227 protein-coding genes, 4 tRNA genes and 1 riboswitch (1 of these 232 only partly in view) are annotated in these 222,266 nt (G+C 65.6%); of the genes, 117 read left to right on the top strand and 114 right to left on the bottom strand.

Annotation, left to right across the window (positions count from 1 at the left end):
* A protein-coding gene (locus tag CYD53_RS06840) for an alpha-D-ribose 1-methylphosphonate 5-triphosphate diphosphatase (RefSeq protein WP_281261246.1) crosses the window boundary here: on the bottom strand, positions 1-306 show its beginning. It extends 969 nt beyond the left edge of the window; 306 of the gene's 1,275 nt are visible here — the first part of the coding sequence; the start codon lies at positions 304-306; the stop codon falls past the left edge of the window.
* A 105-nt stretch (positions 307-411) separates the two neighbouring features.
* Here CYD53_RS06840 and CYD53_RS06835 point away from each other — a divergent pair, with 105 nt between their 5' ends.
* Positions 412-705, top strand: a complete 294-nt coding sequence (locus tag CYD53_RS06835) for an Rdx family protein (RefSeq protein ID WP_103717357.1) — start codon at positions 412-414, stop codon at positions 703-705.
* Positions 706-719: 14 nt separating this feature from the next.
* Here the strand turns inward: CYD53_RS06835 and CYD53_RS06830 are convergent, their stop codons facing one another.
* The 5 genes from CYD53_RS06830 to CYD53_RS06810 all read right to left on the bottom strand — a co-directional run bounded on the left by CYD53_RS06830 (position 720) and on the right by CYD53_RS06810 (position 4,955).
* Complete coding sequence (locus CYD53_RS06830) at positions 720-1,706, bottom strand: TRAP transporter substrate-binding protein (RefSeq protein WP_103717356.1); 987 nt, start codon at positions 1,704-1,706, stop codon at positions 720-722.
* On the bottom strand, positions 1,706-3,574 hold the full coding sequence (locus CYD53_RS06825; protein ID WP_103717355.1) for a TRAP transporter large permease: 1,869 nt from the start codon (positions 3,572-3,574) through the stop codon (positions 1,706-1,708). The genes CYD53_RS06830 and CYD53_RS06825 overlap by 1 nt, the downstream gene beginning before the upstream one ends.
* Positions 3,575-3,987: 413 nt before the next feature.
* Positions 3,988-4,061: transfer RNA gene (locus CYD53_RS06820), tRNA-Gly, on the bottom strand.
* A 133-nt stretch (positions 4,062-4,194) separates the two neighbouring features.
* Positions 4,195-4,279: transfer RNA gene (locus tag CYD53_RS06815), tRNA-Tyr, on the bottom strand.
* Positions 4,280-4,385: 106 nt separating this feature from the next.
* A complete protein-coding gene (locus CYD53_RS06810; protein ID WP_103717354.1) occupies positions 4,386-4,955 on the bottom strand; it encodes an AAA family ATPase in 570 nt (189 codons plus the stop codon).
* A 118-nt stretch (positions 4,956-5,073) separates the two neighbouring features.
* On the opposite strand from CYD53_RS06810, the gene rlmB reads away from it, so the two are divergent.
* From rlmB to CYD53_RS06780, 6 genes are all read left to right on the top strand, one after another.
* The gene (gene rlmB, locus CYD53_RS06805; protein ID WP_103717556.1) at positions 5,074-5,883 is read left to right on the top strand and encodes a 23S rRNA (guanosine(2251)-2'-O)-methyltransferase RlmB; all 810 of its coding nucleotides are present in this window, start codon (positions 5,074-5,076) and stop codon (positions 5,881-5,883) included.
* Positions 5,884-6,194: 311 nt separating this feature from the next.
* Positions 6,195-7,847 carry an MFS transporter gene (locus tag CYD53_RS06800; RefSeq protein WP_181011742.1) on the top strand — a complete coding sequence of 551 codons (1,653 nt, stop codon included), beginning with the start codon at positions 6,195-6,197 and terminating at the stop codon, positions 7,845-7,847.
* Between the two features lie 122 nt (positions 7,848-7,969).
* Positions 7,970-8,044: transfer RNA gene (locus CYD53_RS06795), tRNA-Thr, on the top strand.
* Between the two features lie 141 nt (positions 8,045-8,185).
* On the top strand, positions 8,186-8,614 hold the full coding sequence (locus CYD53_RS06790; RefSeq protein ID WP_103717353.1) for a hypothetical protein: 429 nt from the start codon (positions 8,186-8,188) through the stop codon (positions 8,612-8,614).
* A gap of 272 nt (positions 8,615-8,886) precedes the next feature.
* The gene (locus CYD53_RS06785; protein WP_245928122.1) at positions 8,887-9,756 is read left to right on the top strand and encodes an MBL fold metallo-hydrolase; all 870 of its coding nucleotides are present in this window, start codon (positions 8,887-8,889) and stop codon (positions 9,754-9,756) included.
* 136 nt (positions 9,757-9,892) lie between these two features.
* Entirely contained in the window at positions 9,893-10,666 is a 774-nt protein-coding gene (locus tag CYD53_RS06780) for an NAD kinase (protein WP_103717352.1), read from the top strand.
* 58 nt (positions 10,667-10,724) lie between these two features.
* Here the strand turns inward: CYD53_RS06780 and CYD53_RS06775 are convergent, their stop codons facing one another.
* The gene (locus CYD53_RS06775; RefSeq protein ID WP_103717351.1) at positions 10,725-12,275 is read right to left on the bottom strand and encodes an MFS transporter; all 1,551 of its coding nucleotides are present in this window, start codon (positions 12,273-12,275) and stop codon (positions 10,725-10,727) included.
* 169 nt (positions 12,276-12,444) lie between these two features.
* Here CYD53_RS06775 and CYD53_RS06770 point away from each other — a divergent pair, with 169 nt between their 5' ends.
* Positions 12,445-13,371 carry a LysR family transcriptional regulator gene (locus CYD53_RS06770; protein WP_103717350.1) on the top strand — a complete coding sequence of 309 codons (927 nt, stop codon included), beginning with the start codon at positions 12,445-12,447 and terminating at the stop codon, positions 13,369-13,371.
* Between the two features lie 141 nt (positions 13,372-13,512).
* On the opposite strand, the gene CYD53_RS06765 is transcribed toward CYD53_RS06770, so the two are convergent.
* Complete coding sequence (locus CYD53_RS06765) at positions 13,513-14,727, bottom strand: DUF2336 domain-containing protein (RefSeq protein WP_103717349.1); 1,215 nt, start codon at positions 14,725-14,727, stop codon at positions 13,513-13,515.
* Positions 14,724-15,833 (bottom strand): transglycosylase SLT domain-containing protein, encoded by a 1,110-nt coding sequence (locus CYD53_RS06760; protein WP_103717348.1) that lies wholly within the window; start codon positions 15,831-15,833, stop codon positions 14,724-14,726. Before CYD53_RS06760 ends, CYD53_RS06765 begins: the two co-directional genes overlap by 4 nt.
* A gap of 151 nt (positions 15,834-15,984) precedes the next feature.
* On the opposite strand from CYD53_RS06760, the gene CYD53_RS06755 reads away from it, so the two are divergent.
* The 4 genes from CYD53_RS06755 (at position 15,985) to CYD53_RS06740 (ending at position 18,118) form a co-directional block, all read left to right on the top strand.
* The gene (locus CYD53_RS06755) at positions 15,985-16,482 is read left to right on the top strand and encodes a MaoC family dehydratase (protein WP_103717347.1); all 498 of its coding nucleotides are present in this window, start codon (positions 15,985-15,987) and stop codon (positions 16,480-16,482) included.
* 4 nt (positions 16,483-16,486) lie between these two features.
* Positions 16,487-17,365, top strand: coding sequence for an HpcH/HpaI aldolase/citrate lyase family protein (locus tag CYD53_RS06750; protein WP_103717346.1), 879 nt, complete (start codon positions 16,487-16,489; stop codon positions 17,363-17,365).
* 103 nt (positions 17,366-17,468) lie between these two features.
* Positions 17,469-17,720, top strand: coding sequence for an AbrB/MazE/SpoVT family DNA-binding domain-containing protein (locus CYD53_RS06745; RefSeq protein WP_103717345.1), 252 nt, complete (start codon positions 17,469-17,471; stop codon positions 17,718-17,720).
* Positions 17,717-18,118, top strand: a complete 402-nt coding sequence (locus CYD53_RS06740; protein ID WP_103717344.1) for a type II toxin-antitoxin system VapC family toxin — start codon at positions 17,717-17,719, stop codon at positions 18,116-18,118. Before CYD53_RS06745 ends, CYD53_RS06740 begins: the two co-directional genes overlap by 4 nt.
* 58 nt (positions 18,119-18,176) lie before the next feature.
* Here CYD53_RS06740 and CYD53_RS06735 read toward each other — a convergent pair whose 3' ends face one another.
* From CYD53_RS06735 to CYD53_RS06725, 3 genes are all read right to left on the bottom strand, one after another.
* A complete protein-coding gene (locus CYD53_RS06735) occupies positions 18,177-18,359 on the bottom strand; it encodes a hypothetical protein (RefSeq protein WP_103717343.1) in 183 nt (60 codons plus the stop codon).
* Positions 18,360-18,435: 76 nt separating this feature from the next.
* On the bottom strand, positions 18,436-19,041 hold the full coding sequence (locus CYD53_RS06730; protein ID WP_103717342.1) for a flavin reductase family protein: 606 nt from the start codon (positions 19,039-19,041) through the stop codon (positions 18,436-18,438).
* Positions 19,042-19,047: 6 nt separating this feature from the next.
* Entirely contained in the window at positions 19,048-19,617 is a 570-nt protein-coding gene (locus tag CYD53_RS06725) for a nitroreductase family protein (protein ID WP_103717341.1), read from the bottom strand.
* Positions 19,618-19,752: 135 nt separating this feature from the next.
* Between CYD53_RS06725 and CYD53_RS06720 the strand changes: the two genes are divergently transcribed.
* Complete coding sequence (locus CYD53_RS06720; protein ID WP_425428270.1) at positions 19,753-20,655, top strand: hypothetical protein; 903 nt, start codon at positions 19,753-19,755, stop codon at positions 20,653-20,655.
* A 104-nt stretch (positions 20,656-20,759) separates the two neighbouring features.
* Here CYD53_RS06720 and CYD53_RS06715 read toward each other — a convergent pair whose 3' ends face one another.
* From CYD53_RS06715 to yidD, 6 genes are all read right to left on the bottom strand, one after another.
* On the bottom strand, positions 20,760-21,521 hold the full coding sequence (locus CYD53_RS06715; protein ID WP_181011740.1) for an SGNH/GDSL hydrolase family protein: 762 nt from the start codon (positions 21,519-21,521) through the stop codon (positions 20,760-20,762).
* 11 nt (positions 21,522-21,532) lie between these two features.
* The gene (locus CYD53_RS06710; protein ID WP_181011739.1) at positions 21,533-22,735 is read right to left on the bottom strand and encodes an OpgC family protein; all 1,203 of its coding nucleotides are present in this window, start codon (positions 22,733-22,735) and stop codon (positions 21,533-21,535) included.
* Positions 22,736-22,942: 207 nt separating this feature from the next.
* Positions 22,943-23,563 (bottom strand): GDYXXLXY domain-containing protein, encoded by a 621-nt coding sequence (locus tag CYD53_RS06705; RefSeq protein ID WP_103717338.1) that lies wholly within the window; start codon positions 23,561-23,563, stop codon positions 22,943-22,945.
* Entirely contained in the window at positions 23,563-24,846 is a 1,284-nt protein-coding gene (locus CYD53_RS06700; protein ID WP_103717337.1) for a DUF2157 domain-containing protein, read from the bottom strand. Before CYD53_RS06700 ends, CYD53_RS06705 begins: the two co-directional genes overlap by 1 nt.
* Positions 24,847-24,946: 100 nt before the next feature.
* Positions 24,947-26,947, bottom strand: a complete 2,001-nt coding sequence (thrS, locus tag CYD53_RS06695) for a threonine--tRNA ligase (RefSeq protein ID WP_103717336.1) — start codon at positions 26,945-26,947, stop codon at positions 24,947-24,949.
* A gap of 51 nt (positions 26,948-26,998) precedes the next feature.
* Positions 26,999-27,373: a membrane protein insertion efficiency factor YidD gene (gene yidD, locus CYD53_RS06690; protein WP_103717335.1), complete on the bottom strand. Its 375-nt coding sequence runs from the start codon at positions 27,371-27,373 to the stop codon at positions 26,999-27,001.
* Between the two features lie 119 nt (positions 27,374-27,492).
* On the opposite strand from yidD, the gene CYD53_RS06685 reads away from it, so the two are divergent.
* Entirely contained in the window at positions 27,493-28,224 is a 732-nt protein-coding gene (locus CYD53_RS06685) for a phosphatase PAP2 family protein (RefSeq protein ID WP_103717334.1), read from the top strand.
* Positions 28,225-28,282: 58 nt separating this feature from the next.
* Here the strand turns inward: CYD53_RS06685 and CYD53_RS06680 are convergent, their stop codons facing one another.
* A complete protein-coding gene (locus CYD53_RS06680; RefSeq protein ID WP_103717333.1) occupies positions 28,283-28,729 on the bottom strand; it encodes an iron-sulfur cluster assembly scaffold protein in 447 nt (148 codons plus the stop codon).
* A gap of 181 nt (positions 28,730-28,910) precedes the next feature.
* Here CYD53_RS06680 and folE point away from each other — a divergent pair, with 181 nt between their 5' ends.
* The 3 genes from folE to CYD53_RS06665 all read left to right on the top strand — a co-directional run bounded on the left by folE (position 28,911) and on the right by CYD53_RS06665 (position 31,303).
* Positions 28,911-29,552 carry a GTP cyclohydrolase I FolE gene (gene folE / locus CYD53_RS06675; protein ID WP_103717332.1) on the top strand — a complete coding sequence of 214 codons (642 nt, stop codon included), beginning with the start codon at positions 28,911-28,913 and terminating at the stop codon, positions 29,550-29,552.
* Positions 29,553-29,639: 87 nt separating this feature from the next.
* On the top strand, positions 29,640-30,065 hold the full coding sequence (hisI, locus tag CYD53_RS06670; protein WP_103717331.1) for a phosphoribosyl-AMP cyclohydrolase: 426 nt from the start codon (positions 29,640-29,642) through the stop codon (positions 30,063-30,065).
* A 269-nt stretch (positions 30,066-30,334) separates the two neighbouring features.
* A complete protein-coding gene (locus tag CYD53_RS06665) occupies positions 30,335-31,303 on the top strand; it encodes a patatin-like phospholipase family protein (protein WP_245928121.1) in 969 nt (322 codons plus the stop codon).
* A 23-nt stretch (positions 31,304-31,326) separates the two neighbouring features.
* On the opposite strand, the gene CYD53_RS06660 is transcribed toward CYD53_RS06665, so the two are convergent.
* Together CYD53_RS06660 and CYD53_RS06655 are read right to left on the bottom strand one after the other, a co-directional pair.
* Positions 31,327-31,758 (bottom strand): CBS domain-containing protein, encoded by a 432-nt coding sequence (locus CYD53_RS06660; RefSeq protein ID WP_103717329.1) that lies wholly within the window; start codon positions 31,756-31,758, stop codon positions 31,327-31,329.
* Positions 31,759-32,001: 243 nt separating this feature from the next.
* Positions 32,002-32,823 (bottom strand): rhomboid family intramembrane serine protease, encoded by an 822-nt coding sequence (locus tag CYD53_RS06655; protein WP_103717328.1) that lies wholly within the window; start codon positions 32,821-32,823, stop codon positions 32,002-32,004.
* Between the two features lie 396 nt (positions 32,824-33,219).
* On the opposite strand from CYD53_RS06655, the gene CYD53_RS06650 reads away from it, so the two are divergent.
* The 4 genes from CYD53_RS06650 (at position 33,220) to CYD53_RS06635 (ending at position 36,140) form a co-directional block, all read left to right on the top strand.
* Positions 33,220-33,792: a PAS domain-containing protein gene (locus tag CYD53_RS06650; RefSeq protein WP_103717327.1), complete on the top strand. Its 573-nt coding sequence runs from the start codon at positions 33,220-33,222 to the stop codon at positions 33,790-33,792.
* A 61-nt stretch (positions 33,793-33,853) separates the two neighbouring features.
* Positions 33,854-34,468, top strand: a complete 615-nt coding sequence (locus tag CYD53_RS06645) for a PilZ domain-containing protein (RefSeq protein ID WP_103717326.1) — start codon at positions 33,854-33,856, stop codon at positions 34,466-34,468.
* Between the two features lie 96 nt (positions 34,469-34,564).
* Positions 34,565-35,221: an HAD hydrolase-like protein gene (locus CYD53_RS06640; protein WP_245928119.1), complete on the top strand. Its 657-nt coding sequence runs from the start codon at positions 34,565-34,567 to the stop codon at positions 35,219-35,221.
* 286 nt (positions 35,222-35,507) lie between these two features.
* Positions 35,508-36,140, top strand: a complete 633-nt coding sequence (locus tag CYD53_RS06635) for a transglutaminase-like cysteine peptidase (RefSeq protein WP_245928118.1) — start codon at positions 35,508-35,510, stop codon at positions 36,138-36,140.
* 272 nt (positions 36,141-36,412) lie between these two features.
* On the opposite strand, the gene CYD53_RS06630 is transcribed toward CYD53_RS06635, so the two are convergent.
* Together CYD53_RS06630 and CYD53_RS06625 are read right to left on the bottom strand one after the other, a co-directional pair.
* On the bottom strand, positions 36,413-36,943 hold the full coding sequence (locus CYD53_RS06630) for a gamma carbonic anhydrase family protein (protein WP_103717323.1): 531 nt from the start codon (positions 36,941-36,943) through the stop codon (positions 36,413-36,415).
* 57 nt (positions 36,944-37,000) lie between these two features.
* A complete protein-coding gene (locus tag CYD53_RS06625) occupies positions 37,001-37,330 on the bottom strand; it encodes a DUF6949 family protein (RefSeq protein ID WP_103717322.1) in 330 nt (109 codons plus the stop codon).
* Positions 37,331-37,683: 353 nt separating this feature from the next.
* Between CYD53_RS06625 and CYD53_RS06620 the strand changes: the two genes are divergently transcribed.
* A complete protein-coding gene (locus CYD53_RS06620) occupies positions 37,684-38,343 on the top strand; it encodes a hypothetical protein (RefSeq protein ID WP_146055835.1) in 660 nt (219 codons plus the stop codon).
* Positions 38,344-38,484: 141 nt separating this feature from the next.
* On the opposite strand, the gene CYD53_RS06615 is transcribed toward CYD53_RS06620, so the two are convergent.
* Positions 38,485-38,697, bottom strand: coding sequence for a DUF3126 family protein (locus CYD53_RS06615; RefSeq protein WP_069692221.1), 213 nt, complete (start codon positions 38,695-38,697; stop codon positions 38,485-38,487).
* 213 nt (positions 38,698-38,910) lie between these two features.
* On the opposite strand from CYD53_RS06615, the gene CYD53_RS06610 reads away from it, so the two are divergent.
* Positions 38,911-40,284: a serine hydrolase domain-containing protein gene (locus CYD53_RS06610; RefSeq protein WP_103717320.1), complete on the top strand. Its 1,374-nt coding sequence runs from the start codon at positions 38,911-38,913 to the stop codon at positions 40,282-40,284.
* Between the two features lie 37 nt (positions 40,285-40,321).
* Here the strand turns inward: CYD53_RS06610 and thiG are convergent, their stop codons facing one another.
* From thiG to CYD53_RS06590, 4 genes are all read right to left on the bottom strand, one after another.
* Positions 40,322-41,098: a thiazole synthase gene (thiG, locus tag CYD53_RS06605; RefSeq protein WP_103717319.1), complete on the bottom strand. Its 777-nt coding sequence runs from the start codon at positions 41,096-41,098 to the stop codon at positions 40,322-40,324.
* A gap of 1 nt (position 41,099) precedes the next feature.
* Positions 41,100-41,312, bottom strand: coding sequence for a sulfur carrier protein ThiS (thiS, locus tag CYD53_RS06600; protein ID WP_103717318.1), 213 nt, complete (start codon positions 41,310-41,312; stop codon positions 41,100-41,102).
* Positions 41,309-42,493, bottom strand: coding sequence for a glycine oxidase ThiO (gene thiO / locus CYD53_RS06595; protein ID WP_103717317.1), 1,185 nt, complete (start codon positions 42,491-42,493; stop codon positions 41,309-41,311). Before thiO ends, thiS begins: the two co-directional genes overlap by 4 nt.
* 60 nt (positions 42,494-42,553) lie before the next feature.
* Positions 42,554-42,685: riboswitch (TPP riboswitch) on the bottom strand.
* Between the two features lie 279 nt (positions 42,686-42,964).
* Complete coding sequence (locus CYD53_RS06590) at positions 42,965-43,702, bottom strand: SDR family oxidoreductase (protein ID WP_103717316.1); 738 nt, start codon at positions 43,700-43,702, stop codon at positions 42,965-42,967.
* A gap of 89 nt (positions 43,703-43,791) precedes the next feature.
* Between CYD53_RS06590 and CYD53_RS06585 the strand changes: the two genes are divergently transcribed.
* On the top strand, positions 43,792-44,724 hold the full coding sequence (locus CYD53_RS06585) for an AraC family transcriptional regulator (RefSeq protein ID WP_103717315.1): 933 nt from the start codon (positions 43,792-43,794) through the stop codon (positions 44,722-44,724).
* Between the two features lie 57 nt (positions 44,725-44,781).
* Here the strand turns inward: CYD53_RS06585 and CYD53_RS06580 are convergent, their stop codons facing one another.
* Positions 44,782-46,104, bottom strand: a complete 1,323-nt coding sequence (locus tag CYD53_RS06580) for a serine hydroxymethyltransferase (RefSeq protein ID WP_103717552.1) — start codon at positions 46,102-46,104, stop codon at positions 44,782-44,784.
* Between the two features lie 124 nt (positions 46,105-46,228).
* Here CYD53_RS06580 and CYD53_RS06575 point away from each other — a divergent pair, with 124 nt between their 5' ends.
* The gene (locus tag CYD53_RS06575) at positions 46,229-47,164 is read left to right on the top strand and encodes a LysR family transcriptional regulator (protein WP_103717314.1); all 936 of its coding nucleotides are present in this window, start codon (positions 46,229-46,231) and stop codon (positions 47,162-47,164) included.
* Here the strand turns inward: CYD53_RS06575 and cysE are convergent.
* Entirely contained in the window at positions 47,128-47,976 is an 849-nt protein-coding gene (gene cysE / locus CYD53_RS06570) for a serine O-acetyltransferase (RefSeq protein ID WP_103717313.1), read from the bottom strand. The genes CYD53_RS06575 and cysE overlap by 37 nt on opposite strands.
* 179 nt (positions 47,977-48,155) lie before the next feature.
* On the bottom strand, positions 48,156-48,923 hold the full coding sequence (locus CYD53_RS06565) for an alpha/beta fold hydrolase (protein WP_103717312.1): 768 nt from the start codon (positions 48,921-48,923) through the stop codon (positions 48,156-48,158).
* A gap of 97 nt (positions 48,924-49,020) precedes the next feature.
* Between CYD53_RS06565 and CYD53_RS06560 the strand changes: the two genes are divergently transcribed.
* The 5 genes from CYD53_RS06560 to CYD53_RS06540 all read left to right on the top strand — a co-directional run bounded on the left by CYD53_RS06560 (position 49,021) and on the right by CYD53_RS06540 (position 52,235).
* Positions 49,021-50,004: an acetyltransferase domain-containing protein gene (locus CYD53_RS06560; RefSeq protein ID WP_181011738.1), complete on the top strand. Its 984-nt coding sequence runs from the start codon at positions 49,021-49,023 to the stop codon at positions 50,002-50,004.
* Positions 50,005-50,139: 135 nt separating this feature from the next.
* The gene (locus tag CYD53_RS06555) at positions 50,140-50,391 is read left to right on the top strand and encodes a zinc-finger domain-containing protein (protein ID WP_103717310.1); all 252 of its coding nucleotides are present in this window, start codon (positions 50,140-50,142) and stop codon (positions 50,389-50,391) included.
* A complete protein-coding gene (locus CYD53_RS06550; protein ID WP_103717309.1) occupies positions 50,388-50,588 on the top strand; it encodes a hypothetical protein in 201 nt (66 codons plus the stop codon). The genes CYD53_RS06555 and CYD53_RS06550 overlap by 4 nt, the downstream gene beginning before the upstream one ends.
* A gap of 42 nt (positions 50,589-50,630) precedes the next feature.
* Positions 50,631-51,815 carry an FAD-dependent monooxygenase gene (locus CYD53_RS06545; protein ID WP_103717308.1) on the top strand — a complete coding sequence of 395 codons (1,185 nt, stop codon included), beginning with the start codon at positions 50,631-50,633 and terminating at the stop codon, positions 51,813-51,815.
* Positions 51,816-51,917: 102 nt separating this feature from the next.
* Complete coding sequence (locus tag CYD53_RS06540) at positions 51,918-52,235, top strand: hypothetical protein (RefSeq protein ID WP_146055834.1); 318 nt, start codon at positions 51,918-51,920, stop codon at positions 52,233-52,235.
* Between the two features lie 15 nt (positions 52,236-52,250).
* Here the strand turns inward: CYD53_RS06540 and chrA are convergent, their stop codons facing one another.
* The 3 genes from chrA to CYD53_RS06525 all read right to left on the bottom strand — a co-directional run bounded on the left by chrA (position 52,251) and on the right by CYD53_RS06525 (position 55,858).
* Positions 52,251-53,645 carry a chromate efflux transporter gene (gene chrA / locus CYD53_RS06535; RefSeq protein ID WP_103717306.1) on the bottom strand — a complete coding sequence of 465 codons (1,395 nt, stop codon included), beginning with the start codon at positions 53,643-53,645 and terminating at the stop codon, positions 52,251-52,253.
* Positions 53,646-53,654: 9 nt separating this feature from the next.
* Entirely contained in the window at positions 53,655-54,473 is an 819-nt protein-coding gene (locus tag CYD53_RS06530) for a chromate resistance protein ChrB domain-containing protein (protein ID WP_103717305.1), read from the bottom strand.
* A 122-nt stretch (positions 54,474-54,595) separates the two neighbouring features.
* Complete coding sequence (locus CYD53_RS06525) at positions 54,596-55,858, bottom strand: CNNM domain-containing protein (protein ID WP_181011737.1); 1,263 nt, start codon at positions 55,856-55,858, stop codon at positions 54,596-54,598.
* A gap of 159 nt (positions 55,859-56,017) precedes the next feature.
* Here CYD53_RS06525 and CYD53_RS06520 point away from each other — a divergent pair, with 159 nt between their 5' ends.
* Positions 56,018-56,665 carry a DUF938 domain-containing protein gene (locus tag CYD53_RS06520; protein ID WP_103717551.1) on the top strand — a complete coding sequence of 216 codons (648 nt, stop codon included), beginning with the start codon at positions 56,018-56,020 and terminating at the stop codon, positions 56,663-56,665.
* Between the two features lie 237 nt (positions 56,666-56,902).
* On the opposite strand, the gene CYD53_RS06515 is transcribed toward CYD53_RS06520, so the two are convergent.
* From CYD53_RS06515 to CYD53_RS06475, 8 genes are all read right to left on the bottom strand, one after another.
* Positions 56,903-57,328 (bottom strand): helix-turn-helix domain-containing protein, encoded by a 426-nt coding sequence (locus tag CYD53_RS06515; protein ID WP_103717303.1) that lies wholly within the window; start codon positions 57,326-57,328, stop codon positions 56,903-56,905.
* Between the two features lie 143 nt (positions 57,329-57,471).
* A complete protein-coding gene (locus CYD53_RS06510; RefSeq protein WP_146055833.1) occupies positions 57,472-58,428 on the bottom strand; it encodes a 3'-5' exonuclease in 957 nt (318 codons plus the stop codon).
* Positions 58,421-59,329, bottom strand: coding sequence for a carbon-nitrogen hydrolase family protein (locus tag CYD53_RS06505; RefSeq protein ID WP_103717301.1), 909 nt, complete (start codon positions 59,327-59,329; stop codon positions 58,421-58,423). Before CYD53_RS06505 ends, CYD53_RS06510 begins: the two co-directional genes overlap by 8 nt.
* Entirely contained in the window at positions 59,326-62,505 is a 3,180-nt protein-coding gene (locus CYD53_RS29875) for an RNA-directed DNA polymerase (protein ID WP_146055832.1), read from the bottom strand. The genes CYD53_RS06505 and CYD53_RS29875 overlap by 4 nt, the downstream gene beginning before the upstream one ends.
* Complete coding sequence (locus CYD53_RS06490; protein ID WP_103717298.1) at positions 62,502-63,527, bottom strand: CHC2 zinc finger domain-containing protein; 1,026 nt, start codon at positions 63,525-63,527, stop codon at positions 62,502-62,504. The genes CYD53_RS29875 and CYD53_RS06490 overlap by 4 nt, the downstream gene beginning before the upstream one ends.
* 711 nt (positions 63,528-64,238) lie before the next feature.
* A tRNA-Leu gene (locus CYD53_RS06485) sits at positions 64,239-64,326 on the bottom strand.
* 91 nt (positions 64,327-64,417) lie between these two features.
* Positions 64,418-65,095, bottom strand: a complete 678-nt coding sequence (locus tag CYD53_RS06480; RefSeq protein WP_181011736.1) for a DUF1190 domain-containing protein — start codon at positions 65,093-65,095, stop codon at positions 64,418-64,420.
* Between the two features lie 28 nt (positions 65,096-65,123).
* The gene (locus CYD53_RS06475) at positions 65,124-66,704 is read right to left on the bottom strand and encodes an AMP-binding protein (protein ID WP_103717296.1); all 1,581 of its coding nucleotides are present in this window, start codon (positions 66,702-66,704) and stop codon (positions 65,124-65,126) included.
* A gap of 651 nt (positions 66,705-67,355) precedes the next feature.
* On the opposite strand from CYD53_RS06475, the gene CYD53_RS06470 reads away from it, so the two are divergent.
* The 3 genes from CYD53_RS06470 to CYD53_RS06460 all read left to right on the top strand — a co-directional run bounded on the left by CYD53_RS06470 (position 67,356) and on the right by CYD53_RS06460 (position 68,719).
* Complete coding sequence (locus tag CYD53_RS06470) at positions 67,356-67,721, top strand: hypothetical protein (RefSeq protein ID WP_103717295.1); 366 nt, start codon at positions 67,356-67,358, stop codon at positions 67,719-67,721.
* 105 nt (positions 67,722-67,826) lie between these two features.
* Positions 67,827-68,132 (top strand): hypothetical protein, encoded by a 306-nt coding sequence (locus CYD53_RS06465; protein ID WP_103717294.1) that lies wholly within the window; start codon positions 67,827-67,829, stop codon positions 68,130-68,132.
* A gap of 296 nt (positions 68,133-68,428) precedes the next feature.
* The gene (locus CYD53_RS06460) at positions 68,429-68,719 is read left to right on the top strand and encodes a hypothetical protein (protein WP_146055830.1); all 291 of its coding nucleotides are present in this window, start codon (positions 68,429-68,431) and stop codon (positions 68,717-68,719) included.
* Positions 68,720-68,818: 99 nt separating this feature from the next.
* Here the strand turns inward: CYD53_RS06460 and CYD53_RS06455 are convergent, their stop codons facing one another.
* The 7 genes from CYD53_RS06455 to CYD53_RS06425 form a co-directional block, all read right to left on the bottom strand.
* Complete coding sequence (locus CYD53_RS06455) at positions 68,819-71,644, bottom strand: phosphoenolpyruvate carboxylase (RefSeq protein ID WP_103717292.1); 2,826 nt, start codon at positions 71,642-71,644, stop codon at positions 68,819-68,821.
* A 114-nt stretch (positions 71,645-71,758) separates the two neighbouring features.
* A complete protein-coding gene (locus CYD53_RS06450) occupies positions 71,759-73,621 on the bottom strand; it encodes a putative bifunctional diguanylate cyclase/phosphodiesterase (protein WP_146055829.1) in 1,863 nt (620 codons plus the stop codon).
* Between the two features lie 89 nt (positions 73,622-73,710).
* Positions 73,711-75,261: a DHA2 family efflux MFS transporter permease subunit gene (locus tag CYD53_RS06445; RefSeq protein ID WP_103717290.1), complete on the bottom strand. Its 1,551-nt coding sequence runs from the start codon at positions 75,259-75,261 to the stop codon at positions 73,711-73,713.
* Positions 75,254-76,474, bottom strand: coding sequence for an HlyD family secretion protein (locus tag CYD53_RS06440; protein ID WP_103717550.1), 1,221 nt, complete (start codon positions 76,472-76,474; stop codon positions 75,254-75,256). The genes CYD53_RS06445 and CYD53_RS06440 overlap by 8 nt, the downstream gene beginning before the upstream one ends.
* 7 nt (positions 76,475-76,481) lie before the next feature.
* Positions 76,482-76,982 carry a MarR family winged helix-turn-helix transcriptional regulator gene (locus CYD53_RS06435; protein ID WP_245928117.1) on the bottom strand — a complete coding sequence of 167 codons (501 nt, stop codon included), beginning with the start codon at positions 76,980-76,982 and terminating at the stop codon, positions 76,482-76,484.
* Positions 76,983-77,364: 382 nt separating this feature from the next.
* Positions 77,365-78,492 (bottom strand): D-alanine--D-alanine ligase family protein, encoded by a 1,128-nt coding sequence (locus CYD53_RS06430; protein WP_103717289.1) that lies wholly within the window; start codon positions 78,490-78,492, stop codon positions 77,365-77,367.
* Between the two features lie 163 nt (positions 78,493-78,655).
* Positions 78,656-79,360, bottom strand: a complete 705-nt coding sequence (locus tag CYD53_RS06425; protein WP_103717288.1) for a glutathione S-transferase N-terminal domain-containing protein — start codon at positions 79,358-79,360, stop codon at positions 78,656-78,658.
* 271 nt (positions 79,361-79,631) lie between these two features.
* On the opposite strand from CYD53_RS06425, the gene CYD53_RS06420 reads away from it, so the two are divergent.
* Positions 79,632-80,579, top strand: a complete 948-nt coding sequence (locus CYD53_RS06420) for a DMT family transporter (protein ID WP_181011735.1) — start codon at positions 79,632-79,634, stop codon at positions 80,577-80,579.
* Between the two features lie 4 nt (positions 80,580-80,583).
* Here the strand turns inward: CYD53_RS06420 and gpt are convergent, their stop codons facing one another.
* The 3 genes from gpt to CYD53_RS06405 form a co-directional block, all read right to left on the bottom strand.
* Positions 80,584-81,093, bottom strand: coding sequence for a xanthine phosphoribosyltransferase (gene gpt, locus CYD53_RS06415; protein WP_092174102.1), 510 nt, complete (start codon positions 81,091-81,093; stop codon positions 80,584-80,586).
* Positions 81,094-81,623: 530 nt separating this feature from the next.
* Positions 81,624-82,379, bottom strand: coding sequence for a competence/damage-inducible protein A (locus tag CYD53_RS06410; protein ID WP_103717286.1), 756 nt, complete (start codon positions 82,377-82,379; stop codon positions 81,624-81,626).
* Between the two features lie 122 nt (positions 82,380-82,501).
* A complete protein-coding gene (locus CYD53_RS06405) occupies positions 82,502-83,353 on the bottom strand; it encodes an FkbM family methyltransferase (protein WP_103717548.1) in 852 nt (283 codons plus the stop codon).
* A 133-nt stretch (positions 83,354-83,486) separates the two neighbouring features.
* Between CYD53_RS06405 and CYD53_RS06400 the strand changes: the two genes are divergently transcribed.
* Positions 83,487-84,497, top strand: a complete 1,011-nt coding sequence (locus CYD53_RS06400; RefSeq protein WP_181011734.1) for a TRAP transporter substrate-binding protein — start codon at positions 83,487-83,489, stop codon at positions 84,495-84,497.
* 6 nt (positions 84,498-84,503) lie between these two features.
* Here CYD53_RS06400 and CYD53_RS06395 read toward each other — a convergent pair whose 3' ends face one another.
* Positions 84,504-84,980, bottom strand: coding sequence for a CinA family protein (locus CYD53_RS06395; protein ID WP_103717284.1), 477 nt, complete (start codon positions 84,978-84,980; stop codon positions 84,504-84,506).
* 157 nt (positions 84,981-85,137) lie between these two features.
* On the opposite strand from CYD53_RS06395, the gene map reads away from it, so the two are divergent.
* Together map and radC are read left to right on the top strand one after the other, a co-directional pair.
* The gene (map, locus tag CYD53_RS06390; protein WP_103717283.1) at positions 85,138-85,962 is read left to right on the top strand and encodes a type I methionyl aminopeptidase; all 825 of its coding nucleotides are present in this window, start codon (positions 85,138-85,140) and stop codon (positions 85,960-85,962) included.
* Positions 85,959-86,693 carry a RadC family protein gene (gene radC / locus CYD53_RS06385; RefSeq protein WP_103717282.1) on the top strand — a complete coding sequence of 245 codons (735 nt, stop codon included), beginning with the start codon at positions 85,959-85,961 and terminating at the stop codon, positions 86,691-86,693. Before map ends, radC begins: the two co-directional genes overlap by 4 nt.
* Positions 86,694-86,826: 133 nt before the next feature.
* Here the strand turns inward: radC and CYD53_RS06380 are convergent, their stop codons facing one another.
* Genes CYD53_RS06380 through CYD53_RS06350 form a run of 7 tightly spaced genes read right to left on the bottom strand, consistent with a single transcriptional unit; the run spans position 86,827 to position 93,850 of the window.
* Positions 86,827-87,606: an SDR family NAD(P)-dependent oxidoreductase gene (locus CYD53_RS06380; protein WP_103717281.1), complete on the bottom strand. Its 780-nt coding sequence runs from the start codon at positions 87,604-87,606 to the stop codon at positions 86,827-86,829.
* Between the two features lie 14 nt (positions 87,607-87,620).
* Entirely contained in the window at positions 87,621-88,430 is an 810-nt protein-coding gene (locus CYD53_RS06375; RefSeq protein WP_103717280.1) for an SDR family NAD(P)-dependent oxidoreductase, read from the bottom strand.
* Positions 88,427-90,145, bottom strand: coding sequence for an FAD-dependent oxidoreductase (locus tag CYD53_RS06370; protein WP_103717279.1), 1,719 nt, complete (start codon positions 90,143-90,145; stop codon positions 88,427-88,429). The genes CYD53_RS06375 and CYD53_RS06370 overlap by 4 nt, the downstream gene beginning before the upstream one ends.
* A 12-nt stretch (positions 90,146-90,157) precedes the next feature.
* A complete protein-coding gene (locus CYD53_RS06365) occupies positions 90,158-91,003 on the bottom strand; it encodes a sugar phosphate isomerase/epimerase family protein (RefSeq protein WP_103717278.1) in 846 nt (281 codons plus the stop codon).
* Between the two features lies 1 nt (position 91,004).
* Positions 91,005-91,904, bottom strand: a complete 900-nt coding sequence (locus CYD53_RS06360) for an NAD-dependent epimerase/dehydratase family protein (protein ID WP_103717277.1) — start codon at positions 91,902-91,904, stop codon at positions 91,005-91,007.
* Positions 91,905-91,926: 22 nt separating this feature from the next.
* A complete protein-coding gene (locus tag CYD53_RS06355; RefSeq protein WP_103717276.1) occupies positions 91,927-92,799 on the bottom strand; it encodes an IclR family transcriptional regulator in 873 nt (290 codons plus the stop codon).
* 4 nt (positions 92,800-92,803) lie between these two features.
* A complete protein-coding gene (locus tag CYD53_RS06350; RefSeq protein WP_103717275.1) occupies positions 92,804-93,850 on the bottom strand; it encodes a Gfo/Idh/MocA family protein in 1,047 nt (348 codons plus the stop codon).
* A gap of 186 nt (positions 93,851-94,036) precedes the next feature.
* On the opposite strand from CYD53_RS06350, the gene CYD53_RS06345 reads away from it, so the two are divergent.
* From CYD53_RS06345 to CYD53_RS06280, 15 genes are all read left to right on the top strand, one after another.
* A complete protein-coding gene (locus CYD53_RS06345; protein ID WP_245928116.1) occupies positions 94,037-95,302 on the top strand; it encodes an ABC transporter substrate-binding protein in 1,266 nt (421 codons plus the stop codon).
* Positions 95,303-95,506: 204 nt separating this feature from the next.
* On the top strand, positions 95,507-96,376 hold the full coding sequence (locus tag CYD53_RS06340; protein ID WP_103717273.1) for a branched-chain amino acid ABC transporter permease: 870 nt from the start codon (positions 95,507-95,509) through the stop codon (positions 96,374-96,376).
* A complete protein-coding gene (locus CYD53_RS06335) occupies positions 96,373-98,910 on the top strand; it encodes a branched-chain amino acid ABC transporter ATP-binding protein/permease (protein WP_342751656.1) in 2,538 nt (845 codons plus the stop codon). Before CYD53_RS06340 ends, CYD53_RS06335 begins: the two co-directional genes overlap by 4 nt.
* A gap of 20 nt (positions 98,911-98,930) precedes the next feature.
* Positions 98,931-99,737 carry a shikimate dehydrogenase family protein gene (locus CYD53_RS06330; protein WP_103717547.1) on the top strand — a complete coding sequence of 269 codons (807 nt, stop codon included), beginning with the start codon at positions 98,931-98,933 and terminating at the stop codon, positions 99,735-99,737.
* An 11-nt stretch (positions 99,738-99,748) separates the two neighbouring features.
* Complete coding sequence (locus CYD53_RS06325; protein WP_103717271.1) at positions 99,749-101,500, top strand: FAD-dependent oxidoreductase; 1,752 nt, start codon at positions 99,749-99,751, stop codon at positions 101,498-101,500.
* Entirely contained in the window at positions 101,500-103,218 is a 1,719-nt protein-coding gene (locus CYD53_RS06320) for an FAD-dependent oxidoreductase (protein WP_103717270.1), read from the top strand. Before CYD53_RS06325 ends, CYD53_RS06320 begins: the two co-directional genes overlap by 1 nt.
* Positions 103,219-103,239: 21 nt before the next feature.
* Positions 103,240-103,854, top strand: a complete 615-nt coding sequence (locus CYD53_RS06315; RefSeq protein ID WP_103717269.1) for an NIPSNAP family protein — start codon at positions 103,240-103,242, stop codon at positions 103,852-103,854.
* A gap of 31 nt (positions 103,855-103,885) precedes the next feature.
* Entirely contained in the window at positions 103,886-104,740 is an 855-nt protein-coding gene (locus CYD53_RS06310) for a sugar phosphate isomerase/epimerase family protein (protein ID WP_245928114.1), read from the top strand.
* Positions 104,737-105,444, top strand: coding sequence for an SDR family oxidoreductase (locus CYD53_RS06305; protein ID WP_103717267.1), 708 nt, complete (start codon positions 104,737-104,739; stop codon positions 105,442-105,444). The genes CYD53_RS06310 and CYD53_RS06305 overlap by 4 nt, the downstream gene beginning before the upstream one ends.
* 51 nt (positions 105,445-105,495) lie before the next feature.
* Positions 105,496-105,636, top strand: a complete 141-nt coding sequence (locus CYD53_RS30170) for a hypothetical protein (protein ID WP_181011733.1) — start codon at positions 105,496-105,498, stop codon at positions 105,634-105,636.
* Positions 105,637-105,932: 296 nt separating this feature from the next.
* Positions 105,933-107,348, top strand: a complete 1,416-nt coding sequence (locus CYD53_RS06300) for a circularly permuted type 2 ATP-grasp protein (RefSeq protein WP_245928113.1) — start codon at positions 105,933-105,935, stop codon at positions 107,346-107,348.
* A gap of 73 nt (positions 107,349-107,421) precedes the next feature.
* The gene (locus tag CYD53_RS06295) at positions 107,422-108,363 is read left to right on the top strand and encodes an alpha-E domain-containing protein (RefSeq protein WP_092174090.1); all 942 of its coding nucleotides are present in this window, start codon (positions 107,422-107,424) and stop codon (positions 108,361-108,363) included.
* A gap of 84 nt (positions 108,364-108,447) precedes the next feature.
* Entirely contained in the window at positions 108,448-109,275 is an 828-nt protein-coding gene (locus tag CYD53_RS06290; RefSeq protein ID WP_103717265.1) for a transglutaminase family protein, read from the top strand.
* Between the two features lie 49 nt (positions 109,276-109,324).
* On the top strand, positions 109,325-110,074 hold the full coding sequence (locus CYD53_RS06285) for a proteasome-type protease (RefSeq protein ID WP_103717264.1): 750 nt from the start codon (positions 109,325-109,327) through the stop codon (positions 110,072-110,074).
* Between the two features lie 86 nt (positions 110,075-110,160).
* Complete coding sequence (locus tag CYD53_RS06280; protein ID WP_103717263.1) at positions 110,161-112,377, top strand: putative bifunctional diguanylate cyclase/phosphodiesterase; 2,217 nt, start codon at positions 110,161-110,163, stop codon at positions 112,375-112,377.
* 4 nt (positions 112,378-112,381) lie between these two features.
* On the opposite strand, the gene CYD53_RS06275 is transcribed toward CYD53_RS06280, so the two are convergent.
* The 14 genes from CYD53_RS06275 to CYD53_RS06210 all read right to left on the bottom strand — a co-directional run bounded on the left by CYD53_RS06275 (position 112,382) and on the right by CYD53_RS06210 (position 124,560).
* A complete protein-coding gene (locus CYD53_RS06275; RefSeq protein ID WP_281261245.1) occupies positions 112,382-112,978 on the bottom strand; it encodes an exopolysaccharide biosynthesis protein in 597 nt (198 codons plus the stop codon).
* Between the two features lie 202 nt (positions 112,979-113,180).
* Positions 113,181-113,450: an usg protein gene (locus CYD53_RS06270; protein ID WP_069692269.1), complete on the bottom strand. Its 270-nt coding sequence runs from the start codon at positions 113,448-113,450 to the stop codon at positions 113,181-113,183.
* Positions 113,451-113,720: 270 nt separating this feature from the next.
* Positions 113,721-114,110, bottom strand: a complete 390-nt coding sequence (locus tag CYD53_RS06265; RefSeq protein ID WP_103717262.1) for a type II toxin-antitoxin system VapC family toxin — start codon at positions 114,108-114,110, stop codon at positions 113,721-113,723.
* Positions 114,107-114,364, bottom strand: a complete 258-nt coding sequence (locus CYD53_RS06260; RefSeq protein WP_103717261.1) for a type II toxin-antitoxin system Phd/YefM family antitoxin — start codon at positions 114,362-114,364, stop codon at positions 114,107-114,109. Before CYD53_RS06260 ends, CYD53_RS06265 begins: the two co-directional genes overlap by 4 nt.
* Before the next feature lie 69 nt (positions 114,365-114,433).
* Positions 114,434-116,032, bottom strand: coding sequence for an NTP transferase domain-containing protein (locus CYD53_RS06255; RefSeq protein WP_103717260.1), 1,599 nt, complete (start codon positions 116,030-116,032; stop codon positions 114,434-114,436).
* Between the two features lie 12 nt (positions 116,033-116,044).
* Positions 116,045-116,737, bottom strand: coding sequence for an XdhC family protein (locus CYD53_RS06250; RefSeq protein WP_103717259.1), 693 nt, complete (start codon positions 116,735-116,737; stop codon positions 116,045-116,047).
* A gap of 4 nt (positions 116,738-116,741) precedes the next feature.
* The gene (locus CYD53_RS06245; protein ID WP_103717258.1) at positions 116,742-117,371 is read right to left on the bottom strand and encodes a LysE family translocator; all 630 of its coding nucleotides are present in this window, start codon (positions 117,369-117,371) and stop codon (positions 116,742-116,744) included.
* Entirely contained in the window at positions 117,371-117,709 is a 339-nt protein-coding gene (locus CYD53_RS06240) for an XdhC family protein (RefSeq protein WP_103717257.1), read from the bottom strand. Before CYD53_RS06240 ends, CYD53_RS06245 begins: the two co-directional genes overlap by 1 nt.
* 153 nt (positions 117,710-117,862) lie before the next feature.
* A complete protein-coding gene (locus CYD53_RS06235; RefSeq protein ID WP_103717256.1) occupies positions 117,863-119,065 on the bottom strand; it encodes a vWA domain-containing protein in 1,203 nt (400 codons plus the stop codon).
* A gap of 124 nt (positions 119,066-119,189) precedes the next feature.
* Complete coding sequence (locus tag CYD53_RS06230; protein WP_103717255.1) at positions 119,190-119,567, bottom strand: nuclear transport factor 2 family protein; 378 nt, start codon at positions 119,565-119,567, stop codon at positions 119,190-119,192.
* A gap of 125 nt (positions 119,568-119,692) precedes the next feature.
* Positions 119,693-120,607: an AAA family ATPase gene (locus CYD53_RS06225; RefSeq protein ID WP_103717254.1), complete on the bottom strand. Its 915-nt coding sequence runs from the start codon at positions 120,605-120,607 to the stop codon at positions 119,693-119,695.
* 121 nt (positions 120,608-120,728) lie between these two features.
* Positions 120,729-121,532, bottom strand: coding sequence for an FAD binding domain-containing protein (locus CYD53_RS06220; protein WP_103717253.1), 804 nt, complete (start codon positions 121,530-121,532; stop codon positions 120,729-120,731).
* 79 nt (positions 121,533-121,611) lie between these two features.
* Positions 121,612-123,975, bottom strand: coding sequence for a xanthine dehydrogenase family protein molybdopterin-binding subunit (locus CYD53_RS06215; protein WP_103717252.1), 2,364 nt, complete (start codon positions 123,973-123,975; stop codon positions 121,612-121,614).
* An 84-nt stretch (positions 123,976-124,059) separates the two neighbouring features.
* Positions 124,060-124,560, bottom strand: coding sequence for a (2Fe-2S)-binding protein (locus CYD53_RS06210; RefSeq protein ID WP_103717251.1), 501 nt, complete (start codon positions 124,558-124,560; stop codon positions 124,060-124,062).
* A gap of 338 nt (positions 124,561-124,898) precedes the next feature.
* Here CYD53_RS06210 and CYD53_RS30850 point away from each other — a divergent pair, with 338 nt between their 5' ends.
* A complete protein-coding gene (locus CYD53_RS30850) occupies positions 124,899-126,242 on the top strand; it encodes a methyl-accepting chemotaxis protein (protein ID WP_146055828.1) in 1,344 nt (447 codons plus the stop codon).
* A gap of 43 nt (positions 126,243-126,285) precedes the next feature.
* On the opposite strand, the gene CYD53_RS06200 is transcribed toward CYD53_RS30850, so the two are convergent.
* Positions 126,286-126,738 (bottom strand): CoxG family protein, encoded by a 453-nt coding sequence (locus tag CYD53_RS06200; RefSeq protein WP_103717250.1) that lies wholly within the window; start codon positions 126,736-126,738, stop codon positions 126,286-126,288.
* 176 nt (positions 126,739-126,914) lie between these two features.
* Here CYD53_RS06200 and pcaB point away from each other — a divergent pair, with 176 nt between their 5' ends.
* Genes pcaB through pcaC form a run of 5 tightly spaced genes read left to right on the top strand, consistent with a single transcriptional unit; the run spans position 126,915 to position 131,160 of the window.
* Positions 126,915-128,288 (top strand): 3-carboxy-cis,cis-muconate cycloisomerase, encoded by a 1,374-nt coding sequence (pcaB, locus tag CYD53_RS06195; protein ID WP_103717249.1) that lies wholly within the window; start codon positions 126,915-126,917, stop codon positions 128,286-128,288.
* Complete coding sequence (locus CYD53_RS06190; RefSeq protein WP_103717248.1) at positions 128,281-129,540, top strand: aconitase X; 1,260 nt, start codon at positions 128,281-128,283, stop codon at positions 129,538-129,540. The genes pcaB and CYD53_RS06190 overlap by 8 nt, the downstream gene beginning before the upstream one ends.
* Positions 129,531-129,941: an aconitase X swivel domain-containing protein gene (locus CYD53_RS06185; RefSeq protein ID WP_103717247.1), complete on the top strand. Its 411-nt coding sequence runs from the start codon at positions 129,531-129,533 to the stop codon at positions 129,939-129,941. The genes CYD53_RS06190 and CYD53_RS06185 overlap by 10 nt, the downstream gene beginning before the upstream one ends.
* A 32-nt stretch (positions 129,942-129,973) precedes the next feature.
* Complete coding sequence (pcaD, locus tag CYD53_RS06180; RefSeq protein ID WP_103717246.1) at positions 129,974-130,753, top strand: 3-oxoadipate enol-lactonase; 780 nt, start codon at positions 129,974-129,976, stop codon at positions 130,751-130,753.
* Between the two features lie 11 nt (positions 130,754-130,764).
* Positions 130,765-131,160 (top strand): 4-carboxymuconolactone decarboxylase, encoded by a 396-nt coding sequence (gene pcaC, locus CYD53_RS06175; protein ID WP_092173673.1) that lies wholly within the window; start codon positions 130,765-130,767, stop codon positions 131,158-131,160.
* Between the two features lie 22 nt (positions 131,161-131,182).
* Here the strand turns inward: pcaC and CYD53_RS06170 are convergent, their stop codons facing one another.
* Together CYD53_RS06170 and CYD53_RS06165 are read right to left on the bottom strand one after the other, a co-directional pair.
* On the bottom strand, positions 131,183-131,701 hold the full coding sequence (locus tag CYD53_RS06170) for a flavin reductase family protein (RefSeq protein ID WP_103717245.1): 519 nt from the start codon (positions 131,699-131,701) through the stop codon (positions 131,183-131,185).
* 314 nt (positions 131,702-132,015) lie between these two features.
* A complete protein-coding gene (locus tag CYD53_RS06165) occupies positions 132,016-132,720 on the bottom strand; it encodes a GntR family transcriptional regulator (protein WP_103717244.1) in 705 nt (234 codons plus the stop codon).
* 135 nt (positions 132,721-132,855) lie between these two features.
* On the opposite strand from CYD53_RS06165, the gene CYD53_RS06160 reads away from it, so the two are divergent.
* From CYD53_RS06160 to CYD53_RS06110, 11 genes are all read left to right on the top strand, one after another.
* Positions 132,856-133,758 carry a dihydrodipicolinate synthase family protein gene (locus tag CYD53_RS06160; protein ID WP_103717243.1) on the top strand — a complete coding sequence of 301 codons (903 nt, stop codon included), beginning with the start codon at positions 132,856-132,858 and terminating at the stop codon, positions 133,756-133,758.
* A gap of 32 nt (positions 133,759-133,790) precedes the next feature.
* Positions 133,791-134,117: a cupin domain-containing protein gene (locus tag CYD53_RS06155; RefSeq protein ID WP_103717242.1), complete on the top strand. Its 327-nt coding sequence runs from the start codon at positions 133,791-133,793 to the stop codon at positions 134,115-134,117.
* A gap of 10 nt (positions 134,118-134,127) precedes the next feature.
* Positions 134,128-135,360, top strand: a complete 1,233-nt coding sequence (locus CYD53_RS06150) for an NAD(P)/FAD-dependent oxidoreductase (RefSeq protein ID WP_103717241.1) — start codon at positions 134,128-134,130, stop codon at positions 135,358-135,360.
* A 127-nt stretch (positions 135,361-135,487) separates the two neighbouring features.
* On the top strand, positions 135,488-135,895 hold the full coding sequence (locus CYD53_RS06145) for a DUF3574 domain-containing protein (protein ID WP_103717240.1): 408 nt from the start codon (positions 135,488-135,490) through the stop codon (positions 135,893-135,895).
* 9 nt (positions 135,896-135,904) lie between these two features.
* Positions 135,905-136,915 carry a 4-hydroxyproline epimerase gene (locus CYD53_RS06140; protein WP_103717544.1) on the top strand — a complete coding sequence of 337 codons (1,011 nt, stop codon included), beginning with the start codon at positions 135,905-135,907 and terminating at the stop codon, positions 136,913-136,915.
* Between the two features lie 473 nt (positions 136,916-137,388).
* Positions 137,389-138,306: a branched-chain amino acid ABC transporter permease gene (locus CYD53_RS06135; protein ID WP_069692293.1), complete on the top strand. Its 918-nt coding sequence runs from the start codon at positions 137,389-137,391 to the stop codon at positions 138,304-138,306.
* Positions 138,307-138,311: 5 nt separating this feature from the next.
* Positions 138,312-139,694, top strand: coding sequence for a high-affinity branched-chain amino acid ABC transporter permease LivM (livM, locus tag CYD53_RS06130; RefSeq protein WP_103717239.1), 1,383 nt, complete (start codon positions 138,312-138,314; stop codon positions 139,692-139,694).
* A gap of 23 nt (positions 139,695-139,717) precedes the next feature.
* Positions 139,718-140,548: an ABC transporter ATP-binding protein gene (locus tag CYD53_RS06125; protein WP_103717238.1), complete on the top strand. Its 831-nt coding sequence runs from the start codon at positions 139,718-139,720 to the stop codon at positions 140,546-140,548.
* Positions 140,548-141,279: an ABC transporter ATP-binding protein gene (locus tag CYD53_RS06120; protein WP_103717237.1), complete on the top strand. Its 732-nt coding sequence runs from the start codon at positions 140,548-140,550 to the stop codon at positions 141,277-141,279. The genes CYD53_RS06125 and CYD53_RS06120 overlap by 1 nt, the downstream gene beginning before the upstream one ends.
* A 1-nt stretch (position 141,280) precedes the next feature.
* Positions 141,281-141,655, top strand: a complete 375-nt coding sequence (locus tag CYD53_RS06115) for a DUF6867 family protein (RefSeq protein ID WP_103717236.1) — start codon at positions 141,281-141,283, stop codon at positions 141,653-141,655.
* Between the two features lie 129 nt (positions 141,656-141,784).
* Positions 141,785-142,900: a branched-chain amino acid ABC transporter substrate-binding protein gene (locus CYD53_RS06110; protein ID WP_103717235.1), complete on the top strand. Its 1,116-nt coding sequence runs from the start codon at positions 141,785-141,787 to the stop codon at positions 142,898-142,900.
* Between the two features lie 216 nt (positions 142,901-143,116).
* On the opposite strand, the gene CYD53_RS06105 is transcribed toward CYD53_RS06110, so the two are convergent.
* From CYD53_RS06105 to CYD53_RS06070, 8 genes are all read right to left on the bottom strand, one after another.
* Complete coding sequence (locus tag CYD53_RS06105) at positions 143,117-143,671, bottom strand: RBBP9/YdeN family alpha/beta hydrolase (protein ID WP_103717234.1); 555 nt, start codon at positions 143,669-143,671, stop codon at positions 143,117-143,119.
* Positions 143,672-143,674: 3 nt separating this feature from the next.
* Entirely contained in the window at positions 143,675-144,079 is a 405-nt protein-coding gene (locus tag CYD53_RS06100; RefSeq protein WP_103717233.1) for a type II toxin-antitoxin system VapC family toxin, read from the bottom strand.
* On the bottom strand, positions 144,079-144,357 hold the full coding sequence (locus CYD53_RS06095; protein ID WP_103717232.1) for a type II toxin-antitoxin system Phd/YefM family antitoxin: 279 nt from the start codon (positions 144,355-144,357) through the stop codon (positions 144,079-144,081). Before CYD53_RS06095 ends, CYD53_RS06100 begins: the two co-directional genes overlap by 1 nt.
* On the bottom strand, positions 144,354-144,959 hold the full coding sequence (locus CYD53_RS29865) for a hypothetical protein (protein ID WP_146055827.1): 606 nt from the start codon (positions 144,957-144,959) through the stop codon (positions 144,354-144,356). Before CYD53_RS29865 ends, CYD53_RS06095 begins: the two co-directional genes overlap by 4 nt.
* The gene (gene purB / locus CYD53_RS06085; protein WP_103717230.1) at positions 144,960-146,267 is read right to left on the bottom strand and encodes an adenylosuccinate lyase; all 1,308 of its coding nucleotides are present in this window, start codon (positions 146,265-146,267) and stop codon (positions 144,960-144,962) included. It abuts the gene before it with no gap.
* A 145-nt stretch (positions 146,268-146,412) separates the two neighbouring features.
* Positions 146,413-147,096, bottom strand: a complete 684-nt coding sequence (gene rpe, locus CYD53_RS06080) for a ribulose-phosphate 3-epimerase (RefSeq protein ID WP_103717229.1) — start codon at positions 147,094-147,096, stop codon at positions 146,413-146,415.
* Positions 147,097-147,149: 53 nt separating this feature from the next.
* Complete coding sequence (locus tag CYD53_RS06075) at positions 147,150-147,827, bottom strand: glutathione S-transferase family protein (protein WP_245928111.1); 678 nt, start codon at positions 147,825-147,827, stop codon at positions 147,150-147,152.
* An 82-nt stretch (positions 147,828-147,909) separates the two neighbouring features.
* Positions 147,910-148,875 carry a hypothetical protein gene (locus CYD53_RS06070; protein WP_103717228.1) on the bottom strand — a complete coding sequence of 322 codons (966 nt, stop codon included), beginning with the start codon at positions 148,873-148,875 and terminating at the stop codon, positions 147,910-147,912.
* A 258-nt stretch (positions 148,876-149,133) separates the two neighbouring features.
* Here CYD53_RS06070 and CYD53_RS06065 point away from each other — a divergent pair, with 258 nt between their 5' ends.
* The 4 genes from CYD53_RS06065 to CYD53_RS06050 all read left to right on the top strand — a co-directional run bounded on the left by CYD53_RS06065 (position 149,134) and on the right by CYD53_RS06050 (position 153,335).
* Entirely contained in the window at positions 149,134-150,381 is a 1,248-nt protein-coding gene (locus tag CYD53_RS06065; protein WP_103717227.1) for an NAD(P)/FAD-dependent oxidoreductase, read from the top strand.
* A gap of 178 nt (positions 150,382-150,559) precedes the next feature.
* Positions 150,560-151,699, top strand: coding sequence for a dipeptidase (locus CYD53_RS06060; RefSeq protein WP_103717226.1), 1,140 nt, complete (start codon positions 150,560-150,562; stop codon positions 151,697-151,699).
* A 34-nt stretch (positions 151,700-151,733) separates the two neighbouring features.
* Positions 151,734-152,303: a methyl-accepting chemotaxis protein gene (locus CYD53_RS06055; protein WP_210202295.1), complete on the top strand. Its 570-nt coding sequence runs from the start codon at positions 151,734-151,736 to the stop codon at positions 152,301-152,303.
* Between the two features lie 222 nt (positions 152,304-152,525).
* Positions 152,526-153,335: an RNA methyltransferase gene (locus tag CYD53_RS06050; RefSeq protein WP_103717224.1), complete on the top strand. Its 810-nt coding sequence runs from the start codon at positions 152,526-152,528 to the stop codon at positions 153,333-153,335.
* A 72-nt stretch (positions 153,336-153,407) separates the two neighbouring features.
* Here the strand turns inward: CYD53_RS06050 and CYD53_RS06045 are convergent, their stop codons facing one another.
* Positions 153,408-155,738: a TonB-dependent hemoglobin/transferrin/lactoferrin family receptor gene (locus CYD53_RS06045; protein ID WP_103717223.1), complete on the bottom strand. Its 2,331-nt coding sequence runs from the start codon at positions 155,736-155,738 to the stop codon at positions 153,408-153,410.
* 316 nt (positions 155,739-156,054) lie between these two features.
* On the opposite strand from CYD53_RS06045, the gene CYD53_RS06040 reads away from it, so the two are divergent.
* Positions 156,055-157,371, top strand: a complete 1,317-nt coding sequence (locus CYD53_RS06040) for a flavin monoamine oxidase family protein (RefSeq protein ID WP_245928110.1) — start codon at positions 156,055-156,057, stop codon at positions 157,369-157,371.
* 28 nt (positions 157,372-157,399) lie between these two features.
* On the opposite strand, the gene CYD53_RS06035 is transcribed toward CYD53_RS06040, so the two are convergent.
* Positions 157,400-158,326, bottom strand: a complete 927-nt coding sequence (locus tag CYD53_RS06035) for a bifunctional helix-turn-helix transcriptional regulator/GNAT family N-acetyltransferase (protein WP_103717222.1) — start codon at positions 158,324-158,326, stop codon at positions 157,400-157,402.
* A gap of 66 nt (positions 158,327-158,392) precedes the next feature.
* The gene (locus CYD53_RS06030) at positions 158,393-158,716 is read right to left on the bottom strand and encodes a hypothetical protein (protein WP_103717221.1); all 324 of its coding nucleotides are present in this window, start codon (positions 158,714-158,716) and stop codon (positions 158,393-158,395) included.
* A gap of 234 nt (positions 158,717-158,950) precedes the next feature.
* Here CYD53_RS06030 and murI point away from each other — a divergent pair, with 234 nt between their 5' ends.
* The 3 genes from murI to rpsD all read left to right on the top strand — a co-directional run bounded on the left by murI (position 158,951) and on the right by rpsD (position 160,959).
* Entirely contained in the window at positions 158,951-159,817 is an 867-nt protein-coding gene (murI, locus tag CYD53_RS06025; RefSeq protein WP_103717220.1) for a glutamate racemase, read from the top strand.
* An 88-nt stretch (positions 159,818-159,905) separates the two neighbouring features.
* Entirely contained in the window at positions 159,906-160,139 is a 234-nt protein-coding gene (locus CYD53_RS06020) for a hypothetical protein (RefSeq protein ID WP_103717219.1), read from the top strand.
* A gap of 202 nt (positions 160,140-160,341) precedes the next feature.
* Positions 160,342-160,959 (top strand): 30S ribosomal protein S4, encoded by a 618-nt coding sequence (rpsD, locus tag CYD53_RS06015; protein ID WP_092173605.1) that lies wholly within the window; start codon positions 160,342-160,344, stop codon positions 160,957-160,959.
* A gap of 122 nt (positions 160,960-161,081) precedes the next feature.
* Here the strand turns inward: rpsD and CYD53_RS30165 are convergent, their stop codons facing one another.
* Together CYD53_RS30165 and CYD53_RS30160 are read right to left on the bottom strand one after the other, a co-directional pair.
* On the bottom strand, positions 161,082-161,243 hold the full coding sequence (locus CYD53_RS30165; RefSeq protein ID WP_181011731.1) for a hypothetical protein: 162 nt from the start codon (positions 161,241-161,243) through the stop codon (positions 161,082-161,084).
* Complete coding sequence (locus CYD53_RS30160; RefSeq protein ID WP_181011730.1) at positions 161,240-161,392, bottom strand: hypothetical protein; 153 nt, start codon at positions 161,390-161,392, stop codon at positions 161,240-161,242. The genes CYD53_RS30165 and CYD53_RS30160 overlap by 4 nt, the downstream gene beginning before the upstream one ends.
* 191 nt (positions 161,393-161,583) lie before the next feature.
* On the opposite strand from CYD53_RS30160, the gene CYD53_RS06010 reads away from it, so the two are divergent.
* On the top strand, positions 161,584-161,823 hold the full coding sequence (locus CYD53_RS06010; protein WP_245928109.1) for a hypothetical protein: 240 nt from the start codon (positions 161,584-161,586) through the stop codon (positions 161,821-161,823).
* A 34-nt stretch (positions 161,824-161,857) separates the two neighbouring features.
* Here CYD53_RS06010 and CYD53_RS06005 read toward each other — a convergent pair whose 3' ends face one another.
* Both CYD53_RS06005 and CYD53_RS06000 read right to left on the bottom strand, forming a co-directional pair.
* Positions 161,858-162,574, bottom strand: a complete 717-nt coding sequence (locus CYD53_RS06005) for an MgtC/SapB family protein (RefSeq protein ID WP_103717217.1) — start codon at positions 162,572-162,574, stop codon at positions 161,858-161,860.
* Positions 162,575-162,686: 112 nt separating this feature from the next.
* The gene (locus CYD53_RS06000) at positions 162,687-163,313 is read right to left on the bottom strand and encodes a Spy/CpxP family protein refolding chaperone (RefSeq protein ID WP_103717216.1); all 627 of its coding nucleotides are present in this window, start codon (positions 163,311-163,313) and stop codon (positions 162,687-162,689) included.
* Positions 163,314-163,575: 262 nt separating this feature from the next.
* Here CYD53_RS06000 and CYD53_RS05995 point away from each other — a divergent pair, with 262 nt between their 5' ends.
* The 6 genes from CYD53_RS05995 to CYD53_RS05970 all read left to right on the top strand — a co-directional run bounded on the left by CYD53_RS05995 (position 163,576) and on the right by CYD53_RS05970 (position 169,467).
* Positions 163,576-164,580: a P1 family peptidase gene (locus CYD53_RS05995; RefSeq protein ID WP_103717215.1), complete on the top strand. Its 1,005-nt coding sequence runs from the start codon at positions 163,576-163,578 to the stop codon at positions 164,578-164,580.
* A 36-nt stretch (positions 164,581-164,616) separates the two neighbouring features.
* Positions 164,617-164,982, top strand: coding sequence for a VOC family protein (locus tag CYD53_RS05990; protein ID WP_103717214.1), 366 nt, complete (start codon positions 164,617-164,619; stop codon positions 164,980-164,982).
* Between the two features lie 181 nt (positions 164,983-165,163).
* Complete coding sequence (locus CYD53_RS05985; RefSeq protein WP_103717213.1) at positions 165,164-165,478, top strand: hypothetical protein; 315 nt, start codon at positions 165,164-165,166, stop codon at positions 165,476-165,478.
* Positions 165,475-166,935: a methyl-accepting chemotaxis protein gene (locus CYD53_RS05980; RefSeq protein ID WP_103717212.1), complete on the top strand. Its 1,461-nt coding sequence runs from the start codon at positions 165,475-165,477 to the stop codon at positions 166,933-166,935. The genes CYD53_RS05985 and CYD53_RS05980 overlap by 4 nt, the downstream gene beginning before the upstream one ends.
* A gap of 105 nt (positions 166,936-167,040) precedes the next feature.
* Complete coding sequence (locus CYD53_RS05975; protein WP_103717541.1) at positions 167,041-167,829, top strand: ATP12 family chaperone protein; 789 nt, start codon at positions 167,041-167,043, stop codon at positions 167,827-167,829.
* A gap of 108 nt (positions 167,830-167,937) precedes the next feature.
* Positions 167,938-169,467 (top strand): acyl-CoA carboxylase subunit beta, encoded by a 1,530-nt coding sequence (locus CYD53_RS05970; protein WP_103717211.1) that lies wholly within the window; start codon positions 167,938-167,940, stop codon positions 169,465-169,467.
* A 14-nt stretch (positions 169,468-169,481) separates the two neighbouring features.
* Here CYD53_RS05970 and CYD53_RS05965 read toward each other — a convergent pair whose 3' ends face one another.
* From CYD53_RS05965 to CYD53_RS05915, 11 genes are all read right to left on the bottom strand, one after another.
* Positions 169,482-170,120 (bottom strand): hypothetical protein, encoded by a 639-nt coding sequence (locus tag CYD53_RS05965; RefSeq protein ID WP_245928108.1) that lies wholly within the window; start codon positions 170,118-170,120, stop codon positions 169,482-169,484.
* Positions 170,120-170,737, bottom strand: coding sequence for a hypothetical protein (locus tag CYD53_RS05960; RefSeq protein WP_103717209.1), 618 nt, complete (start codon positions 170,735-170,737; stop codon positions 170,120-170,122). Before CYD53_RS05960 ends, CYD53_RS05965 begins: the two co-directional genes overlap by 1 nt.
* On the bottom strand, positions 170,734-171,690 hold the full coding sequence (locus tag CYD53_RS05955; RefSeq protein ID WP_103717208.1) for an ABC transporter substrate-binding protein: 957 nt from the start codon (positions 171,688-171,690) through the stop codon (positions 170,734-170,736). Before CYD53_RS05955 ends, CYD53_RS05960 begins: the two co-directional genes overlap by 4 nt.
* On the bottom strand, positions 171,687-172,439 hold the full coding sequence (locus CYD53_RS05950) for an ABC transporter ATP-binding protein (RefSeq protein WP_210202294.1): 753 nt from the start codon (positions 172,437-172,439) through the stop codon (positions 171,687-171,689). The genes CYD53_RS05955 and CYD53_RS05950 overlap by 4 nt, the downstream gene beginning before the upstream one ends.
* A complete protein-coding gene (locus CYD53_RS05945) occupies positions 172,432-173,121 on the bottom strand; it encodes an ABC transporter permease (protein ID WP_245928107.1) in 690 nt (229 codons plus the stop codon). The genes CYD53_RS05950 and CYD53_RS05945 overlap by 8 nt, the downstream gene beginning before the upstream one ends.
* A 377-nt stretch (positions 173,122-173,498) precedes the next feature.
* On the bottom strand, positions 173,499-174,764 hold the full coding sequence (fabF, locus tag CYD53_RS05940; RefSeq protein WP_103717205.1) for a beta-ketoacyl-ACP synthase II: 1,266 nt from the start codon (positions 174,762-174,764) through the stop codon (positions 173,499-173,501).
* Between the two features lie 9 nt (positions 174,765-174,773).
* Positions 174,774-175,289: a winged helix-turn-helix transcriptional regulator gene (locus CYD53_RS05935; protein WP_103717204.1), complete on the bottom strand. Its 516-nt coding sequence runs from the start codon at positions 175,287-175,289 to the stop codon at positions 174,774-174,776.
* 71 nt (positions 175,290-175,360) lie between these two features.
* On the bottom strand, positions 175,361-176,503 hold the full coding sequence (locus CYD53_RS05930) for an ABC transporter permease (RefSeq protein WP_103717203.1): 1,143 nt from the start codon (positions 176,501-176,503) through the stop codon (positions 175,361-175,363).
* Complete coding sequence (locus CYD53_RS05925) at positions 176,500-177,393, bottom strand: ABC transporter ATP-binding protein (protein WP_103717539.1); 894 nt, start codon at positions 177,391-177,393, stop codon at positions 176,500-176,502. The genes CYD53_RS05930 and CYD53_RS05925 overlap by 4 nt, the downstream gene beginning before the upstream one ends.
* A 29-nt stretch (positions 177,394-177,422) precedes the next feature.
* Positions 177,423-178,382 (bottom strand): HlyD family secretion protein, encoded by a 960-nt coding sequence (locus CYD53_RS05920; RefSeq protein WP_425428267.1) that lies wholly within the window; start codon positions 178,380-178,382, stop codon positions 177,423-177,425.
* Positions 178,379-179,041 (bottom strand): CerR family C-terminal domain-containing protein, encoded by a 663-nt coding sequence (locus tag CYD53_RS05915; protein ID WP_103717202.1) that lies wholly within the window; start codon positions 179,039-179,041, stop codon positions 178,379-178,381. The genes CYD53_RS05920 and CYD53_RS05915 overlap by 4 nt, the downstream gene beginning before the upstream one ends.
* Before the next feature lie 155 nt (positions 179,042-179,196).
* Between CYD53_RS05915 and CYD53_RS05910 the strand changes: the two genes are divergently transcribed.
* From CYD53_RS05910 to dksA, 3 genes are all read left to right on the top strand, one after another.
* Positions 179,197-180,570: an MBOAT family O-acyltransferase gene (locus tag CYD53_RS05910; protein WP_103717201.1), complete on the top strand. Its 1,374-nt coding sequence runs from the start codon at positions 179,197-179,199 to the stop codon at positions 180,568-180,570.
* Positions 180,571-180,583: 13 nt separating this feature from the next.
* Positions 180,584-181,570, top strand: a complete 987-nt coding sequence (locus tag CYD53_RS05905) for a hypothetical protein (RefSeq protein ID WP_103717200.1) — start codon at positions 180,584-180,586, stop codon at positions 181,568-181,570.
* Positions 181,571-181,772: 202 nt separating this feature from the next.
* Entirely contained in the window at positions 181,773-182,195 is a 423-nt protein-coding gene (gene dksA / locus CYD53_RS05900; protein ID WP_069692337.1) for an RNA polymerase-binding protein DksA, read from the top strand.
* A 309-nt stretch (positions 182,196-182,504) separates the two neighbouring features.
* Here the strand turns inward: dksA and flgH are convergent, their stop codons facing one another.
* From flgH to flgF, 4 genes are read right to left on the bottom strand one after another with little or no spacing between them, the layout of a single operon-like run.
* The gene (gene flgH, locus CYD53_RS05895; RefSeq protein WP_103717199.1) at positions 182,505-183,245 is read right to left on the bottom strand and encodes a flagellar basal body L-ring protein FlgH; all 741 of its coding nucleotides are present in this window, start codon (positions 183,243-183,245) and stop codon (positions 182,505-182,507) included.
* Positions 183,246-183,268: 23 nt separating this feature from the next.
* Positions 183,269-184,330, bottom strand: a complete 1,062-nt coding sequence (gene flgA / locus CYD53_RS05890) for a flagellar basal body P-ring formation chaperone FlgA (protein WP_103717198.1) — start codon at positions 184,328-184,330, stop codon at positions 183,269-183,271.
* 17 nt (positions 184,331-184,347) lie between these two features.
* Positions 184,348-185,139, bottom strand: coding sequence for a flagellar basal-body rod protein FlgG (flgG, locus tag CYD53_RS05885; protein ID WP_103717197.1), 792 nt, complete (start codon positions 185,137-185,139; stop codon positions 184,348-184,350).
* Positions 185,140-185,159: 20 nt separating this feature from the next.
* Complete coding sequence (gene flgF / locus CYD53_RS05880) at positions 185,160-185,903, bottom strand: flagellar basal-body rod protein FlgF (protein ID WP_103717196.1); 744 nt, start codon at positions 185,901-185,903, stop codon at positions 185,160-185,162.
* A 292-nt stretch (positions 185,904-186,195) separates the two neighbouring features.
* On the opposite strand from flgF, the gene fliL reads away from it, so the two are divergent.
* From fliL to CYD53_RS05860, 4 genes are read left to right on the top strand one after another with little or no spacing between them, the layout of a single operon-like run.
* Complete coding sequence (gene fliL, locus CYD53_RS05875; protein WP_103717195.1) at positions 186,196-186,702, top strand: flagellar basal body-associated protein FliL; 507 nt, start codon at positions 186,196-186,198, stop codon at positions 186,700-186,702.
* A gap of 42 nt (positions 186,703-186,744) precedes the next feature.
* Positions 186,745-187,878, top strand: coding sequence for a flagellar motor switch protein FliM (fliM, locus tag CYD53_RS05870; protein ID WP_103717194.1), 1,134 nt, complete (start codon positions 186,745-186,747; stop codon positions 187,876-187,878).
* Positions 187,879-187,897: 19 nt separating this feature from the next.
* Positions 187,898-188,350 (top strand): DUF6468 domain-containing protein, encoded by a 453-nt coding sequence (locus CYD53_RS05865; protein ID WP_103717193.1) that lies wholly within the window; start codon positions 187,898-187,900, stop codon positions 188,348-188,350.
* Positions 188,347-189,186 (top strand): MotE family protein, encoded by an 840-nt coding sequence (locus CYD53_RS05860; protein ID WP_245928106.1) that lies wholly within the window; start codon positions 188,347-188,349, stop codon positions 189,184-189,186. The genes CYD53_RS05865 and CYD53_RS05860 overlap by 4 nt, the downstream gene beginning before the upstream one ends.
* A gap of 86 nt (positions 189,187-189,272) precedes the next feature.
* Here the strand turns inward: CYD53_RS05860 and CYD53_RS30485 are convergent, their stop codons facing one another.
* Positions 189,273-189,512, bottom strand: coding sequence for a hypothetical protein (locus CYD53_RS30485; RefSeq protein WP_103717192.1), 240 nt, complete (start codon positions 189,510-189,512; stop codon positions 189,273-189,275).
* Positions 189,513-189,728: 216 nt separating this feature from the next.
* Between CYD53_RS30485 and CYD53_RS29860 the strand changes: the two genes are divergently transcribed.
* Together CYD53_RS29860 and CYD53_RS05850 are read left to right on the top strand one after the other, a co-directional pair.
* Positions 189,729-189,950 (top strand): hypothetical protein, encoded by a 222-nt coding sequence (locus CYD53_RS29860; protein ID WP_146055826.1) that lies wholly within the window; start codon positions 189,729-189,731, stop codon positions 189,948-189,950.
* A gap of 476 nt (positions 189,951-190,426) precedes the next feature.
* Positions 190,427-193,843, top strand: a complete 3,417-nt coding sequence (locus CYD53_RS05850; RefSeq protein ID WP_103717191.1) for a hypothetical protein — start codon at positions 190,427-190,429, stop codon at positions 193,841-193,843.
* A gap of 3 nt (positions 193,844-193,846) precedes the next feature.
* Here the strand turns inward: CYD53_RS05850 and fliP are convergent, their stop codons facing one another.
* Together fliP and CYD53_RS30155 are read right to left on the bottom strand one after the other, a co-directional pair.
* Positions 193,847-194,596: a flagellar type III secretion system pore protein FliP gene (fliP, locus tag CYD53_RS05845; RefSeq protein ID WP_425428266.1), complete on the bottom strand. Its 750-nt coding sequence runs from the start codon at positions 194,594-194,596 to the stop codon at positions 193,847-193,849.
* Between the two features lie 199 nt (positions 194,597-194,795).
* Positions 194,796-196,151, bottom strand: coding sequence for a hypothetical protein (locus tag CYD53_RS30155; RefSeq protein ID WP_181011728.1), 1,356 nt, complete (start codon positions 196,149-196,151; stop codon positions 194,796-194,798).
* Between the two features lie 10 nt (positions 196,152-196,161).
* Here CYD53_RS30155 and CYD53_RS30150 point away from each other — a divergent pair, with 10 nt between their 5' ends.
* The 9 genes from CYD53_RS30150 (at position 196,162) to CYD53_RS05785 (ending at position 202,813) form a co-directional block, all read left to right on the top strand.
* Positions 196,162-196,338: a hypothetical protein gene (locus CYD53_RS30150; RefSeq protein ID WP_181011727.1), complete on the top strand. Its 177-nt coding sequence runs from the start codon at positions 196,162-196,164 to the stop codon at positions 196,336-196,338.
* 72 nt (positions 196,339-196,410) lie between these two features.
* A complete protein-coding gene (flgB, locus tag CYD53_RS05820; protein WP_103717185.1) occupies positions 196,411-196,812 on the top strand; it encodes a flagellar basal body rod protein FlgB in 402 nt (133 codons plus the stop codon).
* Positions 196,813-196,840: 28 nt separating this feature from the next.
* Positions 196,841-197,251: a flagellar basal body rod protein FlgC gene (gene flgC, locus CYD53_RS05815; RefSeq protein WP_069692351.1), complete on the top strand. Its 411-nt coding sequence runs from the start codon at positions 196,841-196,843 to the stop codon at positions 197,249-197,251.
* Between the two features lie 29 nt (positions 197,252-197,280).
* A complete protein-coding gene (fliE, locus tag CYD53_RS05810) occupies positions 197,281-197,604 on the top strand; it encodes a flagellar hook-basal body complex protein FliE (RefSeq protein WP_103717184.1) in 324 nt (107 codons plus the stop codon).
* 28 nt (positions 197,605-197,632) lie between these two features.
* Complete coding sequence (fliQ, locus tag CYD53_RS05805) at positions 197,633-197,899, top strand: flagellar biosynthesis protein FliQ (RefSeq protein WP_103717183.1); 267 nt, start codon at positions 197,633-197,635, stop codon at positions 197,897-197,899.
* Between the two features lie 83 nt (positions 197,900-197,982).
* On the top strand, positions 197,983-198,741 hold the full coding sequence (fliR, locus tag CYD53_RS05800) for a flagellar biosynthetic protein FliR (RefSeq protein ID WP_103717182.1): 759 nt from the start codon (positions 197,983-197,985) through the stop codon (positions 198,739-198,741).
* A 6-nt stretch (positions 198,742-198,747) separates the two neighbouring features.
* Positions 198,748-199,815 (top strand): flagellar biosynthesis protein FlhB, encoded by a 1,068-nt coding sequence (flhB, locus tag CYD53_RS05795; RefSeq protein WP_103717181.1) that lies wholly within the window; start codon positions 198,748-198,750, stop codon positions 199,813-199,815.
* Between the two features lie 110 nt (positions 199,816-199,925).
* Positions 199,926-202,433: a cell cycle histidine kinase CckA gene (gene cckA / locus CYD53_RS05790; protein WP_103717180.1), complete on the top strand. Its 2,508-nt coding sequence runs from the start codon at positions 199,926-199,928 to the stop codon at positions 202,431-202,433.
* A gap of 95 nt (positions 202,434-202,528) precedes the next feature.
* On the top strand, positions 202,529-202,813 hold the full coding sequence (locus CYD53_RS05785) for a hypothetical protein (protein WP_146055823.1): 285 nt from the start codon (positions 202,529-202,531) through the stop codon (positions 202,811-202,813).
* Between the two features lie 169 nt (positions 202,814-202,982).
* On the opposite strand, the gene CYD53_RS05780 is transcribed toward CYD53_RS05785, so the two are convergent.
* Complete coding sequence (locus CYD53_RS05780) at positions 202,983-204,272, bottom strand: acyltransferase family protein (protein ID WP_103717178.1); 1,290 nt, start codon at positions 204,270-204,272, stop codon at positions 202,983-202,985.
* A gap of 490 nt (positions 204,273-204,762) precedes the next feature.
* Between CYD53_RS05780 and recA the strand changes: the two genes are divergently transcribed.
* The 4 genes from recA to CYD53_RS05760 all read left to right on the top strand — a co-directional run bounded on the left by recA (position 204,763) and on the right by CYD53_RS05760 (position 210,668).
* Positions 204,763-205,848, top strand: coding sequence for a recombinase RecA (recA, locus tag CYD53_RS05775; protein WP_092173501.1), 1,086 nt, complete (start codon positions 204,763-204,765; stop codon positions 205,846-205,848).
* A 386-nt stretch (positions 205,849-206,234) separates the two neighbouring features.
* Entirely contained in the window at positions 206,235-208,877 is a 2,643-nt protein-coding gene (gene alaS, locus CYD53_RS05770) for an alanine--tRNA ligase (protein WP_103717177.1), read from the top strand.
* A gap of 7 nt (positions 208,878-208,884) precedes the next feature.
* Positions 208,885-210,048: a cyclic nucleotide-gated ion channel gene (locus CYD53_RS05765; RefSeq protein ID WP_103717176.1), complete on the top strand. Its 1,164-nt coding sequence runs from the start codon at positions 208,885-208,887 to the stop codon at positions 210,046-210,048.
* On the top strand, positions 210,045-210,668 hold the full coding sequence (locus tag CYD53_RS05760) for a hypothetical protein (RefSeq protein WP_103717175.1): 624 nt from the start codon (positions 210,045-210,047) through the stop codon (positions 210,666-210,668). Before CYD53_RS05765 ends, CYD53_RS05760 begins: the two co-directional genes overlap by 4 nt.
* Before the next feature lie 95 nt (positions 210,669-210,763).
* Here the strand turns inward: CYD53_RS05760 and CYD53_RS05755 are convergent, their stop codons facing one another.
* Positions 210,764-211,225 carry a GFA family protein gene (locus CYD53_RS05755; protein ID WP_103717174.1) on the bottom strand — a complete coding sequence of 154 codons (462 nt, stop codon included), beginning with the start codon at positions 211,223-211,225 and terminating at the stop codon, positions 210,764-210,766.
* Positions 211,226-211,403: 178 nt separating this feature from the next.
* Positions 211,404-212,618, bottom strand: a complete 1,215-nt coding sequence (locus CYD53_RS05750; protein ID WP_103717173.1) for an NADP-dependent isocitrate dehydrogenase — start codon at positions 212,616-212,618, stop codon at positions 211,404-211,406.
* Between the two features lie 213 nt (positions 212,619-212,831).
* Here CYD53_RS05750 and CYD53_RS05745 point away from each other — a divergent pair, with 213 nt between their 5' ends.
* From CYD53_RS05745 to CYD53_RS05730, 4 genes are all read left to right on the top strand, one after another.
* Positions 212,832-213,665 (top strand): hypothetical protein, encoded by an 834-nt coding sequence (locus CYD53_RS05745; RefSeq protein ID WP_103717172.1) that lies wholly within the window; start codon positions 212,832-212,834, stop codon positions 213,663-213,665.
* 65 nt (positions 213,666-213,730) lie between these two features.
* On the top strand, positions 213,731-214,465 hold the full coding sequence (locus CYD53_RS05740) for an SDR family NAD(P)-dependent oxidoreductase (RefSeq protein WP_103717171.1): 735 nt from the start codon (positions 213,731-213,733) through the stop codon (positions 214,463-214,465).
* 111 nt (positions 214,466-214,576) lie between these two features.
* Positions 214,577-215,122: a 2,4'-dihydroxyacetophenone dioxygenase family protein gene (locus CYD53_RS05735; RefSeq protein ID WP_103717170.1), complete on the top strand. Its 546-nt coding sequence runs from the start codon at positions 214,577-214,579 to the stop codon at positions 215,120-215,122.
* Positions 215,123-215,360: 238 nt separating this feature from the next.
* Positions 215,361-216,158 carry a class I SAM-dependent methyltransferase gene (locus CYD53_RS05730; protein WP_103717169.1) on the top strand — a complete coding sequence of 266 codons (798 nt, stop codon included), beginning with the start codon at positions 215,361-215,363 and terminating at the stop codon, positions 216,156-216,158.
* Positions 216,159-216,351: 193 nt separating this feature from the next.
* Here the strand turns inward: CYD53_RS05730 and CYD53_RS05725 are convergent, their stop codons facing one another.
* On the bottom strand, positions 216,352-216,759 hold the full coding sequence (locus tag CYD53_RS05725; protein WP_245928105.1) for a flagellar assembly protein FliX: 408 nt from the start codon (positions 216,757-216,759) through the stop codon (positions 216,352-216,354).
* A gap of 228 nt (positions 216,760-216,987) precedes the next feature.
* Between CYD53_RS05725 and CYD53_RS05720 the strand changes: the two genes are divergently transcribed.
* The 6 genes from CYD53_RS05720 to CYD53_RS30145 form a co-directional block, all read left to right on the top strand.
* Positions 216,988-218,121, top strand: coding sequence for a flagellar basal body P-ring protein FlgI (locus CYD53_RS05720; protein WP_103717168.1), 1,134 nt, complete (start codon positions 216,988-216,990; stop codon positions 218,119-218,121).
* Positions 218,121-218,489, top strand: coding sequence for a rod-binding protein (locus tag CYD53_RS05715; RefSeq protein WP_103717167.1), 369 nt, complete (start codon positions 218,121-218,123; stop codon positions 218,487-218,489). Before CYD53_RS05720 ends, CYD53_RS05715 begins: the two co-directional genes overlap by 1 nt.
* Positions 218,476-218,964, top strand: a complete 489-nt coding sequence (locus tag CYD53_RS05710) for a hypothetical protein (RefSeq protein WP_103717166.1) — start codon at positions 218,476-218,478, stop codon at positions 218,962-218,964. The genes CYD53_RS05715 and CYD53_RS05710 overlap by 14 nt, the downstream gene beginning before the upstream one ends.
* Positions 218,965-219,122: 158 nt before the next feature.
* Complete coding sequence (locus CYD53_RS05705) at positions 219,123-219,551, top strand: hypothetical protein (RefSeq protein ID WP_103717165.1); 429 nt, start codon at positions 219,123-219,125, stop codon at positions 219,549-219,551.
* Between the two features lie 257 nt (positions 219,552-219,808).
* Positions 219,809-221,188 carry a flagellin N-terminal helical domain-containing protein gene (locus tag CYD53_RS05700; protein ID WP_103717164.1) on the top strand — a complete coding sequence of 460 codons (1,380 nt, stop codon included), beginning with the start codon at positions 219,809-219,811 and terminating at the stop codon, positions 221,186-221,188.
* A 210-nt stretch (positions 221,189-221,398) separates the two neighbouring features.
* On the top strand, positions 221,399-222,266 hold an 868-nt coding region (locus CYD53_RS30145; protein WP_465247918.1), incomplete at its 3' end, for a flagellin N-terminal helical domain-containing protein.

Raw genomic sequence — 222,266 nt, 5'->3', positions numbered from 1 at the left:
ATCGCCATGGCAATCGACGATACCCGGCAGCACGAGCAGGCCGGACGCGTCGAGTCGTAAAGCACCGGCAGGAGCAGGTGCGCCCGGCTCCGCGATCCTGCCGCCCACGACGACGATATCGGCCTCGACCAGCTCCTCCAGCAGCGCCCTGCCACCCGCGATCTCGATCGACATCTCATTCCTCTCAGCCAGCGCGGCGAATCGGCGCGAACGCCCGCGAATGCAAACACCCGCGGATGAAAGTGACGCATGACGACGCGATGACGGCGGGCCCCGGTTGGCAACGCCGCAACGGGGCCGCGCCATCACGGCTTGCCCCGCCCCTCATATGCCGGCAAGAGGCTTGTGCGAGAACCGCGCGCGCCGGTCGGCAAAACGGTTCACCGCCTGACCGCTACGGAGCGAAAGCCAATGAGTGACGTGAAACCGCCGCGCATCGCCATCACCTACTGCACCCAGTGCAACTGGCTGCTGCGCTCGGCCTGGATGGCGCAGGAGCTGCTTCACACCTTCGGCCCCGATCTCGGCGAAGTCGCCTTGCGGCCGGGCTCAGGCGGGAGCTTCCAGATCCATTACGACGACGTGCTGATCTGGGACCGCGTCGCCGATGACGGCTTTCCCGACGTCAAGGCGCTGAAGCAGCGCGTCCGCGACCGGCTCGACCCCAGCCGTGACCTCGGCCATCTCGACCGGGCCGCGCATTAGCAGCCAATCTGGACTCACGCGCTCTTCGCCACCGCCTCGATCTTGTCGATGCCGCCGAGCTTGGACGCGAACGACGTCCAGACCTTGCGGGCGCCCTCCTCCCAGGCCGGCCGGTCCTGCGGCTGCACGACCTTGCCGCCTTCCGCTGCCGCCTTCGCCATCGAGGCCTCCTCGTCGGCGACGATCAGGTCGTCGAAATAGCCGACGCCCTCGGCGGCGGCGGCCGACAGCGCCGCCTTGTCTTCGGCTGAAAGTCCCTTCCAGAACGCCGCCGAAACATAGATCACGCCGGAGGCCCAGATATGGCCGGTCTCGATCAGATAGGGCACGACCTCGTGCAGCTTGAAGCCGACATAGGCCGATTTGGTCAGGTCCATGCAATCGACCACGCCGGTCTTCAGCGCGTTATAAGTCTCGGGGATCGGGATCGGCGTCGGATAGGCGCCGAGCCCCGACCAGAGCTCCGTGTGCAGCGGGCTCTGGATCACGCGGATGCGCTTGCCTTTGATGCCTGCGGGCGTGGTGATCGGCTCCTTGGCAAGGAGATGGCGCGCGCCGTAATTGATGAAGCCGAGCACGACGAAGCCCTGCCCCTCGAACTTGCCCTTGAGCTCGTCCCCGAGCGGCCCTGCCAGCACGCGCTTGAGATGACCCCGGTCGCGGAACAGGAAGGGCAGGTCGAGGATCTGGCTGTCGGGAACCCAGCCCGACAAGGCCGAGATCGTCGAGAGCGAGGCCTGGACCGATCCGAGCCGGACACCCTCGGCGACCTCCTTCTCGCCGCCCAGCGCCGCATTGCCGACGATGCGCAGGTCGAAGCGGCCGGGCGCGGTCCGGTTCAGGATCTCGGCGATCTTGCGCCAGACTCTGGTCTCGGGCTTGTCCTCGCCGAAGAGCGAGGCGACCGTCACGGGCCGGCCGGCCGCATGGGCCGCACGGGTGGAGAGCAGCGCGGGCGCGGCCAACAGGCTGGCCGTGATCTCGCGGCGAGTCGGCGACATCAGAACAACTCCTTGAAGGGTGGTGGAAACGAGGGCCAGGCCGCCGCCCCCAGGCACAGTACGGCTAGCGCCACCAGAAGCGTCGCCAGCAGCGGCAGGACGGCCCGGAAGACGGCGCCCGCCGGCACGCGGGTGATTCCGCTGACGACATAGACCAGGATGCCCAGTGGCGGGGTCAGCCCATGGATCATCAGGTTGACCACGAGGATGACGCCGAACTGGATCGGATCGAGCCCGGCCGAGATCGCAACGGGCAGGAGCAGCGGTGCCAGCAGCAGGATCGCCGCGCCGATATCGAGGAAGAGCCCGGCTACCAGCAGGACGAGATTTGCAAGCAGCATCACCGCATAGGGTCCACCGCCAAGCGCGGTCACCAGCCCCGCCATCTGGTCGGACACCCGGTCGACCGCGAGCAGGAAGGCGAAGGGCGCCGACGCCCCGATCAGCATGCCGACAGCTGCCGCTTCCGTCGCCGATTTGCGCAAAGCGCCGAAGACCGTGCCGATATTCAGGCTGCGCAGAGCCAGGCAGGCGATAAGCGCATAGGCCACCGCCAGCGCCGAAGCCTCGGTGACGGTGACGACGCCGAAGCGGATGCCGACCACGACGACGACGCCGAGCCCGATCGCCGGAAGCGCGCCGATGAAGCTCTTCGCCCGCTCCTGCCCGCTGGCCTTGGGCGCAGCATCGACCACTTCGCGCACGCTGAGATGGATGCCGATCGCCAACGCCAGCGCCAGAACCCCGCCGGCAATGAAGCCGCCGACCAGGAGCGAGCCGACCGACAGATTGGTCGCCGTCGCCAGGATCAGGAAGGCGATAGAGGGCGGGATGATGTTGTCGAGCATCGAGACGCCGGCCACAATCGCCGCCGCATGGGCCGGCGGATAGCCGCGCGCGATCAGGGCCGGCGCCATCACCTTGGCGCCGAAGGCGGCGTTGGCCACAGAGGAGCCCGACGCGCCCGAAAACAGCACGCTCGACATCAATGTCGTCTGTGCCAGCCCCGCCCGCCAATGCCCGACCAGCGAGGCGGCAAAGCGCACCAGCCGCTCGGCCAATCCGCCCGCCGTCAGCAACTCGCCGGCAAGCAGGAAGAACGGGATCGCCAGCAGCAGGAATTTCGAGACGCCCGAGACCGTGTTCTGGACGATGGCCGGCTCGGGCAAGAGCCCGCCGAAGGCGCCGCTGAGCGAGACGCCGGCCAGCAGCACATAGGGCAGCGGCGCACCCAGGATCAGCCCAAGCCCGGCGAGCGAGGCCGCAACCAGGCTCGGCGTTTCCACGAAAATTCCCGTAGCGCTCTGCGCCGCCAGGTAAAAGCCGATGCCGAGAACCAGCGAGGCCAGGGCCGCCGGCCAGGAGCTGTCCAGCGCGGCCCGCCACAGCACGACGACAACGGTCAGCCCGCCACCGACCGCGAAGGCGGCAAAACGCAGCCATTCCGGCAGGCCGAGGACAGTCGAGCTGCCGCCGACGAGCGCCACGACGCTGGCGCCGCCGCAGGCGAGCACGAGCGAGCCATGAACCGCGACCGCGTCGGCGAAGACCGAAGCCAGGCGCTGCGCTCCGGCAGGCAGCAGGCGCACGATCACGTCGAGCCGCATCGCCAGCGCACTGGTCGCGGCCAAGGGCGCGCCAACGGCGACCAGCGCCACGTTCAGCCAGATCGCCAATTCGTCGGACCAGACATATCCACCGCCAAATACATAGCGGCGCAGCACCGCGGCCATCACCACGGCGAAGAGCACCGCGAGGATGATGGCTCCTAGCCATTCCAGTCCCGCGACGAGGCCGAACAGCCCGCGCTCGGCGCGGCGACGCAGCGACGGCTTCGGTACCAGCGATGATGTCGCAAGGCTCGTCATGGCGCTAACGCAGTGGCTGGAATGCGCGTGGACGCAAGAGGCGGCTGCACATTCCTAGAAAACCAAGCGCGGCTGCAGCGCGAAACCCTGGCCCGCGCAGCTCCGCATCGATCGTGCGGCAGAGATGTTCACCAGCATTGCCGCACCGCGCGCCTTCGAGATCTTGCGAAGGCCGCCCCATGTCAAAACTGCAGGCACATTAGGGAGAAAGGCGGGCGGGTCCAGAGGCGCGGCTCAAAAACGATAAATCTCTGGAGAATCGACTGCTTCGAGAAAGCGCACTCGAAATCGGAGCGGGAATGACAGTGAATTTTCTTGCCGCCTTGCTGCGGCCCGGACATGCGGGGCGTTCTCGCGCGAGCGATTCAGGGGCGGCCCAATCCGGGCTCGAGCGTACGATGCTTTGGGGAGACTGGAGCGGGTACCGGGAATCGAACCCGGGTATTCAGCTTGGAAGGCTGCTGCTCTACCATTGAGCTACACCCGCATCGCCGGACCGGAATCGACGATGAATGAAGCGATGTCAAGATGCCGTGGCATGGTATCGGAAGCTGGCCGGCATCCGACGGCCCAGGGCACGCCGGAACCGCTTCGTCTTGCCGCTGCCGGGCAGGAAAGGATGGTGGGGGAAGCAGGACTCGAACCTGCGAAGGCATAGCCAGCGGATTTACAGTCCGCCCCCTTTGCCGCTCGGGACATTCCCCCGCCCGCGCCTGTTGCGGTTGAACCGCAGGCGACCGCCTGTGTCACTTGCGTGACGGGCGACAGGCGCGGCCGGACTTATGGTGACCGGGCTTCGGCGTGTCAACCCTCAGTCTCCAACCGAATGGAGCATTGCACCGATCCGTGCGGCAACAATGTCCGCGCGCGCCTCGATGCTTCCCAGGGGCAGCGCCGTCAGCGCATAGCCATGCTCGCGATAAACCGCGAGCATGGCGTCATGGGTGCGCCGCGCCTCATCGAAATCCTGCCGCCGCTCGGCGTCGTTCGCGAAGATGTCGCGCCAGGGCGGCGCGATGTAGACCTCGGTGGCATAGCGGAACCGCTCCAGCGCCCGGATAAGATGCGCCGGCACCGGCAGGCCGCACAGTCGCAGATATCCCGCGATGTCGGGGATTCCGCGATCGAAGACGACGCTGCCGCCGCGAGCGACCGCCGCCTGATAAGTCTGAAGGTCGAAGGCGAGCATCAATTCGGCGAAGAGCTCGCGATTCGCCCAGGGCAGGCCGGCGCCATCGATCGCGACCTGATCGCGGATGATCGCGCGCCCGGCCTCGGGCGAGGTCGCGATACCCCGCGCTGCCAGCGCCGCAAGCAGCGTCGTCTTGCCGGACCCCGGCCCGCCGGTGACGATGATCAGGCGCTCACTTGCATCTCCCATCGATCCTGTCTCCATTCTTGCGTTGAGTTTCGTCTGGATCGTGCCGTCGTGGCTCCTCGGCACTGGTCAAGCGGCGCGTGTCATGGCACGGCACAGCTCCGCCCCCTGGAGACCGATGATGCCTGCGCCGTTCCGCCCCAAGCCGGGAAGACCCGCTGGCCACCATGCCGGCGGCCGCCGGCCGCACCACTCCGACGGGCCGCCGCCGCATCGCCCCGGCGATATCGACGAGGCCGTGCTCTATGGCGTCCATCCCGTCATCGAGGCCTTGCGCAACCCCAAGCGCCGTCATCGCCGCCTGCTCGCCACCGAGAACGCGCTGAAGCGGCTGACCGAGGAGATCGGCGATTTGCCGCTGCAGGCCGAGCTCGTACGCCCCTCCGAGATCGACCGGCTGCTGACGCCCGATTCGGTGCATCAGGGGCTTTATCTCGTCTGCGATCCCCTGCCCTCGCCCGATCTCGACAGCCTGCCCGACGATGCGGTCGTCCTGGCGCTCGACCAGATCACCGACCCGCACAATGTCGGTGCGATCCTGCGCTCGGCCGCCGCCTTCGCGGCGGCAGCGGTGATCGTCACCATCCGCCATTCCCCGGCCGCGACCGGTGTGCTGGCGAAATCGGCCTCGGGCGCGCTCGAACATGTGCCGCTGATCGCCGTGCGCAATCTCGGCGATGCGCTCGACGAACTCGGCAAGCGCGGCTTCCTGCGCATCGGCTTTGATTCGGACGGCGAGGTCGCCTTCGACGATGTCGAACTGCGTCGTCCGCTGGTCATGGTGATGGGCGCGGAGGGCAAGGGCCTGCGCCAGCGCAGCCGCGACCTCTGCGATCATGTGGCGCGGCTCGAGGTGCCGGGTACGATCACCAGCCTCAACGTCTCGAACGCGACCGCGATCGCGCTCTACGCCGCCAGCCGGCGGCGTTGAGGCGGCCCCGGCTCGACCGGCACGCGGCGAGCCAGGAATCGTCGACCCCAGCGCGCTCGCTCCGGCATGGGCATGACGGTGCCGATGGCCGGCCGGAGCTCTCAGCCAAACGTCGTAAGCCTAAAGATGCAAGACCATCTGCCTGATTGCACTGCGTAATTCGTGCGCGCATTGCTTCGGTCAGACCGGAAATGGGGGGGCCTTTGGCCTCAGTCCGGCGACATGGGGCTACGCTTCGCAAGAAAACGAGCCGCGTGCAATCGGGCAGTCCGGATTTTCCGACTGTCGGGCAACGAGCAGGGGAGAAAGCCATGAGCATGGCAGCACAGACATCGGGGGCCGCGACGCCGCGCCCGATGTCCAAGGAAGAACGCAAGGTCATCATCGCCTCGTCGGCCGGCACGGTCTTCGAATGGTATGATTTCTATCTGGCCGGCTCGCTCGCCGCCAACATCGCGCAGACTTTCGTTCCGGGCACCAACGACACGGCGAAGTTCATCTTCGTCCTCTTCGGCTTCGCTGCCGGTTTCGCGGTGCGTCCCTTCGGCGCGCTGTTCTTCGGCCGCCTCGGCGACCTGATCGGCCGCAAATACACCTTCCTCGTCACCATGACCGTCATGGGCCTGGCGACCTTCGTCGTCGGCCTGCTGCCGAGCTTCGAATCGATTGGCTATCTCGCGCCAACCGCCTTCATCATCTGCCGCCTGCTCCAGGGCCTGGCGCTCGGCGGCGAATATGGTGGTGCAGCGACCTATGTCGCCGAGCACGCCCCGCAAGGCCGGCGAGGCTTCTACACCTCGTGGATCCAGACGACAGCGACCGTCGGGCTGATGCTGTCGCTGATCGTCATCCTGGTCCTGCGGCTCAGCATGACGCCTGAGGCCTTCGCGGCCTGGGGTTGGCGCGTTCCGTTCCTGGTTTCGATCCTGCTGCTGGGCGTCTCGATCTGGATCCGCCTCCAGCTCGCCGAATCGCCGGCCTTCGTGAAGATGAAGGAAGAGGGCACCGGCTCGAAGGCTCCGCTCAGCGAGGCTTTCGGCACCTGGTCCAACGCCAAGATCGGCCTGATCGCGCTCTTTGGCGGCACCGCCGGCCAGGCCGTCGTCTGGTACACGGGACAGTTCTACGCCCTGTTCTTCATGACCCAGACGCTGAAGATCGACGGCACGACGGCCAACCTCCTGATCGCACTCTCGCTGCTGGTGGGCACGCCGTTCTTCATCTTCTTCGGCTGGCTTTCCGACAAGATCGGCCGCAAGCCGATCCTGCTGGCGGGCTGCCTGATCGCCGCGATCAGCTACTTCCCGCTGTTCACGATGCTGGCCAAGACCGCAAATCCGAAGCTGATCAGCGCGACCGAGACGGTGAAGGTCGTGCTCACCGCCGATCCCGCCAAGTGCGGCTCGCTGTTCGACCCGGTCGGCGTGCGTACCTTCACCGAGCCTTGCGACACCCTGCGCCGGACGCTCGCGACCAACTCGATCCACTACGACCTCGTCAACGGTCCCGCCGGCTCGGCTTTGGCGGCGACGATCAACGGCGCGCCGACGGCAGCCGCTGACCTGGTCACGGCGGCACAGGCTGCGGGTTATCCCAAGGCCGGCGATCCGACCATCCTGAAGACGCCATCGATCGGCGAGATGTTCAGCAGCGCCCGCGCGTTGCAGGCCGCCGGTATCCTGTTCATCCTCGTCATCTTCGTGACGATGGTCTACGGGCCGATCGCAGCCCTGCTGGTCGAACTCTTCCCGACCCGCATCCGCTACACCGGCATGTCGCTGCCCTACCATATCGGCAATGGCTGGTTCGGCGGCTTCCTGCCTCCGACGGCCTTCGCCATCGTGGCGGCAAGCGGCAACATCTTCTCGGGCCTCTGGTATCCGATCATCATCGCGATGATGACCTTCGTCGTTGGCCTCCTGCTGCTGCCGGAGACCAAGGATCGCGACATCTACAAGTCCTAAAGCCGCCTGCAACGGCCCTGACGCGAAGCCCCGCCCTTGTGGCGGGGCTTTTCTTTTGGCGTGGACGACCCGATCTTGCTCTCGTCGCGATCGACTGGTAACCGCATGCCTTGTGATCGGACGCCGGTTTAGCTCAGCGGTAGAGCAGCGGTTTTGTAAACCGAAGGTCGGGGGTTCAATCCCCTCAACCGGCACCAGTCACGATCGGGGCCTCGATGCAGGCGGCCTGCATTTTGCTGGCGACGACACGGGAAGACGACGCAGGAAGCCGATGCCGGGAGCCGAAGCAAGGCTGCTGCCGGCGGCACGCATCGTAAGGAACCGCCTGGACGAGGATGATGGATACTCGACCGGAACATCTGCTGGCGCTGGCCGAACGCTGCGAGGAGGCGAGCAAGCCCGATCGTATGCTCGATGCCGAGATCTACGAGGCGCTGGGCTACACCGTCCGGCGCAAGCCCACCAATCTGGTCAGCCGGCGCGCGCCTGCGGGCGGCATCTACCAGCAGGGCTCGCTGTGGAAGACGCTGGGCACCGTCTCCGGCGACATCGAGGTCGCCGTCGGGCTGTTGCGTCAGAAGGCCCCGGAATGGGGCTGGAGCCTGCAATGCATGACCGGCGAGAACACCGCAGCCTTCCAGGCGCTGGTCGCCGAATGCACCGGCAACGGCGTGATGGGGTCGCTGGCGCTATGCGCGGCGATGCTGCGGGCCTTCGCGCGGCAGGACGATCACGCGCCCCGGCAACGTCCCTCCTCGAAGCCTTGAGCGCCAGAGCTGGTTCAATTCAACAAGCCGCGCCTTTGGGCAGGGTAACCCCGTTCACGGAAACTTGACCCCGCGCGACCACGCGGCTGTTGAACCTGCCACACTGGTCTTTAGGCTCCGGCGACGCTGAACCAAGCCAAGGGGGAAGACTGTCCATGATGAAACTCGAGCCATCGCGCCGCGCTGTCCTCGCCAGCGCAGGCGCGCTTGCCGTTGCCACGACTTTCGACCTGCCCGCCGGGCCCCGTCCGGCCCAAGCGCAAGGAGCCCCCGTGAACCAGGCCCCCGGATTCTATCGTTACAAGATCGGCGACGTCACCCTGACCGCCATCAATGACGGCTTCGGCAAGCGGCCGCTTGAAGGCTTCGTCAGGAACGCCGAACTCGCCGACGTCAAGAAGGCGATGGAGCAGGCTTTCCTGCCGGCAGACGCGCTGAACATCACCTTCACCACGCTCGCCATCGAGAGCGCCGGCAAGCTGACCTTGATCGACACCGGCAACGGTGATTCCGGCGCGCCGACTTCGGGTACCTGGATGGCCAATTTCAAGGCTGCCGGCTTCGATCCCAAGAACGTCTCGACCGTGGTCTTCAGCCATTTCCACGGCGACCATATCAACGGCTTCCGCCTGAAGGATGGCAGCACCGTCTTCCCGAACGCCGAGGTGATGGTGCCGGCCGCCGAATGGGCCTTCTGGATGGACGACGCCAAGATGAGCGCCGCGCCGGACGCCATGAAGGGCGCCTTCGCCGGCGTCCGCCGCGTCTTTTCACCCATCGCCAAGGATGTGAAGCGGTTCGAGAGCGGCAAGGAGATCCTGCCGGGCCTGACCGCGATCGCCGCGCCCGGCCACACGCCGGGACACACCACCTTCGCGCTGAGCTCCGGCTCGGGCAAGCTGATGATCATGTCCGACACCACCAACCATCCGGCGCTGTTCGTGCGCAATCCGGACTGGTCGGCCGTGTTCGACATGGACGGGCCGCAAGCCGCGGCGACGCGCCGCAAGCTGCTCGACATGGTCTCGGCCGACAAGATGCAGGTCGCGTTCTACCACGCCCCCTTCCCCGCCACGGGCTACATCGCCAAGGCCGGCAACGGCTTCGAGATGGTGCCGGTGCAGTGGAGCGCGGCGATCTGACGGGCGCATTTCGCGCAAATCATCCGAAAGGCCGGGATCAAGTCCCGGCCTTTTTTATCGGCGCGGTCTCGCGGGGCCCGCTCCGGCCATGCTAAGCACGGCTCGGCTCCCATGCGGAGCACCGTCAGGACATGCGATGACCGCGCGTTTCACCGCCATTTCCTTCATCGCCAGCGAGACGCCGGAGGCGCAGGCCGCGCTCGCCAAGCTGGCCGAGCGCTACGGCAACGCCGATCCGGCGACGGCCGATGTTGTCGTCGCACTCGGCGGCGACGGGCTGATGCTGCAGGTACTCCACCGCTTCCTCGGCACCGGCAAGCCGATCTACGGCATGAATCGCGGCTCGGTCGGCTTCCTGATGAACGAGTTCCGCGAGCGCGGCCTGACGCGCCGGCTCGAAGCCGCGCAACGCAGCGTCGTCCATCCTCTCTCCATGCATGCGGTCGACGACAGCGGCGCCAAGGTGCATGCCAAGGCGATCAACGAGGTCTCGCTGCTGCGCCGGTCCTACCAGGCGGCAAAGCTGCGCCTCTCGGTCGACGGCCAGGTCCGCCTGACCGAACTCATGGCGGACGGCGTGCTGCTGGCGACGCCGGCGGGCTCGACCGCCTATAATCTCTCGGCCAACGGCCCGATCCTGCCACTCGACGCGCCGCTGCTCGCCTTGACGCCGATCTCGGCCTTTCGGCCCAGGCGCTGGCGCGGCGCGCTGTTGCCCGACCACGCCAAGGTCACGATCGAGGTGCTCGAGGCGGAGAAGCGGCCGGTCAGCGCCGTCGCCGACCATACCCAGATCGAGAACGTTGTCCTGGTCGAGATCGAGATCGACCGCAGCGTCGACCTCGTCATGCTGCACGACCCCGGCCACAGCCTGGACGAGCGGATCCTGCGCGAGCAGTTCGGCTACTGAAGGCGCGCTCGCAGGCCGCGTTCGAAGGCGACGCAACTGCCGACGATGAGGCACGGGCTCAGGCTTGCGAGGCGCAGAGACGCTCCTCGGTCTTTTCCGCCGGCTCGGAGGCTTGCTCCATCCCACGCCCGAGAAAGACGAAGACGACGATAGCGGTGACGACGGTGACGGCGCAGAGCATCAGGAGGAGCGTGGTAAAGGCGGCGCCATAGCCCTGAAGCAACATTGCTTGACCAATCTGCGGCGTGGCGGCCGTTGCGCCCGCCAGATCGCCGGTAACAAGACGTTGCGCGGCCGCGCCAGCATTCGCAGCCGCACCGCCCGCCGCCAGATGCCCCGCCGTCAGGGCCGAGAGCACGGCGCTGACCACAGCCAGCGCCACGCCTTCGCCAGCGACGCGAGTGGTGCTGAAGATGCCGGTCGCCATGCCTGCGCGCTCCTTGGGCACGACGCTGACGGCAAGCCCGTCCATCAGCCCCCAGGGCAGGCTGATACCGGTGCCGATCAGCACCATGGGCAGGACAACGCCCATGCTCTCGCCACCGGTCGATATCCGGCTCAGCCAGAACAGGCCGAGAGCCGCAATCAGAAGCCCGACGCCGCAGATCGTCGCCGGCGAGAACCAGCGCGTCAGCAGGCCGGCTGCAATCGGAAGCACAAGCAGCGGCGCCGACAAGGCGATCATCAGGCGGCCGGCGGCGATCTCGCTCAGGCCCTCGATGCCGATGAAGCGCACCGGCAGCAGGATCAACAGCACCACGAAGGCATAGGCAGGTGCTGCCGCCAGCAACTGCACGCCGACGAAGCGCGGATAGCGGAACAGGGTCAGGTCCAGCATCGGCCGGGCGACGCGCCGCTCGATCACGCCAAAGGCGATGAACAGCGCAACGGCGCCGGCCAGCAGGCCCATCACGGTCGGCTCGGTCCAGCCGCGCTCGGGCGCCAGCAGCACCCCATAGGTGAAGAGCGCGAGCCCCAGGGTGAAGCTGATAGCGCCCGACCAATCGAGCCCGCCCGCCTCCGGATCGCGCGATTCCCGGAGAGCGCGCATGCCGAGCGCGAAGGCCAGTACCGCCAGCGCGACCACGAGCCCAAAGATGCTGCGCCAGCCGAAGGCATCGATCATCAGGCCCGACGCGATCGGCCCGAAGGCGAGGCCGACGCCGAAACTGGTGCCGACGATGCTGAAGGCGCGAATGCGTGCCGGCCCGTCGAACTCCTGGGCAAGTGCCGCCATGCCGCTCGAAAAGGCGGCTGCCGCCGCCACGCCCTGAGCTGCGCGCCCCAGATCGAACCAGAGGATATCGGGCGCGACGGCGAGCGCCATCGAGAGCACGACGAATGCGCCCACACCAACGAGGAAGACACGCTTGCGGCCATAGGCATCGGCGAGCGCGCCTGCCGCCATCAGGCTTGATCCGAAGGTCAGCATGAAGGCGTTGGTGACCCAGTTGAGCGCGATCGGGCTGCCGCCGAGGGCCCGACCGATGACAGGCAGCGCCACGGCCGGCCCGGTGAAGGTCAGCGGCATCGCCGCGGCGGCAAGGCACACGGAGAGAAGCACGAGCGCTTGTTGGGCCATATTCGGCCGCGTGGTGGTTTGCGTCATGGATATGATTGTCCTGTTCGGCATCCGGCGGGATGGCCGGCTCGCAGCGGCCGAGGCTCGCCTTCGCTTCGAAACAGGATAATCTTGAGGTAATGGCAGCCAATAGGCTATCTGATCCGATATAAGCGGAATAAAACGCTCGAATTATCGCACTCCGAGAGGACCAGGCATGGATTCATTGACGGGTCTGATGGCCTTCGTGCGCACCGCAGATCTTGGCAGCTTCGTCGCGGCGGGCCGCGTGCTCGGACTGTCGGCTTCGGCTGTCGGCAAGGCCGTGACCAAGCTCGAGCAGCAACTCGCAATCCGGCTTTTCCAGCGCTCGACGCGCAGCCTGCGGCTGACCGAGGAGGGGCGCGCCTTCCACGAGCGCTGCCGGCGCATTCTCGACGATCTCGACGACGCCCGCGCGATGCTCGCCCGCACGATGGAGGTGCCGCGCGGTCGGCTGCGCGTCAGTACGCCGATCGTCAGCTATCATCTGCTGCTGCCGGTGCTGCCTGAGTTCATAACGCGCTATCCCGAGATCGAGATCGATCTCGATTTCAATGATCGCCTCGTCGATCTGATCGACGAGGGCGTCGATGTTGCGATCCGCAGCGGCGTCCTGCCGGATTCGCGCCTGATGGCGCGCAGCTTACGCCCCTTCCAGATGCTGCTCTGCGCCGCGCCGGCTTATCTGGAACGCCACGGCATACCGGAATGCCCGCGCGATCTCGACCGGCATCTCGGCATCCGATTCCGCTATCCCAACAGCGGCAAGGTCCAGCCCTGGCCGCTCACCCTGCCTGCCGGAGAGCCGGAACTGCGCACGCGCACGGTCATGACCTGCAACAATATGGAGGCCCTTCGCGGCGCCACCATCGCTGGCCTCGGCATCGGCTGCATGCCGGATTTTCTGGCGCGCGAGCCGCTGGCGGACGGCGCGTTACGGACCCTGCTCGACGACCGGATCGACGGTCCCGGCCAGTTCAGCCTGATCTGGCCTTCGAACCGCAACCTTTCGCCAAAGGTCAGGGTCTTCGTCGATTTCGTCGGCGACAGGCTATTCGCGGCGCGGTGCGAGACCCCGGCAGACGCCTATCGCGCTTTGTAAAGCGTCTTCGAGTGAAGTGGGCGTCGGTTCGCGTTAAGAAAGCGCGTTAAAACGAGAGCGAGATATCGTCGGCTGGCGCGGGGTCACAGCACACCCAGAGGGTCTCACAAGCTCGCCCGAGAGCCCGCACGAACCGAGCCCTCAGGCCGCGTTGCGCAGATCGCCGATTTCGAGTTCGACCAGCAGCGCCGGATCCGCCTCGACGAACAGCGCCAGCGCCGCATCATCGGCAAGCGAGTCGGCCATGGCGCGGGCTTCCTCGCGCGCCGCTTCGGAATCCATCCGCCGCAGCAGCCCCATCAGCGCGTCGTTGTCAGGGCCGTCCAGCGTCTCGCAGGCAATCAGCACCTCGCGCAGGATCAGCCGGTCGATGCCGCGCCCATTGCCGCCCGCATCGAAGCCGCGCAGGTTCAGTGCGGTGATCGCGGCGGTGAAAGCAGGCTGCAGCGCGGGTGGCAAGCCGGCCTTGCGATAGAGCGCCTTGAGGCCAGTGCCGCGCCGGTCGCGCAGCAAGGCCGCCACACGCAGCTGCGGCAACTCCGAGAGCATGACGAAAGCAGCCTCGGCCAGCGCCGGCTCGCCGCTCAGGAGCGAGCGCAGCATCAGGCCGGGCGTCAACCTGCCATCGGCGCGCAGTACCTCGACGATCGCCGGCGCATCGCTGGCTTCGCCGCCCGCCGCGAGCGCAACCGCAACGCGCTCCGTCGCCTCGCGGGTGAGCCGCACGCTGCGCTCAGGCGTCAGCCAGCCGCAACCGGTCACGAAGCTCATCAAGGTGTCGGACAGCATAGTCGCGATCACCTGCCTGAGGCCCCCCGGCAAATCGCCGCGGGCAAGCAGCGCCTCGCGCAACGGCCCGCAGGCGCCAGCGCGCTCGACCATGCGTTCCAGCGAGAAGTCGGGAATGTCGGCCGTCGGATTTCCGGCAAGCGTCACCAGCGCCTCGTCTCCGCCGACCTCGGCGAGAGCCGCAGCGACGGAAGCCGTGAGATAGGGCCTGAGCGCGATGGCGCGCTGGGCCAGGTCGTCGCCGACCGCCGCCGCATCGACCAGATCGGCCTCCGTCAGCACCGGCGAATGGGCGAGCACCAGGGCCGCGACATCGCTCTGTTCAGCGATCAGGCTCAGCACCAGCGTGCGCGGCGCCAGCGGCGAAGCAGCCATCTCTTCGGCGATGGCGCGCCGCACCAGCGGGGAAGGATCGTCGACCAGCGCAATCAATGCCGTCTCCGCCTCGCGCCGGTCCTCATCGGCCATGCCCGAGCGCAGATAGGCGCCAGCCAATGCCGCCGCGCCGGAAGCCCGCGCCTCGGCGTTGGCCGTGCGGGCCCAGAGCAGGAAGCGACGGACGATCACGAGCGCGCTCGCGGAAGCATGAAGGAGGACAGGTCGAGCGGCGCGCGCCTTTGCCTGGAAACGGGCTTGGCCTGGGCGGCCGCGGGCTGCGTCAGCTCGACCGGCCGCGACGGCGGCAGGGGCGCATTGACGGCCCGCATCGGCGCGGACGACGCATTGGTCGTAGCCTGCACCGCAGCCGCCGGAGCAGACGAGGTATCGCTCTGCGTCTGCGTCTGGCGCGGAAAATAGCGATCGGCCGGATCGAGCGAAGCCAGGCGTGTCGTGGCGTCCATCCTGGGCGTGGTCCAGAGATTGGCGACGGCTTTCGAGACGGGCTCGCGGGACCCCTCGGTCGAGAACAGCCCGATCAGTCCCTTGGCGCGCCCGGGCGCAAGCGCAGCCGCGATCGGCGCGGGCTGGTCGACGCCCTGCCCCGCGGCCCCGGCTGCCGTCCCAGAGGCAGCAGCGGCAGCGGCCGTCGAGGCCGCCAGCTGCGTACTGGCATGGCTCGCCGAGAGCACGCCATAAACCTCCTGCACCGAGCGTGCCCGCCCGGTCTTGTCATAGAACAGGCCGCGATTGGCCGCCGCGGCATCGGGAAAATCCTTGGCGGCGGTGCGTGTCGGGTCGCTCGCGGCGGCCTTGATCAGGTCGGACGCCCCGCGTGCGCCGAGCACATGGGCAATGTAGAGCTCCCCGGCCTGCGGCTGCCGGCCGAGCACTGAAGCGAGCTGGTCGCGGTTCTTCTGCGTCAACGCGCCCGCCATCACGGCGGCGACCTGTGGGTCATTGCGGAGCTGCAGGATCTTTTCGCGCGCTGCGGGGTCCGCCACCGTCAGGCGGCCGTCGCTGCCTTCGCTGATCGCGCTGGCATAGCCCGAGAGCCCCTGTTTTGGCCCTTCCTGCTTGACCATGGACAACCAGGTCTGCTCGATGAACTGGAACAACCCGGTCGCGCTCGAGGTCTTGGCCTTGGCGTCGGGCTCCAGCGACGATTCGCGCTGGGCCGTCTTGAGGAGGTAGTCGAAACCCGCGCCCGTCTTCTGCGCGCCCTCTCGAATGGCGTTGACGACCGGGTTGGCGGCTGGAGCTTCGCTGGTCTGCGGCGTGGTGAACAGGAACATTGAGTGTCTCGGGCGCGAGCCTGCCGCCAAGGCGCTCCGCGATATCGCCGAGCGCCTGTGGAGACTGGACCGATTATGGTAAGCGAACCGTTAAAGTGAGGAATCGCCAAGCCGGCTCACCGGTGCGATTCGAGCTCGTGGAGAAGCGTCGATGACCGAGGTCAAACGTCACAAGCGCGGCGGGATCTATTTCGAGGACTTCCATGTCGGCGCTGTCATCGAGCACGGCCTGACCCGCACTGTGACGCAGATGGACAACATGCTGTTCTCCAACATGACGTTGAACCCGCAACCCCTTCATATCGATGCGCATTTCTGCGCGACCGAGACAGAATGGGGCAAGCCGCTGATGAACTCCCTCTTCACGCTCGGGCTGATGATCGGCATCTCGGTCAACGACACCACGGTCGGCACCACGATCGGCAATCTCGGCATGACCGACGTGACCTTCCCCGCCCCGCTCTTCGAGGGCGACACCATCAACTGCACCACCGAGATCGTGGCCAAGCGCGAGTCGCGCTCGCGGCCCGATGCCGGCATCGTCGAGTTCCAGCACAAGGCCTACAAGCAGGACGGCACGCTGGTCGCGCAATGCCGCCGCCAGGCCTTCATGCGCCGGCGGCCCGCGCCCGCCACGATCACGGTCTGAGCCGATGCGTTCGCTCCTGTTCGTGCCTGGCGACAGCCCGAAGAAGCAGCAGAAGGGCCTGGAGAGCGGCGCCGACGCGCTGATCCTCGACCTCGAGGATTCCGTCGCGCTCGATGCCAAGCCGCAGGCGCGGGAGATCGCGCTGGCCTTCCTGAAGGCCGCCCACGCCTTGCCCAGGCGCCCACGCCTGATCGTGCGGGTTAACGCGCTGTCGACCGGGCTGACCCAGGCCGATCTCGACGCTGTGATGCAAGGAGCGCCCGACGCGATCATGCTGCCCAAATCCGAGGGCGGTATCGATGTCGGCCATCTCGCCGCCCGCATCGCGGTGCGCGAGGCAGAGAACGACCTGCCCGACGGCGCGACCAAGATCATCCCGATCGCCACCGAGACCGGGAAAGGCATCTTCGGCCTGGGCAGCTATGCCGGCGCGAGCCACCGCCTCGACGGCTTGACCTGGGGGGCGGAGGATCTTTCGGCCGATCTCGGCGCCGAAGCCAATCGCCTGAGCGACGGCTCCTATGCCGACCCCTATCGCCTGGCCCGTTCGCTCACCTTGTTCGCCGCCGCCGCCGCGCAGGTCGACGCGATCGACACCGTCTTCACCAATTTCCGCGACGATGCCGGCTTCCGCGCCGAGTGCATCGCGGCGCGGCGCGACGGTTTCACCGGCAAGATGGCGATCCACCCGGCGCAGGTCGCCGCCGCCAACGAGGTCTTCTCGCCCGCCCCCGCCGAACTCGCCAAGGCGGAGGCGATCATTGCGCTGTTTGCCGCCAATCCCGGCCTCGGCGTGATCGGGCTCGACGGCGAAATGCTCGATCGCCCCCATCTCGTCAGAGCCCAGCGATTGAAGGCGCGCGCTGACAGGCTCACCGCCTGACGCTGGAATGTCGCGGCCAGGAAGGCGGCGCCACGCGCAACGCGCGGCCTTGCCGGTAAGGCATTTCGGCCTTACATTGGGGCTATCAATGCGAGAGTACCCCATGGCCACGCTCACCGTCACCGCCAAAGGCCAGGTTACCTTGCGCAAGGACCTGCTTCAGCATCTCGGCGTGCATCCCGGCGACAAGCTCACCGTGGACAAGCTGCCCGATGGGCGGGTCGCAGTGAAAGCCGCCAGGCCCGCCGGCGCAATCTCGGATGTCTTCGATCTTTTGAAGCGTGAGAATGGTCCTTCGCTGTCGATCGAGGAGATGCATGAGATCGCCGTGCAGGGCTGGGCCAGCAAGAGATGAAGATCACAGCCGATACCAATGTTCTCGTCCGGGCGCTGACAGGCGACCATGCGCTGCAAAGCAAGATCGCCCAGAGGGAGTTGGCGCAGGCGGAATTGGTGGCACTGGCCTTGCCGGCCTTGTGCGAACTGGTTTGGGTACTGTCGCAAGGCTACAAGATCCCGGCTTCCGATATTACGGAAGCAATCAGGCGCCTGCTGGATAGCGCGAATGTCATTGTGAACCGCCCGGCAACGGAAGCCGGCTTGAGCCAGTTGATGGCCGGCGGAGACTTTGCCGATGGCGTTATCGCCTATGAGGGGCGTTGGCTCGGCGCCGACAGTTTCGTCTCCTTCGACAAGAAGGCCGTGAAGCGGATGCAGGCGCAAGGAGAAGCCGCCCGCCTGCTCTCAAACTGATCGAATAAATCGCCGCAGGCGATTCCAATGACTCGCCAAATTCCGGGATCGCTTGCGCTCACTGCGTCTCGATGCGCCGGCAGGCCCGCATCGTCAAGGACAGGCAGTCCTGCGCCTTGCGCGCCCGGTCGAGCTCGAAGATCAGCCAGACCCCGGCGCCGAGCACGAGCAGGATGACGATGATCCCGAGCAGGTTCACCGTGGTTTTCCAGTCGTCGTCGGGCTCGCTCGGCTGCGGCAAGGCCCCTCCTTGGAGGTTCTAAAATTCGAGAGCCCGGCTCACGCAAAAAACTGTACCCCTTTCTTCCCACAAAGCTCTAGCCGCCAGACGGGCGGATGATCGAGAACAGATGGTCGACCTCAGCGTAATCGGCATAGCCGCAGCGCGCGATCGGGTTGGCGGCGGCAGTGTCGAAGCGGCCACCGTGAACATAGGCGTCGTCCATGAAGATGCCGACGACCTGCCCCAGCACCATCCAGCGCGGGACCAGCTTGCCATCGAGGTCGACGAGCTGCTGCACCGAAAGCAGCTTGCATTCCAGCGCCGCCGGGCTGCGAGCCACGCGCGGCGGTTTGACGAATTTGGAAGCGGCCATCTCCAGCCCGGCATGGCCGTATTCGCTCTGGCCCGCCGGCAGCGGCGCCGAGGTCAGGTTCATCTGCTGCGCCAAAGCCTTGGTGACGAGCGAGCAGGTGAATTCGCCGGTCTCCTCGATGAAGGAGACGGCGTCCTTTTTGTCTTCGGAGCCGAACATCACGATGTGCGGTCGCGACGAGACCGCGTTGAAGAAGCTGTAGGGCGAGAGATTGACCTCGCCCTTGGCGTTCAGCGCCGTGATCCAGCCGATCGGCCGCGGAGTGACGATCGCCTTAAACGGATCATGCGGCAGCCCATGATCCTGCAACGCGGTCGAATAGATCATGACGCGTCATGCTCCAAAGTGGCTGACGATGTCGGCAAGGACCGGCCGCTCGCGATCAGCGGGCGCTGCGGTCGGCGTGCCGATATGGATGAAGCCGGCGATGCGCTCGCCGGTGTCGAGCCCGAGCGCTGTCAGCACGGTGCGATCGAACGAGAACCAGTTGGTCAGCCAGGATGCAGCGAACCCCATCGCATGGGCGGCGACCAGCATGTTCATGCAGACAGCGCCGGCCGAGAGCTCCTGCTCCCATTCCGGGATCTTCACATGCGGCCTGGCTGTGGAGACGACGGCGACGATCACCGGCGCCTGCAGCAGGCGGTTGCGCTCGAAGGCAACCTTCTCGGCATCGGCCTCCGGATGCTTCGCCTTGAAGGCCTGAGCCACGATCTCGGCCGCCTTGTCGCGCCCCCCGCCGGAAAAGACGATGAAGCGCCACGGAGCGAGTTTGCCATGGTCGGGCACGCGCGCACCGATGGTCAGGATATCGCGAAGCTGGCTCTCGTCGGGCCCGGGCGCGGTCAGGAATTGCGGCGGCACCGAGCGGCGCAGCTTGAGCAGGGCGAGCGTATCGGTCATGAAGCATCCGGGCGCGAGTTGAGGCTGCCGGAACGGAGAGCCGGCAGCGCGAGGTCTCCTGAACTAGTGGTTCGCCATGATGAGGACAAGCAAACCTGCTCAGACGCTCATGCAGGGGTGCCGAGGGCCATGAGCATGTTTCAATTCGAGGGGTTCCAGACAGGCGCGCGGCTGGCCGGGCACATGCTCGCTCTGATGCTGGCCTTGTCCGCGAATCCCGTCTTTGCGCAATCGCCGCAGATCGCTCCGTTCGCGCCGGGCGATACCGGTGTCGGCGTCGCCACGGCCCCTGCTTCGCTGACGCTCGGCGCGCAATTCTCCGGCGACCGCAAGCCGATCCGCTCCGGCCTGGTCTGGCGCGTCCTGAGCGAGACCGCCGATGGGTCGCCGCCGCGCATCGTCGCGCGCTCGAATGAGGCCCAGCCCGTTTTCATGCTCGACCCCGGCACTTATCTGCTGCACGCCGCCTATGGCTTCGCCAGCGGCACCAAGCGCATCACGCTCGGACCCCAGGGCCTGCGCGACCAGATCTCGATCAGTGCCGGCGGATTGTCGCTGGCGGGCTCGATCGGTGACAATCCGATTGCCGCGAACCAGCTCAACTTCTCGGTCTTCGTCCCGCTCCAGGGCAACTCGGAAGGGCGTCTCGTCGTCTCCAACGCCAAGGCCGGCGAGCTCATCCGCTTGCCGGAGGGCACCTACCACGTCGTTTCGACCTATGGCGATTCGAACGCGATCCAGCGTGCCGACGTCAAGGTCGAGTCGGGCAAGGTCACGGACGCCACCTTGCACCACCGCGCCGCACGGGTGACGCTGAAGCTGGTCGCATCGCCCGGCGGCGAGGCTTTTGCCGGCACCGCCTTCAGCGTGCTGACGCCCGGCGGCGACGTCATCCGCGAGGCGATCGGCGCCTTTCCGCAAGTCGTCCTGGCGGAAGGCGACTATGTGCTGATCGCCCGGCAGGAAGGCCAGGTCCATTCGCGCGACTTCAAGGTGGAGACGGGTCTCGACCGCGATATCGAAGTGCTGTCGCGCTAGAGCATTTTCGAGCGAAGTGGGCACCGGTTCGCGTGAAGAAAATGCTGTAAAACAAAGGCGTAGAGCATTTCCGCGATTCGGAGAAACGCGGAAATGCTCTAGGATCAGTTGGTCGAGCGGGACTTGACTGGAAAGTCCGACTTCTCCCCGGTCAATCCGCTGACGAGACCGTCGGCCATGCGGATCGCCAGGCAGCGATAGCTGGAATCGACCATGTGCAGGCCGTCCATGCCGACCAGTTCCTCCGAGGAGAACTGCTTCGACCTCGCCCAATTCCGCATCATGGCATAGCGTGGGAAGATCGAGACAGCATGTTCCTGCGCGGTCTTGGCCAGGACGGCGCGGTAGTCTTCATATTTCGGATAGCGATCCTCGCGCGGCAGCCATTGCAGGTCCATCACGACCATGTCGATGCCGGCCTCGTGGACTTTCCGGATGCCCTTGCGCAGGATCTTGGCGAGCTTCTCCTCGCCGACATCGCGAACCACGTCGTTGGCCACCGTTTGCCAGATGACGATCGAGGGCTTCTCCTCGATCACGTCGGCATCCATGCGCAACAGCATGTCGTAGGCCGACTGGCCGCCCACGCCCTTGTTGATGACCTTGACCTCGGCATTGGGAAGCCGCCGCTTCAGCTCTGCTTCCAGCACGGCCGGATAGCTCTTGTCGGTGGCGCTGGCGCCGGAGCCCGCCGTCGCTGAAGAGCCGAGCGCAACGATCGTCACCGAGCCGGTCTCCTGCAGCACCTTCCTGGCTGCAGGCAGCTCTGGCAGGAACGATTGCTGCGCCGCGCCGGAGCGGCAGCGTAAATCGGTGATCGCGCCTGCCGGCTTCGGCCCCGCGAGCACCTGACCGGCGAACAGCACTGCTGTCAGCGTTACGGCCCCGACGCGCCGAGCGTAAGGGATGGTTTGGCGGGCGCATTGCGAGACGATGTCGAATGATGCCAAGAGAGGAAAACCCCTAACCCGATCAATATCGTAACGCCGATGGCGCAAACGAGCAACTGAACGCCCAAAGCGAAGGCCGTTTCCGCCAGGATGACCTGGCCGATGATCGCGAGCACGATGCCGGCGCAGAAGACCTCGAGAGAATGCCGGCCGATCCCTGCAAGAAGGCGCGCCCCGGATGAGTTCAGGGTAGCGGAGCCGGCCGGCACGAAGCGGACCACAAGCCACGCCAGCGCCGCGACATGGAGCACGCGCTCCCAGCCGAGATTGGTCTTGTCCATCCCCAACTGCACCGTGTCGATCCAGTCGTTCATCGCGGCGATGCCGAACGGGTTGCCCGAAGCGGTTTTGACGATCACGGCGAAGGCGAGATAGCCCGCCGCCGCGATATCGAGCGGCCTCAGACGTGGAGCGACAACGCCGAGCTGCCGGCTCCGGCCGATCACCACGCCCATGGTGAAGAGGAACTGCCAGGCGAAGGGATTGAAGAACCAGCCGGCCGAACCCGTATTGGGCAGGTTCAGCTCGAGGAAGACTGCGCCCTGCCAGAGGGCCGCCGAGAGGATGAGCGTCAGGGCCGGGCTGAGGCGGACGCCAAGATGGATCAGCGGAAACAATGCCAGCAGCGCGACATAGAGCGGCAGGATATCGAGATAGTTCGGTTGGTATTGCAGCGTCAGCGCGTGAAGCAAGGCCATCGGCGTGTCGCTGAAGAAGGGCTGGATGTTGATCATCTCGATATAAAGCGGGTTTTGCGTGCGTGTGACTGCCGCAGCGACGACGCCGCAGACAATCAGGAAAACCGCGATATGGGCGATGTAGAGCGCCCGCAGACGCAAGGCGATCCTGCGGATGCCGAATGCCAACCCATGCCGGTCGATCAACGACCCATAGGCCAGGGCCGCCGAGATGCCCGCCAGCAGAACGAAGGCGTCGGCCGCGTCCGAGAAGCCGAAGTTATGCGGCGTGTAACCCGCGAGAACATTGCCGGGCATGTGGTTGATGAAGATGACCAACAGCGCCAGGCCGCGGATGATGTCGATGCGCGCATCGCGGCCAGGTTGCGGCCCCGCCGCCGTGGCATGCCGCCCAAAAGCCAGAAAGCGCCCGAAAGCCAACGCTTGCGACACGGGATGCTCCTCCAGGCAATCCACGGCAGGGGTTGGCTCCCCCGCCGCGACATGAACGTTGTCTGCTCATGCCGTTCATCTGGTGTTCATATTAAGGCAAAGCCATCACCAGTCAGCAGATATGCGATCACATCCGCGTGTCAGCGGTGTGGCCGGTTTCGAATTGGGATTTACGAGGTTCGCCGCGGGCCGGGCGCGGCGGCCGGCTCAATAAGGCGGCTCGGCGTGGACGATCTTGCCGTCGATCAGCAGGCGCTTGATCGCAGCTTCGCCGGAGGACGACACCGCTGCGACGACCTCGATGCGCCGGCGCTCCGTGAGCTCGATCGCGCGGCCGGAGCCTTGTGGCACGAAATAGCTTTCGAGCCCATAGGCGACGCGCAAGCCGCGCCGCTCCTGCGAGCAGTCCAGAGCGCCGCTCTCATTGGTGCCGCAGGCGTTGATACCGACGACGCGCCCCGTGATCACTGGCTCCGTTGCCGTGCCCGCCGGGCGGTTCCTGGAGAGGGTGACGGCGCGCGCAAAACCGTCCGGCCCCGGTGCGAGCCTGACATGGACGGTCTCGCCGCGCCGGAAGTCGCTCTCGCCGCCTAGCTTTGCCGGGTCGAGCGTGCTGATCTCGTAGCCGAGCACGACATAGTCGCCCCGGAACAGGTCGCGCGGATCGACCGGCACCGTCCGCAACCGAACCTCGGTTCCCGAGCGCAGGATGCCGGCCCTGCTCTCGATGAGCGCGAGCAGCACGCCGCACAAGGCGAGAATGGCCAGCAGCGCGCGCCAGAGCAGCGGCACACGGGCAACGAGGCGATCGGCGCTTGCGATACGCATTAGCGCGCCTCCACTGGGGGGCTCAGCCGCGCGAACAGCTTGCGTGCACCGCCCGCCAGGGCGAGGAGCAGACCACCCGCCACCAGGAAGAACACGGATTGGTCGAGCAGGGTACCGATGGTCTGGCCAAGCAGGATCAGGATGGCGAGGCCGAACAGGGCCGAGCCTGCCAGCATGATCCGCCGGACCCCACCCGAGACGCCGGCGACCACGAAGCCGATCGCGGCGACGAGGATCAGGCCCGCGACGACGGCCTTGCCCGGCAGCCCGACGACGCGCCCGCTCCAGAACACCAGCGGCACGATCAGCGCGGTCAGCAGCGCGATGGCCAGCGGCAGGGCAAAGCGCCTTTCGCGCGCCAGCGCCAGAAGCGCCGCGAGCGCTGGAACCGCAAGGCCATAGGCGAGATAGTTCAGCCAGACCGCGCTGCCGGCGCGCGATTCCGAGGCGTCTAGAATGCGGAACAATTCGACGCTAAGCACGGCCATCAAGGCGAGCAGCCCCCAGGGCAGGCAGCAGGTCAGCAGCGCCGGCCCGCCGCGATCGAGCGCGAGTGCGCCGAGCACGACATAGACGGCCGCGAGCCCGAGCGCATAGGCAAGCAGGCCGTAATCGAAGCGGCCATAGAGCCAGTCACCCGGCAGCAACGCGAGCCACAGCGCCAGTGCCAGCACGGCGGCATGGTGGACGAAGCGGTTGGTACGGCCAAGCGCAAGCCAGAGCGCCGGCAGATACAGCAGGAAGAAGGGCAAGTGCAGCGCTCCGCGGCTCTCCTCCCAGCGCCCGCTGCTCCATGCCGCCATCGCGACGAAGGCGATAACGAGCGCGCCGTTGGAGCGCAGCAGCAGCGCGACGAGCAGCGCTCCAATCGCGACCAGGGACGCGCCGGCGGGCCAATCGGCCGGGAGATGGTACATCTGGCCGATGAGCGCGATGCCGGCGCCGAAGATCAGCGTGCCGCAGGTCGAGGCGGCATCGGCGCCCAGCGTCGAACCGCGAGCCTGCAGCCTTGCCGCGATGCCGAGTGCTGCCGCGAGGCTGACCAGGATCATGCCGAGCTTCAGCAGCCGCGGCATCTCCTCCCAGTTCGCCGCGACGAAAGCCACGACGCTGGAAGCGATCAGGAGCCCGCCGAACATGCCAAGCAGCGCCGGCAGCTTGAAGCCGCCCTCGCGGGCGAGTGATTGGCGGATGGAGGCCGCGCTCTCGGCCGGGAGAAGTCCCTCCCCGACCCAGCGGATCAGGTCGGCATCGAGTCGTTTGCGGTAGGAGCCAGTCAACATGGCCGGCAATCTGGCATGCGGCTTTCGCCTTGGCGAGAGCCGACCAACCGTCCTCCCGCCTCTCGGCCCTCGTTCTGAGGGACGAGAGGCGGCGGCCTGATCAGGCGGCCGCCCTCTGAGCCTTGAGCCGCTTCAGGTCGGGCGGCATCGCCTCGTCGCTCAGCGCCTCCAGCATCGCATCGAGCGTCATCACGTTTTGCGCCTGGCTGCCGAGTCGGCGGATCGTCACTGTCCTTTCCTCCGCCTCGCGCTTGCCGACGGCCAGGATCACCGGGACCTTGGCCAGCGAATGCTCGCGCACCTTGTAGCTGATCTTCTCGTTGCGAAGATCGGCGCGCGCCCTGAGACCCGCATTCATGCAGGCGATCGTGACCTGCTCGGCATAGGCGTCGGCCTCCGAGGTGATCGGGCAGACCAGGATCTGCTCGGGCGCAAGCCAGAGCGGGAAATGCCCGGCATGATGCTCGATCAGGATGCCGGCGAAGCGCTCCAGCGAGCCGCAAATGGCGCGGTGGACCATGCTCGGCGTCTTCTTCTCGCCATCCGAGCCGATATAGAAGGCCCCGAAGCGCTCTGGCAGGTTGAAGTCGACCTGCGTGGTGCCGCATTGCCAGTCGCGGCCAATGGCGTCGCGCAGGACATATTCGAATTTCGGCCCGTAGAAAGCACCCTCGCCCGGGTTGATCTCGGTCTTGATCCGGTTGCCGGACTGCGCCGCGATCTCCACCAGCACGCGGTTCATCACGTCCTCGGCATGGTCCCACATCGCATCCGTCCCGACGCGCTTGTCCGGCCGCGTCGAGAGCTTGATGACGAGATCGTCGGTGAAGCCGAAATCGGCATAGACCGAGAGGATCAGCTCGTTGATCTTCAAGCACTCCGCTGCGAGATGATCTTCCGCGCAGAAGATATGTGCGTCGTCCTGGGTGAAGCCGCGCACGCGCATCAGCCCATGCAAGGCACCCGACGGCTCATAGCGATGCACCGCCCCGAATTCGGCAAGCCGGATCGGCAGGTCGCGATAGCTCTTCAGCCCATGCTTGAAGATCTGGACATGGCCCGGGCAGTTCATCGGCTTCAGCGCGAAGACCTTCTGGTCGCGCGTCGGGTCGTTGGGATTCTCGAACGCGCTCGCCGATTTCACCGCGAACATGTTGTCCTGGTACCAGCCCCAGTGACCAGACGTCTCCCAGAGCGACTTGTCGAGGATCTGCGGCGCGTTGACCTCTTCATAATCGGCAGCGAGCCGCCGGCGCATATAGGTCAGGATTTCCTGGAACAGCCGCCAGCCCTTGGAGTGCCAGAACACCACGCCCGGCCCCTCCTCCTGGAAGTGGAACAGGTTCATCTCGCGGCCAAGCTTGCGGTGGTCGCGCTTCTCCGCCTCCTCGATCTGCTTGAGATGGGCGTCGAGCTCCTCCTGCTTGGCGAAGGCGGTGCCGTAGATGCGCGTCAGCATGGCGTTGTTGCTGTCGCCGCGCCAATAGGCGCCGGCCACCTTCATCAGCTTGAAGGCATTGCCGACCTTGCCGACAGAGGTCATGTGCGGGCCGCGGCAGAGGTCGATCCAGTCGCCTTGCGCATACATCTTCAACGTCTGGTCAGCCGGAATCGCGTCGACCAGCTCGACCTTGTAGGCCTCCCCCTTCTCCTTGAAGAAGGCCTTGGCCTTGTCGCGGCTCCACTCTTCCTTGGTGAAAGGGGCGTCGCGCGCGATGATCTCGCGCATCTTCTTCTCGATCGGCTCGAAATCCTCCGGCGTGAAGGGCTCGTTGCGGGCGAAATCATAGAAGAAGCCGCCCTCGATCACCGGGCCGATCGTAACCTGCGTGCCGGGATAGAGTGCCTGCACGGCTTCCGCCAGGACGTGGGCGCAGTCATGGCGGATGAGCTCGAGCGCACGCGGATCCTCGCGGGTCAGGAACTCGATCTTCGAGTCCGTCTCGATCGGGTCGCCGAGGTCGACGACCACGCCATCGAGCGCCATCGCGACAGTGCGCTTCAGCAGGGAGGGGGAAATGCCGCCGGCAATCGCCTTTCCGGTGATGCCGGAGGGGAACTCGCGCTTGGCGCCATCGGGAAATGTCAGGGAAATCGTCATCGATCGCTTTCCTGCTCACTCGGGGATACGAGCCCCGTAAGTCAAGGCCGGCTACGGATGCGGGGTGCCGCTTCCGTCGCCCGCAGCCGGTTGCGCGTCGGAATCGAAGGCCGCTGTCACACCTTCGGAAGGGGGCGCGTTCACGCCGCGCCAGCGGCCATAAGACCACGGCCTATACCACGTCGCGTCCGGCGGCAATTCCTCGCAGACGAGATCGATGCCGCTCGTGCCGTAGGGATTGCAGCGGCAGATCCGGGCAAAGCCGACCCAGCCGCCGCGCCACAGCCCGTGGCGCTGGATCGCCTCGTCGGTATAGGCCGAGCAGCTTGGCCAGTGTCGGCAATGCCGCCCGACCAGCAGCGACAGGCTGAGCTGGTAACCCCGGATCAGCCCATGCGCGGCGCGGCGCGGCAGGCGCGCGACCATCCGGGCAACGGACGACCCGCCGGCTGAAAGCCTTTGTTCAGCAGGCTCGTGCGAATTTGGCTCCGTCGGCTGTTTCCGGTAGTCCGTCACTTGGTCCGCTTTTCTCAAAACGACGACACATGAATCACGCTCAGCGCTTTCGTTACGCCATCGCCGGCCTCGGCCTGTCCCTGGGGCTCGGCTTCGCCATGCCCGCCACCGCCCAGCAGCGTGCCTATCTGATCTGGCTCGATCCGGGAAAGATCGACGTCGCCAAGATCATCGGCCTGCCGCCGGCGCAGAATTCGCCCGAGAACAAGGCCGAGTTCGACCGCGTGCTGCAAATCTCCTCGACTCGGACGCCCGAGCGCGAGAAGGCCGCGATCGCCGATCAGTACCAGACCCTCAACCGCTTCCTCGACGGCATCGACCAGAGCTATGTCGACGCCACGCATCGCGAGATGCGGCTCCTGTTCAAGGAGGCGCAGGTCGAGGCCAGCATCGTGCTGCTCAGCGTCCGTCGCCTGACCAACCGGCAAAGGCCCTTCACCGTCTGGAACAAGGTCAGGATCAAGCCCTGCCCCGGCGGCCGCCCCGAAGGCACATCCTTCCCTTCCGGCCATGCCGCCACCGCGGCGCTCTATGCCGAATTGCTGTCGGAGGCCGTGCCCGAGCTCGCCGCGAAATTCGAGGAGCGGGTCAAGAGCTATGACGAGAGCCGCCTCGTCTGCGGCTTCCATTATCCCTCCGATCTTACCGCCGGCGACAAGGCCGGGCGCGCCATTGCCAAGGCGCTCCTGGCCGAGCGTGCCTTCCGCACCCGCTTCGACGAAACGCGCCCCGAGATCAGGAAGGCGTTCGGCCTGAGCTAGCGCCTTCAGGCTAAGTCGGCACCGGTTCGCTTGAAGACAATGCGTCGGACGTGAAAGCCTATTCGGCCGCCTGCTGCCGCCGCGCCTCGATCTGGCCGATCGCGTCCACCACCGCGTCGAAGGTCAGCATGGTCGAGGCGTGGCGCGCCTTGTAGTCACGCACCGGCACGAGCACGGACAGATCACTCCATTTTCCGGTCGGCGGCTCGGCATTCTCCTTCAGGATGGCCCGCGCCTGCTCGCGAACGCGGCGCAGTTCGTCGGCGGTCGAGCCCACGACATGACGCGCCATGATCGAGGACGAGGCCTGCCCGAGCGCGCAGGCCTTCACCTCATGCCCGAAGGCCGTGACGACATCGCCCTCCATGCTGACATCGACTGTCACCGTCGAGCCGCATAGCTTGGAATGCGCCTTGGCGGTGGCATCGGGAGCCGGCAGTCTTTCCAGCAACGGAATATTGCCTGCAAGTTCGAGGATCCGCTTGTTATAGACGTCGCTCAGCATATCTCGGTCTCCACCGGGGTCTGGAGTGACCGGTGCGCCCACCCAATATAGGGTGGATCGTCGGCGGGCGGGAGAGCGTGCAAGCGCATCCCGTCACAGGAGTGAAACTTGTCGCAGCCCCGTGCACCGGTCTTCGGCCGGCCCAGCCACGGGACATCTCATCGTAAACGGGAGGCACCACATGAACCCTGTGGTTAAGTCCTTGTCCGTCGAGCGGGTGCTCAGCCCCTCTGCAGACAAGTTTCTGATCAAGAAGCCGACGCAGGAGCAGGCCGAGGAAGCGGTGCGCACGCTGATCCTCTGGGCGGGTGACGATCCCTCGCGCGAGGGCCTGGCGGACACGCCACGCCGCGTCACCAAGGCCTATAGGGAATTCTACAAGGGCTATCACGAAGACGCGCACGAGGTTCTCGATCGCGTTTTCGAGGAGGTCGAGGGCTACAAGGACATGGTCCTGGTGCGCGACATCCCGTTCTATTCGCATTGCGAGCACCACATGGTGCCCTTCGTCGGCAAGGCGCATATCGGCTACTACCCGTCAAAGGGCGTGGTCGGGTTGTCCAAGCTCGCCCGCATCGTCGACGTCTATGCACGCCGCCTGCAGACGCAGGAGACGATGACAGCGCAGATCGCCCAGGTCATCGACAAGGTGCTGAAGCCCCGTGGCGTCGCTGTGCTGATCGAGGCCGAGCATATGTGCATGTCGATGCGCGGCGTACAGAAGCAGGGCTCCTCGACCATGACGACGCAATATACCGGCGTCTTCAAGGATCCCGCCGAGCAGGTCCGCTTCTTCACCATGGTCAAATCGCCCGGTCTATAGCCGGGCGGAAGGCCGATTGGCAGCGTTTGCCTGCATCCCTACAAGGGCGCGTCACGTCGACGCGCCCTTTGCCCTTCCGGAGCCCCCATGAGCCTCTTCCCGGTCGCCACGGACAAGCAAGCCCTCGAGGAGGGCGATGCGCTCAGCCCCCGCTTCGACGCAAACGGCCTCGTCACCTGCGTCACGACCGACGCAGCGACGGGCGAATTGCTGATGGTCGCGCATATGAACGCCGAGGCCTTGCAGCGCAGCATCGAGACCGGCGAGGCCTGGTACTGGTCGCGCTCGCGCAAGGAACTCTGGCATAAAGGCGCGACTTCGGGGCAGATTCAGACGATCGTCGAAATGCGGGTCGATTGCGACCAGGACGCGATCTGGCTCAAGGTCAACGTCGCCGGCGATGGCGGCTGCTGCCATACCGGGCGCCATTCCTGCTTCTACAGGCGTCAGCCGCTGGGCCGCGACGCACAGCGGGACACAGGCTTCCGACCGCTGGAGCCGGATGATGTCTGATGGGGTCACCAAGTGATCCTATTAGACGTCCGGACCCGTCTCTCATCTAAGAGTGAAAGCAGGAGTCGGATGAGCCGCGGCGTTGGTGATCCTTTCACCAAGCCTTCATGTTTTCGACAAAAGCCGCAGATATCCGCAAGGGTCAGCCGGCCCTATTCATGATTCCCTCATCCGAGCCTGCGACTCTGTTCCTCCCGCGGAGGATCGGGTCCATGTTGTGGGATGACATCGCCAAGCATGCCTTTGGGTTAGGCGGAGGTGGAGCCACGATGAACGACATGACCATCGCGGCGCCGACACGACGCGGCAGGCCCCGGATCGGGCTTGCGCTCGGTGGCGGAGCGGCGCGCGGCTGGGCCCATATCGGCGTGATTCAGGCGCTGACGGAAGCCGGCTATCGCCCCGACGTGATCGCGGGGACCTCGATCGGCGCCGTCGTCGGCGGCTGCTTCGCCGCCGGCAAGTTCGAGGAGCTGTCGGACTTCGCGATCAGCCTGACCAAGCGCCGTGTCGTCGGGCTGATGGATTTCCATATCGGCGGGGCCGGGCTCATCGCCGGCGGGCGGCTCAAGCGGCTCCTGGAGCGCGACCTCACCGACACCCGCATCGAGGCGCTGCCGGTGCGTTTCGTCGCGATCGCGACCGAACTCGGCTCCGGCCACGAGATCTGGCTGACGCATGGCCCGCTGGTCGAGGCGCTGCGCGCCTCCTATGCCCTGCCCGGCGTCTTCGACCCGGTGAAGCTCGGCGGGCGCTGGCTGATGGACGGCGCGCTGGTCAACCCGGTGCCGGTTACGGCCGCGCGCGCGATGGGCGCCGACGTCGTCATCTGCGTCAATCTCAACAGCGATCTCACCGGGCGCGGCACCACCATCCAGAGCCACGCGGCCGAACCTGATCTCGAGCCCGAACTCGATACGCCGCCGACGTCGCGCTGGCTCGGCGGCATCACCGGCGCGGCCAAGCGCGTGCGCGGCATGGTCGGCCGCCCCAGCAGCGACCGGCCCGGGCTCGCCGGCGTCATGATCGACGCCTTCAACATCACGCAGGACCGAATCTCGCGCTCGCGTCTCGCCGGCGATCCGCCCGATGTGATGATCGGCCCAAAGCTCGGCCGCATCGGGCTGTTCGATTTCCACCGCGCCGATGAGGCCTTCGAACTCGGCCGCCAGGCCACCCAGCGCGTCCTGGACGAGATCGAGGTCATGGTCGCAAGCCGCACGGCCAGCGTCGACTGAGCTGGCAGCCCGCAGCCCAGCCTTCAGGCCATCGCGATATAGTCGCGCATCGCTCGGCTCTCCGCCTCGATCTCGGCGACGCGGTGCTTCACGACGTCGCCGATCGAGACGATGCCGGCGATCTTGCCGTTCTCGACGATCGGGACATGCCGGAACCGGCCCGACGTCATCATCTCCATCAATTCGTCCATGCTGGTCTGCGGCCGACAGGTCACGACCTTGGCGGTCATCGCCCGCGAGACCGGCATCTCCAGCGCCGCCGCGCCGTTGGCGCCGAGCGCACGGATGATGTCGCGCTCCGACAGGATGCCGACGAGTGCGCCGTCCGCGCCCGTCACCACCACCGCGCCGATGCGCTTTTCGCTGAGGGTACGCACGGCTTCGGCCAATGTGCGGTGCGGCAGCACCGAGATCACATCATGACCCTTGTCACCGAGAAGTTGAGCGACGTTCATAGAAACGATCCTCCTTTTTCAGGTGGCGCCGTTGACCGGCACGCGTTCAGCGGGACTGGAGCCCGGCCGCTGACGGATCGACTCGCCAAGGAGGCAGTTCCAAGTCCTTCGCAATGACGTAAGTGTGAGCGAAGACCGGGGCGCAAGCAAGGCTCCTCTGACCATCGAGCAGGAGGCGAGAAAGTGGGAACCGGTTTGTTCGCGTTGATCCGGATCTCGCTCTTAAGCCCAAGCCCTGCAGCGTCAGCTCTTGACCGCGCCCTTGTCCAGAAGCGGAAATAGCAGCAGGCCGACGAGGAAGCCGCCGATATGGGCCTCCCAGGCGATGCTGGTCTCCACGCCGAAGATCGGCACGAGCCCGGAACCGAACAGGATGTTGGTGACGAACCAGATCCCGATGAATAGGAGCGCCCGCGAATTGCGCCAGATCTGGCCGATACGCTCGGCGGGAATGGCCTTGACGACCGCGTCATCCCCGAGCGCGCCAAAGCGCAGGCCAGGGGCGAAGACGAAGCGCGCGGCCGCCGCGGTAGCGCCGGCGACGCCGGCCGAGGCGCCCACCAGCGGCAGCACGTCGAGATCGCGCGACCACCAGTGCAGGAGCGCGCCGCCGATGGTCGACAGGCCCATCAGATTGAGGAAGCGCCCCGTACCGAGTCGGCGCGCGACCGGGCTGCCGAAAGCCGCGAGCCAGACGACGTTCGAGATCAGATGCACCCAGGAGCCATGCAGCAGGCCATAGCTGAGCAGCGTCCAGAGCCTGGGGCCGCCATCGGCCAGGAGCAGCCGGGCGAGGCCGAGTCGGTCGGCGAGATCTTGCCCCTGCTGCGACTGCGCCAGCGCGCTCAGAACCTCCTCCAGCCGGTCGGGCGCGAACCAGATGGTCAATCGCGCCGGCACGAAGGCGAACCAGGACATCACCAAGTAGTCGTTATAGTCGGACAGCAGGCCGCGCCCGGCCTGGATCAGCGCCAGCAGCGCCACCAGCCAGACAATGACTGCGGGAAGGTTCAGGATCGGCTCGCGCCCGGAAGGGGCGCCAGGACCGGTGGATATGTCCGACATGCAGGCCAACCCTTGCCGATGGCGCGGGCCGACGCAAGCCTGCGCACGTAGACGCGAACGCCCGGAGACATAAAAAAGGGAGAGCCTCGCGGCTCTCCCTCTTCCAGGCTGCGACCGGCGCGGGCCGTTAAGACTTGCACCGGGGTCACTTCCCCTCCGCCCCCGCGGAACTGCTAAAATTTATGATACATTCTAACGAGTTATCCACAATCCTAACCATTCATTAACCTTAACCGCCCCCTGCGCAGCACGCCCCGCCCCCGGCATGGCAAGACGGCATGCCGACTGCGTCCTCGATTCCCGTGAGGACCCGATTGTCCTTCCTTCTGACGCTTGTGGCCCATCGCGGCACGCAAGCCGTGCCGGAGGGGGACGACAGGCAGCATTGGACGCGCAATGAAAAATACGAGCACCCGACTGGTCCACGAATATTGGGACGCGTTGCGCGGCGACCGCGCCGCCCCCGAACGTGGCGAGATCGAACCCGGCGCGCTGCGACATGCGCTGGCCGATACCTTCGTGCTGGAGAATGAGCCGATCGGCCCGGTTTTCCGGCTGGCGGGGACGCGGCTCTGCGCCCTCATCGGCAACGAACTGCGCGGTCGCGCCTTCACCGCACTGTGGCCCGATGTCGAATCGCAAGGCGAGATGCGCCGCCTCGTCCAGACCGTGATGGACGAGACGGCTGGCGCCGTCGCCGGTCTCTCGGGTGAGACGAAGACCGGCGCGCCGGTCTATCTCGAACTCTTGCTGCTGCCCCTGCGCTATCGCGGCCGGACCCATGCGCGTGTGCTCGGCGCGCTGTCGCCCGCGGTCACGCCGGCCTGGCTCGGCCTCGACACATTGGCTGCGATGCGCATGATCTCGCTGCGCATGCTCTGGCCGCCCGTTCCATCCCAGCGCGCCTCGGAGGCGCCGATGCGCGCTGGGCCGCCAAAATTGATGGTCCTGCCCGGCGGCAGACTCTGAAAGCCTAACCAAGCGTTAACCCGAACGCGACTAGGGTCAGCCGGAATCAGGCTGGTCATTGATGTTGAGCGCATTGCAAACGCCCCGTACGGTCTCCCGTGCTGCCGAGCGCAGGCGGCACTATCGTATGAAGGTCGTTCTGCTGGGGCGCTACATGCTGCCCAACCGCATGGAATACCCCTGCCAGTCGGTCGACATCTCGCCCGGAGGCCTGCATCTCGCCGCGCCCGCCAAGGCTGCGCCGGGTGATCGCGTCATCGTCTATCTGGAGCATCTCGGCCGCATCGAGGGCGTCGCCGTACGCACCACGATGGAAGGCTTCGCGATGACCATCACCGCGACCAGCCGCAAACGCGAGAAATTCACCGCCCAGCTCACCTGGCTCGCCAACCGCGACGAATTGGGCCTGCCAGAAGATCGCCGCCACGAGCGCATCGTGCCGCGCAATCCGCGCTCTATCCTGACGATGGAGGACGGTATCGAGCATGTCGTGCGCATCATCGACATCTCGCTGTCGGGCACGGCTTTCTCGACCGATCTCGATTTGCCCATGAACATGCCGGTAAAGATCGGCTCGACACCCGCCAAGATCGTGCGCCGCTTCGATGGCGGCTTTGCCGCCGAATTCCGCTTCCCGCTCTCGGCGGACCTGCTCGACGAGAATCTCGAGCTCTAGGGCCGTACCGCGGCGGCAAACTGCATAGCCGGCTCTTGCGCGACGCGCAGACTACGACCAAAGCAGTGACCCGTATCACTGGGATGCCGCGACGCCTTGGTCACTGCCTATCGACTCGTCATTTTCGACTTCGACGGAACCCTCGCCGACACCTACCCCTGGTTCGTGGGGGTGATGAACGGCGTCGCCGACCGCTACCGCTTTCGGCGCGTCGCGGAGCATGAGGTCGACATGCTGCGAGGCCAGAGTGCGCGGCAGGTCATTGCCCATCTCGGCGTGGCGAGCTGGAAGCTGCCCTTCATCGCCCGCCATATCCGTAGCCTCGCCGCCCGCGACAGCGAGCAGATCCCGCTCTTCGACGGCATTCACGCCATGCTGCTCAGGCTGAAGCAGGAGGGTTATATCCTCGCCATTGCGAGTTCCAACTCCGAGCGCAATATCCGGCGCACATTGGGCCCCGAGACCGCGGCCTTGATCACGCATTATGCCTGCGGGGCGGGATTATTCGGCAAGGCGACGAAATTCAGGCGGCTGGCCAAGGAGGCGCACATCCCGCATCGGCAATGCATCTGCATCGGCGATGAGATCAGGGATGCCGAGGCTGCCCGCGAGGCCGGCATGGCCTTCGGCGCCGTTGCCTGGGGCTTCACCAACCCCGACGCGCTGCGGGCGCAGCGGCCCGCCTCCCTGTTCAGGCATCTCGACGAGATCGTCGCGGGTCTCTGCATCGCTCCGGGCGCGGAAGCGCGCTGATCGGCGACATCAGTTCCGGCCCGGCAGGCGCACCCCACGATGGAGTGGCGCGCTATCGATACGACTCGCTAAAGTTAATCAAACCTGGATGCACTGGCCGGCATCTCATGGTTAACGCCCACTTAAGTCAGCGCTCACATTTCTTACCTTCCCATTTTGGGTCGATTTATACTGACTTTCACACCAGGGCCGGAATGACGAAATACATAAATTTGCTTGTATTCATTTCAATCGAAATCCATCCGCACTGAGCATGGTCATCCCCGGGACAAGGAAAGGGGACATCATGCTTTCAATTCACCGCAACTTTATCGGATCCGCGCTGGTCGCTCTGATCATTGGCGCCGGAGCGACACAGGTTAATGCCCAGTCACCCGCTGGCGTTCCGGTCGCAAGCCTGCCGATTTCCGCCTCGGGCGAGGCGCGTGCGCCCTATGCCTGGAGCGACTTCTGCAAGCGCATGCCGTCGGAATGCCGGGTCAACACCAGTGAGCCCGAGCGCGTCGAGATGAGCGCGAAGCTGTGGAAGACCGTCGTTGCGGTCAATGGCAAGATCAATCGCGAGATCGAGCCGGTGACCGATCAGGAGCATTGGGGTGTCGTCGACCACTGGGACCTTCCCGATGACGGCAAGGGCGACTGCGAGGACTATGCGCTGCTGAAGCGCAAGCGCCTGGCCGAGGCCGGCATTCCGCGCCGCGCCATGCTGATGACGGTCGTGATCGACGAGGAGAACGCCGGCCATGCCGTGCTGATGATCCGCACCGATCGCGGCGACTTCATCCTCGACAACAAGCGCAACGCGATCCTGCCCTGGAATCAGACGGGCTATGTCTATGTGAAGCGCGAATCCCAGTACCAGACGGGCTGGACCTCGCTCGGCGGCGCCCAGACGCCGACCGTCGCCTCGGTGCGCTGACACCCGTTCATCACGCGGGCGCCCTGCTGCGGGCGCTGCAACACCCTCTTGGAGACTCGCTTGCGGCCTTGCACCGCAGATGGTCTCTCACCTGACGGCGAGGCTCGGTCACGTCCCCACCCGTCCCCCAAGACTGGGTTTCGCCATAGGGCCGGTTCCTCTTCCCCGGGGAACCGGCCCGATCCTTTTCGGGCTCAGAGCAGGGCGCGAAAAACTGGGAACCGGCTTTTCGCCTTGATCCTGCTCTTACTCCTGGATGAGAGACAGCCGGCTCAGCCGAGCCGCTGCAACCCGGATGCAAACTGCTTCCAGCGCGCGACATAGCCCCGCGCCGAGGCGGTGATGCCGGCAGCAGCCGCCGCGTCGAGCGTGCGCACGGCCCGCGCCGGCGAGCCGACAATCAGCGAATTGTCGGGAAACTCCTTGCCTTCCGTCACCAGCGCATTGGCGCCGACGAGGCAGTTGGCCCCGATCCTGGCGCCGTTAAGCACCGTCGCCCCCATGCCCACCAGGCTGTTCTCGCCGATGATGCACCCATGCAGGATGGCGCGATGGCCAATCGTGCAGCCGGCGCCGACGCGCAGCGGAAAGCCCATATCGGTGTGCAGCACGCAGCCTTCCTGGATATTGCTGCCCGCGCCGATCTCGATCCATTCATTGTCGCCGCGCAGGACCGCGCCGAACCAGATGCCGACCTCGGCGCCGATCCTGACCCGGCCGATCAAATGCGCCTCGGGTGCGAGCCACCAGTCGCCTTCGGGCGGGGTCTCCGGGGCGGTTCCGTCAAGCGAATAGAGCGGCATGGGCCAATATCCTTCCAGGATCTGCCACGCAGAATTGCAGGCCGGGCCGGCCTTCCGTCAAGCTCCGCCGAGAATATGCAACAGGTCGAGCACCACGCGTCCCGAAGCCATGCTCCAAAGCGAGGCGATCATGCTCGCCAGCATGACGAAGATGAAGGGCCGCCCCTCGATGCGTCGGCCGCGCACGGTGTTGCGCAGGATCAGGAAGGGCGCGCTGAAGACGACGACGGGAACGCTCGCGACCGCCACCAGCCCACCGGCCTGCAGCAAGCGGAAATCGGCGCGCTGCGTCGTGAACAACTCGAAGGCGCTGGCAAGCAAGCCGGCAAAGGCGAAGCCGATGAACAGCGCCTGCAGCGCATCATAGGCAGCGGGCTCGATCGACAAGGGCGGGCACTCCGAACCGGACCCTTACACCTTGGCGCATGGTTTACGAACTGTGAAGAAAACTCATAAGGAATGGTTAACCGACCGGAACCGCTCTCCCCGTGCCCAGGAACGCGCCGCCGCCCGCGCGATCATGGTTTACGCTCCCTTAAGCGGGCTCTGCTTCACTGGACCTCGTCGATCCATCCGTCTCCCGTCAGGGAGAGCACGATGTCGTCCGGAACCCTGTCCCAGCTTTCCGGCGTCAGGCTCAGAGGCCCCCGCACGTGACCGCGTCCCTGTCCCAAGATTCCTTGTCCCAGGATTCCTTGTCCCAAGAGCATTCCGCCCAGTTGGCCGCGGATCTCGCGGCCATGGTCCGCTCGCGCCTGAGGCGGCCTCCGCCGCCGCTGCCGCGCGCCGATTCCGCGCTGGTGAAGGCCGCCTTCGCGATCATGCTGCTTGCTGCAGCCGCGACCGGCCTTGGCCTCTATGCCACTCATAAGGGCAGCGAGACGGAGACGACGCTCCAGCCCGCCCGCATCGGCAACAGCGTGCTGATAGTGCCGCAGGACCTGACCGGTGCCGAGGCCGACGATTCGAGCCGCCTCGTCGGCATGGTGCGCCTCAGGCTGGGCTGGCCCGATCTCGGCCCGGCCCAGAACCGCAACCGCCTGCTGGTGACGCTGAGCCCGCCCGACAAGGTCAACGAGCCGGCGACGCAACTTGCCGTCTACGCCCGCTTCCTGACGCCGACGGTCTGGTCCAATCCCGGCGGTCTCGTGGTGCGCGGCTTCCGCAAAGGCTCGCCCTATGAAGGCGACGAACTCTATGTCTCCGTGCCCGACGGGCGCGGCTTCGCGGCGCGCTGCCCGCTCGACACCACGGCAGGCGCCGCGCTCGACGAACTCTGCCGGGTGACGTTTCGCCACCGCGGCATCGACGTCAACATCCGCTTCCCGCGCGGGATCATCGCCGATTGGGAGCTGATGATCGGCGGCGTCCGCCGTACCATCGACAGCATGCTGCGCTGAACCGACGCTCAAGCGCCGTCCGACATTTCGCCAGGGCGAGTCGGCTGGCGTAGCCGGCGAGAACCGGAGCGCAGCGGACTATTGTCCGTGAGCACCGGAAGCGCAGGCGGCCGCGTCAGACGGCCGCCCTCGCGGAATGTCTCAATCCTCGAGATCGACGTCGAGGATCGCCATGGTGAAGTTGAACGAGCGGTCGCCGTCCTCGTCATCGACATGGATGATGCCGATGAACTCGTCGGCCAGATAAACCTCGGCCGAATCGTTCTTCTTCATGCGCGCCCGCACGCTGATCGCATGGTTGGCGAAGGTGCGGCGCAGGTAGCCTTCGAGCTTGGCGAGTTCTGTCTTGTCCACGGTATCGGTCCTTATCGGTTGCCGGGACGGATGCCATGGCGGGGCCGGAAGGGCAAGCCGGAAGGCTGTCGAGCCGCGGATCGACGGTTCCCGTGCTCGTCATCGCAAGCGCCGCCCTCCCATTCCCGCATGGCCACCGTCGCCCGGCGCGCCTGCACGCGCCGGCGCGATCTGCAATAGTGCGCCCTCCCTTCGCTCGTGATGGATCTCCCTATGACGCCGTGGCTGCCTGCCGCACTCGCCTATGTCTCCAGCTGGCTCGAGTTCCAGCTCCGCCATCACGACCAGCCGGGATGCTCCGTCGCGATCGCGAGCGGGCGGGAGATCGTTCTGGAAGCCGCCTTCGGCAAGGCCGACATCGCCACCGGCGAGGCGCTGACGCCGCGCCACGGCTTCCGCATCGCCTCGCATTCGAAGAGCTTCACCTCGGCCGGCATCCTGCGCCTGGTCGAGGCCGGCCGCCTTCGTCTCGACGACAAGGCGGGCAGCTTCGTGCCCGGCCTCCATCCCGAGGTCGCGGCCGTCACGCTGGCGCAGCTCCTCTCCAACAGCGCCGGCCTGACGCGCGACGGCCCCGACAACGGCCAGTTTTTCGACCGCAAGCCCTATTGCGACAAGGCGGAACTGCTCTCCGACCTGGCATTGCCGCCCGTCCTGCCTGCCTCGCAGCGCCTCAAATACTCCAATCACGGCTTCGGCCTGCTCGGCCTGGTGATCGAGGCGGTGACGGGCGAGCCCTATGCCGACTGGATCGCCAGGGAGGTCGTGGCGGCAGTCGGGCTTGCCGAAACCATGCCCGATATCGGTCTCTGGACCGGCCCGATGGCCAGGGGCCACAGTCCGAAATGGCCGCTCGGGCATCGCGTCGTCGTGCCCGGCGACAGCCCTTGCCAGGCGATGATGTCGGCAGCCGGCTTCGTCGCCACGGCCGCCGATGTCGCGCGCTATTTCGCGCAGCTCTCGCCGAAGGCCGAGCGCAGCATCCTCTCGCCCCTCAATCGCCGCGAGATGAGCCGCCGGCTCTGGACCGACGAGGAAAGCAGCCTCGGTCGCCATTACGGACTCGGCATCATCTCCGGCGGCGAAGGCGACTGGGCCTGGTTCGGTCATTCCGGCGGCTTCCAGGGCTTCATCACCCGCACCGTCGTCCTGCCGGAGCAGGATCTGACGATCTCGGTCTTGACCAACGCCATCGACGGCCTCGCCCATCCCTGGCTCGACGGCATCGTCCAGATCCTCAAGCGCTTCCAGGAGCTGGGCGCGCCCTCGGCCGCGACCAAGGATTGGGCCGGCCGCTGGTGGACGATCTGGAACCCGGGCGACCTCGTGCCCTTCGCCGACAAGGTGCTGGTTGCCAACCCGACCCTGTTCAGCCCGTTCCTCGATGCCGGAGAGATCGCGATCGAAGCGCAGGATCGCGGCCGCATCGTCAAGGCCTCCTCCTTCAACAGCCCCGGCGAAACGGCGCGGCTGGTGCGCGACGACACAGGCCGCATCGAGTCGGTCTGGCTCGGCGGCGCGCATGTCGTCTCGGAGGCGGCTCTGAAGGCGGAGATGCTGGCGCGCTATCAGAGCGGTAACGTCTAAGGCTTGGCGCTCGGGCTCGGGCCAGCCTCCAGCGCGGTCACGAACCGACGAGCCCGAGCTGGGGGCTCGACGCTTCGGCGCGGCCGCGGCGCTGAATGCGACCGGCCGCGCGCGCATCCCAGCCGGCTTCGACCGCATGGCGCATGGCGCGCGCCATGCGGACCGGGTCGTTCGCCTTGGCGATCGCGGTGTTGAGCAGCACGGCGCTCGCGCCGCATTCCATCGCAATAGCGGCGTCCGACGCCGTGCCCAGCCCGGCATCGACGATCACCGGAACGGCCGAGCGCGCGCAGATCAGTTCGAGATTGGCTGGGTTGGCGACGCCCATGCCGGAGCCGATCAGCGAGCCCATCGGCATCACGGCGGCGGCTCCGAGATCGGCGAGGCGCGCGCAGACGACCGGATCGTCATTGCAATAGGGCAGCACGACGAAGCCCAGCTCGACCAGCTGGCGCGTCGCCTCCAGCAGCTCCCCGACATCGGGATAGAGCGTCTCGCGGTCGCCGATGACCTCGAGCTTGATCCAGTTGGTTGCAAGCGCCTCGCGGGCGAGTTCCGCCGTCAGGACGGCGTCACGCGCCGTCTCGCAGCCGGCGGTGTTGGGGAGGAAGCGATAGCCGGACAAGAGCTGCGCCGTATCGGAGCCATGGCCCGCCAGCGAGATCCGGCGCAGCGACAGGGTCACGATCTCCGCGCCGCTTGCGGCGACCGCGTCCACCATGATGCGCTGATTGGGATAGCCGGCCGTCCCGATCAGCAGTCGGGAGTCGAGCTGCTGTCCTGCCAGGGTGAAGGGCTGTTCCGCGACACTCATCTCAACCTCCTTGAAAGGCGCGAATGATTTCGACGCGGTCACCGGACGCCAGACGTGTGACCTGCCATTGCGACTGCTTCACCACCATTCCGTTCAGCGCGATGGCGAAGCCCTGCGGGCCCGGCAGATCGAGCTCGGCCGTGCGCTCCCGCCATAGCGCCAGCAGATCCTCGGCGGCGCTGTCGTGATCGCGTCCATTGACGATGAGCTTCATGCCACGGCCTCCTGTGCTGAGAAACGCTCCGGTCCAAATGATGCCGCCGGCCCTGTGATGCGCCCGCCGGTGATGAGTTGCGTGATCGCTGTCGCGGTGACGGGGGCCAGCAGATAGCCGTTGCGATGATGTCCCGTGGCGAGGAGCAGGCCTGGAATCCGGGTCTCGCCGAGGATCGGCGCGTCGTCGGCACTGGTCGGGCGGAAGCCCGACCAGATCGCGGCGATCGGCAGGTCCTCGATGCCGGGCAGGATGCGCCGCGCACCTTCGAGCAGCGCGTAGACGCCGCCCGCGGTCACGGCATCGTCGAAGCCGCACTCCTCCATGGTCGCGCCGACGATCAGCGTGCCGTCGCTCTTTGGCGCGAGATGGACCTGGTCGGTCCAGACCATGCAGGAGAGGAGCGGCCGATGCGGCGGGCATGTCAGTGCCAGCGACTGCCCCTTGAGCGGCCGCAATGGCAGGGAAAGCCCCGCTATCTCGGTCCAGGCCCCGCCGGCAGCGACGACGATCCCAGCCTTCACCGCCCCTCGCGGCAGCGTGACGCCCACGGCGCGCCCTGCTTGCAACCAAGGCGTCGCAAGCGAGCCTTCGAGCAGGATACCGCCGCGCCCGATGAAGGCTTGCCGCAGGGCCGCGATCACCCTGACCGGGTCGACCTGATGATCGCCGGGACAATGGATGCCGGCCACGACGGAGGGCCGCAGGCCGGGCTCAAAGCCTCGGCAGGAGGCACCGTCGAGCCACAGCGTCGCGAGCCCGGCCCGCCGCTGCATCTCCTGGCGGAAACGCAATCGCGCCACCTCGTCGCGCGCCGTGGCGACAAGGAGAATGCCATCCCTGCGGTAGTCGATGTCGAGCCCGCCATCGGCCGATAATTCGGCGGCAAAGCCGGGCCAGAGGCGCTGACTCTCCAATGCGAGCGCGACATGATCTTCGCCGCCGGGCTCGAATTCGGCAGCCGCCGCCAGCATACCGGTCGCAGCGAGGCTCGCGCCCTGGCCGAGCGTGCCGCGCTCGAAGAGTGCGACCCGCAGGCCCGCGCGCAGCAGGCGCCAGCCGGTCATCAGGCCGATCACGCCGCCGCCGATGATGGCGACATCCGTCGAGGCCGGCGGCGCCGGAGCGTCGGGCGGTGCGGCCTGCTGGCGGCGCAAACTGGTGTCGGGCGGGCCTCTCATCGCAAACTCCTCGCCGCGACGGGGGGGCGAGGATATCTGCGGCCTTACGGGCCGCCGGCTTCATGCCCGGAAATCCATCCCTCCGCCGGTATGAACCGGATCAGGTTCGAAGGATTTCCGCGCGCTTATCCGGGTTGCCCCGGTCTGCCAGCGGTGTCTCAGCCCCTTGCCGGGGATCTCCCTGGAATAGCGACGACTGTGAAAGCTCGACAGCCGACGGTCAAGTGCTTCGGGGCCCCGCCCCCTCACCGCATCAAGTGCAACGCGTGGAAGCCCCACGCAATACCGTCCATCCCTGGCCGGCTTCTGCCGGCAGAGCGCCGTTTGGGCCCTTCCTCGACGCCGGCGAGATCGCGATCGAAGCTCCCGATCGCTGGCGCATCGCCAAGGCGAAGCCGCGAAAGCAAGCTGCTTCCGGAGCAGCATTCCGCTCTTCCTCAACAAGAGGTCCGCCGGTCATGCGAGACCGAGCTAATCCTGCGCGGTCGGACGGATAACGATATCACCCACGTCGACATTGGCCGGCTGCTCGATGGCGAAAGCGATGCCGCGCGCAATCGCCTCTGGCGGGATCGCGATCCTGTCTCTCTTTGCAATCACGGCTGCTTTGCTGCCCGGATCCTTTATGGTTTCGGCAAAATCCGTGTGAACGAAGCCCGGCGAAACGCCGGTTACACGCAGCTTGTCTCCGGCCTCCTGGCGCAGAGCCTCCGAGATGGTGCGCACAGCGTTCTTCGTTCCGGCGTAGACACCTTGCTGCGGCACTATCCTGAGCCCGGCCGTCGAGAGAACGGTGACGAAATGCCCGAAGCCCTGCTTGCGGAAAACAGGCAGCGCTGCGGCAACGCCATACAGGAAGCCCTTGAGATTGACGTCGATCATCTCCTCCCACTCATCGACGCATAGATCGTCGAAGAACGAGATTGGCCCCACGCCGGCATTGCTCACGAGAACGTCGAGCTTGCCGTGTCGATCACAAGCAAGAGCGACGAGATTGGCCAGATCATCGCGCCGCCTGACGTCCGTGACTGCATAGATGGCCTCCCCGCCCGCTGCCGTGATGCGCGTGGCAAGCGCTTCAAGCCGATCCGACCGGCGCGCGCCGAGGACCAGTTTCGCGCCGCGCCCGGCAAGCAGGAGCGCGGTTGCTTCCCCGATGCCGCTACTTGCGCCCGTTATGGCAACGACCTTGCCCGTATTGTCCGCCATGATTGTCTCCCTTTCCGGGATTCATTGCAGCCGTACAGCGGATGATCTATGCGTCATACGCCATGAAATCGTCGCCATCCTCCAGTTCTGTGGTGGATCCGTTATCCGAGGCCCTCTCCTTGCTCGATATGCGGAGCGCTCGCTGCACCCGCCTCGAGGCGGGCGGCGCGTGGGCGTTACGGTTTCCCGCGAAGCCTGCCCTGAAATTCGTCGCGGTTCTGCGCGGGCAATGCTGGATCACGCTCCAGGACGAACAGCCATACCGACTCGAAGCAGGCGACACCTTTCTGCTGACGAACGCACCGCCCTATGTGATCGCCAATGACCCCCGAAAGCTGCCAGAGGATGGGATTGCGCTGTTCGACTGGGCGCATTCCGACGTCGCTCACTACGGCGGCGCCGAGACCGTGCTGCTCGGCGGAGCCTTTGTTTTTCACGCCGGCAACGCACAACTCCTGCTCGATGCCCTGCCTCCGCTGATTCACATCCCGGCCCAGGATCCGGCAGCGGCCGTGCTCCGCGGCACGCTCGAGATTCTCGACGGGGAAATCCGGTCCACGAGGATCGGCTCATCCCTGATAACGCATCGCCTGGCCGATATCCTGCTCGTCCAAGCCCTTCGCGGCTATGTGGCGCTTCACGGCAATGACGGCACCGGGTGGATCGGCGCGCTCGCCGACCGAAAAATCGGAGCGGCGCTCAGTTTGATGCATGGCGATATCGGTCACCGATGGACCGTCGGCGAGCTCGCTTCGGCCGTCGGCATGTCGCGATCCGGCTTTGCGCTCCGCTTCAAGGATTTAGTCGGCGCCCCACCGCTCGACTACCTGCTGCGCTGGCGCATGCAGGTCGCCCGCGAAGCGCTGCGGCGAAACGAAGGTTCGGTGGCGAGCCTGGCAGCGCAGCTCGGTTACGCATCAGAAAGCGCATTCGGCAACGCATTCAAGCGCGTCCTTGGACGAGCGCCGAAACGATACTGGTCCAGCAGCGTCCCGGCAGCGGTCACAGCTGCGGGGACCTGATGAGAGCGACGATGGGTTGAGAGTCGGCGCCTTGCACGAGCCCATCGCGCCACCCCCTCACCGCATGAAGTGCAGCGTCCTGAACCGTGCCCGGAATGCCGTGACATCCTTCGCCACCGCTTCCGCCGGCCGCGAGCCGTTCAGCCCCTCGGCGATGTAACCGGCCAATTCGGGCATGTCGGCGGGCGTCATGCCGAAGCGCACGATCTCGGGCGTGCCGAGCCTGAGCCCGTTCACGTCACCCGCGATCTCGGGCAGGGGCAGGCCGATGCCGCAGCTCAGGATGTTAACGGCGCGCAGCGTCTTGGCCGCCGCCTGGCCGCCGCCATAGCTGTGAGCCTCGATGGCGAATTGATGCGAGGTCGTCAGGCCGCGATCGCGCGCGAAGACCGGCACCTGCCGCTCGACCAGCGCCTCGCCCAGCGCCTTGGCCGTCTCAGCCATCATCTGCGCGTAGGCACGGCCATGCGCCTTCCAGTCGAGCAGCGTGATCGCCAGCGAGGCCGATTTCGCCGCGTCGAAATTCGCGGTCAGGCCGGGATAGGCAATCGCGTCCAGCCGCTTGGCGATATCGGCATCGTTGGTGACGATCAGACCCGATGGCGGTCCGCCCAGGCTTTTATAGGTGCTCATCGTCATCAGATGAGCCCCCTCCTCCAGCGGCTGTTGCCAGCCATGGCCGGCGATCATGCCCGACATATGCGCGGCGTCGAACAGCACGATCGCGCCGATTTCATCGGCGATCGCGCGGATCTCGCGGATCGGATGGGCGAAGAGGTTGAGGCTGCCGCCGATCGAGATCAGCTTGGGCTTCAATCGCAAGGCATCCTCGCGCAGGCGCGCAAGGTCGACCGTGTAGTTCACCGGATCGACCGGGGCGGGATGGGTAACGATGCCGTAAAGCCCTGCGGCGCCGGCGCCATGATGCGTGACATGGCCGCCGATCGCGCCCGGCGGCGCGATGATGCAATCGCCGGGCTTGGCCGCGGCCATGAAGGCATAGAGATTGGCGATGGCGCCCGAGGGCACGCGGATCTCGGCATATTTCGCGCCGAAGACCTCGGCGGCGAGTTCGGCGGCGATGATCTCGATCTTCTCGATCGCCTCCAGCCCCATCTCGTATTTGTCGCCGGGATAGCCGAGTGAGGGCCGGGCGCCGAGCCCCGCCGCAAGCGCGGCCTCGGCCTTGGGGTTCATCACATTGGTCGCGGGGTTGAGGTTGATGCAGTCGCGCTCATGGATGTTGCGGTTCTCGACCGTCAGCGCCGCGATCCGCGCTTCGACCGCGTCGAGCGACTGGCCGGCCGTCTCGGAGGCGATGCCGAGCACGTAATCCTCGCTCGCCTGCGGAACCCAGTCGCGCCTGCCCAGAGCCGTCATCGATCGATCCTCCTCGCGATAATTCCGCATGATGCGAAGGATATGACCGGTTTGCGCTGGGCTGCGCAAACGAGTAATCCTCGCTCCCAGGCAGAGAAAATCTCAGCCTAGGAAATGGCCTCTCATGCCCGTCAAACCACCGCGCCCGCGCCTGCCCTCCCTCAACGCCTTGCGGGCATTCGAGGCGGCAGCGCGCTGCGAAAGCTTCGTCAAGGCGGCCGAGGAGCTCGGCGTCACGGCCGGCGCGGTGACACAGCAGATCCGGCAGTTGGAGGCCTGGCTCGGCTTCCCGCTGTTCCGCCGCCTCGCCCAGCGGGTCGAACTCACGGAGGGCGCGCGCAACGCCCTGCCCAAGCTGACGCGCGGCTTCGACACGCTGGGACAGGCTGTGCAGGAGTTGCGCGCCGGGCATGAGGGCCGCGCACTGACCATCGCCGCCCTGCCCTGCATCGCCCAGCTCTGGCTCTCGCCGCGCCTGGCCGCACTGCAGGCTGCGTTTCCCGGGCTGCAGATCTCGGTCTCGGCGATGGAACAGCCGCCGGATCCACGCCGCGAGCCGCATGATCTGGCGCTGTTTTATCTCGGCCCGGAGGCGCTGCCCGTCGATGCGTTGACGCTGGGCCCGGACATGATCCTGCCGGTCTGCGCGCCGGCTCTTGCGCGCACGCTCACAAGCGTCGGAGATCTGGCCCGCGCGACCTTGCTGCATGACGCTGTCTGGCGGGAGGATTGGCGGCGCTGGCTCGCCTTCGCCGGGGGCATCGGGACGATCGACCCGACACGCGGCCCCTCCTTCTCGCTCTACAGCCTGGCGCTCGACGCCGCGCTCTCGGGCTCCGGCGTGCTGATGGGCCGGATGAGCCTGATCGCGCCGCATCTGCGCGACGGCAGGCTCATCGCCCCCTTCGGCGACGCGATGCCGACCGGCGACGCACTGACGCTCGTCCTGAACTCGCAGGCAAGCGCGCATGGCAGCCGGCGTGAGATCGCGCGCGGCCTGCTCGAAACCCAGGCGCAGTCAACTCAGATCGCGCTGCCGCAATCCCCGGCCAGGATCTGATCCATCGAGCGCGACGGCTCGGCACAGCCGGCCTCGCCGACGACCTTGGCCGGCACGCCGGCGACCGTCTTGTTGCGCGGCACGGCCTGCAGCACGACCGAGCCCGCCGCGACGCGGGCGCATTGGCCGATCTCGATATTGCCGAGGATCTTGGCGCCGGCGCCGATCAGCACGCCCTTGCGGATCTTGGGATGGCGGTCGCCCCCCTGCTTGCCGGTTCCGCCCAGTGTCACGTCCTGCAGCATCGAGACATCGTCCTCGATCACCGTGGTCTCGCCGACGACGAGGCCGGTGGCGTGGTCGAGGAAGATGCCCTTGCCGATCTTCGCAGCCGGGTTGATGTCGGTCTGGAACACTTCCGACGAGCGGCTCTGCAGATAAAGCGCGAAATCGCGCCGCCCCTGCCGGTGCAGCCAGTGAGCGAGGCGATGCGCCTGCAAGGCATGGAAGCCCTTGAAGAACAGCACCGGCTCCAGCACCCGGTAGCAGGCCGGGTCGCGGTCCATCACCGCGAGCGCATCGGCCCGGATGCCCAGGCTGATCTCCGGATCGGCGGCGAGCGCCTCCTCGAAAGCCTGAGCGATCAGATCGGCGGGGACCGCCACATGCCCGAGGCGCGTCGCCACGCGGTGACTGACCGCCGCCTCGAAGCCCGGCTGGTTCAGCACGGAGGCCATGATCAAACCGGCGAGCGACGGCTCGGCTGCGACCGCCTCTTCGGCCTCGCGCCGCAGCCTGGCCCAGACGGGATCGACACGGTCGAGCCCGGTAGCGGGATCGCGTGCTTCTATGACGGAGCGCCCAGACGGCATGATCATTCTCCGATGGAGACGTAAGACGAATTCAAACTCTAGCACATTGCGGCGGTGGACCGCCAAACGCGAAAGCGCGGAAGGGTCAGATCGGCCCCGCGCCCGCTTGAATCAAGACCGCAGCCGCGCGGCGCAAAATCCTGACGGGATTCACATTTTCCCCCGCCCGCTCGGCCTGCTCAGATACGTCCCAGGAAATCCAGCACCGCCTGTTTGTGGCTCTTGTCGCCAACGGCGAGATTGTGGTCGCGCCCTTCGATGTCGAACGCTTCGGCATTCGGGATCAGCGCCGCAAGCTCCGGCCCGGAGCCAGCGACATCGTCCCTCGTGCCGACGCTGACGAGGGTCGGCACCGCGATCTGCCCGACCTGCGCGGCCGTCAAAGTCTGGCGCGAGCCCCTGATACAGGCGGCCAGCGCCCCGAGATCGCTCTTGGTCGCCTCGGCGAAAGCGCGGAACATCCGCTGCATCGGGTCGGTCAGCATATCGAGCGAGGGCGCCTCCATGGCATCCGCAATGCCCAGCGGCAGGCCGACGCCCTCGACCAGATGGATGCCGAGCCCGCCCAGCAGCAGCGCCCGCAGGCGATCTGGATGCGCCAGCGCCAGATGCGCCGAGATCCGCGCCCCCATCGAATAGCCCATCACCGCCGCGCGGGCGATGTCGAGATGGTCCATCAGGCGGCGCACATCCTCGGCCATGATCTGCGAGGAATAGGCGGCCGGCTCATAGAGCTTCTCGCTTTGGCCATGGCCGCGATTGTCGAGCGCGACGACGCGGTATCCGGCATGGGTCAGCGTCTTCGTCCATTGGGTGTTGACCCAGTTGACCATATGGCTGGAGCCGAAGCCGTGGACGAGCATGATCGTCTCGCCGCGCGCAATCTCGCTCGTCGGCGCGAGATCGATATAGGCGAGATTGACTCCGTCGGATGAGAAACTCTGCATGATCGCGATCGCTTGGGCCGTTGGCGTTGCCCTCTCCCTGCCACGCAGCCGCTGCTTTGGGTAGCGGGCCTGACGCCGCTTGCCTATGAAGACGGATATGAGCACTGCCGACCTGAGCCCGACACCGACTGTCGCCCGCCCCCGCTTTGCGTTCATCGATCTGGCGCGCGGCATCGCCCTGCTGGCGATGTTCGTCTTCCACTTCACCTATGACCTCGCCTATTTCGAGCTGATCGACGTCGACACCCCGCTCGAGCCGGGCTGGCACTGGTTCGCCCGCTCGATCGCCGCAAGCTTCCTGACGCTGGTCGGCGTCAGCCTCGTGCTCGCGACCCGCTACGGGGTGAACCGCCAAGTCCATCTGAACCGTCACGCCTATCTGAAGCGCCTTGCCATGGTCGCAGGCGCGGCCGCGCTGGTGACGGTCGGCACCTGGTTCGCCATGCCCGACAGCTTCATCTTCTTCGGCATCCTGCATCAGGTCGCGCTGGCGAGCGTCGTCGCCCTGCCCTTCCTGTGGCTGCCGACGCTGGCCGTCGCGCTGGCCGCGCTCATCGTCTTCGCCGTGCCGAATCTGGCTGCCCATCCCGTCCTCGATCAATCATGGCTGCTCTGGCTCGGACTGGCCCGGGAGGTGCCGGCCAGCGCCGATTTCGTGCCTCTCTTCCCCTGGTTCGGCTGGGTTCTGACCGGGATCGTGCTGGCGCGACTGGCTCTGCCGCGTCTCGCGCAATCGCGCCTCGCCAGCTGGCGGCCGCGCGCATTGCCCGCGCGGGTCGTCGTCTGGGGCGGCCGCAACAGCCTGCTGGTCTATCTCCTGCACCAGCCGCTCTTCATCGGGGCGCTCGTGCTGGCGACGCAGTTTGCGATCGCGCGGCCCTCGGACGAAAGGCCCTTCATGCAGTCCTGCGAGCGTAGCTGCATGCAAGAAGCGCACGACGCAGGCGCCTGCCGGGCGCATTGCGGCTGCACGGTCGACGCGATCAAGCGCGAGGATCTCTGGCGAAAAGTACTCGAGAATGCGCTCAGCCCGGAGGAGCGCAGCCGCGTCTCGACTCTCGCCAAGGCTTGCTTTCGCTGATCCCGCGACACCGCGGACATCGCCCTGAGGCAATCGCGCACTGGCGCGGGCTGGCGGCGCGCGCTAGTTTGCGCGCCAGCATCACTGCAAGATATTCCATTCGCAGCAAGACATCCCATTCGCAGAGCGACGATCATGGCCGAGACGGGCATTCCGCATTTCCACAATGATTCCGGCGTGGCCGTGATCCATGTCGGCGCGCATGAGTTCATGTGCATCGGCGCCAAGCCGCCCTTCGACCATCCCCATGTCTTCCTCGACATGGGCTCCGACCACGAGATCATCTGCCCCTATTGCTCGACCCTGTTCAAATATGATCCGTCGCTGAAGGGCGGCGCCTGCACGCCGCCCGAATGCGCACATCACGAAACCGCGCAAGCCGCATGACGATGAGCCTGGTCCGCACGGTCACCGGTGCGGTCCTGTTGGCGGCGACGCTTCTCGCCGGCTGCCAGTCAGTGTCCCGGGAGACCGCGCCGCGCGTCGGTGGCAAGGCCGAGCCCTATGCCCGCAGCTGGGCCGAGCCGGGTTCGCCCCGCCCGGACCTGCCCCCCGATCGCGACGGCAGCAACAACAAGGACTGACGTTTCGGTCCGCCTACCCACACATCTTCAGCCGGATATCCCGTGCCAACTCCCCATATCCTGATCGCCGGCGCCGGGATCGGCGGTCTGACGGCCGCCATCGCACTCGCCCGGCGCGGCATCGCGGTGACGCTGGCTGAGAAGCGCACCGGCTTCGGCGAGACCGGCGCCGGCCTGCAATTATCGCCCAATGCCGGGCGCGTGCTCGCGGCTCTCGATCTCGGCTTGGCCCTGAAGCGCGTCGGCGTCACCGCCGAGAGGCTCGTCATCCGGCGCTGGCGGAACGGCGCCGAGATCGCAGGCATGCCGATGACTGTGGCGCCAACCGAAACACCCTTTCGTGTGCTGAAGCGCCCCGATCTGCACATGCTGCTGCTCGACGCCGCCCGCCAGCTCCCCAATATCCGCCTCGTCGTCGGCCGGGGCCTGCAGGAGATCGTCCAGACGCAGGACGGCATCAGTGCGACCCTGGTCAGCGATGCCGGGCAGATCGAGACCGTGCAGGCGCTCGGCGCGGTCGGCGCGGACGGGCTCTGGTCCCGGCTCAGAGAACTCAGCGGCGACACCGCGCCGCCCGCCTTCACCGGCTTCGAGGCCTGGCGCACGCTGGTCCCAGCCGGCCGCGACAAGCCTGCAGCCGAAATCACGCTCCATCTCGGAGCAGGCCGTCATGCCGTGCACTATCCGGTCGCGAGCAGGCGCGAGATCAATCTCGTCATCATCCGGGAAGCCAGGGAGGCCCGCGAAGGCTGGAGCCGCGAAGGTGACGCGCGCCTGCTGGCGAGCCATCTCGCCGGCGCTGCTCCCGATCTGCGTCGCCTCGCCGGCGCGGCCGGCCAATGGCAGGTCTGGTCGCTGTTCGACAGAACTCCGGCGGTGATGGCGCAGGGCCGGATCGCGCTGCTCGGCGACGCCGCCCATCCTGTGCTGCCTTTCTTCGCCCAGGGCGCTGCGCTGGCGATCGAGGACGCGGCCGTGCTGGCGCATGAGCTGGCGGCGCATCTGGAGCGCGACGGCGCCTCCGGCGTGCCGGCAGCGATGGCAGCCTATGCCCAGGCACGCGCCGAGCGCGTCGCCCGCGTCCAGGCGACCAGCCGCAGCAATGGCCGCGCCTACCATCTCGGCCGGCCCTGGAGTCTTGGCCGCGACCTGGTGATGCGCCGGCTCGGCCCCGACGGCATGCGCCGGCGCTACGACTGGCTCTATGACTGGCGCGCCCCAGTCTGAGCCCGCTGCGGCGTTCGGCCGCCCTGCCCCTGCGACAGCCGCTCTCGTCTTCGCCGCATTTCGTCCCTATCTCTCACCCTCGATCCATTGGACGAGGGCCAGATGATCCGCGTCAATCTCTATGAACAGCTCGGCGGCCGCCCTCAGCGCGGGCCGCGCTGGATGACATGGCTCGCCATGGCGGCGAGCCTGGTTGTCGGCGTCACCCTGTTCCTGCTCGCAGCCAGCCTCGCGCTGATCCTGATCCCGGTCGTCATGATCGTCGGTGGGGTCGCCGCATGGCGCTTGCGCAACCGGATGAAAGCCGCCGGGTTCGGCCGGCCCGATCCCTTCGCCACGCAGAGACGGCCGGCTGAGCGCGTCGACGTCATCGATGCCGAGTACCGCATCATCGAGCCCGGCGAGCCGCCGCGCCGCTGAAGCGCGGCGCGAGGCTTATGCCGGAAGCCGCGTCAACACCATGCCCGCCGCGGCGCAGGCCGCGAGCGTCGGGATCATCCCGGTCTTGAAGCGCAGCATCGCCACCATGGCGGCCGCCGAGAGCAGAGCCGCGCGCCAGTCCAGCGAGGCCAGTACGGGCCAGTCGGGGCTGGCGAACAGCAGCTCGATCCGGCGCACCTCCCTGAACAGGACATGCAGGCCGAACCAGAGCGCGAGGTTCATGATCACGCCGACGACCGCGGCCGTGATCGTGCTCAAGGCCGCAGACAGCGCCTTGTTGCCGCGCAGCGCCTCGACATAGGGCGCGCCCAGGAAAATCCAGAGGAAGCAGGGCGCGAAGGTCACCCACAGCGTCAGGAGCGCGCCCAGCCCACCCGCCAGCAGCGGCGGCAGGCTGCCCGGCGCGCGGAAGCCGGCGAGAAAGCCGACGAATTGCAGCACCAGGATCAAGGGGCCGGGCGTCGTCTCGGCGAGGCCGAGCCCATCGACCATCTCGCCGGCAACGAGCCAGTGATAATTCTCGACCGCGGCCTGCGCGACATAGGCCAGCACCGCATAGGCGCCGCCGAAGGTGACGACCGCCATGGTGCTGAAGAACGTCCCCAGATGCGTCCAGACGCTGGCGCCGCCGGTCATCAGCCAGAGCAGGAACACCGGCCCGAGCCAGAGCGGCAGCCAGATGGCCAGGACCCGCAGCGCCTTGCCTGCCGAGGGACGCACATGCGCCATCTCGCCGCGCGCGAACATCTGGTCGACAAGCCCGACGACATCGGGCCCCGCCGCGCCATGCCCTGAGGCCGTGCCGAACAAATCGGGCCTGACGCGATGCCCGAGCCAGCCGACCAGCCCCGCCGCCAGGATGATCAGCGGAAACGGCGTCTTGAACAGCACGATCGCGATGAAGGCAGCGATCGCCACCGCCACCATGGCGCGGTTCTTCAGCGCCCGCCGGCTGATCCGCAAACCCGCCTCGATGACCACGGCAAGCACCGCGGCCTTCACCCCGAAGAAGATCCCGTCGATGAGCGGAACCTGCCGATAAAGCACATAGAGCGTGCTGAGCCCGAGCATCACCAGCGCGCCGGGAATGATGAACAGCAGGCCGGCAATGAGCCCACCGAGCGTGCGATGCATCAGCCAGCCGATATAGATGGCCAGCTGCTGCGCTTCCGGCCCCGGCAGGAGCATGCAGTAATTGAGCGCATGCAGGAAACGCTGCTCGCCGATCCAGCGCCGCTCCTCGACCAGTTCCTTATGCATCAGGGCGATCTGCCCGGCTGGCCCGCCGAAGGAGAGCAGGCCGATCTTTGCCCAGACGCCGGTGGCTTCCGAGAGCGTCGGCATGGCGGGCGTCGCTTCGACCGAAGCCGTGGTTGTCGCGATCGTCATCGCCGCACCTCAGATCTTGGCCGAGCTTGCGGGCCAGTTATGGCTTTCCTCGCTCGCATCGCGGCACCAGCGATAGAACGCGTCGTAAAGCAGCATGCCGGCCTCCAGTTGCGCGAGATCATCCTTGAACATGCGCGACAGGCCCAGCGAGGCCGCAAGCAGCCCCGCCGCCTGCGGCGCAAGATCGAGCTCTGCCGTATCGGCCGCCCGCACGATCGTCGCAAGCCTGTCGAGCGGCGGGCTCGCCAGGCCGAACTCCTCGATCATGACGTCGAAGCTGCAGCGCGCACCACGATGGCTCCAGAACACGCCATCGATATCGAAGGGCGTCGCGCCGAAGCGGTCGGCCACATCAGTGACCTCCGACGGCGAGACGAACAGGAAGACCGCACCGCGATCGACGAAGCGCCGGATCAGCCAGGGGCAGGCGATGCGGTCGACCTTGGGCCGGGTCCGCGTCACCCAGACGGTGTGGCCGGCGGCATTGCGCGGTGGAAGCTTGTCCGGCGCCACCAGCATCCCACCGGCATCGCGCCAGGCCTCGAACCCGCCCGCGAGATTTTCGGCCTCGACGCCCTCATGCCTCAGCCAGGCGGCGACGCCCTCGCTGAGCTTGAGACCGCGCTGGCAGGCGACCACGACGCGCCGGCCGGCATAGCCCCTGGCCCATTCCGCCACATCCGTGTGGCTGCGCCGTTCGGAGGCCGGCAGCAAGCGCGGGTCGGCGTCGAAATCCTGTGGAATGCGAACGTCGATGAGCACCGGAGCGTCGGGCAAGCCGACGAGACGGGACAATTGGGCAGCGCTGATTTCGATATTGGAAGACATGGCGTCCATCCCACGAGAAAGGAATCTGGACGCGAACCTTGGGCCGAAGCCTCACGGGGTCGTCGCGGTGAACCCCTTGGCAGCTTTAGACCACGACGCCGCGATCGCCGTCAATGCCCGTCTCACTCGATCCGGCTGACCAGCACCTTGTCGATCCGGCGCCCGTCGAGATCGACCACCTCATAGCGCCAGTGGCCGCGATCAAACGATTCGCCGACATTGGGAAGATGGTTGAGTTCAGCCAGGATGAAGCCCGCCACCGTCTGGAAATCGGCGTCGCGCGGGATGTGGATGCCGAGCTCATGCGAGAACTCGTCGACCTGCATCCAGCCGGCGACGAGAAAGGAGCCGTCGGCGCGCGTCACGATCGGCGGCTCGCTCTCCTCCTCCTCCTGGAAGGCCCCGATGATCGCCTCCAGCACGTCGCCGGGCGTGATGATGCCCTCGAAATGCCCGTACTCGTCGAAGACCAGCGCCATATGCACCTTCGAGGCGCGGATATCGCGCAGGATCCGCAACGCGTTGGCCGTGTCCATCACCACCGGCGCCTCGTCGACGAGCTGGCGCAGATCATGCGCCGCGCCGTCCGAGAGCAGGTCGATCATATCCTTGACGATGACGACGCCGATGATCGAGTCCGGTTCGCCGTCCTGGACCGGCAGCCGCGAGCGGCGCGTCGCACGCAATTGAGCCCGGATCTCGTCGGCGCTGTCGGCAAGATCGACCACCTCGACCTCACGGCGCGGCGTCATCAGTGCACGCGCCGACCGATCGGCGAGCCGCATCACGCCCGAGATCATCTCGCGCTCGTCGCGCTCCAGCACGCCGGCCGTCTCCGCCTCGGCGATGATCGTGCGGACCTCCTCCTCGGTGACCTTCTCCTCCGGCTCGCCCTTCTGGCCGAGCAGGCTCAGCACGGCGCGCCCCGAGAGATCGAGCAGGAAAACCAGGGGCGCGCCGATCCTGGAGAGGAACAGCATGGCGGGTGCGGCGCGCGCGGCGACGCGCTCGGGATCGCGCAAGGCGATCTGCTTGGGCACCAGCTCACCCAGGATCAGCGAGAGATAGGTGATCGCGACCACCACCGCACCGACGCCAAGCCCATCCGAGGCCGCGCGCGACAGGCCCTGCTCCGCCAGCCAGTCGGCCAGCCGCGCGCCCAGGGTCGCACCCGAGAAGGCGCCCGAGAGCACGCCCACAAGCGTGATGCCGATTTGGACGGTCGAGAGGAAGCGGCCCGGATTCTCGGTCAGGCGGATCGCGATCGCCGCGCCCTTGTTGCCTTGATCGCTGAGAACCTTGAGCCTGGCTGGACGGGATGAGACGACGGCCAATTCGGACATGGACAGAAGACCGTTGATCACGGTCAATGCCACGACGATCAATATCTCGGTTAACAAAACCAGCCCGCGCCATGCAAAGCCGCACTCGTCAGCGGCTGCTTCAAAAGCCCTTATAGCGTATCGCGATTGCGTGGCGATGGGTCGCGGCAAAGATTCGCGGGACTCAATGGTCGCAAGACCCACTCGAAAGGCAGGATGGGCATGACCGGCAAGACAAGCGGACCGTGGCAGCCGGCCGCGAGCGAAACGACGCCCGGTGACCAGCGCCTCTTCGCGCCTGCCACGCAGCGCAATCGCGACGCGATCCTCGCCGTGCTGCGCGAGGTGTTGCCCGCGACCGGGCTCGTACTGGAGATCGCCAGCGGCTCGGGCGAGCATGTCCTGCATTTCGCAGGCGCCCTGCCCGGCCTCGCCTTCCAGCCCAGCGACCCCTCGCCCGAGGCGTTGGAGAGCATCAAGGCCTGGACGCAAGGCGCGCAGAATATCCGCCCGCCCTTGCTGATCGACGCGGCGGCTTCGACCTGGCCGGTCGCGCACGCCGACGCGATCCTGTGCATCAACATGATCCATATCGCGCCCTGGGCAGCAGCGCAGGGCCTGATCCGCCAGGCCGGGCGCATCCTGAAAGCCGGCGCGCCGCTTTATCTCTACGGCCCCTATCGCCGCCCCGGCCGCACGCTCGAGCCCAGCAACGCCGCCTTCGACGCGAGCCTGCGCAGCCGCAATCCGGACTGGGGCCTGCGCGATCTCGACGAGGTCGCAGCGTTGGCAGGGGAAGCGGGCTTCTCAGCGCCCGAGATCATCGAGATGCCGGCGAATAATCTGAGCCTGGTGTTTCGGAAGCTGTAGATCGGCAATATCGGTGGAGAGTCCCAGGGGGCAACGCCGACTTACAAGATATTGAAAAATTAGCTTATTTCTCTCGCTCGTAAGCGCCTTTGTACTGGCTTTGTAGCGACATACAACTGAGTAATTAGAGGCGTCGCAGCCCGAGCTCGTGACGTCGGCAGGGCGCAAGATGCTTTCGACTATGGAACTTTTGACACACGAGAAAGCCATCTTGGAATAGGACGATGGATCATCGGTTCAGCGACGCACCGGCTGGGAAAACGCAGCCAACTCGACGTCCAGAGCCGCAGCGATCAATGCCAATTGTTCGACTTTCGGAGATCGGGTCAGGTTCTCGATCTGGTCGAGATACCTTGCCGGGATGCCCGTCTCGGCCGACAGGTCGCTGATCGTCAGTCCTCTAGACTCTCTCCACGCCCTGTAAACTGAAGTCCCATTCGAAAGTCTCTCTTCTAACGACGGGCTAGGATAATCGATCCGAGCCGATTTCGCTCGCGCTTGTTCGGCAAGCCGCTCCTCGAATAGGACTCGCTCCAAATCTGCCCGTTTAATGCCGTAATGAATCTCTTGCGGGTTGCCTAGGCCACTGGCGCGCCCCTCCTGCATCTCGCGCCACCAGCGGTAGAAAGTCGACTTTGACAGCCCCCCGCGTGATCCGATCATGAAATTATCCTTGTCGAAGTGAAATCTTCGAGGTTACCCTAATAAGCTTACCAGGCGCAGTGTTTCCAGGCGCTTCGCACGCATCTGTTCACGAATAATCGCTTGTCGGACCCTTCGCGCGCTGAAAGAAGCCGAACATCCTATTACCTAAATCGATTATTCGGGCGAATCTCTTGTACTTTTGGACTACCCCGACCAAAATATACATTTGATTCAAGCCACTGCTTCTCTTGAACCAGCGCATCTTCATCGATTTCTCGCCACCAAAACCGCTCTTCAACGCTCCATTGGTACGCTCTATTTTTTAGAAGATCTTTCGATTCAAAGGGTGCGCCTACAGCATCTAATCTGAAAGTCACGCGATCACATACAGCTAGGAGATGCGACAGTACGCTCCGACCATCCAGGGCCTGCTGACCAAGCAGTTTAGTCAGCGCGCAAACGTCGCCGGCAGCACGATGGCCGGCGAAATACCAACCGCTTTGAAACAGGAGATGCCCCAAGGCTCGACCGTCAAAACCAAGATCGAGCCAATCCAACTGCGTCAAGCTACAGGCCCACGCGAGATTTCGAAGATTAGGAAAGCGACTCTCAAAAAATGGACGGTCGAACTTCGCGTTATGGGCGATGACAAGCTCACAGCGGCCCAAGAACTCTGCGATCGCATCGTCGTCAAATTGCCTTCCCCGAAGCTGTGCATCCGTAAGGCCAGTTAATCTGGAAACACGGGGAGGCATCGGCCCGCCAGGGTCCTCCTGCCACGATCTCTCACGCTCTACACTGTGAATTTTGCCACTGCTATCGAACGTGAATCGCTTGATAGCGAGCTCAACAATACGGTCATGCTGAGGGCTGAGCCCGGTCGTTTCAACATCAAGCGAAACGCCAATTCTCAGATCACTATGCGGCAATTCCAGCCTATCAACGCCTTGATCGACCGGCAACTCGCGGAGCACTCGGTAGCCAGCCTCCTTCTCTAAACGACGGGCGAGCCGCTCGGCGTCGGAAGGCGCTGAATTGCCATCTTGAGATTCGCCAGAACAGTTCATTCTCTTGCCCGGAAACTGAGTGGTGGCCTTCACAGCGAATTTATCAAACAATTCCCGCGAGTCTTTCGATGAGAACTGTCGAAAAAATGTAGCCCGGCGGAAGACTTTTGAATTCTTTCACCCCATCCTTCATCGGGTCCGCCCCGTGCTGATGTAGATCAAGCGATGCCACGGGCAACTCGATAATTTGAGCTGTCGCTAGGCTAGGGCCCGCGTGTTGATAGATTGTCCGGCGCTCAGAGAGCCGGTACGGAGAAACTGCTAAAGATCCGCCAAAATGACCGCAATTGCATATAATCACATTACAGAATGCCATTCGCGCGACCGCTTCGGCCACATGCCGGAAAGACGTGGCATCCTTGTTCAGCGCCAATATAAAGAGATGCTGAACTTTACCGCGATACATGGCGATGCGCTCTAGATCCAGAAAATCGTAGCACACCATCACACCAAAAGTGCCAATCTCGCCCCCGTCAAAAAGCCAGACAGACGGATCGCGTTGGAATGTGTGTGCGATTGCCCGCAATTTCTTGTCTTCTTCGGGGGCGGCATACGTTTTTCCAATTCGCCGCGTAGTCACTTTTGCGCCCATCGCCCTGTCACGCCAGCGTTTCGGAACGATCAGCAAAGCCTCATTGTGAACCTCGCCAGGAGAGCCGCCGTCACGGTAATCAAAGCCAGCAATGACCACAGACTGCATCTGCCCCGCCATTCGGCGAAGCTGAGTTTCAAACCCAGAGGGGACGGCCAGTTCAGGCAGAACAATAATATCCGGAGGGATCTTTTCCTGCCGAAACGCGGCAAAAAACCCACGAATTTCGGTTATCGCGCGCTCTTCTTCACCTGGCGACATCTTGGTGCCGGTTACCCATGCCGCCGCCGGGTCAAGTGAAGTCTGAACAATGCCGAGCTTAAGGCTTGCCGCAAGTCGCGTACTGTAAATCTCTGTCATTCATCGATCTCCTGAGCAACAGCCTCAGCCTCAGCTAGAGATCCGATTTGACGAAGGCGAACAGGAATGAGCTGTCGCGGTTCGTGCTCTAGAATTGTCATTTGACTGCTGCGCAACACCGCTTGAGATTGGCCAAGTAATGCATCAAGAAATTGCGGGGTCGCAATTGGCAAATCGAACTCCGTATCGCTAGCTGCTTCGACATTTTCGATGCCAAAAAGAGATGGATAAAGCAACATCAATGCTGTTTCACGATTTCGCGGGAGCAGACACGATTGAAGAACAGATAATGTACTCGATGATATCGGCAATCTCTCAAGATCCCACCCAATTAATTCCATAAAACTCCTCTCCTGCCCGCGAATATTCCAGGCAGAAGGGAGAACAAAATTTTGCCGCAAAATTCCCCAAAGCAATTGACCTATCGATCGCATACGTCGAGACCACGACCGGTCGTCATCCTTTACAATTTCACTATATCGGTAGTCATCCAAACCACCACGCTTGATGCTCAACGGCCTCTCTGTAACAACAGATCTCCATCCCTCCCACGTGATTTTGCCATCGACTCTTATATTCTCCGAAAGATCACGCCATGATAGAGGTAACATCACGTTAGCGGGGTGCAAACGATCCAAATAATCTGGGTCCCTCCCCTCAATTTCGAATAGGGGGCGGATAATCTGTCTTATTATCTCTAGTGCAGTCCATTCCGAACGACGAGGGTCGCTCCGGCTCATCAATTTTGTGGCCTCGACCCAATCTATTAGAGAAATTCGTTTCTTATCTTCAGCCAACGCAAGACTTGTTTGCTTTTGAGCGCGTTCCTTACCGGCCAGACCAGAAAATGCTGTACGATTCGCGCGGGCAGCGTCAAACAGCCATCCCGCATCATCAGGACGGAGCACCCGCGGCGCGTCAGTTAGCTTGGCCCACGCAGCGGCGGGCAGGCTAGCGGGATAGCGTCGTAGATTGTTCCAGTCACGCTCATCGCTCACATCATGAAGCGCCGCCAAAGAAGCCCACGCGGCCGGGGCGGAATATCGATGAGCCTTTGTCGTAGCGATGAACCAATGGTACCAGACCCCAATCGGAACCCGAGTCGCCGTGCTCAGAGTATCCAAGGCGGTATGCGTCGCGCCAATGGGAATGCTCCTGGCCAGAGACGTCAACTTTGCCGACAAGCCGGAGTCCGCCTCGCCGATCTCCCAGGCACCCAGCAGCAGCGCCGCAACAAATGCCTTCAAGGCATCGGATTGGAAAGCATGAAGTTCTCTAGATTCGCCAGCCAGAGGTATCAAATCTGCGATGCGAACCCGCGAGATATTTTCCAAGAATGCGTAGGTTGATGACCGCTCTCTATGGAGAAGATCAGCTCTCTTTACCGAAACACTGGCGGTAAGAATGTGACGCGAGAGCGTGTGAATCGCCATCGCCCCCAGATATGATCTAAGGAATTTTAAAGGCCCCTCCTCGTGCCTATGCATCCATTCGGTTATCCGGGGAAATCCATTATGACCTGTCGAGCGGCAATAATCGATGAGGCGAATAAATAGCCGCGTCTTGTCAGGGTGGGCGACAAACGCCTCAAATAATAAGCCGAAATGTCGCTTGAGCAGCGCCGCCCATTCGCTCTTTTCCTTAGTTTCGAGGATCGGTATCAGCTCTTTCAGTGCGACGATCTCAGCGACAGCCGTTTCATCCGGGGATTTCTTGGCAATAAGCGCCTGAATTCGACGATTTGCGGCCAGCAAATCATCGTTCTGACGAAACAGCGACGGCGTAAGGCTTGCAATCCGAGACGCGGCGAACGCGGCTCGCGTATCGCCACGAATCTCATGGTCCGGGATGTTGGCTAGCAACAACCACTCAAGCTGTTCTAATCGCTGCGACCGCCCCGCATCCGTCAGCAGGTCAAAATCGGTAGCGGCAAGAACTGATACTTGTGCTAAAGTTCTCGTCATCAACTGAGTAGGCTTTTTTCCGTTTATCTCAGCGGATCGCGATGCCTCTTTTACTAATTCATCCTCTGATAACGAACTAACATCCTCGTTATCAGAATGGATTATCCATTTCAACTCAGGTGGGGTGTACTTATCTCGCTCGATTTCTGAACCAATCGCAAATTTTTGAAGCAAGGCATCATATTCCGCGACCCAAAGGCAAAGCGTTTCAAAATCATAGGCCAGTATTTCGTGATCATCAACGAATCGAAAGTGAGCGATATTACGACGATCAGTGATAATACGCGCCACCTCCCGGTCCAGCGGCAACATCGCAACATTTGCGAGAAAACCACCAACAAAAAGTCCGGTTGGTATGCCCTCGAATACTTTTCCAGCGTGCTGCGGATCCACAACCGTCTTCATTTCTTCCGACAGACCAGAGCTGTCCACCTGAAAATGAAGCATACTTTTTACAAGAGCTGCAAGTTTGTGGTCTTGGCTGTAACTTTCTACAAACTCTTCAAAACCACGGATTATCGCCTCGACGCGGATCGAAGGGTAGAATTTCTTGAGATCAAGCGAAGCGGCATAGAGGGTATCGCCGCCCGCTTGTGGCCGCCTCCAGTAGTTAGCATCTAGATATAATAGCCCCCCTGTCTGATTAAGCGCGAGCGCCTCGCCGTGGTCGAGTTCATTTTCGTCAATGTGGTCTGTGACCATCTTTCGCGCCGCCAGCGATACATGGCGACGGAAAAGAGGCCAGCTATGTTTGAAATGGCGATATAAGTAACCAGAGGAATGACGATACGGGCCAATATTTAGCTTTGAATGCCGTTTCTCGCCTATGTCCTCTTCATACCACGCGGCGCGATAAAGCCTGTTTCCGTAGCTCCATGCTGGCATCTGCTGATCAAGTTCCGGACCGAGAACGTTTGCCAGCGCAGCCCACGCCACTTGATCGCGCACTGCGATTTGGAAGTATTGCCTGAGCCTGGGAGCGCCATCCTTGCCCGGCTTTTTAGGCTGGGGAACGAGCTTTAGTGGAGCGGGCTTCCAGATACCGGCGTCGAAGTCTCGCCGGATCTTATCGAGCTCTGCATCCAAACAGAGTTCAAATTGAGCCAACTCCGCTTGGTCGAATAGACAATCGGCCGACCGGTACGCGCGTTTAATTTTGCGCCACGCCCATAGCATATTCTCCGGCAACAAAAGCGATTCATGCAAATTCAAGAAGCCTTATTCCCCCGCTTTATCCGCAAATAATCGTTCAAATCGTTCACACCGGGTGGGAATGACTTTAACGCGACGGTCACACCCAAAGCTTGTAACGATTTACTTGTTCTCTGCGCGAACGAACTGCCCGCCGCATCTGCGTCGGCCATGATGATTACGTTTCGATTCCGAAGACCGGATATCGCTTCCTTACTAAGCTTGCTACTTGCGCCCAGCAACCCAAGAGCAGCTCTGCTCAGTTCGTGCGCCGAAAGTACATCTGTAACCCCTTCACAAATCGCGACAGTGGTAACTCCAGTTGCAAGGATATCCAGATTAAAAATCGGAGGAGGCAACTTTGCCAGGCTTATCCAGCGTCGTTGCGGCATCGCGTCTGAACGCCGCGCTTGTATATATTGCACCGCCCCTTGAGAAACGAAGGGGAACAGCAAGTACCCCGAAGGAAAGATCAACTCAGGGCCAAACCGAGTGTCGGTAACAAGCCCACACTTTTGAAGGCGTGACAAGCCGAACCTTTCGATGCAGACTCTAACCAACGTTTGGCGGTTGGCCACTTGACCAACCTTGAAATGTTCAAGCGTTGCATGGCTGATCGAACGGCTGACCATATAGTCGCGGCCGGACGCCAAGAGCGGCGATTGGTCAAGAAGCCAACCGAAGACCTCCTGGTCTGCAACGATGTCGGGGACAGGCGGATCGACGTCAATTACCTTCGTGGGCGCCCGCATCTGCCGCGGCCGCCCCTTTCCAGCCGCGCCTACGTAACGATCGCGCAGACGGCTGCATGCTTCGTTGAAGCTCACTCCTTCCATCTCAATTACGAGATCGATGACGCTTCCGTGTCTGCCGCACGCGAAACATCTAAAACTGTTATTCAAACGCCGGATGGAAAAAGACGGGTTCTTGTCGTCGTGCCCCGGCAACAGGCATCGGCCGGCCCCCGTCTGCGAGAGCTTAAAACCGAAATCACGCGCGACTGCGGCGATAGGAATAGTTTTGATGCGCTCTAAATCGAACATAAGCGCAATCTAGGTCGCGAAAGCGCGAACATCAGACCTTCCCCCAACCCAGCGTTGATCTTGCCCGAATGGCTTTGGAACACAAGGCCGGATTTGGAGGGGGACGCTAGGCGCAGACATTGGCCTGATCCAATAATAAGGCCTAATCCAATATTAACCGGAATATTCTACTGTAAAAACCTGTTAGCCTTCCCCTATCGAGGCAGCGCACGATCTCGCCTCCCCCCCGCACGGCCTCAAAAGCCTCGCAAAGCGAATTATGCGTCTTGCCGGCGCCTCAACCAGCAAGTCCCATCCTTCGGCAGTGCCCTGCTCATCCTCGTGGCGAGCGATGCCCCCTGTACCAAGCCCCAGCGAGGCCGTGGGCTTCCCGGTGAGTGAGGACGAGGTCTGCCCCGCCTGCCCTCGCTCTTGGCCGGTCAATCCTTCCGGTGGCCCCAGCGTCCCGGCCTTCGGAACTCTTGCTTGCCCTGGGCCATGGGCATTGAACCGGAGTGCCTAAAGCGCGCCTCTGCACCAACCCCATGGGCTGCACAGTACGACTCACGGACGGCGGCCGGGATGACCTTGCGGGCAAACCAGTCGCCGTTGGGAGCCCGGTTCAAGGACGTCATTGAGACAGCCATTTGTAGCGCCCTTTGTAGCGGTGGCGCGAGAGCAAGTCATTGGAAACCAATAACTTCTAGGACATCAACGACTCGAAAGGAAGTTTGGTGCGGACGGCGGGGATCGAACCCGCACAGCCTTTCGGGCCGAGAGATTTTAAGTCTCTTGCGTCTACCAGTTTCGCCACGTCCGCCTGCTCGCAGGGGTAGCGGGCGCAGGCTCCCGGCGCAAGCCGCTCCGAGCGCTCCGGCGCAGGCCGTTCCAAGCTCTTCCGCGTAAGCCGTTCAATGCCGGCGGGCGGGCTTGTACCATTCGACGCCGTCGGGATCGACATAGAGGCCCGGCGCGACATTGGAGCCGATGCTCTTCTGCTCCATCGGCACGCGCACCGTGTCGTCACGGTCGCCGCGTTTCACGTAAGGTCCGGCGGCTTGCGTCTGGTGGCCATGCCGGCTGCTGCGCGCCGCGGTCGACCCCGACACGTTTTGCCGGCCCGCCACCTTGTCCTGAAGCTCCGTCACCGAACGCCCGGCGAAGGCGATCCGCCCGGAGCCCTCGACCACCGGCAAGGCCCGCAAGGCAGCGCCCTCGCCCGTCAGGCGCACGCCGCTGAAGCGCGGCACATAGGTCGCCCCGCCGCGCCCGAGCGTATCCCAGCCGCCGCTCGCGACCAGCTGCGCGCCGCAGCGCTTGTGGACCTGCTCGCAGGATGCGCGCGAGGCATAGCGCGGCGCCTTCTGCTCGAATTCGGCCCGCGCGTTGCGATAGGCGAACTCGCATTGCTCGGCGCTCAACAGGCCGGCTTCGACGCATTCGTCGCGCCGCTCATAAACCGCGTTCTTGCCCTGGATCACGCTCTTGCCTTGCGCCGCGAGATCGGCGGGCGCGCCCAGATAGAGCGCCGGGGCGAGCGCCGCGATGCGGATCGTGGAGAGGAGCGAGGATGCGGAAACCGTGATCATGCGGCGCACCATAGCCAAGATTGTGGCTTCACAGCAGCGAACGGCGCGAGGCCGCGAGCTCGCGCGTCGCGCCATAGTCGATCTTGCCGTTGCCGAGCACCGGAATCGAGTTGGTCACCAGGATCGCGCGCGGCACCCATAATTCGGGAAAGCCCTGCGCCTTCGCCTCGTCCAGCAAGGCGCGCTTCTCGGCGTCGGGCTTTTCGGTGACGAGGACGAGCTGCTCGCCCTTGCGCGCATCGGGCAGCGCCACCACGACATGGTTCTGCTCCGGCCACAGACCCGCGATCATCGCCTCGACAGCGGCAAGAGAGACCATCTCGCCGCCGAGCTTGGCGAAGCGCTTGGCGCGGCCCTTGATCACCACGAAGCCGTCATCGATCGCGACGATGTCGCCGGTGTCGTGCCAGCCGCCCTCCGGCGGCACGATCCTGCCAGGCTCCTCGGCGCTGAGATAGCCGGCCATGACATTCGGCCCCCGCACGCAGAGCTTGCCGCCCTCCGTGATGCCCTCGACCGGATCGAGCCTCGCCTCGATGCCCGGCAGCAAGCGTCCGACGCTGCCCTCGCGCGTGGCGACAGGTGTGTTGCAGGCGAGCACGGGCGAGCATTCGGTGCAGCCATAGCCTTCCAGGATCGTGGTGCCGTAAGGCTCCCACATCCGGCGCGTCTCGGGCTTCACCCGCTCGGCCCCGGCGACGACATAGCGCACGCTCTTCAGATCGTCGGGATCGGCAGCGCGCGCATAGCCTTGCAGAAAGGTGTCGGTCGCGAACAGGAAGCTGCAGCCCATCTCGCCGATCAGCCTGGGTACCTGCTTGTAGTGCAGCGGGCTCGGATAGAGCACGACCTTCATGCCCTGCAGCAGCGGCATCAGTAGCCCCGCCGTCAGCCCGAAGGAATGGAAGGCCGGCAGCGGGTTCATGACGATGTCGCGCTCGGACAGGAAGCCGGCGGCGAGCTGGAAGATCTGGCGGGCGTTCGAGACCAGATTGGCATGGGAGAGCACGACGCCTTTCGGCTTGCCTTCGGTGCCGGAGGTGAACAGCACCACCGCCGCATCGTCCGGCTTGGCCTCGTAAGCGCGATGCGCCAGCCCGGGCGCGAGGCTGAGCAGCGCGCCATAGGCCTTGTCGAGGCTGGTGATCTGCTTGCGGACCTCCTCGAGATAGATCACCCGCCGCCCCTCACTCAGGGCCGCGATTTCGTCGTCGAGCTTGGCCTGGTCGATGAAACGGCGCGAGGTGATGATGGTCTTGAGCCCGGCAAGCTCGGCAGCCGCCCGCAGATTCTTCACGCCGGCGGTGAAGTTCAGGAACGCCGGCACGCGGCCGAAGGCGGAGAGCCCGAACAGCGTCACCACCATGCCCTGCATATTGGGCAGCAGCAGGCCGACGCGTTCACCGACTTGCGTCACGCCTGCGAGCTTGCGCCCCAACACCAATGCGCCCAGCACGAGCCGTCCGAAGCTGATCGGCTGGCGCTCGGGATCCTCCAGCGCGATACGAGCCCGGCCGTGGCGGGTGCTCGCCTGGATCAGCGCACGGAACAGCGTGATCCGCGCCGCAGGCGCGTCGAAGGACAGGGCGTCGAATTCCGTGTCGGCCATGTTTGGCTCGGCTCCAGCCAGGCGTTTCCCGCAACGCCTACCTAGAGGTTGTTAGGGACTCTGGGAATGGTTTGATGAGGTCAAAACGCCGGAGATGGGAGGAGCATTGCGCAGGCGATACCATTGGTATCGGCAAGCGATGCGACGCTCCAGCTCCGTCGTTTTCACCTCACCCGCAGGGCGCGGCGCTTTTGCGCGACTGCGGCGTTGTTCTTCGTAGCAAACCGAAAGGTTTGCGTCCTCGAACTCCTGGCATTCGCGCAAAATCGCCAGCGTCAAATCATCCCCAGAGTCCCTAACAGCCTCTAGGGCTTTGGCGGCCGTTGCAATCAAAAGCGCCTGACCGTTCGCGCCGTCCCCCACTACCCTCATCCCGAGGGGCCGCGAAAGCGGCGTCTCGAAGAATGGTCCGGAAGGCTCCGAACCATCTCGGACATCCTGCGAGACTAAGCCTGCGGCGCTTCTCAATCAGGCTGTAGGGCGATGGACGATGAAGGCTCGCGATATCCGCCGCCGCCCCACAGTTCCGTCGCATTGGTTTCACCGAACGGCCAGACGAACGACAGATCCTGACCGGATTTGGTCGCTAGCATCCCTTCGTTATCGGGAGATGATCGCTCCCGCTCCAGACCCTCACGGAAAGGAGAGATCATGCGTAAGCTGATGATAATCGCCACCTGCCTGCCGCTCGCCTTCGCCGCCGGCGGCATTGCCCGCGCCCAGGAGGACCCGCCCGCCCCGGCCAGGCCGCAAACTCCCGACAACCAATCCGCTCCGGGCGTCCGGAGCGTCACCGTCCTCGACAAGGGCAATCTGCCGCCGGAGCTGCGGGCGCAGGTCAACGCGCTCGTCTCGCGCACCAGCCGCGACGAATTGCAGGAGCTGCGCCAGGCCATCGACGCGATGCCGATGGCCTCCTCGGCGCTGAGGGCGAAGGGCCTCAGCTCGGCCCAAGTAATCGCCGCCGCCATCGACGATGACGGTGAATTGACCCTGGTCGCCGAGGAGCAGGTCTGACCGGAACCAGGTCTTGTTGGAACCAGGTCTTGTCGGACCATGGGACCCACCGGCGAGCATGCGCCGCGCGCCCGCCACCTACCGCCCAGACGAAAGGACAGGATCATGAAGCTGACCGAAGCGCGTATCGACCACGCCCTGAACCAGTTGAACGCCCAAGTCCCGAGCACCCAGGCCCTGCCGGAGAACCACCCGATCACGGACCAGCTCAGCGATGTGTTCGGCGACCATACCTTCTTCTTCGACGCCGGCGGACTCACCATCATCGAACCGGCAAAGCCCGACGACGAAAGCGCCAGCCTGGGGCAAGTGATCAAGCTCGCCAGCTGGATCGACGACGCCCGGACCAAGCTCGCCCCGCACCCGCCGGAATACACAGCCGTCGTGGTCGAGCTGGACCGGGCGGCGTGATCCGATCTGAAGCGTTTTCGAGCGAAAACTGACAACCGTTCTGCGACGAGAACGCGTCAAGACAAAGAGCTGCAGCTGTTGAACGATCCAATTGGATCTGAAACAGCTGCAGGTGCGGCTGGCCGGGATTGAGGGTAAGCACCCCCTCACCCGCGTCAACGCCACGGGCTGGAGAGGCGTGGACTATCGGCCACAGCCCCCCGGGAACACGGCGGCCCCGCCGCACATCTTGTTTCAGATCAATGTTCGCCCCTTCGGCGCCATGCAACCTGTGCGGCGATTTAGGGGCGTTTATCGTGCAGCACATCACCGGAATGCAGGGCAACTGCAGCCCAACGGTCGGATCATCGCAACTGTCTTCGGCGCAACGACGCCTCCTTTGCGCGATGGCGCAGGCTCCGCTTCAGCGCTTTCGTCGCGGCTGGGCGCATGATCGCTTCGGTCCCTTCTTCAAGGAAGATTCGATCGTCGCCTTGGCGAAACGCGACCTGGTGACGATTACCGCCTCGGGGCGCTATGCGAAGCTTCGGAGCAAGCCGCCCGGCCAGTCCAGACAGGGCGCCGCTCCCGGTCTTGCCGGCGTATAGAGCGTTTTCGAGCGAAGCGGACGCCGGTTCGCGGGAAGAAAACGCATTAAAACAAGGGGATAGAGCATTTCCGCGCTTCAGCGAAAATGCGAAAATGCTCTAGCCGAACGCGCCGATCTCGTGCTGGATCGCGCCCGAGATTTCGCGCAGCAGGTCGAAACAGGCTCGCATCGGCGCGAAGACGTCGCGGTGCAGCGCCTCATAGGTCCCGCCTTCGCGCGGCCCTGGCGGCTCGCCGAAATCCAGTCCGATCGTCGGATCGGGATTGAGCGGGAAGATCTCGCCGAGCAGGAGCAGCGAGGCGGGAATGTCGAGCCGCAGGATGCGCTCGATCAGGGCCTCGCGCGTCAAGCCCGCATGAGGCCGGAAATCCGGGATATGCGTGGCCGAGAGCCAGATCCGGTGCATCACCGAAAGCCGCAGCGCATGCAGCGCGACCAGCCTGGCCGACATGCGCGGCGTATCGCCCGCCACGGTCTGCAGCTTCAACCAGTCCGATGAGAGCCGCCAGAACAGGCGCCTCAACGCCGGCGCGAGTTCGAGCCGCGCCAGCGCGTCGGCAACCGCGAGCAATTCGTCGCGCCGCCCCTCGCGCGTCGTACGGCGCGCGCGATCGAACCAGTTGCCGGGGTCGAGCGTGTCGAGATAGGCGCGCAGCACGTCGAGATCGCTGTTGGCCATGGCATGGCTGGCCAGGCTATAGGCGCGCTCGAAGCGGTCGGAACGCTCGCGCATCGCCCGGAACAGATCGGGCGCGCGCCCGGCCGCCTGGCCGAGACCATGCACGCTGTTGGCGAGCCAGCCGAGCTGCTGCAGGATCGCGTTGTTGGGGATGGCGCGCAGTTCGCGTGGATGGCGGATGCGGGTCGGCCCGCCCGCATCGCTCTGCCGCGCCGCCGGGCGCGAACCGGTCTTGTCGAGCAGCGAGGGACCGAAGGTGCCGATCAGCGCGGCATAGCCGGGATCGTCGACCAGCGCGGTCATCTCCTCGCGCACGGTCTGAAAGAACTCCGAGGCGAAATCCGGCTCCTGATAGATCGGGTCGGCGGCCGCATCCTCGCCTTCGCCGAAGACGGCCTCGGCGATACGCCCGACGGTCGCCGCCGCGATCTGCGCTGTTCCGAAGAGCAGATAGCCGTCGCTGCCCTGGAAGCTCGTCTCGCGCACCGTCGCGATGCCCGCCCGCTTGAAGGCCTGCCGCGCGAAAGCCGGATCGAGATAGGCGAGGCGATCGCTGAGGCTGCGCGGATGCGCGCCGCGCCCGGCCGACTCGCCATGGGTGTCGAAGATCACGAGCTCGATATCGCTCAGCCCGTAGCGCGTCAGCAATTCGCAGATGCGGATGCGCAGGCGCTCGACCCAGAAGGTCGCCGCGACCTGGCCGATATAGCGCCCGGAATCGGAATAGCCGAACTGGATGCAGAGCCGGCCATGCTGCTTGAGATAGTCGCGAAAATGCGGGCTACGGAGCGCCTCGTCGATGATGCGCGGCCCCTGTTCCAGCGCATCGGAAGTCTCGAACAGCGGCGAGATCTCGACCTTGCCGGCGATGCCGAAGCGCTTCGCCAGCCAGAGCGCGCAGAGCAGCGTATAGCCCGTCTCCGTTTCCGCCACGAGAAAGCGCACCGGGCGCGTTCCGTCGAGATGCTTCACGATCTGCGCGATCGTCATCATCATCCGCGCAGCCGAGGCGCGTTCGGCCGCGAGCGCGCCGAAATCGACCGCCGTCGGCTCGACCTTGCCGAGCAGGGCATTGGCCGCGCTGAGGAAGGCGCGCCGCTGCGCCGGCAAGGCGGGTTCCTCATCGAGCGGAATGACGCCGCGCATCGCATTGTGGAGCTGCGAGGCGTTGAGCCGGAAATGCGGCAGCGCGATCGAGACGCCATGCGCCACGCAGCCCGCCTTGACCAGGCACAGCGCCATCGCCGTCGCGTCATCGTCTCGGGCCGCCGCGATCGCCCGATCGAGCGCCGCGATCAATCCGGAGGCTTCCGGCAGGGCCGTCTCGCGCTCGCCGACCAGAGCCAGGGCGAAGGCCTGCAGTGCGGTCAGCGCCGGCTGTGTGCCGATCGGCGGTGCGAGCGCGAGCTGGTGCTGGACGGCGGCCAGCGCGGCCGACACCATCGCCCGCACCTCAGCCGTGACAGCCACTTCCGGCAACTTCTCCAGAATGCGCACGAACTGTCCGCGCTTGGATTCGAGCCGGTAGCGCAGCGTGTCCCACCAGCCGATATCGGTGCGACCATCCGTGTCGCAGCCGACCCAGGAGGCCAGGATCAGCGGCTGCGGCGCGAGCTCGTGCCAGCGCTCCGGCCAGCGCGAACGTGCCGCCGTCAGCAGCGCCGCGTTCAAGCGGTCGAGCGCATCGCGGGCATGGCGCACGGCGAAACGCGCCTGTTCGAATTCGTCCTGCAGCGTGATCGCGCCGTCGGGCCGGAAGGAGAGCGCCTCATTCTCGACCACAGCCGCGCCCGCCGCATCGCCCGAGGCGAGATCGGCCAGCGCATGCGCCAGCTTCCGACTCATGCCGAAGGTCGGATGGGCCGTGAACACGGCAGCAAAGCGTGGCCGGGCGGTCGCGCTGCGGAAATGCGCGAAGGGCTCGGGCTCGCCCTCGGCCGCGGCAGCCAGCCGCTCCGCCAGCGCCAGCAGCGGCGCGTCGCCATCATCCGTCAGTCCGACATAGGCCGCTATGCGCCCTGCCCGCTCATACAAGGCCTCGCGGCCAAGACGGCGCACCAGACCGAGCGCAGCATCCAATGTCAGCTCGCCGCGATCCATCCGCCGCGTCAGCCAAAGCGTGACCCTGAGCACGGGATTGCCGAACGGGTCTTCGCGCGCATCCTTGCGTGCCTGCTCGATTGCGCCCTGGAGCTCCAGCGCCAGCGCCGCCGACCCACCTTGTTCCTCCAGCCCATCCGTCATCGCCCGCTCCCCCTCAGGGATGGAGCAGGCAAGTTTTGGACCTCGGATGCAAGACGCCTTAGATGCGAGACGCCTCAGATGCGAGACGCCTCGGATGCAAGACCAGGACGAAGATCAGGCCACGCGGATCTGGCGGCAGCCTACCGGCAGCAGCCAGTCGATGGCGTGCGAAGCGGGAACTGCCGGCGAGAACAGGAAGCCCTGGCCGAACGGGCAGCCCAGCGCCTTCAGCGCCTGCAATTGCGCCGCCGTCTCGATGCCCTCGGCGACAATGTCCATGCCCAGGCTCGCCCCCAGGCGCAGGATCGTCTCCAGGATGGCGCGATCCTGCGTCGAGCTGAGGAAACGCTGCACGAAGGATTTGTCGATCTTGATGACATCGATCGGATAGCTGCGCAGATGCACGAGCGAGGCGTAGCCGGTTCCGAAATCATCGAGCGCGACGCGCATGCCGCTCTGCTTCAGGCGCTCGAGGATGCGCTTCACCGGGCCGGATTCGTCGTCGAGGAAGACGCCCTCGGTCACCTCGATCTCGATCATGCCGGGCGTCAGGCCCTGCTCGGCGACGCGCTCGATCAGCGTCTCCGCGAAATGATGGTCATGGAGCTGCGAGGCGCTGAGATTGATCGCGAGGCTGCCGAAATCGAAGCCGGCGCGATGCCAGAGCCCGGCCTGGCGCAAGGCCTTCTCGACCACCCATTTGCCCAGCCGCGCCGAAAGGTCGGGATCGTTCAGGGCCGCCTGGAAGGCCCCCGCCGCGACCACCCGCCCATCAGGCATGCGCCGGCGCAAAAGCGCCTCGAAACCCGACAGGCTCTGGTCGGAGAGCCGCAGCTTGGGCTGATAGTACAATTCGAGCTGGTTCTCGATCAGGGCGCGGCCGATATCGCGGACGGTCTCGAAGCGCCGCTCGCCCTCGCTCTTCATCTGCGGATCGAAGACCCTGAACGTGTTCTTGCCGGCTGCCTTGGCTGCATAGAGCGCGATGTCGGCATGGCTGAACAGCTCAGCCGAACTTGAAGCGTCGAAGCCTTGCGGGATCGCGATCCCCACCGACGCGCCAAGCTGGAAGACATGCGCGCCCCAGGCGATCGGGCGACGCAAGGCGTCGAGGATGCGCTCGGTCAGAGCCTCGGCCGCCAGTCGATCGGCGGCCGCGCCCATCAGCACCGCAAACTCGTCGCCGCCGATCCGGGCCACCAATCGCGCCTCGACGCAGATGCCGCGCAGGCGCAGCGCGACCTGCTTCAGGCATTCGTCGCCGAGCCCATGGCCGAAGGTGTCGTTGACCTGCTTGAAGCCATCGAGATCGACGAGCAGGAGCGGGCCGGCAGGCTCTCCCTTCTGGCCGGACAGGATCGCCTGGAACTGGCTGCGATTGGCGAGCCCGGTCATGAGGTCGATTTCCGCCAGGAACCGCGTCTTGTCCCAGAGCGCCCGCTCCTCGGTGATGTCCTGCTTCATGCCGAAGATGCGCACCGCGACACCGTTCTCGCTCTCGACATCGGCGGTGAGCCGCATCCAGCGCTCCTTGCCGAGCGCGGTCGTGATCTTGGCGTCGAGCGTGAATCCGCCCTGCTCGCGAATCGCCTTGCTGCGCAGGGTCTGCATCGCGACGCGCGACTCCGGGTCGTACATCTCGACGATTCTGGACCGGTCGAGCTTGGAGCCGCGCGGGAGCTCGAAGAGATCGTAGACGGCGTCGGTCCAGCGCAAGGAATCGGCATCGGTCAGATCACATTCCCAGACGCCGATTTTCGCAGCTTCGGAGGAGCGATCGAAGATCTTCTTGCTATGCGCCAGTTGCTCGTCGCGCTCGCGCAGGAGCCGGGATTTCTCCTCCACCTCCCGCTGCAACCGCACGACCCGCTCCAGCAGGCAAGCCAGTTCGCCGTCGCGCTGCGCCGTGACGATGCCGGTCTCTCGCCAGGCCGCGGAACGCGCCGGCTCAGGTTCCGGCAAGGGGTGGTCGCGCACGATCAGGCTCTTTCAACTGAGTATCCGCTCAGGACGCCATGCTAGTGCGCGGTGGATTAAGCCTTTGTTAGCTCCCAGGAGGCGGACGGCTACTCCATCACCATCGCATGATCGTCGCCGGGAGCCTCCTGCCGCTTCGGGCTGCGCAGCAGGATGACCAGCGGGATCGCGGCCAGGCACAAGAGCATCAGCAGCTTGAAGTCGTCGATATAGGCGATGACCGTGGCTTGCTTGGTGACCATTTCGTCGAGCGCGGCGCGGCCGGCGAGCTTCAGCGGATCCCAGGCCTGCTTGATCGCCGGATTCTCGAAGACGCGGTTATACGCGGTGACGTAGTTGGATATCTCCGCATGGTTCACCTGCGTGTTGCGGGTCAGGAGATAGGCAACGAAGGAAATGCCGACGCTGGAGCCGATATTGCGCGACAGGTTGTAGAGGCCCGTGCCGTCGCCGCGGAACTGCGCCGGCAAGGTCGCGAAGGTCACCGTCGTCAGCGGCACGAACAACAGGCCCAGCCCGGCGCCCTGGATGAAGCCCGTGACCATGATCGTGGTCTGCGAGACATCGGGCGTCCAGCCGGACATGTCGTACATCGCCCAGGCGCTGACGCCGAGGCCGGCCGTCAGCAGCAGGCGGATATCGACCTTGCCGATCATGCGACCGACGACGAACATGCAGACCATGGTGCCAAGCCCGCGCGGCCCCATGACGACGCCGGCGGTGACGACCGGATAGCCCATCAGCGTCTGCAGATAGGGCGTCATCAACGCCATCGAGGCGAGATAGGTGATTCCGACGACGAAAATGAAGATCAGGCCGACGCTGAAATTCCGGTCGAGGAACAGGCGCGGCTTGATGAACGAGTTCTGCGCCGTGAAGGTGTGAACCACGAGGATGTAGAAGGCCGCGGCGCAGACCGCGGCCTCGATGATGATCTCGCCGGAATCGAACCAGTCGAGCTGCGCGCCGCGATCGAGAAAGATCTGCAGAGAGGCGATGCCGAGGCTGAGCGCCCCGAAGCCGATCCAGTCGAGCTTCGCGACGGCGTTGGTGGCGGTTTCTTTGAGGTAGATCGCAACGCCCGTGAAGGCGAGCGCGCCGAGCGGCAGGTTGATGTAGAAGACCCAGCGCCAGGAGATGTTCTCGGTCAGCCAGCCGCCGATCACCGGGCCGAGCACCGGGCCGACCATCACCGAGACGCCAAACAGCGCCATCGCCGAGCCGCGTTCCTCGGGCGTATAGATATCGAGCAGGATGCCCTGGGAGATCGGCACCAGCGCCGCGCCGAAGAAGCCCTGCAGCAGGCGGAAGCCGACGATCTGCGACAGCGACTGGGCCGCGCCGCACAGCATCGAGGCCACGACAAAGCCGACGATCGCGGCCGAGAGCACGCGCTTGCGACCGAAGCGCGCAGCCAGGAAGCCAGAGGGCGGCGTCATGATCGCGGCTGCGACGATATAGGAGGTCAGGACCCAGTTGATCTGGTCCGCGCTCGCCGAGACGCTGCCCTGGATATAGGGCAGCGCGACATTGGCGATCGTCGTGTCGAGCGCCTGCATGACCACGGAAAGGATCACGCAGGCGGTGATCGCGCCGCGATTGGCGACGCGGACGAACGCCGGCCCGGCGGCATCAGCCATGGCGCGGCTCTGACTTTTCGAACGGCCGGGACTTGCCAAACGACCAGGAGACGAAGCTTGGCAGCCCGCGCGCATGGCCGGTGTCGATGTCGAGCACCACGCTCATGCCGGCGCGCAATTGCGGCTTGTCCGCCGGGGTTTCGATGCGCACGCGCATGGCGATGCGCTGGACGACCTTGACCCAGTTGCCGCTGGTGTTCTGGGCGGGCAGCAGCGAGAAGCTCGCCGCCGAGGCCGGGCTGATGCTGTCGACGACGCCGGTCCAGTCCTGGCCCGGATAGCTATCGACCGCGACCGTCGCCTTCTGTCCCGGGCGCACCCAGGTGAGTTCGGTTTCCTTGGGGCTCGCCTGGATCCAGACATGGTCGGTCGAGACCAGGCTGAAGGCATTCGTCGCCGCAGCGAGATACTGCCCCTTCTGCAGGGAGGGCACATTCGTCACGATGCCGTCCATCGGCGCCCTGACCACCGTATGGGCCAATTGGCGGGCGGCCTCGCCGCGCGCGGCGACGGCGTCCTTGTAGCGGGGGTGGTCGGTTGCAGGCGCCTCGGGGTCGCCATTGAGACTGGCGGCGATCCCGGCCAGCTGGGTCTGGAGCAAGGCGAGTTTCTGGACCGCGCCGTCAAGATCGTGTTTCGCCTGATCGAAGATCGCCTGCGAGGCATAGGACTTCGTCGCCAGATCCTGCTGGCGCTTGAACGCCACCATATAGAAATCGATATCGATCTTCGCCTGAACGATCTGGCTCTGCACGCCCTTGTAGCTCGCCTGCAGCGCGGCGATGTCGTTCTTGACGATGCCGATCTGGGCATCCGCCCGGTCGAGAGCGAGGCGGAACTGCTGGTCGTCGAGCGTGAACAGGACGTCGCCGGCCTTCACGACCTGATTGTCGTGAACCTCGATGTCACTGACGATGCCGGCGACATCGGTCGAGAGGCCGACGATATCGGCCTGAACATAGGCGTTCTCGGTCGACATGACTTGCCCGCCGACAACATAGACATAACCGCCGACGACCAGCGCGACGGGCAGCAGCGCAAACAGCACCCGCCGCCGGGTGCCGGCCCGTTTCGCGGCGACGACCTTGCTGGCCGGCGCCTCCGCCTGAGGCGTCGCCTCGGCCGAGGGGGCGAGCTTGCTCGCGGCGCGGCGGATCTCGGTCACGTTGCTGGCCGGCGTCGGTTCGTCATTGGCCTGGGATTCGGACTTCATGGCTGCTTCATCCATGGCTGGTCTGCTTTTCCGCACGCGGCGTGCTGCTGCAGGCGGCGGTCAGATTCGATTTCATCGCTCCCAGAAGGGCGAGAAGATGTTCGCGCTCGGCATCCGAGATGTCGCCGAAGGCTTCCGCCCGGGTGATCTCGCCGATCCCGCGCATCTCGGCGAGCTTCGGTGCGGCCTTCTCGGTGAGGAAGAGCCGCCAGATCCGCCGGTCTGTCGCATGCGCGCGACGCTCGACCAGGCCGCAGGCCTCGAGCTTGTCGACGATGCGCCCGAGCGTGATCGGCTCGACCTCCAGCAATTCGGCGAGCCCGCCCTGCTGAATGCCCTCATTATGGGTGAGATAGGCGAGCACCTGCCATTGCGAGCGCGTCAGGCCGAGGCTGTGCGCCCGGCCATGTTGCTCGAAACGCTTCCGCAGCAAACGCGCCACATCGTGCAGGAGGAAACCGATGGACGGAGGCGGCTGCCCCGTCGGGTCGTTAGGCATGCTGTTCATAGGCATGCTTATAATATTGACGCCTAGGACTTCCAACGGGCGCGACACGCTTTGTCGCAGACCGCAGCGCAGGGCAGCCATGCCGCCAGGGCGGTGCGTCGGCTGCGTCATGCTGGGGCTTGTCCCGAGCATCTCGGCCCGGAGGTACCTGCCTTTGCCGAATGACGCACATTTTCCGTCATGCTCGCGCGTGTCCCGAGCATCCACGTCTTGAACACAGCCTTCGGCCCGCGAAGGCGTGAATAGTCGCCACAAAGGCAGCCATGACGGGAGGGCGCGTCATTCTCGGACGCAGCGAAGCGAAGATCCGAGAATCTCAGGACCCGATGGCACTGGTTTCAGAGATGCTCGGGTCAGGCCCGAGCACGGCAGCCGCGCCGCCTCAGAGCTGGTCCTGATAGTCGGTCTTCAGCCCATGCTTGCGCGCCTGCTTCTCCAAGGCGAGCTCGATCAGGCGGCTCAGCAGCTCTCGGTAGGGCAGCCCGGAGGCCTCCATCATCTTGGGATACATGCTGATCGAGGTGAAGCCCGGCAAGGTGTTGATTTCGTTGAAGTAGAAGTCACCGCCCTTGCGGTCGAGGAAGAAATCCACCCGCGCCAGACCGCTGCATTCGAGCGCGACGAAGGCGTCATTCGCGAGCTGCCTGACCCGCTCCATCTGCGCCGCGTCGAGCTTGGCCGGCAGGTCGACGGTCGCGCCGTCCTGATCGAGGTATTTGGCCTCGTAGGAATAAAATTCATGCTTGGGGTTGGCGTTGATCTCGCTCGCCACGCTCACGAACAGCGGCTCGCCCTCGAGCACCGCCACCTCGATCTCGCGAACATCGATGCCCTGCTCGACCAACACCTTGACGTCGTAGAGGAAGGCGTCGCGCAGCGCCGCATCCAGCGCGTCCCACTGCTTAACCTTATGCACGCCGACGCTTGAGCCCATATTGCAGGGTTTTACGAAGACGGGCAGCGTCAGCTTCTCGCGCACGGCCTGGGCCCAGCGAGCCGGGTCGCGCTCATAGTCGCGCTTCGCCAGCGCCAGATAGGGCAGCACCGGCAGTCCTGCGAACAAGGCCAGGCGCTTGGCGACGTCCTTGTCCATCCCGATCGCCGAACTCAGCACGCCGGAACCGACATAGGCGACGCCGGCAAGCTCCAGGACGCCCTGCACCGCGCCATCCTCGTAGAGCGGGCCGTGCATCACCGGGAAGACCACATCGATTGGCCGCGGCGACGTGGCGGAACCGATCACGGGCAGAAGCGCGGCGCGCCCGTCGGCCTGAGGCGAGAGCCGCATTTCCGGGGCATCACTGAGGATGGGCAGCGCGCGCCCCTTCGCCTCCTCAATGAGCCGCAGGTCGTTCCACTGCCACTTGCCCTGCTTGTCGATGCTGATCGGGACCACGTCGAAGCGGTCCCTATCGAGATGCTGGATCACCGAGGCCGCCGATTGCAGCGAAACCTCATGTTCCCCGGATTTGCCCCCATAGAGGACCGCGACTCGGATTTTCTCTGTCATGACCAGCGTTCTAGAGCATCGGCCCGAAAAGTGGGAACCGGTTTTCGGGACAAGCCGATGCAAGACCAAAAATCCTTTGGGGCCATCCTCCATCCAAACCGACCGGAGATCGCTCCAGCTTGTTGTGCCACGCCAGCAAACCCGGTCGCCGGAGCCTTGCCCCTCAGACGCGCTTGGGGCTGTCCAGGCCGCGCTGCACCGCCGGCCGCGAGAGACCACGCTCGAGCCACAGCGGCACCTGCTTCAGGCTGGCGTAATCGACGAGCTCGCCCGCGCCGTAGAAGCCGACGAGGTTGCGCACCCAGCCGAGCAAGGCGATGTCGGCGATGCTGTAGTCCTTGCCCATGATCCAGTCGCGGCCGGTGAGCCTGGTCTCCAGCACGCCGAGCAGGCGCTTGCTCTCATTGGCGTAGCGGTCGCGCGGGCGCTTGTCCTCATAGTCCTTGCCGGCGAATTTGTGGAAGAAGCCGAGCTGGCCGAACATCGGCCCCACCGCCGCCATCTGGAAGAAGACCCATTGCAGGGTCTCATAGCGCAGGCCCGCATCGCTTGGGATGAGCTTACCGGTCTTCTCGGCGAGATAGACCAGGATCGCACCCGACTCCCACAGTCCGAGAGGCTTTCCGCCCGGCCCGTGGGGATCGATGATTGCCGGAATCTTGCCATTGGGGTTCAGCGACAGGAATTCCGGCCCCCAGGTCTCGTTCTTGCCGATATCGATCAGATGCGGCTCGTAGGGGAGTTCGAGTTCTTCCAGTGCGATCGAGACCTTCACGCCATTGGGCGTCGGCAGCGAATAGAGCTGAATGCGGTCGGGATGCTGGGCCGGCCAGCGCTTGGTGATCGGGAAAGCGGAGAGATCGGTCATGGCACTGGCCCTTGTCGAAGGAGCGACACTGCAACGAAGCGGCGCGGTTTCGCGAAAGCTAGAGGCCGGCATGCGCTGCGCATAGAGGCATGGCTGCACACGCGGCCATGCAGCCAAGGGGCTTGAACAAGCGGGTGTGTGCAGCGGCCATGCGCCGGCCTCGGGGCCGCTCCATGGCGCGCGCCCTTGCAGCAAAGGCCGCCGTGCCGGCATAGCAGCGCCACCCTTGCAGAGGCGCGCGACGCACGGCCTCCCCCGGAAAGCACACCCCGTGAACCAGGCCGTTCCGCCGCCTCAACTCGCCGCCGCCACGCGCCTCGCCGCGCCCGCCGGCCGGACGCCCTGGCTCGGCATCGCCTGCGGCCTGACGACCAGCCTGATCTGGGGCATCCAGGCCGTGGTCTCGCGCCAGTCTGTCGCCGATGGGTTGACGGCGGCCGACGTCACGATCCTGCGTTTTGCGACCGCCGCGCTCCTGCTGCTGCCCTTCGCATTGCGGCGGATGCGGCCGTTTCCGGTCGGGCGTATCGGTTGGCGTCGCGCTCTGGTGCTGACAGCGCTCGCCGGCGCGCCCTATTCGCTGGTACTCATCGCCGGCGCCTCCTTCGCCCCGGCGCTGCATTCGGCAACCATCACACCGGGATTGATCCCGGTCTTCACCACCATCCTCGCTTATGTCCTGGCGGGTGAGCGGCCGGGTCGGATGAGGCTGGCCGGGCTCGCGCTGGTGCTGGCGGGCATCGGCGCCTTCTCCTGGCAGGCGTTGGGACATGCCCCCGCCCATGACAGCGCCTGGATCGGCGACCTGCTCTTCGTGCTCACCGCGATGATGTGGACAGTGTTCGGGCTGCTGGCGAAACGCTGGGGCGCGGACGCGATCGACGTCACCATCGCGACCTGCCTGCTCTCGCTGCTGTTCCTGCCCGTCGTCGCCCTGGCGCTGCCGGTCCGGCTCGGCGAGGTTGCCTGGGGCGCGCTTGCCCTGCAGGCCTTCTACCAGGGCGCGCTGGTCGGCGTCGGGGCGCTGTTTCTCTACACGCAGACGGTAGCGCTGCTGGGAGCGGCGCGCGCGACCCTGTTCCTGCCGTTGAACCCGGCGATCACGGCGCTCACTGGGGCGGCCCTGCTCGGCGAATGGCCCTCGACGGCGGAGAGCATCGGCATGCTGCTGGTCATCGCCGGCATGACCGTGGCGCTGCGCTCGCGCGGCACGGCCTGATGCTTCAGCCCTTGTGGTCCTTGGCGATCGGCTCGACATAGGCGAGCCCCATATCCCAGGGGAAATAGATCCAGGTGTCCTGGCTGACCTCGGTGATGAAGGTGTCGACCGTCGGCACGCCGGCAGGCTTGGCGTAGACCGTGGCGAAATGGGCGTTGGGCAGCATCTCGCGCACGACCCGGGCGGTCTTGCCGGTATCCGTCAGATCGTCGACGACGAGCACGCCCTTGCCCTTGCCATCGCCGATCGCCTTGATCGAGGGCGCGACATCCTTCAGCACCTTGAGCTCGGACTGGTTCTTGTAGTCGTGATAGCTCGCGACGCAGACCGTCTCGATCAGGCGCAAGCCGAGCTCGCGGCAGATGATCGCTGCCGGCACGAGCCCGCCGCGCGTGATGCAGACGATGGCCTCGAAGGGTCCCTTCTCGGCCAGTCGCCAGGCGAGCGCGCGGGCATCGCGGTGGAACTGGTCCCAGGATACGGGAAAGGCCTTGTTGGAGGTCGGTTCGGCCATGGCGCGGGCTCCGGGCTTCATCTGGCGCATATGGCGCCGCCCTCATCGCAAACCCTATCCCTGCCGCGCTGACAAGAGGCCGCCGCCCGCCATCCCCAGAAGGCCGGGATAGCGGGCGGCGGGAATCGCCCCTAAAACTCCGACCAGCCCTCGGCGCTACCGCCGGCCGCCACCAGGCGGGGTCGCGCGCGAGCGGCGAGCATGAGGGCAGAAGAGGACTTGGCGGCAAGCGCAGGCGCGCGATCCAGTTACTACAATCTGTAGATTAATCCCCCCGACAATCTGTTGATTATGCTCGCAACCTCTACGTCACCTGGACAAGCCGCCGCTGGGTCCGGCCTTCGACCGGCCCCAAGCGCGCAGCTCCGTGATCCAAGGAAGAGCGTCGTTCTCGGGCTTGCGCCCTGAGAATCTCGTGACCAGTTGGCTGAAATCAGGGATGGTCGGTCGAGCCCGACCATGACGCACTTCGGATCCCGGCCTCCGCTTCGTCCGGAATGACGGCGTGGTTCCCGGGGGGAATGGCGAGCCTAGACTGCGAGCCTTGCGCGTTCGCTGTCGATCATCGCCTGGACCGCCGTTATCGCGGCCGCGAGCCTTTCGGGGTCGCGCGAGCGCACGACGATGTTGGTGTCGGGGCCTGCTTCCGAGAAGAACGGGTAGGAGCCGATCGAAACCTCGGGATGCGCCTTCGCCACCTCCGCCAGCGCCGTACCGATATCGCCCTCGCGCAAGCCGGCGCGCACCGTGTCCGACAGCATCTTGACCCCGGTCCTCAGCGTCGGCGCGACGACATCGAGCATCGCCTGCATGATCGAGGGCACGCCGGCCATGACATAGACATTGCCGATGTTGAAGCCCGGCGCCTTGGAGACCGAGTTGGCGATCAGATCCGCACCCGCCGGAATGCGGGCCATGCGCAAGCGGGCCTCGTTAAGCTGGTCGGGTGGAAAGCGCTCGGACAGCATCGCGATGGCGCGCGGATCATGGTCGATCGAGACGCCGAAGGCTGCCGCTACCGAGTCGGCGGTGATGTCGTCATGCGTCGGGCCGATGCCGCCGGTGGTGAAGACATAGGTGAAGCGGGCGCGCAGCGCGTTCAGCGCCTGGACGATCTCTTCCTGGATATCGGGCACCACGCGCACCTCGCGCAGGTCGATGCCGATATTGGTGAGATATTCGGCGATATAGCCGATATTCTTGTCCTTGGTCCGGCCGCTGAGGATCTCGTCGCCGATCACCAGGATCGCCGCCGTCACGGGCGTGGTTTCGCTGCTGGACGTCATGGCCGGTGCCTCTGGCTGGGCGGCCGGCAAAGCGCGGACGGCCGTTCTCCCCTACAGCTAGGGCCTCCGGCAAGCGGGCTCAAGCCGTCCCGGCGCTGCCCTGATGCGCGGCGGGACCAGACTCAGGCGCTGTCGCGCTCGAAGACGAGGTTCAGCCGCGTCTGCGCCAGCATGCGATAGCCGCGCTGCGTCAACAGTCCGACCAAATCCATCTGCCAGCGCTCGCGCGAATCCTCGATGATGATGAAGCTCGGCCAGAGCGCTTGCGGCGCATCGCGCAGGAAGGGCTCGAGGATCAGATCCTCCGCACCCTCGACATCGAGCTTGACCGCGTCGAGCCGCTCATAGCCCTCGCTCTGGAGCAAAGCGAGCAGCGTCGTCGCCGGCACCTTGACGGTGGCGCCCGTGCTGGAACGCAGGATGCGCACGCTCGACTCGCCCTTATTGGCCGGGTCGAGGAACAGCGTCAGCTCGCCTGGCTTGTCGGCGAGCGCACAGGCGATCGCCTTGACCGTGCCGAACGGGTTCTGCGCGATGTTGAAGGCGAGCCGCGCGAACACATCGGGCTGCGGTTCGACCGCGAGAATCCGGGCGCCCGGCCCCGCCTTCGCCGCGACGAACAGAGAATAAGCCCCGATATTCGCGCCGATATCGATGAAGCGGAAACCCTCGCGAATGCGGCCGGCGAGCAAATCGCGCTCGCGCTGGTCGAAATATTGCGGCGTGAACAGCACGCGCTTCTCGCAGACATTGCCGTCCGGATAGAGCCGCATCTTCGCGCCCAGCGATTCGATGTCGACCGGAGCGCCGGCAAGCGAGCGCAATCCGAGGCGGCGCAGCGCATAAGCGGTCTTGCGGCCGAGGAAGCTGTCTGGAGCAGCTCGCGTCCAGCTGATGATGCGCGAGAGAACGCCGCGGGGTGCGAAGGCGCCGAAAGGCTTCGCCTCGGCTTGTGTCTGATCGGTGATGGCCATGGGGCGGCGTGATACACCCCATGTCGCGTGCGCGCCAGCCGGAACAGCTTTTGCTTCCATCCGCCTTCCGCCGGCCGGTCTGGCATTGCACCCTGCCACGCCACAGCCGGCGCTTCAGTCACGGAGCCTGTCGATGCGATTCCTCCCGACGCCTGCCTTGCCAACGCTTGCCCTGGCTCTAGGCCTGATCTGCTCTGCCTTGGCCGACCCCGCTGTGGCGCAAGAGGCGCGCTGGGACGTCATCAATGAATATCCGGCCTCGTCGCTGCCCGGTGAGGCGGACAGCTTCTTTGCCGATGCTGTGAAGGCAAAGGCGGCCGGAAAGCTCACGATCAACCCCATTCCCGACGCGAAATCGGGACTGCGTACGCGCGAGCAGCTGAAGGCGGTCTCGGATGGTCGCTTTGCCATGGCCAACAGCTTTGGCGGCGCGCTCGGCGACGAGGCCCCGCTCTTCCTGCTCTCCTCCCTGCCCTTCGTCACCGCTTCGACGGCCGATGCCAAGGCGCTCTATGACGCCGCCAAGCCGCTCTATGAGGCGCTCTTCGCGGCGCGCGGGCAGAAGCTGCTCTACATCTCGCCATGGCCACCCTCGGGCATCTGGTCTGCGGCACCGCTGAAGGATCTTGCAGCGCTGAAGGCGCTGAAGATCAGGACCTACGACAAGACCGGGACCGAGGTGCTGGCGCAGGTCGCGGCAAGTGCCGGCATCGTCTCCTTCTCCGATCTCAACCCCAAGCTGGACTCCGGCGAGATCAACGCCGTGCTCTCCTCCGGCGATGGCGGGGCCGGCCGGCAATTGTGGAAGTACACCCGCAACTTCTCGGAGATCCTCTACGCCGTGCCCCTGAGCTTCGCCTCGGTCTCGCTCGACGCCTGGCGGACGCTCGATGCCACGACGCAAGCCGCCGTCGAGGTCGCCGCCGCCGAAACCAGCGAGCATCAATGGCAGGCGATGAGCGGCCGCGTCGCCGTCAACTACAAGCGCATGCGCGACAATGGCGTCACGATCGACGAGGCGCCGCCCAAGGCGGTGATGGAGGCCTTGCGGGCCGCAGCCGCGCAATCCGTGGCGCAATGGAAAGCCGCGGCCGATCCGGCGGCGCAGCAAGTCCTGACGGAGTTCCTGGCGCGCCCGCGCTGAACCGACTCACAGGCTTTCGTGCAGAAGCTCCAGGGCCGACGCTGCAAAGATACGCATATTGCCAATGCGGTCGCCCGAGCCGGTCTCGATCGTCCTGATCAGTTCGACAGGTCCGGAGATCGCCAGGCAGCTATGGCCCGGCGCATCGCCGTAGCTGTTGCCCGAAGGCCCGGAAGCTCCGGTTTCCGCCAGTCCCCAGCTCGCGCCGAAGCGCTCGCGCAATCGCCGCGCCAGCAGCAAGGCATAGGGCTCGCTGGCCGAGCGGATGCCCTCCATCTCCGCAAGCGAGATGCCCATCAAACCCTCGCGCGCCTGCCTGGTGTAGACGACCGCTCCGCTGACGAAGAAGGCGGATGCGCCGGCCTGAGCCAGGAGCGAGGCCGCGATCAGCCCGCCAGCCGAGGATTCAGCCACTGCCACGGTCTCGCCGCGCGCCTTGAGACGCGTCCCGATCTGCCCCGCCAGTTCCAGCAATCCCTGCATGCCCCCTCCGACCCTTTTCGGCCCTGCGACCGCTCACCCGATGCCGGTTGCAGACCCAGCCCCGAATGCGCGTCAAGCGACCCGGCCTGCACGGCAACTGTCTTGCACCCTACGCCAAACCCAATAGATATGATCGGCAAGGAGCCATAGCGTCACGATGACATTCGACGAAACCCTGGGACGGTCGCGCATGCGCGATCCGGTGATCAAGCTGCACGGCCCGGAGGCCTTCGCGGCCATGCACAAGGCCGGCCGGTTGACCGCCGCTGGCCTCGACATGCTCGGCGACTACGTCAAGCCGGGCGTCACCACCCAGCGCCTCGACGACCTCGCCTTCCAGTTCGCCATGGACAACGGCGCCTATCCGGCGACTTTGTTTTATCGCGGCTACACCAAGTCGATCTGCACCTCGATCAACCATGTCGTCTGCCACGGCATCCCGGACGACAAGCCGCTGCGCGAGGGCGACGTCCTCAACATCGACTACACATTGATCGTCGATGGCTGGCATGGCGATTCCAGCCGGATGTACGGCGTCGGCGAAATCTCGCGCAAGGCCGAGCGCCTGATCGAGATCACCTATGAGAGCCTGCTGCGCGGCATCAAGGCCGTGCGCGCCGGCGCAACCACAGGCGATATCGGCTTCGCCATCCAGCGTTACGCCGAAGGCGAACGCTGCTCGGTGGTCCGGGATTTCTGCGGCCATGGCGTCGGCCAGGTCTTCCACGACGCGCCCAACATCCTGCATTACGGCTCGCCCGGCGAAGGCCCGCAGCTCAAGGCCGGCATGATCTTCACCATCGAGCCGATGATCAATCTCGGCAAATCCGGGGTGAAGGTCCTCTCCGACGGCTGGACCGCCGTGACGCGCGACCGCTCGCTCTCGGCCCAGTTCGAGCACACCATCGGCGTCACCGAGACCGGCTGCGAGATCTTCACCCTGTCGCCGACCGGACGCGACAATCCGCTCGCCCTGCGATGACGGCAGAGGGCGGCAAGGTTTCAAACCGCGCCGCCCCGTCAGGCGCAGCAGCTGACACGCCCCCGCATTATCGCGGCCATCGCGAGCGCCTGCGCGCCCGCTTCCAGGATGCGGGCGCGGCCACCCTGCCCGATTACGAACTGCTCGAGCTGCTGCTCTTCCGCTCGATCCCGCAGCGCGACGTCAAGCCGCTCGCCAAGGATTTGATCCAACGCTTCGGCTCCTTCGCCGAAGTGCTCGCCGCACCATCGGCGCGGCTCACCGAGGTCAAGGGTGTCGGCGCCGGCGTCGCGCTCGACCTCAAGATCGTCGAGGCCGCGCTGACGCGCATGGCCAAGGGCGCGGTCGCCAATCGCACCGTGCTCTCATCCTGGTCGGCCGTACTCGATTATTGCCGCATGGCGATGGCCTTCTCCGAGCGCGAGCAGCTCCGCATCCTCTTTCTCGACAGGAAGAACGCGCTGATCGCCGACGAGCTGCAGCAGACCGGCACGGTCGACCACACGCCGGTCTATCCGCGCGAAGTCATGCGCCGGGCGCTGGAACTCTCGGCAACGGCGCTGATCCTCGTCCACAACCACCCCTCCGGCGACCCGGCCCCATCGCAGGCGGACATCCAGGTAACCAAGGCGATCGTCGACATCGCGGGTCCGCTGGGCATCGCCGTGCATGACCACGTCATCGTCGGCAAAAATGGCCATGCGAGTTTCAAGGAGATGCGGCTGATCTAGGCTCAGGACCTGTCAACCTGCGAGCGAATGAGATTCAGAGATCTTTCGGAGGTTCTCTGATGAGCGAGCTTTCTTTGAGAGCCGGATGGCTCGGATCGCTTCTCGTTTTCCGCTGGCGCACGGCAGGCCGTGGCTAGTCCTGCAGCGGCGTCCAGGCATCGCCCGAATCGCCGAAGGCCATCCAGCCACCGTCGACGGAGAGAACCACGCCGGTGATATAGGAGGCGGCCGGCGAACAGAGGAACCAGACAGCCTCGGCGATCTCGGCCGGCTCCGCCAACCGACCCATCGGCGTACGCCGTTGGAGTCTCGCCTGATCGACGCGGCCGCTCGCGATCAGCTCCGCCAACAGCGCCGTCCTGACATAGCCCGGCGCGACCGCGTTGACGCGGATGCCGCAGCCGGCCCATTCCACCGCCATCGACCGCGTCATCGCAGCGACGCCGGCCTTGGCGGCGCCATAGGCATTGCGACGCGGCAGGCCCGACAGGCCGGCGATCGAGGAGAGATTGACGATCGCGCCGCGGCCTTGGGCCAGCATGCTGCGCCCGACCTCGCGCGAAACCGCAAAGACACCCTGCAGGTTCACGCGCACGATCCGCTCGAAGGCGAGATTGTCCTGATCGACCGTCGGCTTATGCGTGTCGGCGATCCCGGCATTGTTGACCAGCATGTCGATGCGCCCGTGCCGCGCCAGGATGGCGGCTATGCCGGAGGTCACGGAGCCTTCATCGGCGACATCCATGGCGAGCCCCAGATGGCCAGGCCCGATCGCCGCAGCTTTCGCGGCAGCCTTGCTCCCGTCCAGATCCGCAATGACGACGGTGCAGCCGGCTTGCGCAAACCGTTCGGCGACGGCGAAGCCGATGCCCTCGGCCCCGCCGGTCACCACCGCCACAGGCTGTCCGGCCATTGCGCCCTCCCGGTTCAGTCATAGCCGGGGCGCGGGATCAGGTTCATCAACATGCGGCTATAGCCGCCGTCGACGACGATCTCCTGGCCCGTGATGTAGCTCGCCCGCGGGCTCGCCAGGAACAGCGCGGCATCGGCGATGTCCTGCGGCATCCCGATCCGGCCCGCCGGCACCACGGCGCTGCGACGCTCGCGCACGCCCGGCGCCACATAGAAATCCCGGCTCATCGGGGTCTCGACCATGCCGGGACTGACGACATTGCTGCGGATGCCGTCCGGCGCCCATTCGGTGGCGAGCTGGCGCGACAGCATCACGACGCCCGCCTTGCTGACACTGTAGGCGCCGCTGCGGTCTTGCGGATGCGAGCCGGCGATCGAAGCGACATGGACGATCGCACCACGGCGCGCCGCCCGCATCTGTCGCCCGAAGGCCTGGGCGCAGAGCAGGTAGCCGGTCAGGTTGACGGCCAGCAAGGCGTTCCAGTCCGCCAGCGGAATGCTGGCGAGCGCACCGGGCCGAAGCAGGCCCGCATTGTTGACGAGCACCGCGCAAGCGCCGTGCCGCTCGAAGCTTCGAGCTGCAGCCTGTTCGATGGCCGCCGGATCCGTGATATCGCAAGGCAGGGACAAGACTTCTCCCTCCGCCATCTCCGAGACGGCGATTGCCGTATCTGCGAGGCCGGCTTCATCGCGATCGAGCAGGACAAGCCGCGCGCCCTGCCCTGCGAGGCTGAGGGCGATGGCTCGCCCTATGCCGCCCGAAGCGCCGGTGACGACACAAGGCACGCCGCCGAGGCCGAGCCATCCATCCACGCCGGCACTCATCGCGGCGGCTCCCGATCGACGCCGGCGAGATGCCGCCCGAGGATATAGCCGAAGGTCATGATCGGCCCGAGCGTGATGCCGGCGCCGGGATAGTTCCCACCCATCATGCTGGCGCGGTCATTTCCGACGGCGAACAGCCCTTCGACCGGCCTGCCATCCTCGCGCAACACCTGGCCGCGGACATCGGTGTCGAGACCGTCGAAGGTTCCGAGATCGCCCATCACCAGCTTCACCGCATAGAACGGTCCCTGCTGGACAGGCGCGACGCAGGGGTTGGGCTTGTGCGACGGGTCGGCGAGATAGCGGTTGAAGGAGGTCGAGCCCTTGCCGAACTCAGGATCCTCCCCCTTCTCGGCCCCCGGATTGAAGGCGGCGACAGTGCGCTCGAGGCCACCTGGATCGATGCCGGCCTGTCCCGCCAGCTCGGCGAGCGTCTTGCCACTGAGAAGATAGCCGCTGCGCAGATAGCCGATCAGCGGCACCGGCGCCGGCTTGACATAGCCCAGCCCGTAGCGGCGGATCGCCCAGTGATCGCAGATCAGCCAGGCAGCCGTCTCCGGCTCTTTCTCACAGGCCTTGATCATGGCGGCGCCGAAATCATGATAGGATTCGGCTTCGTTGCAGAACCTCTTGCCATGGCGGTCGACCGCGATGATGCCGGCCTTGCAGCGGTCGAGCAGATGCGGAAACACGCCGATGCGCCCGCCCGAGAGCGGCACCTTCGAGACCGGCATCCAGGCGGCGGCGTTGGGATAGCGCGCCTCGAAGCGGCCGCCCGCGGTTTCCGCCAGACGAATGCCGTCGCCCGTATTGCCGCCCGGAGTCGGCGACAGGTGTTCACCCCCGCGCGCGACATGCCGATAGGCTTGCCTTGTCCTCGCCGCGTCATGCGGAAAGCCGCCGCAGGCCAGCACCACGCCACGGCGAGCCGTGATCCGCATGGCGCCTTCCGGGCATTGCAGCATGGCTCCGGTGACGCGCTCGCCTTCCCGGATGAGCTCCCTGGCGGGCGTCGAGGTCAGGATCGGGATGCCGAGATCGAAGGCGGATTTCGCCAGTCGAGCAGCCAGAGCGTTGCCGCTCGTGATCATGACACCGCGCCGATAGAGCAGGAGGTCCTTGAAATGGAGGGCGAGCCGGCGCGCGACATAGGCCGCCGAGCTCAGCGAACGCGTCACGTTGAAGAAGTGCTTGAGGTCGGCATTCGACGAATTGAACATCATGCCGATGAAGGTGATCGTCGCCAGCGGCGGGCGCAGGCGAGCGAGCTCCGGGCCCAGCACCGTTGCGTTGTAAGGCGCGGCAAGGACGGAGCGCCCGACATCGACCCCACCCGCCACCTGGGGATGATAATCGGGATAGAGCGTCGGCACGAATTTCACCTGGGTTTCGCGCTCGAAGAACGCCAGCATCTCCGGGCCATGATCGAGAAAAGCCTCGATCACGTCCTGGCGCGCGAAATTGCCGACCTCATTGCGCAGATAGGTCCGCACGGCCTCGCGGTCGTCGCCATGGCCGGCGCGAGCCGCATGCGGGCTGCCGGGAATCCAGAGAACGCCGCCGGAAAAAGCGGTCGTGCCGCCGAAGAAGGGTTCCTTCTCCGCGACGACGACATCGAGACCGTGCTTGCGGGCAGTGACCGCCGTCGAGAGACCACCGGCCCCCGAGCCGATGACCAGCACGTCGCAGATGCGCTCGGGCAGCGAAGCCGTCATGTCAGGCGCCTTTCATGCAGCGAGGATCGAGCGCGGCAGCGCGTCCGAAAAGGCCCAGCCGGCAGCCGCCAGCGCGCGTGCCCCGTCGATCAGGCCGTTCAGGGGCCGGTCCGAGAGGATCTCCAGCACCACGGGCCCCATATAGCCCAGCTCCGCGAGGCGGGCGCCGATGGCGGCAAAATCGACATCGCCGGAGCCGATCGGATCATGACGCCATTGGCCGGCCGGGCTGTCCGAGACATGGACGATGCCGAGGCGCGAACCGAGCAGGCGCAGGCCCTCGACCGGATCTTCGCCGATCGCGACCGCATTCGCGACGTCATAGATGACAGGGACATCATCCAGCCCCTCCTGGCGCAGGAAACGCTCGATCGTACCGGCATCCGCGAGCAGGCCCTGCGGGTGGTTCTCCAGGATGACGGCAATGCCCTGGCGGCGCGCTGCCTCGACGATGGCCAGGAAAGCCGGGCGGAACGTCTCCATCAGCCGCGTGTTCGCATCGGCCAACAGCGCATGCCCCCGGCCCGAGCCGACGCAGACCCAGGGCGCGCCGAGCTCGGCGCAGCGCATGATCGCGCGGCGATAGGCATCAACGGCGAAGGCGACGACATCCGGCGAGGCGCTGGCGAGATTGATGTCGCTGCTGGCGAGATCCGCCGCGAGAAGCGTCATCCCGCTCCGATCGAGAATGCCCCGCAAACACCGTGTCCGCTCGTGATCCTCGCGCCAGCTGTCGAAATGCGGCGGCGCGGCCATGAGCTGGACCTGCGAGAAGCCGGCTTGGGCGATCTGCTCGAACGCAGCCTCGGCGCTCTCCCGCCAGACGAAACCGAAGGTGTGGGCGGCGAGCCTGAACATCTCACAGGCCCCCGTCACGGTAATAAGCGAAGGTGCGTTCGATCCCTTGGCGCAGGCTGGTCGAAGGCAGGCCGGGCAGGATTTCGCGCACCGTGCCCTCGGCGATGTCGGGAGCAGAGGGCATCAGTTCGCCGCCCCTCCTGATATCGGCATCCGGGCGCAGGCGGCGCAGCTCGTCGATCACATCCTGGGGCGTGGCGAGCGTTCCGATGAGGTTGAAGACATGGGCGCCGTCGGGCTTGCGCAGCAGCGCAGCCTCATAGGCGGCCGCGACGTCGTCGACATAGACGAGGCCGGCCGCCCCCTCATAGGGAAACACATAGCTCTCGCCGAGCGCCGCCGCGCGGCAGGCCAATGACGGCCCGGCGCTGAGGCCGCCTTCCCGCCCCGGCCCGTAGACGACATAGGGCCGGAAGCCGGTGCTCGCGAGGCGATGATCCTCCCAATAGGCGCGCGCACAGCCTTCGCAAGCGAGTTTGAAGGCGCCGTAATGCGACACCGGAACCGGCGTGCGGCCATCCGCCGGGCCATAGACGCCGGCGGTGCTGGTATAGATCAGGCGGTCGATGCCATGGGCCCGCGCGGCCTCGAAGATGTTGAGCGTGCCGATCAGGTTGATCTGCGCGCCGCGCACCGGGTCGGCCTTGCAGGCTAGGGTCAGCACGCCGGCGAGATGGATGATCGCATCGCAGCCCTCGGCGGCGCCGCGAACATCATCCGCGCGGACGATGTCGCCGATGCGCCATTCGCAGGCCTGCGCGGCCGCCTCGCCCGCGATCGCGGCGATGAGGCCGCGTTTCTCGGTCAGATCGAAGATCCGGACGGCGTGACCGCCCGCGGCCAGGCGCCTGACGATCCAGGCGCCGAGAAAGCCCGCGCCGCCGGTGACGAGAATACGCATGACTGTCCTTTGGCTCAGCGGTTCATGCGGGCGAGTCGAAGAAGTTCGACTCGCCGCTGGCGCGGCGCGGCGCGAGCGTCGGCGTCACCATCATGGCGAGAGACAGCTCGCGCGCAGCTTCGAGCAGGAGCGGCGAGAGGCTCAGCATCTTCTCTTCGGTGAGCCGGTTATGCAGGCCGGCGATGACCACGGCGCCGATGACTTCGCCGGTCTGCGGCCTGCGGATCGGTGCGGCTGTCGCGTTCATCCAGGCCGAATAGGTCTGGACGACCAGGCTGAAGCCGCGCTGGCGCGCCTGCCGGATATAGCGCAGCAGCGCCGCCTTGGTCTGCGGCGCGCGCGGACCGAACTCCTCGCGCGAGCCATAGCCCTGCTTCTCGACGAGGGCGAGCGCCTCCTCCTCCGGCAGGCAGGAGAGCCAGGCATGGCCGCTCGCCGAACAGGAAAGCCGGCCGACCTGGCCCATATCCGGATCGTAGCGCAGGCCGAACGGCGAACCCTGCGACTTGGCCACCCAGACCAGCTCTCGCCCGTCGACCAAGGCCAGGCGGACGAGCTCTCCCGCATCACGCGCCAACCGGTCGAGGATCGGCTGGGCGAAATCGGTGATGCCGCTGCCGGCGAGGAAGCTGAAAGCGAGCGAGGCGATCTTGGCGGTGAGCTGATAGGCGCCGAGCTGGCGCTCCTGCCGGACATAGCCATGCTCGACCAGGCTGGTCAGCACGCGATGGGTGGCGCTGCGCGGGATGCCGAGCCGATCGGCGATCTCGTAGAGCTGCAGGCCATGCGCATGGGCCGCCAGCAGCTCCAGAACGCCGAGCGTCCGCTCGAGCAACCCGCTGGGTCCCGCTTCCTGCTCGGCGGCTGGATCGTCGGTTTCGAGTCGCTTTGCCATGGGCTTATCCGGAGGTGAGGGCCACACGCCGGCCCGTCCGCGCGGCCTCGCTCACCGCAAGCGTTGCCCGTAACGTCCTCGTCGCGTCGGCCGCATTGATCAGAGGCGTGGTTTCGCCCCGCGCGACCTCGCAGAGGTGGCGCAACTGTTCGACGTATGGGCTGGTGCGCGTGACCGCAAGCGCGTCTTGGGAGAGCTCGGCGAACCAGCTCTTCTCGCCCTGATAGCGCCAGAGCTCGAGGCGCGGCAAAGTCAGCGACCCCAGCGTGCCGCTGATGAAATGCGAATTCACCGGCGCCGGCTGCGGCGGATAAGGGGGCAGTTCGCCGGAGCTGAGATCCCAACTCCAGGGCGTGACCGCCGTGTCCGACAGGCTGATCGTGACCAGCGCACCATTGGCGAGTTGCAGGAGGACGGCTGCGGTATCCTCGACGGGAAAGCCGCGCACCGCGTTCGAGGTCACCGCCTGCACGGACTCGATCTCGCCGCAGATGAAGCGGATCAGGTCGATCTCATGGATGAGGTTGATCAGGATTGGCCCGCCGCCAGGCTCCCGCCGCCAGGCCATGTCGAAATAAGGCTCCGGCTTGAAGAAGGTGTAGAGCACCGTGACATTGGTCAGCCGCCCGAGCTCGCCCGAACCCACGAGTTCGCGGGCGCGGGCAATGATCGGGTTATGGCGCCGGTGGTGGCCGACGAGCACCGGCACGCCGGCCTTCGCGGAAGCCGCGGCGAGCGCCTCCCCTTCCTCGACCGTGCTCGCGACCGGCTTCTCGACCAGGACCGGCACCCCCGCGGCGATCGCATCGAGCGAGATCGGCAGATGGGTGTTGTTCGGCGTCGCGACGATCAGCGCATCGGGGCGTGCCTGCTCCAGGAGCTGGCGGTGATCCGGAAACCAGGCAAGCCCCCTCTCCTCGCAGAAGCGCCGCCCGGCTTCCGTCGGGTCGGCAACCCCGGCAAGGCCGCAGAAATCCGTCTTGAGGATCACATCGGCATGCAAGCGCCCGATCGCGCCCGCACCGACGAGGCCAATTGAGAATTGCGGCATCGGTCTCTCCACTCCGCCGCATATGTCCCCCGCACAGGTTCCGGCGTCAAGCCATTTCGGAACTGGATTCCAGTTTCGAAAATAATAGTGGAACTGGATTCCAGTTATGTTACACGAACGAAGTTCGGTCCGCCTCGATGCGCGACCGAGGCCAATCAGAAAAACCAGATGCTGTGGGAGGACGATGTGAAGGACGATCAAACGAAGGGACCGGTCATCGGTCGGCGCGGCCTGATCATGGGCGCGTCTTCCCTGGGCGCCACGGGCCTGGTCTCGGGCAAGCTCGGCATGCCCTATATCGGCAACGCCGCCGCCGCCGAGCCGATCAAGATCGGCATGATCTGGGCCAAGACCGGCACGATCGTCGATCAGTCCGAATATCTCGCACAAGGCAGCCTGCTCGCCTTGGAACAGCGCAACAACATGCTGCTCGGCCGGCCGGCCGAGATTATCTGGCTCGACGAGCCCAACCCGCAAGGCGCACAGCAGAATGCGGAGCGCCTCGTCGGCGAGCACAAGGTCGTCGGCATCGTGGGAGGCGCGCTGAGCTCCTTTGCGCTCGCCATCTCGGCCGTCGCGAAGAAGGCGAAGATCCCCTACATCGCGGCCAATGCGGCGACAGGCGACCTCACCGGCAAGTCCTGCAACAAATACACCTTCCGCCTGCAGCCGCCGGTCGATGTCCATGCCCGCGTGCTCGCGCCCTATTGCGCCGATATCGGCAAGAAATGGTACCTGCTTACCGCTGCCTATGCTTTCGGCCAGGACATCAAACGCGCCTTCTCCGAATACGCCGCAGCCAATGGCTGCACGCTTGTCGGCGCCGATGAGGTGCCCGTCGGCACGCCGGACTACAGCTCCTTCATCCTCAAGATCCGCGCCGCCAAGCCGGATGTGGTGATCGGCGGCATTGCCGCGAGCGACCTGACGACGTTCCTGAAGCAGTGGAACGAACTCGGCATGCGCGGCCGTATTCCCTTCGCCGAGATTTCTGTCGGCAATACCGATCTCTGGGGCGTCGGCCCCGAAGCAGCCGATGGGCTCTATACCCTGACCTGGTACTACAAGAACCCGAACAACCCGCCCGACGAGCAGGCGATGGCGGCCGATTACGAGAAGAAATACAAGCGCCCGGCCGCTGACAAGACCTGGATGGGCTGGATGGGCATGAAGAACCTGCTCGATGCCATCGAGCGCGCGAAATCGACCGAGCCCGCCAAGATCGTCGAGGCGCTGGAGACATGGAACGTCAAGCGCGGCGACATCAATTTCGGCTATCGCGACTTCGACCACCAGATGGTCAGCCGCCTCCTGGTTGCCGGCATCAAGCCGAAGATCACCGACAAATGGGACTATTTCGACGTGAAGGCCGAGTTGCCGGCAACGCCGGCCGGTGTCGCGCGGGCCTTCGGCAACCAGGCCGAGAGCATCTGCAAGATGGATTCGCTCTGATCTGACGAGGCGAAGACCGGTCTTGCAAACGCGGCCCGGGCCATGCCCGGGCCGATCCCTGACGCGCGGCCTCGAGCGTTTTCGAGCGAAGTGGCCGCCGGTTCGCGTGAAGAAAGCGCGTTAAAACAAAGGGCCAGAGCAACTTAACGATCAAATCGGATCGTTCATTTGCTCTGGCGCCGCTCTCCGCAGGATCCGTGCGCCATGCTCGATATGATCTTATCCCAGGCCGTCAATGGCCTGGTGCTGGGCTTCCTCTATGTGCTGATCGCGGTTGGGCTCTCGATCATCTTCGGGCTCCTCGGCATCGTGAATTTCGCCCATGGCGCCTTCTTCGCGATCGGCGCCTATCTCGCCCTCGTGCTCAACCGCGAGTTCGGTTGGTGGGCGGCCCTGCTCGCCCCGCTGCTCACCGGAGCACTCGGGGTGCTGGTCGAGATCGTGCTGATCCGCCGCCTCTACGGCAAGGAGCCGCTGCTCGGGCTGATCCTGACCTTCGCGCTGGCGCTTTTGTTCGAGTCGGTGCTGCGCATGACCTTCGGCGGCGCTCCGCTGCCCTTCGCCGCGCCGCGCTTCCTCTCGGGCTTCGTTGAATATGGCCCGATCCTGATCACGAAATACCGCATGTTCGTGCTGGCCGTGACGGTGGCTGCGCTGATCGGGTTCTGGGCCTTCCTCACCTATACGCCATTCGGCCGGATCATCCGGGCCGGCTCGCGCGATGCGGAGATGGTCGGCCTTCTCGGCATCAACCTGCCCGTGGTGTTCAGCTTCGTCTTCGGCATCGGCTGCCTGCTGGCAGGCCTTGCCGGCATGCTGGCCGCGCCCCTCTGGACGGTGAACCCGACCATGGCGGCAGGCGCCATCATGCCGGCTTTCGTCATCGTGACGATCGGCGGCCTGGGCTCCTATGCGGGTGCCATCGTCGCCGGCCTCCTCGTCGGCCTGACCACGGCCATGACCATCCAGTTCCAGCCGGAATGGGCGGGGGCGGCCATGTATGTCCTGATGGCGGCCATCCTGCTCGTGCGCCCTCGCGGCCTGTTCGGCGAAAAATGGGAGCGCTTCGAGTGAAGACCCGACAGCTTTTCCGCCACCCGGCTCTCTGGGCGGCGCTCGTCCTCTCCGGCCTCACGGTGCTCTGGCTCATGCTGGGCGCCCCCGTCGGCCTGATCACGCAGATCGCGATCTACACGCTCTACGGAATGGGCGTGAACCTGCTCGTCGGCTACACCGGTCTCGTGCCATTCGGCGCCTCGGTCTTCTTCGGCTGCGCCAGCTATGCGCTCGCCTTCTTCGTGCTCGGTCGGGTCGCGACCGATGTCGTGGCGCTCGTCCTCGCCGTCCTGTTCTCGCTGGCGCTGGCGCTCGTCCTCGGTGCGCTGATCCTGCGCCGCAAGGGGCTTTATTTCTCGCTGTTGACGCTGGCCTGTTCGCAGATCGCCTTCGAGGTCGCGTTCAAATGGACGGCCGTCACCGGTGGCGAGAACGGCTTGCAGGGCGTTCAACGCCCGAGCTTCGTCTCGGATCTCGGCTTCCATCTCTTCACTGTTGCGAGCGTCGTCGTCGGCATCGCGCTGTTGTGGCGGATCGCGCATTCGCCCTTCGGCCGCGCGCTCCAGGCCGTGCGCGACAACGAGCAGCGCGCCCGCAGCCTGGGCTACAATGTCTATCTGCTGCGGCTCGGCTCCTTCCTCCTGATGGCCGGTTTCGTCGGCTATGCCGGGGCATTGCTGACGCTGCTGCTGCAAGGCGTCTACGCCAATAATCTGAGCTGGCAGCATGCGGGCGATGCCCTGCTGATGACCGTGCTTGGGGGCGTGCACCATTTCCTCGGCCCGCTCTGGGGCGCGATCACGTTCATCATCATGGAGAACCGGCTTTCGGCCATCACCGAGAACTGGTGGCTGATCTTCGCGCCGATCCTGATCCTGTTCGCGCTGCTGTCTCCCGAGGGCATTCAGGGGCTGGTGCAGAGGGTGCTGCGGCGCGAACGCTGGACGCTGACGCGCAACACCATCCCGCCCCGCCCCGCCGTGATCGCGCCTTATACGAGTGCGGCCCAGGCGATGGATCCGGACCGGCCGATCCTGGAGACGAAGAAGTTGAGCAAGCGCTTCGGCAGCCTCGTCACCGCCCATGACATCGATTTCGAAGTGCGCCCCTTCGTGCTGCATTCGATCATCGGCCCCAACGGAGCCGGCAAGACGACCTTCTACAACATGCTGACCGGCGTACTGCCGCCGAGCGGCGGCAAGGTCTTCTTCGAAGGCCGGGACATCACCAGGCTGCCGATGCATGCCCGCGCCCGGCTCGGCATCAGCCGCTCCTTCCAGATCCTGTCGGTTTTCCCCAATCTCAGCGTGTTCGAGAATGTCCGCATCGCCGTGCAGGCCCAGAAGATCGGCGCGCGCGGATTGCTGAACGATGCCCATGGCATCGACGCGATCAATGCGCGCAGTTGGTCGCTGCTGGATGCGGTCGGGCTCGCCGACAAGGCCGCCGCTCCTTGCGCAGACCTTCCCCATGGCGCCAAGCGCCTGCTCGAGATCGCGGTGACGCTGGCGATCGAGTCCAAACTGCTGCTGCTCGACGAGCCGCTGGCCGGCCTCGCCGAAGCCGACCGCATCATCGTTGCAGATCTCATCCGCCGGCTCGCGAAGAACCATGCGGTTCTGCTGATCGAGCACGACATCGACCGCGTGCTGGCGATTTCGGACCGCATCTCCGTGCTGCATCAGGGCCGGATCATTGCGGATGGTAAACCGACCGAAGTGGCCAACAACCCGGAGGTCATCTCCGCCTATCTCGGCGCGGCCAAGAGTGCCGACCAGGTGGCGCCCGCTATCGAGCGCCAAGCCGGTGCCGCGACCGAAGCGCTGCTCGAGGCGCGCGGTATCGCCGTCGGCTATGGCGGCAGCACCGTCCTCTCCGGCGTCAGCCTGGAGGTCCGCAAGGGCGAGGCCGTCGCGCTGCTCGGCCGCAACGGCGTCGGCAAGACGACGGCGTTGCGTGCTCTCACAGGTAGCCTGCCGCTCGACGCAGGGACGGTGTCTTTCGCGGGCACGCAATTGGCGAAGCTGCGCCCCTTCGAGATCAACCGGCTCGGCATCTCGCTCGTGCCGGAGGGGCGGCGCCTCTTCCCCAACCTCACCGTCGTCGAGAACCTGCAGCTCGCAGCGCGGCCAGGCGGAATGAATCTGGAGGAAATCTTCCAGCTCTTCCCGCGATTGCGCACGCGCCAGGCGGCCAAGGCCGAGAACCTCTCCGGCGGCGAACGGCAGATGGTCGCGATCGCCCGCGCCCTGATGGTGCCGAGCAAGCTCATCCTGCTCGACGAACCCTTCGAAGGGCTGGCGCCGGCCGTCGTCAACGAAGTGATGGACGCGCTGGTGAAGCTGCGCGGACAGGTCGCGATGGTGATCGTCGAGCACCACGCCGAAACCGTGCTGCCGATCGTCGACCGCGCCTATGTCCTGGTCAACGGCCAGGTCGCCTTCGCCGGCGATGCCGCCACGCTTGAAAAGGATCACGCCCTCCAGGCGCGCCTGCTCGGCGTCGTCCATGGCGAGAATCAGAATCCGCCAGCCCATGCGGCTGTCGTCTGAACACGGAGATCATGACCGCGATGGATTTCAACATCACCGGCGCAACGCGCCTCAATGTCATCATCGGCGATCCGATCGCCCAGGTGAAATCCCCGGCCGGCATGACGGCGGCCTTCGCCGCGCGCGACCATGACGCCGTCGTAGCGCCTGTGCGGGTCTCGCCCGAAGACCTGAAGGATTTTCTGACGGTTGCGACCCGGCTGAAGAATCTCGACGGCATCATCGTGACCGTGCCGCATAAATTCGCCTGCCACGCGCATTGCAGCAGCGCGACCGAGCGCGGCGACTTCCTCGGAGCGGTCAACATCATGCGCCGCCGCAAGGATGGCGGCTGGCATGGCGAGATGGTCGATGGGCTCGGTTTCGTCGGCGCCGTGAAGGCTGCGGGCTACGATCCTTCCGGCAAGCGCGCACTCTTGATCGGAGCCGGCGGCGCGGGCTCCGCGATCGCGCTCGCCCTCGTCGATGCCGGCGTCCGCGAACTCGCCATCCATGACGCCGACGCCACACGTCGCGACCGATTGATCGAGCGCCTCAACGCCAGGAACAAGGCGACGATCCTCGCTGGTTCGCCGGATCCGACGGGTTTCGATCTCGTCGCCAATGCGACGCCGGCCGGGATGAAGCCGGGCGACGCCTTGCCGGTCGATGTCGCCAAGCTCTCGCCTTCGACCTTCGTCGGCTGCGTCGTCACCGTGCCGGCCGTCTCGCCGCTGATCGAGACCGCCCGCAAGCTCGGCTGCCGGACCTCGACGGGAACCGAGATGTACCAGGCGCTACAGACCGCGATGGTCGAATTCCTGCTCGCCGGCGAGAAGCTCGACTGAGGAGGCCATCCATGTTCGCGAGCATCGACGCCATTTCCGACAATGCGAGCTACGACATCATCGTCGTCGGCGCGGGTGGCGGCGGACTGGCTGCTGCCGTCTTCGCGGCCATCGCCGGCAAATCCGTCCTCGTCGTCGAGCGGACGGAGTATGTCGGCGGCACCACCGCGCTTTCGGCAGCGACGACCTGGATCCCCAATTCGCTGCATGCGAGCACGGTCGCGACCGATGACAGCTTCGAGAAGGCCGCCACCTTCCTGACCGGCGTCGTCGGCAACCGTTCCTCCGCGAGCCTGCGCGAAGCCTTCCTGAAGAGCGGCCCGGACGCGGTCGCTGCGCTGGAGGCGAAGACCGATGTCAGGTTCCGTCCCTACGCCACTCATCCGGACTACGAACAGCAGGTCGAGGGCGCGACGATGCGCGGACGGGCGCTCGAGCCCCTGCCCTTCGACGGCCGCGAGCTTGGCGACGACCTCGCCCGCATCCGCCCGCCGATCCCTGAATTCACCCTCTTCGGCGGCATGATGGTCGACCGCACCGATATCGGCCATCTGCTCGGTCTCAGGACATCCTGGAAATCCTTTCGGCACGCCGCCGCGATCCTGGCTCGCTATGGCCTGGACCGGCTGAAGAGCCCGCGCGGCACACGGCTCGTCATGGGCAATGCGCTGATCGGGCGGCTGCTGCTCAGCTTGAAGAAGCGCGGCGGCGCGGTCCTGCTTGGAACCTCGGTCTCGCAATTCCTCACCGGGCCGGACGGCGTCGCGGGCGTCGTGCTCGTGCAAGCCGGACAGACACGGACGGTCGAGGCGCGCCATGGCGTGGTGCTCGCGGCAGGCGGCTTCAACCGGCACAAGACGCGTCGCGCGCAGTTGCTGGCTTCACCCACTCCCGATTTCAGCCCCGCCGCGCCCGGCCATACCGGCGAGATGCAGGATCTGGCGCTCGGGCTCGGCGCACGTCTGGGCGAAGGCAATCTCGACAATGCCTATTGGGCGCCGGTCTCGCTGCGGACGCGTCCCGATGGTTCGACGGCCGTCTTCCCGCATTTCGTGCTCGATCGCAGCAAGCCAGGCACCGTCTGCGTCGACCAGAGCGGGCGCCGCTTCGTCAATGAATCGACCTCCTACCACCTCTTCGTCCGGGCGATGTTCGAGGCCAATCGCAGCGTGCCGACGATCCCCTGCTACATCATCACCGACGCCGCCGGCCTGAAGAGCTACGGGCTGGGCCAGGTCCGAATGGGCGCGAAGAACCTGAAGCCCTATCTCGATGACGGCTATCTCATCGAGGGCGCGACGGTGGCTGCCCTCGCCGAAAAACTCGGCATGGAGCCGGCCGTCCTTGAAAAGACCGTCGCCGACATGAACGGCTACGCCAGGACCGGGGTCGACCCCGAATTCGGCCGCGGCGCTACAGCCTATCACCGCGCCAATGGCGATGCCTCGAAGGGCCCGAACCCGACGCTTGGGCCGATCGCAACCGCACCCTTCTATGCGGTGAAGCTCGTACCCGGCGATATCGGCGCCGCGACCGGCCTCGTCATCGACGAATGGGCTCGCGTGCTCGATGGCGAGAACCGGCCGATCGGCGGGCTCTATGCCTGCGGCAATGAAGCGAATTCGATCATGGGCGGCACCTATCCGGGCCCCGGCATCACGATCGGCCCGGCGCTCACCTTCGCCTACCGTGCGGTCCAGCATGCGCTGGGCCAGTGCGATGCGGCAAAGGGACAGGCCTCGCATCGGGCCGAAGTCGCCTGATGAGTGGACCTGACGAACTCTCCTGCGATCTCCTCGTCATTGGTTCGGGAGCCGGCGGATTGTCAGCGGCTGTCACGGCCGCCTGGCTCGGGCTCGAGGTGATCGTGATCGAGAAGGAGGCCCAGTTCGGCGGCACCACCGCCTGGTCCGGCGGCTGGATGTGGATTCCGCGCAATCCGCTCGCCCAGGCCGCCGGCCTCGAGGAGGATATCGAGGTGCCGCGCCGCTATCTGCGCAGCGAGCTCGGCGATGGCTATGACGAAGACTTCGTCGCCATGCTGCTGGAGCAAGGGCCGCGCATGGTCACCTTCTTCGAGCGCGAGACCAGCCTCGCCTTCATCGACGGCAACCGGATTCCGGATTTTCATGATCGCTCGGACGGTTCGGCAACAGGTGGGCGCTCGCTTTGCGCGGCGCCGATCGATGGGCGGTCGCTCGGTCCCCGGATCAAGGATCTGCGCCCGCCGCTGGCCGAGGTCGCCCCCTTCGGAATGAACATCGCCTCCGGGACCGATCTGCAGCATTTCCTCAAGGCGACCCGCTCCCTGCCCTCCTTCCTCCATGTCCTGCGCCGGCTGGGGCGGCATGCCTTCGACATGCTGCGCCATGGCCGCGGCATGCATCTGGTCAATGGCAATGCGCTCGTCGCCCGCCTGTTGAAATCGGCCGATGATCTCGGCGTGCGCCTGATGGCCGAGACGCCGGCGCGCGACTTGATCCGCGAGGGAGACAAGGTCTCCGGCGTGGTCGCGACCTTGGCCGGGCGGCCTCTCGCGATCCACGCGAGGCGCGGCGTGGTGCTGGCTGCCGGCGGCTTCCCGCATGACACGGCTCGCAAGGCAGCGCTATTTCCTCATGCCCCCACGGGACAGGACCACTGGTCGGCCGCACCGCTCGCCAATAGCGGCGACGGCATCCGGCTCGGCGAAACGGCCGGTGGCCATGTTCGGACCGGCCTCTCCGATGCCGGGGCCTGGGCGCCGGTCTCGCTCGTCCCGAAGGCCAATGGCGATGTCGGGCGCTTTCCCCATCTGGTCGAGCGGGCCAAGCCCGGCCTCATCATGGTCCGCCGCGACGGGCGCCGCTTTGTCAACGAAGCCGATTCCTATCACGACGTGATGAAGGCGCTCTTTTCCGCGACGCCTCCCGGCGAGACGACTGAGGCCTGGTTGATCTGCGACCACGCCTTCCTGCGGCGCTACGGGCTTGGACGCGTGCGGCCGCGGCCCTTTCCGACAGGGCCCTGGCTCAGGAACGGCTATCTGCGCAAAGGCCGCAGCCCGGACGCGCTCGCCCGCGCCTGCGGCATCGACCCGGCCGGGCTCGTGGCGACATTGGCCTCCTACAACCATGACGCCGAGCACGGTCGCGACCCGCAATTCGGCCGTGGCGACAGCCCCTATAACCGCATCCAGGGCGAGGCTTCACATCGACCCAACCCTTGCGTTGCGCCGATCGCTGCTGCGCCGTTCTACGCGGTCAGGATCGTGCCCGGGAGTCTCGGCACCTTCGCCGGCTTGAAGACGGATGCCCACGCACATGTGCTCGACACCACGGACCGGCCGATTCCGGGCCTCTATGCCGTCGGCAACGACATGTCGAGCATGATGGCCGGGCGCTATCCCGCCGGCGGCATCACGCTCGGCCCGGCCATGACCTTCGGCTTCATTGCGGCCCATGACGCTGCCGGCGTCCCGCTTGCCAACAACCGTTCCTGACTCCAGCGAAAGAGGTTTCCCATGCGCTACGAGATCGCAACCCTGACCGTGAAGCTCGGCAAGGCGGCCAGCGTCGTCGCCGGCATCGACGCCTATGTGAAGGCGCCCGAAGCCAAGGGAAGGCTGCTCGGCTGCTGGGCGAGCGAGATCGGCGCGCTCAACGAGATTTTCGTGCTGCGCGGCTTTGCCGACGATGCCGAACTCCAGGCCGAGCGCCGGCGCGCGCTCGACACGACGAACCCGTTCGGCGCCGGCGACGACATCGCCAGGCTGCAATTCGACAGCTATGCGCCCTTCCCCTTCCTGCCGCCGGTCGAGCCGGCGAAGCTCGGCAAGGTCTATGAGATCAGGACCTACAAGCTGAAGCATGGCGGCGTGCCGGCGACCATCGCCGCCTGGGAAGCCGCCGTGCCCGAGCGCGTAAAGCTTTCTCCACTGGTCATCGCCATGCATGCGCTCGACGGGCCGCCGCGCTTCACCCATATCTGGCCTTTCGCAAGCCTGGATGCCCGCGCCTCCGTTCGCGCCGATTCCGTCGCCAAGGGCATCTGGCCGCCGAAGGGCGGGCCGGAATGGCTGACCGGCGAGATGCACTCGACGATCGCGCTGCCGACAGCGATCTCGCCCCTGTCCTGACCGGTGATCTTACAAGGACGAAAGCGCTATGATGCCGACACTTTCGCTCGCTTACCTCACGAGCATCCCGCTTGCTCCGCCGGACGCCGTCTCGCTTGCCGCCGAACTCGGCTATGACGCAGTCGGCCTGCGCGCCTTGCCGGCAGCGCCCGGCGGCGATTTCAGCCGCCTTATCGAGGAGCCGGCGCTCCTGGGCGAAACGAAGCGGCGCATCGCGGATACGGGCGTTTCCGTCTTCGATGTCGAGATTGTCCGGCTCGCCGCCGACTTCAAGGTCGCGGCTTTCCAGCCCTTCCTCGACCTCTGCGGCGAACTCGGAGCCCGTGCGATCCTCGTCGCCGGAGACGACCCCGACGAAGCGAGGCTGACGGCCTCCTTCGCCAGCTTCTGCGCGGCGGCAGCCCCCTACGGCCTGACCGGCGACCTGGAATTCATGCCCTGGACCAAGGTGCCCGATGCCCGCACCGCATTGCGGATCGTCACCAGGGCGGGCGAGGCCAATGGCCGCGTGCTGGTCGATGCCTTGCACGCCGGCCGCTCCGGGACGACGCTGGCCGATATCGCGGCGATCCCGAGCGAGCGCTTGAGCTATGCCCAGATCTGCGACGCGCCGGGCGAGGTTCCGAAAACGGATGAGGGCCTGATCCACACCGCCCGCTGCGCGCGATTGCTGCCGGGTGAAGGCGGCATCGACCTTGTCGGCATCTTCTCGCAACTGCCGCAGGAATTGCCGGTCAGCGTCGAGGTGCCCCATCTCGAACGCATGGCCGCGCTCGGCCATCGCGAATGGGCTCGCCAGGCCCTCGAGGCGACGAAAGCGCTGCTCGCTGATCGTGATCAGGCCGTGGCGCGCGGCGCGAGCCTGCGCGAAGGAACCAGCCCATGAACGCGATCGATCTGCGCGGCAAGACAGCGCTTCTGACCGGTGGCTGCGGCGGCATCGGCGTTGCCGTGAACGAACGCATGAGCGCCTCGGGCGCGACGGTCGTGACATGGGATCTGGCGGAAGCCGCCGACGACCGGGTCGACGTCGCCAGCGAGGAGGCTGTCGATGCCGCGATGGAGCGGCTTCTCGCCCGTCACGGCCATCTCGACATCCTGGTGAACTGCGCCGGCATCACCGGCCCGAACCAGCCCATCGAGCGCTACAGCCTGGCGGATTGGCGCCGCACGCTCGACGTGAACCTGACCAGCACCTTCCTGTGCTGCCGCGCCGCCGTGCCGGCGATGCGACAGCGAAATGCCGGCCGGATCGTCAACCTCGCCTCCATCGCCGGGAAGGAGGGTAATGCGATGATGACGGCCTATTCGGCGGCGAAGGGCGCGGTCATCGCGCTCACCAAGGCGCTGGCCAAGGAACTGGCCGATACGGAGGTGCGCGTGAACTGCGTCGCTCCGGCCGTGATCGCGACGGATCTGATCAAACAGATGTCGCCGGAGACCTATGCGACGGTCATCGCCAAGATCCCGCTTGGCCGCCCGGGCCGTCCCGACGAGGTCGCGGCCCTGATCGCATGGCTGGCATCGGACGAATGCTCGTTCTCGACGGGAGCCTGTTTCGATCTCTCAGGCGGCCGAGCCACCTATTGAAGGTTTCCAGTGGCTGTCCGGCGGCGGACCCCAATCGTTCAGGACGCGGCTATGGACGGCGCAGTCAAGACGGCGATGCGGCTTCTCGGCGTCATCGACACCAACACGATGGCGCGGCCGCAACGCTCCCTCAACGCCGAGGAAGCCGCGTCAGTCAAAACGATTCTCATGCAAGCCGGGCTTCTCGGTTAACCCCGCGACGAGCACCGGAACAAGGCCGTCGCTCTGAGGCAGCGGCTCGAAAGGGATCAAGCGGATCGGCCTGGATGCAGGCCGTGCTGCAGCAGGCGGTTCTGTCGAAGACCTGCTGCGGCCCAACTCGGCGCGATGCGCCTCATCCCTTTTGACGACTCGACAAGCGCGCCGGCCGTACCAACGCCGGAATTGCTCAAGGATTAGGCAGGCGCCGACGCAGCCCTGACCATGCGCCCCCTTCCCGAACGATCGCGAATAGGCATAGGCTGCCCGAAATGGGGAAAACACCTGCGATGGTCGCGTTCGATGAAATGACCGGCTCCGGCTCCGATATACGGCCGGCCTATGCTGAGCTCGACCGCTGGCTGAAGGAAGCGCCGCCGGAAACGCTGGCACTGCGGCGCAGCCAGGCCGAACTGTTCTTCCGCCGCATCGGCATCACCTTCGCCGTCTATGGCGACGAAGAGTCGACCGAGCGCCTGATCCCCTTCGACATCATTCCCCGAGTCTTGACCAAGCCGGAATGGACCAAGCTGGAGGCGGGCCTGCGCCAGCGCGTGACCGCACTGAACATGTTCCTGGCCGATGTCTACGGGCCGAAGGAATGCCTCAAGGCCGGGATCATCCCGCCCGACCTGGTCTATGGCAATGCCTGCTACCAGCTCGAAATGGTCGATTTCCAGGTGCCGCACGGCATCTACTGCCACATCGCCGGCATCGATGTGGTCCGGGTCGATGCCGACACCTTCTATGTGCTGGAGGATAATGCGCGCACGCCCTCGGGCGTCTCCTACATGATGGAGAACCGCGAGGTGATGCTCAGGCTCTTCCCGGAGCTCTTCGCCACGCATCGCGTCGCACCCGTCGACAACTATCCCGACCAGCTGCTGGCGACCCTGCGCTCGGTCGCGCCGCGCAGCGCACCAAGCGACCCTTCGATCTGCCTGCTGACGCCCGGCCAGTTCAATTCGGCCTTCTACGAACACTCCTTCCTGGCCGACAAGCTCGGCGTCGAACTGGTCGAGGGCTCGGACCTGCTGGTCAAGGACGATGTCGTCTATATGCGCACCACGCAGGGCCCCAAGCGGGTCGATGTGATCTACCGGCGCATCGACGACGACTTCATCGACCCGCTCGTCTTCCGCGGCGATTCCGTGCTCGGCGTGCCCGGGCTGATCGGCGCCTACAAGGCCGGCAACGTTACACTGGCCAACGCGGTCGGCACCGGCGTCGCCGACGACAAGGCGGTCTACAGCTACATGCCCGAGATCGTGAAGTTCTTCACCGGCGAGGAGCCGATCCTGAAGAACGTGCCGACCTGGCGCTGCCGCGAGCCCGAGGCCAACGCCTATGTGCTCGACAATCTCGAGAAGCTCGTCGTCAAGGAGGTCAACGGCTCCGGCGGCTACGGCATGCTTGTGGGGCCCCACGCCAACAAGGCGCAGATCGAGAGCTTCCGCAAGAAGCTGAAGGCGAGCCCCGAGGGCTTCATCGCCCAGCCCACCCTGGCCCTCTCGACCTGCCCGACCTTCGTGGCCTCGGGCGTGGCCCCACGCCATGTCGATTTGCGCCCATATGTGCTTTCGGGCGCCAACGGCATCTCCTGCGTGCCCGGCGGCCTCACCCGCGTCGCGCTGAAGGAAGGCTCGCTCGTCGTCAATTCCAGCCAGGGCGGCGGAACCAAGGACACCTGGGTGCTCGATGCATAACATCAATGGCGGCATTCATCCCGGACGGAACGCCGACACACCGCGCCCCGCCACGAAAAGGCCCGAACTGACCATGCTCTCGCGCACAGCTGACAGCCTTTACTGGGTCTCCCGCTATGTCGAGCGGGCCGAGTATCTCGCCCGCATCCTCGATGCGACGACGCGATTGACCAACCTGCCCCACGCCTATGGCGGCGCCGGCACGGAATGGCAGAGCGCGGTCTCGACCGCCGGCTGTGAGGAGGCCTTCGCCAAAGCCTATGGTGAGGCCAATGAGCGCAATGTCTGCGACTTCCTGACCTTCAACCCCGACAACCACTCCTCGATCCGCAACTGCCTGGCGCTCGCCCGCTCCAATGCGCGCGCGGTGCGCACCGCGCTGACCTCCGAGATGTGGGACGCGCTGAACGGCGCCTGGCTCGAACTACAGCGCTTCGAGAAGAAGCGCATGGACCGCGAGGAGTTCGCCCGCTTCCTCGAATGGGTGAAGAATGTCTCGCTGGTCTTCGACGGCTCGGCCTACCGCACCATGCTGCGCGACGACGGCTACTGGTTCTCCAGGCTCGGCGTCTATGTCGAGCGCGCCGACAACACAGCGCGCATCCTCGACGTCAAATACCATGTCCTGCTGCCGGCCAATGAGCAGGTCGGCGGCTCGCTCGACTATTTCCAATGGACCACCGTGCTGCGCGAGGTCTCGGCGCTGACCGCCTATCACTGGGTCTATCGCGAGGCGGTGAAGCCTCTGCTGATCGCCGATCTCCTGATCCTGAACCGGCGCATGCCGCGCTCGCTGGCGAGCTGCTACGAAAACATCTCACGCTTCCTCGACGCGCTCGGCGACGCCTATGGCCGCCAGGGACCGGCCCAGCGCCAGGCGCGCAAGACGCTCGCCAACCTCAACAACACCCGCATCGACGACATCTTCCAGCACGGGCTGCACGAGTTCATCTCGGACTTCATCACCGAGAATAACCGCCTTGGAGGCACCATCATCGAGCAGTATCTGCAATGAAATTGGGCCTCAGGCTCGCTTCCAGCCGCATGGCCCGCTAAAGAGAGGCCGTCCACGCCCCACCGCCTGAGACCCAGCGACGCCATGCGGATCCGGATTTCCCACTCGATCTCTTACGCCTATGCCGAGCCCGCCCGGCACATCACGCAGATCCTGCGGCTGACTCCGCGCGACCATGACGGCCAGCACGTCATGTCCTGGCGCATCGAGCCCACCGTCGATGGCCGCCTGCGCGCCGGCCAGGACCCTTACGGCAACCTGATCCACACCTTCTCTGCCGATGGCCCGATCGCGACGCTGGCGATCCAGGTCAGCGGCCTGATCGAGACCACCGACCTCGCCGGTATCGTGCGCGGCGGCATCGAGCGCGTTCCGCCCGAGGTTTTTCGCCGTGACACGCTGCTGAGCGCGCCAGATGAGGCGCTCCGCAACTTCGCGCTGGAGACGACGCGCGAAGCAAGAACACCGCTTGCCAGGATGCACGCCCTGATGGACGCGCTGCACGAGGAGATGACCTGCCAGGAGCCCGCCGATCGCATCGGAATCGGCGCCGCCGCCGCCTTCGCGGCGCGCGAGGGCATCGCGCAGGATCTCGCCCATGTCTTCATGGCCTGCGCCCGCCATCTCGGCCTGCCCGCGCGCTACGTCTCCGGCTATGTCGCCGAAAGCCAGTCCCTGCCCCATGCCAGCGGCGCCCATGCCTGGGCCGAGGTCCATCTCGACGATTATGGCTGGATCGGCTTTGATTGCGCCAACGGCCTGTGCCCGATCGACACCCATGTGCGCATCGCCTCGGGCCTCGACTATTCCGATGCCGCTCCGGTGCGCGGGGCGCGCAAGGGCGGCGACGGTGAGCGCCTCTCCGTGGTCGTCAGCGCGCGCCAGGCCGCCGGCTTCCAGGCCAACCAATGACGGACCGGCCGGGCGCAACCCGGCCGCTCCCACAGCAAGGACCCGCCTCGTGACCTATTGCGCCGGAATCCTCGTGCAGGACGGGCTGGTGATGATCGCCGACACCCGCACCAATGCCGGGCTCGACGACGTCTCGACCTTCCGCAAGCTGCATGTCTTTTCCACGCCGGGGGAGCGCACCTTCGGGTTGATGACAGCGGGCAACCTCTCCGTGACCCAGTCGGTGGTCAGCCTGCTGCATGAGGGGCTGGCCAATCCCGAAACCGGCGAGATGGACACCCTGCTCAACGCGACGACGATGTTCCGCGCCGCCCAGCTCGTCGGCCGTGCCATCCGCGCCGTCAGGGAGATGGATGGCGACGCCATGAAGGAAGCGGGCGTGAAGTTCGACGTCTCGATGCTGTTCGGTGGCCAGATCAAGGGCCAGCCGATGCGGCTCTTCATGGTCTATGGCGCCGGCAACTTCATCGAATGCGGCATGGACGCGCCCTTCCTCCAGATCGGCGAGCACAAATACGGCAAGCCGATCCTGGACCGCGCCGTGACCTACAAGACGCATCTCTACGATGCGCTCAAGGTCGGCCTGATCTCGATGGATTCGACGATGCGTTCGAATCTCGGCGTGGGCCTGCCGATCGACCTGATCGTGCTGCGCCGCGACGTCGCCGAGCCCGAGCTCAACCGCCGGATCGAAGCGGGCGAGCCCTATTTCCACGACTTGCGCGAACGCTGGTCGGCGGCGTTGCGCGCGGCCCACACCGCGATACCGCGCCCGCCCTATGCACCACCCACCGGTTGAAACCCCCAAGAATCTGCGCGCACGGCAACGGGATGTCAACGATCCCTTGGCATTCTGCATGTCCTGATGCCCTTTTCGGATAGCTGATGCGCGCGCCTGCCGTCGCGAAGATGACCAACGCGGACTCGTCGGCGCGGATGCTCAAGAGCACCGTGGCGACGCTCGGCTGCGCGTTTCTGCTGGTCTTGTCCGCTTTGGCCGCCGTCGTGCTCGCCATCACCAGCGACGCCAACAAGCTCGAGGCGATGCGCCAGCGCGACCGCATCGAGGCGGCGATCGACAGCCAGCTCAAGCTGCGCCGCTTGCGGCTCGACAGCTTCGCGGCGAGCGGGGAATTGCAGACGGCCCTCGCCGCGAGCGATGATCCGCTCTCGGCGCTTCAATCCGCTTTCACGCGCCTCAGCACGCGCTTCCTGGAGTTCGACGGCGCTTACATAGTGACCGGCGCTGGTCGGGTTCTCGCGGGTGTCGAATCCGGCGTGCAGGCCGGCCAGGCCGGCTATAATGGCTTGAAGCATTTCAGCCAGCGCATTCCCGGAGGCTCGGCCGCCTCGACGGAGCCCGCAACGACCATGGCCGAACCGACGGTCAGCTTCATCATCCATGACGGCCAAGAGGCCATCGCCATCCTGGTCGCCGATCTCGCGGCCGCGGCCACACCGGCCTTCCCCCGCTGGCCCGGCAGTCTGAAGCTCGTCGGCTATCGGCGCTTGACCAGCGCGGTGCTGCACGACATCGCCGATCGCTACCGCGTCGCCGATGTCCGCCTGACCGGACGGATGCCTGAGGATCCGGTGTCGCGCCGCCAGGTTCTGGCGCCCGACGGTGCCGTCAAGGCCTGGCTGGCCTGGACACCCGAGCGCCCGGGAGACGCCATGCTGCACCAGTTCTTCTGGGGCTTCGTTGCGGTCGGCCTGCTCTTCGCGGCGATCTTCGCTTATGTCATCCAGAGGTTGCGCGGCGCCGCGAGCCAGGTCGCGCTCAGGGAGCGCCAGATCCAGCGCCTCGCCGGACAGGATGAGCTCTCACTGCTGCCGAACCGGCGAACCTTCGACCTCAGACTCGATCAGGAACTGGCACAGCTCAACCGCTCGGGCGCGAGCCTGGCGGTCATGCTGCTCGACCTCGACCGCTTCAAAGCAGTCAATGACACCTATGGCCACACCGCCGGCGACGAGCTGATCCGCCAGGTCGCCGACAGGCTCCTGGGCATCATGCGGCTGGGCGACACTGTGGCGCGGCTTGGCGGCGACGAATTCGGCATCATCCAGACCAATATCCATGATCCGGCCGGCTGCGCCGCCCTTGGCGAACGCATCCTCGAGGCGCTGACCAAGCCCTTCACCATCTTCGGAGTGGAAACCTCGATCGGCTGCTCGATCGGCATCGCGCTCGCGCCGCAGGACGGCAGCGACCGCGGCTTACTGCTCCGGCTCGCCGACACCGCGCTGTACCAATCCAAGAACGAAGGCCGGAACCGTTACTCCTTCTTCGAAGAGCACATGAACCGCTCGCTGCAGCTCAAGCGCATGGTCGAGGAGGATCTGCGCAAGGCGATCACCGACGACCAGCTTGTGCTGCACTACCAGCCGCAGGTCTCGATCGACGGCTTGTCGATCATCGGCGTCGAGGCCCTCGTGCGCTGGCCTCATCCGGAGCACGGCATGGTGCCGCCCTCCGAATTCGTCGGGATCGCCGAGGAACGCGGCCTGATCGTGCCCCTGAGCGACTGGGTGCTGCGGCGCGCCTGCACGGAAGCCCGGCGCTGGGAGGGCGTCAAGCTCGCGGTCAACGTCTCGCCGATCCAGTTCCGCCACAAGGACTTCGTCGCCAACGTCATCGCCATCCTGGAGGAGACCGGCTTCGACCCGGCGCGTCTCGAACTGGAATTGACCGAGGGCGTCGTGGTCGAGGACGCCGATGCGGCGGAGGCCGCGATGATGGATCTGCGCAGTCACGGCGTCGGCCTCGCGCTGGACGATTTCGGCACCGGCTATTCGAGCCTGATCTATCTGCGCCGCTTCGCCTTCGACAAGATCAAGATCGACCGCTCATTCCTGGAATACATGGAGACGACGGGGGAATCGGCGATCCTGGTCCACTCGATCGCCCATCTGGGGCGCGCGCTCGGCCTGCGGGTCTGCGCCGAGGGGGTCGAAACGGTCGAGCAGCACCGCTTCCTGCAGGCGATCGGCTGCCATGAATTGCAGGGCTTCCTGTTCTCGAAAGCCGTCGCGGCGGATGAGATCGACCGGCTGCTGGCGCAGGACGCGCCTTTTGCCGCCCGCCTCGCAGCGGCTTGATGACTCAGAACAGCCCGGAAAGACCGCTGACGATCGCATAGGCGAAGCCGGCGCTGAGGATCAGCCCGCCCACTCCGATGACGGCGCCGGCGATGATGAACAATCCGTCCCGCTCGACGAGACCCAGGCCGACCAGGCAGACGGCAAGCCCAAGCGGAATCTGCCCGATGAAGGGCGCCGCGACGACGAGGCCCAGCGCGAGCACGAGGATGATCAGCCCGAGCACCGGAGTCGCCAAGGTGCTGCCCAGGACGGTCAGGCGGGGTCGTGAAAAGCGCTCGAGCCGCGTCAGCACCGGCACGGCGCGCGCTACTGCGCGGCTAAGCTCGGGCTTGCCGACGCTCTTGCCGAGCACGGCCTGAGGCAGCCACGGCATGGCGCGGCCCGTCAGCATCTGCACCGCGACGAAGGCGAGCACCAGGCCGCAGACCAGCGGGATCGGCGGCGGCATCGGCAGGCAATTGGGCAGGCCGAGCAGGACCACGAGCAGCGCGTAGCTCCGATCCTTGAGCGCGGACATGATCGTGGCGACCCCGATGCGCTCTCCAGGCAGGGCGGCGAGCGCCGTCAGTAGTCCGGAAGTGCGCAATGGATATGACAATAGGACAAGGGCCGGGCCGGGTCGGGAGGAGCGGCCTAGCATGCGCAGGCCCCGCGCAACAAGCGCGGCGACGCCGAGGGCAGGATGCAAAAAGTGGGTACCGGCGTTTTGCGCCCTGCCCGGGCGCGGGTCAGAGCAGGATGCAACAACGTGGAAACCGGCTTTTTGCGTCGATCCTGCTCTAACTCCTTGATGAGACCCTTCAGTGCAGCGTCAATACGCCGTTGACGTTGATGATTTCGGCCGGACGGATCAGGCGCGAATGCGCGACTGTGACCGAATGAAGCGGGCCTTCGAGCTCCCGCTTCCAGAAATCGAGAAAGTCGTGCAGCTGCGGGAAACGCGGGGCGAGATCATATTGTTGCCAGATATAGGTCTGCAGCAATTTCGGGTGATCGGGCATGCGGTAGAGGATCGTCGCCGTCGTCAATCCGTATCCCGCCAACTGCCGGATGAAGTCCGCTGAAGCCATTGCCATCTCCCTTCGCCACGTCACGATGAAAGTTGAGCCGGTTAGATATAGGGTGCGCCGGCATGGTTAACAAAAGCTTGCAAGCCTCCTGCCAAGCTTCTGCAGTCAGGCTTGCATCCAGCCATGCCCGGGAATCGTTGCATCCAGTGCTGGAGTGGGACTGGCGGCGCGTTAGCGGGTGCTGGGGGGGGGGGCGGCTGACAATGCACCGGCGACAGACCTGAGGAGGCCCATGCCACGCTGGCCACATTCTAGCCGGGCTGACGCATTCTATGACTCGAGCGCGGATTTGATGTCGGTCCTGGCGAAATCATCGCCGATGAACAGCAGCGGGCAATTGTGCTGCTTGGCGACGGCATAGGCAAAACAGTCGCCGAAATTCAGCCCGGCCGGGTGGACGCCCCTCCCCCATATCCCATGCGCCGCGGCCGCGTGCCGCGCCTCCGCCGGTGTCACATCGATGACCGCGAAGCCGAAGCGACCGACCAAATAGGCCATCGCCTCATCCAGCCCTCGCTTGCTCGCGACGATCAGTGCTTCGGTCAATGTTCCAGCGGAGATGATGACCTCGTCCTCGCGCTCCAGGGCCGCCATGCAGTCGTTAGCCTGCGGTTCTTCGAGGAGGATCGCCATCAGCGCGGAGGTGTCGACCGCGATCACTTCGGCAAGCCGTCCTCGTCATAGAGGAAATCCTGGCTGCGGGCCGCGTCCGGCCCCGGCAATATCTTGCCGCGTGCCATCTCTTGGGCCGTCTCGATCACCCGCCGCCGTTCCGCGCGGTCGATGACTGGCTTGACCGGAACCAGCCGGACGGCTGCCTGACCATGGCGGGTCAGAACCACCTCCTCGCCAGCCTCCGCGCGGCGGACGAGATCGGTCAATTGCCCTTTGGCCTCGCTCACGGAGATGTTCATCGGCAAGCCTTGTCCTGCAACGCAGTCCAAATAATTTGGACCAATACATGGTCCAAATCAAGCCATCCCCTATTCAACCAGCGCCCGCAGCGCCTCCGGGGTATCGACGTCGAGCGCGATCGCCGGATCGTCCAGCGGCACCTCGGCGACAGCGTCTCCGGCCTCGTCGAGCAGACGCCTGGCGCCCTGATCACCGGTCAAACGCGTCACCGCCGGAAACAGCGCCCGGGCGAGCAGCACGGGATTACCCCGCTGGCCAAGCAGTGTTGGCACCACCGCGAGCGCATCCGGCCTGTCGGCGAAGACTTCGGCCAGTCTATCGATCACCTGCGCGGTCACATTGGGCATGTCGCCGAGCGAAACCACGACGCCTGGCGCCGAAGCCGGCAATGCGGCAAGCCCCGCCTTCACAGAACTGGCAAGGCCGCCGGCGAAATCGGGATTATGGACGAGGCGAATATCGAGATCGGCCAGCGCGGCCGCAACCTCCTTCTGCTGATGCCCCGTCACCACCAGGACAGGCCCGGCCTTTGAGGCCAGTTGCGCTTCGACGGCATGGCGCACCAGCGGCTTCCCGCGCACAACCTGCAGCAGCTTGTTGGCCTCGCCCATCCGGGTCGAGCGGCCGGCGGCGAGCACGATGCCGGCGACCGGCGCGGCCTGCGCATGGCCCGGCGCGCGCGGCTGCGGGCGCGAGACGATCTCCATCAGAAGGCCGCCGACGCCCATCGCCTGAATATCGGCCTTGCGGACGGGAATGCCGGCGAGGCAGCGCTGCAGCACCCAGTCGAAACCGTTCTCCTTGGGCGAACGGGCGCAGCCGGGCGCGCCGATTACCGGCTTGCCGCCGAGCTCGCCGATCAGCAGCAGATTGCCGGGATCGACCGGCATGCCGAGATGCTCGATCCGCCCACCGGCCGCGAGCAGCGCCTGCGGGATCACGTCGCGCCGGTCGGTGATGGCCGAGGCCCCGAAGACGACGACGATGTCGGCCGGCCCCGCAGCCGTCTTCGCAAGCGCCTGCGCCAATGGCGTAACTTCATGCGGCACGCGCCTGTCAGCCGACAGGCTTGCGCCGGCCGGCGTGAGCCGGTCAACCATGATCCGCAGGGTCTTCTCGATAACCGAGGGCTTGAGGCCGGGCAGGAGTGTCGAGATCACCTCGACCGAGACCGGCCGATAGGCTGCCACCGAGATCGGCGCGCCCGAGACGGCCGCCAGCGCCTCGTCGACCAGGCTCCCGGCAAGGCCATAGGGGATGATCTTGACCGTGCCGACCATCTCGCCCGCGACGACAGGCTTCATCGCCGGCAAGGTCGCGGCTGTGACCGCCTCGTCGATCCGGTTGAAGCGGTCGATCGCCGCAATATCGATCGTCAGCACCCCTGCTGTGGTCGCGAAGAGATTGACGCGGCCGGTGAAGGGGTTCTCGGTGACGATGCCCTGCCCCGCCAACGCGGCGGCCAGCTTCGCCGCCGCTGCATTCTCGTCGATATCGCCTGGCTCCAGCCTGACGGCGACGATCTCGGTCAGCCCGACGGCGGCAAGCCTGCCTGCATCCTCCGTGCTGATCGTCGCGCCCTTCCTGATGATGACGTCGCCGGCCCGGACCGTGTGCGCGGCGATGCAGCCTGCGACCTCAGTGATGGCGACGGGTCCGAATTTCATCTGGTTTGTGGCTCAGGCCGGTTTGCGGCGGGGGCCGCGCAAGCTGCTGACGATTTCGGCCAGGATCGCGAGCGCGATCTCGGCGGGCGACACCGCGCCGATGTCGAGCCCGATCGGCGCGTGGATGCGCCCGGTCGCGGTCTCATCGAAGCCCGCAGCCGCCAACCGCTCTATGCGCCGCGCGTGCGTCTTCCGGCTGCCGAGCGCGCCGATATAGAAGCAATCGGACCGCAGGGCGGCCTCAAGCCCGGGATCGTCGATCTTGGGATCGTGCGTCAGCGCAACGAAGGCCGTGTAGCCGTCGAGCCCGATCGTCGCGATCGCCTCGTCCGGCCATTCCGTCAGCAGGCGCACGCCGGGAAAGCGCTCGGATGTGGCGAACGCGGTGCGCGGATCGATGATCACGAGGTCGAGATCGAGCAACTTCGCCATCGGCGCCATCGCCTGCGAGACATGGACGGCGCCGGTGATGACGATGCGCGGATGCGGCGCCTGCACGGTCAGGAAATACTGCGCGCCCTCGACCTCGACCATGGCGCTCTTTGCCATGCGCAACTGCTTGTCGAGCACCTCCGCCAGAGGATCGGTGGCGATCTCGCTCGCCTTGACCAGCCGCTGTGCACCGCTTTCGATCGTGGTGACAAGCACACTCGCACGCCGCGCCGTGCGTTCGGCATTGAGCGCAGACAGGATCGAAAGCTCCATCGCTTCAGCCCTTATCGGTCGCGAGCTTCAGCCCAAGTCCGATCATCATCGAGCCGCCGAGCCAGCGCCCCAAAGCAAATCCGGCCCGTGTCTGCTTCATCGTCCTGACCACGGCGGACGCCCCCAGGACCGTGGCTAAATCGGCCGAGGAAAAGGCGAAATTGACGACCGTGCCGAGGATCAGGAACTGCGCCCAGACCGGCAGGGAGCCGGCCGGATCGACGAATTGCGGCAGGAGCGCAATGAAGAACAGCGCAACCTTGGGGTTCAGTACCTCGACGATGAAGCTGTCGATCAAGGCGCGCCTGGCCGTCTTGGCTGGCGTCAGGGGAGCGTTGCCCTGGGCCAGCTTGGCGCGGATCATGCCGATGCCGAGCCAGACGAGATAGAATGCGCCCGCAAGCTTCACCGCGACATAGAGCTCAGGTACATGCCTGAACACCGCCGACAGGCCGAAGGCGGCGGCAAAGACATGCAGATAGCAGCCAAGATGGATGCCGAGCATCGCCATGAGGCCGGCGCGGCGGCCATGCGCAATCGTCTGCGCCGCCGTATAGAGCAGCGCCGGCCCCGGGAAATAGGCGACCAGGATGGTCAGCGTCGCGAAGGCGACAAGGGTTTCCCAGGAAGCCATCAGTTCGCCTTCTCGGCTGCAATCCGCTCGACATAGACCCGAATCCGCCCGCCGCAGGAGAGCCCGACCTTCCAGGCGGTCTCGTCGGCAACGCCGAATTCGAGCGTGCGGGCTTTTCCATCGCCGATGACCTCGGCCGCCTCCTCCACGACCGCGCCCTCGACGCAACCGCCCGAGACCGAACCCTGGAAATTGCCCGCGTCATCGATGACGAGATGCGAGCCGACCGGGCGCGGGGCCGAGCCCCAGGTCTCGATCACGGTGGCGAGCGCGACGCCTCGGCCCGACCTGGCCCAGGCTTCGGCGAGGCTGAGGATGTCCGTGTCGGTGCTGATCATGGGATGACCTTCGATCTCGCTATGGCTTCAGACGCTTCCCGCCATAGCAAGCATGGCGAAGCAAACCGAAGGCTGGCGCGCGAGACGCCGGATTGCTTCGCTACGCTCGCGATGACGGCGTGGCGGCTTGAAGATCTTCATCGATATCATGCCTCACCCGGCCTTCTTCAACCACTGGCGCGGATCGCTCTTCCGGTCTGCATCCGGCGACAGTGCCGCACAGAGATCGGCCATCGCTGCGAGATTATGGATCGGTCGGAAACTGTCGACATGGGGCAGCATCGCGCGGATGCCGCTGGCGCGCGCCTCGAAGGCCTCGAAGCGCAGCAGCGGGTTGAGCCAGACGAGCTGGCGGCAGGAACGGTGCAGGCGGTCCATCTCGAAGGAGAGCTCCCCATCGAGATGCCGCTCCAGCCCGTCGGTGAACAGCAGAACAACCGCCCCGCCCGCCAGAACCCGGCGCGACCAGATCCGGTTGAACGTATGCAGCGCCGTCGAGATGCGCGTGCCGCCTTCCCAGTCGGGCGCGGCGCGTCCCGCCAGGGCCAGCGCATCGTCGGGGTCGCGGGCGCGCAAGCTGCGCGTGACATTGGTCAGCCTTGTACCGAAAACGAAGGAATGCACACGCTGGCGCTTCTCGGTGAGCGCATGCAGGAAATGCAGGAAGATGCGCGAATACTCCGCCATCGAGCCCGAGATATCGACCAGCGCAACGACCGGCGGATGCACCTCGGCACGCTCGCGGAACGCCAGATCGATCGAACCGCCGCCGCCCCGCAGAGAGCGGCGAAAGGTCCGGCGCGGGTCGATGCGCGCGCCCTGATGGGCAGCCTGGAAACGCCGCGTCGGCACCCTGTCGTCAGGCAGGCTCAAGCCCGCTATCAACTGTTTGGCCCGCGCGATCTCGGCTGCGCTCATCTGGGCGAAATCGCGCGATTTCAACGTCTCGCGATCGGAAACCGTCATCTGCGCGCTGAGTTCGGTCAGCTCCCGCGGCGGCTCGTCATCCTCTCGCTTGGGCGGCGCGAAGGCCTCCGCCACCCGCAGCGCGCCGGCCTCCTCCTTCTGCGGCGTGCTGTCACCGCCAGGCGAAACCGGCGACATCTGCGCCATCAGTTTCTCGATCAGCGCCCGCCTGCGCCAGAACAGCCGGAAGGCCTGATCGTAAACGACGCTGTCCTCGTGCTTCTTCACGAAGATCGCATGCAGCGCCCAATAGACGTCGTCGCGCTCGCCGAGCGCCCCTTCTGCCAGCGCCTCGACCGCCTCGACCACCGCGCCGGGGCCGACGGGCACACCGGCGATGCGCAGCGCTCGAGCAAAATAGGCGACGTTTTCGGGGAGTTTTCCGGTCATGAGTGAGCCGCGACCGTCATGCTTGGGCTCGTCCCGAGCATCCACGTCTTCGCTCTCAGCGGAATCAACGTCGCAAGGCGTGGATGGCCGGTACGATGGCGATCATGACGGAGAGTGTCGCTACTCACTCCTGCATCTCGGTCATGAACACCTTCTGCACGACCTGCCATTTGCTATCGACCTTCAGGAAGGACAGCAGATCGGTGAAATAGCGCGGCGGCATCTGGCATTTCACCTTCACAAGCGCCAGCGTCGGCCCGACCAGATCGATGGTCAGGATATGGTCGCCGCGCGCCAGGCCAGCGGCTTTCGGAGAGGGCCGGCTGCGCACCAACTCCAACCACTGGTCGCGCGGCAGAATCTTGATCGCGCCGTCCTCCTGCGCCGAAGTCAGTGCGCTGGTCGGGTGAAAGACATGGGAGAGCTTGTCGACATCGCCCTCATAAAGCCCGTTGAGATAGGTCCAGGTCGCCGCCTCGATCGCCTTGAGATCATTGTACATGGTGTCGCTCCTCTTCCGTCATGGTGGGGCTTGTCCCAGCCATCCACGCCTTGCGACGTGTCGGCCAGGTTGAACGAAGACGTGGACGGTCGACGCAAGGCCGACCCTGACGGCTGAGCCCCAACCTAGCCCCGCGCTTCCGCCTTCACCTGATCCAGCAGCTCCTTCACCTTCGAGCCTTGCATCGCCTGGATATCGTCCTGGTATTTCAGCAGCGCGCCCAGCGTGTCCGAGACCAGCGCGGGATCGAGTGCGACTGCGTCGAGCTCCACCAAAGCGCTCGCCCAGTCCAGCGTCTCGGCGACGCCGGGCGCCTTGAACAGTTCCTCCTTGCGGATCGCCTGCACGAAGGAGACGACCTGCTTCGCCAGCTTGGCGGGAGCGCCTGGCGCGCGCGCCTTGAGGATGGCGAGTTCGCGGACGGCATCGGGGTAGCCGACCCAGTGATAGAGGCAGCGCCGCTTCAACGCGTCATGGATCTCGCGGGTGCGGTTCGAGGTCAGGATCACGATCGGCGGCTCAGCGGCCTTGATCGTGCCGAGCTCGGGAATCGTCACCTGCGAATCCGCCAGAACTTCGAGCAGGAAGGCTTCGAAAGCCTCGTCGGTGCGGTCGAGTTCATCGATCAGCAGGATCGGCGCGCCACCCTCCTGCGGCTCCAGCGCCTGCAAGAGCGGACGCTTGACCAGGTATTTCTCCGAAAAGATATCGGCCTCGAGTCGGTCACGATCGCCGCTCGCACCGCCAGCTTCGGCGAGCCGGATCGCCATCATCTGGCCGGCATAGTTCCATTCATAGACGGCCGAGGCGAGGTCGAGCCCCTCATAGCATTGCAGTCGGATCAGCTTGCGCCCCAGCGCGGCCGAGAGCACTTTCGCGATCTCGGTCTTGCCGGTGCCGGCCTCGCCTTCCAGCAGCAGCGGCCGCTTCATCCTGAGCGCCAGGAACAGCACGGTCGCAAGAGAGCGGTCAGCGACATAGCCTTGCGCTTGAAGGAGGGACAGCGTCGCGTCGATGGAGACAGGAAGAGCGGTGGGCATGACAACTCGCGTCATGCTCGGGCTTGCCCCGAGCATTTCTTGGGAATGAACCACCAGCTAGGCTTGGCCGGGCCGCCCGGGTCAAGCCCGGGCATGACGCGGCAGGCTTGCGCGCAGCGCCCTACTTCCCCGTCGCCCGCGCCACGGCTTCCTTCGCCATCACGCCGATCAGATGCGCCCGGTATTCGGCATCGGCATGCATGTCGGCATTGATGCCCTTGGCCGAGGCCTTGAGGCCATCGAGCGATTTGGCGGCAAAGCGCGTCTTCAGCGCCGCCTCCGCCTCCGGCCAGCGGAAGACGCCCCCCTCGCCCGCGCCGGTGACCGCGACGCGGACATCGGAGCCGCGCTTGGCGACGAAGACGCCGACCAGCGCATAGCGCGAGGCCGGATTGCGGAATTTCGCATAGGCCGCCTTGGAAGCCAGCGGGAAGACGATCTTGGTGATGATCTCGCCCTCCTCCAGCGCGGTCTCGTAAAGGCCCGTGAAGAACTCGTCCGCTCCGACCTTGCGCTTGTTGGTGACGATCGTCGCCCCCAGTGCGAGGCAGGCTGCAGGATAATCCGCCGCGGGGTCATTATTGGCGACCGAGCCGCCGATCGTGCCGCGATTGCGCACATGCGGGTCACCGATATGCGAGGCGAGATAGGCCAGGCCCGGAATGGCCTCCTGCACGACCGGCGAGGCCGCGACCTCGGCATGGGTCGTCATCGCGCCGATCACGACAGTGCGACCCTTGCGCTCGATGCCCTTGAGATCGGCGCAGCCGCCGAGATCGACAAGTGCACCCGGCGAAGCGAGACGCTGCTTCATCGTCGGCAGCAGCGTGTGCCCGCCGGCGAGCAATTTGGCGTCCTCCTTCTTGGCGAGGAGACCGGCAGCCTGGCGCGCCGTGGCCGGGCGATGGAAGGTGAAGGCGTACATGGGCATGATCCCTTTCGAAACGTCGCAGGCGCTGGACAAGCGAACGACGGCCACATGCCGTCATCCGCCTTCTCGATGCTTACTCGGCAGCCATTCTCTTGAGGCTCTTCTGCGCCGCGCGCCAGACCGCCTGGGGCGTCGCCGGCATGGCGATGTCCTCATGGCCGAGCGCGTCGGTGATGGCGTTGATCACGGCAGGTGGAGCGGCGATGGCCCCGGCCTCGCCGCAGCCCTTGATGCCGAGCGGATTGGACGGGCATGGCGTCACTGTCATGCCGACATCGAAGGATGGCAGATCGCCGGCGCGGGGCATGCAGTAATCCATGAAGCTCGCGGTCACGAGCTGCCCATCACTGTTGTACTTCGCCCCTTCCAGCAGCGCTTGTCCGACCCCCTGGGCAATGCCGCCATGGACCTGCCCCTCGACGATCATCGGATTGATGACATTGCCGAAATCGTCCACCGCCGCCCAGCGCTCGATATGGGTCACGCCGGTGGCGGGGTCGATCTCGAGCTCGCAGATATGGACGCCGGCCGGGAAGGTGAAGTTGGTCGGGTCGTAGAACGCGCCCTCCTTCAGCCCGGGCTCGAGGTCCTGCCCGTTGAACTTGTGCGCGACATAGGCCTGTAGCGCGCAGGAACCAAAATCGAGCGCCTTGTCCGTGCCCTTCACCTTGAAGTGCCCATCCGCGAAATCGATGTCGGCCTCGTCCGCTTCCAGCACATAGGCCGCGACCTTCTTGCCCTTGGCGATGACCTTGTCGACCGCCCTGAAGATCGCCGACATGCCGACCGCGCCGGAGCGCGAGCCATAGGTGCCCATGCCCATCTGCACCTTGTCAGTGTCGCCATGGACGATCGAGACGTTCTCGATCGGGATGCCGAGCCTGTCCGAAACGAGCTGGGCGAAGGTCGTCTCATGGCCCTGGCCATGGCTGTGAGAGCCGGTCAAAACCTCGACGGTACCGATCGGATTGACCCTGACCTCCGCCGATTCCCACAGGCCGACGCCTGCACCCAGCGACCCCACCGCGGCCGACGGCGCAATGCCGCAAGCCTCGATATAGGAGGAAAAGCCGATGCCGCGCAGCTTGCCGTTGCGGGCGGAGTCGCGCTTGCGCTTGCCGACGCCCTTGTAATCGATGATCTCCAGCGCCTTCTTCATCGCCGCGCCGTAATTGCCGGCATCATACATCATGATCACCGGCGTCTGGTGCGGGAATTTCTTGATGTAGTTCTGCATCCGGAATTTCGCCGGATCCTTGCCGAGTTCGCGCGCCGCGACTTCGACCAGGCGCTCAACCACGAAGGTCGCCTCCGGCCGCCCCGCCCCGCGATAGGCGTCGACGGGCGCCGTGTTGGTATAGACCGCGTCGACCTCGGCATAGATCGCCGGGATGTCGTAGGAGCCCGAGAGCAGCGGCGCATAGAGATAGGTCGGCACCGAAGAGGAGAAAGTCGAGAGATAAGCGCCGAGATTGGCCGTGGTCTTGACCCTGAGGCCGGTGATCTTGCCCTCGGCGTCAGTCGCGAGCTCGGCATGGGTGACGTGGTCGCGGCCATGCGCGTCGGAGAGGAAGGCCTCGGAACGGTCGGAGGTCCATTTCACCGGCCGGCCGACCTTCTTGGCCACCCAGACGCAGACCGTCTCCTCGGCATAGATGAAGATTTTCGAGCCGAAGCCGCCGCCGACATCGGGCGCGATCACGCGAAGCTTGTTCTCGGGCGCGATGCCGATGAAGGCCGAGAGGACGAGGCGCGCAACATGCGGGTTCTGGCTCGTGGTGTAGAGCGTGAACGCCCCCTCGCCCTGATCGTAGTCGCCGACGGCCGCGCGCGGCTCCATCGGGTTGGGCACCAGTCGGTTGTTGACGATGTCGAGCTTCGTCACATGCTTGGCCGCCTTGAAGGCCTTCTCCGTCTCGTCCTTGTTGCCGAGATGCCAGTTGAACACCGTGTTGTCGGGCGCCTCCGCATGCACCACGGTCTTGGCCTTGGCGGCGCTTGCGGTGTCGACCACCGCCGGCAGCACGCTGTAGTCGACGACGATCGCCTCCGAAGCGTCGCGTGCCTGCGCCAGCGTCTCGGCGACGATCACGCAGACATGGTCGCCGACATAGCGGACCTTGCCCTGGGCCAGGGCCGGATGCGCGCCGGCGCGCATCGGCGAGCCGTCCTTGTTGTGAATCATCCAGCCGCAGATCAGCCCGCCGACCTTATCGGCCGTGAGATCGTCGCCTGTGAAGATTCCAAGCACGCCGGGCATCTTGGCCGCGGCCTTGGTGTCGATCGTGTTGATGGTCGCGTGGGCGTGAGGCGAGCGCAGGAAATAGGCGTGAGCCTGGCCGGGACGGTTGATGTCGTCGGTATAACGGCCCTGGCCGGTGATGAAGCGGTGGTCTTCCTTGCGGCGGACTGAGGCGCCGATTCCCGTGGCTGACATGCTGTTCCCTCCTCGCAGCGCGCCTCTGGCGGGCACGTCATGGCATGAGAAAAAACCCGCGCGGGATGGCGCGGGCGAAACGCCTTACTCTGCGGCCTGGCGGGCCGGCTTCGCCTTGCCGCCCATGGCCTCGGCTCCGGCTGCGATCGCCTTGACGATGTTGTGGTAGCCGGTGCAGCGGCAGATATTGCCGTCGAGGTCCTCGCGGATCGTCTGCTCGTCGAGCGCATGGCCACGCCGGTTCACGATATCGACGGCTGCCATGATCATGCCTGGCGTGCAAAAGCCGCACTGAAGCCCGTGATGCTCGCGGAATGCCTCCTGCATCGGATGCAGCGAGCCGTCGACCGCCAGCCCCTCGATCGTCGTCACGGAGGCGCCCTCGAGCGACAGCGCCAGCGTCGTACAGGACTTGATCGCCTTGCCGTCGACATGGACGACGCAGGCACCGCACTGGCTGGTGTCGCAGCCGACATGCGTGCCCGTCAGGCGCAGGTTCTCGCGCAGGAACTGGACGAGCAAGGTACGGGGATCGATTGTGCCGGTGACGGCTTTGCCGTTCACCGTCATCGAAACGGTGGCCATGGGGCATTCCTCCTGTGACCCGGGTCTGGCGCCCGGCTAAGACATCTCGAAGCCGTAGCGTATTCTCCCCTCGCGCGACCGCGATCGACGAAGGGCAGCTTTTCCTTGGAATAGCTCGAAACCGAATGTGGACCCGCGTTTTTGCGCGGTCAAGCCAGGGACCTCCGGACAAGCCACGCTGTTTTGTACCGTTTCGCGCTGATTCATCGCGTTCGACTGGATCTCGACCAGAATTTGAGAAACCGCGTGCGCATGTCGCATTGCCGGAATTTTAACCGGGGCCACTCACCGTGAGCCAGCTCGTTGGAGCGCTTTTGCCGGCGGCGCGAGGGCCAATCTTGACATCGATTTCCGAACAGGTCGCACGCCGCCTGCATTCGACGGGCTACGGCGAGCAAAAGCGCACCGCGCTGCGGGGCTATCGCAAGCACGTCGATCTCGTCATCGAAGACATCGTCGCCAAGGCCTTCACCTACGGTCGCCAGATCCATCCCGGGCTGAAAGACAACATCACGCCGCTGAACGAGAACCTCTATGAGATCACGGGGCAGCATTTCAGGTTGATCTTTGAAGGTGATTTCGACGAGCGCTACCACAAGTCCATGGAGCGCGTGTGCGTGCTGGAGCGCGCCGTCAAGGTCGGCACCCGTTCCCGCGTGGCGATCGCGGGGGCACTTTTCAGGGCAATCGCGACGAAGCCGCGCCTGGCCTCTCTGTTGTCGCCGAGGCGTTTCGCGAGAGATATGGAGATCATCGAGAACGTCCTGGTCATGGACATCAATACCGCGATCACCCTGGATCATGCCCTCGAGGCTGCGGAGGCGAGGCATCGCCGCGACGCGCTCGACACCGCCGCACATATGTTGAAATCACGGATCGGCACGCTCGATTCGACGATCAGCGGCGCAGTCGAGCAGTTCGTCGGCGCCACGGACGAGACCACGAGCGCGACAGCGTTCATTCGGACGCAGGTCCTTGATGTCACGCGTGCCGCCGAAATGATGAGAGACCGCGCCCGCCAGACGGCAGCCGCAACCGAAGAGATGTCGGCCAATATCGGCGAGATCGGCCATCGCGCCCGTCAAAGCGTCGCCATCGCCACCCGCGCCGTCGACGACGCGCAGGCGATGAACCACGCGATTACGCAATTGCGTGAATCGACCGCCAGCATCGGCTCGGTTCTCGGCCTGATCGCAGACATCGCCGCGCAGACCAATCTGCTCGCTCTCAACGCCACGATCGAGGCCGCCCGAGCGGGGGAAGCCGGGCGCGGTTTCGCCGTCGTTGCCTCGGAGGTGAAGTCGCTGGCTACCCAGACAGCCAATGCGACGCGGGAGATCTCTCGCCAGATTACCGAGTTCTCGGCAAACGCCTCCGCGTGCGGCCAGCATGCCGCCTCGATCAGCTCGACGATCGGCGAAATCCGGGGCGATTCCGAGGCAATATCCGACTCGGTCGCCCAACAGAGCCTCGTCACCTCGGGCATAGCGCGCGACGCCTCGGATGTGGCCGGCTGTTCGGACGATGCGATCGCCAGCGCCCAGGCCGTCAGCGACAGCCTGGAGACGACGACGAAGGCGATCGAACGCGCCACCTTCGTCGCTTCGCAGATCGCACTTCAAGTCGGCGCGGCGGAAGCCACCGTCGGCGAGGCGCTGACGGCGCTGAAGCAGGTGTCCTGACGCGCTCAGCCTTCGCCGACCGCCTTGAGACGGAAGAACACGCTCAACCTTCGCTGACCGCTTTGGCGAAATTGGCGAAAAACTCGTCGGCAAGCTTCTTCGAAACCGAATCGATCAACCTGGCGCCGAGCTGCATCAGCTTGCCGCCGACCTGCGCCTCGACGTCGTAGCGCAGCAGCGTCTGCCCGCCCTCGGCGTCGCTGAGCGCGACCTTTGCGCCACCCTTGGCGAAGCCGGCGATGCCGCCTTCGCCCTCGCCCTGGATGCGATAGCCATTGGGCGCGTCGAGGTCGACGAGCTCAACCTTGCCTCGGAAGGTCGCCTTCACCGGCCCAAGCTTGACCTTCACGATTGCCGAGAAATGGGTGTCGTCGTCCTTGGTCAGTTGATCGCAGCCGGGAATGCAGGCCTTGAGCACCTCGGCATCGTTCAGCTTGGCCCAGACCACATCCTTGGCAGCCGGCAAGGTGACCTCGCCATTCATCGTCATCGCCATGCCGCTACTCCCTCATTCCAAGATCAAGCCGATCCCGCCGCTGTTGCAGCCGACCATGCCTCGGGTCTATCCAAGGCACGGATCGGCTATCCATGAGCGGAAAGCCCCTCGCTGCACAAGGGGACAAAAGTGAACAGCGCCCAAGGAAAGTCCGCCGCGCCCCGGTCCGTGGACAGATGAGCGGCGCTCTCGGCCTGTTCGGCGAGTTGTTCGCCGATGCGCAGATGGCAACGCTGCTCGACGACCGCGCGGCGCTGCAGGGCATGCTCGACTTCGAGGCTGCGCTTGCGCGTGCGGAAGCCACCGCCGGTGTCATACCCGCGGAGGCTGCAGAAGCGATCGCCGCGCAATGCAAGGCGGAGCTCTACGACATCGCCGCCATCGGCAAGGCAGCGACGCTGGCCGGCAACCCTGCGATCCCACTCGTCAAGGCGCTGACGGCCCGTGTCGCGGCGAACGATGCAGATGCCGCGAAATGGGTCCATTACGGCGCCACCAGCCAGGATGTGATCGATTCCGGCCATGCTCAGCAATATGGTGCTGCGTGGCGGCTGCTCCTGGAACGGGCCGCCCGTCTTGCGAGCGCCCTGGCCGAGCTGACGAGGCGCCATCGTCACACGCCGATGATCGGCCGCACGTTCCTGCAGCACGCCGTGCCCATCTCCTTCGGCATCAAGGCGGCGAACTGGCTCGGCCCCGTCGTCTCCTTCCATGACGACTTTTTGACCTATGGCCAGTCCGCGCATCAACTGGGCGGAGCGGCAGGCACGCTGGCCTCGCTCGGCGAGCACGCCGAAGCCGTCCTTCAGGCCTTCGGCAGGACGATGCCCTCCATCGGCGCCGTCGACACGCCCTGGCACACCCAACGCCAGCGCCCGGCGCGGATCGCCGCCGGTCTCGGCATCTTCATGGGCCATCTCGGCAAGATGGCGCAGGACATCGCACTGATGGCGCAAACCGAGATCGGGGAATTGGCCGAACCGGAAGCCCCCGGCAAGGGCGGTTCCTCCGCCATGCCGCATAAACGCAACCCGGTGCTGTGCACGCTGATCCTCGCCTCGGCCAAGCGCACGCCCGGCCTCGTCTCGACCATGCTCGCCACCATGCCGCAGGAGCACGAGCGCGCCATGGGCGGCTGGCACGCCGAATGGCGCACGATGGGGGAACTCTTCACCATTGCCGGCTCCGCCCTGAACCAGATGGTGACGCTGATCGAAGGGCTTCAGGTCTTCCCCGAGCGGATGCGGCAGAATCTCGAGCTCACCAATGGCCTGGTGATGGCCGAGCGCGTATCGCTCGCGCTCGCAGCCACGATCGGCAGGGGCGAGTCGCATCATCTGCTCGAGGAGGCCAGTCGCATCTGCATCGCCAGCGGCCGCCACCTCAAGGAGGTACTCGCCGAGAGCCCTGCCCTCGCCGGCAAGCTGGCGCCCGGCGAAATCGACAAGCTCTTCGACCCGACGACCTATCGCGGCGCGACCGATGCGATCATCGACCGCATCCTCGCCCTCTACGAAGAGGAGCGGGAGTCCATGGTTTCCGATGGTTGAGCTCTCCGCCGAGGACCGCAGCATCGCCTCAGGCGCGCAAGGTGAAGGCGCCGCCATGGCGCTGCGCATCGTTGCGGAGGCCGCCCGCCTGATGGGAGCGCCGAGGCTGATCCAGATCGCCTCCGCCCATATCGACGGCGCGCTCTATCATGGCGATTCCGGCACGCTCTTCGCCGAAAGGCTGGTCGCGGGCGGCGCCAGGGTCGCGGTGCGCGCCACCTTGAATGTCGGCGCGCTCGCACCCGCCGGCTGCGCCGCGATCCGCCTGCCCGCGCATGAGCGCGACATGGCGGGGCGGATGATGCGCGCGTATGAGGCGATGGGCTGCGAGCCCTCTTGGACCTGCGCGCCCTATCAGGCGGGGCACCGTCCGGCCATGGGCACGGATGTCGCCTGGGGCGAGTCCAACGCCGTCGTCTTCTGCAATTCCGTGCTCGGCGCGCGCACCAACCGCTATGGCGATTTCCTCGACATCGCCTGCGCGATCGCTGGCTGCGCGCCCGATTACGGCCTGCATCGGCCGGAGAACCGCATCGCCTCCCTGCTGATCGATGTCAGCGGCCTGTCACGGGCCCTACGCAGCTCGGATGTGTTTTATCCGGTGCTGGGGACCTATCTTGGCCGCGCCGCTGGCAATGCCGTCGCGGTCATCGAGGGCTTGCAAGGCTGCACCAGTGAGGACAGGCTGAAGGCGCTGGGCGCTGCCGCAGCCTCAGCCGGCGGCGTCGGGCTGTTCCATGTCGCAGGCGTGACGCCGGAAGCGCCCGATGCCGCAACCGCGCTCGGGCATGTCCCGCCGCGCGAGCATCTCATTTTGACCCCACAGGAGCTGCAGGCGGCGCTGGCGCGGCTGTCGACCGCCGGTGCGACGCAGCGAATCGACGCGGTCGCGATCGGCTCGCCGCATCTCTCCCTGGCCGAGATCGCGGAAGTCGAGCGGCTGCTCGCCGGCCGCAGGCTTGCCACGCCGCTCTATGCCAATACCGGCCGCCATGTGGTGGGACCGCTCGCCGCCAATGGCCGCCGAGCCGCGCTGGAAGCGGCGGGCGTGGTCTTCGTGGTCGATACCTGCGTCGTCGTCACGCCGATCCTGCCCGAAATCGAGGGGGCGGTGCTGATGACCAATTCCGGCAAATTCGCGCATTATGCGCCGGGCAATACCGGCTATGCCGTGACCTATGGTTCGCTCTGCGAATGCGTCGAGAGCGCCGTCGCGGGCCGCCTCGTCAGGGAGGCCCAGATATGGAGCTGACGGCTGAGGTTCTGATCCCGGGCGAAGCGGTCTTGGCGCCTTGCCTGGCGCTCACCGCCCCGATCAGTTTCTGGGGCGGCGTTGATCCCAAATCCGGCCTGATTATCGACGCGCGCCATCCGCAGCGCGGCGCGAGCATCGCCGGCACTGTGCTGGCGTTGCCGGGCACGATCGGCTCCTCCTCGGCTTCGGCCGTGTTGCTGGAACTCGTCCATGCCGGCAAGGCCCCGGCCGCGATCCTGATGGACGCGCCCGACGCCATCCTGCTGCTCGGCATCATCGTCGCGCGCGAAATGGGCTGGCAAGCGCCGCCGGCGCTCCGGCTTCCTGCCGAGCGGCAGCAGGCTTTGGCCGGCCGGCGGCTGACGCTGTCCGCCGGTGGCGCTATCACCATCAACTGACGACACGCAACTGACAGCACAAGAGAAACGCCATGCCGATCGAGACCATCAGAGGCGAACCCTTCAACATCAGGATCGACGGCCCCGCCGACGCGCCCGCGCTGCTGCTCTCGAACTCGCTCGGCACCAATCTCTCGATGTGGGATCCGCAGATCCCGGAATGGTCGAAGGCTTTCCGCGTCGTACGCTATGATTCACGCGGTCACGGCCAATCGACCGCGGCCGACAAACCCTATTCGATCGCCATGCTCGGCGAGGACGCGCTGGCGATCCTCGATCATCTCGGCATCGCAAAGGCACATTGGTGCGGCCTCTCCAAGGGCGGCATGGTCGGCCAATGGCTCGCGACCCATGCCGGCAAGCGCCTCGACCGGGTGGTGCTGGCCAATACCGGCGCCCGCATGGGCCCGCCCGATCTCTGGAACACCCGCATCAAATCCGTGCGCGCCAACGGCATGGCAGGACTGATCCAGCCGATACTGGAGCGCTGGTTCAGCCAGGAGTTCCGCGAGCGCGACAACGCGACCGTGGCCAAGGTCAGCGAGATGCTCAGCACCACCCCGCCGCTCGGTTACGCCAATTGCTGCGCCGCGATCCGCGACATGGATCAGCGCGAGCCGATCCGCGCGATCACCAATCCGGTGCTCGTCGTCATCGGCAAGGTCGACCCCGCGACGCCGCCTGCCGCCGGGCAGCTGATCGCCGATTCCATCCATGGCGCACAGACGGTCGAGCTCGATGCCGCCCATCTCTCCAATCTTGAGCAGCCCGCCGCCTTCACCAAGGCCGTGCTCGACTTCCTGCAAGCTTGAGGGTTCTCCGCATGGATGAAAAGACCCGTTACGACAACGGCATGAAGACCCGCCGGGCCGTCCTGAGCGACGCCTATGTCGACAAGGCCAGCGCCGGCGTCACCGCCTTCAACGGCGAATGGCAGGAGTTTATCACCCGCACCGCTTGGAACGACATCTGGAACCGGCCCGGCCTGGTGCGCCGGGAGCGCTCGATCATCGTGCTCTCGATCGCCTGTGCGCTCGGCGCCTGGGGCGAATTCCGCATCCATGTCCGTGGGGCGCTCAATAACGGCATGACGAGGGACGAGATCAAGGAGGTGCTGATGCAGGCGGCGATCTATGCAGGCGTGCCTGCCGCCAACCACGCCTTCAAGGAAGCGGCAAGCGTCTTCGCCGAGATCGAGGCGGAAGCCAACAAGCCCTGAAGCGTCAGCAAGCTCTGAAGCCTCAAACGGTCTCGAAGCGCCGATCGCGATAGATCAGGCCGGCGCCCTGCCCCGTGCCGCCCAGCGCCAAGACCTCGCCGATGACGATGCGATGCGTCGCAACCTCCCGGATCGCGATGAGCCGGCAATCGAAGGCGGCGAGCGCCTGCTCCAGCACGGGCGCACCACTCGCCAGCCTGCCCCAGCGCGCCGAGGCGAAACGCGCCTCGCCCTCAATGCCGCGACGCCCGGCAAAGATTTCGGCCAAATCGGCAGAGCCCCCCGGCAATGTGTTGATGCAGAAGACGCCATTGGCCGCAATCGCAGCCAGAGTCCGGCTGTTGCTCTCGATGCAGACCAGCACGGTCGGCGGCGCGTCCGAGACCGAGGCAACGGCGGTCGCGGTCAGGCCGGCCCGGCCGTTTTGACCCGCCGTCGTGACGATATGGGTCGGGCTCGCCAGCCGCGCCATGGCGTCACGGAAAGCCTGCCCGTCGGCCGCCGGCGTCAGGCGCGGCGCCGCCTCAGCGATCTTGGTCATTCGCCCAGCCTGCTTGCATGAACTCTTGCTTGCATGAACCCTTGCCCGTTGATGTAGGCGCACGCACCCGCGAAAGCCAGTTCGCGGAGCGACACACCGGCTCGTTCGATCATGAACCGTCTTGATGAAGACAACGTGTTCGAGATCCTCGAAATGGCGATCACAGAACAGGCAGTCGCCGCTGTTGTCGAGCGCAGTGGCGGAGGCGAGCGCCTCCGCCATGGCGAGCGAGTGAGTTCGATGCGGCCTCGGCAATAAGATTAGATATATCAGGCGCGTTCAAGCTGGGCCCGCACTGCTCCGCCCGGATGCCCTCAATCCCGCCCCAACGCGCCGAGCAGGCCACGGCGGAAGTGCAGCATCAGCGCGTCGCTCGCGATCATCGCGGCAGCTGGATCGGCCGTCGCGATCGCCTGCGCGAAGGCGACATGCAGAAGCGCGGAGGGCACGAGGTCGTCCTGACGCTCGAAATGATACCAGGCGCGCCGCATCAGCGCCTGCAGCGGCTCGACGGCGCGCGTCGCATAGGGGCTGCGCGCGGCAGCCGCCACCATGCCGTTGAGTTCCGTATCGATGCGCATGAAGGCGTTGACGTCGCCGGCCTCGGCCGCCGCGCGCATCGCCTTGGCCTGCTCGATGATGAGAATGCGTTCGCGCGGGCTCGCCCGTTTAGCGGCATCGCCCGCGATCAATCGCTCCAGGACCTCGCGCGCATCGAGCGCCGCCATCACATCGATGGCGTTGATGTCGGCTACGGCGACACCCTTGCGCGGCAGGATCTCGACCAGCCCCTGCTGCGCCAGCCGGATCAGCGCCTCGCGCACTGGCGTGCGCCCGACGCCGACGAGATCGATCAATTGCGCCTCGGTCAGCACCGCGCCGGGACGCAGTGACAGCGTCACGATCGCTTCCTCGAGCCGGCGATAGGCTGTCTCGGACAGGCTGGGCGCCGCCGGGGGCGGAAGCGAGGCGTGCGCCTCCTCATCCACTCGGGCTTCGGAAAGCGGGCGCAGATTCATGCGCGCTCCAGCAGCCGGCAAGACTGGATTGACGTGCGACCGATCATTGATATATCACCTATGCCGCATAGAGCCGAAGCTCGCCTGTTTGCAATCTGCAAGCGAAACGGGCCGGCGCGCAAGGAGCTTTGTGCCATGAGCCATTGGATCGGCGTTCTGCCAGCGGTGACGACGAAATTCACGAGCGAGGACCATCTCGACATCGCCGAGATGGAGCGCTGCTTTCTTCTCCAGATCGAGGCCGGCGTGCACGGCCTGATCGTCTGCGGCTCGCTCGGCGAGGCCTCGACGCTGGACCCCGCCGAGAAGATCGAGGTCCTGAAGACCGCCTTGCGCGTCGCCGGCGGCAAGGTGCCGGTGTTGCTGACGGTCTCGCAGGGCTCGACCAGGGCTTCCTGCAACCTGGCGGAAGCCGGCGCCAAGGCCGGCGCGGCCGGCTTCATGGTGCTGCCCGGCATCCCCTATAAATCCGAACCGCATGAGACCGCAGCGCATTACCGGACCGTCGCCAGGGCCGGCGGCCTGCCGGTGATGATCTACAACAATCCGCCCGCCTATGGCGTCGACATCCCGCCAGCCATGCTGGCGGAGCTGGCCGATGAGCCGCTCTTCACAGCCATCAAGGAATCCTCCGACGACATCCGCCGCATCAGCGAGATCAAGTCGCTTTGCGGCGATCGTTTCAAGCTGCTGACCGGCGTCGACAACCTCGCCCTGGAAAGCCTGGCAATGGGCGCCGATGGCTGGGTCGCGGGGCTGGTCGTGGCCTATCCGCGCGAGACCGTCGCGATCTACGAACTTGCCAAGGCCGGTCGCATGAACGAGGCGATCGCGATCTATCGCTGGTTCCGCCCGCTGCTCGACCTCGACGTCTCGGCGAGACTCGTCCAGAACATCAAGCTGGTCGAGGCGCTGGTGATTGGCTCCAATGACCGCTGCCGCGCTCCGCGTCAGGCGCTGCAGGGCTCCGAACGTGCCCGCCTCACGGCGATCGTCAGGGCAGCCGAAGCCACACGTCCGACGCTGCCGAGTTTCTAAAAGACCCGAGTTTCTAAAAGACCGGAGACGCCATGGCCTTCGCCTGCACCCTCCCCGCCATCCCGACGCTCCAGCAGGATGACGAGGCGATCCGGATCACGCGCTGGGATTTCGAGCCCGGCGCCGTGACCGGCTGGCATACGCATGGCTGGCCCTATTTCGTGGTGATGCTGGTCGCGGGCACGCTGCGCATCCATGACGGCAAGACGGAAACCGACGTGCCGCTGGCGCAGGGCCAGGCCTATATGCGCCCGGCCGGCGTCCAGCACGACGTCATGAACGGCTCCGCCCACCCGATCGCCTTCGTCGAGATCGAGGTGAAGCAGCCTGGCGCTCTGAAGGAGTTGTCGCTGTCATGAAGGCCCTGTCGTGAAGATCGCCGTCGTCGGCGCCGGCGTCGTCGGCTGCGCCATCGCGCATGCCCTGCTCGACGAGGGCCACGAGGTCCTGATCCTCGACAAGGAAGGCCCCGCCTTCGGCCCCTCGCGCGGCAATGCCGGCTGGATGGCCCATACCGACATCCTGCCGATCGCCAGCCCCAAGAACCTGCGGCAGGTGCCGAAATTCCTGCTCGACCCGCTCGGGCCGCTCTCGATCCGCCCGGCCTATTTTCCCAGGCTCCTGCCCTGGCTCGTCCGCTTCGTACTGGCGGCGCGGCCCGATGCCTATGAGCGTTCGATCCAGGGGCTCGCCGCCCTGCAGCGACTCGCCTTGCCGGCCTGGCTGGCGCGGGCCGAGAGCCTGAGCCTCAGCCACCACATCCATCGCCAGGGCGGGCTGTATGTCTTCACCGACAAGGCGGCCTTCGACGAAGCCGGCCATGTCGCCGGGCGGCAGGCGGAGCTCGGCATCAAGGTCGAGATGATCGGCCCCGAGGAGCTCAGCCAGTTCGAGCCGGCGCTGAAGCGGCGCTTCGTCGGCGCCACCTTCCATCCCGACACCGCCCATATCGGCGATCCCCTGCAACTGACGCTGGCCCTGTTCGAGGCGGCGCTCGCGCGCGGCGCGGTCTTCGAGAAGGTCGAGGTCGGCAACATCTCGATGGGCGAGCGCCCGTCCCTGATCGGCCCCGACGGCTGGCAGCGCGTCGTCGATCGCGCGGTGATCGCGGCAGGCGCCTGGTCGAAGCCGCTGGCGGCGGCGCTCGGCGATGCTGTCCCGCTCGACACCGAACGCGGCTACAATGTCAGCTTTCCCGGCGTCACCGGCCTGACCTCGCGCCCGGTCGGTTTCGAGGGCCATGGCTTCGTCATGACGCCGTTGGAGAGCGGCCTGCGAATCGGCGGCGCGGTCGAGTTCGGCGGGCTGAAGGCAGCGCCAAACCACGCCCGGACACGCAGCCTCTATGACAAGGCAGCGAGCCTGGTCGACGGTTTGCCGCCCTTCGAGAGCGGCACGCTCTGGATGGGCTTCCGCCCCTCGCTGCCGGATTCACTGCCCGTGATCGGCGAGGCCAGCCGCAATCGCCACGTCATCTACGCCTTCGGCCACGGCCACTACGGCATGACGCAATCGACCGCGACAGCGGGCCTTGTCGCCGCGTCGATCGCCGGCCGCAAGCCCGCGATCGATCTCGCCCCCTTCAGTCCGCGCCGGTTCTGAAGGCGATGACGGCGGGCCCGATCTTCGGCACCGAGATGATGGCGGGCGCGAAAGCCGCGTTCGCTCTCGCGGTCGAGCGCAACTGCCCGGAATCTGAATCAAGCCCTGAGCCGACGAGGCCAAGGCCATGATTCGAATCCTGTTTCTAGCCAGCTTCGCCTGCCTTGGCGGCTGCGCCAGCCTCGCCCCGCCTGCCTGTTCGTCGGGCCAGCAAGCGATGCTTGTCGCCGAACTGCTGTTCGGCCGCAATATCGGCGACAGGCTCGGCGTCAGCGAGGCCGCCTTCGGGCGCTTCCTCGACGAGGAGGTGACGCCGCGCTTCCCCGACGGGCTGACGATCCTGGCCGGGCAAGGGCAGTATCGCGATACGACGCGCGACGTCCTGGTGCGCGAGCAGGCAAAGCTCCTCGTCATCGCCCTGAAGGACGAACCCGAGGGGCGCGCCAAGCTCGCGGCCATCGCCGAAGCCTATAAGCAGCGTTTCAACCAGCAATCGGTCGGCACGATCCTGCGGCCGGCCTGCATATCCTTCTGAGTGGATGCCATGACGACCCACACCTTCTTCTGCGTCGACGGCCATACCTGCGGCAACCCTGTACGCCTCGTCGCCGGCGGCGGCCCTGCCCTGAAGGGCGACACTATGGTCGAGAAGCGCGCCCATTTCCTGGCGGAATTCGATTGGATCCGCACCGGGCTGATGTTCGAACCACGCGGCCACGACATGATGTCGGGCGCAATCCTCTACCCGCCGACGCGCGAGGACGCCGACATCGCCTTCCTCTTCATCGAGACCTCGGGCTGCCTGCCGATGTGCGGCCATGGCACCATCGGCACCGTGACCATGGCGCTGGAGCGCGGGCTGGTGACGCCGCGCCAGGAGGGCGTGCTGAAGATCGACACGCCCGCCGGCCTGGTCACCGCGACCTATGTCCGCAACGGACCCTATGTCGACAGCGTCCGCATCACCAACATCGCCTCCTATCTGCACGCGACCGACCTCTCCGCCGAGGTCGAGGGGCTGGGCGAGGTCAAGGTCGATGTCGCCTATGGCGGCAATTTCTACGCGATCGTCGATCCGCAGGCCGCGATCCGCGACATCGCTGAGGTGAACCCCTCCGATCTGCTGCGCTGGAGCCCGAAGCTGCGCGCTGCCCTCAACGCGAAGTACCAGTTCGTCCACCCCGAGAACCCGGCGATCAACGGCCTCTCCCACATCCTCTGGACCGGCGCGCCGACGAAGCCCGAGGCGCATGCTCGCAACGCCGTATTCTATGGCGACAAGGCGCTCGACCGCTCGCCCTGCGGCACCGGCACCTCCTCGCGCATGGCGCAATGGGCAGCGCAGGGAAAGCTCAAGGTCGGCGAGGACTTCGTCCATGAGAGCATCATCGGCACGCTCTTCCGCGGCCGGGTCGAGGCGTCGGCGAAGGTCGGGCCCCATGACGCGATCATCCCTTCGATCGAGGGCTGGGCCCGGATGACCGGTTACAACACCATCTTCATCGACGACCGCGACCCGCTGGCGCATGGTTTCCAGCTCGCCGATCGCGCCTGAGGCGATAAGACTGCCCAAGAGCATCACGCGAAAAACCGGGCACCGGTTTTTCGCGTGAGCAATCCTCTCAACTCTGGGAATCGATCCTGTCTTTCGCATTCGGACGGAAGCGTCCGAATGCGACGCGACCCTACGTCAGTCGGTGCGACCGCGCTCCGTTGGCAGCTGATTGGGCGCAGAAAGATCATCCTAGACGGTTTTTCGCCCCCATATTCACAGCCCACCGGCCCCAAATACCCGGTGCAGAAGTGCCCACCCCGCAATCATCTTGCGCGAAATCGCCGCCGCGCCGCAGAGACGCCTGCACAAACGGCAGGCAAAACGTGCCAGATTGCTTTTGACAGAATTGTGGCTCGGCGCGATTGTCGAAGCCGCAAGCCGTTGGTAGCTCTGCGTAGCAATCGTATCCCGCATGCGTCGGCGTCATGCCGCCGAAAAGAACGGGAGCGGATGAGAGGGGTTAGGCGTCGTCAATGGAAGTGTTTCTCCAGCAGCTCATCAATGGGCTGACCTTGGGGTCGATCTACGGCCTCATCGCCATCGGCTACACGATGGTCTTCGGCATTATCGGCATGGTGAACTTCGCCCATGGCGACATCTTCATGCTGTCGGCCTTCATCGCGCTGATCTTCTTCATGCTGATCGCCTCCTGGTTCGGCGCCGGGCTGATCGTGGTGGCGCTCATTGTCGTGCTCGCGCTGGCGATGTTCTTCACCTCGCTGTGGAACTGGGCGATCGAACGCGTCGCCTACCGACCGCTGCGCGGCTCCTTCCGCCTCGCGCCGCTGATCTCGGCGATCGGCATGTCGATCTTCCTGTCGAACTTCGTCCAGGTCGTGCAGGGCCCGCGCAACAAATCGACAGCGCCGATGCTGAACGACTCGATCACGCTCATCAACAGCGCGACCTATTCGGTCCAGATTTCGTACAAGCAGATCGTCATCATCGTGACGACGGCCGTGCTGCTGGCCGCCTTCTGGTACATCGTCCAGAAGACGCCGCTCGGCCGGGCCCAGCGCGCCTGCGAGCAGGACCGCAAGATGGCCGCGCTTCTTGGCATCGACGTTGACCGCACGATCTCGATCACCTTCGTGATGGGCGCGGCGCTCGCGGCGGTCGCTGGCGTGATGTACCTCGTCCTCTACGGCGTGGTCTCATTCAATGACGGCTTCATCCCCGGCGTGAAGGCCTTCACCGCCGCTGTGCTCGGCGGCATCGGCTCGCTGCCCGGCGCCGTCATCGGCGGCCTGTTGATTGGGCTGATCGAGGTGATGTGGTCGGCCTATTTCACCATCGACTACAAGGACGTCGCGGCCTTCTGCATCCTCGCGATCGTGCTCGTCTTCATGCCCTCGGGCATCCTTGGCCGCCCCGAAGTCGAGAAAGTCTGACAGCCATGGCGACGACCATTTCGACGCCCGCGGCGCCCCCTCGCGACATCAAGGCGGCGCTCAAGGAGGCCGGCTTTGCCGCCCTCGTCACCTTCGGCCTGTGCATCCCGATCATCGCCTGGGGCACCCGCCAGAATATGGAAAATGTGCTGGTGCTCGACCAGCGCTGGGAGGCGGTGGCCTGGGCGGTCGCCATCGTCTTCGTCGGGCGCCTCCTGGTGGTGCTGCGCCAGCAGGGCAAGGCCGAGCGGAAATCGCTGGTGCGCTTCCTGCCGCACGGCACCTTCGCCTTCTTCCAGCGCCATTCCGGCTTCTTCTCGGCTCTGGGGCTAGGCTTCCTGATCACCTTTCCGCTCATCGCTATCATGCTGACCGGCTGGGGCGGCGCGCTGAAATGGATCGACAATTTCGGCGTCCAGATCCTGATCTACGTCATGCTCGGCTGGGGGCTGAACATCGTCGTCGGCCTGGCTGGACTGCTCGACCTCGGCTATGTCGCCTTCTATGCGGTCGGCGCCTATTCCTACGCGCTGCTGGCCAAGAATTTCGGCTTGTCCTTCTGGCTCCTGCTGCCGCTCTCAGGAATCCTCGCCGCCTTCTGGGGCATGCTGCTCGGCTTTCCCGTGCTGCGCCTGCGCGGCGACTACCTCGCCATCGTCACGCTTGCCTTCGGCGAGATCATCCGCCTCGTCCTGATCAACTGGGTCGATTTCTCGAACGGCTATGCCGGCATCTCCGGCATTCCGCGGCCGAGCTTCTTCGGCATTCCGTTCAACGCCAGCGACGAAGGCTTCGCGGCGGTGTTCGGGCTGGAATTCTCGCCGCTCTACCGAACGATCTTCCTGTATTACCTGATCCTGGCGCTCGCGCTCCTGACCGCCTTCGTCTCGCTGCGGCTCAGACGATTGCCGGTGGGCCGCGCCTGGGAAGCCCTGCGCGAGGACGAGATCGCCTGCCGCTCGCTCGGCATCAACACCACCAACACCAAGCTCACCGCCTTCTCGATCGGCGCCATGTTCGGCGGCTTCGCCGGCGCCTTCTTCTCGGCGCGGCAGGGCTTCATCTCGCCGGAATCCTTCGTCTTCATGGAATCGGCGATGGTGCTGGCGATCGTCGTGCTCGGCGGCATGGGCTCGCTCTGGGGCTGCGCCATCGCCGCGACCGCCATGATCGGCGGCACCGAGCTGCTGCGCGAGCTCGACTGGCTGAAGGCCATCTTCGGCAATGATTTCGACCCGACCAAATACCGCATGCTGATCTTCGGCCTGGCCATGGTGGTGATCATGATCTGGAAGCCACGCGGACTGATCTCGACGCGCGAGCCGACGGCCTTCCTCAAGGAAAAGAAGGCGATCTCGTCCGATATGGTCCAGGAGGGCCACGGCTGATGACGCAAGGCCCTTCTTCCAGCATGCCCCCGCTTCTCCAGGTCGAGCATGTCACCATGCGCTTCGGCGGCCTGACCGCCGTCAACGACCTCTCCTTCGAGGCCCGCAAGGGCGACATCACCGCGCTGATCGGCCCAAACGGAGCCGGCAAGACCACGGTCTTCAACTGCATCACCGGCTTTTATAAGCCCACCGAAGGCATGATGGCGCTGACGCATGACAGCGGCGCGAGCTATCTGCTCGAGCGGATGCCGGACTTCCGCATCTCCTGGAAGGCCAGGGTCGCCCGCACCTTCCAGAACATTCGCCTCTTCGGCGGCATGACCGTGCTGGAGAACCTTCTCGTCGCCCAGCACAACCCGCTGATGATCGCCTCGGGCTTCACCTTCCTCGGCGTGCTCGGCATCGGCGGCTACAAGGCGCGCGAGAAGGAGGCGATCGAGAAGGCCAAGTTCTGGCTGGACAAGATCAGGCTGACCGACCGCGCCGACGATCCCGCGGCCGACCTGCCCTATGGCGACCAGCGCCGCCTCGAGATTGCGCGCGCCATGTGCACCGAGCCGGTCCTGCTCTGCTTGGACGAACCGGCCGCCGGCCTCAACCCGCGCGAGAGCCATGACCTCAACGAGCTGCTGCTTTCGATCCGCAAGGATATCGGCACGGCGCTCCTGCTGATCGAGCACGACATGTCGGTGGTGATGGAGATTTCGGACCATGTCGTGGTGCTCGACTACGGCACCAAGATCGCCGATGGCACGCCGGCGCAGGTCCAGGCCGATCCCAAGGTGATCGCCGCTTATCTCGGCGTCGACGACGACGAGGTCGCGACCGTGGAAGCAGAGGTCGGATTGTGATGACCGAAGCTCAACCCCTTCTCGCCGTACGCGGCGTCAAGACCTATTACGGCAAGATCATCGCTCTCAAGGGCGTCGACATCGATGTCCGCGCCGGCGAGATCGTCACCATGATCGGCGCCAACGGCGCCGGCAAATCCACCCTGATGATGACGATCTTCGGCAACCCGCAGGCGCGCGAAGGCACCATCACCTATGAGGGGCGCGACATCACCAAGATGCCGAGCCACCTGATCGCGAGGCTGGGCATCGCACAATCCCCGGAGGGACGGCGCATCTTCCCGCGCATGACCGTCTACGAGAATCTGCAGATGGGCGCGGCCGTGCGCGACCTTGCCCATTTCGACGAGGATCTGGAAAAGATCTGCGTGCTCTTCCCGCGCATCAAGGAGCGGCTGCAGCAGCGCGGCGGCACGCTCTCGGGCGGCGAGCAGCAGATGGTGGCGATCGCGCGCGCCCTGATGGCCAGGCCAAAGCTCCTCCTGCTCGACGAGCCCTCGCTGGGGCTGGCCCCGCTGATCGTGAAGCAGATCTTCGAGGCGATCCGGGAGCTCAACAAGACGGAGGGGCTGACCGTCTTCCTGGTCGAGCAGAATGCCTTCCATGCGCTCAAGCTCGCCCATCGCGGCTATGTCATGGTCAACGGCGTCATCACCATGAGCGGCACAGGCCAGGAGCTGCTCGCCAATCCACAGGTCCGCGCCGCCTATCTCGAAGGCGGGAGGCACTGACATGCAAGGCATTCTCTACGAAGAACCGACGATCTGGCTGTTCCTGCTAGTCACGGTGGTGATGGGCGGCTGGCTCGCCTGGATGTCGGGCCGCGCCGTGGCCAAGGCGTGGAAGCCGACTTTCCAGCTCGTGCTCTACATCCTGGTTCTCGGGCTGGCCGTGCGCTTCATCCATTTCGCGCTGTTCGAGGCGACGCTGCTGACGCTGCACTACTACATCGTCGATACCATCGTGCTGATGGTTTTCGGCTTCGCCGGCTGGCGCTACAACCGCGCCAGACAGATGACGACCCAATATCGCTGGCTCTTCGAACGCACCGGCCCATTCAGCTGGAAAGCGCGCGAAGGCGTGAAGATCAGGGCCGAAATAGCCTGAAAATGGCGACGAGCTTGACGCGTGACAGACCGTTGAAAAAGCGCAAGACTGCGTTTCACGGTAGCCGCGCGCGCCGAGACGGGCGGACCATCCAGCCCGTTCATAGTAATCACAGGGGAGTCTGATCTCATGAAGAAACTGCTGTTGAGCGGTATCGCGCTCGGCGCCGTCCTCGCCTTCTCCGGCGTGGCGAATGCACAGATCAAGTTCGGCGTCGCCGGACCGATCACAGGCCCCAACGCCGCCTTCGGCGCCCAGCTGAAGAACGGCACCGAGCAGGCGATCGAGGACATCAACGCGGCTGGCGGCATCCTGGGCCAGAAGATCGCGCTGTCGGTCGGCGACGACGTCTCCGATCCCAAGCAAGGCGTCTCCGTCGCCAACAAGTTCGTCGGCGACGGCGTCAAGTTCGTGATCGGCCACTTCAACTCCGGCGTCACCATGCCGGCCTCGGAAGTCTATGCCGAGAACGGCATCGCGATGATCTCGCCTTCGGCCACCAACCCGAAGATCACCGAGCGCGGCCTCTGGAACGTGTTCCGCACCTGCGGTCGCGACGACCAGCAGGGCGAGGTCGCGGCGGCCTATATCGCCAAGAACCTCAAGGGCAAGAAGATCGCCGTCGTCCACGACAAGACGACCTACGGCCAGGGCCTTGCCGACGAGACCCGCAAGGGCCTGACCAAGGCGGGCGTCAAGGACGTGCTCTATGAAGGCGTCAACGCCGGCGAGAAGGACTATTCGGCGCTGATCTCCAAGCTGAAGTCCGTCGGTGCCGACTACCTCTACTGGGGTGGCCTGCACACCGAAGGCGGCCTGATCGTGCGCCAGATGCGCGACCAGGGCCTGAAGACCGTGATGATCTCGGGCGACGGCATCACCACCGACGAGTTCGCCACGATCGGCGGACCCGGCGTCGAAGGCACGCTGATGACCTTCCCGCCGGACCCGCAGAAGCGTCCTGAAGCCGCGGCCATCCTCAAGAAGTTCGAGGCCCGCAAGTTCAAGCCGGAGGCATATACGCTCTACTCCTACGCCGCCGTCGAGATCCTCAAGCAGGCAGCCGAAGGCGCCAAGTCGCTCGATCCCAAGAAGGTCTCCGAGTACATGCGCTCGGGCAAGACCTTCAAGACCGTGATCGGCGACATCAGCTACGACAAGAAGGGCGACATCACCCGCCCCGACTACACCATGTACACCTGGAAGAAGGGCGCCGACGGCAAGATCACCTATGTCGAGAATTGATCTCGTCGGCTGATCGCCATCTGGCTGAAACGAGACCGCCCCGGAGCAATCCGGGGCGGTTTTGTTCTGGGGGCCCGAACCGGACATTCGCGTCATTGCGAGGAGCGAAAGCGACGAGCAATTCAGGCGCGTGGCAACCCAAGGGGACTGTGTAAGACCTCCCGGATTGAGTTCGCTCGCGCGCCGCAATGACGATTGAATCAAACCCGCAGCGACTCAGCCCAAGCGCCTGAGAAAGCTTGCGAACTGCAGGAGCCCGTCCGGCCAGGGGCCATGCCCGGAATCACTGTTGAGGTGGCCGCTGTCGCCGGCGTCGACGAAGGTCGCGCCCCAGGCTTCCGCCAGCGCTCTCGCCTCGTCCTGCGAACAATAGGGATCGGTCGCGCTGGCGATGACCGTGGCCGGGAACGGCAGTGTCTCGCGCCGATGCATGGCGAACGCGGCTTCCATATCCGGAAGGGCGCGCTTGGCGTCCTCCGACGCGGGAGAGACCAAAAACCCTCCCGCGACCTCGCCGGGCCTCAGATGCTCCGCCGCATGCGCGACCGCGCTGACGCCGGCCGAATGCGCGACCAGCACCACGGGGCGCGTGGCGGCCCGCACCGCCTCGACGATGCGGCCAGCCCATTCCTCGCGCTGCGGCCTGAGCCAATCCGCCTGCTCGACGCGACGCGCCGTCGGAAGCCTGGCCTCCCAGCGGCTCTGCCAATGATCAGGCCCGGACCCGGACCAGCCGGGGATGATGAGGATGTCGGCTTCGGAGGATTTCATCGCTTATAGAACCGTGACGCCTTCAGCTCGCGCAGCCGCGATCAGTTTACTGTCGAGGGTGGCGAGAGGTACGGTAAATCGTAGCGCGAGTTCGAGATAGCAGGCGTCATAGCTCGTCAGGCCATGCAATGCGGCCAGCGGCATCACGGCGGATTGAACCTCTGCGGCAGCCGCATGATGCGTCTCGACGGGAATGCGCATGATTGCGCGCCATACAGCATCGACATGGTCGGGAGTAAGGACACCCCTTCGACGTTTCGTAAGCAGAACATTCGCCACTTCAAGAGACCAGAGACCGGGAACCAAGCCGCCGCCACCGAGATAAGGCGCAAGCGCTGCGACAGCTCGCGACTGCCCCTCATCGGGCGACATCGCCGCGACAACGACCGATGCATCGAAAACCGCCATCAACGCCGGCCTTCATCTCTCGCGGAAAGAATATCATCAACCGTGAAACTCACGCCTCCGGCCCGCAGCATCTCCCTGACGCGTGCAAACTCGGCCATGACCTCTGCCGCCTTGGCCTCGCGCACCTTCTGCTCGGCCATGGCGTCAATCGGCGGATCACTGATGATGCGAGCCACCCTCTGACCATGGCGCGTGATCACGATCTCCTCGCCCCGCTCGACGCGGTCGAGCAGCTCGGAGAATTTGGTCTTGGCTTCAAAGGCACCGACGGTGATCATAAGAGGAATTTAAACTGGTTGACTGGTTGATTCAAGAGAACTTGCAGGGGTCGATCATCCCAAACCGGCACCTCGATGAAGCGATCAAATCTCGTGGCAGGATCGCCCGTCGTTGAATTCACGGGCATTCCGAAAGTCGCGACCACGTCCTGAATCTCGCTGAGCGTGAAAACCTGTCCATGATAGGGCTTCCGCTCTGCGCGATGCTCCGATCGCGTCGCCAGCGGCAGGCTCGCCATGCTGTCCGGATAGGTGAAAGTCAGCACGTCGTCGGCAAAAGCCGCCAGCGGCAAAACCACCGATGCCGGTCGAGACGGATCAGCTCCGTCCGCCTTATCGCCGAAAAAGAAATAGATCGGACGCCGGAGATGCGGAGCTCCAAGCTTTCGGGTTCTCTCAGACAACAACCAGGCTTCGGTCCGGCGACGACGGATCAGGTAGTTGGGTTTGACGACCCTTCGCCCTGACGCATTGATCGCAGCAAGGACATCTCCCGCCTCGCTGTCCGACAGGCTGCAAAGATTCCGAAACCGACCCAGATCAGGATCGTAGTTGTGCGTGATCACATCAGGCAGATGACGAACGATGTGATCGTCAGCCACTCACCCCTCCCCAAACACCCGCGCAAAAATCGTGTCGACATGCTTGAAGTGGTAGCCCTCGTCGAACATCGCCTCGAGTTCCGCCACTGACAGCTTCGCCGTTACCTCGGCATCCTTCTTGAGGTTGGTGAGGAAGTCCTCGCCATGCTCCCAGGTACGCATCGCGTTGCGCTGGACGAGCGAATAGCTCTCCTCGCGGCTGGCGCCGGCCTGGGTCAGGGCCAGCAATACGCGCTGCGAATTGTGCAGGCCGCCGAGCCGGTCGAGATTCTTGCGCATGTTCTGCGGGTAGATCAGCAGCTTGTCGACGACTCCGGTGAGGCGGGCGAGCGCGAAATCGAGCGTCACGGTGGCGTCGGGGCCGATCATGCGCTCGACCGAGGAGTGCGAGATGTCGCGCTCATGCCAGAGCGCGACATTCTCCAGCGCCGGCACGACCATGCCGCGCACGAGGCGGGCAAGCCCGGTCAGGTTCTCGGTCAGCACCGGGTTGCGCTTGTGCGGCATCGCCGAGGAGCCCTTCTGGCCGGGCGAGAAGAACTCCTCCGCCTCATAGACCTCGGTGCGCTGCAGATGCCGGATCTCGGTCGCGAGCCGCTCGACGCTGGAGGCGACGACGCCGAGCGTGGCGAAATACATCGCATGCCGGTCGCGCGGGATGACCTGGGTCGAGACCGGCTCGACGCTCAGCCCCATCTTTTCCGCGACATAGGCCTCCACGCTCGGATCGATATTGGCGAAGGTGCCGACCGCGCCCGAAATCGCGCAGGTCGCGATCTCGGCCCGGGCCGCGACCAATCGGGCCTTGCAGCGGTCGAACTCGGCATAGGCCTGCGCCAGCTTCAGCCCGAAGGTCACCGGCTCGGCATGGATGCCGTGCGAACGGCCGATGGTCGGCGTCAGCTTGTGCTCGAAAGCCCGGCGCTTGATCGCCGCAAGCAACGCGTCGACATCCGCGATCAGGAGGTCGGAGGCACGCGCGAGCTGCACCGAGAGCGTCGTGTCGAGAATGTCCGAGGAGGTCATGCCCTGGTGGACGAAGCGGGCTTCTGGCCCGACGATCTCGGCGAGATGCGTCAGGAAGGCGATGACGTCATGCTTGGTGACGCGCTCGATCTCGTCGATGCGCGCGACATCGAAGGTCGCATCCTTCGCCTTGGCCCAGATCGTGGCCGCAGCCTCCTTCGGCACCACGCCGAGCTCGGCGAGCTTGTCGGTGGCGTGCGCCTCGATCTCGAACCAGATCCGGAAGCGGGTCTGCGGCTCCCAGATCGCGACCATCTCGGGGCGGGAATAGCGCGGGATCATCGTCTCGTCCTTGTGACAAACAAGCCCTCATCCTGAGGAGCGCTCTGCAGGAGCGCGTCTCGAAGGATGCTCCAGAAGGCGCTCGCTGGATCATCCTTCGAAACGCCGCTTCGGGGCTCCTCAGGATGAGGGCTGTACTAAAATCTCAAACCCACTGCCCGCGCCCGGCTTCGGCCGCCTTGCGGATCGCGGAGATATTCTGGGCATAGGCGGCAGGCCCGCCCTTGAACACGGCAGAGCCGGCGACGAGAACATTCGCTCCGGCCTTTGCCGCGAGCGGCGCGGTCTCAGGGCTAGCCCCGCCATCGATTTCGAGTGCGATCGGCCGCTCGCCGATCATGGCCCGCACCCGGGCGATCTTCTCGAGCACGGAGCGGATGAAGCTCTGCCCGCCGAAGCCGGGATTGACCGTCATCAGCAGGATCAGGTCGAGATCGTCGAGCAGCGGCTCGATGGCGCTTTCATGCGTGCCGGGATTGAGCACGATGCCGGCCTGCTTGCCATGGCCCCGGATCGTCTGCAGCGTCCGGTGAGGATGCGGCCCGGCCTCGACATGGAAGGAGATCAGATCGGCGCCCGCCTTGGCGAAGGCTTCGACATAGGGATCGACCGGCGCGATCATCAGATGCACGTCGAAGAGCTTCTTGGTGCAGGGGCGGATCGCCTTCAGGACATCCGGCCCGAAGGTGATGTTGGGCACGAAATGCCCATCCATCACATCGCAATGGATCCAGTCGGCCCCCGCCTCGTCGATCGCGCGCACCTCCTCGCCCAGCTTCGAAAAATCGGCCGAGAGGATCGAGGGGGCGATGCGGATGGGAGCGCTCATGGCTGGCGGTTTAACGCCCGCGCGCCGCTCTCGCAATCGCCAAGACCGTGAATTCAGCGCCGTACCACAGGAACCGACAGGCGCCTGTCGGCTTCCGCGATCTCCTCGGCAGCCGCGGCGAAGGCGGGCCGGCGGTTCAATCGCACGAACCAGTCGGCAAGGGCCGGATGGCGTGCTAGCGAAGGCCCGCCCAGCCGCAGCGAGAACAGCACGCTCATGAATAGGGCAATATCGGCGACGCAGACGCTGGAGCCGAAGAATTCACGCCCCGCAAGACGTTCCTCAAGCTCGCAATAATGACCGGCCAGCACGTCCTCAGCGATCAGCGCGTCGGCATCCTGCGCGGCGCGGCGGTTCGCATCCGCAGCGCGGGGGCCGGTGCGGTGCATCAGGGGCTTCAAGCCCGCCAGCATGATCTCGTCGGCAAAGAGTTCATCGAGCCGGCAGCGTGCCCTCTCGGCCGGCGTTGCCGGAAACAGCGGCGGCTGCGGATAGGCCTCATCGAGATATTCCAGGATGATCGTCGAGTCGTAGAGCACAAGCCCGGCATCGCTCAGCACGGGCACCTGCGCCTTGGGGTTAAGCGCCAGCACCTCCGGGTGCTTTGGGTCGTAGCCCGTGGTTTGGTTGAAGGGCACCATGATGCGCTCAAATGGCAGCGCCTTCTCTCGCAGCGCGATCTCGACCTTGCGGGAGAACAGGCTGAGCGGCCCAGAATAGAGCGTGATCATGACGGCGAGGCCCCGGTTACGTTGGGGCGACCTTCGCAAAGCCAGCCGTCAGCTCGCGGCAGGAGACTTCAAACCTTAGACTTCAAGCCTCCGTGCGGCGAATACGCGCCGCAAGACCGCGCAGCAGCCAAGGCTGCAGATAGATCGGGAACTGCGCCAGGGCAAAGAACAGGAAGGTCGAGGGCGGCACGCCGGCTCCCAGCGCCGCAACGATCATGCCCATGTTCCGCTGGCCTGAGCCGTAGCCGATCATGAAGCGCTCCGAGGCCGGCAGGCGGCGCAAGGCGAGATAGGCGGCAAGCAGCCCGAAGCCGGAGACCGCGAAGACGCAGGCCAGGAAGAGCAGGACGCGCTTGGGATCGTCGATCGCCGCCTGCGTGACGCCATCCATCGCCGCGATGGCGAAGATGAAATACATCAGCACGCCAAAACCATCGAGATTGGCCTTCATCCCCTTGATCCGCTCGACGCCGAGCCAGGTCCGTAGCGCTGCCGCGACCGCCATGCCGCCGCCGACGAAGAGCAGAAGCCTGAACGCCAGGACCCAGCTGTCGAGCGGCACCGCGGCGCCCGCCAGCAATTCGACCAGGAAGGGCGCGACGACAGGGCTGATGATCGTGGTCAGGATGACGCAGGCGATGATCAGCGACGGCTCGAAGCCATAGAGGATCGCGACCGCCGGCGACGACATGATCGGCGGCGCGGCACCCATGATGGCGAGCCCGAGCAGAAGCCCGGGATCGAGCGCCTCCCGACCAAGCAGGAGGAAGGCCCCGCCGATCAGCAGGACCGGCGCCGCGACCAGCCAGAGACAGGAGAGGATGAGCTTGCCCGGCCGCCGCACGAGCCCGGCGATGATGCCGAGATCGGCCCGCATGAACACGATCGTGGTGAAGCAGAAGATCGTGACCGGCAGCACCGGGCGCGCCGCAGCCGAGAACTGCGGCAGGGCCAGTCCGAGGAAGATCGAGAGCGCAAAACCTTGCGTGCCATGACGGCCGAGCCAGGCCAAAGCGGCGGCGATTGAAGCGGCAAAACGCGAAAGCATGAAGGCTCGGCTTGGACTGGAAGGGCCGCGACACTCGCCGATCTGGTGCCTTGCGTCACCCGCTATCGCCGCAGGCCCGTCCTGCGTGCGCAGAAAATTGCGAGAAAAAGCCGGCAAAGCGAGGCAAGCCCGCAGCTTATCGCCGATTGGCGCAAATCTTGCGAAACTTTGGCGGCAAGGCCGCAAAAATGCGTCGTGGCGCTGACATCGCCCCGCAAACGGCTATTTTGCTGCGGTAAAGGCTGGCAGGAGCACAAGATGCAGACGGATACCATCGTCCTCGGCGCAGGGATCGTCGGCATCTCGGTGGCGCTGCATCTGCAAAAGGCGGGCCGCTCCGTGCTGCTCGTCGACAAGCGCAGCCCGGGCCAGGAGACGAGCTACGGCAATGCCGGGCTGATCCAGCGCGAGGGCGTCTACCCCTACGGCTTCCCGCATGATTTCGGCGCGCTCATCCGCTACGCGATGAACAACACCATCGATGCGCATTACCATTGGAACGCGATCCCCAAGCTCGCGCCCTTCCTGTGGTCGTACTGGATGCATTCGCGCGCCTCGCAGCATGAGGCCATCGCTCATAAGTATGCGACGCTGATCGAGCATTGCGTCAGCGAGCATGACGCGCTTGCGCAGGAAGCCGGCGCGACCAATCTGCTGCGCCGCAAGGGCTGGATGAAGGTGTTCCGTACCGCAGCCCAGCAGGACGAGCGCCTGGCGGAGGCCGCGCGCTGGAAGCGCGATTTCGGTCTGAACTACCGTGCGCTCGACGTCGCCACCTTGCGCAGCGAGGAACCGCATCTCGACCAGAGCCTGATCGGCGGCCTGCACTGGACCGACCCGGTGACGGTGGTCGATCCGCTGGGCCTGTCCAAGGCCTATGTCGCGCGGTTCGAGGAGCTCGGCGGCAAGCTCGCACTCGGCGACGCCGGCACGCTGGTGCAGGACGCCGCCGGCTGGAGCGTGACGCTCACTGATGGCACCAAGGCCCAGGCCAAGGACGCCGTCGTCGCGCTCGGCCCCTGGGCCGATGTGGTGACCACGAAGCTCGGCTACCATCTGCCGCTCGCGGTCAAACGCGGCTACCACATGCATTACAAGGCGCAAGGCAACGCCGTGCTCAACCACCCGGTGCTCGACACCGAGCGCGGCTATTTCCTCGCGCCGATGCTGCAGGGCATCCGCCTGACGACGGGCGCCGAATTCGCCGATCGCGATGCGCCCAAGACGCCGGTCCAGCTCGCCCGCGCCGAGCCGATCGCCAGGACACTGTTCCCGCTTGGCGAGCGGGTCGATGCCGAGCCCTGGCTCGGCCGCCGGCCCTGCACTCCCGACATGATGCCGATCATCGGCCCCGCGCCGAAGCACAAGAATCTGTGGTTCTCGATCGGCCATGCCCATCACGGCCTGACGCTGGCCGCCGTCACGGGCCGGATGATCGCCGAGATGGTGACCGGCCAAAAGGTCTTCGTTGACCCGACGCCGTTCTCGGCTGCGCGGTTCGGCTAGGCGGCGTCATCGCGTCGCGACAGGGCCCTCCTTAAACTTAAGAACGTCCCGCATCCGCGCAGCAGCACGTCGTGCCGCGGCGCGTGCGGGATGACAGCCCTGCAGCGCGCGCCCTCGCCTCGCGCTCCGCGACCTGCCACCATTGCCGCTGCTCTCGATTCCAGCACAAGGTTGCGCCATGGCCCTCGCCGAAGCTCCCGTTCAGGACAATGCCTACACTGCGGCGCTTGCGCTGCTCGACCGCGCGCCGATGATCGACGGCCATAACGACCTGCCCTATGTCATCAGGCTCGATCGTAACGCCAAGGGCGATGTCGCGGCCTATGATCTCGCCAGGGTGCATCCCGAGGTCGACACCGACATTCCGCGCATGCGGGCCGGCAAGCTCGCCGGGCAGTTCTTCGCGGCCTATGTGCCGCCCAACCATCCCAAGCCCGCCGGCTTCGCGCTCGCCCAGATCGCGCTGATGCGCGACATCCTGAAGCGCCATTCGGACGCCTTCCGCCCCGGCCTCTCGGCCGCCGACGTCGCCGCAGCCAAAGCCGAGGGAAAGATCGCGCTGTTCATGACGATCGAGAATGGCTCGGCGCTCGACAACGAGCTCGATGCGCTCGACGCCTATTACGATCTCGGCGTCCGGCTGATGACACTTTGCCACAACGGTACGCATGATTGGTGCGATTCCGCGACCGACGCCCCAAGGCACAACGGCCTCAGCGCCTTCGGCAAGCAGGTCGTCGCGCGCATGAACAAGCTCGGCATGGTCGTCGACCTCGCCCATGTCTCGCCCAAGGTGATGCACGACACGCTCGACGTCACAAGCGCACCGGTCGTCTGGTCACATTCCAACGCGTTTTCGCTTTGCGACCACCCGCGCAACGTCCCTGACGACGTGCTCGACCGCGTCGCTGGCAATGGCGGCGTGGTGATGGCGACCTTCGTGCCCGATTTCATCAGCCAGGCCGCGCGCGACTGGCACCGCCCGGTCAAGGACCAGTACGGCAAGACGCCCGAAGGGCTCGATTACGCCAAGGCGGAACAGGAGATCGAACGCAAGGCGGGGCCTCGCCCCAAGGCGACGCTGCCGCAATATTGCGACCATCTCGACTATCTCGCCAAGCGCATCGGCCACGACCATATCGGCGTCGGCTCGGACTTCTTCGGCTGGGTCAATCCCGATGGGCTCGAGGACACCACGGTCTTCCCCTCGCTGATCGCGGAGTTGATCCGGCGTGGCTGGTCGGAAGACAACCTGGAGAAGCTTGCCGGCGGCAACACGCTGCGGGTCATGCGGGCGGTGGAGAAGGCTGCCGCCTGATTCGCGAGGCGGCGCTGGAGCGTTTTTAAGCGAAGTGGACACCAGTTCGCGTGAAGAAAACGCGTCAAGACAAGCAGACATCACCTCCGTCATCGACGAGGTCGCCTTCCAGACCAATCTGCTGGCGCTCAATGCCGCGGTCGAGGCTGCCCGTGCCGGCGATGCCGGCAAGGGCTTTGCGGTCGCCGCCTCCGAGGTCCGCACCCTGGCGCAGCACTCCGGCGACGCCGCCAAGGACATCACCGCCCTGATCGGCGAATCCGGCCGCGAGGTCGAGCAAGGCGTGGCGCTGGTGCGCTCCGCCGGCGAGGCCCTCAACCAGATCGTCGAAGCCTCCCGCAAGGTTTCCGCGACCGTGATCGACATCTCGGCCGCTTCCGCCGAACAGGCCAACGGCATCGACGAGATGAGCCAGACCGTGGCGTATATGGATGAGATGACCCAGCAGAACGCGGCCCTCGCCGAGGAAAGCGCGGCCTCGGCCACATCGCTGCTGAGCCAGATCCAGCGCCTCAACAGCCTGTTCGCGACCTTCCGGACCCATGGCAGCTCGGCCAGTCGGCAGGCCCCGATGGTACAGCCGCAGCGCCGCTACGCCGCCTGACCTCGAGCCGGCAGGGCTGCCGGCAAACGCTCGCTTCCTGGAGCATTGCGCGAAAAAAAGGGTACCGGTTTTTCGTGGGGAGCAATGCTCTAGACTTTTGGAATCGATCACGTTCTTCGCATTCGGACGATTCCGTCCGAATGCGGCGTGATCTAGAGATTGCTTGCCGAAGCTGCTCCATCCGTTAAGGGCTCGCTCTCTATCCGAGAGCGAGCCCATTTCATGACTGGATCCGGCACAGACCGCACACGACCGCCAACCACGGCGCCGGCCCCGGTCATCATCCTGGTCGAACCGCAGATGGCCGAGAACATCGGCATGTGCGCCCGCGCCATGGCGAATTTCGGCCTGTCGGAGATGCGCCTCGTCGCGCCGCGCGACGGCTGGCCGACGGGCGGCGGCCTGAAGAAGGGTGCAACCTCCGCCGCCTCGGGCGCGACCCATATCCTGGAGAACGCCAGGCTCTTTCCAGACACCGCCTCAGCCATCGCCGATCTCAACCATGTGCTCGCCACCACCGCCCGCGAGCGTGGCCAGATGAAACGCGTGGTCACGCCGGCCGAGGCGATGCCGCCGCTCACGGAGCGTGTCGATGCAGGCGAACGCGTCGGCATCCTGTTCGGGCGCGAGCGCATCGGCCTGACCAATGAGGAGATCAGCTTCGCCGACGCGATCCTGACCTTCCCGGTCAACCCGGCCTTCGCCTCGCTCAACCTGGCGCAGGCCGTGCTGCTCGCCGGCTATGAATGGTTCAAGGCGACCGGCGGCGAACCGCCCTTCCGCGAGAGCAACACCTCGCCGCCGGCGACGCGCGGGACGATCCTGTCGATGTTCGATTATGTCGAGGGCGAGCTCGACATCTGCGGCTTCTTTCCACCGGGCAAGAAGCCGGTGATGACCGCCAATCTGCGCGACATCCTGCACCGGCTGAGCCTGACCGAGCAGGAGGCGCGCACCTTGCGCGGTGTGTTCAAATCGCTCGCCGAGGGGCCGCGACGGCTGCGTACCCCCAAGCAACCGGACGGCGCATGAAAAAGCCGGCCGCAAGCGGCCGGCTTTCGACAGTGTCAGCCGGCGCCGTAGCGCCGGTCGAGAGGTTTGCCCTCAGAACTGGTACTTCATCGTCGCCTTCACGGTGCGGCCGGGCTCGCTGTAGTAGTCACGGCCCTGGGGGCGCGAGAGCGGAACATTGACGGCATCGAAATATTTGCGGTCGAAGATGTTGTAGACGCCGACCTGCAATTCGAGATCCGCGACCTGCTGCAACGGCCGCCACCACGCCGAAGCATTGAAGATCGCATAGCCCGGCGCCTTGAAGCCAGTGCCCGCTGAAACCGTCGAGACGTCGTCACGCGCAGCCGCCAGCTTGGTCGAAACCTCGGCCCCCCAGACATCCGTGCCGTAGGCGACCGCGACGATGCCCTGCATCGGCGGGATCGAGTTCAGGAAGGTGTCGTTGTCCTTGTTCTTGCCCCGGGTATAGGCGAAGGAGCCGCGCACCAGCCAGTTCGGCATGAAGGCATATTGGCCGTTCGCTTCGAAACCCTGGATCTCCGCGCGGTTGATGTTCTGATAGCTGGTGATGCCCCCTTGCGGATACAGCCCACCGACGCCCGCAGCCTGAACCTGATAAGTCTCGATGAAATTGCGGTAGTTGGTGTGGAAATAGGTGATCGAGCCGCCGAGCTGCTTGTCGCCGAAGCGCAAGCCGACATCGATGCCGTTGCCGACTTCAGGGCGCAGATACGGATTACCGATGCGCAGATAGGTCGAGGTTCCGCCGAATCGGCCATAGAGTTCGTCGGCCGTCGGCGCCCGGAAGGTCTTGGCCCATTGCGCGAAGACGGTGACGTCCTTCACCAGAGGCGCGTTCTTCAGGATGTCGTATTCGAGGCGGATGCGCGGCGACCAGCCCGTGTCACTCGATGACGGCGGCAGACCGACCGGGCGCGAGCCGCCATTCGTGTAGGCCGGCGTATCCTGCGGCTCTTCCTCGTACCAGTCGAAGCGCACGCCAGGCGTGATGCGCAGGCGGTTGTCGATCAGGCCGATCTCGTCATGCGCGTAAAGGCCGACGAGCTTTCCGTCGATCTTCGGCTGGTCGGCCTGGTTGGTGAAAAGGTTGTTGCAGGTGGCGAGCGTCCCCGTGAAGCTGCCCGAGGCCGGACGCGCCGGGCAATTGTCGACGCCGGCCGAGTACTGCTCAAGCGAAGTTGTGCGCAGCTCGGTGCCGAGCGTGACACGGTGCGACAGCACACCGGTCTGGAAGTTCTTCAGCACATAGCCGTTGAAGCCGTAGGCGTTCTCTTCGTTGGAATTGTCGCGGGCATAGGGGCCGACGATGCTCGTGAAGCGCCAGGCATTGGTGATGTCGTTGCGCTTCAGCCGCTGCCAGTAGAGCGTGGCATGGGCTTCGTCGAGAAGCCCTCCCGGCCGCTTGTAGTCATAGGTCAGCGAGACCCGGTTGCGCTCGACATCCTCGCCGGTCTCGTAGGCGCCCGGACGGAAATTGCCGGTCAGCGAGACCGTATTGTTCCGAACCTGGGTGCGATCCGCACGCTTGAAGAACTCGGCGGTGAGGCCGAAGCGATGGTCGCCAACCTCCTGATAGATCTTGCCGAGGACATTGTACTGGTTGAAGTCGCTCGGATTCGGCGCCGTGCGCGTTGCACCGATGCTCTTGTTCGAGCCCTTGCTGTCGATCTCGTGGCCGTCGCGAAAGCCGCCCTGCAGCAGGACGGAGGTGTTGCCCATACGGGCAGCGACCGCACCGCTGCCGAACCAGGCCCGGTCCGTGCTGTCATAGCCGGTCTTGGCGAGCGTGCCATAGGAACGGCCGTTGCGGAGCAGGTCCTCCGGGTCGAGCGTGCGCACGGCGAGTGCGCCGCCGAGTGCGCCGCCGCCCAGCGTGCTGGCGCCGCTGCCGCCGCGCAGCAGGTCGAGCGTCGAGAGTGAATCGAAATCGAAAGCGTTCTGGGCGCCGCGACTGATGCGCGTGTCGATCAGGAAGGGTTGGCGGATGCCGTCGATCGTCGTCAGCACCCGGGCGCCGTCGAGGCCGCGGATGTTGAGCGAGTTGTTCTGACGGTTGAAGCTGATGCCGGCTTCGACTCGGTTCGCCAGATCCGTCAGATTCCGGACCTGCTCGCGGTCGAGCTCCTGGCGCGTCGTGCGCGTCGTGGTCGGCCCATTGAGCAGCGCTCCGCCGGGCACAGCTTCACCCTGCACGTTGATCTGGTCGAGAACCACCGGACTGTCCGGACTGTCCGGATTGGCCGCACTGGCAGCCGGCTGCGAGCGGCCTTGTTGCTGCGCATAAGCCGGCCCAGCCATCAAGGCCAACATCAAACTTCCAAGCGCCACGCCCCCGCGCAGTCTAGCGGAATATTCGCCCATCGCCCAAGTCCAGTCCTTGCCACCGAAATCCAGCGACATCGCTGCATCTTCGGAGATTAAAATTAATATAAACAAGGTCTTATGTGGTTACATAAGACGGCAATCAGATATTTGCCGTATTTGTAGCTGTCAATCTTTTGCGACGCCGCGACTAAACTATAGATTTATTCCAACGAATAACTGCAACGCCAACTCGACCGCCTCGAATGTGGCAACCTGCCCCCGCCGGGAGTCGTTTCGCCACAATCCTCCCCTCCCGATCTCGTGATCGCCACAGCGCCGCCGCAAGGCAGCTTCCTATTGCAACGCACAAGCGCCGGAGCATCATGGACAGGCGCCATCAGGGAACGCACGCATGCTCGATCGCCGGAGCCTCTTGACCGGAGCCAGCGCCATGGCGGTCACGCTTGCCGGAACCGGGCGCAATGCCTCGGCCGCCGATGTCGACGTCGTCATCATCGGCGCGGGCGCAGCCGGCATCGCCGCCGCCCATGGCCTGAGGGCGGCAGGCCGCACGGTGATCCTGCTCGAAGCGCGCAGCCGCATCGGCGGCCGCGCCTTCACCGATACCTCGCTCGGCCCGGCCTATGACGCCGGTGCGATGTTCATCCACTGGGCCGAGCGCAACCCCTGGGTCCAGATCGCCCGCGAACTCGGCGTCGAGACGCCGACCGAACCCCGGGGCGGCGGCTTCCGGGTCTTCGCCGATGGCAAGCCCATGCCAGAGGCCGACCGACTGAAGCGCCGCAGCGCCTTCGGGCAGATCGACCGCAGGCTGGAAACCGTCGACCTGACCAAACGCGACCTTTCCGTCGCCGAGCTGCTCGGCGATCTCGGCCCCGACATGGCCCCGATCGCCTCATCGGGCCTGCTGCTCTCGATCGGCGAGGAATCGGAACGCATCTCGGCACGCGACTACCAACGGCTCTGGGCGGGCGACGACCTCATCGTGCCCTCGGGCTATGGCAATCTCGTCAGGCGCCATGGTGCGGGCCTCGACATCCGCCTGAACGAGCCGGTCAGCACGATCGCCTGGGACGGACCGGGCGTCGTCGTCACCAGCCCCTCCGGCAGCTTGCGGGCGAATGCCTGCATCGTCACGGTGCCTGTTGGCGTGCTCAAGGCGGGCGCGATCCGCTTCACACCCGAATTGCCGGCAACGACGCGCGACGCACTCTCCGGCATCGGCATGGGCGCCCTGACCAAGATCGCGCTCAAGGTCGAGGGCGAACGCTTCGGCGTGACACCGGGCATGAGCTTCCTCGAGGCCGGATCGCCCAAGGCGCTGATGAATTTCGACCTGTTCCCCGACGATCAGGACATCGTCATCGGCTATTTCGGCGGTGACTATGCCCGCGAGCTGGCGAAGGCCGGCACGGCCGAGGCACAGGCCCATGTCACCGATCTGCTCTCGCAGATGCTCGGCGGGGATGTCCGCAAGGCGGTCAAGGCCTGCTCCTTCCCCGCCTGGTGGACCGACCCGTTCTCGCTCGGCTCCTATTCGGTCTGCCTGCCTGGCCAGGAGACGGCGCGCGACGCGCTGGCCCAGCCGATCGGCGGGCGCATCTTCATCGCAGGCGAGGCAACAGCCGGCGGTGGAGCTATGACTGTCGGTGGCGCGACGCTGGCGGGGCGAGTGGCGGCCGCGGCGGTCGCACGGCTGAAGGCCTAGGAGTTTTAAGGACCATGCCCGCGACCGTTCAGAGCACGAGCTCCCAGTTCTGGCCGACCAGATCCTGCCCGAAGGAATGGTGCCGCTCCTCAGCCACCAGCCTGAAACCTTCCGCGACATAGATCGCGCGGGCTGCGTGCAGGATGTCGTTGGTCCACAGCACCATTCGCCCATAGCCGGCGGCGCGGGCAAAGCCGATCGCCTCCCGCACCAGCCCCTTGCCGAGGCCGAGGCCCCGCGCGTGCCTCTCGACCAGCACCAGCCGGAGCTTGGCGACATCCACCGTCTCCTCCACCACGAAGGCCGACCCCACCGGAGCGCCGTCCAACTCCGCGATGAAGCAGCGCTCCCGCTCCGGCTTGTATTCGCGCAGGAACTTCGCCGCGATCTCGGCCACCAGCGCCTCGAAGCCGGCGTCCCAGCCGTACTCCTCGGCATAGAGTCGGCCGTGGGCCGAGATCACCCAGCCGATCTCGCCTGGTCGGTGCTGACGGATGAGCGAGCGCCCCGGCGCCGATCGGGTTCCGGAGAGCAGGGCCTCGGACTGGTCGAGCGCAGCAATCAACCTGGCCTGCTCGGCCGGCGAAAGCCGGGTCACGATTGCCGCCGCCTGATCACGGGAGGCCGCATCGAGTGGCTGGAACGCCTCACGTCCCTTATCCGTCAGCCGCAGGCGCAACGCTCGCCCGTCCTCGCGCGAACGTTCGCGCGCCAGCCAGCCTGAGGCGGCGAACCGCTGGAGGATACGGGACAGATAGGCGGGATCGAGCCCGAGTTCACGCGCCAATTCGCTGGCGAGCCAGTCGTCGCGCTGTGCCAGTTCGTAGAGCACCCGCCCTTCGGTCAGCGCGAAACCCGAGCCGTGCAGGCTGCCGCCGAGCGCACCGACCCAGCGGGTATGGAAGCGGTTGAAACGGCGGATCGCCGCGATCGCGGCCAAATTTGCGCATTGCATGAGTGATCCCTCCATGTGGAAGGATCAACGAAAATAATGGACAGAGTCAACTAAATTGCGAAGCCGTCAGACGCCGGAGCAGGGGTAGCGGACGCGCAATCGCGGCACCAGCAGCTCGGCTACGCTCTTATCGCCGATCTCCGCGCGCGGCAGCCTGACCAGATCCTTGACGACGTCCTTATAGGCGTCCGGCGGCGGACAGATCGCGCCCGCTCCGGCAAGGCCGAGGACGAAGCCCTCGGTAAAGGCGTGGCAGCTCGAGACGATCCGCTCATTGGTCGCCGAACAGATGACGAAAAGCGGACCGGCCTTCAGCTCCGCGGCTCCGACAGCCGGCGACGCCAGCAGCAGGGCCGCGCCGGTCAGAAACCCAAAACTGCGCACCCTCATCGCGCTCTCACGGCAAACGCCCTCCTCGCCCGTGGTGAGGGCGCATGAATATGACGTCCAGATGCCGCCCCGCAACCCAGGCAAAGCGCTGCCGGGAAGCCCGCAGAGAAGATCTCTGGGCAGAATCGCCCAAATCCGAGACGCTTTCGAAAGCGCCTCTTAACCCTTTCGCAACCCGCCTCTGGCTCAGTTCTCTCTCGGCAAGCCAGCCCTCTTTGCGACAAGCGTTGCGTCATGCAGGTCGATCTCTTGGCCGGAACGGCCTACGGCACGGCAGCGATGCCGCTGCGCCAACCCACCATCCTGGTTTTCGATTCCGGTCTGGGCGGGCTCACCGTCCTGGCAGAGATGACGCGCGCGCGTCCCGATGCCCGCATCGTCTATGCCGCCGACGATGCCGGCTTTCCCTATGGCCGGCTCGACGAGGCGGCACTGGTCGGGCGCGTGCTGAGCGTGATGGAGCGGCTGATCGAGCGTTGCCATCCTGATCTTGTCGTCATCGCCTGCAACACCGCCTCGACCTTGGTGCTGCCCGCCTTGCGGGCGCGTTTCAGCATTCCCTTCGTCGGCACGGTTCCGGCGATCAAGCCGGCCGCCGAGCTGACGCGCAGCCGCCTGATCTCGGTGCTGGCGACGCCCGGCACCGTTGCCCGCGACTACACCCGGGACTTGATCGCAACCTATGCCGGAGCCTGCCACGTCACGCTGGTCGGCTCGACGCGGCTTGCCGGCCTCGCCGAAGCGGCGCTCAAGGGCGAGGCTATAGACGACGCGTCAGTCCTGGCCGAAATCGCGCCCTGCTTCGTCGCCCGCGACGGCGCCCGCACCGATGTGGTCACGCTGTCCTGCACCCATTACCCCTTGCTGATCGAGCGGATGCGGCGGCTCGCGCCCTGGCCGGTGAACTGGATCGACCCGGCCCCGGCGGTCGCCCGGCGCGTCGCCCAGCTCCTCGGGCCGGCCATGCTCCGGCTTGCGGAACCAGGCGACGCGCCGGCGATCTTCACCAGCGGCGCCGGCATCAGCGGCCCGCTGCGCATCGCCTTGGCCGGCTACGGGCTGACGCAGATCACCATCGAGGCGATTCCGCTCACGAACTGAGAGGACTCCAACGTCGCGGCGGAACCGCTTGAAGCACCATGCGTTTTTCCCAACGCCGCTCCCGCAGCGCCGCGAAGGAGGAAAGGACATGAGAAAACTTCTTCTGATCATCGCGCTGGCATTTAGCTTCGCCCTCATCGGAGTCAGCGCGAGTTCCGAGGCTCAGGCCAAGCCGCATGGCTGGCACAAGAGCCACGGCCACCATTACGGGCACCGTCATGGCCCCCGCCGGCATTATGGCTGGCATCGCGGCCATCATTACGGCTGGTACAAACACCATCGCCACCACCGTTACGGCCATTGGCGCGGCTATTACTGGTGAGGTGCCGGGGCGCCGCCCAGCGGTACGGATTTGACTTCACACCGGCCTTGAGCCTATAGGGCTCCCGTCGCGCGGGTCCATCCAGGGCCCGCGTGGCTTTTTCCGCACCCGTGATCCGCTCTCAGGAGCCGGATCTGTCGCCCCGGAGATGGGGAGCAGGAGGGCGCGGTCCTCACTCGCGAACCTAGAGGACACGCGAAACATGACCAAGCGCCACGAGGCGAAGTACAAGATTGACCGCCGTCTCGGTCAGAACATCTGGGGCCGCCCGAAGTCCCCGGTCAACCGCCGCGAATACGGCCCCGGCCAGCACGGCCAGCGCCGCAAGGGCAAGCCTTCCGATTTCGGCACGCAGCTGCGCGCCAAGCAGAAGCTCAAGGGCTATTACGGCTCGATCTCCGAGAAGCAGTTCCGCCGCTACTACGCCGAGGCGATCCGCCTCAAGGGCGATTCGGGCGAGAACCTGATCGGCCTGCTCGAGCGCCGCCTGGACGCCGTGATCTACCGCGCCAAGTTCGTGGCGACGGTCTTCGCCGCCCGCCAGTTCGTCAATCACGGCCACGTCACGGTCAACGGCAAGCGCGTCAACATCTCGTCCTACCAGGTCAAGCCGGGCGACGTGATCGCGGTCAAGGAGAGCTCGCGCCAGCTCGCCATCGTGATCGAAGCGGCCGCTCTGGCCGAGCGCGACGTGCCCGACTACATCGAGGCCGACCACAACAAGTCGACCGCCACCTTCACCCGCACGCCGACCCTGACGGACGTGCCCTATGCGGTGCAGATGGAACCGAACCTGGTCATCGAGTTCTACTCGCGCTGATTCAGTTTCGCAGAGCCGGGCCGCAAGCGCCTGGCGGGATTCACGAAAGGGCGGCTCGCAAGAGCCGCCCTTTCTGTATTTTATCCCCCGAAGCCAGCGAAGCGCGGCGCCAGCGATCCAGCCTATCGCTGAAGCGCCGGGTCGATGCCGGCCCAGGCGGGATACCCGGCCGGGTTCTCGTTCCAGAACAGGATGTCGTCGAGCAGGATCGTCTGGGCCGTCCCAGGCAGCCCAAGACCAGCCGCCGCCCCGGCCCAAGGGACGCGGCGTTCAGGCGGGCTCACAGATGCGAGCCGGCCTCGTCGCGAAAGCAATAGCAGCCGACGCAGAGGCCGCCGATCAGGATCGAGATCGCATAAGGCCCCAAGAGGCACAAAACGAAGACCGAGCCGATGAAGCTCCGCATCCCCCATGCCAACCATGTCGCCCTCATGGTCACCTCCTCGCAATGGATTTACTGCTGAAACGTAAATGCGAAGCGGTGAATTCAACTTAAACAAGTATGGTGAATCGCGGGCCCGTCGATTTTACCTGTTGTCAGCGATGTTCGCCTTCCCCTCCGCCGGCAGTGCCGCATAATTTTACCAGGCCTCGCCGGCCCTGATTCGGGAAAGGACGACCATGATGAAGACGCTGCTCGCCGCCCTCGCCTTGACCTGTCTCTCCAGCCTTGCCCAGGCGCAAAGCTGCGCAGTCCAGGCCAGCGACAAGAAGCTCAACGGCGCCGCCAAGACCAGCTTCCTGACGAAATGCGAGAAGGATGCCGGGGCGGCTTGCGACAAGCAGGCGGCGGAGAAGAAGCTCGCCGGCGCGGCCAAGGCCAGCTTCACCAAGAAATGCGTCTCGGACGCCGCTGGCACCTGAGACCGCCCGCACTGCTGCGCCAGCGCCCAGAGAGTCAGTCCGCCGTGCTGCTCTCCCAGGTGGCGTGCTTGACGGCGGGCAGCAATTCGAGGCGCTCGACCACATTGTCGAGTTCCTTGCGGTCGATCGCCGTGCTGATCAGCTTGGCGATCACTTCGACCGTATCGTCGCCGCGCTCGGTCGTCGTGATGTCGCTGACCGGGTATTGCGCCGCCTCGAGATGCTCGACGAGCGCTTCGCGGACCACGGCCAAGGAGAGCGGATCGGTGGTCACGACGACCTCATAGGTCGCCTCCGAATTCTGCTCGTTCAGCGGAATCCGGTTGATGGCGTTGACCAGCGGCCGCAGCAGCGTATTCCCCGCGATGACGAAGACCGTGATCAGGGCCGCCTCAGCGACCATGTCGGCTCCGGCGCAGGCGCCGACCGCTGCCGAACACCAGAGCGTGGCGGCCGTGTTGAGGCCGCGCACATTCATGCCTTCCTTCATGATCACGCCGGCACCGAGGAAACCGATGCCGGAGACGACATAGGCGATGACCCGGATCGCACCTGACGTGCCGTCGAGACGCATGGCGAGATCGACGAAGGCCGCCGCCCCCAGTGCAACCAGCGCCGTCGTTCGCAGGCCCGCGGTGCGCTGGCGGTACTGGCGCTCGGCGCCGATCAGGACGCCAAGACCGAACGCCGCGGTGAGGCTGACGACCGTATCGAGGAACGGCAGCAGCTCGAAGGTCTGGATGAAACGCAAGCCTGGTGCCTCCCGCACAGCTTCGCGCGTTCAATTGCATTGCAGCCCACGGCCGGCAAGAGCTGGCCGTGGGCTGTCATGACAAGTCCCCGGAGAGGGCCTATGGGTCGCCTCAGCCGCGACGCTCGCGCCAATCGTCCCGCCAACGGCGCGGACCATGGTCGTCATCGTCACGGCCACCACCGCGGTGCTCCTCGAAACGCTCGCGCATGCGGTGCATCATGCCGCGCCCCTCGGCCATCGCTTCACGCACGGCGCGGCGGGCGACCGTCTTCTGCTCGTCGCTGAGCGTCGTCCAGAGCGGGCGGACGACGTCGGCGAGTTCCTTGGTCCGCGCGGCGCGCTCGGCCTGGCGGCTCGACATCATGTCGAGCCGCTCCATGATATCGGCGTGGCGGAAGGTCTCGCGCTGCTCGCGCATCGCCGCCCAGCCCTCGCGGCGCTTCTCGGCGCCTTTCTTGATGACATTCTCGACGGCATCGAACAACGGCACCTGCTCGGGCTTGAGCTTCATGTCGGCGCGCAGCTTGGTCAGGCGCTCGGTGAGGCGGGCCTGCATGCGCTCGGCCCACTGCTCGCGGAATTCGCCGCGCCGGTCGTCGCGCGAATCGCTGCGCTCCTGCTGCGGGCGATCATGGTCGGGACCTCCGGCGGGAGGCAACGGCTGCGGCTGGGCCAGCGCAAGCGAGGCCGTGATGGCGGCAGCGGCCGAAGCTGCGATCAGGGCAATGCGTTTCATCTTGATCTCCCATGACACGAAACGAATATCTGGCACGAAACGAGTATCGGTCGCTGAGCGGGTCTCGAAGCCGGTTCACGATGGTCGCAAGGTGACGCCGCAGGCGTGACCCGGCGATGGCGCAAGCATGAAAAGATCGTAATGTGGGCAGGCTCGGCACGGAAGTCCCGTTCTCCGACGAGAGCGCCTTCAAGAAAATCTGGCACCGGTTCGCGTGAAGAAAACCCGTTAAAACAATGACATAGCCTGAAATCCGACCTTGATGCGCAATCTCATCACCGATGTTCGCGGCCTCCTCGTCGGCAATGCGCAGGACCCTCACGCTGCTACCGGCGTTACGGTCGCTCTGTTCGAGCGCCCCAGCATAGCCTCGATCGCCGTGCTCGGCGGCGCACCCGGCACACGCGACACCGCGCTGCTGGAGCCGGAGATGACGGTGGAGCATATCGACGCGATCGTGCTCTCGGGTGGCTCGGCCTGGGGGCTGGCCGCAGCCGATGGCGTGATGGCAGGGCTCGCTGCAAGGCAGCGCGGCTTTCAGATCGGCAGCCTGCGCGTGCCGCTCGTGCCGCAAGCAATCCTGTTCGACCTGCTCAATGGCGGCGAGAAGCCCTGGGCCAAAGACGGCGCAAGCGAGCCGCCCTATCGCGCTCTCGGACGCAGCGCGCTCGATGCGGCAGCGGGCGATTTCGCACTCGGCACTGCCGGCGCGGGCTATGGCGCCAGCACTGTCAATCTCAAGGGCGGCCTCGGCTCAGCCAGCGCGCGGGCGGCGACGGGGCAGATCGTCGGAGCGCTGGTTGCCGTCAATGCGGTCGGCACGGCGACGATCGGCAAGGGGCCGCATTTCTGGGCCGCGCCCTATGAGCAGGGCGATGAATTCGGCGGGCTCAGTTGGCCCGCCGCGATCACCTCCGTCGACAACGCGGTCCGGTTCAAGGGTGGCCCCGGCCAGAACACCACGATCGCGCTGGTCGCGACTGACGCCGCCTTGACCAAGGCCCAGGCCAAGCGGCTGGCGCTCGCAGCCCATGACGGCCTTGCCCGCGCCCTGAGGCCGGCCCATGGCGCGCTTGACGGCGATATCGTCTTCGCCGCGGCCACCGGCCATGCCGGGGCTCCGTCCGACGCCTTTGCGCTGACCGAGCTTTGCGCCGCGGCTGCCGACGTGCTGGCGCGCGCCGTCGCACGCGGCGTCCATGCCGCGACCGCCCTGCCTTTTCCCGGCGCGAAGCCGGCCTGGCGCGACCTGTTCGGGAACCGATAGCCGAAGCAGCACGCCGGCAACCTCGAGGAGATACCGATGGCCAGCGTCAGATATCTTGTGAACGACGTGGATGAAGCCGTCGCGTTCTACAGGGACAAGCTGTCCTTCGTACTGAAGCAGCAGTTCGGCCCGGCCATGGCGATCCTTGAGAGCGAGGGCCTGACCTTGTGGCTCGCCGGTCCCCTCGCATCCGCCTCCAGACCGATGCCGGATGGTCGCAAGCCCGAGCCCGGCGGCTGGAACCGCTTCGTCCTGGAAGTCAGTGACCTGCCAGCCCTGGTCGAAGGGCTGCGCGCACAAGGCGTGCCGTTCCGCAACGCCATCGTCGAGGGTCCAGGCGGTCGCCAGATCCTGTGCGAGGACCCTTCGGGTAATGTGATCGAGCTTTTCCAACGCGCCTGACCGGCGGCGCGGCGCGGTCAGCCTGACGCGCCCGGAAGGGCGTATTTATTTCCGTATGCGCTCGACAGGTTTACGTCTTGGAAAGTCAGAGAGCCACACAGTTCAATCACTGGTTGCAACAACGCTGCCTGGGGGATCGCCTCACGGCAGTACCGTGCAACCGTCGGGAAAAGGCAGTGGTATGCGTGAGATCGCCTTTGGCGCCGTCTTCAGCCTCGTCATCGCGATCGGAGCCTTTCTCATCGCCGCCTGGCCCGTACCGGGCCGCCCGGTCGCGGCCTATTTCCGGGCGGGAACATCGGCCGCGCAGGTCGCAGGCTCCGTCGCCCAGGCCGGCGGCAACCTGCTGCAGTTCGGCCCTACGCCTGCCCTCGTCATCAGCCTCAGCGGCCGGCCCGGCTACGCTGCCCAGCTCTACCGATCCGGCGCCTGGCTGGTGATCGACGGCGAACTGGCGCGCCTGTGCGCGGGTGAGGCCTGGCAGGCCCGGACATGACGGATGTCGAGCGGTTCAGGGCGCGTTTCGCCTATGTGATCATCGCCGTGCTCTGGAGCAACGCGGTACTGCTGGCATTTGCGGGCCGATTGGGACGAGCCAACAATCCCGATCAGATCGTGGCTGCCGGCATCGCGCTTGCGGCGTTCACGACCCTGGTCTGGTGGGCTTGCGGCACCGGCTGGATAACCCGGCAGATCAGCTCGATCACGTCGCTCGGCCAGGTCATGCTGCTGGTCTACACCTTCTCCGGACATCCCTATCAGTCCGACATGCACATGTATTTCTTCGCCATATTGGCGGTGCTGGCGGGCTGGCTCGACTGGCGGGTTTTCGTCCCCGCCTCGCTTGCTGTCGCAGCGCATCATGCCGTGCTGAGCGTCGTCTATCCGCTCGGGGTTTTTCCCAACGGCAATAGTTTCGACCGCGTCCTGCTGCACGCCGTCATCGTCGTCGTACAGGCGCTGGCGCTGAGCTGGACCGTCGCCTCCCTCAGAGCCGCCCTGGAGACCTCGGAGACGGAAAAGCAGGAGGCGACCGCAGCCAGGCGCGCGGCCGAGGATGCCCGCCATGAGGCCGCCGCCACGACTCAGGAGGCCGCCCAGGAGCGCAAGGCGATGCTCTATGCGGTCGCCGAGGATTTCGAGCACAAGATCGCCGGCATCGCCAAGGACGTGATCGCCTCGGTCAGGACCCTGCGCACGGCTTCGCAGCAGATGCAGGCCGGAGCTTCCGAGGTGGCGGAACGGGCCGGCGCCGCCTTTCTGTCCTCGCACCAGACCTCGTCCAATGTCGTCGCCATCACTAACGCCACCTCCGAGCTCGCGACCTCCTTCGGCGAAATCGACAAGCAGGTCGGCAAGACCACCCGCATCGTCGGCGCGACGACCTCCAAGGCCAAGACCGTGCTCGCCACGGTCAACCATCTCTCGACCAAGGCTGAGGATGTCGGCAACATCGTCGGCATGATCTCGACGATCGCGGAGCATACCAATCTGCTCGCGCTCAACGCCGCGATCGAAGCCGCGCGTTTCGGTCGATCCGGCGGTGGTTTCACGGTCGTCGCGCAGGAGATCAAGACACTCGCGAACCAGACCTCGCGGGCCACGGACGAGATCCAGGGCCAGATCGAAGCGATCCGCAGCTCGAGCGAGGACGCCATCCGCGCGATCGACGCCATGAACGCGACGATCGGCTCGCTGAACGAGGTTTCGGCTGCGGTCGCGACCGTGGTGGAACAGCAGAGCGCCGCGACCGCCGGGATCGCCAGCAACATCCAGGCCGCGGCCAAGGAAACCGTATCGGCCTCCGGCAATATCGAAATCGTCAGCCGCATCGCGACCGAGACCGGCGACGCTGCCGCCTTCGTCGCCAAATCTGCTGACAGGCTGGACCGGCAATCGGCCGATCTCGGCCTCGAGGTCGCGCAGTTCCTGGATCGTATCCGCGAGGCCTGAGGAATAGCGCGCGGAACGATTTTCGCGACCCGGGGCATGTGCCAGAGCAGGATCTCGGCGAAAAACCGGTTTCCACTTTTTCGCATCCTGCTCTATGGGGCTATCATGTCGACAGATGCCTTCCTCGCGCGCTTCGGCGCGCCCGGCGCAAGCCAGCCCGATCCCGTCGCCGCTGCACAGAGCGCGATGCGCAACGCCCTGCCCCGCCGCTTCTACGAGGAGGCCGCCGTGCTGGAGCGCGACGGGCTGTTCCATGTCGCGCTCGACGGCAAGACAGCGCGCACCCCGGCACGCAACCCGCTCGCGGTAACCTCCCGCCCCGCCGCCGAGGCGCTGGCCGCCGAATGGCAGGCACAGCTCGAGACGATCGACCCCGCTCGCATGCCGCTGACGCGATTGGTCAATTCGGCACTCGACGGCGTCGTCGACCAGCAGGAGGCCGTGCGCGCCGAGATCGTGCGCTATGCCGGCAGCGACGCGCTCTGCTACCGCGCGGCCGAGCCCGACACGCTGGTCGAACGCCAGGGCGCGATCTGGAATCCGATCATCGCCGGGGTCGAGACCGCGATCGGGGGCCGCTTCGTGCTGGCCGAGGGCGTGATGTTCGCCGCCCAGCCCGCCGGCACGCTGGAGGCCGTTGCCGCCCGCGTCGCCGCGATCGCGGCGCCGCTCGCGCTCGCAGGCGCGCACAACGTCATGACGCTGACCGGCTCGACCATCCTGATGCTGGCGCTCGCCGACGGACAGCTCGATCCCGATGCGGTCTGGAACGCTGCCCATCTCGACGAGGACTACCAGATCGCGATCTGGGGCCAGGACGAGGACGCAGCCGAACGCCGCGTCATCCGCCGCCAGGAGTTCGACGCGGCAGCGCTGTTGCTGCTGCAAGGCTGAGAGCCTGATCACACCCGGCCTTGCACCAAAACGGCAGGCGCCCCGATGGACAGCCCGGCCTTCCGCCCTTAAGCCGGATAGGAACTTGGCTCGGCTCGCGGGGGCTCCATGAAAGACATTCTCGAACAGCTCGAAGACCGTCGCGACGGTGCGCGCAAGGGCGGCGGCGAACGCCGGATCGAAGCGCAGCACAAGCGTGGCAAGCTGACCGCCCGCGAGCGCATCGAACTCCTGCTCGATCGTGACTCCTTCGAGGAGTTCGACATGTTCGTGCAGCATCGCTGCGTCGATTTCGGCATGGAGAAGGGCGAGAAGATCCCCGGCGACGGCGTCGTCACGGGCTGGGGCACGGTCAATGGCCGCACCGTCTTCGTCTTCTCCAAGGATTTCACCGTCTTCGGCGGCTCGCTCTCCGAGACCCACGCCCAGAAGATCACCAAGATCCAGGATATGGCGCTGAAGATGCGCGCCCCCATCGTCGGCCTGTTCGATGCCGGCGGCGCCCGCATCCAGGAGGGCGTGGCGGCGCTCGGCGGCTATGGCGAGGTCTTCAAGCGCAATGTCGCGGCCTCGGGCGTGATCCCGCAAATCTCGGTGATCATGGGCCCCTGCGCCGGCGGCGACGTCTATTCGCCGGCGATGACCGACTTCATCTTCATGGTCCGCGATACCAGCTACATGTTCGTCACCGGCCCCGACGTGGTGAAGACCGTCACCAACGAGACCGTGACCTCTGAGGAGCTCGGCGGCGCGAAGGTCCACACCACGAAATCCTCGGTCGCCGATGGCTCCTTCGAGAACGATGTCGAGGCGCTGCTGCAGGTGCGCCGGCTGATCGACTTTCTGCCCGCCAACAACACCGCAGGCGTGCCGGAATGGCCCTCCTTCGACGTGCCGGACCGTGTCGATATGAGCTTGGACACGCTGGTGCCGGACAACCCTAACAAGCCCTACGACATCAAGGAACTGATCCTGAAGACGCTCGACGAGGGCGATTTCTTCGAGATCCAGGCCGCTTATGCCGGCAACATCGTCACCGGCTTCGGCCGCATCGAGGGCCGCACCGTCGGCGTCGTCGCCAACCAGCCCATGGTGCTGGCCGGCGTGCTCGATTCCGACGCCTCGAGGAAGGCCGCCCGCTTCGTGCGCTATTGCGACGCCTTCGAGATCCCGATCGTGACGCTGGTCGACGTGCCGGGCTTCCTGCCGGGCACGGCGCAGGAATATGGCGGGCTGATCAAGCACGGCGCAAAGCTTCTCTACGCCTATAGCGAATGCACCGTGCCGCTGGTCACGGTCATCACCCGCAAGGCCTTTGGCGGCGCCTATGACGTGATGGCGTCGAAGCATATCGGCGCCGATGTGAATTATGCCTGGCCAACCGCGCAGATCGCGGTGATGGGCGCCAAGGGCGCGGTCGAGATCATCTTCCGCGGCGGCGATGCCGAGACGATCGCGCGGCAGACCAAGGAGTATGAGGACCGCTTCATGTCGCCCTTCGTGGCGGCCGAACGCGGTTATATCGACGAGGTCATCCTGCCGCATGGAACGCGCCGCCGCATCGCCCGCGCTCTCGCCATGCTGCGCACCAAGAGCGTCGAGCGGCCCTGGCGCAAGCACGACAATATTCCGCTGTGAGAGGCGTCGCGTGCTCAGCGCGACGCCCGAAACGCCTCGTCCGTCCAGTCGAGCAGCTTGCCGAGGAAGCGTGACGCCGCCGGCATGAAGAAGCTGCCATGGTGGTAGAACGGGTCGAGCGTGGTCACGATCATGCGGCCCGGCCCGCCGCCGACATTGCGGTGATCGTAGAGGATCGAGCCGCCCTTGCCCTGCGGATCCCCCTCCGGCGTGATCTCGACCAGCGAGGTCGCGCCCGGCGGCGGCGTCAGCAGCCCGTGATAATGCCAGACCAGTTCGCCCATGCCGACATAGCGGAAGATCTCGTGCTCCGGCGCAGCGATCCGGTGGCCGGGATCGGTCCCCTTCTCCAGCCACCACCAGAAATTCGTCGGCCTGAACTCCCAGGCGACGCCCGGCGCCCAGTCCTGCGCCCGGTTTTCGCCTAGCACGATCAGCGTGCCGCCGGTCGCGAGATAGCCGAGCAGAAGCGGCCGCTTGCGCCGCAGCACCGCCGGATGAATGCGGTCGGCGACAATCAGCGCGTCACAGCCCGCAAGAGCGGCGGCATCGAGTTCTGGTGCGTATATCGTGCGGTCGAAACGTCCTGTCAGGCGTTCGCCCTCGATCGCCTCTCTATGGAAATAGGTTCCCCCCTCGAGCAGCGCCAGCATCACCAGGCCTCCATCGGGGCTGTGATCCAATCGAGCAGTTGCGGCATGATCCGGTCCGCGGTCGAGCCGGAGCCGTGATAGCCCCAGAGATCCGCCCCCGCATGGACCAATAGCCGCCCGCCAACCGCCGGCCGGCACTCGAAATCGACCGGGTGGCGGCCGGGCCCGAGACTGTTGAGGATGCGCGCGCCCGGCGGCGGCGGGTTCGAGCCGCGGCCGTAGAAGCCGGCCACGCCCCGGCGGCGCGACAGATGCTCCATCTCGACTCCCTCCCAGACCGGATGCGCCGCTTCGTGGTTCACTTCGAGATCCTCGACGCGATAGTTCGGGATCGGCGCGAAGAGATTCAGTTCGGCCAGGAAAGGATGGCCGACATGGCCGCAGACCACGATCGTTCCCCCCTGCGCCAGGAAACTTTCGAGCTGAGCCCGGCGCGAGGACAGATAGCGCTGGTCGGCATGGAGACCGATCATCAGGCCGCGAAAGGCGGTGAGATCGGTCCGCCCCAGATCGTAGAGCGGCAGCAAAGCAATGCGCGGCCCCAGGGCGAGGTCGCGGATCAGATCCTGGACGCCGCCCTCGGCCTGTTCGCAATCGAGCAGGGCGACGTCGTTCACGGCTTGAACGCCAGCGGATCGATCAGATCGGCGCGGATGTCGATCGTCTTCTGCAGCATTCCGGCCTCGACCATGAAGTGCTGGTCGCCGGCAAGGTTCTCGATGTCGCGATCGGTCATCGCCAGGGTGAAATCGTACCAGGGCAGCTGCTTGCGCGCGTCATCGGTCGAAATCTTCTGGTCCTCGGCCGCGATCTTCAAAGCCTCCTCGGGATTGTCGCGCATGAAGTCGAGCGCCTTGCGATGGGCGGCGAGATAGGCGGCCACCAGAGCGGGCTGCTCCCGCAGGAAGGCGCCGCGGACGGCGATGACCGAAATCGGCGCGATCAGCCCCTCCCCGCTCGCGAGGATGCGCCCACCGGCCGCCTCGACCTGCAGCGCATTGGCGCCGGCCAGCGTCGCAGCATCGACCTTGCCGGCGAGCAGTGCGGCGCGCGCGGCCGGCAGGTCCATGTTGAGATACTCGACATCGGTCAGCTTCATGCCCCGGGAAGCGAGCGCCGCCGCGAGGAGCTGGTTGAGCGTCGTGCCCTTCGGCCCGGCAACGCTCTTGCCCTTGAGCGCCTCGATGCTGCCGGGGCCATTCGCACCGGTCATCACAAAGAAGGCCTTGGGCGAGCGCGAATAGGCGGCGATGACCTTGAGGTCGATGCCGTTGGCACGACCGAGGATAGCCGAGGTGCCGCCGAGCACGCTGGCGATATCGATGGCGCCGGCCGCCAGCGCCTGAATCTGCGCACCGCCCGAGGTGATCTCCGGATTCTCCGTCTTGACGCCGAGCGCACCGAAAGCCTCGTCGAGGAAGCCCTTCTTGCGCATGATGATCGAGGGCACGTTGAAGGGCGAGGTGACATAGGTCACGCGGACGCTTGCCGGCTTGTCAGCGGCATCGGCGGCGATCATCGACGATGTCGCGAGCATTGCCACGGCGAGGTAGAGCTTCAGAAGTCTCATGGCACGGTTTCCTTGAGGTGAGAATTCGGCCCCGTTTCGAGCAGCCGCTCCAGCACGGTGCGGCGATGGGCGAGCAGAGCGGGATCGGTGGCGTCGCGCGGATAGGGCAGATCGACCCTATGCAGGCCAACGAGCCGACCCTCGGAGAGTTCGGCGACCGCCTGCCCCAGCAGCACGGCTTCCTCGACATCATGCGTGACGAAAACGATCGTCGTGCCGCGCGCCCGCCAGATCTCGACCAGCTCCATCTGCAAGCTGCGGCGGGTGAAAGCGTCGAGCGCGCCGAAAGGCTCATCGAGCAGCAACAGATCGGGTTCGAGCACCAGGGCGCGCGCAAGCGCGACGCGCTGGGCCATGCCGCCGGACAACTGGTCCGGCATCGCCTCGGCGAAGCCGGACAAGCCGACGAGTTGCAGCGCCTCGGTGACGCGGCGCATCAGCGCCCCCTTGTCGAGGCGGCCCACGAGGCCCAGGCCGACATTGCCGGCGACGCTGAGCCAAGGCATCAGCCGCGGCTCCTGGAAGACATAGCCGATGCGGGGGCGACCACCGCCCTCGAAATGCAGTTCGCCGTCGCTCGGTTCCGCCAGCCCGGCCAGCAGCCGCAGCAGCGTGGTCTTGCCGCAGCCGCTGCGCCCGACGATGGTGGTGAAGCCACCGCGAGGCAGGCTGAGATCAACGCCCTCCAGCGCCGCGAACGCCCGCTCGCCGACCGTATAGCGCAGGCCGAGATTGCGCGCTTCAAACACGGCCGAGCTCCAGCTGCGAGCGCAGCCACGGTGCCGATCTGCGCAAGGCGCAGCGCGCCAGCGCATCGGCGATAAGCCCGAGCACGCCGATGACCAGCACGCCGACGAGCACGATGTCGGTCCGCGCCATGTTTTGGGCGTCGATGATCAGATAGCCGAGCCCCGCACTCGAAGCGATCAGTTCAGCCCCGACCAGCGCCCGCCAGCTGTAGCCGAGCGCAATCCGCAGCCCGACCACCAGCGCTGGCAGGGACGCCGGCAGAACGATGCGCGTCAGGATCTCCCCCCGGCTCAGGCCGCAGATGCGCCCGACCTCGATCAGCTTCGGATCAGCTTGGGCGATCCCGCCGAGCGCTCCGAGAAAGATCGGAAAGAAGCAGGACAGTACGATGACGCCGACCTTCTGCACCTCGCCGATGCCGAGCCAGAGAATCAACAGCGGCAACAGCGCCAACGGCGGAATCTGGCGCAGGAATTCGAGCGCGGGCTCGCAGAAGGAGCGCAGACGCGGCAACAGCCCAAAAAGCAGCGCCAGCGGCAGCGCGAGAATTACCGATAATCCGTAGCCGAGGCCGACGCGCTGCAGGCTGATCGCGGCGTGTTTGGCGAGCGAACCATCCTGGATGAGCTGCCAGCCGGCCTGTGCCACCGTAAACGGCCCCGGCAGTAGAAATGGCGACACGAAGCCGGTCGCGCTGGTCGCGAACCAGGCAAGCCCCAAAACCCCAAAGACAAGGAATCCACTGAAAGCCGGCATATCTGAACAAAGGGACCTGCCTGACACGCGACATCCGCGACGGCGAGCGAAGCCCTAACGGCGATATCAGTAAAAATCCAACATAAACTTCAATTCCGAATATTATTTACTTGCAATAAACAAGATGTAGGCCAAGAATTATAACAATTACAAACTTGAGCGGAAGATCCGAGAGATAGAACAGGTCCGCGATCCTAGCTTACTCCGCAGTCTCCGGCCGGAGGCGAATCTGATGTGGGAAACGTATTTTCAGGCTGAATCCCACATCGGCAAAATCCCGCGTCAGCAAGGCATGAGCGGTCCTATTCCCAGCGTCGGAATACCACGCTGGCATTCACGCCACCGAACCCAAATCCGTTCGAGATGGCATGCTCCATCGCAAGCGGCCGCGCATGCTTGGCCACAACATCCAGCCCGGACGCCATCTCATCGGGATGCTCGAGGTTGAGCGTCGGCGGCGCGATCTGGTCGCGCAGCGCCAGCACCGTGAAGATCGCCTCCAGCCCGCCGGCTGCGCCGAGCAGGTGGCCCGTCGCCGATTTCGTCGCGCTGATCGCAATGCTCTTCTCGGTGCCGAAGACGGCCTTGATCGCTGCGAGCTCGCCGCGGTCGCCGACTTGCGTCGAGGTCGAATGGGCATTGAGGTGCTGGACATCGCCGGGCTGAAGCCCTGCCTGTTTCAGCGCAATCTCCATGGCACGGCGCGCACCCGAGCCATCCTCGGGGCCGGAGGTGATGTGGTAGGCATCGGCGCTGGTGCCATAGCCGGTGAGCTCGGCCAGGATTTTGGCGCCTCGTGCCTGCGCATGCTCCAGCGCCTCGATCACCAGCACACCGGCGCCCTCGCCCATGACGAAGCCGTCGCGGTCACGGTCAAACGGGCGCGAGGCTTTTTCGGGTTCTTCGCTGAAGCCCGTCGAGAGCGCACGCGCCGCTGCGAAACCACCGAGCGCGACGAGATCGATGCAGGCCTCGCTGCCGCCACAGAGCGCAATATCGGCCTCGCCGGCGCGGATCAGCCGCGCCGCATCGCCGATAGCCTGAACGCCGGCCGCGCAAGCGGTTACCGGCGCGCCGATCGGCCCCTTGAAGCCATGGTCGATCGAGACATGGCCGGCGGCGAGATTGACCAGGAAGGACGGAATCGTGAAGGGCGAGAGCCGGCGCACACCGCGAGCATCTGTGAGGCGCACGGCCTCTGCGATCGCGGGGAAGCCGCCTATGCCGGAGGCGATCACCGTCGCAGTGCGCTCCTGCTCGGCTTCGCTCACGGGGCGCCAATTCGCCTGCATCAGCGCCTCCTTCGCCGCGACCAGCGCGAACTGAATGAAGCGGTCCATCTTGCGCTGGTCCTTGGGCGCGATCGCACCGTCGGGATCGAAACCGCCCTCGCTGTCCTCCTCCTGCGACGGCACGGCGCCGGCAACCTTGGCCGGTAAACTCTCGACGATCGAATCCGGCAGGCGACGCAGCCCGGAGCGGCCGGCAAGCAGGCGCTGCCAGGCCAGTTCGGCTCCGCAGCCAAGAGGCGAGACCACGCCCATACCGGTTACGACCACACGACGCATTTGAATGTCCTATTCGTTTTGGGAAGGTACGGCCGAGCGCATCGTCGCGATGGTGGCCAGGCGCTGGCGCATACCGGGACTCGCCTGCGGGCCGGCAACCACCATGACGGTATCAGGCGTGATCGGACGCAAGCTCGCGGCATCGACCATGACCGGTTCGACCGGCCGCGCCGTCTCGCACTCGGCCAGCACCAGCGCCGCGCCTTCGGGGGCGAGATGCCGATTGCCGAATGCGACCATCGCGGCGATCACGGGGAAGAAGTCCCTTCCCTTCGCGGTCAGGACGTATTCGTAGCGCTGCGGCCGCTCTTGATAGAGCCGCCGCTCGAACAGCCCGCTCTCGGTCAGATGTTTGAGCCGCCGCGCCAGTATGTTCGGCGCGATGCCGAGGCTGCGCTGGAATTCGTCGAAGCGTGAGAAACCCTGCAAGGCGTCGCGCAGGATCAGGATGCTCCACCATTCGCCGACGGTCTCGACCGTGCGGGCGCAGGGGCATTCGGCAAGCGGAACGAGCTTCGGTTGCATGGTGCGTCCGAGCTAAAGCAGTTGCTATCATTTTGCAAGTGACAGGGCGTCGTATCTGTCTCTCGCTTGCCTCAATCCAGCGTGCTCCGGAATCGCATCAGCGCGATGCCCGCATAGATCGGCACGAACAGGCTGAGATAGAACATCTCGTCGCCGATATCTCCGAGGCCGGCGCCCTTCAGCATGATCGCGCGGATGATCCGCAGGAAATGCGTCAGCGGGAATATTTCGCCCAGCGCCTGCGCCCAGCCCGGCATGCCGGCGAAGGGGAACATGAAGCCTGACAGCATCAGCGACGGCAGGAAGAAAAAGAAGGTGAGCTGCATCGCCTGGAGCTGCGTGCGCGCCATCGTCGAGATGGTGTAGCCGAGCAGCACCAGCGCCAGCACGAAGATCAGGACACAGCTCAACAGCAGCCCGAGCCCGCCGAGGAAGGGGACGGCAAAGAGCAGTTTGGCCGCGCCCAGCACGATCACGACCTGCACGGCGCCGATGGCAAGATAGGGCAGCACCTTGCCGAGCATGATCTCGCCGGCCGTCGCCGGCATCGCGAGCAGGTTCTCCATCGTGCCGCGCTCGATCTCGCGGGTCAGCGCCATGGCCGTCATCATCACCATGGTCATCTGCAGGATGACGCCGAGCAGGCCGGGCACGATGTTGTACTGGGTGATGTTCTCCGGGTTGTAGCGCCGGTGGACGACGAAGGAGAGGCTGTCCCCTCCTCGGCTGGCCGGATCGGTCACGGGCTCGTGGCCTTGCGCCCGTTGCAAGGCACGGCTCGCGATCGTGCCCAGCGCCGAGACTGCGCCGCTCGCCGCGGCCGGATCGGTCGCGTCGGCCTCGACGAGGATGCGCGGTGCATCCGCTCGCTCGACCCGCGTGCCGAAATCGCTGGGAATGGTGACGAGGAAGGAGATTTCCCCCTTCGCCATCAGGCTTTCGGCCTCCGCCGCGCTCTGCGGACGCTCGCCGAAGCGATAGTAGTTCGAGACCTCCAGCGCCGAGACCACGGCGCGCGTATAGCGGTCCTGACCGAGCGCGAGGATCGCCGCCGGCAGGCCGCGCGGATCGTTGTTGATCGCATAGCCGAAGAGCAGGAGCTGGATGATCGGCACCGCCAGCATCATGGCGAAGGTGATGCGGTCGCGCCGCATCTGCACGAATTCCTTGGCGAGCATGGCGCCAAGCCGGCTGGGGGAGAATAGCGCGATCATGCCGCCCGCTCCTGCGCGCCGGTCATGAACTTGATGAAGACATCCTCGAGGCTGGTCTCGCCCGGCTCGACCCCGATGCCCGCTTCGCCCTTAAGCGGCGCCAGCGCCGCCTCCAGCTTGCTCCGATCAGTGCCGACGACATGCAGGCTCGCACCGAAGGGGGCGATCTGCTCGACGCCATCGGCCATTGAGAGAGCCCGCATCTGCTCAGGTCTCAGCGCACCATGGACGATATAGGTGACGAGACCGGAGCCGCGCACCACCTCCTCGACCGTCCCGGTCGCCAGCATACGGCCATAGGCGATGTAGCCGATGCGGTGGCAGCGCTCGGCCTCGTCCATGTAATGGGTCGAAACCAGCACGGTGAGCCCATCCGCAGCGAGGCGATGGATCTCGTCCCAGAACTCGCGCCGCGCCTTGGGGTCGACACCGGCTGTCGGCTCGTCGAGCAGCAGCAGCCGCGGCTGGTGCATGATGCAGGCGGCCAGCGCCAGCCGCTGCTTCCAGCCGCCGGAGAGCGTGCCGGCGAGCTGGTCCTTGCGCGAGCTGAGGCCGAGCCCTTCCAGCGTCTTCGCCACCGCTTCCTCGACGGGCTTCAGCTCATAGAGCCGCGCCACGAAGGTCAGGTTCTCGGCGATCGTCAAATCTTCGTAGAAGGAGAAGCGCTGGGTCATGTAGCCGACCTGGCGCTTGATCGCGGCGCTCTGCGTGCGGACATCGAGGCCCAGCACCGTGCCCTGCCCGGCATCGGGCCGGAGTAGCCCGCAGATCATCCGGATCGTCGTCGTCTTGCCCGAGCCGTTGGGGCCGAGGAAGCCGACGATTTCCCCGGTCGCCACGGCGAGATCGACATTGTCGACCACCGTGCGCCGGCCGAAGCGCTTGGTCATGCCACGCACATCGATGGCGAGCGTGGCACTCACCGCTGCGCCCGCAGCATGACGTCGACGATCTGGCCCGGTTGGAGCGCTGATTGCGGCCCGCCATCGGGGCGCGCCTCCACCAGATAGACCAGCTTCTGGCGCGTCTGCGCCGAATAGATCACCGGCGGCGTAAATTCCGGCTCCGGTGAGACATAGGTGACCGTTGCCGTCAGCCCTGGTGCACAGCCGTCGCAACGGACATCGAGCCGCATGCCGGTGGTCACGCCGGAGATACGCGTCTCGGGCACGTAGAGCATCAGCTTGGCGGCATCGTCCGGCAGCATCAGCAACACCGGTGCGCTCGGCCCCGCGAGTTCGCCGACACGGCGCAGCACATCGCTGATCCGCCCGGCGGAGGGCATCACGAGCTGGCGCTGGGACAGCCGCCAGCGTGCTTGTGCCAGAGCGGACTTCGCCTGCTCGACCTGGTTTTCGCTCGCCTTGATCTCCTCGGCCCGCGCCGCCAGCCGGGCCACGTCGAGATTGGCGGCGATCTCCCGGACCCGCGCGCTCGCGACGTCCCGCGCCGTCAGAGCCTGATCGAGATCGGCCTGTGTCGAGACCCCGCGGCGGAACAGGTCCTGTCGGCGGTCTAGAGCCCGATCGGCCTCGCGCTCCTGCGCCTTGGCGGAAGCCAGGCTGGCCGCGATAACCGCAATCTCCTCGGGTCGCTTGCCGCTGCGCAGGTTTTCGAGCTGGGCCTGAGCCTGCACCAGCCGCGCCTCGCTTTCGGAAACCGCATTGCGGGCATCGGTCGTCTCCAGCCCCGCCACGATCTTGCCGGCCTCGACACGGTCGCCGCGCCTCACCAGGATCTGTTCGATCCGGGCGGTATCGATCGGGCCCAGCCGGACATACTCGCCCTCGACATAGCCTGCGATCCGCACCGAATCCGCGCCGCAGGCCGAGAAGCTCGCAGCGATCAAACCGAAAGAGCAGAGGAATCCGAGCATCATGACTGTCCCTCCGACATGGCGGCGATGCTGGCCCGGACATTGGCGCCGATGACGGTGGCGATCGCCTCGCTCTCGGCCTCGCCGATGTCGTTCCAGCCCATGCGCCGCGCCACGGCCGGCCGGGCCAGCCGGAAATAGAGCACCTGCCCGACCATCGCGAAGACGGCGAGCTTGGTCGCCTGCGCCTCGGCCTCAAGGCCGGTCGCGACAGCCCAGAGCGTGCAAAGACGGCCATGGACCGGGCCAACCAGCCCCTCATAAAGCGTTTCGAATGCCGAGGTCGGCTCCATCATCTCACGCACGACGAAGCGGGCGATGGTCTCGCTTTCCGGCGCGCGTGCCGCGAAGTCCGTAACCCGGCTCACGACCGCAACCAAAAGCTCCACCGCCGCCTCCGGCGGGAGCCCTTCCAGCGGCGGCATGGCCGCAGCGGCCCCAAAGACCCGCTCCTTCATCGTGGCGACGATGGCCGCGGCGCAGGCCTGGCGCAGCCCGTCCTTGCCACCGAAATGATAGGCGATGCCGGCGCTGTTGACTCCGGCCGCCTGCGCGATCTGGCGGATTGAGCTCGCATCAAAACCGTGGCGCCCGAACAGGTCGAGCCCGGCGCGCATCAGCGCCTCGCGGGCGCCTTGATCATTGCCGAGGGCTGCTTTCATCCGCCTTGCCTACCATTGCAGCTCAATTCAATCAATCGATTGATTAAATGAGGCACGCAATACGCGGAACATCGCCTTGGTAAAGGCCGCGCTCGACATGACTTGCGCCGGACAATGGTCTAAGGCGGCAGCCTGCCTCGGATCCGCCTTGCTCGATGCTCTTCAACTCCTTCGCTTTCCTGCTCGGCTTCCTGCCGCTTGCCCTCGGCCTGCATTGGCTCGCCGAGCGCTTTGCACCGCAATGGCGGCTGCCCGTGCTGGTGGCGCTGTCCTTCGCCTTCTACGGCTATTGGGACTGGCGCTTCATGCCCTTACTGGCGCTCTCGATCGGGCTGAACTGGCTCATTGCCGAAGCCTTCCAGCAGACCAAGGCGGGCGCGCTGATCACGCTGGCGATCGTCTTGAACCTCGCCGCGCTTGCGCTGTTCAAATACGTCAACTTCTTCGCCGATCTCGCCGGGATGATTCCGGGCCTTGCGACGCCGCGGCTCGATCTCGCGCTGCCGCTCGGCATCTCCTTCTTCACCTTCCACCACGTCATGTACCTGACCGATCTCCGGCGCGGCGAGGCACCGCGCTACGATCTCGTGCGTTACGCACTCTACATCGCCTTCTTCCCGCAGGTGCTGGCGGGGCCGTTGGTGCGCTGGCGCGAGATCATGCACCAGTTCGAGGAGCGCCCCTATCAGCGGCCGGACGCAGCCGAGCGGTTCGCCCGCGGCCTGCTGCTGCTGACCGCCGGCCTCGCCAAGAAGGTGCTGCTCGGTGACCCGCTGGCCGAATACGCCAACCCGGTCTTCGCGGCCGCCGCCGCCGGCAAGGTCGTCAGCATGGCGGAGGCCTGGCAGGGCGTGCTCGCCTTCACCTTCCAGATCTATTTCGACTTTTCCGGCTACACCGACATGGCGCTCGGGCTGGCGCTGCTCTTCGGCATCGTGCTGCCGCAGAATTTCGAGGCGCCCTATCGTTCGACGAGCATCCAGGATTTCTGGCGGCGCTGGCATATGACTCTGTCGCGCTTCCTGCGCGATTATCTCTATATCTGGCTCGGCGGCTCGCGGCATGGCCTGCCGACCCAGGTCTGGGCGCTGTTTGCGACCATGGCGCTGGGAGGGCTCTGGCACGGCGCGGGGCTCACCTATGTCGCCTGGGGCGTCGCACATGGGCTCGCCCTGATCGTGGCGCTGCTCTGGCGGCGCGCCGAGCTGCCGATGCCCAGGCCGCTCGGCTGGCTCCTGACCTTCCTCTTCGTCATGATGTGCTGGGTGCTCTTCCGCGCCACGAGCTTCGACGCGGCATTGTTGATCTATAAGGGGCTGATCGGCCTGGCTCCGATGGGGACGGGCTTCAAATGGCGCGCGCTGCTGCCGGCCGCCGCCTTCGCAGTTCTCGGCCCCACGGCCTGGGCGCTCGTGCACCGGCTGCCGCCAGCGCGCTGGATCGCAGTGATTGCCGCGCTCCTCTTCGTCATCGTCCTGTTCAAGATCGGCGACGACGCCAATTATGAATTCATCTACTTTCAGTTCTGAAAGCATCGCGCCGATGTCGGCAGTGCGCTGGGCCAGCTTCACACGCGCCTTCCTGGCGACGGCTCTGCTGTTGGCGGCCAGCCTTCTGGGGCTCGCCTTTCTGCTCGACCCCTATGACACCGGCCGTTCTCCGCTTGCGCTCAAGCCAGGCGTCAGGCCGCAGGGACCGCGCATGGCCGCAGCAAGCCGTGGGCGCGACCCCGCTTTTCAAGCAGTGATCATCGGCAACTCCCACATCCAGCTCGTCTCTCCCGAGGAACTCACGGCGAGGACCGGCACCGCCTTCCTCTCCCTTGCGACACCGGGAACCGGCCCCAAGGAAGCTCTTGCCCTGCTCGACTGGTTTCTGCGCAAACGGCTCGAACCGGCGCGCGCGATCGTCGTGGGCATCGACGAACATTGGTGCACATCCGATCCGGCGCTGCCGAACAAGCGACCTTTCCCGTTCTGGCTCCTCAGCCGCAATCTCGGCGACTACCTCCTCGGCCTCATACGCTACGACGTCATCCAGGAACTGCCCTCCCGAATTGCTTATCTACGCAGTCCCGACGGCGCCCGCGCCCGCCCCGACGGCTATTGGGACTATGAAGCGAACTTCGATGCGCAAGCGCCCGAGGTAGAACGCGATCGCCGCGCCGCGCTGGAGACCCCCTTGCAGATTGGTGGTGGCAATCACACCGGGCCGTTTCCCGCCGCCCGCGCGCTCGAAGCGCTCGCCCTGGCGGCTGCCCCGGAAGCGACCCTGATTCTGCTGCGCCCGCCAAGTTATGTGACGAGCCATCCTGAGCCTGGCAGCCAGGATGCCGCGGCGGATTCCGCCTGCCGCGCCGCCTTTGCGGAAATAACCCAGCGACACCCCCGCTCCGTATTGCTCGACTGGCGAATCGGTCGGCCGGAGAACGGAGACCCCGACCAATTTTTCGACCACACCCACTACCGTCGCAGCCTCGCCGCGCTGGTCGAGGCGGATATCGCCGATGTCCTGGCGCAACGGCCTTGAAGCAAGGGCAGGAATCAGGGGTGGAAACGCCCGTTTCGGCGCTCTATCGCCCAGTCGAGGCAATGTGTTGACGGAAGCGGTTGAAGACGCGCGGCGGTGATTGTTACTGCCCATGTCCCTCGCTATAAGGGCGCGAAATCGGCGGGCCTCCCACGGCAGAGTCGGTGGGCGCGCCGAGACGACCAACTCAGAGAGTGCGCCTATGTCGAAGCAAATCATTCTCGAAGCGGACTACAAACCCACCGACAGCGAGCCGTTCATGAACGAGCGGCAGCGCGAATATTTCCGCGGCAAGCTTCTGTCCTGGAAGAACGAGATTCTGAAGGAAGCGAAGGAAACGCTCGTCACTCTGCAAAGCGAGAGCGAGAACCACCCCGACATCGCCGACCGCGCCTCCTCCGAAACCGACCGCGCCATCGAGCTGCGTGCCCGCGATCGCCAGCGCAAGCTGATCGCCAAGATCGAATCCGCCATCGCCCGCATTGACGAGGGCTCCTACGGCTATTGCGAAGACACCGGCGAACCGATCTCCCTGAAGCGCCTCGAGGCCCGGCCGATCGCAACGCTCTCGCTGGAAGCGCAGGAACGTCACGAGCGCAATGAGCGTGTGTTCCGCGACGATTAGGCGAAGGCGCGCTTCGCTGCACTCGGGGGGCCTTCCGCGACGCGCGGAGGGCCTTTTATGTTTCGCGGGCAAAAGCCCCGCGCGGGAGGCGCGGGGCTTCTTTCTGGCCGCCAGCCTTGTGAGCTTGGGGAGCGTGGCGGGCGGCCGGGACGAGAGCGGGATGACGACATGCGGGAAGCCGCTTCTCGTCCGCCGCCCTCACTTGGCGATAAGAGCCGGCGGCTCGGGAGAGACCGCCGGCCGGCCAGCGCGGGAATAAGCGGGGAGCGTTCCACGCCGGCCGGAACTTCGTGAGATCTGCGTAACGCCTCAGAAAGGCAGCAGGATATCCATGACCTGCTGGCCATAGCGCGGCTGCTGGACGTCGGTGAGCTGGCCGCGCCCGCCATAGGCGATCCGGGCCTGGGCGATCTTGGTCGAATCGATGGTGTTGTCCGATTCGATGTCCTCGGGCCGGATCACGCCGGCGACGATCAGCTCGCGCACCTCGAAATTGACCCGGATCTCCTGCTTGCCCTCGATCACCAGATTGCCGTTGGGCAGGGTCTGCGTGACCACGGCGGCAACATTCGTCGCCAGGGTCTCGGCGCGGCGCACCGAACCCACGCCCTCGCTCGAAGCGGTCGAATCGAGCTTCAGGAGCGAGCCGGCGGTGGCGCCGTTGGGCAGCTTGTTCTCGTAGCCGAGGATGTTGTCGGCGCCTGCATCCTCGCCGTTCTTGCGGCTGCGCTTGGTCGTGTTGTCGAGCTGGGCCTTGTCGGTGACCTTGACCTTGACCGTCACGAGGTCGCCGACCATCCGCGCGCGCTGATCCTTGAAGAAGGCGCGCGAGCCGGTGCGCCAGAGCGAGTTCGGCGCGAAGGAGGCATGCTCCACCGCCGGCATCGGCATCTGCACGGGCTTGTAGCCCTTCACCGCCGTCGGATCCTCGATCGCGGAGAGGGCCGGCGCTTGGCCGACATTGGCGAGCCGGTCGGCCGCGCCGCAGGCGCTGAGAGCAACGCTGAGGGCGAGCAGCCCGGAGAGTCTGACGAGAATGCGTGTGGTCATGATCAGGTCCGCAACTGTCTGGATCAGGGAGCGCTGGCGACACGGCCGATGGCAGAGCTCTGGACGGAAACCCGCCCGGGCCCGCTGACCGTGCCTTGCAGCACGCGCTTGGATTGAGGGTTGGTGACGGTGATGACGTCGCCCATCGCGCCGGCCTCGCCGGCCTTGCCGCGCATCGAGATCAGCAGGCCGGGCGCTGCGTAGACGATGGTGACGAGATCGCCCTTCCCGACGATCTCCTCGCGCTGTACGTCGCCGACGCGCAGCGGCATGCCGACATTGAGCGCACGCCGCGCCACCTTGTCGATGGCCGCCTTCGCGTCGCCGATGAGTTCGCTCGCCTGCCCATCGCGTGGACGGCGCTCGACCACGACGTCAGTCACGCTCAGCGTTTCTCCGCGGGCGATGCTGCGGCGAGGCACTACGACCTCGATGGTGTCGACCATCTGACCGGTGATGCGGATGGGTTTCAGGCGCAGCGCCGCGCTGCCCGGCACGATCAGCCTGGCCTGCACCCGGCGCGAGCGGGCGTCATAGCCAAGGTCGAGCACCGTCACGTCGCCGGTCAATTCGGGTTCGATCGCGATCGCCGGTGCGCCGCCGTCTATCGCAAGCGCCAGTGCCCGGGCATCGACCCCGAAACGCTCCTGGAGGCCGGTCTTTACCGCCGCTTCGAGATCGGACGCCATCAGTCGGCGCGCGGCGCGGGTCACGATCACCTGCGCGAAGCCATGGCTCTCGATGTCGCCAGCGTCACGAATGATGCCCGCGGCGCGCGCCGCCTCCATGATGCGGCTGACCTGGATCGTGCCGGTCTCACCGAGTGCAGGCGCCCGGAAGCCCGGAGTCGCAGCAGCCTCGCTCGGCAATCCCGAGAGCAGATCGCCGAAACTGACGAGCTCGCTCGTGAGCGTGAGCTCCGGACGCAGGAAGGGCTTGCGCACCGGTGTCGGAGCCGGCGGCTGTTGCGGCGACGGCGCGACGATAGCTGCAACGGCCCCGGCGCGAGCGGCCGGATGAGGCTGGGCGGCGAAGGCCGTACCAGCCAGCACGACGGTGGCGAGGAGGGTCGATAGGCGGATCATGGCGCGCATCCTCAGCCCTAGCCGCGGAACATCGACGTCGTCGCCGACATCATCTGGTCGGCGGCGGTGATGACCTTGGAGTTCATCTCATAGGCGCGCTGAGCTGCGATCAGCGTGGTGAGCTCGGTCACGGCCTGGACGTTGCCTTCTTCGAGATAATTCTGCTGCAGCGTGCCGAAACCCTCGCCGCCGCCGACACCATCGATCGCCGGGCCCGAAGCCGCCGTCTCGACGAACAGGTTGTCGCCGATCGATTCGAGGCCGACCTTGTTGACGAAGCGGGTGAGCTGGAGCTGGCCCAGCGTCTGCGGCGCGGTCTGGCCGGGAAGCTGGACCTCGACCGTGCCCTGCGCGTTGATGCTGACGCTGGTCGCGTTGTTGGGAACCGTGATGCCGGGCTCGACCGTATAGCCGTCGCGGGTCACGAGTTGGCCCTGGGCGTCGAGGTCGAAGGAGCCGTCACGCGAATAGGTCGTGCGGCCATCGGGCATGCGGATCTTGAAGAAGCCCTCGCCGCGAATGGCGACGTCGTACTGCTTCTCGGTCGAGGACAGGTTGCCCTGGCTCATGATGCGCCCGGTCGAGGTCGTCTTGACGCCGGAGCCGATGAAGGTGCCGGCCGGGACCATCGTGTTCTGGTCGGAGGTGGCCGAGCCGGCGCGCCGGAAGTTCTCGTAGAGAAGATCCTGAAAATGCACGGTCTGGCGCTTGTAGCCGGTGGTGCGCACGTTGGCGATGTTGTTGGAGATGACCTGGACGTTGAGTTCCTGGGCCATCATGCCGGTGGCGGCTGTCTGCAGGGCGCGCATGGCTTTGCTCCTTCCCCGGTTCAGGCTTGCTGATCGGCCAGGCGAGAAATCGCCTTGGTGCGCAGTTCGTCGGTCTTGGTCATCATGTTGGCGATGCCCTGATAGGAGCGCTGGACCTCCATCAGGCGGGTCATCTCGATGATGGCCTTCACATTGGAGCCCTCGATCGCACCGGGCTCCAGCCTGGCCTGCGGCCCTGCCGGCAGCGGCGGCGTCGCCGAAGCGAACAGGTTGTTGCCGTCGCTGCTCAGTGCACGCGGATTGTTGAAGCGGACCTGCCTGAGCTTGCCGCGGACGCCTTGATCGCTGGAGACGGTGCCGTCGACGGCGATGCTGAAATTGGTCTCGGTGTTGCTGAAGCGGATCGGCCCGCCCTCGCCCAGCACCTGTTGCCCGCCCTGGGTCACGAGCTCGCCCTGCTGATTCAGGCTCAACGAACCTGCACGGGTGTAGCGCTGGCCATTCGGCGTCTGGACCACGAGGTAATTGTCCTCGCGCAGCGCTACGTCGAGCGGGTTGCCGGTGCGCTCCAGCGCGCCCTGCGACAGGTCGATCGGCGTGCCCTTGTCGATGACATAGGAGAGCCGCCGGTCGCCCCCCGGAAAGGTCTCGGCACTGGCGACAGGCATGATGAATTCATTGAAGCGCGCCGAGCGCGACTTGAAGCCGTTCGTGCCGGTATTCGCCAGGTTGTTGGCGATGACATCCAGCTCGCGCGCCAAAGCCATTTGACGCGATAGGCCGACGAGAAGCGCGTTCTCCACGGCATGGTCTCCCGAATTGTCCCGCGATCGCTTCGACGCTCCCCAGCGCAGCCATCGCAGCACCACAGCCGCAAGCGCTGTGCCAACATGGTTAAAATCACATAGTATATTGATTTATAATACATATTCTTGGTTTTCATGCCTTTGTCCTGCCCGGCAAATTCGGGGCTTCGGGCAGAAATGACCCGGCAAGATTTGCCGTCCTTAACGACACGTTAACCGTGATTGATCAGGGTGACGCGAGGGAGCAAGGCACCGATGCCGCACGCACCCAGCCCGAGGCGGTGCTGCGATGTCGAAGAAGACCGGAAAGACCGACGAAGACGATGCCGGCGGCGAAGCGCCCAAGCCCGGCAAGAAGAAGCTGATCATGATCCTCGGCGGCGTGCTGCTGCTCGCCGGGCTCGGCGGCGGCTGGTTCTTCTTCCTGAAGCAGCCCTCCCCGGAGCAGATCGCAGCGGCCGAGCATGCGAAGGCCGCCAAGAAGCCGGCGAGCTTCGTCGAGATGAGGGACATGATGATCGGCATCTCGCCGGGCGGCCAGCAGGACCGCCAGCCGATCATCAAGGTCAAGGTCGTGCTCGAGATCGCCGACGCCAAGGTCTCCGAGGAGATCAAGCCGCTGCTGCCGCGTGTCGAGGACGCCTTCCAGGTGTTCATGCGCGAATTGCGCCCGGCCGATCTGGAAGGTTCGGCTGGCATGTATCGCCTCAAGGAAGAATTGCTGCGCCGCGTCAACGTCACGGTCTATCCGGCCAAGATCGACGCGGTGCTGTTCAAGGAATTGCTGGTGCAGTGAGCCCCCCGGGCTCCGCGCGCCAGCCGGGATGACGACGAAGACATGAGCAACGACGACCTCGATCCAACCGGCAAGCCCAAGAACGAGCCCCTCAGCCCGGAAGGGATGGCGGCCGAGTGGGCGACCATGCCCGACTTGCTGATGGAGGAAGGCGAGCAGGATGGCGGCACCGACCGCCTGATGTCGCAAGACGAAATCGACACGATGCTCGGTTTCTCCATCGGCGACGACAGGGACGCCCGCAACGGCATCCAGGCCATCGTCGATTCCGGCTCGGTCGCCTATGAACGCCTGCCGATGCTCGAGATCATCTTCGAGCGTCTCGTGCGCCTGCTCTCGACCAGCCTGCGCAACTTCTTCACCGACAATGTCGAGGTCTCGCTGGAGAGCATCCGCTCGGTGCGCTTTGGCGACTACATCAATTCGATCTCGCTGCCCGCCATGCTCTCGGTGTTCAAGGCCGAGGAGTGGGACAATTTCGGCCTGATCACGATCGAGTCCTCGCTGATCTATTCCGTGCTCGACACGATGTTTGGCGGCAAGCGCGGCCAGCCGGCGCCGCGTGTCGACGGCCGCCCCTTCACCTCGATCGAAATCAACATGCTCAAGCGCGTCATCGCGCTGATTCTGAGCGATGCCGAGGCCGCCTTCAAACCGCTCTCGCCCGTGCGCTTCACGGTCGATCGCATCGAGTCCAATCCACGCTTCGTCTCGATCTCCCGGCCAGCCAATGCCGCCATACGCGTCGAGCTCAAATTCGACATGGAAGGTCGGGGCGGCTGCCTGCATCTGCTGCTGCCTTACGCCACGATCGAGCCGATCCGCGAATTGCTGCTCGAAAGCTTCATGGGTGAGAAGCTCGGGCGCGATGCGATCTGGGAAAACCATCTGGCGACCGAGGTCTGGCAGACCGACGTCGCCGTGACCTGCGTGCTCCACGAGACGCAGATGCCGCTGAAGCGGGTGATGAAACTCGAGATCGGCGACACTTTGATGTTCGACGCCAGGCCCGATTCGACGGTCGCACTGCGCTGCGGCGACTTCATTGTCAGCGAGGGCCGGATCGGGCGCGTCGACGACAAGATCGCCGTTCAGGTCGTCAGCCCACTGCGCCGCTCCAAGACCACGATCGCCGCCTTCGACAGCGCCACGAGCCATCTCGGTTCCCCCTCCTGACGCGGATACTCACCAAGCCATGACGATCACCCTCATCGCCGATGCCCTCGTCGCAAGCCTCCTCGTCGCGACCATCATCACCTGCTACGTGCTGGCCAAGCGCATCGAGCGGCTGAAGGCCGACGAAGGCGCCATGCGCCAGACCGTCGGCGCGCTGATCTCGGCGACCGATACCGCCGAGCGCGCCATCGCCGGGTTGAAGCTGACGTTGGGCGACTGCGACCGCACCCTGGCCGAGCGCCTGCGCACTGCCGAGCGCTACGCCGCCGACCTCGCCGCCCAGATCGAAGCCGGCCAGACCGTGATGGAGCGGATCTCGCAGATCGTCAGCGCCGCCACGCTGGTCGCGCCGAAAGCCACGGAGCCGTCAGCTCCCGAGCCCACCCCGATTTCGCGCATGGTCAGCGCCGCCGAATCCGCGGCCGCCATCCGCACCCGCGCCGCCCGGCGCCTGGAAGGCCAGGCCGCGTGATCGAAAGGCCCCGCCTCTTTCCGGCAGTGATTCTCGGCGCCATGGGCCTCCTGGCGCTGAAGCTGCTTGCCTGGACGGCGGAGCCCTATCCGGGAAAGGTGCCGGCAAGCGCGAGCGTCTTTTCCTCCGACAGTACCCGGCCAGTGAAGCCGGAGCCCCAGGTCTGGGGCCTCGCCAAGGTGATCGCCCAGGCGCACGCACCCGATGGCACCCTGCGCGACCCGGAGACGACCGGCTCGGTCGACAAGCCTGACCCGAAGAAGGAGCAGGAGAAGGCCGAGGCGGAAGCCAAGGCCGAGGCGGCGCGCGCCGCCAACCCCAACAACAAGGCCGGCATCGTCAACGGCACGGCCAAGGCCACCTCTCCTGCTGAGCGCGCCATTCTCGAACGCCTCGGCGAGCGGCGCGAAGAGATCGATGCCCGGATTCGTGAACTGGAGATGCGCGAACGCCTGCTCGATACCGCCGAGAAGAAGCTCGACGGCCGTGTCGGCGACCTGAAGCAGCTCGAAGACAAGGTCGACGGCCCCAAGCGCAAGCCCGCCGAGGACGAACTCAAGGCGATCAAGAATCTCGTGATCATGTACGAGACGATGAAGCCGAAGGACGCCGCGCGCGTCTTCGACCGCCTCGGCCTCGACGTGCTGCTGCCGGTTGTCCAGCAGATGAACCCGCGCAAGATGTCCGACGTGCTCGCCGCCATGGCGCCCGACCGGGCCGAGAAGCTGACGGTGGCCCTCGCCACGAGCTCGCGCGCGCCGGAGCGCAATACGGCTGAACTCACGCCGCTGCCGGGCAACGAACTGCCGGCCATCGCACCCGCTCCACGCCGGTAGAGCGTTTTCGAGCGAAGTGGATAGCGGTTCGGGTGAAGAAAACGCGTTAAGGCAAAGATCGATCGCAATTGAACGATCCTGTCGGATCAAGAATTGCTCTGATCGCACCGATCCGAAGCAATGCCAGCGAGCAGCGTCCGCAAGCGGCATGCGTCCTCATCCATCATGGCCGACAATGACTGAAGAACGCGCCATGGCCCTTGGATCAAACCAAGCGCGGCCCCGATGACGCTTGTCGCCAGCAGCCTGATCGGCTTCTGGAACGAGATTGGCGCACGCCGCTGGCCGTGACGACGCCAAGCCGTGACATGGTCATTCACATCCATGGCCGCGCGCCAACTCCTGAAGCCGTTGAGACGAACCGGCCGACGCACGGCCTTAGGTCGATCCCGCAGGCGCTTGAAAACCACGGGGGATTCGCGCGTAATCCGACGCCTCTCCTTTAAAAGGAAGGCCGGGCTTGTAAAAGGAAGGCCGGGCTTGACGCAGCCGGCGATTGTCGTTTTCCCTCAGGCGCGGTCAGGCAATAGAGGGCCGCCTTCTTGAATTCGCGGACCGCGGCAAGCGCTGATCTGATTGCCGGCATAGGCGATGGCGAGTCGACGCGTGAAAACCGAGCGCCGCAAGCAGATCATGCCCCGGCGAAAACGCTTGCTCAAAAGCTGATGACCATCACGATAGTGCTGCTTTTCGTCAGCGCGACGGTTTCGTGGATCGGATTTCTTGGCTGGTCGGCCTGGCGTCTGCTGGACGTCAATCCATGACCGGAGCGCGATCGACCAGCTCCAGGAAGACCGCGAAGCACGACAAATAGAAAATCCCGACATAGATCAGCATGGCGTCCTCCAACCCGGATCTTGTTTCGGATAGAACGCGACCCACTACTGACCGGTACAGCAGTATGGTTAATTTCTCGATAATTGCACCCGTTTTTTAGCCGGCACTGCATGATCCCGGCTTTGCGAACGTCAAGCCAGCGCGCAGCCGGCGGGTAAACGCAGGTCGCGTGCGCACTCGCAATCACCGCGGGCTGGCACGCTGCCATGGCCGCCCCGCCACGGCTCCCTGCTTCCCAAGCCCGAAATCCCGGCGAACCTTCTAAACGACTGTTCCGCAAGGATATTATGCCGAGGCCACGTTAACCCGGCATTATCCTTGACAAGCTAGCGTCCGAAGCAGGCGGACGGCCTGGTCAGGCAGCTCCGGCCCGTTCATGTCGCGTTGCGTGAGTTCTCCGGTTTTGCGTGTCCCGCGTTCCCTTGCCTTCGGTATCGGATTGGCTGCGCTCGCCATCGGTGCGGGCCTGGGCGAACCCGCGCTCGCCGCCAACGCCACCTTGCGCGGCCAGGACATGCCGCCGGGCTTCGGCCGCCTCGCCCTGACCTTCGACGAGCCGACGCCGACCCGTATTCGCCTCAACAACGGCGTGCTCGTGGTCGCCTTCGCCTCCCCGGTGAAGATCGACATCAACAAGATCGCCAAAGAGCTGCCAGAATACATCACCCTGGCGCGGCTCGATCCCGACGGGCGCGGCATGCGTTTCGCGCTGCCCAAGAGGTTCCGCGCCAATCTGATCGAGGCCGGCGACAAGGCCTTCATCGATCTTTTGCCCGAGAACTGGACCGGATTGCTGCCCGGGCCGCCGCCCGAAGTAATCGCCGATATGGCGGAGCGCTTGAAGCAGGCCGAAGCTCGCGTCAAGGAAGCTGCCCGTCAACCACGGCCCCAGAACAAGCCTTTGATCGTGCGCGGCGCCAGGCTGCCGACGCTGGAGCGCCTGATCTTCCAGGCACCTCCCGGGACCAGTCTCACGACTGCGCTCGGGGACGGCACTCTGAAGCTGACCCTCGACCAGCCTCTGACGGTCGAGCCCGCAGCCCTCAAACGCGCCTTGCCGGACGGTGTCGCGCTGCTCTCCCACGAGACCGACGAGACCGCGACACGACTTGAACTCTCGATTCCGAAGGACTGGCAGGTCAGGAACTTCCAGGACGAGGACGGGCTGACGGTCGATCTCCTGCGCCCCACCAAAGCGGTTGGGCCGACATTGGCGAGCCTGCCGGAGGGAACGGATGCGGCGGTGAAGGCCCCGCCGACGCCTGCCTCCCTGCCGGCTGCGCCAGTGGCTTCCGCCGTCACTCCCGACAGCCAGCCCGCGACCGTTCCTGCGGCTGTCGTCCCGCCGGTCGTCGACCCGACACCCCAGGCGGTAAAGATCGAGGCCGCCGGCACTGCACAAGGCGGCCATATCGATTTCCGCTTCCCGCGCATGACCGGCGCGGCCGCCTTCGTCGACGCGGGAATCGTCACGCTCGTCTTCGACACGCGCGACACGATCAACCCGGCCGATTTCAAGACCATCCTGCCGCAACTCGTCCAAGACGCGACAGTGACCCGCGAGGGCAAGGTCACGCTGGTGCGTCTGCGACTGGCGAATCAGCAACTGACACGGCTGATCGACGACGGCCCGACCTGGTCGCTGAGCCTCGGCGAACAGCAGAAGAAGCCGGCGAGCCCGATCGCGCCGCGCCGCGCGATCGACGAGCGCGGCCAGACCATTCTCGCCGTACCGCTGTCAGGCATGACCGGGGTGCACTGGCTCGAGCCGGGTCCGTCCGGGACGCCGCTGGCTGTTGCCACGGCATTCGGCCCGACGCGCCTCACGGCCAAGCCCTATCAGTTCGTCGAGTTCAGCTTGCTCGAGACCGCCCATGGACTTGCCGTCGCGCCCCGCGCCGACGATCTCGTGGTGCGCGCCACGGCCGACCAGGCCCAGATCGGTCGCTCCGGTGGCTTGACGGTGACGCTCGACATACCCGCCGATGCGCCGAGCGACACGAGCCAGACTGCGGTCGCCCAGCCGCCCCTGCTCGACCCCGAGCGATGGGACAAGCTGCACGTCGACACCGTGAGGGACGGCGCACGCGCCCTGCTGCGCGACGTTGCCGATGCCTCGCGCGCCCGCAAATCCGAGGCGCGCCTCGCCTTGGCGCGGTTCTACGCCGCCAATGGCCTGATGGCGGAAGCCAATGGTCCCCTGTCGGCAATGATGGCAGACGACCCGGCCATGCGGAACCAGCGCGAACCGCTCTTCCTGAAGGGGCTGATCGCGGTACGCATGCATCGCAATCAGGAGGCGATCACCGCCTTCGATGCCGGCCCGATCAAGGAGGATGTCGAAGCCGGCCTCTGGCGAGCTTTGCCGGAGCAGAGACTTGGGCGCAACGCCCAGGCGCTCATCGGCTTTCGCCGCGCCGAGGCGATCCTCGATCGCTATCCTCCGGAGATCCAGGCCGAACTGCGCCTCGCGAAGGCCCGCGCGGCACTGGCGATGCAAGACCTCACCATCGCCGAGCGCGAGATCGAAAAACTCTCGAACCTGCCGCACGGCCTGGTGGACCCCGAGGAGCTCGCACTCCTGCGTGCCATCCTCGACGATGTCGGCGGCCGGCCGGAAGCGGCGCTGAACGGCTACAAGCCCTTGTTCGACGCACGCAGCCGGCCTGTTGCTGCCGAGGCGCAACTGCGCGCGGTCAAGCTCGTACAGGCCGAAAAGCGACCGGACATATCGTCCGACGAAGCCATCGCCCGCCTGGAGACGGTATCGATCATCTGGCGCGGCGGCGATCTGGAGATGGAGGCGCTGGCCGAGCTCGGTCGGCTCTATGCCGACCACCAGCGCTGGCGCGACGCCTTCATGGTCGCGCGCCGGGCAAATGAGAACTACCCCGACAACCCGCTGACGCGGCGCATGCATGACGAGACCGCTCAGCGCTTCGCCGAATTGTTCAGCGGGCGCGGCACCGAACAGCTGTCGCGCATCGAAGCGCTGGCCCTGTTCTACGATTTCAAGGAATTCCTGCCGGTCGGCCGGCGCGGCGACGAAATCACCCGGCTCCTGGCCGACAGGCTGGTCGAGCTCGACCTGCTGGATCAGGCGGGCGAAATCCTGCGATACCAGATCGAGAAGCGCCTGACCGGCGCGGCGCGGTCCACCGTCGCCACCAAGCTCGCCATGATCAGCCTGATGAACGGCAAGCCGGTCGAGGCGCTGCGCGCGCTCAACACGACGCGGCTGATCGAACTGCCCGCCGACGTCAAGCGTGCCCGCCTGCTGCTCGAGGCCAAGGCACTGTCCGATCTGTCGCGCACCGACCAGGCGCTCGAATTGCTGGAAGAGGAGCGCGGGCCGGAGGTCGACCGTTTGCGCTCCGATATCTTCTGGACCGGCAAGCGCTGGCGCGAGGCCGGCGAGGCGCATGAACGCATGCTCGGCGAAAGCTGGCGCGGCACTGCGCCCCTCAGCGAAAGCGAGCGCGCCGACGTGATGCGCAGCGCGATTTCCTATGTCATGTCGAACGAGGCTCTCTCGCTGGACCGGCTGCGGGGCAAGTTCGCCGCCAAGATGGCGCAGAGCACGGATGCGCGCACCTTCGCCTTCGTCACCGGAGCCAGCCGCGCCAAGGCCTCCGACATCCGCGAGATGGCGCGCGCGGCGGCGAGCTCCGACAGCTTGACCGACTTCATGACGGCCTATCGTGCCCGCTACCCGGGCTACTCCACCGCCGTGCGGCAACGCCCCAGACCCGAGCAGCCACCGGCCGAGGGCCAGACCGGCGCTGCCGAAAGCACGGCCCCGCCGCCCAGGCAAGGCTGAGCCCTATCCCGACCCGCCATAGCTCTTGACCAGCGAGCTCGCGACGAGCCCCCAGCCGTCGACCAGCACGAAGAAGATCAGCTTGAACGGCAGCGCCACCGTCACCGGCGGCAGCATCATCATGCCGACCGACATCAGGATCGAGGCCACCACCAGGTCGATGATCAGGAAGGGCACGAACAGCAGGAAGCCGATCTCGAAGGCCCGGCGCAGTTCCGAGATCATGAAGGCCGGCACCAGCACCTGGATCTGGACATCCTCGGGCCGCGCGGGAGCCGGCTCGCGCGACATCTCCATGAACAACGCCAGGTCCTTCTCGCGGACATTCTTGAGCATGAACGCCTTGAACGGCACGACCCCGCGATTATAGGCCTCCTGCGGCTGGATCTGGCCGGCAACGAGCGGTTCGATCGCCGTGCGATAGGCCTCGCGCAGCGTCGGCGTCATCACGAAGCCGGTCAGGAACAGCGCCAGCCCGATGATCACGGCATTCGGCGGCGCGGTCTGCGTGCCGAGCGCCGAGCGCAGCAACGACAGCACGACGGCGATGCGCGTGAACGACGTCACCATGACCAGGATCGACGGTGCAAGCGACAGCACCGTGATGACGGCGATGAGCTGGAGCGCGCGCTCGGCGACGCCCCCGCCTTGCCCCAGGTCGAGCGAAAGCGTCTGCGCCCAGGCCGGAGCCGCCAGCACAAGCAGGAGCGCGAACGCGCCCCATAAGGCGCGGCCGCCTCGCAGCGATCTCACAAAGGTTCTGGTCAAAGTCACGCCGGGCCGGAACAACGCCCGACTCAGTCGATCGGGCCGGCCAACGCTAGAACCGGCCATCGCGCCCGGGCAACCGGGCACGGAGCGTCAGGCCCGCGCACACCGACAATCCTGTTGATCGTGCCTGTTGATCGCGCCCAGGCCACCTCGCCGAGGCGACGAGGCGGCCTGGGTGAATTCAGGATTTGGGCTTGGGATCGCGGCCGAGCAGGCGCGCAAACTCTGCCTCGATCGCATCGACGGAGAACGGGTCGATGGCGGCAGGCTTCGGCTCGGGCGCAGCCTCGGGCTTAGGTTCAGGCTTAGGTTCGGGCTTGGGTTCCGGCTTGAGGACAGGCTCCGGTTCGCTCGCCGGCTTCCTGGGCTCGGGGGCCGTGCTCGCCTTATGCTCGAACTCCGGTGCGAGCGCGGACTCGGCGGACTTGTCCGGAGCTTCGAGGAACGAATCGTCGATATCGTCGGGAGGAGCCGACCCGGCCACGACCGCAGGCTCGCTCTGAGCCGAGGCCGCCTTGACGGGTTCCGGCTCCATGACAGGCTTCGGCACGGGGGGCGCGGGCGGCGGTGCGACAGGAGCAGGTTTCACTGTGACGGTGACAGCAGGCGCCTTGGGGGCCACGCGCTCGGGCCTGAGGCCCAGCGCCATTTCGAGCTCGGCCTCGACATCGGCCGGCAGCGGAATCGGCCGCCCTGCCGTTTCGGGCGGCGCGGGTGGAGTCGGCGTCGGCATCGCCGGCGCGACAATGGCGGTCTCGACCATCGGCTCGACCGGCGGTGCCGGCGGCTTGGGCTCGCTCTGAAGCCGCGGCGGCTCAGCAGGCGCATTCGCCGGGCGGACGGCCGAGTGAGGCCGCTTCAGCGCCTCCTCCAATTGCTGCGCCATGTTGTCGAGCTCGACGGCGCTGGCAGACTGCGACGGGGAAAAATCACGCGTGAAGCTCGGCGGCTGAACCACCGGCGCCGGCATCTGGGTTGCGGCCGCAGCAAGGCTGGGCAGAACGACGGCAGCGGCAACGGCGGCAGGAGCCTCTGCCTGCGTCGGCACCTGCTGCGCGGGGCGCGACGGCGCACCGCCTGGGATCGATCGGATCGGCAACCGCTCCGGTGTGGGCTGTTCCTGCCGCGTGTCTTGGCGCGTGTCTTGGCGCGCGGTCTCGGCCGGCGGCAGGGCGTCGAAGGCGCCCGGCCGCTCGGTCGCCGGGACCTCCGTGGGAAGTGCTGTCGCTGCACGGCTGCCGCTGCGCAGAATATTGGTTTCGACCACGATGTCCGAGACACCGCCGATCATGATCAGGTGTTCGACATTGTCGCGCCGGATCAGGACGAGCTGACGCTGGCGGTCGAGATCGTGGATGTCGACGACGCCGAGACGCGGCTGGCGAGCGCGGCCGCCGCCCTGCCCTCTCATTCTCAGACGGCCACCCTTGATCTGGCGCGCGAACAAGCCGAGCAGCGCCAGCAGAGCCAGGATGACGGCGAAAGCGATGATCCACTTTTGCCCGGTGGAAAGATCGAAGCCAAACAACGTCTGCAAGGTTTGCCTCATGAGCGACGGCGACGCCTTCGAGCGGCCGATGTTTCCGCCCAAGGTTCAACGCCTTGGCTATAGCATAACGCTTTTCTTATCGGGCAACATGGTGAACGCGTGGTTAACTGTTTCGCACAGCCAGGCCGATTTTAACCAGCCGTTAACCCTGCACCCGGCAATATTTACCCAGTGAGCGAAAGCCTCGCCGCGCTGCCGCCCCTCGGCGACGGCCGGCTCCAGGGTGACCGGAACGGAACGAGCGACCATGGCCGACACTGCTTTGGGCACCGGCGGAAACCTGATGCAGGCGCTGAAGACGCGCATGCGCTGGCATCAATCGCGCCAGAAGCTGCTGGCCGAGAACGTCGCCAATGCCGACAGCCCGGGCTTTCGCCCGCATGACCTGAAAGCGCCCGCGATCGCGCCCGGCCAGGCCGGCGTCGTGATGGCGCAGACCAGCCCCAGTCATATGGGCCTCTCCGGCCAGCGTGGCGGCTTCGACAGCACGGGCGCCCCGCGTTTCGAAATCACGCCGAACGGCAACGCGGTCAATCTCGAGGACGAGATGATGAAGGTCGCGCAGAACCAGTCGGACTACCAGCTCGCCGCCTCGCTCTACAGCAAGGGGCTGGGCCTGATGAAGATCGCAATCGGCAAGGGCCGGTGACCGGCGCGGCTATGGCGGGAGGCCAATCATGGATTTGATGAAGAGCATCGCGGTCGCGGCATCGGGTCTGCGCACCCAGTCCGGCCGCATGCGGGTGATCGCGGAGAACATGGCCAACGCCGATTCCGGGCCCGCCAGCGCCGGCGCCGACCCTTATCGCCGCAAGATTCCGACCTTCCAGCGCCGCTTCGACCGCGACCTCGACGCACAACTGGTCAATCTCGGCCGCGTCCAGCGCGACCAAAGCGCCTTCCGCACGAAATTCGAACCCGGCAATCCGGTCGCCGACGCCTCGGGCAATGTCCGCATGCCCAATGTCGACACCCTGATCGAGACCGTGGACATGCGCGAGGCCCAGCGCAGCTACGAGGCCAACCTCAATCTGATCTCCTCCACGCGTCGGATGATCCAGCGCACCATCGATATCCTGCGCACCTGATCGCGCGGCCCGGAACAGGAGCCTAAGCCATGGCCACACCCAGCTTCGCCGCGGGAGCCTACGCCTCGATCCAGGGGATGGGCGCGGGCAATCTGATGCGCAAGCCGCTCGCCGCCGCGACCGGCGCAGGCGACGGCCCGGATTTCTCGTCGCTGATCAGCAAGGCGCTCGAAGCCACCGCCGACGCCGGCAAGAAGAGCGACACGCAGACGGCCAATGTCGCCGCCGGCCGCTCCGATGTGGTCGATGTCGTGACCGCCGTCGCCGAAAGCGAGGCCGCAATCGAGACGCTCGTCGCCGTGCGCGACAAGATCATCGCGGCCTATGAGGAAATCATGCGGATGCCGGTCTGACGGCCGCCGCGTTTCAGGACGAGAAGCAATGACCTCCGGAGCCATCCTCGACGTCGCGCGCGACGGCATTTTCGTCTTCCTCAAGGCCGGTGGGCCGGTGATGGCGGTTGCCCTCGTCGTCGGCCTCGCCGTCTCGCTGGTCCAGGCCCTCACGCAGATCCAGGAGCAGACGCTTGTCTACGTTCCGAAGATCCTCGCCGTTTTCGTGACGCTGATGGTGTTTCTTCCATTCATGGGCGACGCGCTCGCAGGCTATATGGGGCGGGTCGCCGTCCGAATCGCCACGGGCGAATGAACCTGCCGCAGCTTTGCCCGGCCATGGTCGCCCATGGCCCCAGCTTGCGACGCACCGATCGGCGAAGAGGCCTGCCGCGCCCGATGCAGATCGCGATCCTGCCCGAGATCAGCGCCGTTTTCGTGCTTGTCTTCGCGCGGGTCGGAACGATGGTCATGCTGATGCCGGGCATCGGCGAGCGCTTCGTCTTTTCGCGCGCGCGGCTGTCGCTGGCCTTCTTCATCGCGCTGATGGTGGCGCCGATGGTCCGTCCGCTGCTGCGCGTGCCGGGCGACGTACCCGGCGTCGTCGGCTTGCTCGCCAGCGAGGTGCTGATCGGCCTCGTCATCGGCCTGTGCTCGCGCTTCGTCATGGCCTGCCTGCAATCGGCGGGCGCGATCGTCGCGCAGACGATGGGGCTGGGCTTCGCCACGACGATCGACCCGACGGGTGGGCAGCAGAATCCCTCGGTCGGCAACCTGCTGACCATGCTCGGCATTACGCTCATCCTGACGACGGACCTGCATCATGTCGCCATCGTCGCGGTCCATGAGAGCTACCGCGTGCTGCCGCCCGGCGGGCTGCCCGACGTCAACGACATACTGACACTGGCCGTTCGCGCTGCCGCGCAAGGGTTTGCGCTCGCCGTGCAGATCTCGGCCCCCTTCATCGTCTTCGGGCTGCTGTTCAATCTGGGGCTGGGCGTGCTCGCGCGCATGATGCCGCAGCTCCAGGTCTTCTTCCTGGCCGTGCCGGCCTCGATCTTCGGCGGCATGGTCGTGCTCATCGCCGTCATCGGCGTCATGATGAGCGTCTTCCTCGACAATCTCGGCGTCTTCCTGCGCCAGTTCACCGGACACTGAGCGGCGATGTCTGACGAGGCCGACAACGAGGACAGAACAGAAGACCCGACCCAGCGAAAGCTGGATCAGGCGATCGAAAAGGGCGATGTCGCCCGCTCCAACGAAATCGGCACCTTCTTTGTGCTTTGCGGCTTCACCTTGGCGCTGCTCGTCGCCGCCGGCTGGTCGGCAAGGGAAGCCGCACTCTCGCTGCGCAGCTTCCTGATGAACGCCCACCAGGTGCCCTCGGACGGCACGGCCTTCATGAACGTCACCCGGCAAGGCGTCATGACCGGCTTTTCCGCGATCGGGCTGCCGCTTGCCTTCATCCTCTGCGCCGCGCTCGCCGGCGCGCTGATCCAGCACAAGCCGCTCTGGACCTTCGAGCCGATGATGCCGAAGTTCAGCCGCATCTCGCCCATGGCCGGCGCCAAGCGCATGTTCGGCAAGGAAGCCTGGGTGAATTTCGCCAAGGGGCTGGCCAAGACCTGCCTCATCGGCATCGTGCTCTGGACCACGCTTTGGAACGAGCATGACCGGCTCGAGAGTTTTGCCCAGATGGACGTCTCGGCGCTGCTGCCGGCGACATTGGCCTTGACGATCAAGCTGATGGCGAGCGCGCTCGCCCTGTTCGCGGTGATCGCGATCGGCGATTTCGGCTATCAGCGCTACTCCTGGTACCAGCGCCAGAAGATGACCAAGCAGGAGCTGAAAGACGAATACAAGAACTCGGAAGGCAATCCCGAGGTCAAGGCGAAGCTGCGCCAGATCCGCGCGCAGCGCGTGCGCAAGCGCATGATGGCCGCCGTTCCCAAGGCGACCGTGATCATCACCAACCCGACCCACTTCGCCGTCGCGCTGCAATACGAGCCCGGCATGGGCGCGCCGCTTTGCCTCGCCAAGGGCGTCGATGCCGTCGCGCTCAAGATCCGCGAGGTCGCGGGCCAGCACAGCGTGCCGATCATCGAGAACCCGCCTTTGGCGCGGGCGCTTTACGCAACCGTCGAGATCGACGAAGAGATTCCTGTCGAACACTACAAGGCCGTCGCCGAAGTGATCGGTTACATCTTGCGCCTGAAGGGTCGGCGCGCCTAACTCGCAAGAGCTTGGCGCGCAAGATAGGCTTAACGCGCAAGGCAGGCTGAGCGCGCATCGGCCGGTCGCAGGACCGCCGCTGCGGTGTTAATGGAACGGACCAAACCGCAATGAGCGGAACCACGGCGACCACGGCGATCGATCGCTCCGACAAGCCCGGCCATATCGGCGTCATCCTGCTCGTCGCTGGGTTGCTCGTCGGCGCAGCGATCGCGCTCGGCTTCATCGCCAATGAATGGGCGCAGCCGCTGATCCTTGGATTGCTGGCGCTGCTCTCCGTCGTCGGCGTCTTCGGCCTCTTCGCCTTCGCCATCGGCCTCATCCAGTTCTCGGGCCGCGCCGCCCGCAACGACTTGACCAAGGCCATCGTCGACGGCGCCGAGGACGGCGTCGTCGTCACCGAGGGCGAGAACCGCATCGTCTATGCCAACGAGGCCTATCTGGCCTTGGCCGGCGCCCGCGGCGCCAGCGACATCCGCCCGGTCGAGCGCCTCTTCACCGGCCGCGCCGACGTCTCGGAGGCGATCTACCGCCTCGCCACCGCAGCACGCGAGAACCGCCGCCTCATCGAGGAGGTCCGGCTCGAGCCCGCACTCGACGGCCGCGGCGGTGTCGGCTGGTACCGCATCCGCGTCTCCCCCGTTCACCGCGACAGCAGGCCGGCCACGCTCTGGAGCGTCTCGGACGTAACGCCTGAGCGCGAGCGCCAGGAGAACGCCTTCCAGGAACTGCAGCACGCGATCGACTATCTCGACCATGCGCCGGCCGGTTTCGTCTCGATCGATGCCGATGGCGAGGTCTCCTATCTCAACGCCACCCTCTCGGGCTGGCTCGATTTCGATCTCGCCCGCTTCGGCTCCGGCGGCCTGCATCTCGACGACATCGCGACGCCCAACGCGGCGGCTCTCGTCCAGGCCATTCGCGGCCTGCCCGGCGATGTCCGCACCGAGGTGCTCGATGTCGACCTCAAGCGCCGCAACGGCGTGCCGCTGCCCGTCAGGCTGCATCATCAGGTCGCGTTCGGCAGCGACGGCCGCGCCGGCCCCTCGCGCACGCTGGTGCTGAACCGCACCTCCGGCGAGGCCGGCTCCGACGGCCGCAGCGACGCCGAGGTCCGCTTCGCCCGTTTCTTCCACTCCACGCCGATGGCGATTGCCACCGTCGACAAGGCCGGCGCCATCCTGCGCTCCAACGCCGCCTTCACCCGATTGACGCAGGCCGGCCCCCAGCCGGCCGCGATCCAGGACCTGGTCACGCCGGGCACGGCCGAGTTGCAGCGCGCCTTGTCGGACGCGATGGAGGGCCGCGGCGACATCGCCCCGCTCGACGTCACGCTTGCGGGCGAGGACGGGCGCTCGGCCAGGCTCTACCTCTCGCCCGTGGCGGCCACGGAGGATGGCGACGGCGAGCGCGCCATCATCTACGCGCTGGAGACCACCGACGAGCGCAAGCTCAAGGACAATATGGACCAGGCCGGCAAGATGCAGGCGGTGGGCCAGCTCGCCGGCGGCATCGCACATGACTTCAACAATGTGCTGCAGGTCATCATCAACGCCTCGGAGTTCCTGCTCGCCAGCCACCGGCCGACGGACCCCTCCTTCCCCGACATCATGCAGATCAAGCAGAACGCCTATCGCGCGGCGGCTCTGGTGCGGCAATTGCTAGCCTTCTCGCGCCGGCAGACGCTGCGCCCGCAGGTGCTCGAACTTGGCGACGTGCTCTCCGATCTCTCGTTGATGCTGAAGCGCGTGGTCGCCGACAAGGTCGGGCTCGATGTCCGGCAGGGCCGCGATCTCTGGCCGGTCAAGGCTGATCTCGGCCAGCTCGAACAGGTCATCGTCAATCTCGCGGTCAACGCCCGCGACGCCATGCCCGATGGCGGCAAGCTGACCGTGCGCACCCGCAATGTCGCAGCCGCCGATGCGGCGGGCTTCGGCCATGCCGCCCTGCCGGCCGACGACTATGTGCTGCTCGAGGTCGAGGATACCGGCACCGGCATCTCGCCCGAGCATCTCGACAAGATCTTCGAGCCCTTCTTCACCACCAAGGAGGTCGGCAAGGGCACGGGCCTGGGCCTCTCCATGGTCTATGGCATCGTCAAGCAGACCGGCGGCTTCGTCTTCTGCGATTCCGCCGTCGGCCGGGGCACGACCTTCCGCATCTTCCTGCCCAGGCATGTGCCGAGTGCCGAGGAGATCGCCGCCGAAGCCGCCGCCAAGGAGGCGCCCAAGAAGCTCGCCGCCGACCATACCGGCGCCGGCGTCATCCTGCTGGTCGAGGATGAGGATGCGGTCCGCGCGCTCAATGCCCGCATGCTGGTCTCGCGCGGCTACACGGTCCACGAGGCCGCCTCGGGCGTCGAGGCGCTCGACATCTTCATGAAGCATGACGGCCGCATCGACCTCGTCGTCTCCGACGTGGTGATGCCGGAAATGGACGGCCCGACCCTGCTCGGCGAGCTGCGCCAGCGCAACCCGGCGACCAAGGTCGTCTTCGTCTCCGGCTACGCCGAAGAGGCCTTCCGCAAGAACCTGCCCGAGGGCGAGGACTTCCAGTTCCTGCCAAAGCCCTTCACGATGAAGCAGCTGGTCGAAACGGTGAAGGCGGCGATGGGGTGACGGCCCGGCCCGGGCGCCGCGGCGAAGGCTTGGCCGCGACGAAGAGATAAATGTTCCGTATGCCGAGCGAGTACCCGTGCGGATACATTGTCCCGATGGTCGCTCAGACGATTTGCGCGATCACGGCGCTGTATCAAGTTCAGACATCCTTCCGTATTCCGATCGATAGAATCGGAATGCCGAATTCACCGTCTCTTGGCAGCGTTATTCAGTTTATTCTTACCGCCTTGATCGGACAGGCGCTCCATTGGCAGCACCAGAGAACGGTCTCCGTTCCAAGCACCTACAAGAACATTGTCATTGGACACTTCCTTGCTTCTGCAAGCAAGATCGAATCATCAAGGGCTGGCACTGTTCTCGACCTGCCTTATACGGCATGATCAATAGCTCGACCTTTACTATCTCGATCTGAGATGCCGCAGCGAAATATTTATCGTCGTTCTCTTCACTCTCTACTGTTACACGCCGGAGCCCGAACGCCTCGGCAATGCGCTTCAGGAAAAGCCCGGGCAGGAAGCGCTTGGAGATCCCGACTGAAGCCCGGCCCCCCTAGTGTGCAAAAAATGTCTTCTCCTTGGGAGAGCCGGCATCACTCGTGTCGGAACTAGGAGATACCCGCAGCGCAACCACCATCCACGGGCGCTCAACCAGCCAATAGAAAAGGAAGGAGACTGCCATGACCGCCGCAAGGCCCCAAATAACGCACAGGGAGACCAGCATAAATACAGGGAACTGCCGAAAATTTATCACCATAAGCTCTATCACAACCTGCAGAATCTGAAGGTGAACCAAATAGATCGAATAGGAAGCGACGCCGACCTTGGCCAGCCAGCGACTGACCATCGCACGTTGAAAATGGGTCCCGCCGACGAACGAGGCACGAATGATCAATCCGAGGCAGATGACCTGCCCCGACAACTGCGCCAACGCATCGCCGAAAGGCGCCCCGAGGATGATGAGCGCCGCCAGCCCCAGCCAGCCGACAAGCCAAATGCGCCGAAGGGCGCGATCGATCTGATCACCGTCGCGATGGATACGAAAATCGGCAAGAAGCGCGCCCGCCCAGAAATAGGGCATGAAGGCGATGACTGAGTAGCGGATGCCGCGGGATCCGTATTCCATGGCAAGCGACGAGGCGAGCACGAACAAGATCAGGAGCATCACCCCGATGCCCAGCCGCGCTGCTCCCGCCTGGATTTTAAGATACCAGCGCCAGATCCAAGCTCCAACCAAGAAGAATTGAACGTGAACCTCGAGAAACCACCCTGGAGGAAACAATCTCGGAAACGTATCAAAAATCAAGTCGTGCAAAAATACAATACTAAATAAGAAACTTATAATAAGCGAATCGGGCTTAGATTCGAATTGATATGTTCCAGACGGCCTATACCCAGTCGTCGACAGAAAAAGAAGCGTTGCCGCCAAGGTCATAAAATACGGAGGCCATATCCTGAGAAACCTCTTCTTTATTTCGATCGCAGCGGAGGACCGATGTGAAGATAGCCCCTTGTCTTGCAGCGATATCATCAGGGCATAGCCGCTGATAAAGAAGAGCAGCCGACACCCAGTGAACGGCGTCGCAAGGACGTTGAACAGAAGCTTCTCCCAAGCGACCAGGGACGTTTCCCCGTAAAAGCGCTCCACCCTCTGCAGTAAATGACCGCAAACGACGATCAGTATAGCGACGCCCCGCAGCCCCATCAGCTCCGGTAAATGGCCGCGCCGCGGATCGGAAGCTCGCCCTTGAAAACCTGGAACAGCGCCGACGCCATAGTATTCAGCCAGTTTTTGAGGCAGCAAATCACCCTCCGCGGTTTGATGAACACCGGCGAAATCCATTCATCAACGCCACGCAACGACAGATTATCCCAAACAGGCCGGACCAAAAGACAACCTCACGCCCAGACATCGCCTGAGCAATATTTCGTGGAAGCCACCAGATCGAAGGCCTGACATTTCGGCGCGTCCGAACCGCCACTCGGCATATGGCCAGACATAGTCCTAGGCATTTAGACACAGGCGCAGCGAGGATCGCAGGCACGATCCGTGCCAGCCCGCACTGCGAAACCACGGAATCAGCGACTTGGCCGGCCAAATATGCAAGCGTGGAAACGCTCGACCGAGCGGCGGCTTAACCCGACCAAGCGGTCATCCCGCCATCTCTGCGAGAACGGCTCGCGTCCGGTCAGAATTGGCTCATGACATGCCCTGTCGCGATTCCCAGAGCGAGAACAAAAAAAGAACTTGTTCGCGAGAACAAACCATGATCATATATCACCATGGCGCGCATTGAGATGTGGTCGCGCCCCTGCCATAAGGAGCGCAACTCGTGAATCAGGCGAATCTCAAGCTCGTGGAAGGCTCCTCGATGGACAAGGCCAAGGCGCTGGACGCAGCGCTCTCGCAGATCGAACGCGCCTTCGGCAAGGGCTCGATCATGCGGCTGGGCAAGAACCAGCAGGCGATCGAGATTGAGACGATTTCGACGGGTTCGCTGGGCCTCGATATCGCGCTCGGCGTCGGCGGCCTGCCGCGCGGCCGCGTCATCGAGATCTACGGGCCTGAATCCTCCGGCAAGACGACGCTGGCGCTCCACACCATCGCCGAGGCCCAGAAAAAGGGCGGCGTCTGCGCCTTCGTCGACGCCGAGCACGCGCTCGATCCGGTCTATGCCCGCAAGCTCGGGGTCAATCTCGACGACCTCCTGATCTCGCAGCCCGACACCGGCGAACAGGCGCTGGAGATCACCGACACGCTGGTGCGCTCGGGTGCGATCGACGTGCTGGTGGTCGACTCGGTCGCCGCACTGACCCCGCGCGCCGAAATCGAGGGCGAGATGGGCGATGTCCAGCCCGGCCTGCAGGCCCGCCTGATGAGCCAGGCGCTGCGCAAGCTGACCGCCTCGATCTCGCGCTCGAACTGCATGGTCATCTTCATCAACCAGATCCGCATGAAGATCGGCGTGATGTATGGCTCGCCCGAGACCACCACCGGCGGCAACGCGCTGAAGTTCTACGCTTCGGTGCGCCTCGACATCCGCCGCATCTCGACACTGAAGGACCGTGAGGAGGCGACCGGCAACCAGGTCCGCGTCAAGGTCGTGAAGAACAAGGTCGCCCCGCCCTTCAAGCAGGTCGAGTTCGACATCATGTTCGGCGAGGGCATCTCCAAGGTCGGCGAACTGGTCGATCTCGGCGTCAAGGCAGGCATGGTCGAAAAATCCGGTGCCTGGTTCTCCTTCGACAGCCAGCGTCTCGGCCAGGGCCGCGAGAACGCCAAGGCTTTCCTCAAGGCCAATCCGGATGTAGCGGCCAAGATCGAGGCGACGATCCGGCAGAATTCCGGCCTGGTCGCCGAGCGCATCCTCGACGAGGCGACCCCGACCGACGACGATCTCGACGAGGGGCAGGCCTGAGCCCAGAGCGGGATGCGAAAACCGGGCACCGGTTTTCGGGACAAGCCGAGGCAAGATCAAAGCCCAGGCGAAGCGGAGATCTCAACGGACGGCCGATCGGGCCGTCCGTTTTCGTTTGCGGCCAAGGTTTCGTTTGCAGTCAAGGCTTTGGGACAGCATCTCGCGCTTTGGCTCTCTCGACAGGGGCAAGCCGCCTGCTAGAGCAGGATGCGAAAAAGTGGGAACCGGTTTTTCGCAATCGATCCTGCTCTCACTCTAAGACGAGAGACGGATTCAGATTTCAGATGGGATCACTTTGTGATTCCATCTGAAATCATCCGGCTCTAGAACGCTGATGTCGCCGGGAAGCGCCCCGGCCCCGTCCTGAACCAGAGTTTCCAATTGCGATGAGCGGCGTCAACGAGATCCGGTCCACCTTCCTCGATTATTTCAAGTCGGCAGGCCATGAGGTCGTCGCCTCGAGCCCGCTCGTGCCGCGCAACGACCCGACGCTGATGTTTGCCAATTCGGGCATGGTGCAGTTCAAAAACGTCTTCACCGGCCAGGAAAAGCGCCCCTATGCCCGCGCCACCACGGCACAGAAATGCGTGCGCGCCGGCGGCAAGCACAATGATCTCGACAATGTCGGCTACACCGCCCGCCACCACACCTTCTTCGAGATGCTGGGGAACTTCTCCTTCGGCGACTATTTCAAGGAACAGGCGATCACTCACGCCTGGACCCTGATCACGCGCGAATTCGGCCTGCCCAAGGAGAAGCTGACCGTCACCGTCTATTCGGAGGACGACGAGGCGCATGCTCTCTGGAAGAAGATCGCCGGGCTCCCGGATTCCCGGATCATCCGCATCCCGACCTCGGATAATTTCTGGCGCATGGGCGACACCGGTCCCTGCGGCCCCTGCTCCGAGATCTTCTACGACCATGGCGACCATATTCCCGGTGGTCCTCCGGGCTCGCCCGACGAGGATGGCGACCGCTTCATCGAGATCTGGAATCTCGTCTTCATGCAGTATGAAGAAGCAGCGGGCGGCATCAGGACCGACCTGCCGCGCCCCTCGATCGACACCGGCATGGGGCTGGAGCGCATCGCGGCTGTGCTCCAGGGCACGCATGACAACTACGCCATCGACCTGTTCGCGGCCCTGATCGGCGCCATCGCCGACCTGACCAACGTCCCCTCCGACGGACCGATGAAGGCGAGCCACCGCGTCATCGCCGACCATCTGCGCTGCTCGGCCTTCCTGATCGCCGACGGCGTGCTGCCCTCGAACGAGGGCCGCGGCTATGTGCTGCGCCGGATCATGCGGCGTGGCATGCGCCATGCCCAGTTGCTCGGCGCCAAGGAGCCGCTGCTCTACAAGCTCGTGCCGGTGCTGACACGCGAGATGGGCCGCGCCTATCCCGAACTGCTGCGCGCCGAGAGCCTGATCTCCGAGACGCTGAAGCTCGAGGAGACGCGGTTCCGCACCACGCTGGCGCGCGGCCTGACGCTGCTCGACGACGCCGCCCGCGACCTGGTCTCCGGCCAGAGCCTGAAGGGCGATGTCGCCTTCACGCTCTACGATACCTATGGCTTCCCGCTCGATTTGACCCAGGACGCTCTGCGCGCGCGTGGCGTCTCGGTCGATACCGAGGGCTTTGACGCGGCGATGCAGCAGCAGAAGGCCAAGGCGCGCGCCGCCTGGGCCGGCACCGGCGAAGCCGCGACCGAAAAGCTCTGGTTCCCGCTGCGCGATCGTGTCGGCGCGACCGAGTTCCTCGGCTATGACACCGAGACCGCCGAGGGCGTGGTCACGGCGCTGATCCGCGACAATGCCGAGGTCGAGAGCCTGAAATCCGGCGAGAGCGGCTTCGTGATCGTCAACCAGACGCCCTTTTACGGCGAATCCGGCGGCCAGATCGGCGACGCCGGCACGATCCGCGCGCCCGGCACCGTCGTCGACGTCTCCGACGTCCAGAAGAAGCTCGGCGATGTCTTCGCTCACGCCGTCACGGTGAAGGAGGGCGAATTGAAGCGCGGCCAGCCGGTCGAGCTCCTCGTCGATCATGAGCGCCGCAGCGCGATCCGCGCCAATCATTCCGCGACCCATCTGCTGCATGAGGCGCTGCGCCTCGTGCTCGGCGACCATGTCGCCCAGAAGGGCTCGCTGGTCTCGCCCGAGCGTCTGCGTTTCGACTTCTCGCATCCCAAGCCGATCTCGGCGGAGGAATTGCGCGAGGTCGAGGAGATCGCCAATGCGATCGTGCTGCGCAACGAGCCGGTGACGACCCGGCTGATGAGCGTCGACGAGGCGACCGCCTCGGGCGCGCGCGCGCTCTTCGGCGAGAAGTACGGCGATGAAGTCCGCGTCGTCTCGATGGGAACGACGGCTGCGGACAAGCCGTTCTCGATCGAGCTCTGCGGCGGCACCCATGCCACCCGCACCGGCGATATCGGCCTCGTCAGCGTCATCGGCGAGAGCGCGGTGGCGGCGGGCGTGCGGCGCCTCGAGGCGATGACCGGAAACCATGCCCGCGCGCATCTGAACTCCGAATCCCGCTTGCTGCAGGGCCTCGCCAGCCTGCTGAAGGTTCCGGCCTCGGAGGCCGGAACCAGGCTTGCCGCCCTGATCGAGGAGCGCCGCAAGCTCGACCGCGACCTGAGCGAAGCGCGCAAGAAGCTCGCCATGGGTGGCGGTGGCGCAGCCGAAGACCCCATCCAGGAAATCGCCGGCGCGAAGCTGCTCGCACGCGCCGTCAGCGGCGTCGAGATGAAGGATCTGAAGAGCCTGGCGGACGAAGCCAAGACGCGCGTCGGTTCCGGCGTCGTCGTCATCGTCGGCGTCGCCGAGGATGGCAAGGCAGGCGTGGTGGTTGGCGTCACCGAGGACATGACTGCCCGTTTCGACGCGGTGGCGCTGGTGCGCGCGGCCTCCGAACAGCTTGGCGGCAAGGGCGGCGGCGGCCGGCGCGACATGGCCCAGGCAGGCGGCCCCGACGGTGACAAGGCGCAGGCTGCGCTCGACGCCGTCGCCGCCGCGATGGGCTGACCCTGTCATGACCGCCGCCGCGTCGTTTGCGACCTGGCGGCGGCAAATTCACCTGTGGATCGACCATGGCGCCGGCGATGATCTCATCGCCACCATGCTCCATCGCGGCCTGGTGGCGCTGATCTGCGCCAATGTCGTGGCGATCGTCCTGGAATCGGTGCCCTCGATCGCCGCCCGGTTCAGCGTCGGCTTCCAGGCTTTCGAATTCGTCTCGCTCCTCATCTTCGCACTCGAATATGCAATCCGGCTCTGGGCCGCCCCGGAGCATGCGCGTTACCGGGGACTGAGCCCGGCCCGGGCGCGCCTCGCCTATGCCGCCTCCGTGCCGGCGGTGATCGATCTGCTGGCGACGCTGCCGCTCCTGTTCGGCCTCATGGGCTTCGGCGAACTCAAGGTCCTGCTGCTGCTCCGGCTGTTGCGCTTCTTCAAGCTCGGACGCTATTCCCCCGGTATGGCCTCGCTCTCGGCCGCGCTCGCCGCGGAGCGCAAGGCGCTTTTCGCCTGCTTCGTCATCCTGATGGGCGTGATGCTGATGGCGGCAAGCGCCATGCATATCGTCGAGCATGAAGCGCAAGCCGAGAAATTCGGCACGATACCCGACGCGATGTGGTGGGCGATCATTACGCTGACCACGGTCGGCTATGGCGACGTCTACCCTGTCACCGCAGCGGGCAAGGCGGTCGCGGCGGTGACGGCAGTGCTCGGTCTCATCATGCTGGCGTTGCCCGTCGGCATCGTGGCGACCGCTTTCGCGCAGGAGATCCATCGACGCGAATTCGTCGTGACCTGGAGCATGATCGCGCGCGTGCCGCTGTTTGGCGGGCTGGACGCCGCCGAGATTGCCGAAGTCATGCAGTTCCTGCGCGCCCAGACGGTCAGGAACGGAGCTGTGGTCATGCATGAAGGCGAGCCCGGCCGGGCGCTCTATTTCATCGCCAGCGGCGAGGTCGAGATCCTGCTGCCGGAGGGCAAGAAGCGATTGGACGAAGGTCATTTCTTCGGAGAGTTGCGGTTCGGCGACATGGCCATTGCGAGCCACTCCCCCTGCCCGAACGCCGCGGTCGCAACCGCGCCGTCAAAACTCCTGGTGCTCGATCCGGTCGATTTCCACGCCCTGACGAAGCGCCACCCCAAGCTCGCCGAGCGCATCAGGGCACTGGCGCAGGCATGATCAGGCTACTGCAGATCGCAGGCGGGCTCCTCATGCTGCTCGCTCCGGCTTTCGCCCTCGCCCAATCCGGCCCGGCCCGGCCGGGCCCAGGCCTCTCGGCGTCGCGCACGATCATGGCGGGCTCGATGCTCGGCGTCGTCGTCAGCAACGCTCCCGGCAAGGCAAGGCTCGCCATCGCGCGGCCCGATGACGCCGCGACGCGCGCCATTATCGTCATTGAATTGTCCGGCCGGCCCTCCGCAAGCCTCCAGACGCCCGGCGATCCCGGCTCCTATGAATTGCGATTGACCCAGGATCGCGACGGCGCACCGGTCATCCTGCTGCGCCAGCCGCTCGTCACGACGCCGGCCAGCGCGACAGTCTCCGCGCCCGCCCGCGTCGCGCGCGGCAATGGCCTGCCCGTGCGTGGCATCGGCCCCAATGGCGAGCAGGATCGCGTCGTCATCGTGCCGAAGGATGCCGCAGCGGACGCTGCAGGCCCCTCATTCTTCCCGGCAGAAAACATCGAGGCGACATTGGAGGCTCCCGAGACGCCGGGCGCCTACGAATTGCGCTATGTCATGCACGCGCCGCTGGCCGAACATCGCATCCTGGCGCGCCAGGAAATCACGGTCGAATAGTACTGACGGCCTTTGGGGCTGAGCGATGGCGTTATTCTCCGCCGTCATGAGCCGATCTCGAAGGCCGTTGGTACAAGCTCTCGCGCCCAGCCCCATCAGGGTTCCTGATCGGGATGCTGGCGCGAACGGTAGCGGGCGATCTCGCCCGGCGGGATCTCATCCTGCGTGCTGGTGCCGGATAGCCGGCAGAGATCGTCGAACCAGGGCATGCGGCCCTCGACGCCATGGGCCAGGGTCGGCGGATAGCCCGCCGGATCGTCGAGACTGCCGGCAGTGACCGAAATCCGGCCGCTGCCGCGATAGCTGAAGCTCAGCGGCGTGCCGCAGGACGAACAGAAGCCGCGCTCGGCCGCCTCGGAGGACGCGAAGATGCTGGGCTGTCCCCTGGTCCAGACCAGATCATCGAGCGCCGAGCCGGCGAAGGCGCCGAAATAACCGCCGACAGCCTTCTGGCACATCCGGCAAAAGCAGATCGAAACCCGGGATGGCGCCCGCTTCAACTGGTAGCGCACGGCGCCGCATTGGCAACCTCCGGTCAGGCTTCGCGCTTCGGCCATGATGCTGCTCCCCACGAAAAAGCCCGGCCAATCTCGCCGGGCTTGAAAGCGGCGACAAGTCGCGCTCACGCGTTTTCGAGCGAAGTGGACACCGGTTCGCGTGAAGAAAACGCGTTTAAGCAAAGAGGTAAGAGCCGCTTCCGATCCAATTGGATCGGGAACGGCTCTAACGCGTGCCTCAGGCGGCCATCGCCTTGCGCAGGTTGTCGCTGACCTTGTCGAGGAAGCCGGTGGTGGAGAGCCACTTCTGCTCCGCGCCGACCAGCAGCGCCAGGTCCTTGGTCATGTCGCCGGCCTCGACCGTGTCGACCGTGACCTTCTCCAGCAAGGTCGCGAACTTGGCGAGCTCGGCATTGCCGTCGAGCTTGGCGCGGTGGGCAAGGCCACGCGTCCAGGCGAAGATCGAGGCGATCGAGTTCGTCGAGGTCTCCTTGCCCTTCTGGTGCTCGCGATAATGGCGCGTCACCGTGCCGTGCGCGGCCTCGGCCTCGACGGTCTTGCCGTCCGGCGTCATCAGCACCGAGGTCATCAGGCCGAGCGAGCCGAAGCCCTGCGCAACGGTGTCGGACTGCACGTCGCCATCATAGTTCTTGCAGGCCCAGACATAACCGCCCGACCACTTCATCGCGGAGGCGACCATGTCGTCGATCAGGCGGTGCTCATAGGTGATGCCGAGCTTGTCGAACTCTGCCTTGAACTCGGCCTGGTAGATCTCCTCGAAGATATCCTTGAAGCGACCATCATAGGTCTTGAGGATGGTGTTCTTGGTCGAGAGATAGACCGGGTATTTGCGGATCAGGCCGTAATTCAGCGAAGCGCGGGCGAAATCCCGGATCGAATCGTCGAGATTGTACATCGCCATGGCGACGCCGGCGTCGGGGGCCTTGAAGACCTCCTTCTCGATCACGGCACCGTCCTCGCCGACGAACTTGATCGACAGCGTGCCCTTGCCGGGGAACTTGAAATCGGTAGCGCGGTACTGATCGCCATAGGCGTGGCGGCCGATGACGATCGGCTGGGTCCAGCCCGGCACGAGGCGCGGCACATTCTTGCAGATGATCGGCTCGCGGAAGATCACGCCGCCGAGGATGTTGCGGATCGTACCGTTGGGCGACTTCCACATCGACTTCAGGTTGAATTCCTTCACGCGGCCTTCATCGGGCGTGATCGTCGCGCATTTCACCGCAACGCCATGCTTCTTGGTGGCGTTGGCGGCGTCGATCGTGACCTGGTCGTCGGTGGCGTCGCGGTTCTCGACCGAGAGATCGTAATAATCCAGCTCGAGGTCGAGATAAGGGAAGATCAGGGTTTCCTTGATCTTCTGCCAGATGATGCGGGTCATCTCATCGCCGTCCATATCGACGACGGGGTTGGCGACCTTGATCTTGCTCATGTGATTTCGACCCCTGATGCTGGCCAGACTGGAACGATTCCGGCCTGCAGCAAGCACGCGGCAGGCGGCTGCGCGCTTCCTAGCGGGTTCGGGGGCAAGGGGGAAGCACGGCTTTTGGGCGAATGCCTCGAAGGCGATGCTGCACCGCCGCAAAAATTGCACGGTCCCGTTCTAGCCTTGCTCGCTGATCGTCATCGCGCAGGGGCGACCACCATGCATCACCACCACCGCAGGCTTCGCCTTGGCCCGCTCGCCTGGATGCGCGCCAGCTTCGCTGGAGCCGTGCTCGTCATGGCAGACGCCGCGCGTGCTCAGGACGGCCTGCCCTACAGCCCCCATATTCCGATCCCCAAGCCGGCGCTCGATTTCGAAGCTCCCGGAGACGCGTTCGACCAGAGCAAGCAGGACGGCGCCAGCGACGCCGACGCCGCTCTCCTCGAGCCCGACCTGAGCGGACTCGCGGCGCAAATCGCCGCATCGAATACTCATGGCCAGGCCCGCGCGCCGATTCCCGTCGACATCATTCGCAAGGGCTTTGCCGCCCGCAGCACCATGGCCGGCGCGTTGCCGGAACGCTCCGTCGGGTTCAAGCTCGGTGCCGATATCTTATCGGTCTCCACCAGGCTGATCGCACCTGGCGGAGATGAGCGCGGTCGCGACGCGCGTATCGACTGGCGGCTCGCCCGCCCGATCGCCAATGCGGGTCCCGGCTTCATCTGGACGATCTCGACGGGCGGAGGCAGCGGCGTCCTCAGTAATCCCGAGCAGAACGCCAAACTGCTCGTCGGCTATCGCCACCAGCTCTTCGAGCACCTGACCATGACCTCGCAATTGAGCATGGGCGGCAATTATGTCTTCGCTCCCGGCGACGGCCCGCACTCGACCCTGGTGCCGGAGGTCAAGCTCTCGGCCGATCTCGCCGCCCTGGCGGACCTGCCCTGGGAGGCCTCCCTCGATGTCGCGCTGGCCCGGCAGATGCCGCTCGTCGCCAGCGATTTCGAGACCCGCGGCACCGCCATGCTGCGCCTGAAATACAGCCTCGATTGACGAGGCCCCGCCCTGCCTTCCAGGAGCTTCCCCCTTTGCGCCGGCCGCTCTAGCTTGGCCTTGCCATGGACAGCTCATCTTCCAAATTCGCCCTCGTCACCGGCGGCACGCGCGGCATCGGCGCAGGAGCCGCACTCGCCCTCGCCCGGGCCGGCTACGAGGTTCTCGCCACCGGACTGACCGCGGAGGAGGTTGCGGTCGCCCCGCCCCATCCCGCGATCCGCCACGCGCAGCTCGACGTCACCAGCGACGCGCAGGTCGCAGGCATCGTCGCCTTGTGCCCGCGCCTCGACGCGCTGGTGAACTGCGCCGGCATGATCCAGCGCAACGGCAAGGAGTTCGAGATCGACGCCTTCCGCCTGACGATCGAGGTCAATCTCAACGGCACCATGCGGATGTGCCTTGCAGTGAAGGACAGGCTGGCGGCGAAGGCTGAGGGCAAAGCGGGCGGCGCGATCGTCAACATCGCCTCGATGCTGACCTTCCACGGCTCGGCCTATGCGCCCGCCTACTCCGCCTCCAAGGGCGCGATCGGCCAGCTCACCAAATCGCTGGCGGCGGCGTGGGCGGCCGACGGTATCCGCGTCAACGCCGTCGCACCGGGCTGGATCGCAACCGAGCTGACGAAACCGCTGGTCGAGGACGCCGCCCGCTCGGCGCCGATCCTGGCGCGCACGCCGATGGGCCGCTGGGGCGAGCCCGGCGATGTCGGCGGCGCGATCGCCTTCCTGCTCTCGGACGCGGCGGCCTTCGTCACGGGCGCGATCCTGCCCGTCGATGGCGGCTATCTGGCGGTCTGAACGCAGACGCCACTAGACGACAAAAACATCAACCGGCGCAATGAGATGCCGGGCTTTGCGGAATCACGTCGGCAACGACTTGAATCAAGATGTCAGAACCGGAGAGACGCCATGAACAAGGTCAGCCCCATTCCCGTCATTGCCTCGGATGCCGAACGCTGGACGCCTTATCGCCATCCCCAGCCCAAGGATTCCCCGCCTGAGCTGATCGTGCCGAACGTCATTCCCAGCGACGAGCGCGTCTGGGTGCCGGTCGACGACAATGTCTGGTTCCGGCCGCTCTGCCTCTCGGTCACGCGCGGCTACTGGATGAACCTGCTGCGCGTGCGCCGTTCCGGCGTGCTCTCGCGCCACCGCCATCCCCAGCCGGTGCATGGCTATGTGCTGAAAGGCCAGTGGCGCTATCTCGAACATGACTGGGTCGCGACGGAAGGCGCCTATGTCTATGAGGCGCCGGGCGAGACCCATACGCTGGTGGTCGATCCCGAGACCGAGGAGATGATCACCATGTTCCAGGTCAATGGCGCGATGATCTATGTCGACCCCGACGGCAAGTGCCTCGGCTATGACGACGTCTTCACCCGCCTCGACAAGTGCCGGGCGCATTATGCGGGCAACGGTCTGGGCGCCGACTACGCCGACCAGTTCATCCGCTGATTGCCGGCGACCCGCCATCGCATCGGCCAGTCGGCGATGAGATGCGGGCGCCTGCCTATCGCAGGCGATGTTCCTGAGATCGTTCCGAGACATCTCTCATGTCTGCGGTGGAACGACCCTTGGGCTCGTCCGGGTGGATGTCTGGAGCGTTTTCGAGCGAAGTGGACTCCGGTTCGCGTGAAGAAAACGCGTTATAACAAGGAGCTGGAGCATTTCCGCGATTCGGAGAAACGCGAAAATGTTCCAGGGTCGGGCAGTGTCGATCATTGGCAGATTGACCTCAGGGTCGCTCCGTTACGAATGGATTCATGTCTGGTGCCTGCTGAAGCGCCAGCGGCTGATCAACATTGGCCTGCTGGAAGACGGAGCGACAGCAAGCCCCGACCACACACATGCCGGTTGCCAGTCTCGCAGTCTGCGATTGTATGAGCGCCTCGTTCAGGAGTATGTGGACGCGGCCCCTGCCAGTGCCTCGCTCGATATCCTCGAGATCGGATGCGGCCGGGGTTTCGGCCTGGAGCATATCGCAAAACGACTATCGCAATCGCGCGTTACCGGTATCGACCTCTCCTATGCGGCAAGCCTCGCCGGACGTCTTTCGGGTCTGAACATCCGGCGTGGACGCTATGAGGCCCTGCCCTTCGCCGACTGCAGCTTTGACGCCATCGTCGCCATCGAGGCCCTGTTATATGGCGGAATCGCCGCGGGCCTGCAGGAGGCGCAGCGAGTGCTGAAGCCCGGCGGCCATCTTCTGCTGGCTCAATTCATGAAAGGCGGCATCGACGAGGTCCGCCACGGCGTCGAGGGCGTTTTGAAAGAACACGGCTTTTCCGTCGTGAGCTTCGTCGACCTCACCGCATCGGCGCGCGGCAGCGTCCTGGCAGGCGAACAGCATCGCCGGCGGCAGGCGCGCCACTTTCCTGCATGGTTGCGGGGGCATTTTGACGAGACCCTCGCCCTGGCCGGGTCGAACCGTTACGAGGGATGGCTGAACGGCCGGTATTGCTACTTCGCCGCGATCGTCCAGGCGCCATAGAACCTCAGGCCGATGCCCCAGCAATCGGTCGCCCCAGGAAGTCTCCGCTGTGCCCCTCGGCGGAAGCCGCCATGCTCTGTCAGGAACGGCCCACAGGACATCGGCCCGAAAAGCGGAGCGCCCCTCGCGGTCTGGGCCGAGGCAGGGTCGAAGAGTCAGATCAAGGAACCGGATCTGACATCTGAACCCATCTCTATCGCCCCAGCTTCGCCAGCTCGACGGCCGCGCGCAGCTCGATATGGGCCAGCACGTCGTCGAGGCGTGGATCGTCGGTGGTTTCGCGTCGCAGCGACAGCGTCGTCTTCAAAGTCTCGAGCTCGGAGATCTGGACACGGCCTGAGAGCAGCGCCGCCTTCAGCTTGTCGAGCCCGTCGAGCAGGTCATGCCCGCGCTTGGCCTGGCGCTTCTTGCGTTCCAGCGGCTCCTCATAGGCCTGTACGGCGATGAGGGTCTCGAGCCCGCTGGTCGAGCTCACGGCCTGTCCGCGCGCCGAGGTCGCGGTTTCCTTGGTTGGAAGCGTGAACGCCGCCCCCCCGCTGCGCCGGGCATTATTGGCCTGGCCGGCATTGGTGACGGGCGCGCGCTGGTCGATCCGGATCATGGCGGCCTCGCGAAATGGTGCCAGAAGACTAGGGCGTTGCGTGGTTAACAACCGGTAAACCACCCGGCAGAAACTGCCGGGCCGGCAGGAAAGGCGGCAAGGATGCGCCGCCCCCGACCATGGCACCAATTCCCAAAACATTGATAAACAAAGGCTTTCGATTTGGACCCAACTGGCACGGGGATCGCAGGGCATCAGCGCCATCCCTGCCCTCTTGCCGGTGCATTCATGTTTCGCCTGCCAGCCCTCCACACCCTGCTGACACCCGTCGCGGCCCTGCTCGCGCTCGGCCTCGTCATGGCGGCCGGGCCGGCGCAGGCGCTCTCCCGCATCAAGGACCTCGCCTCCGTCGAGGGCGTCCGCACCAACCAGATTCTGGGCTACGGCATCGTCGTCGGCCTCAACGGCACCGGCGACACGCTGAACAACGCCCCCTTCACCAAGCAGTCGCTCACCGCGATGCTGGAGCGGCTCGGCGTCAATACGCGCGGCGCCAATATGCGCACCGCCAACGTCGCCGCCGTGATGGTGACCGCCAACCTGCCGCCCTTCGCCACGCAAGGCACGCGACTCGACATCACGGTCTCTGCGCTGGGCGACGCCAAGTCGCTGCAGGGCGGCACGCTGCTGGCAACGCCGCTGCTCGGCGCCGATGGCGAGGTCTATGCGGTCTCGCAAGGGCCGGTCGCGATCGCCGGCTTCTCGGCCGAGGGCGAGGCAAGCAAGATCACCCGCGGCGTGCCGACCGTCGGGCGCATCGCCAATGGCGGCCTGGTCGAGCGCGAAATCGACTTCGCGCTGAACAAGCTCAAGACGCTGCGGCTCTCGCTGCGCAATCCCGATCTGACGACGGCGCGCCGGGTGGCCGCCGCCATCAACGACTTCCTCGGCGGCGATGCGGCCGAGCCCACCGACCCCTCGACCATCGTGCTCCAGATCCCGCCGCGCTTCCAAGGCAACATGATCCGGATGCTCACCGATATCGAGCAGCTCAAGATCGAGCCCGACCAGCTCGCCCGCATCGTCATCGACGAACGCTCCGGCATCATCGTCATGGGCAAGGATGTCCGCGTCTCCACCGTCGCCGTGGCGCAGGGCAACCTGACGGTCACGATCAGCGAGCAGCCGCAGGTCAGCCAGCCCGCCCCGCTCAGCCGCGGCGAGACCACGGTGGTGCCGCGGTCCAACGTCAAGGTCGACACCGAAGGCGGCAACAAGCTGGCGCTCGTCCGCGAGAGCGTGACGCTGGCCGAGCTCGTCGACGGCCTCAATGCGCTCGGCATCGGCCCGCGCGACCTGATCTCCATTCTCCAGGCCATCAAGGCGGCCGGCGCCCTCCAGGCAGAAATCGAGGTGATGTGATGACTGCTGCTCTTGCAATCCCCGCCGCAAAGCTGGCTCTGAGCACGGCCGGCAGCGTTCTCGACAGCGTCAAGAACGCGCTCGACCCCGCCAAGGCCAAGGCCAAGAAGCAGGCCGACGACTTCGAGACCGTCTTCCTCGAACAGACCACCGAGCGCCTCCTCGCCACCCCCGAAGGCAGCGAAGGGCCGCTCGGCGAAAACGGCACCGGCGGCGGCATCTACAAGTCGATGCTGAGCCAGCAATACGCCAAGCAGCTGCAGAAGGCCGGCGGCGTCGGCCTGTCCGACCAGATCATGCGCGACCTGCTCAAGGTCCAAGAGCAAAGCAGCACACAGAGCAGCGGAGCGACGCATGTCGGTGGCTAAGCGCATCCTCGACGAGCGTCCGCGCATCTCGACGCCACTCGAAGCCCGCGCTCTGATCGAGGCCGTGCTCGAGGCGCTCAGCGCCTTGTCTCATCTCGTCGGCGAGGAAACCGAACTCGTCCGCGCCGGGCGCCTGCCCGAGGCGATGACGCGCGAGCCGCGCAAGGCCGAGCTTGCCGGCATCTATATGCGCGGCGTCGAGCAGGTGAAGCTCAACGCGGTCGCACTGGCGCGGTTCGCCCCCGACCAGGTCACGCGGCTCAAGCTCGCCCATGTCGGCTTCCAGGCGCTCATCGACATCAACCAGCTCGTCCTGGCTACGGCTCGCGCCGTCTCGGAATCGATCGTGCGCGATCTCGCGAGCGATGCCGGCAAGCCCTCGCGCGCCGCCGGCTACGGCCCGGCCTCCACGGTTGGCGCCGGCGCCTTCGCGCGCCCCAATGCCGGGCCTTTGGTGATTTCGCGGCGGCTCTGAAGCGGCTGCCACGTAAACCATCAATTTTTACCTAATTCCCTAACGTCAGATTCAAGCTTAGCTGCAATAGTCCGCAGCTGGCGCGGCATGTCCCGCGCCAGACTTGCTACGGGACACGGCGCATCGGCGCCGTGATATACTCCAGAAGGAGTGAAGCTATGGATCTTGGCAACGCACCGAGGGTAACGGGAGTAGCCGGCGTCACCATCGTTCCGCGCTCCGACGTCGTCGCGGCCAGAGGCAGCGTCACGGTCGAGCTGCCGCCGGAGCAGACAGTCCAGTCGGCGGGCGAGGCCGTCCGGATCGAGATTCGCACGCAGGATCGCAGGGCCCAGACCAGCGCCGACCGCAGCACGGCCAGCCGCCAAAGCGAGCAGACGCCGCAAGACGTGATCGAGAGCCGCCTCTATATCGAGCCGCTGACGCGCAGCCTTGTCCTGCAGAAGAAGGACACGCAGACGGGCGAGACGACGGAGCAGGTGCCCGATGAAGCGACGCTCAAGTTGCGCGTCTATAATCGCCAGCTCGCCGAGCTTGCCCGCGAGGCCAGCGAGGCTGCGGCGCACACCGTCGAACGCACCGCCTGACCAGAGCGCCCCGAACGAGCCCGCTTTGAACCGCCCGCCTCCAAGCGGGCGGTTTTCGTTTGGGCCTGACCGACGGGCCTCGAGTCACCCTGCAACGGAATTGACGCCTCGTTAACTACGCCCAGCCTTCAGCGCCATCCTGCAAAATTCGACGGCAGAAATTTACCGCTTGTTACGAGCTGGCGGACGAGTGTCCCGGTGTCGCGGCCAGAACGATCGCGACGCCAGAAGGCATCATCCCAGAAGGGTTTACTATTATGGCCGTTACACTTTCCGCCGGCGTCCGCAGCGCTGTCTCCTCCCTCTCCTCCGTTCAGTCGCAGGCCACCGCGATCCAGAGCCGCCTTGCCACTGGCAAGAAGGTCAACTCGGCCATCGACAGCCCGGTGAACTACTTCACCGCCGCTTCGCTGAACGAGCGTTCGAGCCAGCTCACCGGCCTGCTCGACGGCATCTCGAACGGCATCCAGACCATTCAGTCCGCCTCCAAGGGCATCGATGCCATCACCAAGCTGGTGTCCTCGCTCCAGTCGACGGTGAAGCAGGCCCAGGCCGACGCGGCTCAGAACCGCCCGACCAAAGCCGGCACGACTCTCGCCACCGCCGCTGAAGCGGCTGTGACCAGCAAGAGCCTCAAGGACATTGCTCTCGACAAGCGTATCGTTAACGTTGCCGGCGGCACCGCTGGCGCTGATGCCGCCACCGCCACCAGTTCGGGTGACCTCGGTATCGCGTCCGGTGCGGACGGCACCAAGCTCGCCATCTCAGTTAAGTCCGGCTCGACGACGTACACCGCGTCCTTCGACGGGGCCACGACGACCGTTCGCGATGTCGTCAATGAGATCAACAAGTCGGGTGTTGCCACTGCCTTCGTCGATGAGAAGGGCCAGCTCAACGTCAAGGGCAATGGTTCGGACGATGTCGAGTTCGGCCTCGGCACCGCGACCGTTACAGCTGCCGTCCCGGGCAGCCCAACGGCGGCGGAAATCGCAACGGCCAACGCTGCCGCGGTCACCGCAGCTGGAACTGGCGGCAGCAACACTGCGATCGGGTTCGTTGCGACTGATGCCACTGCAGCCGGAGCGATCAAGGGCCAGAGCATCACCTCGGCCGTCCGCTCCAACCTCATCCAGCAGTACAACGACCTGCGCGACCAGATCGATCAGCTCGCCAAGGACTCCGGCTATAACGGCGTCAACCTGCTGCAGGGTGACAAGGTCTCGATCGTCTTCAACGAGAAGACCGGCAAGAACCAGTCCAAGCTGGACATCCAGGGCTCGACGCTCAGCGCCGACAATCTCGGCATCTCCCAGGCTACCAACACGCAGCTCGCAGGCTTCAGCAACTTCCAGAACGACTCCGATCTGGATGCCGCCACCAAGTCGCTGACCGGCGCCCTGACCTCGCTGAAGTCGATCTCCTCCTCGCTCGGCGCAAACCTCTCGGTCGCGCAGACCCGGCAGGACTTCACCAAGGATCTCTCCAGTGTCCTGACGCAGGGCGCCGACAACCTGGTCGCCGCCGACGGCAACCAGGAAGCCGCCAACCTGCTCGCCTTGCAGACCCGCCAGCAGCTCTCGCAGACGGCCCTGTCGCTCTCGAACCAGTCCGACCAGGCCATCCTGCGCCTGTTCTGATCCTTCGTCCGCAGAAGCGGGCTTGCCCACAGAATGTGGGCCGAAGACAAAAAGGCGGCGGAGCGCAAGCTCCGCCGCCTTTTCGCATTCGTATCAGCGCGCTCGCCTCCGCGGGCATAGAGGAGCGTTAACCATTTTTTATCCTTAACAAGGAATTATCGGCCCAGATCAAATCGAACGAGCGCGGATTCGCGTTTCAGGGGACCGAAGATGGCCGGACCAATTCTTTCGAGCGGCGTTCGCAACAACCTGCTGACCTTGCAGCAGACCACCGCCCAGCAGAACGTCATCCAGAACCGCCTTGCCACCGGCAAGAAGGTCAATTCGGCCATCGACAATCCGGTGAACTACTTCACCTCGGCGTCCCTCAACGATCGGTCGAGCCAGCTCACCGGCCTGCTCGACGGCATCTCGAACGGCATCCAGACCATTCAGGCCGCCTCCAAGGGCATCGACGGCATCACCAAACTGGTGTCCTCGCTCCAGTCGACGGTGAAGCAGGCCCAGGCCGACGCGGCCCAGAATCGTCCGACCAAGGCCGGTACGGCGCTCTCCACCGCGGCTGAGGCGGCTGTAACCAGCAAGAGCCTCAAGGACATTGCTCTCGACAAGCGTATCGTTAACGTTGCCGGCGGCACCGCTGGCGCAGATGCTGCGACCGCCACCAGTTCGGGTGACCTCGGTGTCGCGTCTGGTGCGGACGGCACCAAGCTCGCCATCTCAATTAAGTCCGGCTCGACGACGTACACCGCGTCCTTCGACGGGGCCACGACGACCGTTCGCGATGTCGTCAATGAGATCAACAAGTCGGGTGTTGCCACTGCCTTCGTCGATGAGAAGGGCCAGCTCAACGTCAAGGGCAATGGTTCGGACGATGTCGAGTTCGGCCTCGGCACCGCGACCGTTACAGCTGCCGTCCCGGGCAGCCCAACGGCGGCGGAAATCGCAACGGCCAACGCTGCCGCGGTCACCGCAGCTGGAACTGGCGGCAGCAACACTGCGATCGGGTTCGTTGCGACTGATGCCACTGCAGCCGGAGCGATCAAGGGCCAGAGCATCACCTCGGCCGTCCGCTCGA

The organism is Allobosea psychrotolerans, assembly GCF_002917105.1.
GTDB lineage: Bacteria > Pseudomonadota > Alphaproteobacteria > Rhizobiales > Beijerinckiaceae > Allobosea > Allobosea psychrotolerans.
This window is presented reverse-complemented; position numbering and strand designations above follow the sequence as displayed.

What these genes read in the sequence shown, in the direction of transcription:
- CYD53_RS06835 (WP_103717357.1), top strand. Translation starts at nt 412, where the DNA reads ATGAGTGACGTGAAACCGCCGCGCATCGCCATCACCTACTGCACCCAG.
- CYD53_RS06830 (WP_103717356.1), bottom strand. Translation starts at nt 1,706, where the DNA reads ATGTCGCCGACTCGCCGCGAGATCACGGCCAGCCTGTTGGCCGCGCCC.
- CYD53_RS06825 (WP_103717355.1), bottom strand. Translation starts at nt 3,574, where the DNA reads ATGACGAGCCTTGCGACATCATCGCTGGTACCGAAGCCGTCGCTGCGT.
- CYD53_RS06810 (WP_103717354.1), bottom strand. Translation starts at nt 4,955, where the DNA reads ATGGGAGATGCAAGTGAGCGCCTGATCATCGTCACCGGCGGGCCGGGG.
- rlmB (WP_103717556.1), top strand. Translation starts at nt 5,074, where the DNA reads ATGCCTGCGCCGTTCCGCCCCAAGCCGGGAAGACCCGCTGGCCACCAT.
- CYD53_RS06800 (WP_181011742.1), top strand. Translation starts at nt 6,195, where the DNA reads ATGAGCATGGCAGCACAGACATCGGGGGCCGCGACGCCGCGCCCGATG.
- CYD53_RS06790 (WP_103717353.1), top strand. Translation starts at nt 8,186, where the DNA reads ATGGATACTCGACCGGAACATCTGCTGGCGCTGGCCGAACGCTGCGAG.
- CYD53_RS06780 (WP_103717352.1), top strand. Translation starts at nt 9,893, where the DNA reads ATGACCGCGCGTTTCACCGCCATTTCCTTCATCGCCAGCGAGACGCCG.
- CYD53_RS06775 (WP_103717351.1), bottom strand. Translation starts at nt 12,275, where the DNA reads ATGACGCAAACCACCACGCGGCCGAATATGGCCCAACAAGCGCTCGTG.
- CYD53_RS06770 (WP_103717350.1), top strand. Translation starts at nt 12,445, where the DNA reads ATGGATTCATTGACGGGTCTGATGGCCTTCGTGCGCACCGCAGATCTT.
- CYD53_RS06760 (WP_103717348.1), bottom strand. Translation starts at nt 15,833, where the DNA reads ATGTTCCTGTTCACCACGCCGCAGACCAGCGAAGCTCCAGCCGCCAAC.
- CYD53_RS06755 (WP_103717347.1), top strand. Translation starts at nt 15,985, where the DNA reads ATGACCGAGGTCAAACGTCACAAGCGCGGCGGGATCTATTTCGAGGAC.
- CYD53_RS06750 (WP_103717346.1), top strand. Translation starts at nt 16,487, where the DNA reads ATGCGTTCGCTCCTGTTCGTGCCTGGCGACAGCCCGAAGAAGCAGCAG.
- CYD53_RS06745 (WP_103717345.1), top strand. Translation starts at nt 17,469, where the DNA reads ATGGCCACGCTCACCGTCACCGCCAAAGGCCAGGTTACCTTGCGCAAG.
- CYD53_RS06740 (WP_103717344.1), top strand. Translation starts at nt 17,717, where the DNA reads ATGAAGATCACAGCCGATACCAATGTTCTCGTCCGGGCGCTGACAGGC.
- CYD53_RS06730 (WP_103717342.1), bottom strand. Translation starts at nt 19,041, where the DNA reads ATGATCTATTCGACCGCGTTGCAGGATCATGGGCTGCCGCATGATCCG.
- CYD53_RS06725 (WP_103717341.1), bottom strand. Translation starts at nt 19,617, where the DNA reads ATGACCGATACGCTCGCCCTGCTCAAGCTGCGCCGCTCGGTGCCGCCG.
- CYD53_RS06720 (WP_425428270.1), top strand. Translation starts at nt 19,753, where the DNA reads ATGTTTCAATTCGAGGGGTTCCAGACAGGCGCGCGGCTGGCCGGGCAC.
- CYD53_RS06705 (WP_103717338.1), bottom strand. Translation starts at nt 23,563, where the DNA reads ATGCGTATCGCAAGCGCCGATCGCCTCGTTGCCCGTGTGCCGCTGCTC.
- CYD53_RS06700 (WP_103717337.1), bottom strand. Translation starts at nt 24,846, where the DNA reads ATGTTGACTGGCTCCTACCGCAAACGACTCGATGCCGACCTGATCCGC.
- thrS (WP_103717336.1), bottom strand. Translation starts at nt 26,947, where the DNA reads ATGACGATTTCCCTGACATTTCCCGATGGCGCCAAGCGCGAGTTCCCC.
- yidD (WP_103717335.1), bottom strand. Translation starts at nt 27,373, where the DNA reads ATGGTCGCGCGCCTGCCGCGCCGCGCCGCGCATGGGCTGATCCGGGGT.
- CYD53_RS06685 (WP_103717334.1), top strand. Translation starts at nt 27,493, where the DNA reads ATGAATCACGCTCAGCGCTTTCGTTACGCCATCGCCGGCCTCGGCCTG.
- CYD53_RS06680 (WP_103717333.1), bottom strand. Translation starts at nt 28,729, where the DNA reads ATGCTGAGCGACGTCTATAACAAGCGGATCCTCGAACTTGCAGGCAAT.
- folE (WP_103717332.1), top strand. Translation starts at nt 28,911, where the DNA reads ATGAACCCTGTGGTTAAGTCCTTGTCCGTCGAGCGGGTGCTCAGCCCC.
- hisI (WP_103717331.1), top strand. Translation starts at nt 29,640, where the DNA reads ATGAGCCTCTTCCCGGTCGCCACGGACAAGCAAGCCCTCGAGGAGGGC.
- CYD53_RS06665 (WP_245928121.1), top strand. Translation starts at nt 30,335, where the DNA reads ATGAACGACATGACCATCGCGGCGCCGACACGACGCGGCAGGCCCCGG.
- CYD53_RS06660 (WP_103717329.1), bottom strand. Translation starts at nt 31,758, where the DNA reads ATGAACGTCGCTCAACTTCTCGGTGACAAGGGTCATGATGTGATCTCG.
- CYD53_RS06655 (WP_103717328.1), bottom strand. Translation starts at nt 32,823, where the DNA reads ATGTCGGACATATCCACCGGTCCTGGCGCCCCTTCCGGGCGCGAGCCG.
- CYD53_RS06650 (WP_103717327.1), top strand. Translation starts at nt 33,220, where the DNA reads ATGAAAAATACGAGCACCCGACTGGTCCACGAATATTGGGACGCGTTG.
- CYD53_RS06645 (WP_103717326.1), top strand. Translation starts at nt 33,854, where the DNA reads ATGTTGAGCGCATTGCAAACGCCCCGTACGGTCTCCCGTGCTGCCGAG.
- CYD53_RS06635 (WP_245928118.1), top strand. Translation starts at nt 35,508, where the DNA reads ATGCTTTCAATTCACCGCAACTTTATCGGATCCGCGCTGGTCGCTCTG.
- CYD53_RS06630 (WP_103717323.1), bottom strand. Translation starts at nt 36,943, where the DNA reads ATGCCGCTCTATTCGCTTGACGGAACCGCCCCGGAGACCCCGCCCGAA.
- CYD53_RS06620 (WP_146055835.1), top strand. Translation starts at nt 37,684, where the DNA reads ATGGTCCGCTCGCGCCTGAGGCGGCCTCCGCCGCCGCTGCCGCGCGCC.
- CYD53_RS06610 (WP_103717320.1), top strand. Translation starts at nt 38,911, where the DNA reads ATGACGCCGTGGCTGCCTGCCGCACTCGCCTATGTCTCCAGCTGGCTC.
- thiG (WP_103717319.1), bottom strand. Translation starts at nt 41,098, where the DNA reads ATGAGTGTCGCGGAACAGCCCTTCACCCTGGCAGGACAGCAGCTCGAC.
- thiS (WP_103717318.1), bottom strand. Translation starts at nt 41,312, where the DNA reads ATGAAGCTCATCGTCAATGGACGCGATCACGACAGCGCCGCCGAGGAT.
- thiO (WP_103717317.1), bottom strand. Translation starts at nt 42,493, where the DNA reads ATGAGAGGCCCGCCCGACACCAGTTTGCGCCGCCAGCAGGCCGCACCG.
- CYD53_RS06590 (WP_103717316.1), bottom strand. Translation starts at nt 43,702, where the DNA reads ATGGCGGACAATACGGGCAAGGTCGTTGCCATAACGGGCGCAAGTAGC.
- CYD53_RS06580 (WP_103717552.1), bottom strand. Translation starts at nt 46,104, where the DNA reads ATGACGGCTCTGGGCAGGCGCGACTGGGTTCCGCAGGCGAGCGAGGAT.
- CYD53_RS06575 (WP_103717314.1), top strand. Translation starts at nt 46,229, where the DNA reads ATGCCCGTCAAACCACCGCGCCCGCGCCTGCCCTCCCTCAACGCCTTG.
- cysE (WP_103717313.1), bottom strand. Translation starts at nt 47,976, where the DNA reads ATGCCGTCTGGGCGCTCCGTCATAGAAGCACGCGATCCCGCTACCGGG.
- CYD53_RS06565 (WP_103717312.1), bottom strand. Translation starts at nt 48,923, where the DNA reads ATGCAGAGTTTCTCATCCGACGGAGTCAATCTCGCCTATATCGATCTC.
- CYD53_RS06560 (WP_181011738.1), top strand. Translation starts at nt 49,021, where the DNA reads ATGAGCACTGCCGACCTGAGCCCGACACCGACTGTCGCCCGCCCCCGC.
- CYD53_RS06555 (WP_103717310.1), top strand. Translation starts at nt 50,140, where the DNA reads ATGGCCGAGACGGGCATTCCGCATTTCCACAATGATTCCGGCGTGGCC.
- CYD53_RS06550 (WP_103717309.1), top strand. Translation starts at nt 50,388, where the DNA reads ATGACGATGAGCCTGGTCCGCACGGTCACCGGTGCGGTCCTGTTGGCG.
- CYD53_RS06540 (WP_146055834.1), top strand. Translation starts at nt 51,918, where the DNA reads ATGATCCGCGTCAATCTCTATGAACAGCTCGGCGGCCGCCCTCAGCGC.
- chrA (WP_103717306.1), bottom strand. Translation starts at nt 53,645, where the DNA reads ATGACGATCGCGACAACCACGGCTTCGGTCGAAGCGACGCCCGCCATG.
- CYD53_RS06530 (WP_103717305.1), bottom strand. Translation starts at nt 54,473, where the DNA reads ATGTCTTCCAATATCGAAATCAGCGCTGCCCAATTGTCCCGTCTCGTC.
- CYD53_RS06520 (WP_103717551.1), top strand. Translation starts at nt 56,018, where the DNA reads ATGACCGGCAAGACAAGCGGACCGTGGCAGCCGGCCGCGAGCGAAACG.
- CYD53_RS06515 (WP_103717303.1), bottom strand. Translation starts at nt 57,328, where the DNA reads ATGATCGGATCACGCGGGGGGCTGTCAAAGTCGACTTTCTACCGCTGG.
- CYD53_RS06505 (WP_103717301.1), bottom strand. Translation starts at nt 59,329, where the DNA reads ATGACAGAGATTTACAGTACGCGACTTGCGGCAAGCCTTAAGCTCGGC.
- CYD53_RS06490 (WP_103717298.1), bottom strand. Translation starts at nt 63,527, where the DNA reads ATGTTCGATTTAGAGCGCATCAAAACTATTCCTATCGCCGCAGTCGCG.
- CYD53_RS06480 (WP_181011736.1), bottom strand. Translation starts at nt 65,095, where the DNA reads ATGATCACGGTTTCCGCATCCTCGCTCCTCTCCACGATCCGCATCGCG.
- CYD53_RS06475 (WP_103717296.1), bottom strand. Translation starts at nt 66,704, where the DNA reads ATGGCCGACACGGAATTCGACGCCCTGTCCTTCGACGCGCCTGCGGCG.
- CYD53_RS06470 (WP_103717295.1), top strand. Translation starts at nt 67,356, where the DNA reads ATGCGTAAGCTGATGATAATCGCCACCTGCCTGCCGCTCGCCTTCGCC.
- CYD53_RS06465 (WP_103717294.1), top strand. Translation starts at nt 67,827, where the DNA reads ATGAAGCTGACCGAAGCGCGTATCGACCACGCCCTGAACCAGTTGAAC.
- CYD53_RS06455 (WP_103717292.1), bottom strand. Translation starts at nt 71,644, where the DNA reads ATGACGGATGGGCTGGAGGAACAAGGTGGGTCGGCGGCGCTGGCGCTG.
- CYD53_RS06445 (WP_103717290.1), bottom strand. Translation starts at nt 75,261, where the DNA reads ATGGCTGATGCCGCCGGGCCGGCGTTCGTCCGCGTCGCCAATCGCGGC.
- CYD53_RS06440 (WP_103717550.1), bottom strand. Translation starts at nt 76,474, where the DNA reads ATGAAGTCCGAATCCCAGGCCAATGACGAACCGACGCCGGCCAGCAAC.
- CYD53_RS06435 (WP_245928117.1), bottom strand. Translation starts at nt 76,982, where the DNA reads ATGAACAGCATGCCTAACGACCCGACGGGGCAGCCGCCTCCGTCCATC.
- CYD53_RS06430 (WP_103717289.1), bottom strand. Translation starts at nt 78,492, where the DNA reads ATGACAGAGAAAATCCGAGTCGCGGTCCTCTATGGGGGCAAATCCGGG.
- CYD53_RS06425 (WP_103717288.1), bottom strand. Translation starts at nt 79,360, where the DNA reads ATGACCGATCTCTCCGCTTTCCCGATCACCAAGCGCTGGCCGGCCCAG.
- gpt (WP_092174102.1), bottom strand. Translation starts at nt 81,093, where the DNA reads ATGGCCGAACCGACCTCCAACAAGGCCTTTCCCGTATCCTGGGACCAG.
- CYD53_RS06410 (WP_103717286.1), bottom strand. Translation starts at nt 82,379, where the DNA reads ATGACGTCCAGCAGCGAAACCACGCCCGTGACGGCGGCGATCCTGGTG.
- CYD53_RS06405 (WP_103717548.1), bottom strand. Translation starts at nt 83,353, where the DNA reads ATGGCCATCACCGATCAGACACAAGCCGAGGCGAAGCCTTTCGGCGCC.
- CYD53_RS06400 (WP_181011734.1), top strand. Translation starts at nt 83,487, where the DNA reads ATGCGATTCCTCCCGACGCCTGCCTTGCCAACGCTTGCCCTGGCTCTA.
- CYD53_RS06395 (WP_103717284.1), bottom strand. Translation starts at nt 84,980, where the DNA reads ATGCAGGGATTGCTGGAACTGGCGGGGCAGATCGGGACGCGTCTCAAG.
- map (WP_103717283.1), top strand. Translation starts at nt 85,138, where the DNA reads ATGACATTCGACGAAACCCTGGGACGGTCGCGCATGCGCGATCCGGTG.
- radC (WP_103717282.1), top strand. Translation starts at nt 85,959, where the DNA reads ATGACGGCAGAGGGCGGCAAGGTTTCAAACCGCGCCGCCCCGTCAGGC.
- CYD53_RS06380 (WP_103717281.1), bottom strand. Translation starts at nt 87,606, where the DNA reads ATGGCCGGACAGCCTGTGGCGGTGGTGACCGGCGGGGCCGAGGGCATC.
- CYD53_RS06375 (WP_103717280.1), bottom strand. Translation starts at nt 88,430, where the DNA reads ATGAGTGCCGGCGTGGATGGATGGCTCGGCCTCGGCGGCGTGCCTTGT.
- CYD53_RS06370 (WP_103717279.1), bottom strand. Translation starts at nt 90,145, where the DNA reads ATGACGGCTTCGCTGCCCGAGCGCATCTGCGACGTGCTGGTCATCGGC.
- CYD53_RS06365 (WP_103717278.1), bottom strand. Translation starts at nt 91,003, where the DNA reads ATGTTCAGGCTCGCCGCCCACACCTTCGGTTTCGTCTGGCGGGAGAGC.
- CYD53_RS06360 (WP_103717277.1), bottom strand. Translation starts at nt 91,904, where the DNA reads ATGCGTATTCTCGTCACCGGCGGCGCGGGCTTTCTCGGCGCCTGGATC.
- CYD53_RS06355 (WP_103717276.1), bottom strand. Translation starts at nt 92,799, where the DNA reads ATGGCAAAGCGACTCGAAACCGACGATCCAGCCGCCGAGCAGGAAGCG.
- CYD53_RS06350 (WP_103717275.1), bottom strand. Translation starts at nt 93,850, where the DNA reads ATGCCGCAATTCTCAATTGGCCTCGTCGGTGCGGGCGCGATCGGGCGC.
- CYD53_RS06340 (WP_103717273.1), top strand. Translation starts at nt 95,507, where the DNA reads ATGCTCGATATGATCTTATCCCAGGCCGTCAATGGCCTGGTGCTGGGC.
- CYD53_RS06330 (WP_103717547.1), top strand. Translation starts at nt 98,931, where the DNA reads ATGGATTTCAACATCACCGGCGCAACGCGCCTCAATGTCATCATCGGC.
- CYD53_RS06325 (WP_103717271.1), top strand. Translation starts at nt 99,749, where the DNA reads ATGTTCGCGAGCATCGACGCCATTTCCGACAATGCGAGCTACGACATC.
- CYD53_RS06320 (WP_103717270.1), top strand. Translation starts at nt 101,500, where the DNA reads ATGAGTGGACCTGACGAACTCTCCTGCGATCTCCTCGTCATTGGTTCG.
- CYD53_RS06315 (WP_103717269.1), top strand. Translation starts at nt 103,240, where the DNA reads ATGCGCTACGAGATCGCAACCCTGACCGTGAAGCTCGGCAAGGCGGCC.
- CYD53_RS06310 (WP_245928114.1), top strand. Translation starts at nt 103,886, where the DNA reads ATGCCGACACTTTCGCTCGCTTACCTCACGAGCATCCCGCTTGCTCCG.
- CYD53_RS06305 (WP_103717267.1), top strand. Translation starts at nt 104,737, where the DNA reads ATGAACGCGATCGATCTGCGCGGCAAGACAGCGCTTCTGACCGGTGGC.
- CYD53_RS30170 (WP_181011733.1), top strand. Translation starts at nt 105,496, where the DNA reads ATGGACGGCGCAGTCAAGACGGCGATGCGGCTTCTCGGCGTCATCGAC.
- CYD53_RS06300 (WP_245928113.1), top strand. Translation starts at nt 105,933, where the DNA reads ATGGTCGCGTTCGATGAAATGACCGGCTCCGGCTCCGATATACGGCCG.
- CYD53_RS06295 (WP_092174090.1), top strand. Translation starts at nt 107,422, where the DNA reads ATGCTCTCGCGCACAGCTGACAGCCTTTACTGGGTCTCCCGCTATGTC.
- CYD53_RS06290 (WP_103717265.1), top strand. Translation starts at nt 108,448, where the DNA reads ATGCGGATCCGGATTTCCCACTCGATCTCTTACGCCTATGCCGAGCCC.
- CYD53_RS06280 (WP_103717263.1), top strand. Translation starts at nt 110,161, where the DNA reads ATGCGCGCGCCTGCCGTCGCGAAGATGACCAACGCGGACTCGTCGGCG.
- CYD53_RS06270 (WP_069692269.1), bottom strand. Translation starts at nt 113,450, where the DNA reads ATGGCTTCAGCGGACTTCATCCGGCAGTTGGCGGGATACGGATTGACG.
- CYD53_RS06260 (WP_103717261.1), bottom strand. Translation starts at nt 114,364, where the DNA reads ATGAACATCTCCGTGAGCGAGGCCAAAGGGCAATTGACCGATCTCGTC.
- CYD53_RS06255 (WP_103717260.1), bottom strand. Translation starts at nt 116,032, where the DNA reads ATGAAATTCGGACCCGTCGCCATCACTGAGGTCGCAGGCTGCATCGCC.
- CYD53_RS06250 (WP_103717259.1), bottom strand. Translation starts at nt 116,737, where the DNA reads ATGGAGCTTTCGATCCTGTCTGCGCTCAATGCCGAACGCACGGCGCGG.
- CYD53_RS06245 (WP_103717258.1), bottom strand. Translation starts at nt 117,371, where the DNA reads ATGGCTTCCTGGGAAACCCTTGTCGCCTTCGCGACGCTGACCATCCTG.
- CYD53_RS06240 (WP_103717257.1), bottom strand. Translation starts at nt 117,709, where the DNA reads ATGATCAGCACCGACACGGACATCCTCAGCCTCGCCGAAGCCTGGGCC.
- CYD53_RS06235 (WP_103717256.1), bottom strand. Translation starts at nt 119,065, where the DNA reads ATGACCGGAAAACTCCCCGAAAACGTCGCCTATTTTGCTCGAGCGCTG.
- CYD53_RS06230 (WP_103717255.1), bottom strand. Translation starts at nt 119,567, where the DNA reads ATGTACAATGATCTCAAGGCGATCGAGGCGGCGACCTGGACCTATCTC.
- CYD53_RS06225 (WP_103717254.1), bottom strand. Translation starts at nt 120,607, where the DNA reads ATGCCCACCGCTCTTCCTGTCTCCATCGACGCGACGCTGTCCCTCCTT.
- CYD53_RS06220 (WP_103717253.1), bottom strand. Translation starts at nt 121,532, where the DNA reads ATGTACGCCTTCACCTTCCATCGCCCGGCCACGGCGCGCCAGGCTGCC.
- CYD53_RS06215 (WP_103717252.1), bottom strand. Translation starts at nt 123,975, where the DNA reads ATGTCAGCCACGGGAATCGGCGCCTCAGTCCGCCGCAAGGAAGACCAC.
- CYD53_RS06210 (WP_103717251.1), bottom strand. Translation starts at nt 124,560, where the DNA reads ATGGCCACCGTTTCGATGACGGTGAACGGCAAAGCCGTCACCGGCACA.
- CYD53_RS06200 (WP_103717250.1), bottom strand. Translation starts at nt 126,738, where the DNA reads ATGGCGATGACGATGAATGGCGAGGTCACCTTGCCGGCTGCCAAGGAT.
- pcaB (WP_103717249.1), top strand. Translation starts at nt 126,915, where the DNA reads ATGAGCGGCGCTCTCGGCCTGTTCGGCGAGTTGTTCGCCGATGCGCAG.
- CYD53_RS06190 (WP_103717248.1), top strand. Translation starts at nt 128,281, where the DNA reads ATGGTTGAGCTCTCCGCCGAGGACCGCAGCATCGCCTCAGGCGCGCAA.
- CYD53_RS06185 (WP_103717247.1), top strand. Translation starts at nt 129,531, where the DNA reads ATGGAGCTGACGGCTGAGGTTCTGATCCCGGGCGAAGCGGTCTTGGCG.
- pcaD (WP_103717246.1), top strand. Translation starts at nt 129,974, where the DNA reads ATGCCGATCGAGACCATCAGAGGCGAACCCTTCAACATCAGGATCGAC.
- pcaC (WP_092173673.1), top strand. Translation starts at nt 130,765, where the DNA reads ATGGATGAAAAGACCCGTTACGACAACGGCATGAAGACCCGCCGGGCC.
- CYD53_RS06170 (WP_103717245.1), bottom strand. Translation starts at nt 131,701, where the DNA reads ATGACCAAGATCGCTGAGGCGGCGCCGCGCCTGACGCCGGCGGCCGAC.
- CYD53_RS06165 (WP_103717244.1), bottom strand. Translation starts at nt 132,720, where the DNA reads ATGAATCTGCGCCCGCTTTCCGAAGCCCGAGTGGATGAGGAGGCGCAC.
- CYD53_RS06160 (WP_103717243.1), top strand. Translation starts at nt 132,856, where the DNA reads ATGAGCCATTGGATCGGCGTTCTGCCAGCGGTGACGACGAAATTCACG.
- CYD53_RS06155 (WP_103717242.1), top strand. Translation starts at nt 133,791, where the DNA reads ATGGCCTTCGCCTGCACCCTCCCCGCCATCCCGACGCTCCAGCAGGAT.
- CYD53_RS06145 (WP_103717240.1), top strand. Translation starts at nt 135,488, where the DNA reads ATGATTCGAATCCTGTTTCTAGCCAGCTTCGCCTGCCTTGGCGGCTGC.
- CYD53_RS06140 (WP_103717544.1), top strand. Translation starts at nt 135,905, where the DNA reads ATGACGACCCACACCTTCTTCTGCGTCGACGGCCATACCTGCGGCAAC.
- CYD53_RS06135 (WP_069692293.1), top strand. Translation starts at nt 137,389, where the DNA reads ATGGAAGTGTTTCTCCAGCAGCTCATCAATGGGCTGACCTTGGGGTCG.
- livM (WP_103717239.1), top strand. Translation starts at nt 138,312, where the DNA reads ATGGCGACGACCATTTCGACGCCCGCGGCGCCCCCTCGCGACATCAAG.
- CYD53_RS06125 (WP_103717238.1), top strand. Translation starts at nt 139,718, where the DNA reads ATGCCCCCGCTTCTCCAGGTCGAGCATGTCACCATGCGCTTCGGCGGC.
- CYD53_RS06120 (WP_103717237.1), top strand. Translation starts at nt 140,548, where the DNA reads ATGACCGAAGCTCAACCCCTTCTCGCCGTACGCGGCGTCAAGACCTAT.
- CYD53_RS06115 (WP_103717236.1), top strand. Translation starts at nt 141,281, where the DNA reads ATGCAAGGCATTCTCTACGAAGAACCGACGATCTGGCTGTTCCTGCTA.
- CYD53_RS06110 (WP_103717235.1), top strand. Translation starts at nt 141,785, where the DNA reads ATGAAGAAACTGCTGTTGAGCGGTATCGCGCTCGGCGCCGTCCTCGCC.
- CYD53_RS06105 (WP_103717234.1), bottom strand. Translation starts at nt 143,671, where the DNA reads ATGAAATCCTCCGAAGCCGACATCCTCATCATCCCCGGCTGGTCCGGG.
- CYD53_RS06100 (WP_103717233.1), bottom strand. Translation starts at nt 144,079, where the DNA reads ATGGCGGTTTTCGATGCATCGGTCGTTGTCGCGGCGATGTCGCCCGAT.
- CYD53_RS06095 (WP_103717232.1), bottom strand. Translation starts at nt 144,357, where the DNA reads ATGATCACCGTCGGTGCCTTTGAAGCCAAGACCAAATTCTCCGAGCTG.
- purB (WP_103717230.1), bottom strand. Translation starts at nt 146,267, where the DNA reads ATGATCCCGCGCTATTCCCGCCCCGAGATGGTCGCGATCTGGGAGCCG.
- rpe (WP_103717229.1), bottom strand. Translation starts at nt 147,096, where the DNA reads ATGAGCGCTCCCATCCGCATCGCCCCCTCGATCCTCTCGGCCGATTTT.
- CYD53_RS06075 (WP_245928111.1), bottom strand. Translation starts at nt 147,827, where the DNA reads ATGATCACGCTCTATTCTGGGCCGCTCAGCCTGTTCTCCCGCAAGGTC.
- CYD53_RS06070 (WP_103717228.1), bottom strand. Translation starts at nt 148,875, where the DNA reads ATGCTTTCGCGTTTTGCCGCTTCAATCGCCGCCGCTTTGGCCTGGCTC.
- CYD53_RS06065 (WP_103717227.1), top strand. Translation starts at nt 149,134, where the DNA reads ATGCAGACGGATACCATCGTCCTCGGCGCAGGGATCGTCGGCATCTCG.
- CYD53_RS06060 (WP_103717226.1), top strand. Translation starts at nt 150,560, where the DNA reads ATGGCCCTCGCCGAAGCTCCCGTTCAGGACAATGCCTACACTGCGGCG.
- CYD53_RS06050 (WP_103717224.1), top strand. Translation starts at nt 152,526, where the DNA reads ATGACTGGATCCGGCACAGACCGCACACGACCGCCAACCACGGCGCCG.
- CYD53_RS06045 (WP_103717223.1), bottom strand. Translation starts at nt 155,738, where the DNA reads ATGTCGCTGGATTTCGGTGGCAAGGACTGGACTTGGGCGATGGGCGAA.
- CYD53_RS06040 (WP_245928110.1), top strand. Translation starts at nt 156,055, where the DNA reads ATGCTCGATCGCCGGAGCCTCTTGACCGGAGCCAGCGCCATGGCGGTC.
- CYD53_RS06035 (WP_103717222.1), bottom strand. Translation starts at nt 158,326, where the DNA reads ATGCAATGCGCAAATTTGGCCGCGATCGCGGCGATCCGCCGTTTCAAC.
- CYD53_RS06030 (WP_103717221.1), bottom strand. Translation starts at nt 158,716, where the DNA reads ATGAGGGTGCGCAGTTTTGGGTTTCTGACCGGCGCGGCCCTGCTGCTG.
- murI (WP_103717220.1), top strand. Translation starts at nt 158,951, where the DNA reads ATGCAGGTCGATCTCTTGGCCGGAACGGCCTACGGCACGGCAGCGATG.
- CYD53_RS06020 (WP_103717219.1), top strand. Translation starts at nt 159,906, where the DNA reads ATGAGAAAACTTCTTCTGATCATCGCGCTGGCATTTAGCTTCGCCCTC.
- rpsD (WP_092173605.1), top strand. Translation starts at nt 160,342, where the DNA reads ATGACCAAGCGCCACGAGGCGAAGTACAAGATTGACCGCCGTCTCGGT.
- CYD53_RS30160 (WP_181011730.1), bottom strand. Translation starts at nt 161,392, where the DNA reads ATGAGGGCGACATGGTTGGCATGGGGGATGCGGAGCTTCATCGGCTCG.
- CYD53_RS06010 (WP_245928109.1), top strand. Translation starts at nt 161,584, where the DNA reads ATGAAGACGCTGCTCGCCGCCCTCGCCTTGACCTGTCTCTCCAGCCTT.
- CYD53_RS06000 (WP_103717216.1), bottom strand. Translation starts at nt 163,313, where the DNA reads ATGAAACGCATTGCCCTGATCGCAGCTTCGGCCGCTGCCGCCATCACG.
- CYD53_RS05995 (WP_103717215.1), top strand. Translation starts at nt 163,576, where the DNA reads ATGCGCAATCTCATCACCGATGTTCGCGGCCTCCTCGTCGGCAATGCG.
- CYD53_RS05990 (WP_103717214.1), top strand. Translation starts at nt 164,617, where the DNA reads ATGGCCAGCGTCAGATATCTTGTGAACGACGTGGATGAAGCCGTCGCG.
- CYD53_RS05985 (WP_103717213.1), top strand. Translation starts at nt 165,164, where the DNA reads ATGCGTGAGATCGCCTTTGGCGCCGTCTTCAGCCTCGTCATCGCGATC.
- CYD53_RS05980 (WP_103717212.1), top strand. Translation starts at nt 165,475, where the DNA reads ATGACGGATGTCGAGCGGTTCAGGGCGCGTTTCGCCTATGTGATCATC.
- CYD53_RS05975 (WP_103717541.1), top strand. Translation starts at nt 167,041, where the DNA reads ATGTCGACAGATGCCTTCCTCGCGCGCTTCGGCGCGCCCGGCGCAAGC.
- CYD53_RS05970 (WP_103717211.1), top strand. Translation starts at nt 167,938, where the DNA reads ATGAAAGACATTCTCGAACAGCTCGAAGACCGTCGCGACGGTGCGCGC.
- CYD53_RS05965 (WP_245928108.1), bottom strand. Translation starts at nt 170,120, where the DNA reads ATGCTGGCGCTGCTCGAGGGGGGAACCTATTTCCATAGAGAGGCGATC.
- CYD53_RS05955 (WP_103717208.1), bottom strand. Translation starts at nt 171,690, where the DNA reads ATGAGACTTCTGAAGCTCTACCTCGCCGTGGCAATGCTCGCGACATCG.
- fabF (WP_103717205.1), bottom strand. Translation starts at nt 174,764, where the DNA reads ATGCGTCGTGTGGTCGTAACCGGTATGGGCGTGGTCTCGCCTCTTGGC.
- CYD53_RS05935 (WP_103717204.1), bottom strand. Translation starts at nt 175,289, where the DNA reads ATGCAACCGAAGCTCGTTCCGCTTGCCGAATGCCCCTGCGCCCGCACG.
- CYD53_RS05930 (WP_103717203.1), bottom strand. Translation starts at nt 176,503, where the DNA reads ATGATCGCGCTATTCTCCCCCAGCCGGCTTGGCGCCATGCTCGCCAAG.
- CYD53_RS05925 (WP_103717539.1), bottom strand. Translation starts at nt 177,393, where the DNA reads ATGACCAAGCGCTTCGGCCGGCGCACGGTGGTCGACAATGTCGATCTC.
- CYD53_RS05920 (WP_425428267.1), bottom strand. Translation starts at nt 178,382, where the DNA reads ATGATGCTCGGATTCCTCTGCTCTTTCGGTTTGATCGCTGCGAGCTTC.
- CYD53_RS05915 (WP_103717202.1), bottom strand. Translation starts at nt 179,041, where the DNA reads ATGAAAGCAGCCCTCGGCAATGATCAAGGCGCCCGCGAGGCGCTGATG.
- CYD53_RS05910 (WP_103717201.1), top strand. Translation starts at nt 179,197, where the DNA reads ATGCTCTTCAACTCCTTCGCTTTCCTGCTCGGCTTCCTGCCGCTTGCC.
- CYD53_RS05905 (WP_103717200.1), top strand. Translation starts at nt 180,584, where the DNA reads ATGTCGGCAGTGCGCTGGGCCAGCTTCACACGCGCCTTCCTGGCGACG.
- dksA (WP_069692337.1), top strand. Translation starts at nt 181,773, where the DNA reads ATGTCGAAGCAAATCATTCTCGAAGCGGACTACAAACCCACCGACAGC.
- flgH (WP_103717199.1), bottom strand. Translation starts at nt 183,245, where the DNA reads ATGACCACACGCATTCTCGTCAGACTCTCCGGGCTGCTCGCCCTCAGC.
- flgA (WP_103717198.1), bottom strand. Translation starts at nt 184,330, where the DNA reads ATGATCCGCCTATCGACCCTCCTCGCCACCGTCGTGCTGGCTGGTACG.
- flgG (WP_103717197.1), bottom strand. Translation starts at nt 185,139, where the DNA reads ATGCGCGCCCTGCAGACAGCCGCCACCGGCATGATGGCCCAGGAACTC.
- fliL (WP_103717195.1), top strand. Translation starts at nt 186,196, where the DNA reads ATGTCGAAGAAGACCGGAAAGACCGACGAAGACGATGCCGGCGGCGAA.
- fliM (WP_103717194.1), top strand. Translation starts at nt 186,745, where the DNA reads ATGAGCAACGACGACCTCGATCCAACCGGCAAGCCCAAGAACGAGCCC.
- CYD53_RS05865 (WP_103717193.1), top strand. Translation starts at nt 187,898, where the DNA reads ATGACGATCACCCTCATCGCCGATGCCCTCGTCGCAAGCCTCCTCGTC.
- CYD53_RS30485 (WP_103717192.1), bottom strand. Translation starts at nt 189,512, where the DNA reads ATGGATGTGAATGACCATGTCACGGCTTGGCGTCGTCACGGCCAGCGG.
- CYD53_RS30150 (WP_181011727.1), top strand. Translation starts at nt 196,162, where the DNA reads ATGAGCGACGGCGACGCCTTCGAGCGGCCGATGTTTCCGCCCAAGGTT.
- flgB (WP_103717185.1), top strand. Translation starts at nt 196,411, where the DNA reads ATGGCCGACACTGCTTTGGGCACCGGCGGAAACCTGATGCAGGCGCTG.
- flgC (WP_069692351.1), top strand. Translation starts at nt 196,841, where the DNA reads ATGGATTTGATGAAGAGCATCGCGGTCGCGGCATCGGGTCTGCGCACC.
- fliE (WP_103717184.1), top strand. Translation starts at nt 197,281, where the DNA reads ATGGCCACACCCAGCTTCGCCGCGGGAGCCTACGCCTCGATCCAGGGG.
- fliQ (WP_103717183.1), top strand. Translation starts at nt 197,633, where the DNA reads ATGACCTCCGGAGCCATCCTCGACGTCGCGCGCGACGGCATTTTCGTC.
- fliR (WP_103717182.1), top strand. Translation starts at nt 197,983, where the DNA reads ATGCAGATCGCGATCCTGCCCGAGATCAGCGCCGTTTTCGTGCTTGTC.
- flhB (WP_103717181.1), top strand. Translation starts at nt 198,748, where the DNA reads ATGTCTGACGAGGCCGACAACGAGGACAGAACAGAAGACCCGACCCAG.
- cckA (WP_103717180.1), top strand. Translation starts at nt 199,926, where the DNA reads ATGAGCGGAACCACGGCGACCACGGCGATCGATCGCTCCGACAAGCCC.
- CYD53_RS05785 (WP_146055823.1), top strand. Translation starts at nt 202,529, where the DNA reads ATGGTCGCTCAGACGATTTGCGCGATCACGGCGCTGTATCAAGTTCAG.
- CYD53_RS05780 (WP_103717178.1), bottom strand. Translation starts at nt 204,272, where the DNA reads ATGGATTTCGCCGGTGTTCATCAAACCGCGGAGGGTGATTTGCTGCCT.
- alaS (WP_103717177.1), top strand. Translation starts at nt 206,235, where the DNA reads ATGAGCGGCGTCAACGAGATCCGGTCCACCTTCCTCGATTATTTCAAG.
- CYD53_RS05765 (WP_103717176.1), top strand. Translation starts at nt 208,885, where the DNA reads ATGACCGCCGCCGCGTCGTTTGCGACCTGGCGGCGGCAAATTCACCTG.
- CYD53_RS05760 (WP_103717175.1), top strand. Translation starts at nt 210,045, where the DNA reads ATGATCAGGCTACTGCAGATCGCAGGCGGGCTCCTCATGCTGCTCGCT.
- CYD53_RS05755 (WP_103717174.1), bottom strand. Translation starts at nt 211,225, where the DNA reads ATGGCCGAAGCGCGAAGCCTGACCGGAGGTTGCCAATGCGGCGCCGTG.
- CYD53_RS05750 (WP_103717173.1), bottom strand. Translation starts at nt 212,618, where the DNA reads ATGAGCAAGATCAAGGTCGCCAACCCCGTCGTCGATATGGACGGCGAT.
- CYD53_RS05745 (WP_103717172.1), top strand. Translation starts at nt 212,832, where the DNA reads ATGCATCACCACCACCGCAGGCTTCGCCTTGGCCCGCTCGCCTGGATG.
- CYD53_RS05740 (WP_103717171.1), top strand. Translation starts at nt 213,731, where the DNA reads ATGGACAGCTCATCTTCCAAATTCGCCCTCGTCACCGGCGGCACGCGC.
- CYD53_RS05735 (WP_103717170.1), top strand. Translation starts at nt 214,577, where the DNA reads ATGAACAAGGTCAGCCCCATTCCCGTCATTGCCTCGGATGCCGAACGC.
- CYD53_RS05730 (WP_103717169.1), top strand. Translation starts at nt 215,361, where the DNA reads ATGTTCCAGGGTCGGGCAGTGTCGATCATTGGCAGATTGACCTCAGGG.
- CYD53_RS05725 (WP_245928105.1), bottom strand. Translation starts at nt 216,759, where the DNA reads ATGATCCGGATCGACCAGCGCGCGCCCGTCACCAATGCCGGCCAGGCC.
- CYD53_RS05720 (WP_103717168.1), top strand. Translation starts at nt 216,988, where the DNA reads ATGTTTCGCCTGCCAGCCCTCCACACCCTGCTGACACCCGTCGCGGCC.
- CYD53_RS05715 (WP_103717167.1), top strand. Translation starts at nt 218,121, where the DNA reads ATGACTGCTGCTCTTGCAATCCCCGCCGCAAAGCTGGCTCTGAGCACG.
- CYD53_RS05710 (WP_103717166.1), top strand. Translation starts at nt 218,476, where the DNA reads ATGTCGGTGGCTAAGCGCATCCTCGACGAGCGTCCGCGCATCTCGACG.
- CYD53_RS05705 (WP_103717165.1), top strand. Translation starts at nt 219,123, where the DNA reads ATGGATCTTGGCAACGCACCGAGGGTAACGGGAGTAGCCGGCGTCACC.
- CYD53_RS05700 (WP_103717164.1), top strand. Translation starts at nt 219,809, where the DNA reads ATGGCCGTTACACTTTCCGCCGGCGTCCGCAGCGCTGTCTCCTCCCTC.